The sequence below is a fragment of the Luteibacter sp. 329MFSha genome (genome assembly GCF_900111665.1).
Lineage (GTDB): Bacteria > Pseudomonadota > Gammaproteobacteria > Xanthomonadales > Rhodanobacteraceae > Luteibacter.
Genome location: NZ_FOJE01000005.1, coordinates 113,469 through 280,718 on the forward strand (window position 1 = coordinate 113,469; position 167,250 = coordinate 280,718).

Consider the following 167,250-nt stretch of genomic DNA (forward strand, 5'->3'; position numbering starts at 1 on the left):
GAGCCGACGCCGGAAGAACTGGCGAAGGAAATGGAGATGCCGGAAGACAAGATCCGCAAGGTCCTGAAGATCGCGAAGGAACCGATCTCCATGGAAACCCCGATCGGCGACGACGAAGATTCGCATCTTGGCGACTTCATCGAAGACACCAACGCCAGCTCGCCCATCGAGTCGGCGACCGAGACGGGCCTCATGGAAACCGTGCGCGACGTGCTCGCCGGCCTCACCCCGCGTGAAGCCAAGGTGCTGCGCATGCGCTTCGGCATCGACATGAACACGGATCACACGCTGGAAGAAGTCGGCAAGCAGTTCGACGTCACCCGCGAGCGCATCCGCCAGATCGAAGCCAAGGCCCTGCGCAAGCTGCGCCACCCGAGCCGCTCGGAAACCCTGCGCTCGTTCCTCGATATCGACTGATACCGACGAAAGGCGACGCGACGAAAACGCCCGCGCAAGCGGGCGTTTTTTTTGGCTCCGCGCGGACCGGCCCACGCCCCCTCATCGTTATACCGGCGCACGCCGGTATCCACGTCGATGCACCCGGTTATCGCGACATACCCACCGCTCCTGATGCGACTCCAGACAGTGGCGCCCCCCCACACCCAAGCTCTAATACCCCCAGGCGTCCCAACGCCCACCAAGGGGAAATCTCATGGACAAGAACGTCGTCCTGCTCATCGCCGGCACGATCCTCGTGCTCTTCGTGAAAGCGGTCCTGAGCCGCCAGCGCCGTCCGAAAAACGCGTTCTTCAGCTGCGGCCGCTGCCGCAAGACGACGCGCCACGACAACCGCACGATCCGCGCATGGCAGGCCGGCAAGGACAGGTACTTCTGCGCGACATGTCACCGCGCATGGCTAGCCACGCGACCGGCGCATGAGGCGCCCCGATCACCCTCCGGGCCGCGACCCTCGCAGGCGGCGCCGCACCCTGACGACGCACCCCTATCACGCGGCGCCGCGACGAGGCGCACCGATGAGGCACCCCGCCGCGACGCTGCCGAGGCAAACACGCGCCCGCCGCCCGTGTACCGAGGCTCACCCCGGGGCTCGAAAGGTTGCCTCGGCATGGTCATTCTCATCATCGGCCTGCCGATCGGCATCGCCCTCGCCTGCCTGCACTACGCAACCAGCAGCTGACAAAAGGCGCACCGCTGATCAACGGAGCGAGCCTGTCTGGGACCGGGGCTTGTGTGGGAGCGCGCTCGCGCGCGAAGGGTGCTCGCGAGGTCCTCCCACAGAACAAAAGCGAACGCCCACGCACTGATCCCCTAGAACCAGGCGTCGCCCCGACAGCCCCACACTTCTATACGCATTTGCGGCCACCGGCACCAAACGCCCCACCCCGCCATCAACCCGCCCCACCCCCACCGACAGACACCGCCGCCCCCATTCGCTACACTTCACCGCCGCACGCGGGCCTATAGCTCAACGGTTAGAGCAGGGGACTCATAATCCCTTGGTTCCAGGTTCGAATCCTGGTGGGCCCACCATGTGCAAGTCCGAGCCATTCCTTACCGTTGACTTCGACCGTGTGAGCGAAGGCCGCTGTCGCGGCTACCTGCGGAAACGTGCAATTGGTCGTGGCTCAAGTCTACGATCAACTCGCGCCCGAGCGCGCCCCGCCGATCGTGACCCGCGAGTACGTGAAATGGTTAGGCGACCTGGAAGTGCCGCGGAAAACGCAACATCTCGCTGCACTACAAGGTCGCCAGCAGTGCGGCCGAAGGTCCGGCGACGACGGCATGCAGGGCGTTGTCCCCTTGCGTCCGATTGATGTCACGCTAGCGCCACCCTGTGCCGCAAGCTCAAAAGCCTTCTTGAAGCCGAGCGCGAAACGGAGTGTTCGCAGGTAACCACGTGTCAATTCAGGAGCGGGAGAGCTTCACGCATGAAAATCGATCCTCAGACACTGACGACATTCTGGGACTGGAAAGTCGGCGATCTCGCAACTTGGTTCGGAGGCCTAGCGTCGGCCGCTGCAGCCGCTTTTGCTGGGTTCACTGCAAGGCAGGCCTATCGGATCGCCCGCATCCCGGTCGAGGAGCAGGAAAGGCAGCGAACGCAGCTCGCGGGCATCATCGCGCCGGCGCTGGCCTATGAGCTTCGCCGGGCCAAGGAAGAGTTGCCCGAAATTGCTGTGGCTGCCGACGCCGCCGCGGACACGATGCAACCCGAACTCTTCGGCAAGGCCCTGCATGGCCGACGGCTGCGTCGCACTACGATGATCACCAACTTCCTTGATCGTCTTGCCGTATTCGGGCACGTCGAAAGTGCCGAACTTTTGAAGGTCGCGGCAGGGATCCTCAACGTACGCGAATCGTTGGATGCTTGGCGTGCAGTGATCGCGCAGCGCGAGCTCGAAAACGTTCGGAGCGCTGATGATGTGGTGGAACTTCGGCAGTTCGCGGCAACGTGCCGCCACATATCGGGGAAGATCGATGGAGCACTCGCCATTCTAGCCATACACGGAGCGAAGAAAGATCATGCGGAGGTCTAGTCCGTTCTTTGCGCTCGCCTGTCCAGCCGCTCATTGGTCTCTAAAATTCTGCTGGTGAGCCTTTCTTTCTAATCCGCAAGCCACTCGCTGAGACATGGTTGCCAGCTAGAGCCCGCCGGCGCATTTCGGAGGTCACTTGCAAGGCCGCCGCTTGCGCATCCGCGATCGCAAACAGACGAACCTGAGTAGCCGTGGCGCGTCGTCCGCGACTGCCTCGCCAGACCTATCGCACAAGCACCATCTGCACGCAGATAGCCCCACCGCCGGCTACCAGGGGATAGACCGCTACATGCGCCCCGCTACGGTCGAAGGCATCGTAGGTCCATCTGCCATGTTCACCGTAGGAGCTCTGGCGCTTGAAGCCCATCCGTTCGAGTTCTTGCGTGAACTGCGAAAAGTCAGGCGTGCATATAGGCGTCGCAGCAGGATGGCCTTCGCCGATTGGGGAGAAGATGAGATCGACACGCGGCCCCGCGTCACCTGTCGATTGTCGCTCGATACTGACAGCCCAGCCACCGCCCAGCGACTGCGCGTAGCCGAAATGATCCGCACTGACGCGCCTGATCGGCAAACCCAGGCGATGACCCATGGCCTCCGGCGTGAGTTCGACAACCGATGATGTTTTGCGAATGAGTTCCAGCATGCCGCGCATGGCTCGCTCAGCGGTGATGTGGACGTTGCCCCCCTCCCTGCTCTGGGTCGCCTCAGCCTGGGCGAGCCGCGTCGACGTGAACGAGATGGCAAACAACGTGGCAACGATCCATCGCGCAGGGCGACGGTAGCGGTCGGGGTAACGCGAGCGCTGCCGGGGCATCTCGACTCCTTTTAGGCCTTTCGCGGCCATGACCGATCCTAGGCGACCGCCACCGAACATATTTGAACACCCATTGTTCAGCCCTGTCAGTCCCCGATCAATATTGTTCTTGGTAGCTTGAATCCATCGGCGCGATGCGCTGGAAGCCATTGGCTTTCGCTCCGCTCGCGCACTGGTTCAACAGGCTACGGAGATAGATATGCAGATCGGATTCATCGGTCTTGGGAGCATGGGCTCCGCCATGGCCCGCAACCTGGTGAAGGCAGGCCATGAGGTGCGTGCGTGGAATCGCAGTCGCGTCGATCCCGACGCGGTGCCCGGGGTGACGCTTCTCGACAGTCCGCGGGACGCGTTCCGTGCGGAGGTGGTCTTCACGATGTTGTCGGATGACGCGGTCATCCGCGAGGTCGTGCTGGATGCCGGCCTGCTTCGCGATGCGCGCCCTGGGTTGATCCACGTCGTCACCTCGACGATCTCGGTCGCGTTCGCGCGGGAACTGGCGGGGCTGCATGAGGCCGCGGGGCTGGGCTACGTGTCGGCACCGGTGCTCGGACGACCGAACGTCGCGGCGAGCGGGCAGCTCAACATCCTTGCCGCCGGTAAGCCCGGCACGATCGCCGCCATCGAGCCCGTGCTCGCGCCGCTCAGCAAGAAGGTGTGGAAGCTGGGCGACGATCCGGTGCGGGCCAATGCCGCCAAGCTCGCGGCGAACATGATGATCGCGATGGCGATCGAGGCGATGGTGGAAGGCGTCGCGCTCACCGAGAGCGTCGGTCTCGATCGCGCCGATTTCTTCGAGCTCATCCTCGGCACGCTGTTCGCCGGTCGCGCCTACGAGAGCTACAGCGCCCAGATGACCGAGCGCAACTTCGAGCCCGGCTTCAAGGCGAAGCTCGCGCTGAAGGACATGCGCCTCGCGAGCGCACTGGGCGAGGAATCCGGTCGCCCGCTGCCGATGCTCGACGTCGTTCGCGAGCGGCTGATGCGCGTCGTGTCGGTCGGCCTTGGCGAGAAGGACTGGTCGATCATGGCCGAGGTCGACCAAGCCGGCGACGGGTCGACGTCGTCGTCCCGCAGCAGCATGGAGGGGCACGCATGAAGACCTGGCTCATCACCGGCTGCTCGAGTGGTTTCGGCCGGCGACTCGCGCTCGCCGCCGCGGCGCGTGGCGATCGGGTGGTCGCGACCGCTCGCAACGTCGACGCGATCCGCGACATGGCCGTGCCCTTCGAGGGGCGCATGCTCGCCCTGCCCCTCGACGTAACCCGCCTGGAATCGATCGAGGCCGCGATCGCGACCGCTCTCGAGACATTCGGAACGATCGACGTGCTCGTCAACAACGCCGGCTATGGTCTGTTCGGCGCGATCGAAGAGGGCACGCCGGAAGAATATCGCCCACTGTTCGAGGTGAACGTCTTCGGCCTGATCGAAACGACGCGCGCCGTGCTGCCGACCCTGCGACGCAACGGCGGCACGATCGTCAACATGTCCTCGGGCGCCGGCATCGCCGGCAGTGGCGGCGGTGGCTATTACAACGCCAGCAAGTTCGCCGTCGAAGGTCTGTCCGAAGCGCTGTCGGGTGAGCTCGCACCGTTCGGCGTGCGGGTGATCCTCGCCGAGCCCGGCCCGTTCCGTACGGAGTTCCTGGGTCGCTCGATCACGATGGCGGCGAACGAGATGCCTGAATACGCGGCAAGTTCGCGGCGCCGGTATCGCGAGACGAACGACGGCAAGCAGGCGGGCGATCCCGATAAGGCCGTGGCTGTGATCCTGCAGGCCATCGATGCCGACGAGCCGCCGCTGCATCTTCCGCTCGGCCCCGTGGCTCATGCGATCGTCGAACGAAAGCTGGCCTCGTTGCGCCACGACGTCGACGCATGGCGCGACGTGTCGATCGACACCGATTTCGATAACCCATGAGCACGGGCGCTCGCCCCGCGATGGAGTCAAGCATGTTCCCCACGTTACCCGGTTTCACCCAGCAACTCGTTCCGGTCAACGGCATCAGAATCAATGCCGTCACGGGCGGCGAAGGCACGCCCATCCTCCTGCTCCACGGATGGCCCGAAACCTGGTGGGAGTGGCATCACGTAATGCCGTTACTCGCCAGGCATCACAGCGTGGTCGCCATCGACCTTCGCGGCGCGGGCTTCTCCGATTGCCCGCTGGACGGCTACGACAAGGCGACGATGGCGCGCGACGCGCATGAGGTGATGCGCGCGCTCGGTCATGAACGCTACGCGGTGTGCGGCCACGACATCGGAGGCATGGTCGCGCTGCCGCAGGCGGCGCTGTTCCGGGACGCGGTCACGCATCTGGCGGTGCTCGACGTTCCGCTTCCGGGATGGAGCGGATGGGAGGAGACCATCGCGAAACTCTGGCACTTCTCGTTCCATATGAATCGCGATCTGCCGGAGCGAATGATCCATGGACGCGAGTACGACTACGTCTCGGCGTTCATGGCCGAGCGGTTCCACGACCACAGCCGCTTCGATCCGGCGGACGTCGAGATCTTCTCCAAAGCCATGGCGCTACCCGGCCGCACACGCGGCGGCATGGAGTGGTACCGGACGCTCACCGCGGACCACGCCGCGTCGCTCGAATACAAGAAGCAACCGCTGGACATACCCGCCCTCGCGCTGGGCGGCGACCAGCGCTTCGGCCCACGGATGGTACCCATGCTGCGCGAGTTCGCGAGCGACGTCACGGGCGGTTCGATCGCGCAGTGCAGCCACTACGTCGCGGACGAACGGCCCGATGAGGTCGCCGCGGCACTGATCGATTTTCTCGGCGCCCGGTGATCCGGGACGACCTCGGCACGTTTCACGTCAACACCCGAACCCCAACGGAGACCATCATGTCTGCACCTGAAATCCGCGGCGTCAACCACGTCGGCATCACCGTTCCGGACATCGAAGCGGCGAAAGCGTTCCTCATCGAGGCCTTCGGCGGCCAGCTCATCTATCAGTCGTTCGGACCGCAGGATCCGCCGCGACAGGGCCCCGAGTTCGAGCGTGCGGTTGGCGCCTACCCTGGCACCGTCGTGCGTGCCCAGGCGATGGTGAAGATCGGCACCGGCCCCGACATCGAGCTGTTCGAGATGCACGGTCCGGAGCAGGCGCAGCCGATCCGCGCCAGCGACTTCGGCATCACGCATTTCGCGCTTTACACCGACGACATCGACGCCTCCGTCGCGCGCTTCGAGAAGGCGGGCGGTAAGGCGCTCACCGCGCCGCGCGCCATTCCGTACGCCACCGAGAAGGGACCGGGCAACAAGGTCTGCTACTGTCAGATGCCGTGGGGCACGACGATGGAATTCATCACCACGCCCGATCGCATGCCCTACCACGATCAGACGGACCTGCGTCGTTGGCAGGACGAGGGTTGATTGAAGCCGGAAGCGCCGACGGTACGGCTCACACGAGGATCGACGAATGCCATCCATGGTGCGGGCTGCCGCGGCGCTTCTCCTGCTTCTCTCCACGGCCCACGCACAGGTGGCGCCGGTCGATCCCGTCCAGCGCGGCAGTGACATACCGAAGGCATGGCACGAACCCGCGCGCGATGAGGATTTCGTCAGACGCGAGGTCATGATCCCGATGCGGGACGGCGTGAAGCTGCATACGGTGATCGTCATCCCGCGTGGCGCGACGGGCGCACCGATGCTGCTCGAACGCACACCGTACGATGCGAGCTCGTTCGTGTCCGGCAACGGCGCAAGACTCCGCGATCGCCTGCTCCCGGGCGATCGCGTCTGGGCCGACAACGGCTACATCCTCGTCGCGCAGGACGTGCGCGGCAAGTACGGCTCGGAAGGCACGTACGTCATGACGCGGCCTCCCATCGGTCCGCTCAATCCCGCGAAGACCGACGACACGACCGATGGTTACGACACGATCGACTGGCTGGTGAAGCATGTGCCCGAAGGCAACGGTCGCGTCGGCATGATCGGTTCGTCGTACGACGGCTGGGCGGTCGTCATGGCGTTGTTGCATCCGCATCCGGCACTGAAGGTGGCGGCGCCCGAGAGCCCGATGATCGACGGCTGGATGGGTGACGACTGGTTTCAGTACGGGGCCTTCCGGCAGAAGATGTTCGACTACGTCGTCGAGCAGACCAGCGCGAAGGGGAAGGGCCGCGCCGTTCCCCGGACGGGGCGCGACGATTACCAGGAAATGCTCGACGCGGGCTCGGCGGGTGCATACGCCGCGCGGCACGGCATCGATCGGCTTCCATGGTGGCGACGCCTGTCGAGCCATCCCGCCTACGACGCGCTCTGGCAGGGCCAGGCGCTCGACCGACTCGTCGCCGCACATCCCTCGTCGGTTCCGACCATGTGGGTGCAGGGACTATGGGATCAGGAAGACATCTACGGCGCCGTCCATAGCTGGGAAGCGCTGAAGGCGAAGGGGATGGCGGCGACCAATCACCTCGCCATGGGGCCCTGGTACCACAGCCAGGTGAACGGCCGCGCCGATGCGCTCGGCCCCTTGCGCTGGAGCGGCGACACCGCGGCCTGGTTTCGCAGCGAGGTACTGCTGCCCTTCTTCGATACCTATCTTCGCGATCGCAAGCCGGCGCGGCCCACGCCGCACGTGATCATCTACAACCCGGCGGAGGATCGCTGGGAACGCTTCGCCGACTGGCCCGGCGCCGGTCCGGACGAGCTCACGCCGATGTACCTGCAACCGGAGGGCGACCTCGCGCGCGCGCTCCCCGACGCGGGTCGCGACAGTTACGTCTCCGATCCCGCCAAGCCGGTACCGTTCGAGCCGCTGCCGATCCGCATGGGCGATCACGCGAGCTGGTCGACGTGGCTGGTGCAGGATCAGCGCTTCGTGTCCACGCGGCCCGACGTGATGAGCTACCAGACGCCGATCCTCGAGGCGCCGGTGCATGTTCAGGGCGCACCTGTCGCCGACATCTTCATGAGCACCACGGGCAGCGACGCCGATGTGGTTGTGAAGATCGTCGACGTCTACCCGGCCAGCAACGCCGACGCGCCGGAACTGTCCGGCTACCAGCTTCCCGTGAGCCTCGCGATGTTCCGTGGGCGTTACCGGAAGAGCTTCGAACATCCCTCCGCCATCGATCCGGGCGTCGTGCAGGAATACAGGTTCCGACTGCCGACGATCAATTACACGTTCAAGCCGGGCCATCGTCTCATGGTGCAGGTGCAGTCGTCGCTGTTCCCGCTCTACGATCGCAACCCACAAACGTATGTGCCCAACATTTTTTTCGCGCAGCCGCATGACTATCGGCCCGCGACAGTGACGATCGAGCATGGCAAGCAAGGACCGAGCGCGGTCCTTCTTCCGATCGTGCCGTCGTCGACGGCGATCGCGCCGTAGCGCATCGAAACGCGCGAAACCATGCGCATGCGTACGTCGTTTCACGCACGTCGAAAAGCCGCCCAGACACCCAGACGGCCACCGCTGAAATCACTTCCGTGAAGTATCGACGCGCATCAATGTGAGAATCCGGCCCCACTCTGTGATAAGAACACGTGCTTATCATGGGGATTCGGGGCCTCGTCCCGAACGCTAACTGGCAACCACTCGGGAGACAGCACAGAGCATGACGGACGAACCGAAGACCGAATCAGGGGCGAACGGCCGCGCGGCCGACGCGCGCACGGACACCCAGGGGAACATCCAGCTTTCACGCCGCAGCTTCATCACGGGCACCGCTATCGCGGCGACGGGACTCATGATCGTCCCACGCCACGTCCTCGGCGGCGTGGGCCACACGGCACCCAGCGACAAGCTCAACATCGCCGGCATCGGCGTCGGCGGCATGGGCGCGAGCAACATCCGCAACCTCGCCAGCCAGAACATCGTGGCGCTGTGCGATGTCGACTGGGGTTACACCGACAAGTCGTTCCACAAGATGTTCGACAGCCTGGGCAAGGCGCAGGCGCGGCTCGACAAGGCGAAGACGCCCGCCGAGCGCAAGAAGGTGCAGGAGGACATCGAGCACATTCGCCTGCTCTCGCGCCAGTATGGCTCGATCAAGCGCCATACCGACTTCCGCCGGATGCTCGACGAGCAGAAGGACATCGACGCGGTGGTCATCGCCACGCCGGACCACCTGCACGCGACGATCGCCAGCGCGGCGATGAGCCACGGCAAGCACGTCTATCTTCAGAAGCCGTTGACGTGGTCGATCCACGAAGCGCGCTTCCTGTCGAAGAAGGCCATCGACAACCCGCGCATCGTCACGCAGATGGGCAATCAGGGGCACTCGTCCGACGACGCGCGCCTGGTCAACGATTACATCGCCGCCAACGCGATCGGCGAGGTGCGTGAAGTCCACGCATGGACGAACCGCCCGCTCGCGTACTGGCCGCAGGGCATTCCCCGCCCGGTGGCCGTGCCGCCCCCGGGTCCCGCGGATTGGGACATGAACGCGGTGACGGCCCGCCTCGCCAACGCGATGGTCGGCAACTACCCGCTGCCGAAGGGCCTGGAGTGGGACCTCTTCCTCGGCCCTGGCCCGGAAGTCGGCTATCACCCGGTATATCACCCGTTCAACTGGCGCGGCTGGGTGGACTGGGGCGTGGGCGCCATCGGCGACATGGGCGCGCATCTGCTCGACTCGCCGTTCTGGTCGCTCGACCTCGGCCTGCCGACCGCCATCGAAACGGTTTCGACGCCGTTCGACAAGGCCTCGTACCCCATGGCCACGATGACGCACTTCGACTTCCCGGCGCGTGGCGACAAGCCGCCCGTGAAGCTCACCTGGTACGACGGCGGCCTGGTACCGCCGGGGCTCGAAGCACTCGGCGCCGGCCAGATGCCCGACGGCGGCACGCTCTATGTCGGCTCTAAGGGCAAGCTCGTGCACGAAACCTACGGCGACAACCCGCGCCTGCTGCCGAAGTCGCTGCACGACTCGGTCGGCACGCCGCCGCAAACCGTCGCGCGCATCAAGACGTCCCACGAGATGAACTGGGTGGATGCATGCAAGGGCAAGGGCGAGGCGACATCGCCGTTCCCGTACGCCGCCAAGCTCACGGAAATCATGCTGCTGGGCGTCGTGGCCCTGCGCGCGGGCGGCCGCATCGAATACGACGCGGCCAACATGCGCATCACCAACCTGGCGGACGCCAACCAGTACCTGACCCGCGAGTACCGCAAGGGCTGGACCCTCTAAGGCCGGCCACCGGCGCGCAGGGATGCGCGCCGTCCGGGCACCGCCCGGTTTTCACATGATCCTTTGTAGGCTGCGCCGCGAGCCGGACCCGTCCATGCCGGCCAAAGGATCCCATGTCGATCGAACCCGCCCTGCTGCTGACCCTGATGCTCGTGATCGGGTTCTTCTGCCAGTGGGTGGCGTGGCGCGTGCGCCTGCCCGCCATCCTATTCCTGCTGCTCGCCGGCATCGTCGCCGGGCCGGTGACCGGGCTGCTGCGGCCCGACAAGCTCATGGGCGACCTGCTGTTCCCGGTCGTGTCGCTGGCGGTCGCGGTGATCCTGTTCGAGGGGAGCCTGACGCTCCGCTTCCATGAGCTCAAAGGCATCGGCCATGCCGTCCGTGGGCTTGTGTCCTACGGCGCCCTGCTGGCCCTGGCGCTGCTCGCCGCGGCGGCGCATGTCATCGGCGGGCTGGGCTGGGAGCTCTCGTTCCTGTTCGGCGCGCTCACCTGCGTGACGGGTCCCACGGTCATCGCGCCCATGCTGCGAACCGTCCGCCCGAACGCGCGCATCGCGAACGCGCTGCGCTGGGAAGGCATCGTGATCGATCCCATCGGTGCGCTTTTCGCGGTGCTGGTGTACGAGGCGATCGCGTCGCATCGCGAAGGCCATTCGCTGCAGGTGTTCCTCGGCACGATCGCCTGCGGCGCGGTGACGGGCGGCATCGCCGCGTTCCTGCACGGCAACCTCCTGCGGCGCCACTGGATTCCCGAATACCTGCAGAACTTCGGCACGCTGGCCGCCGTGCTCATGACCTTCAGCCTGTCGAACGCGATCGCCCACGAGTCGGGCCTGCTCGCCGTGACGATCATGGGCATCGCGCTCGGCAACATGCGCGACGTGCACATCGACGACATCATGGATTTCAAGGAACACCTCACGACGCTGCTGGTGTCCACGCTCTTCATCCTGCTGGCGGCGCGGCTCGACTGGCCGCTTCCGGACGGCGCGCTCGTCGCCGGGCTCGCGATCTTCGCGGTGGCGCAGGTCGTGATCCGTCCGCTGTCGGTCTTCGTCTCCACCCTCGGCAGCGAACTGACGTGGCGCGAGCGCGCGCTCATCGGCTGGATCGCGCCGCGCGGCATCGTCGCCGCCTCGGTCTCCGCCCTGTTCGCCATACGCATGGAGGAGACCGGCATGACCGGCGCGGACAGGCTGGTCCCGCTCGTCTTCCTCATGATCATCGGCACCGTGGTGTTCCAGAGCGCGACGGCGCGTCCGCTGGCGCGCTGGTTCAAGGTGGCCGAGCCCGAGCCGCGCGGTGTGCTGCTGTACGGCGCCAACGCCGTCGCCATCGAGGTGGCGCGGGCGCTGCATGCCATCGAGGGCCTGCGTGTCGTCGTCGCGGACGACGACTGGCATGGCATCCGTACCGTGCGCATGGAAGGCGTGCCGACGTTCTTCGGCAATCCCGCGTCCCAGGCGGCGGATCGTCACCTCGATCTCGCGGGGATCGGGCACCTGCTCGCGATGTCGACGCATCGAGAGCTGAATTCGCTGGTGAGCGTGCACTACCGCGAAGAATTCGGTCGCGACAAGGTGTTCCGTCTGCGCAATCTGTCGCCGGAGGAGAGCCATGGCCGCGTGTCGCTGGCGAGCAGCCTGCTCGCGCCGGCGCTGTTCGCCGAGGACATGACGCACGACCGCTTCGACGACCTGCTGCGCGACGGCTGGCGCGTCAAGACCACGCGCCTCAGCGAGACCTTCGACTGGACGGCATTTCTGGCCCGGTACGGCAGCGACGCCCTGCCGCTCTTCGGCGTCGAGCCGCGCGGCGACCTGCGCATCGCCACGGGCCCGCACCCTCTCGCGCCCCGCCCCGGCTGGACGGTGATCGCGCTCGTGCCGCCCCAGGCGATCGAGGCTTCAGACGGGGCGTGAATCCCGGCGGCACGGCCCCGTGGAGCCACGCACCACGAGCTCGGCCGAGAGGACGCGCTTGCGCGGCGGCACCTCGGGATCGTTGAGGATCTCGATCAGCATCGTCATGGCCTCGCGGCCGAGGGCGTTCTTCGGCTGCGACAGCGTCGTCAGCGCGGGCGTGGTGTAGCGCGAGAAACGGATGTCGTCGAAGCCGACCACCGACACATCCTCCGGCACACGCAGCCCGCGCGAGATCAATGCGCGCATCGCGCCGATGGCCATCTCGTCGTTGGAGCAGAACACGGCGGTGAAGCCACCGCCCTGCGCAAGCAGGTGATCGACCGCGCGCTCCCCGGCCTCGATGGAGAAGTCGCCCACCGCGGCCAGCGCGGGATTCGCGCGGATGCCGGCACGCTTCAGTCCCAGCTGGTAGCCCTCTTCGCGATCGACGCAGATGGGACTCGACGACGGGCCCGCGACGAACGCGATGTCCCGATGGCCGAGGCTCACGAGGTAGTCGACGGCGGTGGCGGCGGCCGCCACGTTGTCCACGTACACGCTCGAGATCGAACGATCCTTCACGTATTCGCACGCGTTGACGATCGGCAGGCGACCGTCCACCGGGATCGTCGGGATGCGGTGGAACATCGTGATGATGCCGTCCGCCTGCCGCGCGGCCACCATGTCGGCGTACGCCTGTTCGCGGACGAGGTTGCTCTGCGTTTCACCGAGCAACACGGAATAGCCGTTCTCGTAAGCGACCTGCTCGATGCCGCGGATCACTTCCGAGAAGAACGGGTTCGCGATATCGGGAAGCAGCGCGACGATCAGGCGCGTGCGCGCCGTGCGCAGGTTGCGTGCGAGCGCGTTCGGGGTGTAGCCCAGCCGCTTGACGATCTCGTGGATGCGCTGGCGGGTTTCCTCACTGACGATTTCCGGACGCTGCAGCGCGCGCGATACGGTTGCGACCGAAACTTTCGCGATCGCGGCGATCTCCTTGACCGTACGCACGCGTACCGTCTGCGGCGCAACATGAGCGCCCCGGCCCTTGCCGCTTTTCTTCTTCGGTCCTGGTCGCTCGACGCTCACCCGATCTCATCCCGTTCCTGCGTGGACGTGAACGAGCGAAACGCCGCTCGCACCGTTCCCTATATGTTGCGATGCAACGTAACGGCTTGCATAAAACCGTTGCAGGGCTCTTCACCCATCTGATACATATCTTGGCATGTTCATGGCGCGCGACCCGCAAGCCGCCTGTTGAACCTCACACATCCCGTTCATGGTGAAGGACTTCGGGTCCACCGGCCATGCGGATGTAATCGAATACATTTTCAACGGCGGTGGGCCGTTGGGGGAAGCATGGCAAGCCAGTCGATTTCGACAAGCGCCAGGGTAATCGACCGGTGACGCCCGGCATCGATTCGTGCCCCTCGTCGGCACCCAAAGACTCGGAAAACTCTCTCATGATGACTCGCAGGCAGTTTCTTGCGCGGTCCGCGCTGTGCGGCACGGCGTTGGGGCTCGGTCTCGGCACGTCCGGGAAACTTCTCGCCGCCGCATCCGCGGGCAAGACGATGGGCATCCAGCTCTACATGGTGCTCGATGCGTACCAGAAGGATCCCGTCGGCACGCTCAAGACGCTGAAGTCGATCGGCTACGCCGAGATCGAGGCGATCGTCACCACCACCGCCGAAACGCTGCGCGACCAGCTGAAGGAAGCGGGCCTCGCCTGCCCCAGCATGCATTTCGACAGCATGGGTTTCGACAAGGGCATCGATGCCGCGCACGTGCTCGGGTCGAAGTACATCGTCAGCAGCATGCTGCCCGCGACGATGCAGAAGGAAAAAGGCGGCCAGGGCAAGCTCACCTATACGCTAGACGATGCGAAGCGCACGGCGGAGTACGCCAATCGCCTCGCCGAGAAGGCGAAGAAAGCCGGCCTGCAGTACGCGTATCACAACCACCACGACGAGTTCACCGACGTGGGCGGCGGCAAGACGTTCTACGACGTGCTGCTCGCGGAAACGGATCCGAAGCTCGTGCAGTTCGAACTGGACTGCGGCTGGGTCCACGCCGGCGGCAAGAATCCGGCCGGCTACTTCAAGGCCAACCCGGGCCGCATCCCGCTGATGCACGCGAAGGATTTCCTGCCCGGCAACGCGAAGGACTATCCCGGCGCCGAACTCGGTCGCGGCACGCTCGACTACAAGCCGATCATGGCCGCCGCCGACGCGGCCGGCCTGAAGCATTGCTTCGTCGAGCAGGAAGGCCCGTTCGCCCGCATGAGCTCGCTCGACGCCGCGCGCGTCGACTTCGATTACCTGCGCCCGCTGCGCTAAGGAACCCGTATGGAAAAGAACACATTCGACGCCATCGTCGTCGGTACCGGCGTGAGCGGCGGTTGGGCCGCCAAGGAACTCACGGAGAAGGGCGTCAAGACGCTCGTCCTCGATCGTGGCCCGATGGTGAAGCATCTCGACTACCCGACGGCCATGAAGGCGCCGTGGGAGCTGCCGTACGGCGACGAGCCGACGCAGGAAGACCTCGCTCGCTGGCCGAAGCACACGCGCCCCTCGTTCTACGGCATCACGCAGTCCACGAAGCACTGGTTCGTCGACGACATCGACAATCCGTACGAGGAGACCAAGCCGTTCGACTGGTTCCGCGGCTATCACGTCGGCGGCCGCTCGCTGATGTGGGGCCGGCAGAGCTATCGCCTCAGCCCGATGGACTTCGAGGCGAACGGCAAGGAAGGCGTGGGCGTGGACTGGCCCATCCGTTACGACGACCTCGCTCCGTGGTACGACCACGTCGAGCACTTCATCGGCGTCAGCGGCAACAACGACCACCTGGCCCAGCTGCCGGACGGCGACTTCCTGCCGCCCATGGACCTCAACTGCGTCGAGAAGGACTTCCAGAGCAAGCTCGACGCGAAGTTCAACCGCAAGCTCATCATCGGCCGCACGGCCAACCTCTCCGCGCCGCTCAAGCATGATCAGAGCCCCCAGCGCGGCACCTGCCAGTACCGCAACCTGTGCATGCGCGGTTGTCCGTTCGGCGGCTACTTCAGCAGCAACTCGTCCACCCTGCCCTCCGCGGAGCGCACCGGCAACATGACGATGGTGACCAACGCCATCGTGTACGAGCTGATCTACGACAACGACAAGGGCAAGGCGACGGGCGTTCGCGTGCTGGACGCGGAGACCGGCAAGCAGACCGAGTACTTCGCCAAGGTGATCTTCATGTGCGCGTCGACCTTCGGCACCGCGCACATCCTGATGAACTCGACCTCGACGCGCTTCCCGAACGGCTTCGGCAACGACAGCGGTGAGCTCGGCCACAACATCATGGACCACCTCTTCGGCACCGGCGCGCGCGCCATGGTCGAGGGCCACGAAGACCGCTACTACTCCGGCCGCCGCCCCACCGGCTTCTACATTCCCCGCTACCGCAACATCGGTGCCGACAAGCAGAAGTACCTGCGTGGCTTCGGCTTCCAGGGCGGCGCGGGTCGCCAGGACTGGACGCGCCTCGTCGAGCAGCAGGCGCTGGGCGAAGACCTCAAGCGCGCCGCGCAGGAGCCGGGCCCGTGGTACGTCTCGATGATGGGCTTCGGCGAGATGCTGCCGTCGCACAAGAACTTCGTCACGCTCGACCGCAACCACAAGGACAAGTACGGCCTGCCGGTGCTCAACTTCGACGCCGCGCACCAGGAAAACGAAATCCTGATGAGCAAGGCGATCATCGAGGACGCGATGGAGATGCTGACCGGCGCCGGTTATCGTGACGTCGGCTCGTTCTCCATGAAGGCCAACGTCGGCGCCGGCATCCACGAGATGGGTACCGCGCGCATGGGCCGCGATCCGAAGACGTCGGTGCTCAATGGCTGGAACCAGATGCACGCCTGCAAGAACGTCTTCGTGACGGACGGCTCGGCCATGGCGTCGTCCGCCTGCCAGAATCCGTCCCTCACCTACATGGCGATGACCGCGCGCGCGGCCAACTACGCCGTGGAAGAACTCAAGCGCGGCAACATCTGAGGACCGACCCATGAATCGTCGCGAATGGTTGAAAAGCATGTCCACGCTGGCCGTCGGTGCCATCGCGGGCCCCTCGTTGCTCGCGGTGTTCGACGCGCATGCCGCGGCGAAGGCGCCGGGCGCCAAGCCGCAGTTCTTCAATCCGGCGCAGTACACGCTGGTCGGCACCGTCGCCGACATCGTGATTCCGCGCACCGATACCCCGGGCGCGACCGACGCCGGCGTGCCGCTGTTCATCGACCAGCTGTTCTTCGCGGTCTACGCGAAGCCCGACCAGGCGCGCTACACCACCGCCATGGCGGCCTTCGACAAGGCGGGCGGCAAGCCGTTCCAGCAGCTCGACCCGGCGCAGCGCAAGGCGCTCGTGGAGCGGCTGCACAAGGAAGCGCTCGCCGTGCCCAAGGGCGGCAAGATCCCGCCGGCCGCCGACTTCGTGCTCATGACCAAGAAGCTCACGATGCTGGGCTTCTTCCTCTCGCAACCGGGCTGCACGCAGGTGCTGCAGTACGCCGCCGTGCCCGCCCAGTGGAAGGCCGACATCCCGCTGTCCGAGGCCGGCAACGGCCGGGCGTGGGCCGTCGAGGCGGAACTGAAGATCTGACGGGAAGACACGCCACATGAGCATGCCTGACGACACGACCGACATCGGCCGCCGCTCCGCCCTGGGCCGCCTCGCCACCGCCGCCGCGCTGGCCGGCGCCGTGCCGCTCCTCGCTTCCGCCCAGGCGGTCGCCGGGAAAGCACCTTCGCCGGCACCCGGCGGTGGACGCCTCAAGCAGTCGCTCAGCCGCTGGACGTCCAAGGCGCCGCTGCCCGATCTGTGCAAGCGCCTGAAGACGATCGGCTTCACCGGCGTCGACCTGCTCTACGCGGACGAGTGGTCGGTGGTAGCCGATCACGGCATGGCCGTATCGATGGGCTATCCCGCCAAGCGCGACAACTTCATCGAGATGGGCTTCAACGATCCGGCGAACCACGCGACGCTGATCAAGGAGATCGAGACCACGATCCCGCTCGCGAAGCGCGCCGGCGTCACCAACATCATCACCATGTTCGGCAACCGCAAGGCTGGCATCGACGACCAGCGCGCGATCGACAACTGCATCGCCGGCCTGTCGAAGATCGCGCCCTACGCCGCGGAGAACGGCATCACGCTGTGCCTCGAGCTGCTCAACAGCAAGGTGGACCACCACGGCTACCAGGGCGACCACACGGCGTTCGGCGTGGCGGTGACGAAGGGCCTGAATTCGCCCAACGTCAAGCTGCTCTACGACATCTATCACATGCAGATCATGGAAGGCGACGTGATCCGCACGATCCGCGACAACATCCAGTGGATCGGTCACTTCCATACCGGCGGCGTGCCCGGTCGCCACGAGATCGACGGCACGCAGGAGCTGAATTACCGCGCCGTCGCGACCGCGATCGCTGACCTGAAGTACCAGGGCTTCATCGCGCACGAATTCATGCCGACCCACGCGGATCCGTTCGACTCGTTCGCCGAGGCGTTCCGGATCTGCGCGGTCTGACCCCCTCCCCAAGGAACGCCCCATGAAACAGTTCAATCCGACGGCCCCCGCCCTCGCCGCCATCGCCACCCTCGGTGCGACATCCGCCCTGGCGCAGGACGATCCGAAGGCGACGGAGCAGTGGGAACCGGTACCCAAGGTCGTCACGCCGGGCGCGACGGACAGCGCGCCGCCCTCCGATGCCGTCGTGCTCTTCGACGGCCGCAGCCTGGCCGGCTGGGAAATGTCGAAGGACAAGTCGCCCGCCGCCTGGAAGGTGCACGACGGCATCGTCACCGTCGACAAGACCACGGGCAACATCCAGACCAAGCAGCGCTTCCGCGACTACCAGCTGCACCTGGAATGGCAGATTCCGAAGGACATCACGGGTGAAGGCCAGGGCCGCGGCAACAGCGGCATCTTCCTCGCCTCCACCGGTCCGGGCGACGAGGGTTACGAAGTCCAGATCATGGATTCGTACCAGAACAAGACCTACGTCAACGGCCAGGCCGCGAGCATCTACAAGCAGACCGCACCGCTCGTGAACGCCGCGCGCCGCCCGGGCGAGTGGCAGAGCTACGACATCGTCTGGACGGCGCCCGTCTTCGCCGCCGATGGCTCCGTGAAGTCGCCGGCGTACGTCACGCTGTTCCACAACGGCGTGCTCGTGCAGAACCACACCGAACTCACCGGCGAAACCTTCTACATCGGCAAGCCGAAGTACAAGGCGTACACCGATGCGCCGATCAAGCTGCAGGCCCACGGCGACCACTCGCAGCCGATCAGCTTCCGCAACATCTGGGTCCGGCCGCTGAACTGAGCGAAAGAGCGTTACGCGATGGGGTGATCCTGCAATCGAAGGCGGCGTCGATCGACGTACAAGATCGGCCGGTTCGGCCGCTCTTGTCTGATGGGTGACAAGTGACGTCGTCACATATGGCTCGATGCCACGGGGGGCAAGGGAATGTCGATAAGGTACGTTGCGAGGCTGGCTGCCTTCGGCGCATCGCAGCTCTGCGCGGTTTCGGCCTTCAGCCAGGACATCGCCTACCCTCGTGGCGCCGATGGCATGCCGACCTCGCAAGCGCCGGGCCTCACCGCCCGCGGGACGCCTGACCGGGGACCCATTTCGGTGAATGTAGCGCTACTACGGGAAGGTCCGGACGATGTACTGTCGATTCGGCTTTCCAACACGAGCGCTCATGTCGTCGAGATCGATCTGCGCGAGTCCCCGTGCAGTTCCACGGAACTTGCCACCATGGCTTTCGTAGGAAAGGGCGCGGTCGGCGTTCCACGGGAGCGCATAGGCATCGTGGAGTACGTGCTTCCCGTGAAGAAGAAGATCGAACCAGGTTCGACGCACACGTGCACGTTCTCGATCAGCCGATGGTACGACGGCAGGTGGAAACCCGCCGATCGGCCGGATGTGAAGATATTCTGGGCCTTCGAGCCGCCCGAAGACGGCGTCTTCGATAAGAAGCTCTATGGGGGAGTGGTCAAGCTCCCGCAGCCCGGCCGCTGAACTGATCCGGATCACTCCGCGATGGCCGGGGCCTGCGAAGGTCCCAGCCATCGCAGCACCCGGCGTATCCACGCCCCTGCCGGATTACGATTCCAGACGAGCGTCGCGACGCTCTCCGCGGGCATGTCGTAGTCGATGCGGTTCGGGCCCTGCGCGATCGACACGCGCCGCGCTTTCTTGTTGATGTTCACCAGGACGAGCACGTAGGCGTCGTCGCTCTCGTTCTGGAAGGCGACGTTGGCGATGTTCTTGTCGGCGTCGGTATCCGTGGACTTCAGGCGCACCGCGCCCCGCGTCACGAACTTGCTGAAGTGCGCGATCGCGTAGTACTCGTCGTTGCGCGTGACCGCACCCGTCTGCGAATCGATCGTGACGATGCCCTTGCACAGTGCGCAGCCGCCGAAATGCGGGCCATGGTTTTCGTCCAGCGCGAGGTTCCAGTAGATGGCTCCCTTCGCCCACTGGCGGATGCCGGTGACGAGGAGGTTGCGCGAGAACCAGAGCAGTTCGCCGTTGACGCTCAGCTCCCAGTCGCCACCGGAACATTCGGTGATGTAGGTGTTCTTGTCGGGATGGGCGCGGTGCACGCGCCCCTGCTCGTGCTGGCTGCCTTCGTAGCAATGCCATGCCACGCCGTCGACGTAACGTGCCGCGGCGGGATCGCCGAGCACCGCCAGCGGTTGCTCGGGATGGCTCCAGTTGTGATCCCAGTCGAGGATGCGTGTCGGCGGCCGGCGCCCGGCAAGCTTCGGGCCCAGATATTTCGCGATGATGCGGGCACGCTGTTCGGCGCCCATGAGCATCCCGGGATAGCTGATGGGCGAGAAAGCCGGCTCGTTCTGCAGCGTCAACGCGGCGATGGGAATGCCGTAGCCGCGATACGTGTCGACGTACTTCACGAGGTAGTCGGCGTAGACGCTCTCGTACTGCTGCTGGAGCTCGCCACCGATGAGGTTCTCGTTCGTCTTCATCCACGCCGGTGCCGTCCACGGCGAGGCGACCACGAACAGGTCGGGCTCGATCGCCATCACTTCCTGGACGACGGGGATCACGTCCTCCTCGTTGGCCGTGACATCGAAGCGGCGCAGCGTCGGGTCGGTCTGCCCGAACGGAATGTCGTCGAGCGTGTAGAGCCGCAACGAGAAGTCCGACGCGCCGATCGTGAGGCGCATCATGTCGAGGTTGAGGTTCGGTGGCGGTCCGTACAGTTCCCGCAACAGCTCGCGTCGCCGCGGCGCGTCCAGTTTCGTGTGAAGAAGCCACGCGGAGGCATCCGTCATCGCCGCGCCGAAACCGACCATGGTCTGGTAGCGCGCGCTGGCGTCGATCACGATGTCGGCGGGCGACGCGTCGTTCGGACGCACGACCAGATCGGACTGCCGGGCGAGCTTGAGCCGGTGATCGGCCGTGCTCAGCCACACCTCCACGCGGGAGACGACCGGCGGCGCGGGGGCGGCGTCGACGGCGACCGCCGTGGGTGGGCGGAACGACGGCGCGAGCACCGCGCCCAGGCTGAGCAGCGACACGAGCGCGACGACGATGACGATCGCACGACGGGACTCCGTCCGTCGCTCATCCATGGATCACGGCCGCACCGGAGGCGGCGTACGGGAAAAGAAGCCGTGCGCGCATGGGGTCATCATAGCGGCGAACGGCTCCTCTTGCCGATGTCCCCGGCCCCTCGATTCAGGAGAGGGTACTAACGGTGTCTAACAGCATATAACTGGCCGCCGCGGAGGAACGCGCGCAGGCTGTGGTCGATTCCTCCCGAGGAGGTGGATCGATGAACCGCCCGATGTCCTTTCCCCTACGCTGCGCCCTTCCGCATGGGCTCGCCGCCCGCATCATGCTGCTGCAATGCGCGGGTATCTTCTTCGCGCAGGTGGCCTGCGTGCTCCTCGTGCTGGCCGGGGCGCCCGTCGCCGTCGGCGCCACGGTCGCGTTCGTGTCGATGCTGCCGTGGACGTGGCATGCGATCGGCGCCGCCGTCCGCCCGCTCAACGAGACGGCCGAGCTGCTGGAACGTTTCGATCCGGCGTACGTGCTCCCGCCGCCACCGGCGAGCGCGTCGGCCGACATGGCGCGGACGACCCACGCGCTGCGCGCGATCCACCTGCGCGTACGCGATCACGTGGCGGAGCGGCTGGCGTTCCTCTCCGCGATCGCGCACGACCTGCAGACGCCCATCGCACGCATGCGTCTTCGCGTCGAGGCCATGGAAGAAGTGCCGGGGCGGCCGTATGTGATCGACGATCTGCACCGCATGGAGCGTCTCGTCCGCGACGGGGTCCGCTATGCGCGCTGCGCCGAGGCGCCGAGCGAGTCACCGGTGAAGCTCTGCCTCGTCGCCTTCGTCGACAGCCTCGCGTGCGATTACAGGGACGCGGGGAAGCCGGTCGCGTTCGCGGCGGCGCCTTCCCTCGTGATCCACACCTGCCCCAACGACCTCCGGCGCATCCTCGCCAACCTCGTCGACAACGCGGTGAAGCACGGCGGGCATGCGGAGCTCAGCATCCACAGAACGGAGTCGGGCGCCGTGGGCATCGACGTGTCGGACCGTGGCCCGGGCATCCCCGAACACGAGCTGGACGCCGTCCTGCGCCCGCTCTATCGCGTGCGCCGTGCCACCGAACCCGACGCCGAAGGATCCGGACTCGGTCTCGCGATCGCGCATCGGCTGGCGCTCAACCTCGGCGGCCGGTTGCGCCTCGCCAACCGCGACGCCGGTGGGTTATGCGTCACCCTGCTGCTGCCCTGCGCCGACGTCGACCATCAACGCGTCGAGCTCGCGCAGGTCCCGCGTATCGGCACCTTCGACGAAGGCATCGCGGCATGACACCAGGAGCGCGTCCGCCTCGGCGTGGCGCGACGTGGAACGCCAGTGACGCGCGAGGTCCATCGCGCAGCGAAGCGCCCACGCCGATGCCGACTGCGTCGTGGCGAGATCGAGCGCGCGCTGGAGCGTCTCCTCGAACGTGCTGTCGGAAGCGCCCAGCCGCCGCGACACCGCGGCCTTGAGTCGCAGCAGTTCGGGCAGCGCGAAGGCTTCGCCCGTGCGCTCGCAGTGGGCGATGCTCGCCTCGACGAGCTCGTGCGCTTCAAGGGGCCTGTCGCTGGAGAGCAACGCCTCGGTCAGGGCGATCTCGAACGTGGTCGTCAGCAGTTCGTAGCGCATCGCCTTCAGTCGCGCGAGGCTGTCGCGGATCGTGTCCACGGCCCGGCCGGAACAGCCACCGAGTACCTGCACGATGCCTTGGAAGCCGTCCGCCGCCGCGATGTACGGGCGGAAGATGTTCGCGTTCGCGGCGACCGAGAACGTGGAGAGCGCTTCCTTCACGCGATCGATCTCGCCCGTCCAGATGTGCACCGAAAGCGTCCAGATCAACGCGATGCAGTGGGTGACGGGGTGATCGAGCGCGACGGCTTCGCGCAGCGCGCGGTGTACCCAGTGCCGCGCCTGGTCGGCGTGCCCCTGTAGCCACAGCGTGCGCGCCAGCGCGATGCACGAGCGATTGCGATGATCGAATCCGTAGTGGATCGTGCGACTGAGCTCGGAGGGCAGGCTGTAGCGTAGCGAAAGCTCGAGCGAGCGCCGTGCGGCCGCCTGGTCGCCCAGCAGGTGCTGCGACACGCCGGCGAGCGACGCCGCGACCGCGATGGCCTCCGGTTCGTCGATCGCGCGGCCGACCTCGGTGGCGAGTTCGGCCCACGCGAGCGACGCCGCGAAGTCGCCGAGGCGTTCCTCGTAGATCTGCAGCCGGCCGAGGATGCGCAGCTGGTCCCAGGGACGGTCCAGTGCCTGGGCGATCTCGAGCGCGCGGCGCAGGGCGACTCCCGTCGCATCGGTATTGCCGAGCGTGAACATGCGCACGAGTCCGAGCGCGGCCTGCAACTCGAACTCCACCGCCGTGCCCACATACGGCATCCCGAGGAGGCTCAATGCGCGCTCGCACCACGTGCGGCATTCCGCCATGAACGAGAAGCGCAGGAAAAGCCGCGAGCTGACGGTGGCGAGGGGGATGGCGATGGCGCTCTCGCCCTGCGGGCCGAAGCTCCACTCCAGCGCGCTGCGCACGTTGCCGAACTGGCAACTGAGCCGCAGCGACTCGCGCACCGCTTCCTCGCCCGTTTCGCCGAGCGAGTCGAGCACACGCAGGAAGTACGCCGCGTGCCGGCGCTGCAGAGCGCGCACCTCCGCGTCGCCGTGCCGTGCCATGCGCTCGCGCGCGTAAGCTCGGGTCATTTCCAGCAAGCGGAACGAGCCGGCCGCGACGCCGCGGTCCACGGCCACGAGGCCCTTGGCCGCGAGGGCGTCGAGGGTCGCGATGGCGGTGTCCGCGTCCATGCGCGCGTCGGCGAGCACATGCGCGGTCGCGTCGAAGGAAAACGGGCCGACGAACACCGACAGCCGATCGAATGCGAGCCGCTCGGCGGCCGAGAGCAGCTCGTAGCTCCAGTCCAGGGTCGCGCGCAACGTCTGCTGCCGCGGTACCGCCGTGCGCCGGCCGGACCAGCCGAGACTGAAACGCTCGCCGAGCATGGCGTGCGTCGCCGCGACCCCGTGCGTGCCCACGCGCAGCGCCGCCAGTTCGATGGGCAGCGCCATGCCGTCGAGTCGCCGGCAGATGTCGGCGATCAGGCGTCGATCTTCAGGGCCCGGCTCGGGCATCGCGCTGCCCGCCCGCGCGCGCTCGATGAAGAGCTCCATGGCGGGAAAGGCGAGCAGGTCGTCCGGAACGCCGTCGCCTTCTGCGGGAAAGGCGAGCGGGTCGAGCCAGTGCACGTGCTCGTCGGTCGCGCGCAGCGGCTCGCGACTGGTGGCGAGGATGCCGACGCCGAGCGCCGACGATCGTATGCGTTCCAGCGTCACCGATGCGGCGTCGACGACGTGCTCGCAGTTGTCCACGACGATCAGGAGCGTCGAGGCGCGCAGGTGCGCGATGAGGACGCTCACCGGATCGTCGGTTTGCACCGGTATCTCCAGCGCGCTCGCGAGCGCGAAGGGAACGAGCGCGGGATCCTCGACCTGCGCGAGATCCACGAAGCGCACGGTGCGGCCTTCGTCGACGAGCCGGTGTCCCACTTCGACGGCGAGGCTCGTCTTGCCGACCCCGCCGGCGCCGGCGATCGTGTAGAGCACCGATGTTCCGAGGCGGTCGAGCACGCGCGCGACGTCGTTCGCGCGACCGATCAGCCGCGCGCGACGCGGCAGCCGTCCGGCGCCCGCGACGAGACCGCCATGCACCGGCGTGGCCAGAGGCATGGACGCTTCGGCGAAGACGCGCTGCACGGGCGCGACGAACGCGTAACCGACGCCCACCTGCGTGGCGATGTAGCGGGCCCCGGCCTCGCCGTCACCGAGGATCTTGCGCAACGATGTCATGTGGAAGCGCAGGCTGCCTTCCTCGACGACCACGTCGGGCCAGACGCGCCGGATGATGTCGCGCTTCGTCAGTACGCGGCCCGGACGCTCGACGAGCGCGACGAGAAGGTCCAGCGCCCGGCCGCCGATGTCGACCGGCTGGCCATCGCGCAGCAGCCGTCGCTCGACCGGCAACAGCCGGAACGGGCCGAAGACCACCTCGGCACCCTCCACCTGCACGTCGTCGGAGATGGTGCCCATGTGTCGCTTCCCGGCCTTTCGTCAACGAAGACGGGGAACTATCGGAAGAACGCGCGTGCCATGCAACCCTACGAAAGGGTAGTCGTGGGACGATTCCATCGCGGCTTGGACGAAAGCATCGCCGCGTGCACTCACTTGCGCGCGCGAGGCTTCACTCGGGTGCGTTTGCCGATCGTTGCGGGCTGCTGCGCGCCCTTCGGACCGTCGCTTCGGGAGGCGCCGAGACGCTCCATCCAGGCCAGTCCGTCGACGTACGACAGGAAGTGCTGAAGGTAGCCCGGCGACGTTTCGCGCATCAGCGCGATCGAACGATGCACGAGGGCACTGGAGTTCAACGGGCCGGCGTCGTCGGCCGTATACGCGAGGGATTCGCGCATCTGGCTTTCGGTGCGCACGCTCGACCAGAGCGCGCGAAACGCGTCGAGGACACCAAGCTCGGGATACGGCACCGGCGCCGCCGCGTCGCGCGCCGCCGCGCGCGCGGAGAGTTCGTCGACGAGCTGACGCAGGCCGCCCGCGGCGGACGTCGCCACCGGGACCTGCTTCGCATCGTCGTCGCGGCGCTTACGGGCCATGCGCCGCCGGACCGGTGCTGGAGGACTTCGGCACCGGCGCGAGTTCGACGCGGCGGTTCTTCGCACGGCCTTCTTCGTCCGCGTTGGAACCGACCGGCTGCTCGGCGCCGAAGGCGGCGGCGAACACGGACGACGCGGGCACACCGTCGTCGATCAACGTGCGCGTGACCGTCAACGCGCGCTCCGCCGAGAGCTCCCAGTTGTCGGCGAACCGGCGGTTGCCGTCGTGCACCTGCTGGTCGTCGGTGAAGCCGCTGACCATCAGCAGTTCGCCGCGCGACGCGAGATAACTCGACAATGGCCCCGCGAGCGTCTTCAGCAACTCGCGGCCCTCCGGCTGCAGCTGGTCGGAGTTGAGCGCGAACAGCACGCTGCCGCGGATACCGATGCGTCCGTTGACCAGCGTCACGCGCCCCGCCGCGAGCGGCACGGCAAGCGCCTGCTCGAGCGTCGTGCGCCGCTGCTCCTCGGCCTGCCGGTGCTTCACCTCTTCGTCGAGACGGCTCGACAGCGCGAGCTGCATGCCGATGACGCCGACGAGGATCAGCACGAACGCGCCAAGCAGCACGGACATCAGGTCGCCGAAGGCGGCCCAGATCGGCGTACCGGATTCGTTCTCGAATTCCAGCTCGTCGCTCATGCCGCGCCGGCTCCGGCGCGATCGCGCTGGCTGGCGAGGCGTTGCAGGTCTTCGACGATCTGCTTCTGCGAAAGCATGCTGAGGTCGACGACTTCGCGCGCCTGGGCCACGTAGTACGCCAGCTGCTCGTCGCTGCGGGCCATCGACTTGTCGAGGGCGGAGGCGACCTGCTGCAGGTGCTCGGTGAGCACGCCGTTGGCTTCCCCGAACGAGGCCACCGCCGCGCCGAGCGCTTCGCCGAGGCCGGCGATGCCCGACGCGCCTTCGCTCACCTGCGCCGCCACGGTTTCGAGCTTGCCGGTCTGCGCTTCGATGTGATCGGTGAAGCGCGTGCCGACACGATCCAGCAGCTCCGCCGATTGCGCGACGAGTGCATCCACCGCCGTGCGCTGCTCGGTGGAGGCATGGTTCACGGCATCGAGGAGGGTTTCGAGCGTCGCGAGCAGGCGCGTGCGCTCCTCGAGCATCGCCGTGTCGCGCAGCATGCTGTCGGAGAGTTTCTGGCGCAACTCGGCGACGACCTCGGCCGCCACCTTCGGCGCTTCCGACGCCGCATCCAGGAGGCGTGAGATCTCGGCGACGGTCTCACTCGCGCTGGCCTGCGCCTGCGCGGCGACCTGCTTCGCCGTGGACTCGAACGCGTCGCAGATCGCCTGCTGGCGCGCGACGGTCGCATCGCCCGTGGCGGCCCACTGCTCGCCCAGCGTGTCGCCCATGCGGGTGAACGCACCCGTCCACGCGTCGAGACGCGCGTCGTCGCGCGCCTGCAGCGTTTCCTGCAACGCGAGCTGCGTCGCATCGACCTTCTCGACGAGCGACGCGGCATGTCGTTCGAACGTCGCCGCCGCCTGCGCCAGCGCCTGTTCGCTGCGTGCCGCGGCATCGCGATTGGCTGCCTGCTGCTGCGACAGCGCGGCACCCCAGCCCTCGGCGATCGCCGCGCCCGTGGCGTCCAGGCGCGAGGTCACGTTGTCGACGAGCGTCGCGGAACGCTGACCGAACGTCGTGCCGAACGCCTCCAGCGTGCCGGCGAGCTCGCGGGTCAGGGCTTCGTGGCTGTCGCGCTGCTGACGGACGAGCTCGTCGTTGGCCGCACGCTGAGCGGCCAACGCGTCGGTCCAGATCGACGACACCTGCGTCGCGGCGGCTTCGAAACCGGTGGAAAGGCCCTCGAGCTGGCGCTTCACGGAAGCGTTGATCGCCTCGTGCAGCGCGGTGGTCTCGCGCGCCAGCGCGGCCATGGTGGTGTCGACCACCGGCTGGAAGGCTGCACCCGCCGCACGGGCGCTCTCGACGACGCTCTCGCGAAGCGACTGCTCCACGGCCGCGGCGAGTCGCTGGTGGATCGCTTCGGTCTTCGCCTGGAACGTCTCCTGGCTGGCGAGCTGACGCTCGCCAGTCACGGTGCCCTGGCGTTCGATCGCTTCGATCATCGCCTGCAGGCGATCGACGAGTGCCGGCATCGCTTCGCTCTGCCGCTGCAGCAGGCGGAACGATTCCTCGCGCTGATGCGCGCGGGAATGCACGCGCAGCGTGGTGGCGATCGCGGCGTCGAGCTGCTGAACCACGGCGACGCGTTCGCGACGGCACAGCGCGGAAAGGAGTCCGAGCATCGCGGAACTGGCGACGCCTGCGATGGAGGTGCCGAACGCGAAGCCGAGGCCCTTGACCGGCGCGGCGAGCGAGTTGCGGATCGCCTGCAGGTCGGTGGCGCTCTCGAGCGCCAGGCCCGTGCCGTGCAGCGTGGCCATCATGCCCAGCAGCGTGCCGAGCATGCCCAGCAACACCAGCAGGCCCACGAGGTAAGGGGTGAGCACCGGCGGCGGCAGCGCGACGCGCTCGCCCTCCACGCGCAGGCGCACCGTCTGGCGCAGCGAGGGATGCAGGCGGCCGACCCAGGCGGCGAGCGAGGGCGGCTCGCCGGACAGCTCGCCGACGGCCGCGCCCAGCGAACCCGTCGCCTGACGGTAGCGGAACAGTTCGAGCGCGCCCGCGACGTAGCAGACGCCGATCAACGCCGCGATCGCCGCGCCGAGCGGATTGCTGCCGACATAGCCGATGCCGATCCAGGCGACGACCGCGAGGCCCACGACGAACACGAAGAGATAGAGGAGATTCCTGAACATGATTTCTCGGTTAGCGGGCGCGGAGCGCCGCAAGCAGGCCTTCGACCGGTTGAAAACGAACGTCCAGTTCGGCGAGCAGGACGCTCTGCATGTCCTTGCGAAAGATGTCGAGCCACGCATCGTGCGTGGCCGTGGCCGGAGCATCCGGCGAGCCCTCGCCCGCGTGCGCGCGACGGAGGCGTTCGAAATGGGTTTCCAGCAGGCCGGGCACCGTGCCCAGGAGACGCTGCTCGCGCGGGCTCAGGGCCAGCTCCATCACGGCATCGAGCTCCGCCAGCCGCGCCATGTCCTCGGACGCCCGGCCGAGGAGGTCGCGCAGTTCGCCGCGCAGGCGGCCGGTGGTGCCCTGCATGGCGCGTTGCAGCGTGAGGTAGCGCTGCCGGTAGGGCGCATAGTCGGGCGGCGGCGGCACCCAGCCCTCCACGGGAGGCACCTGCGCCGGCTCGCGCTGGGCCGAAGGCACCAGCTCACGCGCGTTGGCGATCGTCTCGGCCAGGGCCTCGCGCAGGCGCGCGCATTCGGCCGCCGGGCCGTCCTCGAAGGCCGGGGCCTCGTCGTCGGGCTCGGGCAACCGCCCGTCGAGCGCCGTCGACAGGGCGATCGCCTGCGTCCAGTTCAGCCACCCGCTGAGGTGGTCCGGCAACGACTGGCTCGATTGTGGGGCGTCGACGTCCGCGAGGCGCGCCAGGAGGCGGATGAACGTCGGCCCGCGGACGGTCGTCCGACGAGTTGCTTGCACGATGAGACTGGCTGAAAAACCGCCATTTTACACGCTATCGGCAACGGGGACCCTGCCGCGGCACGCGCTGGTGTACAACGCCATGAACCGCTCGTCCCCGACACCCACCCCATCGAGGTAACTGCCGTGACGACGAAGAAGCCCGGTTCCCGCCGCCATCCGCTTGCCGGCCTGTGGGCGCTCTGCCTGCCGCTCTGCCTGCCGCTGTGCCCGCCCGCGTTCGCCGCGGCGCTCCACGTGCCCCAGGTTCAGGTCGGCCCGCCCGTCGAAGCGATGTACCGCTGTCCCGGCGGCAAATCCTTTCGCGTGACGTACTTCAACGGCAGCAACGGCCAGAGTTTCGCGTTGCTGCCGGTGGACCGCGTACCGCAGCTGCTCGTCGCCACGGCGTCCGCCGATGGCGTGCGATACCAATCGGGCTTCGTCACGTGGTGGAGCAAGGGCCGCCAGGGCGACTACTACGACACCCGCAAGGACCCGGACCGCCCCCTGCTGCGCGGCTGCGTCTCGAAGTGACCGGCAGCGCAGAAAACGGCAATCCGCGCACGTATGCCAGGCCTAGCATCGGAAGGCAGGCTGACGGGAACAACCACCGTGGAATCGCAACGCAAGGTCGCCGTGGTCACCGGAGCGTCGCAGGGCATCGGCGCGGGAATCGTCGAGGCGTATCGCCGACTCGGCTTCGCCGTGGTCGCCAACTCGCGCGGCATCCGTCCGTCCACTGACGACGACCTGGTGACGGTCGCCGGCAGCATCGCCGATCGCAACGTGGCGGCACAGGTCGCCACCACCGCGATCGAACGCTTCGGCCGCGTCGACACGCTGATCAACAACGCCGGCATCTTCCTTTCGAAGCCGTTCGTCGAGTTCACCGAAGAGGATTTCCGCAATGCCGTCGACGTCAACCTGGCGGGGTTCTTCCACATCACGCAATTCGTCGCGCAGCAGATGCTGCGACAGGGCTCGGGTCACATCGTGCAGATCACCACGACGATCGTCGACCAACCCATCGCAGGCGTGCCCAGTGGCCTCGCGTCGCTGACCAAGGGGGGCCTCGCCGCCATCACGAGGGGCCTTGCCATCGAGTACGCCAGATCGGGCATCCGCGTGAACGCCGTCGCGCCGGGCATCATCCGCACGCCGATGCATGCGAACGATTCGCTGGAATTCCTCGCCGGCCTGCATCCGGTGGGCAGGCTGGGCGAGATCGCCGATGTCGTCGACGCGATCCTCTACCTGGAACGCGCCCCGTTCGTCACCGGCGAGATCCTCAACGTGGATGGCGGGCAGCATGCCGGCCGCTGGTAAGGAGTGCGTGCGATGCCCATCGTGACGATTCAGGTGACACGCGAAGGGACGGCCCCCGGTGCCACGAGCACCACGGCCGAGCAGAAGGCGGCCCTCATCCAGGGTGTGAGCCAGCTCCTGCTCGACGTGATGGGCAAGCCGTTCGACAGCACGTTCGTGGTGATCGAGGAAGTGGACCTCGACAACTGGGGCTGGCACGGCGTGCCCGTCAGCGAACTGCGCAAGCGAGCCGGCCCGCCTTGAGGGCTCACCCGTAGGAGCGCACCTGGGCGCGATCTCGGCACTCCCTCAGCCTCCATCGCGCCCAGGTGCGCTCCTACGGTCTCAGAGCTTCGCCGATTCGCGCCAGAGGTCGGTGCCGCCGTCACTCGCGTAGCGATCGATCTCCGCCAGTTCCTCTGCCGTGAAGGCGAGGCCGCGCAGCGCGCCGAGCGAATCGTCGAGCTGCTCGACCGTGCGCGCGCCGATCAGGGCCGACGTCACGCGCGGATCGCGAAGCACCCACGCGATGGCCATCTGCGCCAGCGTCTGGCCGCGACGCTCGGCGATGGCGTTCAGGGCGCGAACGCGCTCCAGGTTCGTCTCGTTGAGCTGGCTCTTGCCGAGCGAGCCGTCGCGCGTGACGCGTGCGTCGCTGGGGACGCCCTTGAGGTACTTCGACGTGAGCAGGCCCTGCGCGAGCGGCGAGAACGCGATGCACCCCGTACCGAGGTCTTCGAGCGTGTCGAGCAGGCCGTCCTCGATCCAGCGGTTGAACATCGAATAGTTCGGCTGGTGAATGAACAGCGGCACGCGTTCCTCGGCGAGGATCGCGGCGGCCTTGCGCGTCAGCTCCGGCGAATAGCTCGAGATGCCGACGTAGAGCGCCTTGCCCTGGCGATGGATGTGCGCCAGCGCGCCCATCGTCTCTTCCAGCGGCGTGTCCGGATCGACGCGGTGCGAGTAGAAGATGTCGACGTAATCCAGCCCCATGCGCTTCAGCGACTGATCGAGGCTGGCGATGAGGTACTTGCGGCTGCCGCCGATGCCGCCGTATGGGCCCGGCCACATGTCCCAGCCCGCCTTCGTGGAGATGATCAACTCGTCGCGGTAGGCGGCGAGATCGGTCGCCATGACGCGACCGAAGTTCTCCTCGGCCGAACCGTAGGGCGGCCCGTAGTTGTTCGCGAGGTCGAAGTGCGTGATGCCGCGGTCGAACGCGCGGCGCAGGATGGCGCGGCCGGTCTCGAAGACGTCGGCACCGCCGAAGTTCTGCCACAGGCCCAGCGAGATCGCCGGGAGGTCGATGCCGCTGCGACCGCAGCGGCGGTAAGGCATGAGGTTGTCGTAGCGGTCCGGTGCGGCTTGGTAGGTCACGGGTAACTCCGGGGGACGGGGGAACGAAATCAGGCCCCGGATGGTACGCCATGGCCGTGTGGGCGATCTTGCCTGTGCCCCTGCCTCGCGCATGGCCATGGCGGAGGCGGTCCGAATGGCCCGTGAGCCGAATAGGGCGTATATTCGGCTCACTGAATGAGCCGAATAGATCCATTAATCGGCTCACCGCTGGGACCGGTGATGCGCGACGTAACCTGGATATGGCAGCAGGAGGGGTGGCCAGCGTTCCGCTGGCGCGACGACGTGCTCGCACCTTTGCTGCGCGCCTGCCAACTCGCCCAGGGGCGCCTGCTCGGTGTCGCCGGGGCCGCCGATGCCGACACGGACGCCCGCGTGGAGCTCGATGCCCTCCTGCAGAACATCGTGACCTCGTCGGCGATCGAGGGCGAGGCACTGAACGTCGGCTCCGTTCGCTCGTCGCTCGCACGCCGCCTCGGCGTCGACGAAGAAACCGCCAGTCGCACCAGCGCACGAAGCGAAGGGCTCGCAGAGCTGATGCTGGACGCGACCCGTCGTTACGACGACGAGCTCGACCTGGGCCGGCTGTTGCGCTGGCACGCGCTTCTTTTCCCTCCCGAGGCCGGCCTGCTGACGCGGAACCTGCGCGTCGCAGCGCTGCGCGGCGACGAACCCATGCAGGTCGTTTCCGGACGGCTGGATCGCCCTCGTGTGCATTTCGAAGCCCCACCCCGCGAGGGCCTCGAACAAGGCGTCGCCGCGTTCCTGGCGTGGTTCGCCGCGAGCCGGCGCGACACGTCGCTCGACCCGTTGCTACGCGCGGGCGTCGCGCACTTCTGGTTCGTGACGCTCCACCCTTTCGACGACGGCAATGGCCGCCTGACGCGGGCGCTCACCGATCTCGCGCTCGCGCAGGCGGAACGGCAGGCGATCCGGTTCTACACGATGTCGTCGAGCATCCTCGACGATCGCTCCGGTTATTACGCGGTCCTGGAAGCGAGCCAGAAGGCTGGGCTCGACATCACGCCGTGGCTCGAGTGGTTTCTCGGCACGTTGCTGCGCAGTCTGGAGAAGGCTCGCGGCGACATCGATCGCGTCCTCGACAAGTCGCGCTTCTGGCAGCGCCATCGCGCGCAGGAGCTGTCGGCCGAACAGGTCAAGGTGCTCAACCGCCTGCTCGACGGCGGCGAGCGCGGCTTCGCGAACGGCATCAGCGCATCGCAGTACCAGGCTGTCGCTCGCGTATCGAAGGCGACCGCCACGCGCCATCTTTCCGACCTCCTGGAGAAGGGACTCGTCGAACGACTCCAGGGCGGCGGCCGCAGCACGCGCTATCGGATCGCCACAACGGGAGCGGGCTCCGATGCGTGAACCAAACCTGCCGCGCATGAAGACGTTCGGTTCCGCGCTGCGCCTCTGGGCCGGCATGCTGGCGTGCGGCGTCGCCGTGTTGCTCGGCTCGGTGCTGATCGGCGGCGCGGATTCGTCGGTCGCCGCCTCGTGGAAGGCGCTGGTCGGGTCCACCGGCACACCGATGGACGCGATCGTGTGGCAGCTGCGCATTCCGCGTTCGGTCGCCGCCTGCGGCGTGGGCGGCCTGCTCGCCGTCTCCGGCTGCCTCATGCAGATCCTCGTGCGCAATCCGCTCGCCGATCCGTACACGCTTGGCCTTTCCGGCGGCGCCGCAGTGGGCGCCCTCGGCGCGATGCTCGCGGGTGCGGGTGCCGTCGCGACGGCGCTGGGTGCGGCCGCCGGCGCGCTGGTCGCCTGCGTGGCCGTGTTCGTGCTCGCGCACCGCGACCTCCTGGCCCGGGCCCGCGCCGCGCAACGCGAGGACTCCACCGATCTGATCCTGATCGGCGTGATGCTGGCCGCGGGTCTCGGCGCCATCGTCAGCATGATGCTCGTCCTCGCACCCGACAGGAACCTGCGCGGCATGCTGTTCTGGATGATGGGCGACCTCAGCGGCGTCGCGAACTGGCTGCTGCCCGTCGCCACGCTGGCGGCGTGCGTGTTGCTGGTCGTCCCGCTGGGGCGGCAACTGAACCTGCTGATGCGCGGCGAGGAATCCGCCAGCGCGCTCGGCGTGCGGCCCAACGTGGTCAAGTCAGCGATCTTCGTCATCGCCTCGATCGCCACCGCGGTCGCGGTGACGACGGCCGGGACCGTGGGCTTCGTCGGGCTCGTGGTACCGCATGCGCTGCGCCGCGTCGTCGGCAACGACCAGCGCGTGCTGCTGCCGGCGTGCGCGATCGGCGGCGGCATCGTGGTGACCATCGCCGATACGATTTCACGCGTGGTCGCCGATCCGATCCAGCTCCCCGTGGGCGCCGTGATGGCGATCATCGGCGTGCCGACCTTCATGTTCCTGCTGGTGCGCCGCCGATGAGCCTGGAACTGACGGCGAACGCGCTCCGCCTGACGATGCGCGATCGCGAACTCGTGCGCGGCCTCGACATGCGCGTGGCGCCGGGCGACGTCTGGTGCGTGCTGGGACCCAACGGCGCCGGTAAGTCCACGCTGTTGCGGACGCTGGCCGGACTGCGGCCGGCCGACGGCGGACGCGTCCTGCTCGGTGGCCGCGATGTCGAAAGCTTCCCGCCGATCGAACTCGCCCGCCGGCGCGGCTTCCTGCCGCAGACCATCGTCGACGCCTTCAGCCTCACGGTGATGGAAGCCGTGATGTCCGCACGCCATCCCAGTCTGCCGTTCTGGGCGTGGGGCGAGAGCGACACGGCACCGGCCGTGGACGCACTGCACACGTTCGAACTCGAGGACCTCGCGCGGCGCGACGTCACGACTCTCTCGGGCGGGGAGCGCCAGCGCGTGAACATCGCCACGCTGTTCGCGCAGGACGTCGAGCTGCTCCTGCTCGACGAACCGCTCTCGTCGCTCGACCTGCATCACCAGATGAAGACCCTGCACGAGCTGATGCGCGTGGCGACGGAGCAAGGAAGATCGGTGGTCTACACGGTCCACGACATCAACCTCGCCTTCCAGCACGCGACGCACGCCGTGCTGCTCGATGGCCGGGGCGGCGCGCTCGCCGGTCCCAAGGACGACGTCGTCACGAGCGAGCACCTGAGCGCCGCTTTCCACCATCCGATCCACGGCGTGATGCTCGACGACGAGCTGTTCTTCCGCGCCGGCCGCCTCAACGGAACGCCCCCATGATCCGCCATGTCATCATGCTCGCCTGCCTCGTCGCGGCGCCGGCTTTCGCCTCCGTCACCGTGGTGGACGACGCGGGCCGCACGGTGACGCTGGCCGCGCCGGCGCATCGCATCGTGAGCCTCGCGCCCAACATCACCGACGCCCTGTTCGCCGCCGGTGCCGGCGCCTACGTGGTGGGGACATCGCGGTTCAGCGACTACCCGGAAGCGGCGAGGAAGGTTCCCGTCGTCGGCGACGCGACGATGATCGACCTGGAGCGGATCGTCGCCCTGAAACCCGACATCGTGGTCGTGTGGAAGAGCGGCAACGCGGCGGCGCAAGTCGAGAAGATCGTGCGCCTCGGCATTCCCGTGTTCTACGCGGAAACCACGCGACTGGCCGACGTGGCCGCCGCGACACGCCGCTTCGGCGTGCTGGCCGGCACCAGCCGCGTGGCCGATCGGCAGGCGACCGCGTTCGAGGAGGCGCTCGCCGGGCTGCGCGCGACCTATGCGGGAAAGAAGCGGCTGAAGGTCTTCTATCAGATATGGGACCGCCCGCTCATGACCATCGGGCGCGCGCAGATCATCGACGACGCGTTGACGCTGTGCGGCGGCGACAACGTCTTCGCCGACCTCACGGTGGCCGCCCCGACGGTGAGCCGCGAAGCCGTGCTGGCACGCGACCCCGACGTCATCGTCAGCGGCGGCGCCGAGGGCGAGTCGCTCGACGACTGGAAGCGGTCCGGATTCCTGACCGCCGTGAAACACCAGAACGTCTTCGCGATCGACGCGCCGACGCTCGCCCTGCCCTCGCCATCGATCCTTCCGGGTGTCCGCACGCTATGCGTCGCGCTGGACGCGGCGAGGAGTCGCGCCGCGCCCTGAAGGCTTTCACGGCATCTTCTTGCGGTCGTCGTCACATATGGCCCGCTTACACTTGCGGCGAGAACGCCCGGACCGAGAACGCATGACCCCGACCGCGACGACGCCAGGCTCCCGCGATCTCAGCTGGCTCAACGGCGCCGGCGAGGTCGGTGAGCTCATTCGCTCCATGGACTGGACGCCGACCGGCCTCGGTCCGCCCGAATCGTGGCCGCAGAGCCTGCGCACGGTCACGGGCATGCTGCTCCTTTCGCCCGTGCCCATCGTGCTGCTGTGGGGCGAGAAGGGCATCATGATCTACAACGACGCCTATTCGGTTTTCGCGGGAAACCGGCACCCCGCCCTGCTCGGCTCCGAAGTGCGCAAGGGTTGGGACGAGATCGCCGACTTCAACGACAACGTGATGCGCGTCGGCCTCGCCGGCGGCACGCTGGCGTACAAGGATCAGCAGCTGAGCCTGGTCCGGCATGGCAAGCCCGAGCCGGTGTGGATGGATCTCGACTACTCGCCGGTGCTGGGCGAGGACGGCAAGCCGGCGGGCGTGATCGCCATCGTCGTGGAGACGACCGAGCGCGTGCTGGCGGATCAGCGCGAGCGGGAGAACCAGGCGCGCCTGCAGTTCCTCGACGAGCTGCGCGAAGCGACCGCGCGCCACACCGACGCGGACGCGATCCTCGCCACCACGATGCGACTGCTGGGCGAGCACCTCGGCGTCGCCGTCTGCGCCTATGCCGACATGGAACCCGACGAGGACGGCTTCACCATCCGTGGGGACTGGTCGCGGCCGGGATCGCCCAGCATCGTGGGTCACTACAGCCTCACCGCCTTCGGCACGCGGGCCGTACGGAACCTGCACGCGGGCGCGCCGCTGGTCATCGACGACATCCGGGCCGAACTGGCTCCCGAGGAAGCGAAGACGTTCCTCGACATCGGGCTCGCGGCGACGGTCTGCATGCCGCTGCTGAAGGAGGGCCGCCTCACCGCCCTGATGGCGATCCACGACAAGGCGCCGCGACGCTGGCAGCCTCGCGAGCTCGCGCTGATGCGTGAGGTCACGGAGCGTTCTTGGCCGCACATCCAGCGCGTGCGCGCCGAGGCCGATGCGCGCGAGAGCGAACGACGCTTCCGCGAGGAACTCGAAGCGCAGGTACGGGATCGCACGGCCGCGCTCGAACGCAGCGAGGCGAACAGCCGGACGATCCTCGAGACCTCGCACCTGTTCCAGGGCCTGATCGACCTCGACGGCACCGTCCGCTTCGCCAACGCGACGTCGCTGGCCGGCATCGGCCGCACGCTCGCGGAGGTCGTCGGCCTGCCGCTGTGGCTGACTCCATGGTTCAGCGAGACACCCGGCATGCCCCGGACGATCGAGGCCGCCGCGCGCCGTGTCGCGGCGGGTGCGACCGAAAACCTGGGCGTGGTGCTGGATCTCCCGACCGGCACGCGCGCCTTCGACCTGTCGCTGCGCCCCGTCACGAACGACGACGGCAAGGTCGTGGCCATGGTGTACGAGGCCGTGGAAAAGACGGCGCGCGTGAAGGCCGAGCAGGCGCTCCTGCAGATGCAGAAGATGGAGGCGCTCGGCAATCTCACCGGTGGCATCGCGCACGACTTCAACAATCTCCTCATGGCCGTGCGCGGCAGCCTCGAACTCCTGCGCGAGCGTCTTTCGGACGAGCCGCTGCTTCTGCGCCTCGTCGACAACGCGATGGCCGGTGCCGATCGCGGCAGCACGCTGACGCGCCGCATGCTCGCCTTCGCGAGACGGCAGGAGCTGAAGACCGAGCGCATCGACGTGCACGCGCTGGTCGACGGCATGCGGGAGCTGATGCAGCGATCGCTCGGCGGAACCATCGTGGTGGAAACGCATTTCGCCGCCGATCTGTCGCCGGTGGAAGCTGACGCCAACCAGCTCGAATCGGCGCTGCTCAACCTCGCGGTGAACGCACGCGACGCGATGGACGGCGTCGGCACCATCGTCATCGCGACGAGCGAGGCCTGGGTGCACGACACGGATGGCCCGGTGGCGCCGGGCCGGTACGTTCGCCTGTCGCTCTCCGATTCGGGTGCGGGCATGGACGATGCCACGCTGAAGCGCGCCACGGAGCCGTTCTTCACGACCAAGGGCGTCGGCAAGGGCACGGGCCTGGGACTGTCGATGGTGCACGGCCTCGCCGAACAGCTCGGCGGCGCCCTGCTGCTCAGCAGCCGGCGCGACATCGGCACCACCGCGGAGATCTGGCTGCCCGCCGCGGCGGCCGTCGATCCGGCCGTCCATCCCGCGGTGGCCGTCGGCGCGGAGGCGGTACCCGGCCGCTGCGCATCGGCCGGTTCGATCACGATCCTCACCGTCGACGACGACGATCTCGTCCGCGCGACGACCGTCGAGATGCTCGAGGACCTCGGGTACTCGGTCGTCGCGGCGCGCTCCGGCGCGGAGGCCCTGCGCCTGCTGGAAGGAGCATGCGTGGACCTGGTGATCACCGACCACGCGATGCCGCAGATGACCGGAGCGCAGCTCGCCGCGGCGATCAGGGAACGCCACCCGGACCTGCCTATCGTCATGGCCACCGGCTACGCGGACCTGCCGCCGGGGCAGACGCTCGATCTGCCCCGCCTCGCGAAGCCGTACTCGCAGGCCACGCTCGCGGACATCGTGGCGCGCACCGTGGTTGCCAGGGAGCAGGCGGCAGGGTGAATCGTCGGATGGGATGCCTGTGCCGCACCATGCAGGTATGATGACCGTCCGATTTCTCCCATAGAGGTATTCGTCCGATGCGCCAGTGATGCCCTTTGCCCGTCCCGGGCGAACTCGACCTTCCCGACTTCGGGGAAGCCGACGGCATGCATTGGAATCGCAGATGACGACGACGTACTTGGCGCTCGATGGCGCTTCTTTCATCCTGCCGGATGGCAGGACACTCTTTTCGGACCTCCACGACACCTTCGACGAACGGCGCACCGGGCTCGTCGGCCGCAACGGTGTCGGCAAGAGCGTGCTCGCCCGCGTGCTCGCCGGGCAGGCCGAAGCGACGAGCGGGCGCGTCGTGCGCCATGGAACGGTGTACTACCTCGCGCAGCGCGTCGCCGACGACGTGGACGAGACGGTCGCCTCGCTCGCAGGCGTCGGCGCGACGATCGACGCACTCGGCCGCATCGAGGCGGGCAGCAGCGATCCGGCCGACTTCGACGCGGTGGACGATCGCTGGGACGCGCGCGAGCGACTGCGCGACGCGCTGGACGCCGACGGCCTCGCGCATGTGGGCGTGGGCGATCCGGCACGGCGGCTGAGCGGCGGCGAAGCGATGCGCGTCGCCCTGCTCGGCGCGCGCCTGCGTGGCGCGGATTACCTGATCCTCGATGAGCCGAGCAACCATCTGGATGGCGCGGCGCGCGTGGCGTTGCTCGACTGGATCCGCGCGTGGCCGGGCGGACTGCTCGTCGTCAGCCATGACCGGACCCTGCTGCGCGCGATGGAGCGCATCGTGGAACTCACACCATCCGGGCTGCGCAGTTACGGCGGCGGTTACGACGTTTACGCCGAGGCGCGTCAGCGGGAGCGTGAGAACGCCCTGCGCGAGCTGGAGGCGCGCAAGGCGGAAAGGAAGCGCGGTGAGGCGGCGCTGCGCGATCAGCGGGAGCGTCAGGAGCGACGGCAGTCGCGTGGCAGGAAGGATGCCGCCGACGCGAACCAGGCACCGATCCTGCTCGGCGGGCAGAAAGGACGTAGCGAAGCGAGCGCCGGCCGGCTCCGGCGGCGGCAGGAGGACGCGCGCGATGCGCTGTCCGCGCGCGTGGCCGATGCGTCGAAGCGCGTCGACGACGACGCGTCGGTGGCACTGCTCGTACCCGCTGGAACGGCCGGCGGCCCGCGCCGCGTGGCCTTGCTCGATGGCGTCACCCTTCCCTTCGTGCGCGGTGCGGCGGCACGCGTCGACCTGATCGTGGGCGCGGGCCAGCGCATTGGCGTCGTCGGGCCGAACGGCAGTGGCAAGTCGACGTTGCTGCACGTGCTCGCAGGGAACCGCGACCCGATCGACGGCCGCCGCGACGTGCCGGCGCGCGTGGCCTTCCTGGATCAGCGCCTGGCGGCGCTGGACGCCTCGCGTCCGCTGATCGATCAGATGCGCGAGGCGAATCCCGCCGCCGGCGAGGATGCGCTGCGATTGCGGCTCGCCTTGCTCGGCATCGACGCGGGCGGCATCTCGGCGAAGGTCGGCAGCCTCAGTGGCGGCGAGCGGCTGAAGGCCGCGCTGGCGCACGCGCTGGTGGCGGAGCCGCCACCGGGCCTGCTGCTGCTCGACGAGCCGGGCAACCACCTCGACCTCGCGTCGCTCGAGGCGCTGGAGGCGATGCTGTCGCAGTACGACGGCGCGCTCGTCGTCGTATCGCACGACGAGGCGTTCCTCGACCGGCTAGGGCTGACGCACCGCCTGGAGGTAACGGCGAGCGGCTGGGTGATGCAGCCGCTCTGAGCATCCGTTACTTCGACTCGCCTTTCGGAGGCAGGCGGTATCGCTGGTTGCCGTACGCCCAACTGGGCCAGAGGGCGTGCGCGAGGGCCGTCTTCTCCAGCTGCGGATCGACGGCCTCGGGGTCGAGCTTCTCGCCCTGCACGAGATAGTGGTACTGGGTCGCCTCCTGGTTCGGGCGCAGCACGACCAGCGTGTCGCCCTTGAGGTAACCGTAGTTGTCGCCGTACTGCATGATCGCGCGATCGGGATAGCGCTGCGTCAGGTCAGCACCGAGCATGGGATGCTCGCTGCTGATGCCGATGAGCGAGAGCAACGTCGGTGCGAGGTCGACCTGGCTGACGATGTGATCGTCCTTCTTCACCGGCACGCCGGCGCCGATGATCAGCGCGGGAATGTGGAAGTGGCGGACGGGCACGAGGCTCGCGCCGAAGACGCGCGCATCGTGGTCGGCGACGACGAGGAACACGGTGTGGTTCCAGTACGGCGACTGCTTCGCCTTCTCGAAGAACCGGCCGATCGACCAGTCCGCGTAGCGCACGGCGTTCGCGTTGCTCGCGGGATCGCCCTCGGCCTGGATGCGGCCGGCCGGGTATTCCCACGGCGTGTGGTTCGAGACGGAGAACGCGACGGTCAGGGTGGGCTTCTCGCCGTCGTCCATCAGGCGGTGATGCAGCTCGTTGAACATGTCCTCGTCGGACGCACCCCAGGAACCGACGAACGACGGCTTCGTTTCGAACGTCGCGCGGTCGACGACTTCGTTGAAGCCGTTGCCGAAGAAGAACGAGCGCATGTTGTCGAAGTGCGCCTCGCCGCCATAAAGGAAGCGCGTGTGGTAGCCGAACGTGTCGAGCAGCGCGCCGAGCGTGAAGAAGTCGCGCTGGCTGCGCGGCAGCTTCAGCACCGCTTCGGCCGGTGTGGGCAGGAAGCCCGTCGTCACCGCTTCGAGGCCGCGCGCGCTGCGCGTGCCGGTGGCGTAGGCACGCGTCAGCCACCAGCCGTCGTTCGAAAGCTTGTCGAGTTCCGGCGTGTAGCCGGCGCCGCCGAGGCTGCCGACGAACTGCGCACCGAGGCTTTCCTCGAGGATGATCACGAGGTTCAGCGGCTTGTCGCCCTGCCGCGTCGCCTGCTGGCGATGCAGGCTCGGGTACGTCGGATCGAGCGGCGCGCCGTCGAAACCGGCGGCGGCGCGCACGATCGACTGCATCTCGTCTTCCGGCATCTTGCCGTACACGGCCGACGCGGAACGCTCGTTGCCGAGCGCGATGGCGGCGTTGAGCACGTTGTAGAGGGAGTCGAGCGGCAGCGTGTTGACCATCGCGTCGCTGGTGAACGCCACCTGCGACGCGTTGAGCGGACGGTGCTGCAGCGTACCGCGGCCGCCGAGGAAGAGGACGACGAAGATCAGCGCCGTCGCCACCGGGCGCAACCAGCCGCGCATCGGACGCGCATCCGGACGGCGCGTCGGCAGCAGGCGGAAGCCGAGCCAGCCGAGCAGGACGAAGACGACGAGCCCGGCGCCGACGGAGAGCTTGTAGCCCTGCCAGAGCATGGATGCCACTTCGTTGGGGCTGGTCAGGTACTCGAACCAGAGGCGGTTCGGCCGGGTGTCGTACTCGACGATGAACTGCGGCGTGGAGACTTCCAGCAGCACGAAGGCCAGCCACCAGAAGCGCAGCCACCAGGCGGCCAGCCGGGTGGGCCATGCGCGATGGCCCAGCCATGGCGACAGCAGCGCCGGCCAGGCGACGATCATCGCCACCAGGGAGATGTCGATGCGCCAGCCGCCGAGCAGGATGGGCCAGATGCCACCGGCATCGTGCACGCGGCCCCACTGCCAGACCGACAGGCCGATACGTGAGAGCGTCAGGAAGACGAGGGCGACGACGATGAAACGCCAGGAAAGCTTGCGCACGAGTAGGTCCCGGATCGAGCGCGGCGGACGGCCGCGCATGGAAAACGCATGTTACTGGCCCGTGACTTTACACTGTGCGCCTTGTCAGCAACTTACGGCCGCCTTTCGCCGACGGCCCCAGCGAGGATCCACGATGTTCAGACTGGCCGATGCCACGCCGATCGCCACGGGCCACGTCCGCGAGGTGTACCAGCATCCCGACGACGAGAACCTCCTGATCAAGGTGATCTCCGCCGCGTCCATCGAGCAGCGCTGGAACGACACGCCGTGGTACCGGCGCCTGGCGCGCAGCGGCCCGTACAAGGACTTCGTGCGCGAGTTCCGGGAGTACGTCACGAGCATCTACGTGGGCGGGTACGAGACCTCGCCGATCGCGCGCGTCGTGGGGCTGGAGATGACCGACATCGGCCTCGGCCAGATCGTGGAGAAGGTGCGGACCCCGGACGGCCGCCTCGCCCCGACGCTGCACGACTGGGTGAAGGCGGAAGGCTTCACGCGCAGGACGGAGCAGGAACTCGAAAGCTTCTACGCCCGGCTGCTTTCGCACAACACCATCGCCGCCGACCTCCACGCCTGGAACGTGGTCTACGGCGAGGATTCACGCGGCGGCCCGCGGCTCGTGATGATCGACGGCTTCGGCGAGAAGAACATCGTGCCGCACTGCTCGATGAACCGCGCGCACAACGCGTCGCGCACGAAGAAGAAGTACGAGCGGATGCTCCGGCGCACGCGCGCCGAGGCACCCGCGGTCTAAGGCCGCGTCGGGCCGGGTTCGCAACCGGCCCGCGTCGCTTCCGCGGGCAGCAGCGAGAAGCTGACCCGGTTCGCCTTCCCGAGTGGCACCGCCTTGCCCGCCACGACGCATGCGTCGAGCGCCTGGTCGTTGATGAGGATCCACCGATGCGCCGGATCGGCCGCCTGCCAGGCGCGCGCATCGCGCAACTGGCTGGCCGCGTCGCGCGCGAATCCGAACTCGGCGACCGGCCGCCGCGCCTGATACATCAGTTCCTCGCGCCAGAGGACGAGCCCGAGCTGGCCATCGGGGCCGATCGTCGTATCGGCCTCTTCCATGAGCTGGCGGGTCGACTGGTTCGCATCGAGCAGCGGGAAGGTGCCGAGGGGCCAGATGATCCATGCGAGCGCCATGCCGCCGGCGAGCGCGGCCACGCCACGGCGCGGCCGCGCGATCGCCGCGGCGAGGAAAAAGCCCGCGCCGACGAGGATGACGCAGATCCATAGCGCCTCGCCGTGGCCGCTCAACTCGTAGCCCTCGGCGATACGGCGCGCCGCCTTCGGCGCCTTGATCAGGGCCCACAGGCCGGCCGCGCCGAAGATCGCGCCGCAGGCGATTCCGATCGCGAACGCCGCGCGCTGCAGCCAGCGCGTCCTGAGCAGCTCCAGCACGTACGGCGCCATCGCGAGCGCCAGCATCGGCAGGGCCGGGAGGATGTAGATCTCGCGCTTGCCGCTCGGGATCGAGAAGAACACGAGCACCAGCACGACCCACAGCAGCGGCATCCACACGCGCCCGTCCCGCTGGCGCAGCGCCTCGCGCCATGGCTTCGCCACGAACGGGATCAGCAGCCAGGTCGGCACCCAGTGCGTCAGGATGACCAGCAGGAAGTACCAGGGGGCTTCCTCGTGCTGCCAGGAGTTCGCGTAACGCTCCGCCGTCTGGCGGAACAGGATGTCCCGCACGTACGCCATGTGCTCCGGCGTCGGCTGGCCGTACGCCGTGAGCAGCATCGGCGCCAGCCAGAGGGACACCGCGACGAGGAACGCCGCCGCGCCGCCGGCCCATCGCCAGCCATCGCCGCGCGTCGTCGTGATGCCCGGCCAAGCGCGCACGCGCAGCAGCACGTACGGCAGCAGCATCAGCAGGACGATGACGCCCACGCCCTTCGTGATCACGCCCAGGCCGGCCGCGAAGCAGCCCAGCCAGTACATGCGCCAGTTCGGGCCGCGCAGGCAGTGCAGCAGGATCCCGGTGTTGCCCAGGGTGATCCAGAAGAGATTGAGGGGATCGATCTGGGCGTGACGGATCACGTCCACGAACTGCATGGTCGCCAGCACCAGCCCGGCGGCGACCAGCCCGACGCGCGGGCTCCACAGCCGACGGCCGAGGTGCCAGACCAGCGCCAGGGTGCCGAGGCCGGAAAGCAGCGAGGTCAGCAGGAACGCGCCGCGCCAGCCGCCGGTGATCCACATCCAGAAGGCTTCCGTCCACATGAGCATGGGCGGCTTGTCGGAATACAGCTCCGCGCCCCGCTGGGGGAACAGCCATTGGCCGGTTTCGAGCATCTGGCGGGCCACGAGGGCGAAGCGGGGTTCGTCCGGTGGCCACGGGTCGCGCACGCCGATGCCGGCCGCGAGCACGACCAGCGCGATCAGCATGAACCAGGCGAATTCACGTAAGGGGAGGCGTTCGTCGTTCTGTGGCATCTCGACCGGCGGTCCTGGCGGGCTGGGGCGATCCTAGCCGAAGAAAAGTCTTTCTACCCTATCAAGGGCTTAGTCGACGTGACCGCATTTTCTCGCCGAAGCCGTTTCAATTTCGTGGAGCTGGCACGTCTTAAGGGTTCGCCGGTGCGGAAATCGGCGTTCGTCCCTGCCCGTACGGGCGCCGATTTCCCACCGTGCGACCATAAGCATCCTCCTCCAGCCCATGAACGCGGTCAGGCAAACCATGGATCCATCCGAGGCGGCCGCCTCGTCGGGCGGCAACCGGGCCCGGCAGGTCGTCGACCTGTTCCGTGAGCACAACGCGGCGCTCGTCGCCTTCCTCCGCGCGCGCCTGAATTCGCTGGCCGACGCCCAGGAAGTGGCGCAGGAGGTCTACCTCAAGCTGCTCTCGCTGAGCGACGACACGGTGATCGACTCGCCGCGCGCGTTCCTCTTCCGCGCGGCGTCCAACCTCGCTGTCGACCGGATCCGCATGCGCAACGTGCGGGCGACGGCGCCGGTGGACCCCGATGCCGACGACTGGCATGTCACGCCCGTTCCCGAGCAGCACGCGTCGGCCCACGAACAGTGGCGGGACCTGCGCGTTGCGCTGGACGAGCTGCCGCCGAAAACGAGTCGCGCCTTCGTGATGCACATGATCGACGGACGCGACTTCGCGGCCATCGCGCGTGAGATGAATCTGAGCGAGCGCATGGTGCGCTACCACGTCGGCAATGCCCTGGCGCATTGCCGAGAACGCCGCGACAGCGCGGAGAACCCCCGATGACGACGACCACCTCCCCGTTCGACCGGCCACTCGAGCACACCGCCGCCGACTGGTGGACGCGGCTGCGCGATCCTTCCCTGCCCGACGCCGAGCTCCTCGCCTGGAGCGAGTGGCTGGAGGCCGATCCGCGTCACGCCGATGCCTTCGACCAGGCGTCCGCCCTCGCCGAGTCCATCGCCGCCATGGGGGGCGCCGAGCGCCGTGCGTTCGTGGACCGCTACGCCCCCGCGACGGCGCCGCACCCCGCGCGCGCCCGTCGTCCGCGCTTCGCCCTGGCGCTCGCCGCCGGTGTCGCGCTGGCGGTCGTGGGCGCGGGCGCGTTCCTTGCCCTGAAGCCCCGCACGCCGGACGTGAGCGCCAGCTACGCCAGCGAACGCGCCGGTCATCGCGACATCGCGCTTCCCGACGGCTCGAGCATCGAGCTGGGCGGCGCCAGTTCGGTGACCGCGCGCTACGGCCGCGACGAGCGCATGGTCGATCTCGACGCGGGCGAGGCGTTCTTCCGCGTCGCGCACGCGGAGCGTCCCTTCATCGTCAACGCCGGGCCTCTGCGGATCCGCGACCTCGGCACCGCGTTCAACGTCCGCCGCACGGGCGAGCGGGTCACGGTCACGGTGACGGAAGGCCGCGTTCGCGTGTCCCCGATGGCGGCGCAGAGCGACGCCGGCACGGTCGAACTGGGCGCCGGTCGCGAAGTCTCGTTTGATCCTGAGACTCAGGCGATGCGCATCCTCGACGTCGATCCGGCCCACGCCGTCGCCTGGCGAGGCCACCGGCTGGAGTTCGTCAACGAGCCGCTGGCGTCGGTGGTGGAGAACGTGAACCGCTACAGCAAGCGCCCGATTCGCCTGGCGGACCCCGCGCTGGGCAAGCTGACGTTTACCGGTACGGTCGAGGTCGATACCATCGACAGCTGGGTGGCGGCCCTGCCGCGGGTCTTCCCGGTGCGCGTCGCCACCTACCCCGATCGACTGGAGCTCGCCCGTCAGACGACGATGGCGCGGAGTGCCCAGCCGCGCTGAAAACCCAAGGGGCCGCAGGTCTTGCCGTACATGCTTCGCGGGCGCCGGCGCGCACTCACCGGCGCGTTCGCGCTGGTCGTCGCGATGCGCTGCGCCAGCGCGGCCGACGCCGCGGCCGACGGCAACCTGCCTCCCAAGGCGTTTTCCATCGATCCGCAACCGCTGGCGACCGCCCTGCTCGCGTGGGGCCAGCAGGCCAACGTGCAGGTGCTCACCGCCTCCGGATCGATCGCGAACTGGCGCACCAGCGGTGCGAAAGGCGTGCTGACGCCGAACCAGGCGCTCGACGAACTGCTCGAAGGCACCGACCTGGAGCGCGAGTCCTACGACACGCGCACCGTCGTCGTCCGCCAGCGCCAGAAGGCGGGGAACGCGACGCCCGCGCCCATCGACAACGAGGTGACGTTCGATCCGACCAGCGTGGTGCCGCTGGCGACGGTCGACGTGCGCGGCCTCGTCTCCGACACCGGCTTCAAGGCTGATTCGACCCGCACGGTCACGCGCAACGAAACCCGCCTGAGCGACGTGCCGCAATCGGTCACGGTGGTCACCAAGCAGGCCATCGAATCGCAGCAGGCGGTCGACATCGGCGACGTGGCGCGTTACGTCGCCGGCGTCCAGTACGTGGATGGTTACGGCGGATCGCCACTTTTCCTCATCCGCGGCTTCGATGCCGGGCATGGGATGACGGACGGCATGCCGAACGGCATCGCCCGCACCGAAGACCTGCCTCCGCTCATCGGCATCGAGCGCGTCGAAGTGCTGCGCGGCCCGGAAGCGATCCTCGGCGACGCCTCGCAGAACAACAATTTCGGTGGCTCCATCAACGTCGTCATGAAGCGGCCGCAGGCGAGCACCGTGCGCACGCTGACCTATTCGCTCGGCGAGTACGACGGCGCACGCGTGGGTCTCGATCTCGCCGGCACCGCGTCGAAGGACGGTGCTTTCACCTATCGCCTCGTCGCCGCGGGACAACGCGGCGAGAAGACGCCGCAGGGTTACGGCGGCGGGCGCGGCGCCTACCTCGCCCCGTCGCTCGCGTGGCAGGGCGACCGCACGCGCGTGATGGCGGGGCTGGAATTCGTCGACAACCGCGTGCCGGGGCCCGACCACTCGGTATTGCTGGGTCCGACGCTTTCTACCGCGACGCTTTCGGACGTCTCGTCGAACGATCCGACGGACGTCTCCACGTTCCGCACCAGCCGCGCCGTGTTCGAGGTGGATCACGACGTCGCCGACGACTGGACGTTCCACAGCCAAGGCCAGTACGTGCGCCAGCACAGCGACGGCCGCAGCCAGTCGTACCTGATCGGTGGCTTCGCCGGTTCGCTCGACGCGGTGGATCGCCGCTTCCGTTATTCGGGCACCTACTGGACGTGGCAGAACGACCTCACCACGCGCTTCGAGCACGGCGACGTCACGCACACGCTGCTGCTGGGTGTCGATCTTGCGCGCACGCACGCCGGCGACGACGGTAACGGCAGTGTGGAGGTAAGCGACGACATGGCGGGCACGTCGGATCGCGGGTCCGTCATCGTGACGCGGCCCATCGCGTACGACCTGCGCACGACGAGCGACTTCTCGAAGAAGTACAACGCGATGGTCACGCCCGTGAGCACGACGGTGCAGAATCTCGGCGGCTCGTGGCAAACCAACGCGGGCATCTACCTGCAGGACCAGATCGCGATCGGCGAGGACTGGAACGTGCTCGCCGCGCTTCGCCGCACCAGCTATCGGCTCGAGACGCGATGGGAAGACGGCTCGCCGCGGCGCGTGCACCAGTCGCGCTGGATTCCGAAGCTCGGCGTCGTGTACAAGCTGTCGCCCGATGTCGCGCTGTACGCGGACACCTCCACCGGCTTCCAGCCCGATCCGCTGCTCGGCAAGGATGGCCAGCCGCTGCCGGTGGCGACGTCGCGGCAGGTGGAGGTCGGCGGAAAGTTCGATCTCTTCGACCAGCGGGCGCGCCTCACGGCGGCGGTCTACCGCATCCGCGTCGATCACAGCGTCGACCTCGTCTCGCCCGAGCCGCCGTTCTTCGCCACGCCCGGCCCCGGACAGACCAACCGCGGACTGGAAGTGGAGTTCGCGGGCGAAGTGGCACCCGGGCTCGACGTGCTGGCCAGCCTCACCGAGGCGCGCATCCACAACAACGACGACACCCGTCCGACCGGCGCGCCGAAGCACCAGGCCGCCGTATGGGGCAGCTACCGCTTCGGCAGCGGCGAGGTGAAGCCGTGGGGCGTGGCCGCCGGCGTGCTCGCGCGGAGCCGCAGCCTCGGTCGCACCACCGCCGACGGCCGCTATTTCGGCATCCCCGGCCAGGCCAGCGTCGAGGCGAACGTTTCCCGCTACGGCGAGCGCTGGCGCGTCACGCTCGGCGTGAAGAACCTTTTCGACCGCACGCTCTACGCGGTGAATTTCGACGAGACGTTCGTGCCGGTACGGCAGGGGCGCGTGGTGCTGCTGACGGGGTGTTACGACTTTTGATCGATGGCGCGTTCGTGCGTTTTGGGGACGGCGACTTTCGCGAACAGCTACAGGTCCTGTGGCTCACGGCCCCAAAAGGCGTCGCGGCCAGGGCCGCTCCCACGGCGCTCCTACAACACTGCGTGTTGTCTTGCGAATGCCCTGAGCGCCACGTCGCACGCTTCGCGGCGGAACGCGTCGCGCTCGGCGCGGCCGCTCGCCGTGTCGATACGGGGAATCTCGTAGCAGCCGTCCGGCCCCATGATGCCGCCGTGGCGTTTCCAGAAGCGGTCATAGGCCGCGGCGGTGACGCCGGTACGGCGGTCCAGCGGATGGGCGGCGCGTGAGACGCCGCGGACCCGCTCGATGCCGTAATGCGTCGCGAGCGCCCGGACCACCGAGAGCAGCAGGTCGCGGGGTCGCAGGCCGCCGGTCGCGCGCGTGAAACGGGCGATCGCGTTGCGGCCGAGGTACGCCCACGACCCGCGCATCGCGCCGATCAGCAACCCTTGCTCGCCCGCGAAGGTCACCGTGCACGACGACACCACTTCCTTGTCGCCGTTGAGCAGGAACAGCCCCAGCTCGCCGGTGCATTCATGCTCCGGCGCGCGCGCATGCAGGTAGGCGATTTCACCGTTGCCGAGCGGCAGCGTCGCGAGCCGCACGTCGTGGCCCCGGAGCATGCGGTTGCTCAGCCGCTCGGGGAACTGTCGGGCGACGAAGCGGTAATGCGATTCGATCATGCGCGCGCGGATGTCGAGATCGAACGAGCGCGAGATGTAGTGCGACTGCCAGCGTTCGTAGACCCGGGGGTTCGTCTCGGCCGCGGCCCGCATGACGCGGGAGGTGCCCACAAGCCGCAGCCACTCGGCCTGGCGCTTGAACGCCGCGAGCGTGCGCAGGAGGTAGGCGAGCCGTCGCTCGGGCATGGGACGCGACCGGCGCAATGCCGCGCGACGCCTCGCATGGCCGATCACGAGGGCCAGCGGGCCGCGCTCCTTCGGCTGGCGGGGCGACGCCCAGCCGTGGGGCAGGTCGTCGAACGGCGCACTGTGTGGGTAACGGGACTGCATGTCCTTAAGACGTGCAGGGCGCGGAAAATTGAAATGGGCAAGACAGGTGGGAGCCGATCGCATCGGCGATCCCGCGCAGCGGGCCCGGTGCCGGGGACGCCGTAACGCCGGAGGATCAGCCGCTCCGCTTGCGCCGCTCGTCGCGCCAGACGACCCAGGCGCCCAGCAGGGTGAGCAGGGCCAGGCCGTACCAGGTCAGGGCGTAGCTGAGGTGGTTGTCCGGGAAGGCGATCACGGTGAGGCCGCCGACGGGACCCTCGTTGCCGTCGCCGCGACCCGGCGAGGACGCCGCGTCCGCATCGACGAAGTAAGGCGCCACGTCCGACAGCCCCCGGGCCGCCGCGATCGCCGGGACGTCGCGGGAATACCAGCGGTCGGCCGCGGGATCGTTCGGCTGGAGGAAGGCGCCCTTCGGCTCGCTGATGCGCAGCAGGCCCGACACGGTCGTCTCACCCGAGGGCCCCGTCGCGCATGTGGCCTTGCCGCCACACCAGGCGGGCGACACGAAGCCGCGGTTGACGATGACCACGTCGCCGTCGCGCAAGCGCATCGGCGTCAGCAGCCACGAGCCCATGCCGAGTTCGGTACTGGCCCGAACGCGCACGCTGCGGTCCTGCAGGAACTCGCCGGTCAGCTTCACGCGGCGGTACTCGTCGTCGGCCGCGGTGATCCTCGGCCACTGTGCACGCCCCGGGGCATCGACCGGCGCGGCATGGACGCGCGCGTCGACGCGCGCCACGAGGTCGTGCTTCCAGGCGCGGCGATGCACCTGCCACGTACCGAGCGCGACGAAGCCCGCGAACAGCGCCACGCCAAGCAGCGACAGCGCTCCCAGAACGAAAACGCCGCGAGGACGCGGCGTTTTCTTCTCCGTGGCGACGTCCGCGCTCAAGGCAGGTTCTTCACCTGCTGCTCGGTCATCTGGTGCGACATGCCGGGCATCATGTTCGAGTTGAGATGGAACATGACCCAGATGGATCCCGCCAGGGTGATCACCACGATCACGAGGGTGAAGATCAGCGCCAGCATGTTCCAGCCGCCTTCCGACCGCGGGTTCATGTGCAGGAAGTAGATCATGTGGACCACGATCTGGATCGCGGCGAAGGTCAGGAGCACCACCGCCAGCGTCTGCGTGTTCGGGATGACCTTTTCCATCACGAGCCAGAACGGGATCGCCGTCAGGACCACGGCGAGGAAGAACCCCATCATGTAGCCCTTCAGGGTGCTGTGACCGACGCCGTCGTCGTGGTGGTCGTCGTGCGCGCCATGCGCGCCGTGCGAATCGATCTGCGCGCTCATGGCAGGGATCCCATCAGGTAAACGAAGGTGAAGACACCGATCCAGACCACGTCGAGGAAGTGCCAGAACATCGACAGGCACATGATGCGACGCTTGTTGGCCGGCGTGAGTCCGAGGCGACCCACCTGGAACAGCAGGGTGATCAGCCAGATGATGCCGAAGGTGACGTGCAGGCCGTGCGTGCCGACGAGCGTGAAGAACGACGACAGGAAGGCGCTGCGCTGCGGGCCCGCGCCCTCATGGATGAGGTGCGAGAACTCCCACAGCTCGATGCCGAGGAACGCGGCGCCGAAGAGGCCGGTGATGATGAGCCAGGCCATCATCGTGCCCTTGCGGTCCTTCTGCATCTCGAGCACGGCGAAGCCGTACGTGATCGAGGACAGGAGCAGCATGGTCGTGTTGACCGCCACCAGGGGCAGGTCGAAGAGGTCGGCGCCGGACGGACCGCCCGCATAGCTTCGGCCGAGCACGCCGTAGGTGGCGAACAGGCAGGCGAAGATGAGGCAGTCGCTCATCAGGTAGATCCAGAACCCGAGCAACGTTCCGTTGGCCGGGTGGTGGTCTTCCTTCATCCAGAACTCGACGTCCTGTTCCGCAATGGCCGCGGAGGGCGTGGCGTGCATATCAGACATGGGCGGCAAGCTCTTCCGTGCGGGCGGCCTCGGTCCGGGCCACGACGTCGGCGGGGATGTAGTAATCGCGCTTGTAGTTGAACGTATGGCCGATCGCGGTGGCGACGAGCGCCACGAAAGCGATACCGGCGACGAGGAACATGTGCCAGATCATCGCGAAACCGAACACGAACGAGATACCGGCGAGGATCACGCCCGCGCCCGTGTTCTTCGGCATGTGGATCGGCAGGTAGCCTTCCAGGCGACGGCGCGCGTTGCGTTCCTTCATGTCCCACCAGGCATCGTTGTCGTGGATGACCGGCGTGAACGCGAAGTTGTAGGCGGGCGGCGGCGACGAGGTCGACCACTCGAGCGTGCGGCCGTGCCACGGATCGCCGGTGACGTCGCGCAGCTGGTCGCGACGCTTGTAGCTGACCCACAGCTGGATCAGGAACGAGCCGATGCCGAGGGCGACGAGGAACGCGCCGAACGCGGCGATCTGGAACCAGATCTGCAGCGACGGATCCTCGAAGTGGTTCATGCGGCGGGTGACGCCCATGAAGCCGAGGACATACAGCGGCGTGAAGGCCACCCAGAAACCGACCAGCCAGAACCAGAAGGAGCACTTGCCCCAGAACTCGTCGAGGCGATAGCCGAAAGCCTTCGGGAACCAGTAGTTGATGCCCGCGAACAGGCCGAAGATCACGCCGCCGATGATGACGTTATGGAAGTGCGCGATCAGGAACAGGCTGTTGTGCAGCAGGAAGTCGGCCGGCGGCACCGCGAGCATGACGCCGGTCATGCCGCCGATGACGAACGTGACCATGAAGCCGACGGTCCACAGCATGGGCACGTCGAACTTGATGCGGCCGCGGTACATCGTGAACAGCCAGTTGAAGATCTTCGCGCCCGTGGGGATCGAGATGATCATCGTGGTGATGCCGAAGAACGAGTTGACGCTCGCGCCGGATCCCATGGTGAAGAAGTGGTGCAGCCACACGAGGTACGACAGCACCGCGATCACGACCGTGGCGTAGACCATCGACGCGTAACCGAACAGGCGCTTGCGGCTGAAGGTCGCCACGACCTCGGAGAACACGCCGAACACCGGCAGCACAAGGATGTAGACCTCGGGGTGGCCCCAGATCCAGATCAGGTTCACGTACATCATGGCGTTGCCGCCGAAGTCGTTCGTGAAGAAGTTGGTGCCCGCGTAGCGATCGAGCGCCAGCAGCGCCAGCACCGCCGTCAGCACCGGGAAGGCGGCGACGATCAGCACGTTGGTCAGCAGCGAGGTCCAGGTGAAGACGGGCATCTTCATCATGGTCATGCCCGGCGCGCGCATCTTCACGATGGTGGCGAGCAGGTTGATGCCGGAGAGGGTGGTTCCCACGCCGGCCACCTGTAGCGACCATATGTAGTAGTCGACACCGACATCCGGACTCTGCGCCAGGCCCGAGAGCGGCGGATAGGCCAGCCAGCCCGTGCGGGCGAACTCACCGACGAACAGCGACGCCATCACCAGCATGGCGCCGGCGACCGTCATCCAGAAGCTGAAGTTGTTGAGGAACGGGAACGCGACGTCGCGCGCGCCGATCTGCAGCGGCACCACGTAGTTCATGAGGCCGGTGACCAGCGGCATCGCCACGAAGAAGATCATGATCACGCCGTGGGCGGTGAAGATCTGGTCGTAGTGATGCGGCGGCAGGAAGCCGGGATTGCCGTTGAAGGCGATCGCCTGCTGGGCGCGCATCATGATGGCGTCGGAGAAGCCGCGCAGCAGCATCACGATGCCGAGCACCATGTACATGATGCCGATCTTCTTGTGGTCGATGCTGGTGAACCACTCGCTCCACAGATAGCCCCAGAGCTTCGCCCGGGTGATCAGGGTGAGGAGGGCGATACCGCCGAGCGCCACCGCGATGAAGGTGCCGATGAGGATCGGCTCGTGGTACGGAATCGCCTCGATGGTGAGGCGTCCGAAGATCAGTTTGGCTAGATCGGGCATGTTCATTACCGGACTCGGCAAAGGCTTGAATACTTGGAAGGCGCCGCGCTCTTAGAGCGGACGTCCGGCAGGGGTCATCGGCTGGCCGCCGTTGCTCGCGACGCACAGGGCGCCCACGTAGCGACGGTCGTCGTCCGCCAGGCCGACGCGCGCACGGGTCGCGGCATCGAGCGAGGTGACGTTGTACGCGCCCACCACGCCCTGCCCGCCGCGGGCATCCAGCGCCATCATGTCGTTGGCGCACATGCGGTTGGATTCGACGCAGCGGTTGAGGATGGCGTTGTACAGGCCCGGGGCGACGGTGCCGTAGTAATGGACCGGCTCCTTCTCGCTCGGCTGTTCGAGCTTCAGGTAGTCCTCGCGGCCGAGCTCATCGGCGCTGGCCTTGGCCTTGGCCACCCAGGCGTCGAAGTCGCCTTCGGACAGGCTGTGGAAGCGGAAGCGCATGTCCGAGAAGCCGGCACCGCTGTAATTGGCCGAAATGCCTTCGAAATCGCCGGTTTTGTTCATCACGGCGTTGAGCTGCGTCTCCATGCCCGGCATGGCGTAGATCATGCCGGCCAGGGACGGCACGAAGAACGCGTTCATCACCGTGGAGGCGGTGATGTGGAATTCGATCGGGCGGTCGACCGGGGCGGCCATCTCGTTGACGGTGGCGATGCCCTGCTCCGGGTAGAGGAACAGCCACTTCCAGTCCAGCGCCACGACGTCGACGCGCAGCGGCTTCACGCCGGCGACCAGCGGACGGCCCTGCGACACCTGGTCGAGCGGGCGGTACGGGTCGAGCTTGTGGGTGCTGGTCCAGGTGATGGCGCCCAGGGCGATGATGATGAGCAGCGGGGCGGCCCAGATCAGCAGTTCCAGCACCGTGGAGTGGTTCCAGTCCGGGGCGTACTCGGCGCTGGCGGCCTTGTTCGACTCACGGTACTTCCAGGCGAAGTGCAGGATCATCACGATCACGGGGACCACGATGAGCAGCATCAGGACCACGGAAATGATGATCAGGTCGCGCTGCTGCCGGGCGATGTCGCCGGACGGCGAGAAAAGCACGGCATCGCAGCCCGAAAGGAGCAGGGCGAGGGCGGGGATCAGCAATCCGCGCAACATCTTCATGGACATTCGCATGATGGAGGCAACCGTGGGGACACGAAAAAATACGCCGATCCGCCTGCGCTCACCATAGGACACTTTGTCCCATGGCTCTACAAGCCGAGTAGTGCGATCCTTCGCTATCCTGCCATCCACCTCCCCGAGCGGGCCGAATCCGATGTCGAGCATTTCACACGCCCATCACAATGCCGCGGAAGGCGCCGAACACGACGTCCGCCGCCAGCACCAGACCAGCCACGCGGCCGTCGCCCCCGGTGAGATCGCCGTCGGCGTCGTCATCGGCCGTGCCTCGGAGTACTTCGACTTCTTCACGTACGGCATCGCGTCCGTCCTCGTGTTCCCGTCGGTGTTCTTTCCGTTCCTGAGCCAGCTGGATGGCATCCTGCTGGCCTTCGCGATCTTCTCGTTCGCCTTCATCGCCCGCCCGATCGGCACGACGCTGTTCATGGCGATCCAGCGCAACTGGAGCCGCGGCACGAAGCTGACCGCCGCCCTGTTCCTGCTGGGCACCTCCACCGTCTGCATCGCCTTCCTGCCGGCGAACACGTCCAATGGCTACGCGGTCATTGTGGTTCTTGCCGTACTGCGGTTCTTGCAGGGCATTGCGCTGGGCGGATCCTGGGACGGCCTGCCGTCGCTGCTCTCCCTCAACGCCCCGAAGGAGCGCCGCGGCTGGTACGCGATGCTCGGCCAGCTGGGCGCCCCGACCGGCTTCCTGATCGCCGCCTCGCTGTTCCTGTTCCTCAACACGCAGCTCTCCCGCGAGGACTTCCTCGGCTGGGGCTGGCGCTATCCGTTCTTCGTGGCCTTCGCGATCAACGTGGTGGCGCTGTTCGCCCGCCTGCGCCTGGTGGTGACCGAGGAATACACCCAGCTGCTCGAAGAGGGCCAGCTGGAGCCGATCGGCATCATCGAGATGTTCCGCGCACAGGGCTACAACCTCTTCATCGGCGCGTTCGCCGCCCTGGCCAGCTACGCGCTGTTCCACATCGTGACGATCTTCCCGCTGTCGTGGATCACGGTGCATCAGACGCAGGAGGTCGACAGCGTCCTGACCGTCCAGATCGTCGGCGCCCTCGTCGCGATCCTCGCCACCGTGGCCTCGGGCGTTATCGCCGACAAGGTGGGCCGCCGCAACACGCTGGGCACCATGGCGGTGCTGATCGGTCTGTTCGCGATCGCCTCGCCGTGGCTGCTCGGCGGCGGCCGGATCGCCCAGGACGCCTTCCTGATCATCGGCTTCGCCCTGCTCGGCCTCTCCTACGGCCAGGCCGCGGGCACCGTCACGGCGAACTTCTCGCGCCGCTTCCGTTACACCGGCGCGGCCCTGACGTCCGACTTCGCCTGGCTCATCGGCGCGGCCTTCGCCCCGCTGGTGGCCCTCGGCCTGTCGATGCGCTTCGGCCTCGGCGCGGTCAGCGTCTACCTGCTCTCGGGCGTGGCCTGCACCCTGCTCGCCCTGCGCATCAACAAGGCGTTCGAGACGGACCGCAACAAGGCCTGACGCCAGCCTTGGTAAATCGCCGCCCGATTCGCGGCGGCGAGCGCCGGCCCGCCGGCGTACCCTTTGGCCATGCTTTTCGACCTACCCGACCGCGACACGCTCTACCGGGCCCTCCTCGACCGCGACCCGGCCTATGACGGCCACGTCTTCGTGGGCGTCACGAGTACCGGCGTCTTCTGCCGCCTGACCTGCGCGGCCCGCAAGCCGCTGCTGGAGAACACCCGGTTCTACGATTCGGTCGCGGCATGTTTCGAGGCGGGGTTCCGCCCCTGCCTCCGCTGCCGGCCGCTGGATCCGGTGGGCCAGCGCGAACCCCTGGTGTCGGCCCTGCTTCGCGCGCTGGAAGACGAGCCCGAACGGGTCTGGTCGGAAGACGACCTGGTGCGACTCGGCTACGACCCGTCGACCGTCCGCCGCGCCTTCAAGCGCCACCTCGGGCTGACGTTCCTGGACATGGCCCGTCTCCGGCGCGCCGGCCGGGGCATGGAACGCATCGTCGCGGGTTCGTCGGTGATCGACGCCCAGCAGGCGGCGGGTTACGACTCCGGCAGCGGATTCCGCGACGCGATCGTGCGCCTGCTCGGCGAGTGCCCGGCTGACCTGCGCGGACGCGAATGGCTCAAGGCCGACTGGATCGAGACCCCCATCGGCAACATGCTCGCCGTGGGCGACGAGCGCTCGATTCATCTGCTCGAGTTCTTCGATCGCACCGCGTTGCCGACCGAGCTCAAGCGCCTGCGCACGGCGACCCGGTCCACGGTCACCTTCGGCCGGACGCCGGCGATCGATGCCATCGAGGCCGAGCTGCGCGAGTACTTCGCCGGCACCCGATGCCGCTTCGAGACGCCGCTGACCCTGCACGGATCGGCTTTCACGAAGGCCGTCTGGGACGAGCTCGTCGCCATTCCGCCCGGGAGCACACGCAGCTATGCCGACATCGCGGCCGCCGCGGGGCGGCACACGGCGGTGCGTGCGGTGGCTCGCGCGAACGGTGCGAACCAGCTGGCGATCGTGATCCCCTGCCACCGGGTGATCGGTGCGGACGGGTCCCTGACCGGCTATGGCGGTGGGCTGTGGCGCAAGGACTGGTTGCTGCGGCACGAACGAAGGTTCGCCTGAGCGCTCTCGCGAAGAGCCGTCGCGGCCGGGGCCGCTCCCACAATACCCGCGGTGGTGGGAGCGGACCTGGCCGCGACAGCCTTTGAGGCCGTGAGCCACAGGGCCTGAGCCCTTCCGCGAAAAGCCGCGCTCGGGGCCGCTCCCACAATACCCGCGGTGGTGGGAGCGGACCTGGCCGCGACAGCCTTTGAGGCCGTGAGCCACAGGGCCTGAGCCCTTCCGCGAAAAGCCGCCGCGGTCGGGGCCGCTCCCACGGATCGGCTAGCTCACGGGGTATGGGCCTTCCTCGAACACCGCGTCGTGGTAGCCCTTCTTGCCGATCGCTCGCGCCATGTCGCTGCGAAAGTCCTCGCCGCGACGCAGGCACTCCAGCACGAACGCGAAGTCGCGCTTCGGCGTCCATCCGAGGTCGCGGGTCGCCAGCGAGCTGTCGTAGACGCGATCCAGCGACGGCAGCAGCCTCCAGCCCCGCGCCGCGTATAGGGCATCCACCTCGGGATACAGCCGGCGGACGACGGACGGCGCATCGCGGCGCAGGGCCGCGACGTCATCGCGTGTGAAAGGTGTCGTCGAGGAGACGATGTAACGACCGAAGCCGAGCGCGGGAGCACGCTCGAGCGCGAGCAGGTGCGCCGCGACGATGTCCTCGATGTCCGCGCGACGGTACAGCAGTTCGTTCGCCTGCATGTTCGCCGTGTCGTAGGCCGCGCGCACGCCCGCGTTGTCGTCGTCCTCGGGGAAGAATCGCGACGTGCGCAGCACGACGACCGGAAGACCGTCCTTGCGGGCCACCAGTTCGCACATGCCTTCCGCGGCGATCTTCGTCGCGCCGTAGATGTTCTTAGGCACGGGCGCGACGGTCTCGTCGATCCAGGCCGCCGGCTCGCCGGGCGCGGGAGACAACGCGGCGCCGAACGCGCTGGTCGTGCTGGTGAAGACGAACGAGCGAACACGATGCAGCGTCGCGGCTTCGAGCAACGCGACGGTGCCCGCGACGTTCGTTTCCACGAACTCGCGCTTCGTATGCGTGGCCACGTGTGGCTTGTGCAGCGTGGCGCTGTGGATGACGCCCGTCACACCCGACATCGCGTCGCGCACGAAGCCCTCGTCGGCGATGGAGCCGACGAGATCGGTGAACGGCGAGGCCTTGATGTCCAGGCCAATGACATGACGGCCATCCTCACGAAGACGGCGCACGAGCGCCTCGCCCAGATGCCCGGCGCTACCGGTGACGAGGATCGCCATGCGCGCCCCGTTACCAGATCAGGTCGTCGGGGACGACGAACTGCTTGTAGTAGTCGTCGATCTCTTCCTCGGTCTGCACGGCGTCGCCGTCCTTGCGCCCATGGTCGAGCACGATCGTCTCGGGCGAGCGCGCGTGGATCTTGTCGGCGGGACCGCGCGGAATCAGCTCATAGCTGTCGCCGAGCCGTGCGATGACCAGCGCGCCCGACGCGAGCTGCGCCCGCAGCGACTCGTTGACGAGCAGCGTGGCGATCTTCTCGCCATCGGTGAAACGGTAAGCCACGTCGCCGTCGCGCTTCACACGCGTGGTCTCGACGATCTGGCGTACCTGCGCGCGGATTTCCTTCGCGCGCGCCTCGGCGTTGCGTTCGGCGGCCAGCGCGCGGTCGCGCTCGGCACGCTCGGCCTGCAGGCGACGGGCGTCGACCTGTTCTTCCGCGGCCGGCGCGGGCGCCTTGCCCTGGCGCTGCTTCGCCTGATCGCGAACGATCTTCGCGGCCTTGTCCTTCTTGACCAGGCCGGCCTTGAGCAGCTGTTCCTGAAGTGGATTGCGCATGGGTAGACGTTTCTTGCCTTCGGATCGCCCGATTCTACCGCCGACCGCTTGGTTACATCGCGTTACGTGCCTAGGCTTGACGACCTCCCCGGAGGTACCGACCCATGCCAGCCCGAATCGCTCACCGCCCCGCCCGGCTGACGCTCCTGCTCGCCGCGCTGCTCGCGACGCCCGTCTTCGCCGCCGAAAGCCTGCCCCCACGCGCAAGCTGGAAGGCCAGTAGCTCGTCCCAGCAGGTGCCCGCGCTCGCGCCGGCCCATGCGATCGACGGGGACGAAACCACGCGCTGGGGCGGCGCGTTCAGCCCCGGCCAATGGTTCCAGGTGGATCTGGGCAAGGTCGCCTCGGTCGGCGGCGTACGCATCCATTGGGATAGCGGATTCGCCGCGTCCTATTCGATCCAGACCTCCGTCGACGGCAAGACGTTCCAGCCGGTCTACGCCGTGACCGACTCGCCGGGTGGCACCGAGTACCTCGTCTTTCCCGCCACGCAGGCACGTTACGTGCGGCTCGCCGCCCCGGCGCGCACGGCGGACTGGGGCGTCTCCGTGTTCGAGTTCGAGCCGTTCGCGGCAAGCGAGACCGCGCGGATCACGGGTCTCGACGGCAAGGGCGACGGCGCCGCGCTCTGGGCCGACGGCACCTCGCGCGGAATCGTCGGCAACGGACCGAAGGGCGCACGCCAGCTCGACATCGCCCTCCCCCGCCCGATCGACATCGCGGGCATCGAGGTGACGTGGGACGGTCCGCGCGACGGCGCCACGCTCGAAGCCCGCGATGCAGCAGGCCAGTGGCGCGCCGTCGACAGCGATCCGGGCAGCCTCGGCGACACGTCGTACCTCGCCGCCCGCGAGCCCTTCCAGGCGAGCGCGCTGCGGCTCGTCGTGGGCATGAAGAACGGCGCGACCCCGCGCATCGAGCGCCTGCGGTTCCTCGGCCCTCCGCGTGTCATGACCGCGATGAAGCGCTACCAGATCGCCGCGTCGCGCGAGAACGCCGCGCTGTTTCCCTCGTCGCTGCACATGCGGCAGGTGTACTGGACGGCGGTCGGCGTGCCCGCCGGCCTGCAGAAGGCCATCTTCGACGAGTACGGCGACATCGAGCCGTACAAGGGCGGTCCGCAGATCCAGGCGATCTGGCGCGACGCGTCCGGCCGCACGGCCGTATCGGATGGCGCGGAACGCGCGCACGCGTTGCGCGACGGCTGGAAGCCGATGCCGTCGGTACGCTGGACGGTGCAACCGGGCCTGTCGGTGACGAGCGAGGCGATCGCGGTCGAAGGCGACGGCCAGCCTGTCGTGCTGCTGCGCCATCGGCTGCGCAACCAGGGCACCGCGACCGTCGACGGCACGCTGTCGCTCGTCGTGCGCCCGATCCAGGTCAATCCGCCGTGGCAGAACGGCGGCCCCTCGCCGATCCACGACATCGCCATCGCCGGTGATGGCGCGCACACCGACGTGCGCGTCGAAGGTCGCACGCTGATGGCGTCGCTGACGCCCGTCGATGCCGGCGGGGCCGCGCCGTTCGGAGCGCATGGCGAGACCGAGATCACCGCGCGGGTGGCCGCCGGCACGGTGCCTTCCGCGCGCGACGCGCATGACGCGGACGGTCTCGCGGCCGGCATGCTCGACTATCGCGTGCATCTCGCCCCGGGCGAGCAGCGCGATGTCGTCGTCGCCTTCCCGCTCGGCGACTCGCCCGCCGATACGAAGGGCCATCTGCCCGAGCCGCCGCCGATCGACCGGAAGGCGCTCACCGCCGACGGCTTCGACAGGCTCGCCGACGACGTCTCCGCCGCCTGGCAGAAGCGCCTCGGCGGCGTCGGCATCTCGTTGCCCGATCAAACCCTCGTGGACATCCTGCGCTCGCAGGCGGCCTACATGCTCGTGAACCAGACCGGTCATGCGATGCAGGCGGGTCCACGCAACTACAACCGTTCGTTCATCCGCGACGGTGCCGCCACGGCGTCGATCCTGCTGCGCATGGGCGAGACGAAGACCGCCCGCGATTATCTCGACTGGTACGCGGCGCACGCGGTGCACGAGAACGGCCTGGTCTCGCCGATCCTCAACGCCGATGGCAGCGTCAACACCGGCTTCGGTTCCGACATCGAATACGACAGCCAGGGCGAATTCATCAACCTCGTCGCGGACGTGGCCCGCTTCGGCGGTGGCGCCGCCAGCGTGAAGGGTTACCAGCCCAAGGTGCGCGCCGCCCTGCATTTCATGCAGGAATTGCGCGAGCGCACGATGGTGCCCGGCTATCTGTCGAACCTTCCCGCTCCCGAGCGCTTCCACGGCATCATCGCGCCGTCGATCAGCCACGAGGGCTATTCGAGTCCGACGCACAGCTACTGGGACGATTACTGGGCGTTGAAGGGCTGGCACGATGGCGCCTGGCTCGCCGACCAGTGGGGCGACAGGGAACTCGCCCGTTATGCGCGCGAACAGTACGCCGCGCTGCGCGAGTCGGTCCGCAGATCGATCGAGGCCACGATGGCCTGGAAGGGCGTCGACACCATTCCCGCGGCCGCTGATCTCGGCGACGGCGATCCGACAAGCGTGTCGATCGCGCTCGACCCCGCGGGACAGATGGACGTGCTGCCGCGGGACGCCCTGACCCGCACGTTCGACCGCTATCTCGCCGACGTGCGCAAGCGCAAGGCACCAGGCGAACTCTACGCATACACACCGTACGAACTGCGCAACGTGCTGACGTACGTCTACCTGAACCGCCCGGCCGACGCGCAGGAGCTGCTCGCCGACGTCGTGGCCGATCGCCGGCCGCCCGAGTGGAACATGTGGGCGGAGGTCGTCCACTCGCGCCTCCGCCACCCGGGCTATCTGGGCGACATGCCACACACCTGGATCGGCTCCGAGTACGCCCGCACGATCTTCGGCATGCTTATGCGCGACGCCGACGACGGGCTGTACCTGCTTCCCGGCGCGCCGCCGGCGTGGGTTGCGGGGCCGGGATTGTCGATCTCCCGCCTGCCCGTGACCTACGGTTCGCTCAGCATGACGGCGAGGCGCATGGGAAGCACGCTGACGGTCACGCTCGACAAGGGCATCGCCGCCGGCACGCCGGTGCGCGTGTTCTGGCCGGACCGCGTGAAGCCACGGAAGGTAACCATCGATGGCAAGGCGGCCGCGACGTGGGATGCCGATGGCGTGCGCATCGCCACGCCGTTCCGCAAGCTCGTCGCCGAGTACTGATCGTTCGCGTACCGCCCCGTCGCACACACGGGGCGGTGTTCGCATTACCCTTCGAACTCCACCAGCACGGCTACGGGAAGCTTCACGACGCCCCCTCGAACGGTCGGCTTCGTCTCGCGCAATCGCACATAGAACTCATAGTCCTTGCCCGTGCCCAGGGCATTCATCCGAATTTCTTCACCCGGCCTCATCGTTTTCTTGTCCGCGTTGCCAAGCTCCAGCCCCACGTTCTGCGGCCCCGTCAGGCGGAAGAGATCGGGATTGTCTCCATCCGCGTCGTTCTGGGTGCCGAACGTGAACTTCGCGACCAGGCCGACAGGCTCGGCGCATTCCTGCACCGTGAGCCTGAACCGCACCCACGGCGTCGCGCGGTCGGGGGTTGCGAAGTTGCTCAGGTTGTAATCGCCGACTTCGACTGTCTGATCGAGCGTATCCGGCGTGATGCTGCACGTGGGGCGGCGGATGGTCATCTCGTAGATCTTCATTTCGCGGAAGACGATCTCAGCTCCGCTGCCCGGCAGGCTGACGCTTTGTTGGGCGATGAGGTCCGTGTCGACGGCCCCGAAGACGATAGGTCCAGTCATCCTTACGACCTCATAGGCGACGTCGTCCTCGTCGCTCGTTACTGCATCGTTGAGCTTGAATGTCTCGTCGAAAGCGTGGGGGAACTCGCGGACGGGTCCGGCATTATTGTCCCGAAGGGTCACGCGGATACCGAGGCCCGCGCGCTGATTATTCACGTAGAGGGGAATCAGCCCTCCCTCCAGTGGCTGGGCGTACGTCCCCCGGAAATGGGCGACTCCTTCGACGCATCTCAACAGCACTTTGCCTTCCCCGTGGTCATTGCCATGCGCCACGGGCGTGCCCGGATCCATGTCGTTCTCCGCATCGATGAATCGTGTCTGCCCCAATTGGTACGTAGCGAGATTTTCTCTCGCGCAACCGCCCTCCTTAGCCGCCGCATCGTTTCCAGCACCGACAGACGCTAGGGCGACCAGCAACAGCATCAGGCTCTTCGAACTCGTTTTCATCAATGACCTCTCTCCGTAAGGTGGGTATCCACGTTCGCTTCGTGGGTGGGCAAATGGCTGTCCAGCCAGGTGGTCCAGCGCGCCGCACGACGGATCAGATCCGAGCGGTAGCGCGCGTTGTATTTCGGTGTGCGCGAGTGGTAATTCGACGCGCGCGTCCACACGTCTCCCGCGTCCTGGCGCAGATGGCCGCGAATTCGCCATGCCGCGAGGAGGTACGGGTAGCAACCCGGCGCGGCGACATCCTTCGCCGTGATGCCGAAGCGCGACAGATCGCGCAGATATGCCGTATTGAACTGCAGTGACCCAACGTCGAAGGTGCCGTTCTCATTGCGCACCCATTGTCCAGGCTTTCCGGCTTCCTTTTCGGCGATCGCGAGAAGCACGTTGGCGGGTACGTCGTAGGCAAGCGCGGCACCAAGCGCGCAGGTCACCATTTCCTGCTGGTGGGGCGGAATATCCGGCAAGGTATCGATCACGATGGATCCTCCGTGGGCTCGTCGTCGTTCGGTTGCAGGTTCGTCGTCGTCTCGTCCGGCGACGGTCGCCCCTCCGGATAGGAGGATTTCGCCGTGCGGACTTTGCGAGGACGGCCGTCGCGAGTTTCCGTCTCCCCATCGTCGTCCGTTGCACGCGTGGGTTGCGGCGCCGTTGTCGCGCTTTCGTCGACCGTGACGGTGGCATCCCCGATCGGCTTTGCCGAGTGCATGTCGCCCTGAAGATGGGTTTGCTCTCCGCCCTCCGGCGTCGCTGCAGGCCCCGCCGCGTTGCCCTGCGCCGCGATGCGAGCCTCCACGAGTGCATCGGTGCGCGAGCTCGCTGCCGCTTCGCCGCGGGCGGCATCGTCGGCCGTCCGCGTCGCGGCGACGGAGGTCGCGGAAACAGCTCCCCTGTCGGTCGCGTCGGACGTCACTCTCGACGCTGATTCGCCGGACGTGGTGGCAGCCGCTTCCATCCCACCATCCCGGTGGACGGATCGATGAGACCCCTCTTCCGTGGGATCGAGCGGCGACATGCGCTTTTCGGCCACGTGTTTGTCAGTGGTCGGTATGTTGCCCGTGTGATCCGATGCCCCGGTTTGGGCGAAAAGCGTGCCTTCCGCCGCCGACGGAGTCACCGTGCGCGAGATCGATACCGGGGCGTGCTCTTCCATGGCGACGGCGGTCGACTCCGTCGTCGCACTCACCGACGACGTGGCGTCACCCGCCCGGACGTCGCTCTTCCGCTCATGCACGACCCGGTCGACGTGATCGCCGTCTGGCAAGGCATGCCGAGCCGACTCGTTCGATTCGATCGCGTTCGGGTCGGCACGGTCGATCGGGTTCGTGATCGACGCGGCCGGAATCGCAGCCATGCGGACATCGGTGTTTTTCGCTATCGTCGGCGAGCCATTCGCCGCGACGCCCGTGCGATGCTCGGCATCCCCTCCGACCGGACGCGTAGCCTCCATGGACTCGGTCACCCCGGCTGGCGAGAGATCCGGTCGAGGTACACCGTCGCTTTCGCGAAGCACGGTCGAGTTCGCGGTCGTCGAGGCGATCGTCGAGGCCGCCGTCGCAGTGACGGTATCGCTCGTTCCGACACGGTCTGCAGCCGCTCGCTCGTCGCGCATGACGAGTTCCGGCGGCGGGAGCTCGACATCGGCGCTGCCCGCTACGGCACTCGTGTCGACATGGTGGCGGTCGGGAGCGCCATGCCTGGATGCAGCCGGCGATGCGATCGTGTTTCCGGATTGAGAGTGCGCGTCGTCGCTGGAGGTCACGTCGGTATCGATGCGGCCGGCGGCCGGAGCGCGATGCTCGACGTCGCCACGCGAGACGCCCGCCCGCTCCACATCGAGCGGCGATACGCGCGCTTCGTCCACGAGCGTCCGGGCTGCCGCATCGGTGCCGACCCGGTCTTGCGAGCCAGGCTCCGGCTCGAAGCGATGATGGTCGACATGGGCGTGCCGCTCGGGACGCACGCCCTCGTGCCGGACTTCTCGAGAGCTTGCCTGGTCGGTGGCATCGTCGTGTAGCGATGCATTCGGGGCCGCGACGTCACGTGTCGCGTCGAGCGCGGACGCGGCGTCTTGCGATGCCACGCGAACGCGGGCATCCACTCCAGGCCTACCACTTTCGTCGTGGGGCAGAACCGAACTCTCCCGACTCGCGTGCCCGAACGACGTCGCGTCGACGATCGTATCGTCGCGCGAAGCCTCGACGGCGGCATCCGCCGATCGCGCCGTCGACGTGGCCGTGCCACGCGTAGCGCCCCGCGCTGCCTGCGTGGATGTTTCGCTCCCGGCACGGACGTCATGCTGTGCGATGTCGCCAACATCGGGCGTCGCCCACGCGACGTCCTTACGCCCGTGCCCCGACGATGCACGCATGATGCTGTCGGCGCCCGTCGACGTACCCCGCGGCGTATCGCCGAACACACTTTCCCCCCCGCTTCGGTGGGGATCGGCCCGACGCGGCACGCCGAACGGATCGCTGCCCGATTGCACATGGAACGGATCGGTCATGCCGCCCGACATGACGGCCGATCGCTGCACCGCATCCATGACCGAATCGGATCGGAACGTGGAGCCGCCACCATGCGGCGATCCGCCATGCCCGGGGCCCGGCCGTCCCGCCGCCGACCAATACGCGGCGCTACCGGCGCTGGCGATGGCCGTACCCGCGGCGGTCGCCGAACCGGCGACCATGCCAAGCGTCGACCCGGTGACCAGCGTGTAGATCATCTGCGGCACTCTGATCGATAGCACCATCATCAGCGTGCAGGCCGCAAGCATGAGCCCCAGATACGGGTAGGCCGAGTAGGCCCGGTGGTTCAACTCGTACTTGAGGTTCTCGAGCAGGTCGGCGGCCACAACGCCGACGATCGCGATGACGAGGAGGGCCGCGCCGACGGCGACGACGTGTTTGTAATAGTTGATGGCGATCTGCGATGTCCAACGGGAACCGCCGAAGCCGAGGAGGAATATCCCCGCATAGCCAAGAACCCATGCCATGACGAGGACGAGAACATATTGGGCCGCCATGAGCGCGCAGACCATGAGAATGAGGATGGCGATCAAGCCGCTCAGGATCTGGTCGGCCATGTTGCCATCACCCGTTTCGTCGATGACGTGATAGAAGACGGAAAGACCCCGGGCGAGTATCCCCGTCGCCTTGCTCCTGATGAGCGTGTCCGACGGGTCGCCGTTCGCCATCTGGAGGAAGGACTGCACGATGTCGACGATGAATCCGTCGCCGCCCGCATGGTCGCTGGCGTTGATGAGAAGCCAGTAGAAGATGCCCGTGACAATGATGAAGCGCAGAAACTCCATCATCATTTCGCCCATGTCTTGGCGCACGACGAGGGTCCCCATCGTCCAGACGAGGCTGATCACAGCCAGGGACCAGAACAATGTCTTCGCACCGACGAAGACCGAGTCATTCACCGAATAGGAGGTGATCGACCGCAGAACATCATCGACGAGCTCGTCCGGCCTGATCTGCTCCGGTGCGGCATTCGCGGTGCCGGCCATGAGGCAAAGGAAGCCGATGAACAGCGTCCATGAGACGTAGCGAAGGGACATGTGTATGAACCGGATAGAGCGGTCCGGCGAACGCCGGAAAAGGGGAGATGGCGACGCGGGACCGCGTCGCCATCGATCAGTAGACGGGCGCCGGCGCGACGGTATGTCGGATGGCGTCATCCAGGCCGTGACGCATGGAACTACCCACGGCGACCGCGCGAGCCTCCTTGTCCGCACGCGCCTGCGCCTCGGCGACGCGCTGGGCTTCGGCGACGACCATCATCGAGCGCATCTTCGCCAATTGGTTCACTTCGGATGCCGCGATGGCGTTACCGATCTGGAGCTGGGCGTTACGCCCCTCGGCTTTCGCCGCTTTCTCCTGGAGCGTCTTCAGTGCCCGGGCATCGGAGTCGAGTTCAGCCTCCTGACTGACCACCGCCTCAACGAGCGCGGTGTTCGCCGCCCGACGCGCGCGAGCGCTCTCGACGACCGCGTCGTCGCCATAACGACCGAAGGGATTGCTCGCGTACTCCGAGTACTCCTTGTAGTGCGACGTGTATTGATCGACGCTCTGGCTCTTCATCACCTCCGCCAGCTTGTCCTTGAGCTTCCTCGGTATCGGAATGATCTCGCCACCGCCTGCGTCGTTGTTGATGATCCAGGTAAAGCTGGCGTCGATGTTCGTGTTGGTGATGTCCAGGCGGTAGCTATTGTCCGTCGTGACATCGATATTGTGCGTACTGTTGTCGATGTTCCTCGTACTCTTGTCGATCCAGGTCGTGTTGTAGTTGATGGTGCCTTCGCCCTTGTCTTCGAGCTGATGACTGATGCGCATGAGCATGATCTTCTGCCCGACATTCACGATGAAGTTCGGCACATCCCAGACGGGGATCATGGCGTGGGAGGGCACCGACAAGGCCGTGCCGGTGGCCGCAACGAGGCAGCACGTCGTTCTTTTGAGCATTCTTTTCATGCGATTTCCTTTCATATGTTTCTCCGGGTGATCCGGCTCCTGGCAAGCATGCCGATCAGTAATCGAACGCCTGATACGGCTTTTCGAACGTGAGGTCCTTCACGGCCATCACGTTGAAGCGGTAGCCCGGACGTATCTTCAGCGTCGGGGCGATATCCATGTTCTTTTCGATCATTTTCGTCGCCACCTGACCGATCTCCTGCGCGAGGCTCTGGCTGAGCGTCGATGCGTTGGATGAGCCGAACGGATCGTTGTCCGGATCGACGCGAGACGACGTCAGTCCCGATGTCACGGCGGACATGAGGATCGCGGAGCCGAACAGGCGTAGGTAGTGTCGATCGACCTTGTCGCCGAAGCCGGCGTACCCCGCTCCGTCGACGCCTTCCATGGCACCGATGTCGATCACCTTGCCGTCGGGAAACGTGAGGCGTTGCCAGGCCACCAGTACACGCGACTGCCCCATGATGACCCGGTGGTTGTATCGGCCCACCAGTTTCGATCCCTGAGGAATAAGCCGGAAACGACCTGTCGCCGTGTCGAAGACATCCTGACTTACCTGCGCGACGATCTGACCTGGCAGGTCCGAATTGATGCCGGAAATCATCGTCGCCGGGATGACAGAGCCCGCCCGCACCTCATACGTCGTCCGGGGCGCTTCCACATCCGATCCAAGCAGCCAGCGATCTTTCTTTTCCTTGCCATCGGACGAGGTACGATCGTACTTGCCGTAGTCTCCGGCCGCCGCCACGGGCACGCGTGTATCCGTCTCGCCGGATTCCGCTGCCCCCACCCCCGGATTTTCCGCGCCTTTCTCCCTGTCGGCCGGCACGGTGGCATGTGGTTCCGCCATCTTCGTAAGCCCGGTCTTCGCGGCCATCGCTGTGCGGAACAGCTTCATCCTTTCGGACGCCATCTCGTCCTTGTCCTTGGCGTCCGCCGCCGGCGGTGGCGGCGGCGGTGGCATGTCGGGGTCCTCGACGCGCGCCACGGGAAACGAGGGCGCACGGCTCTCATCCGGGTCGGGCACGATGCCACCCAGGGCACCGTTAGCGAGCATCTGATCCAGCGCCTGGTTGTTCTCGGCAAGCGGCACCTCCGGCGCATCCACCGGCTTTCGTTCGCCACGCTGCGCCGCCACCATCGCGACCAGCACGACGAACACGACCAGGACACCGCCGATGATGACCAGGGGAACGTTGTTGACACGGCGCACGCCCAACGAGGACTCGCCCGGACGCGGCAGGCGCTCGTCATCGACATCCGGGCTTTCGATCTGGGAGGGTCGTTTTTCCACTGCCATCACTCCGTCCTCGCCCACGACCCACCGGAGTAGGCGTCGGCGCCGTTGAGCACCCAGAGACGCGAGAGCGTGGTCGTGCCCACGTGCGCCTCCACCCGGTAGATCGGCCCCTCGAACACGTCGACGCGGCAGTCGAACGGCTCGCCGATACCGTCGGCGCGAAACGTGAAGCCCCGGTCGCGCAACGCGTTGATCAGCGTGTTGTTGAACGTACCGGTCATCGCCCGCGTCGGAATGAGGATCGTCTCGCTCGCTTCGTAGACCTCGCCGATGCCGTCCGACACGTCGGCGACGATGGCGTGGAGAAGCGGGTCGTTATCGGCGATGTAGACCTTGCGCGGCCGATGCGCGCAGGCGGCCAGCGCGACCGCGCTCAAGGTGATGGCGATGCCACGGGCATTCATCGGCGCCTCTCGATCGTCACCTTGCGCTGTCCGACGCCGACGCCGGCGACGAGCACCGCCCTCTCGAAGAGCGTGTCGACGATGTAGCGGCCGTCCTGGACCCGGTAGTTGACCATCACCTGGTCGTCCTTCTTGAACACGCTGCCGCTTTCGCGGACGACGAGCAGCGTCGGCGCCTCGCCCTGCGCGAACGTCTTCGGCATCTCGATGATCGTCTTCACGCCGTCGTTGTAGACGCGCACCGGCTTGAACGGCGCGTTGCCGCTCACGCGGTAGGCGAAGTCGAGGTTGCCCAGGTACTCCTTGCCCTTCGTCGACTCCTTCGCCGCCTGGGCGTTCACCGTGCGCTTCTTCACCGCGGCCCACTTCGAGGCGGCCGCCTCCGGGTAGCTGAACGCCACCCGCGGCATGTACTCCGTGCGGTGTGAACGGAGGCGGAGGTGGTAGGTGCGCCGATCGGTCGTGACCATCAGCGACGTCTCCAGTCCGACGTCCAGCGGCTTGATCACGAGATGCTGCACCGCCTCGTCACCCGCGCCCGAGAGCGCGGGTTCGACCAGCCAGCGCACGGCGTCGCCGACGTTCACGGAGCTGACCTGTTCGCCCGGCTCCAGCTCGACGTCGCAGACCTGCAGCACCGCGCAGACGATGCTTGGCTGCGACTGGCCGTAGAGGAACCGGATCGTGCCGTCGGGCCCGGGTACCGGTTTGACCGACGCGGCGGTGCTCGCGATCCACTTGCGGGAGATGTCGAGACCCGCCTTTTCCTGATCGGTGAGTTTCGGATTGTCGTTCGAGAAGAACTGGTTCGCGAGCTCCGTCTCGGTGGTCGCGCCGGCCGTACCTGCCATGAGCATCGCCGCCGCGGCGATCGTGAGGGCTGTTTTCATTGTTCGTGCTTCCTCAGAACTGCTTGGTCCAGGAGTAATCGGAGACATAGACGCCCATCGGGTTCAGGCGGATCTGGTCGTCGGTCGCGTCGGGCGCCATGGGATGGCTGCTGACGTTGAGCATCGCGCGCATGCGATAGGGCTTGCCCATCACCTCGCCCTTGCGGGTGCGCTGCGTCTCGATCCAGTCGACCTGCCAGGTGGCCGACGTCTGCGGGATCGCCGAGACGATCTCGACGTTCACCGTCTGCTTCTCCGCGCGCTTGAACGGATTGGTCTCCGGATTGCCGTTGAGGTACGCCGTCATCTTCCGCGTGGCCGCGCTGCCGGGGTTCATCAGCGCGTACACCTTGAAGATCGCCCGGCGCTGCATGGCGATGTCGGGTGTGACGGTACGGGCGTTGACGATGTACTCGGCGACCGACGCGCGGACGATGCGCTGGTCGACCTTCGCCGCCTGGCTGGCCGGCGCGACGGCCATGGCCTCGCCCAGCTTGTTGACCTCGACGACGTACGGCACGAACTTCGACTGGCTGCCGATGTAGACCACGCCGCCGACGGCGGCGAAGGCGACCAGCAGGCTGATGAGAGCGACGGCCTGCCATAGCGTGCGGGACGCGATCAGGCTGCCGACATGCGAGTTCCAGGTGCGCTTTGCGTTCAGGTAGGGATGGGGAAGTCCCGGAGAGGACGTACGTTGCGCCCTCCTCTTCTTCTGTTTGATCATGCTCAGACTCCGTAGTCGGCCAGGTTCAGACCCTTCAGTTGCAGCCAGTCGTGTATCCATTCGTCGCCATAGCGCGCCTCGAGCGTGCGGATGGTGGCGATGGATTCCTTGTCGGTGTTGCCGATGAATGCGAGCGCGAGCGGACCCAGCGCCAGATCGTACAAACGCCGGCCCTTGTCGGACATGTAGTAGTAGTGGCGTTTCTGCACGGCCGTGGCGAGGATCTCGATCTGCCTCGCGTTCAGCCCCATGCGCCGGTAAAGCGCGGCCGCGTCGTCGTCGCGGGCGTAGGGGTTGGGCAGGAAGATCTTCGTCGCGGTGGATTCGACGATGACGTCGAGGATCCCGGAATTGGCGGCGTCGGAAAGGCTCTGCGTCGCCATGACCACGAGGCAGTTCGACTTGCGCAACACCTTGAGCCACTCGCGGATCTTCGCGCGGAACACGGGATGCCCCAGCATCAGCCACGCCTCGTCGAGGATGATCGCGGCCGGCTGCCCCATCAGCGACTTCTCGATGCGACGGAACAGGTAGAGCAGCACCGGCAGCACGAACTTGTCGCCGAGGTTCAGCAGGTCCTCGATCTCGAACACCGCGAAATCCGAGAGGCGGAGTCCATCGACCGACGCGTCGAGAAGGTGACCCATGCTGCCGTCGGCCGTATAGACCTTCAGCGCCTCGCGAATCGTCTCGTCCTGGATCATCAGCACGAACTCGGACAGCGTCGTCGCGCCCGACTGGTGCATGGACAACAGTGCGCTCGCGATCTCGTTGCGCTGGGCGGGCGTCGTCTGCACCCCGTTCAGCGCGAGCATCGAGTCGATCCACTCCATGGCCCAGCCGCGGTCACCCTTGCTCTCAAGGAACTGCAGGGGACAGAACGCCAGCGTGTCGTCGTCGCCTGCCACGTCGAAGTGCAGGCCGCCGCACGCCTTGACCAGGGGATACAGCGAACGACCCTTGTCGAAGCAATACAGCGACATGTCCTTGTAGCGGCGGAACTGCGCCGCCAGGAGACCCAGGTGTGTCGATTTGCCCGCACCGGTCGGACCGAACAGGAACGTGTGCCCCAGGTCGTTCACGTGGAGGTTCAGCCGGAACGGCGTGGCGCCCTGCGTCACGCACTGCATTAGCGGTGGCGAGCCCGGTGGGTACATCGGACACGGGGCGACCGCCTGGCCCGTCCAGATCGTCGAGCTCGGGAGAAGGTCGGCGAGGTTCAGCGTGTTGATCTGCGGCCGCCGCACATTCTCCACGCCGTGGCCAGGGAAGCTGCCGAGCAGCGCGTCCATCGTGTTGATGGTTTCGATGCGCGCGGCGAAGCCACGGGCGTTGATCGCCTTTTCGATCTGGCGCACCGAGCGGTCCAGGCGCGACCGGTCGTCGTCGGAGACGACCACGACGCTCGTGTAATACCCCTGCGCGACCAGCCCGCTGTTGATCTCGCCGATCGCCGCCTCGGCGTCGTGCATCATCGACAGCGCGTCGTAGTTCACCGAGCCAGTGTTCGTCTGGAAGATCTGGTCGAAGAAGCCGCGCACCTTCTGCCGCCACTTCTTGCGGAACTTCTCCATCTGCCGCAGCGCTTCGTGGGGATCCATGAAGATGAAGCGGTTCGACCAGCGGTACTCGCTCGGCAGCTCGGCGAGCGACGCGAGGATGCCCGGGTACGACTCCATGGGAAACCCCTCGATCGCCACGACCTGCACGAAGCGGCGACCGATGCGCGGTGCGACGCCCGTCCATATCTCCTGGCCGCCGACGAGCGCATCGATGTACACCGGGTTATCCGGCAGCGCGATGGGGTGATCGAGGCCCGTGACGCAGAACTGCAGCCAGCGCAGGAAGTCGTCGTGCGTCACCGGACGGCCTTCCTCGGTCACCGTGCGCTGACCGCGCAGGCGCTCCATGCGGAAGACGCCGGAAAGGCGGCTTTCGAAACTCCGGCACTCGCGCTGGAAGTCGGCGATCAGGCTGCGCGTGCGTTCCGTGCTGCCGGCGACCTCGGTGTCGTCGTCGAACATCATCTCCACGAACTTCCGCTGCGCGATCTGCGGCGGAAAGTAGGTGAGCGTCACCACGAGGTAGCCCTCGTAGGTCGTGCCGAGGCTGCGGAACAGGCGGCGCCGTTCCTCGTCGATCGCCGCCGAGACGGGATCGGGGAAGAACGACTCCGACGGCTCGCTGTAGCCGCGCGCGGGCTTGCGCACCGCGTCGACGTGCAGCATCCAGCCGTTGCCCAGCCGGGCCAGCGCCTGATTGACGCGCATCGACGCGGTTTCGCGTTGCTCGTCCGTGCTGCTCGCCGCGTCGTCGCCCTGGAACATCCAGGCCGCCATGAACGCACCGTTCTTGCACACGATCACACCGTCGTCCGCGACGGCCGCGTAGTTGAGAAGGTCCGCCACGGCTTGCCCATGCGGTCGACGGAAATCGAGCTTGGGCTCGGCGTCCAGCCGGCGGATGCGCGCGACGAGCAGGGCGACGAGGACGGCGGTAACGACCGCCATCCCCCCGATGATCCAGGCCATCATCGGTACTGCCTCTCCTCCGCCGGGCCGTTCACGCGAAACGGCGTCGAGCGGGGCGGGTAGTACTTCTTGTACAGGCGCTGCCGAAGATACACGTAACGCATCTTCGGGTCGGCCTTGGCCATGAGGCGGAAGGCTTGCAGGGCGGCGAACCAGACGGCCACGCCGAACGTCGCCGCCTTGACCTCTTGTGCCGAGAAGATCAGTGCACCCGCGAGAAGACCGGAAACCATCACCAGCTCGCGATCGCCTCCGAGGAGCAGGTTGTCGCGGTTGCCAGCTCGCCGGATGGGTACGGTTCGAATACCCATCAGACGAGTCCGCCCAGCGGCAGCCCAAGGGCGACAGCGTGCCTCACGTCGCCGGTCCAGCTACCGCCGAGAAGCTCAACCACCTGCGTGGCCTGCACGATGATCGAAATGACGAGAACGATGAAGACGAGCGTACGGAGAAAACCACTAATCTCACCACCGAAGATCAGCATCGCGCCGCATGCCACGATACCGACGAGCGAGATGATGAAAGGCACGGGCCCGGTGAGCGACGTACGCAAGGTCGCCAGGCCGTCCTCGTACGGGAGGTTCGTGGCCTGCGCGAGAGCGACGCCAGGGATAAGGAGTGCGCACAGCAACAAGGCTGCATACGCATATCCGGTGAGGGAGGTCGGGGAGGACGGACGACGATCCATGGGTGGCTCCAGGTACTTATAGGTGACGCAGCACATAACGCCCATCCTCGTAGCCGTCGACGGCGACGATTTCCTGGACGCGACGGCCGCTGGGGGTGCGCGAGATATGGACGAGCAGGTGAACGGCTTCGCCGATCAGGGGCTCGATGGGCCGCGGCGCATCGCGGTGCATGCTGATGAGCATCGCCAGCCGGGAAAGGCCGGCGCGTGCGTCGTTGGCGTGGAGGGTGGCGGCACCGCCCTCGTGGCCGGTGTTCCAGGCCATGAGCAGGTCGAGCGCTTCGGGGCCACGCACCTCGCCGACGAGAATGCGGTCGGGCCGCATGCGCAGAGATGTGCGCAGCAGCTGCGTCATGCCGATGTCGAACGACGTGCGGTACTGCACGAAGTTCTCGGCCATGCACCGGATCTCGCCGGTGTCCTCGATGATGAAGACCCGTTCCTTCGCGTCCATCTCGACCATCTCGCGAATGAGCGCGTTGATGAGTGTCGTCTTGCCGGAGCCGGTGCCGCCGATGACGAGGATGTTCCGATGGCGACGGATGGCGTCGACGAGCACGTCGCGCTGCCGCGCCGTCATCGTGTCGCTGGCGACGTAGTCGGCGAGGCTGAAGATCGCGACGGCCTTCTTGCGCAGGGCGAACGTCGGGCCGGACACGATGGGAGGCAGTTGCGCGGCGAAGCGGGATCCGTCGAGCGGAAACTCGGATTCGAGCACCGGGTGGGAGCGCGTGATCTCTTTCCCGTAGTAGCCCGCCGTCGTCTTGATGATGGCCTCCGACTGGCTCGGCCGCATGCTGCCGATGCAGCGCATGCCTTCGCCGAGCCGCTCCTGCCAGAGGCGGCTGTCGGCGTTCAGCATGATCTCGACCGTGCGCGGGTCGTTGAACGCGGTCATGAAGGCGTCGCCTAGATCGCGCAGGAGTTTCTCCCGCGCGCGCTCCCTCACGACGGCGGTCGGGCCGCCGGTTTGTCCCTGGTCCATTCGTACTGGTTTCTGGCAGGCGCCGCTCGACCCTCACTGGTCGACGTCGGTGCGCTTGTTCAACGGGCGTCTCCGCGTCCCGTGCTGTCGTTTCCTGGTCAGGCCGCCTTCTTCATGGCAAGGCCGGGGCCGGAGTCCACGCATGCCGCCTTGATGGACCGATGCATGCCCTTCGTCTCGAGCCCCTCGAGTTCCGTCGGCACGAGGATGCGGCAGCTTCCGCCCTCGCTTTCGCCGTCGCCCCAACTCACGGTGAGCTGCCTGCCCGCAAGCGCACCGCGCGCGAATATCCTGCTTGCCTGTCCCACCACCCCGACTGGCTGGCCGGCGTCGTCGTAGACGGACGCGCCGAACGGCAGCGGTCCGCCGTCGGGCCGTGTCGCGAGGATGAGCAACGAGTCGGCCACCGTGGCGTTGTATTCCAGCCGGACGAACGCGCCGGCGCGGGGAGCGACCGACTCGCTCGTGCTCTCCAGTTCGACGTCGTGCGATGCCCCGATCGGGTCGATCGACAGGGTATTGAGCTGGTAAGGCATCAGGCTGCGCACCACGGCGTTGCCGTAGCGGTCGATCCTGGCGCCGGCATGGCTCTCGATGCGCGCACCCGCGGCGCCCGGTGCGTGGATGATCGCGTTCGTTTCCCCGAGCTCCTGGGCGAGCGTGATGCCGTCGCGATGGGCGACCACCGCACCGGTGGCGGACAGCGAGTATTGCGTCGACCCGCCGCTGCTCCGGCTCGCGCCGGCCCGATAGGTACCGGCGAATCCGCGGTAGCCGACGCTCGCGCTACCGGAATGACTCGTCGGACGGCGGCGGGACTCGCTCCGGCTCGCGGCGAGCGTGTAGGACACGTCGTCGTGATCGCCCGCACGGCCGTTGAGCGTGGCCTGCGTCGACGCATCGCCGTCGTTTCCGCGATTGTGCGTGACGCCGAAGTTCGGCGCGGACACCGCGGTGCCCAGTGGCACCGAAAGAGAAAGGTATACCGTGGTGTCGGTGCCCGGCCGGCGTCCGCCCCGGCGGTCGTCGCGGCCGAAGAGGTCTCCGATGCGCGATCTCTGGACCGAAACGTTGTAGTTGATCGAGCGCCAGCTGTTGCCATAAGCCAGCGTGTAGTTCACGCCACGCGAGCGCCCTCCCCAGTAGTCGACCAGCGAGCCGGCAAGCGACAGCCGTCCGGTACCGATCGTCTGGCCGATGTTGGCGTCGAATCGGCTTCGCTCTCCGCCGACGCCTGTCGTGTCGTAGCCTTGACGGAGGAGGCTCCGCACGCGCGCGGCATCGGCGACGCCGAGGTAATCGCGTGTCGAGAAGCGCTGCGCCGCGACGCCGAAGTTGGTACCCGTGCTGGCGATGCTGCGCGTGTAGCGCAGCCGCGTGCTGGCACCCCGACGGACACCTTCGCGACGGAATGCCGCGCGCGAGCCCGTGACATCGAGCGCGAACGCGCCGATCGGCGTGTTGACGGCGGCGCCGAGAAGGCCCGACCAGTAGCTGTTCGACGCGGTCGTACCTGCATACACGGTCGTCGTGTTCGTCAGACCATACTGGAACGTTCCCTGTGCGATGAACGGCGTCTCGCTGACGCTCGTCTCGTCGACCTGCCCTGCCCACACACCGAACCGCGATCCGCCCTCGCGAAGCATTTGCGGCACCGAGGTATACGGCACGAGGATGGTCTTCGTACGACCATCCGCCTCGGTGATGGTCACCTCCAGGTCGCTGCCGAACCCGGTGGGATAGAGGTCATCGATCTCGAACGCGCCCGGCGCCACGCTGGTGCTGTGGATGATGTAGCCGTTCTGCCGGATCGTGACCTGCGCGTTGCTCTCGGCCACGCCACGAATGACGGGTGCATAGCCGCGCTGCGACGCCGGCAGCATGCGCGGATCGCTGACGAGGCTCACGCCCCGTATGCGCACACTGTCGAGGATGTCGCCACTGGTGTACGACTCGCCGACGGTGAGCTGCGCCCGTGCCGCCGTGAGATCGTGCTGGGCGTACATCTGCGTGTTCTGCCATTGACTCCTTCCCGACTGGATGCTCAGCGAACCCAGTTGACGGAGGCGCCAGCCGCCGAGATTCGCGCCCGCCTGGATACCGACGTAGGTCCTCGTCGAGCGCTGGCCATCCCTGCGTACCTGGAACGTATTGGCGTTGTAGTTGAGCAGGGCGACGTTTTCACCCTGCTCCCAGAATTCGGGATCGACGTAGCCTCGCGCCTGCGAGCGCATGAAGGCCTGCGGAATGGTGATGCGAAGCACCTGCTCCGACTCGTCGAAGTCGACCGTGGCACCCGGAATGTGGCTTCCGAGGTTGCCGCAGATGGCGGCGTCGCCCAGCGGGCGGGTGGCCGGAGCGTCTTCGGTGGCGGCGCGCAGCTTCTCGGTGTCGAGGCCGAAGCCGACGAGCATGTTCCGGTCGAAGCAGGGTTGCGCGCTCTCACTGTTCGCCACGTGGCGGAACGCGATCGACCGCGAGCCCGGCAGCGGCTGACCGTTGACATGCACCGTCGGCCGATACGTTCCCGCCAGCGTGACGTTACCGCGCTCGAAGCGGGACAGGTCCACCGCGCCGCCCGATGAATGCAGGAAGCTGCTGTTGAAGGTCGCCTGCGGGGCCGCGGGTTCCGGCGCTGGGTCGGGCGACACGGGATCGATGGCAGCCGCGTCGGCTGCCGCCGGCCCGAGCAGCGCGAGCGCGAGCGCCAGCGGCCGCCGCGTGAATCGGGTGGTTCGTCGGACGTGGATCATGGCGCACCGACGCGTTTGCTGCCGTCGACGAAGCCGCCGAAGTCGTTGATGTATTTGTAGTCGATGCGAAGCTCGTCACCCGACGGCATCGCATCGTGCGGCTTCACCGTCACTGTGGCGCCGGGCGCGACGGAGAACGGCTCGATCACAGCCTTCGCGCCACCGGCGACGACCGCGACATCGTTGAAGGTGACATGGAAGGCCGACGGGTTCGTCACGGAGAGGCCCTCGCCGTCGCGGGTCCATCGCAATGTCGCGGGGGCGGCTTCGGGCGATCCCTTGAGGTTCGCCGGCCGGAAGAAGAGCTTGAGGCGGTAGCGGATCGCCAGCTGCATCGTGTTCCGGTTGGCGCTGTCGGTCGGCTTCGGCGGCACCTCGAGGATGTTGATCCAGAACTGCGACTCACGGTCGCCCGGCAGGTCGGAACCGGTGTAGGCCAGGCGGAGCGTCTGTGATTTGCCGGCCTCGAGCCGCGCGATCGGCGGCGTGAGGTTGAACGGCACGTCGACGGATTCCGGCGTCGACTTCGCGTCGCCGTCGTCGATCCACGCCTGCGTGAGGGCCGGAAGTTTTCCGACGTTGGAGACCTTGACCGTGATCTCGCGGGCATCGGACGGATACACGTAGCGCGTACCGTTCATGACGACGCTGGCGTGCGTCGTTCCGAGGAGGCACATGGCGCCTGCCGCGATGACTTTGCGGATGATTCCCTGCATGTTCGTGGCGTTCCTTCAGATCTCGACTGTTCGATCGCCGGCCGGTGGCCGGCGATCGATTTCCTTCGCTTAGCTCTCGTAGCGGACCGTGTAGACCACCGAGCTGTTCGCGCCGCCCGCGACCACCGTGCCGGTCGACTCGTAGCCGGCGCCGTAGACCAGGATGGCCTGGTGGTTGACGACCGTCTCCTTCACACCGTTGTTCTGGTTGTTGCCGAGGATGTCGATCGGATCGTTGTTCTTGTCGAACAGGCGAATACGCACGCCACTGGCGCCGCCGGTGACGGTCAGGCCGCCGCCCGTATCAACGGTCGCGCCGTTTTCGAACGTCGCCCATACCTTCGTGTCGTTCGCGCAGGCCATCTCACCGTCCTTGCCGATGTAGATGCGGAAGCCGATCCTGCCCGAGACATCGCCCACGTTGGCGAAATCGCCGGCGCTGACCGCGCCGATGTCCACGGTGAAGTCCGGGCCACCATTCTCGGTACCGCCGTTGACCGAGCAGGTCACGTTGGAGATCGAGCCGGTGAAGCTGATCGTGCCGGTCGATGCGAAGGCAGACGGAGCTGCCAGGCCCGCGAGAAGCAGGGCGGAAGTCATAACTTTGAGGTTCATCCAATTAACCTTTCATACGTTCATGTGTGAACAACACCGCCTCCCGGCGATGTCGGCTTTGGGGAGACACGGGGTCTTCCCCGCGCATCACGCCAGCCAGGCTCGACGAACGCGAGCGCCAAAAAAGTTTGTCGGATTTGGCCTACGCGCCATATAGAAGTTTTCGGAAAATTTTGACTTTCTTCCGAAACGGCGACGGGGCCTGCACTTTTGAAGTGAGGCCCCGTTTCTCAGGACGCGGAAATGATTTTCTGGTAGCGACGTGATATCGCAGGTGGGCGACTACTGTCCGATGCGACGCAACGGCTTGCCGCTCATCAGGTTCCGCTCGATCTGCTCCAGCGTCACGTTCTTCGTTTCGGGCACGAGCCAGAACGTGATGGCGATGAAGACCGCGTTGAGCGCGGCGTACAGCCAGAACGTCGGTGCGTTACCGATGCCGCTGAGCAGCGTGAGGAACGTGGCACCGACGATCATGTTGGTGACCCAGTTGGTGAACGTCGAGACGGCGATGCCGAAGTCGCGCCCCTTCAACGGCTGCACCTCGGAGCACAACGTCCAGATCAGCGGACCGGCCGACATCGCGAAGCCGACGATGAAGAGCAGCAACATGCCCACGGTGAAGAACTGCTCGCCACGCGACGAAATGCCGAGACCCATCATGGTGCCGACCACGCCCAGGCCGACCGCCATGATGGCGAACCCCGCGTACAGGATCGGCTTGCGACCGAGGCGATCCACGAAGGCGAAGGCGATGAGGGTCGCCAGCACGTTGGTGAGGCCGACCGCGGCCGTGAACCACATCTGCGCGTGGGTGTCGTAGCCCATGTCCTTGAAGATGCGCGGCGCGTAATACATCACCACGTTCATGCCGGTGAATTGCTGCATCGCCTGGAGCAGGACGCCAAGGCCGACGGAGCGGCGGAAATTCCGGTTCTCGCGGAACATGCTCCAGCCGTGCTGCGGGGTCTTCAGTTGCTCGTCGATGTCCGCCATCTCCTTTTCCACCACGGCCGCGTCGCCGCGGAGCTTCGCGAGCACCACCTTCGCGTCGTCGCGCCGTCCGCGCATCATCAGCCAGCGCGGGCTGTCGGGAAGGAAGAACAGCCCGAGCAGGAACAGCACGCCCGGCGCCGCGATCACGCCCAGCATCCAGCGCCAGCTGCCGCTGGCGCTGAAGGCGGTGTCGGACAGAAAGGCGAGCAGGATGCCGGTGGTGATCATGAGCTGGTACGTCGAGATCATGGCCCCGCGGATCTTCTCGGGAGCCACCTCGGCGAGGTAGAGCGGCGCGGTGAAGGTCGCCACGCCAATGGCGAGGCCGAGGACGAAGCGCGCGACGATCAGGATCGAAGCGGACGGTGCGAAGGCGCAGAACAGCGAGCCCACGATGAATAGAAGGCCGGCGAGGATCAGCGATCGCTTGCGCCCGAGGACGGCCGACATCCAGCCGGCGCCGAGCGCACCGACGGCGGCGCCTGCCATCATCGAACTGACGATCCACTCGATCATCCGGTCGGATACCCGGAAGTCGGACTGGATGAACTGCGTGGCGCCCGAGATGACGCCGATGTCGAGTCCGAACATGAGGCCGGCGAGCGCGGCGAGGATACAGGTGGTAACGATGGCGGCCCTGGGATGGGCGGTTGCGGCTTTCTGCGTGACGACGGCGTCCACAGGCGGGTCCTTGTCTCGATGCGATCCCTTCATTGGATGCCCCGGCATGTATCCGGCCCGTGTGAGAGGTGTCGGCATGCGGTGATCCCGTGGCGGAGGAATCGGGGCCCGAGGTTTAAGCGTTTTCGGCAAGCTATCGAGGATTGGCGTCCGCTCGCGTGCATCCTCGGGAACGACGGTTAACGGGTGATCCGAGCCCGCAGGCCATTCAGGCGCGGTCTGTCGCCGCCCGGTACGCGCGCGGTCGTCGAGTGCCCCGAGGCGCAGGTCTCGCCAAGCCGGCGGGACGTCGCGCTGTGTTAGCGTCCGTCTGTTTACTTCCACGGAAACCGTTCGAACGTGCCCGCCATGCCTACCCCATCCGACGACCACGATCCTGCCCTGACGACCCGCGAGGCGGCCGAGCTGCTTGGCATCTCCGTGAGCACGGCGCAGAAATGGATCGAGGGCGGCGCGGTGGAATCGTGGAAGACGCCGGGTGGGCATCGGCGGATGCGGCGAACGGCCGTGTTGCGCCTGCTCGAGGAACGCACGGCGTTGGCGCGCCCGGCGGCGGCCGTCGCGGAAGAGCTGCTCCCGCTCCAGGACCCCACGTACCCGGTGCCGGCGGACGAAACGCCGAGGCTGCGTGCGGTAGGCCGGACAGGCCTGCTGGATACCGAGCCCGATCCGGCGTTCGATCGCCTCACCCGCCTCGCTGCGATCATGGCCGGCACGTCGGCATCCGTCGTGTCGGTGCTGACCGCGCGCCGGCAGTGGTACAAATCGCGCCACGGCGTCGAGGCGACCGAGACGCCGCGCGACCTCGCGTTCTGCAACCACGTGCTGCTTGCCGACGACATGGTCATGGTCGAGGATGCACGCGGCGACGCCCGGTTCCGCGACAACCCGCTGGTGCGGGGCGAGCCCCACATCCGTTTCTACGCGGGGTGTCCCCTCCACTCCCCCGATGGGTTCGTCATCGGCACGCTGTGCGTGTTCGACACGGCGCCCCGGCGGCTCGACGCGATCCAGCAGGAGTGCCTGCGCGCGCTCGCGGAGATCGGCGAGGACGCCATTCGTCTGCACATGGCCGAGAGCGGCCGGCGCTGAAGGCTACGTGGTGGCTGGCGCCCACGGGTCGTAGCTGCCGAAGTACCAGAGGTAGCCCTCCGGATCGCGGGCCGAGTAGCCAGCGCCGCCGTAATCCTTTTCCTCGTAGTCGTCGACGATCTCGGCACCGGCCGCCTTCGCGGCGTCGTAGTGCGCGCGGACGTCGGCCACGGTGACACAGGCGCACTGCGTCTGGCGGCCACCGACGTCACGGGGCTGGACCATGTGACGGCTGAAGGGGGTGTCGTCGCGAACGGAGCCGAGCATGATCATGCCGTCGCCGTAGGTCAGCTGCGCGTGGTCGATCAGGCCGGGGTGCGCACTGCTCTCGTAGACGACCTGGCGTTGGAAACCGAACGCCGTACACAGGAAATCGATGGCGGCGGGGGCGTCGGCATAGCGCAGACAGGGAATGACGGTGCTGCTCATGAGGGTCTCCTTGGCGGTGTGCCGACGGTAACCCGGCCCGTGCCGGGGAACCATTGCCCCGTCAGCCAATCCGAAAGCAGGCTCAGGCGAGCTCCGCCACGGCGCGGCGCACGGTGTCGATGCCGCCGGCCTGCTGGTTCGTGGCCTGCGCCACATCGGAGACGCGCTCCAACAGCGTGCCCACCGACGTGAGGATGTCGCGCATGGCGACACCGGCTTCGCCGCTGCGCTCGCTCCCTTCGCGCACGCGGTCGAGCGTGCCCTCGATCAGGGCGCGAATCTCGCGGGCGGACTCGGCGCTCCGCTGGGACAGGACGCGGACCTCCTGCGCGACGACCGCGAACCCCTTGCCGTGCGAGCCGGAACGCGCGGCTTCGATCGCCGCGTTGAGCGCCAGGATGTTCGTCTGGAACGCGATGGAGTCGATCATCGACACGATCTCGGCGATGTCACGCGCGCCGTCCTGGATGGCGGACATGGTGGAGATGACCGCCTCGACCATCGCGCCGCCGTCCGCCGCCGACCGACTCGCCTCGTTCGCCAGCGCGTTGGTGGCGCGCGCCTGCGCGGCGATCGCCGGCACCGTGTCGGCAAGCTCCGCGAGCGACGCGTGGAGCGTGCGTGTCGCGCGCGTCTGCGCCGTCACGTCTGTGGCGTACTTGACGACCTTGAAGGGGCGTCCCGCCATGTCGAGGATCGGGTTGTAGCTTCCCTGGATCCAGACTTCGCGGCCCCTGCGGTCGACGCGGCGGTAGAGGCCGGCGTCGTACTCGCCGCGGCCGAGCTTCTCCCAGAAGGCGAGATACGCCGCGCTCGTGCGATCGGCGCCGTCGACGAACATGCGGTGGTGCTGCCCGACGACCTCGTCGCGCGCGTAGCCCATGGTGGCCAGGAAGTTGTCGTTCGCATCCAGGATGATCCCGTCCAGCGAGAAGCTGATGACGGCCTGCGCCTTGTCGATCGCGGCCAGCCGCCCTTCCATGTCCGCGCTGCGCAGGCGCTGCTCCGTCACGTCGGTCGCGAACTTCACGACACGAAGCGGACGACCCGCTCGGTCGAGTACGGGGTTATAGCTCGCCTGGATCCAGACTTCCCTGCCATCGGCACCGAGGCGGCGATAGAGACCGACATCCGGCTCGCCCGCCGCCAGCCGTTGCCAGAAAGCCGCATATTCCGGCGCCGCGGCCTCCTCCGGCGCGACGAACATGCGATGGTGACGGCCGACGATCTCCGCGCGCTCGTAGCCCAGCGCGGCGAGGAAGTTGTCGTTCGCGTCGAGGATGGTCCCGTCGAGCGCGAACTCGATCACGGCCTGCGTCCGGTTCAGGGCGTCCATTTTCCCGCGCACGCCGGCAGACCGTCCAAGCAGCGCGCGGAGTCGTGCGATGGGGTCGAAGGCCATGGTGTCGTGCTCCTTGGATATGCCTGGAGATCGCTTATCGTCCCACGTGAAGACTAACTTGACGCTGCCGAAGCGTCTTTGCCGAATTCGCGCAGCGGCTTAGCGACGACTTACGCCTGTCGTCGATTCGGCCTAGTCGGCCTGTCCGATCACCAGCGGTCTTGCGTCGGTGCGGCCCTGATCGTCGACGACGCGAACCAGGAATCGCCCGGTGCGTTCGGGCGCCCACATCAGCCCCTGGCCGTTGGGGACACTGCCCAGATAGGTATCGTCGACGAACCAGTAGATGCGTTGGGCGGCGGCGTCCACCGTCGCGGTGAACGCGATGCGCTCGCTGCCGAGGCGGGATGCGCGGATCTGGTAGCTGCTGCCGCGGATGGGCGAGGTGATCTTCGGCGACTCGCCGGCGAGCTGGCCACCGCCCTGGCAGTCGGGAAGCGGGGGCGGCGTGCGCCGCGGCATGCCGGCCTGCGCGAACACCCGCGCCAGGTCGGACGGCCAGTACTCGTAGACCTCGGTGCGCGTGTGATGCGGATCGTACGGTGGGCACGCGGGCTTGCCGGTCGTCGTGTCGACCACCACGGGACGGTGCACGTTGCTGACCCGTATGGGCGACTTGCCGGGAATGAACCACGTGCTGCCGAGCTGCGGACACCAGGCGTTGGGCAAGTCGCCACTGGCGAGGCAGATGGGCACGCGACGCAGGTTGGGCGGATTGCGACGGATCGGCTCCGCCAGCCCGGGCCGTTCCGCCCGCAGGGCGTCGGCGATACGGAAGAACAAGGGTGCCGCGGCGTCGACGCCGACGAAGGCCGGGTTGCCCGCACCGTCGAAGTTGCCGATCCACACGACGAGGACGTATGGCCCGAAGCTGCCTGCCGTCCACGCGTCGCGGAAGCTCCAGGAGGTTCCCGTCTTCCAGTACACGGGGACCCGCGATGGCTGCGCCGCGACGACATCGTCGGGCCGCGGATTCTGGCGCAGCATGTCCATCACCATGAAGCTCGCCTCCTCGCTAAGGACGCGCGTGCCGCCCGCCTTCGGCGTCGAGGCGAGAAGACGCAGCGGGCGGAGCTCGCCCCGATTCGCCAGCATGGCGTAGAGGCCGGCCAGCTCCTGCATCGTGACTTCGCCGCCGCCGAGCACCAGGGCGAGCCCGTAATGCTGCTCACTCGCCATGCGCGAGATGCCGGCGTCGCGAAGGAAATCGTAGAGCGATGGGTGAGCCAGCCGCGCGGCGACCTGTACGGCGGGAATGTTGCGGCTGCGCACGAGCGCCTGCGTCGCCGTGACGGGGCCGAGGAAATGGCCGTCGAAGTTCTCCGGCGTATACGGACCGAACGCGCTCGGCACGTCGCGTAGCACCGTCTCGGGATGGAGGATGCCCTGATCGAACCCCAACGCGTAGATGAAGGGTTTCAGCGTCGAGCCGGGCGAGCGTTTCGCCAGCGTGCCGTTCACCTGGCCCTGGATCGCCGCATCGAAATAGTCCGCGGAACCCACCATGGCCTTCACGCCCATGTCGCGCGTGTCCACGAGGATCGCCGCCGCGTTGCGGATACCGCGATCGCCCGCGCGTTCGACGTACTGCCGAACCTGTCGTTCGAGGCTGCGCTGGAGCCCGAGGTCGAGCGTCGTGACGACCCGCATGTCGTCGTCGCCGTCGAGGCGGCGCGCGGCAAGCACCTGCTCGACGAAGTGCGGCGCTTCGAACGGCAGGCGCGAGAGCGGACGAAGCCTCAACGGCAGCGCGAACAGCGGTGCCGCGGATGCGTCCTCGGGATGCCGCGACGTCCAGCGCGCGAACAGCCGGTCGCGCGCGGCCTTCAGCGCCCTGTCGATGACGGCGTCGCCGTTCGCGTCGCCGGGCAGGCCGCGCGCCGGCTCCTGGGGAATCACCGCGAGGGTCAGCGCCTCCGGCAGGCTGAGCCGCGACGGCGCCTTGCCGAAGTAGGCGAGGCTCGCCGCGCCGACACCTTCGACGTTACGGCCATAGGGCGCGGCGTTGAGATAGGCCTCGAGGATGTCGTGCTTCGAATAGCGCAGTTCGAGACCGATCGCGCGCAGCGCCTGCGTGAACTTGCCGGCGGGGCTCCGCGTGTCGAGTCGCCACATCAGCCGTGCGAGCTGCATCGTGATGGTGGAACCGCCCTGCGGCGATGCGCGCCGAACGTACGTCATCCACGCGCCGCGCGCGATGCCCCACGCGCTGACGCCCGGATGCCAGCGGAACCATCGATCCTCGTGCAGCAGGACGGCGTCGACCATCGCCGGCGAGATGTCCTCCAGCGGCACCCACAGCCGGTAACGCTGGTCGCTCGCGAGGGTGAGGCGCAGCAGGTGCCCGTTCGCGTCGTAGACCGCCGTCGAGGACGGAAACGACGCGCGCAGCGGCTCGTGTGGCCACAGGCGAAAGGCAAGGGGCACGGCGGCGAAGAGCAACAACGCCACGAGGGCGTTGTGCCATTTGACGCGACGGAGGCGCGAGAGGAGCTTCATGAGTCTGGCGATGAACGGTGCCCGGGGGCGGGAGCGGCCCGCCCCTCGCTACGGCTTTCTCTCCACCGCGATCGTACCGCCGCCCGCTGCCCGCGCCTGCACGCCGCGGTCGTAGAGCGATTCGGCGAAAACCGGCGGAATGACGAAGCGACCCGCATTGGTGGCCTTGATGCGATAGATGAACTCCTGGACGTCGCGACTCGCATAGCCATAGACCACCACGCGATCCTCGCGCACGTCGGCATACTCCGGCGTCCACGTGGACTCCGGCGTGCCGATGGGCGAACGCCATGCCGGTGTCTCGTCGCCCTCGCCTTCGTCCTCGCCTTCCGCACCCTCGTCTCCGGACGCCTCGCTGTCTTCCTCCGCGGCGCTCGCCTGCGGCTGCGCCGGAGGACTCGTATCGAGCACGGGTTCGAAGCCGCCCGGCAGCAGATCGACGATGGCGACATCGGGGATACCTCCGTCGCGCGTCGAGCGGATGCGGAGATGGACGTCGATCTCGTCGCCCGTGTTCACCGTGTCGATCGCCTTGCCTTTCGCGTCCGTGTAGCTGCGCGTGATCTCGATGCCGTCCTTGCGCGTCTCGGTCGAGGGCTTGCGATCGAAGCCTGCCTGCGAGACGGCATACCAGGCCTGAGCGTCGGCATCGTCGACCATCCGCAGGCGCTGGGTGCCGGCGGTCCAGCGGCCATCGACGATGGCTCCCTTCGGCGTGCCGATCGGCGTGACCTTGCCGTCCGCCGCCACCGCGCCGATCGAGAGTTTCGCGACGTCGCCGCCGGCTTCCTTCGCCCAGGCATCGAGCGCGAGGATGATCATGCCGGAGGACAACGTGTTGTACCGACCCTTGCCGAGCGGACGCACGAGGTTCTCGATCGTCTCCGGCGGCAGCGCCTTCGCCTGCTCGCTGAAGTGCTTCGAGAGCAGGTAGAGGACCGTGGCGTCGCGAATCGGCGCGTCGTAGTAAGACTCGTAAGCGTAAGGCTCGTCGGCCGGCTTGCGGCCGAGTAGCTTGCGTGGGCCAGACATCAGGTCTGCGGCAAGCCTGTCCTGATGCAGCAACTGGTACGACGCCGCCAGCCAGGCCGCCGCGAGATCGTCCTTCCACGCTTTCGCGTGGACTTCCTGCAGGCGGCGTTGCACGGACGCCAGGTCGTTGGTGGTGACATTGCCCTGCCGCGTCAGCAGGTAGATCGCGTAGGCGCGCTGCCGCATCGCGGGCAGCGAGTCGTCGGTGTCGTCGACGGCGATCTGGCGAAGAGCATTATCCGCCGAGGCGAGCAGGTCGTGCGGCACGGCCACTCCCCGGTCGCCGGCTTCCACCAGGTAATGCACCGCGTAGTCGGTGGCGAAGGCATGGGTATCCGGCGTGGCCGTCCACAGGCCGAAGCCACCCTGCCCGTTCTGGCGAGCGCGCAGCGTGTCGAAGAGCGCGGCGACGGGGTCGGCGGGGGGCGTGTCGCCGTCGGACATGCGCGCCGGTTTCACGTCACCGAACTCCGGCCGCTGTCCCAGGACGAGTGCGGGCATCGCGGCGCTGACGACCTGCTCCGTGCAGTAATGCGGGAAGTCGACGAGGTAGGCGGCGAGCCCGCGTGCGAGCACGAGCGGCACGGTGGAGAACGCGGCGTCACGCCGTGCGTACTCGTCATGCATGTCGCGCAATCCCGTGACATCCGCGCGTCCGTGGGCGTCGACGCGACCGAAGGCCAGGTCGGTGCGCATCGGCGACGCCGGCCGGACCGAGAGGTCGACGCCCTGCTTCGCGGATTTGCCGCCGTATCCCGCGGTGAACGTCAGGTTGCCCGAGCCGAGGCGATCGGTGGCGCGCACGCGGAAGATCGCGACGCCTTCGCGCATCTCGCCCAAGCCGAGGGTCGCCGACGCGTTGCCGACGATCTGCAGCTGCGGGCCCACCTTCAGGTTCACGGCGACCGGAACCTCCTTTCCGCCAAGGCCGGTGAGATTGTTGGCGACGCCGACGCTGATCTCGGCCTCGTCGCCAGGCGCGAGGGTGGTGGGCACGTTCGGCGAGAGCACGAAATCGCCGCGCACGGTGGTCGCGCCCTCGAACGTACCGATGCGTTCGGAGGACACGCTGATCGCCATGACGCGCAGCTTGCCGTTGAAGTAGTCGGGCACCTTGTAGGTCAGGTCACGCGATCCGTCGACATCGACGATGCCCGACCAGTAAGCCACCGGCTTGTCGCGCTTACGGCGGAAGGGATTGAGCTGCCGGCCGATCGCGCCGTCCGCGTCGCCGCCCGGCGCCGCCATCGCCATCAGCTTCTGGAAGTCGGGAATGATGAGGTCGAGGATCTGCGAGGTCGAGACCTCGAGCATGCGCTTGCGGAAGAAGTACTGCAGCGGATCGCCGAGCTTGTAGCGCGCGACCTGCAGGATGCCCTCGTCCACCGCGAACACCACGGCGCGCGTCGGCACGGGCGACGTGACGTGGAACGTGACGGTGTCCCCGGGCTTCACCAGCGACGGCGACTCCACCGCGATCGCGTCGCGCCGGGCATCCATGTTGACCGAGAACGGCACGACGCCGAAGGACAGCGGGCTCATGAAGATCTCGTCGGACGACGGATCGCGCACGTACTGCACGTTGATGTACCCGTTGCCCTCGAAGTCGGCCGGCACGGCGATGTGCTGCACGGAGCTCGTCGAATCGGCGTGGAACCAAGCGTGCGCGTACACGCGATCCCGTTCGATCGTGATCAGGCCGCTGCCGGCGTAGGGTGCGCGAATCGCGATATCGACGGTTTCGCCCTGGGCGTAGTCCTTCTTCGAAAGCGTGAGCTGGAGCTCGGCGTTGCGTTCGAGCGAACGGGACACGTTGCCCTCGCCCGCCACCGACCACGCGACGCGATTCACTTCCTTGCCATCGGCGTTCTTCACCACCAGCGCGAAGTTGCCCGGCTTGTCGGTCGGCAGCGGCACGTCGACGCCGGCCGCGGGAATCGACAGCGGCGTCTCGGTGATCGTGGTCTCGCGCGCCTTCGACTCGTACTTGAACACGCCGGAATCCTGCTTCGTCAGCACGGACACGTAGCGCGTCTCGACGATCGCCTGCTTCAGGCCGGCGAGCGCCATCCGCTTCGCCGACGGATCGATGGCGACGAGGGTCACGCTGCGCTTCGCGTCGCGGCTGACGTAGTCGAGGTTGTCGGTCGACTTGTAGCCGACGAGCCAGTCGTTGGACGACACCATGCCCTGCGTCGCTGCCGCGACGCTGCGACCGCCTTCGGCCTCGTAGGCCTTGGCGAGGAAGTAGAGCTGGTACGTCGCATCCGCGTAGCGCGAAAGATCCAGCGCGAACTCGGCGTGGCCCTTGTCGTCGGTCTTCGCGTCCGCGAGCTTCTCCTCGAAGCCTTCCTTCGCGCGGCGGATGTCGTAGAAGTGGTAATCCTTGTAGCTGGGGAACGAGGGGAAGGCAGGGCGCAGTGTCAGGGAGCCTTCCACCCGGCGATCGGCCGCCGGCGTGCCGAAGAGGTTCTGCACGTCCACCATGGCCTTCAGCTGCGCTGGCTTCACCCAGCCTTCCGGCACGGCGGAGGAAAGCTTCGCCGACACCTTCATGCGATCCGGCTGGAACTCCTTCACCTGCACCGTCGTGCTGCCGATCTGCGAGTACGGCTTGCCGTCCTTGGCGATGTACAGGTTCACGGTCCAGTTGCCCGTCGGCGAAGTCTCCGACGTGGCGTGCTCCAGCTCGGCGAATCCGGCACCGTCCATCGAGACGGTCTGCTGGCGCACCGTGGTGCCGCGGGGGTCGACGATCTCCGCGATGAGCGGCATGCCGGCGACGCTTCGCGTCCAGCTGTTCGCGCGGACGATCATGCCGATGTGGAACAGATCGCCCGGCCGGTAGATGCCTCGATCGGAGAACAGGTAGCCGGACAACTGGCCCTGGCTGTGCGCGTTGGGCTCACCGCCGATGTCGAAGCGCGAGAAGTCGAGCGAGCGATCGTACGAGCTCACGGGCAGGAACGAGAGGTCCTCGCCCTGGCGCACCACGTACATCGCAGGGGCCTTCTCCTGCGTGAAGCCCTTGAGATTGGCGAAATGCGCGCGGCCGTCGCCGCCGGTCGTCTGCGTGAGGAGCGTGCTGCCGTTCTTCGCGATCACGGCGACGGAGGCGCCGGCGACCGGCGAACCGCTCCGGATCGACTGCACGAAGATGTCCTGGCTGCCGTCGAGCGACTTCTTCGCGATCACGCCGAGGTCGGTGATGACGACCAGACGCTCGTCGCGGGGCCAGTCGTAGGGCGTGAAGTCGATATCGTCGTCGCTGCGGGCGGCCTCGGCCGCCGCGGCATCCGGATCGGCGCCAGCCTCTCGCGCGGCCGCTTCGCGGGCCGCCTTTTCCTTTCGCTCGCGCGCTTCGCGCTCGGCCTTCGGGTCGTAGCCCGACAGCTTCAGGAGGAACACGCCACGCTTGCCGGTTGCGAGGTACTGGCCCAGGTCGAAGCCTTCGTAATGCGCCTTGCCCGGGCCTTCGTCGGGGAACGCGACCTTCTTCACGAAGCGGTCGACGATGTGGTCGGGCGTGAAGCCGTACATCTCGGGTTTCGCGTAGCTCCCCGAGTTGAGCGATACCAGGTGCTGCAACTGGTCCGGCAGCACGCGGCCGACCTCGATGCGCATGCCCGGCAGGTTGCGCGACACCACCGAGATGTGACGGTCGCCATTGAGCGAGAGCAACGATCCGTCGGCCATGAAGCGTAGGAGGCGCGGGTAGTCGGGCACGGTGAGCAGGTCGCTGCGCGACCGCGGCATGACGTAACCGCCGAAGGACGTCATCCCTTTGTCGACGCGCACGTAGATCCGCTGCCCCGGCTGCGCGTGGTAGCGGAAACTCTGGGTTTCCGACCAATCGTTCTCCGTCGGCACGACTTCCGGCTTGAGCGCGGTGAAGCCGCGCAGATCGGCCTCGCCGATCGACGACATGGCGTAGTGCTTGTCGTCGTCGAGAGGAAGGGCCCAGACGTGGAGCTTCTTCGCCAGTTCGGCGTCGCTCACCGGGCCGCCGAACTGCATCACGACCACCTGTTCGGGTTCGAAGCGCTCGTTGTCGACCAGCGTCGCCGAGACGTCGTCGATCTTCAGGCTGTACAGGCCGGGCACGCGCACGGCGGTCTCGAGCGTTTTTTCGGTGCCTTCGCCGCCGCGGCTGCTGACCACGCCGTCCTCGAGCTTCAGCGCCACGGAACCGTCGTCACGCGGAAGCTGCAGGGGCTGCGAGTGGACGAACGCGTTGAGGCGGTGTTCGTCGTATGTCACGGTGTACTTGAGCGCGTCGCCCCGCTTTTCGTTGCCGTTGCGCAGTTCGAGGGCGATCCGCTTCTCGAGTTGCGCCGCGTCCACCGGGTAATTGAAGCCGAGGTGGACGATCGTCTTCTTGCGCGTCGGGTCCTGCGGGTCCTGGTAGAACTCGCCGTTGACCACCCTCGCCGTGAACGGCGCCGTGTCGAACGTGAAGTGATCGTCCGCGACCAACGCCTGCGGCGCGAAGACCTTCGTCCTGTCGAAGCGCACGTCGATCTTGCGCCCCACCGGCCAGTCCGTCGCCGGCGTGAAGCGAAGCACGCGGTCGTTGTCCCAGGTCCACTGGCCCTGGAGCTTCGGCTCCATCGCGATGCCGTCGGTGACCGGCTTGCCGAGCGCCTCGAGACGCGCGGCGGACGCGGAGAACGTGACCACCAGCGGGTGGATGTCCGCCGGGACGCGGTCGTAGTCGGTCACCACCGGCGCCGGGGCCTCGAACGTGATGCGGTCGGGCTCCACCGGCCGGGGGCGGTTCTGCCACCAGTGCCAGCCGAACCAGCCGGCGGCGGCCAGCGCCAGCACCGCCGCGATACTGCCGGCGAACTTCAGCGGATGCGTCCGGGCGACGCGGCCCGTCGCCGGCACCCAGGCGGGCGCGGACCAGGCCATGTCGCCGAAGACCGGCCGGAGCACCCACCCGAGGAAACGGAACAGGGCCCGCACGAGGCGGAGGGGGAGAAGGGCGAGGAAACGAAGCAGATCCATGTGTTCCGGTCCGAAGCGTGAGTGACGGCGCCGCCGCCGTGCCGCGGATACGTCGCGGCCAACCCGCCGCGCATGCGCGGCGAGCCAGCCAGTCGATTCGTATCCCCAGAGTCATCCTGCGCGTGGCATCGGCCGCCACGACGACCGGATTCTGGCACATCGGAGGCAGCCCCATCGATCGTCCGTCCCCTGGGAATGCAATGGAAGAATTCTGAAAATCGTGTCGGATTATTCGCAGCGTGACCTGGCTCACGACGGGTGCGTAACGTCATGTAACGCGCTGATTTATTCGTTTATTGTGGCGTCACGATGAGAAACGACGCGACCAGTTCCCTCGACGACCTCGCCGCGTGGCGCGACATGGCGTGCGCCCAGCGGCTGGTCATCGACGATCTCAACCACCGCATGAAGAACATGCTGACGGTGGTACAGGCGATCGCCATGCAGAGCTTCCGTGACGACCGTCCGCTCGATTGCTCCATGGCGGCGTTCGGGACCCGACTGCGAGCCCTCGCTCGCGCGAACGACCTGCTCCTCGCGCCCGCATCGGCCCTCAGGGCACTGGACGAGGTCGTCGCCGATGCCGTCGCCCCGCACGATCCGGGCCACTCACGCGTCACCTTCTCGGGACCGCCGCTGGCCGTGGACCCCGGGACGGCCGTCTCCGTGACCATGGCCGTCCACGAGCTGCTCACCAACGCGACGAAGTACGGCGCCCTCTCGACGGCGAAGGGCACGGTCGAGCTCACCTGGTCGTTCGATCCCGCTCGCGAGCGCGGCGAGGCCCGCCTGGAATGGAAGGAGCGCGGAGGTCCGGCGGTCGTTCGCCCCGCACGGCGCGGCTTCGGCACGTGCTTCATCGAGAAGGTGTCGGGTCGGGCCTCCGGCGAGCCCGCGGTGCGCTTCGAGGCCGACGGCGTCAGGGCCGTTTTCGACGCGCCCGCCGTCCGCGCCTGACCCATCGCCACCGCCGGGCGACGAGCGTTGAAAAAATGTCGGTCGCCCTTGTCGATTCGGGCGCGTCACAATCGACGTCTCCATGTACGCCGGGAATCGTCCTGGCGCCAGACCGGGAGACTACCGATGAGATTCATGGTGATGGTCCGCGCGACGAAGGCATCCGAGGCCGGCGAGATGCCGAGCGAGGCCTTGCTGACGGCCATGGGCAATTTCAACGAGGAGCTCGTCCGCGCCGGAGTGCTCCTCGCCGGCGAAGGCCTGCACCCCAGCCGGGAAGGCGCCCGCATCCGCTACGCCGGCGACCGCCGCGACGTCCTCGACGGTCCGTTCGCCGAGACGCGCGAGCTCATCGCCGGCTTCTGGCTCATCCAGGTACGTTCGCTCGACGAAGCCATCGAATGGATGAAACGCGCACCCAACCCGTTCGAGCACGGCGAATCCGAGATCGAAATCCGCCGGGTCTTCGAAGCCGAGGACTTCGGTCCCGAATTCACCGCCGAGGCGCGCGCACAGGAAGATCGCCTGCGCGCCGAATTGGCATCCAAAGCCTGATCCACCGACACAAGGAAAACCGTCATGACCGTTCAGCCTTATCTGTTCTTCCCCGGTACGTGCGAAGAGGCATTCGATTTCTACGCCAGGGCGCTCGGCGGCAAGATCGTCGAGAAGCACCACTACAGCGAGATGCCCGAGCCCGATGGGGCGCAGGCCGAGAACCATGGAGGACCGTCGGCCGACGCCATGCGCGTGGCGCGGGACAGGAATTACGTCATGCACGCCAGTCTCTCGGTCGACGGGCACCTGATCATGGGCTCCGACGCCGTGCGCGAGGCCCATGAACCGCCGCTCAGGTTCGAAGGCTTCAAGATCACCCTCGGCTTCGACGACGTCGAGGACGCACGCAAGGCCTTCGACGCGCTCTCGCCCGGCGGCACGATCGAGATGCCGTTCGGACCGACGTTCTGGTCCACCGGCTTCGGCATGTTCACCGACCGCTTCGACATCCCCTGGATGATCAACGGCCCCGATCCGAAGCCGGAAGCCTGAGGCGATCATGCGATTCCTGATCCTGCGCAAGGCGGATGACGAGACCGAGGCGGGTGCGCGGCCCACGCGCGAGCTGATCGAGGCGATGGGCGACTACGTCGACACCCTCGCGGCGGAAGGCCGTTTCCTGGCCGGCGAAGGGCTGAAGCCCAGCGGCGAGGGCGTGCGCGTGACGTTCGGCCCGGGCCGCGAACCGATCGTCGTCGACGGGCCGTTCGCCGGGACGCGCGAGCTGATCGCGGGCTTCAGCATCATCGACGCCGCGTCCATCGACGAAGCCGTCGAGTGGGTGAAAGGCTGGCCGGTCGAGGATGCCGGAGGCGACGCGCGGATCGATATCCGTCCGATCGGCTGCCCCGGTGGCCTCTCGGGTTTCGGCGACCCGAGCGAAGGGGATTCGTCACGCCCGCGCTTCATGGTGATGCTCAAGGCCAACGAGCGTAGCGAGACGGACTTCGACCCGGGCCCGGAGATCCTCGGGCGCATGGCCGAGGCGAACCGCGCGGGCCAGGACGCCGGCCACCTGATCGCGGGACAGGGCCTGTCGTCGAGCCGGCACGCGAAGCGCGTCGCCTTCAGCGGCGGCAAGGCGACCGTGCTCGACGGCCCGTTCGCCGAGATCAAGGAGATGGTCGCCGGCTTCTGGGTACTCCGCGTCGACACCCTCGACGATGTGCTCGCGTGGATCGCGACCTATCCGTTCCCCGATGGCGACGACGCGCGGCTCGAGATCCGCGAGCTGTACCGGATGGAAGAACTGATGCCCGCCGCGCCCTGATTGCGGCAACGCGGCTTGCCACGCATGACGGCCGATGCTGTCATGCGTGGCCATGACGACGCACGACACCCATCGCGCCATCGACGCGATCTGGAAGATCGAGTCGCCGCGGATCATCGCGACCATCGCGCGGATGGTGCGCGACGTCGGCCTGGCGGAGGAACTCGCCCAGGATGCCCTCGTCGCCGCGCTGGAACAGTGGCCGGGTCAGGGCGTGCCGAGGAACCCCGGCGCCTGGCTGACGCAAACGGCGAAGCGGCGGGCCGTCGACCGCATCCGGCGCGAACGGATGGCGGGCCGCAAGCTGGAAGCGCTCGGCCAGGACATGGAAGGGCTCCTCGAGTCTGAGGACGAGCGACTGATCGACCGGCTCGACGACGACATCGGCGACGACATGCTGCGACTGATCTTCACCGCGTGCCACCCGGTGCTGTCCGTCGAAGCGCAGGTGGCGCTGACGCTGCGCCTGCTCGGCGGCCTCTCGACCGACGAGATCGCGCGCGCCTTCCTGCTGCCGGAGCCCACGATCGCGCAGCGCATCGTGCGGGCGAAGCGCAGCCTCGCCGCCCCCGGCATCGGCTACGAGGTGCCGCGCGGCGCGCAACTCGGCGAACGGCTCGCGGCCGTGCTGCGTGTCCTCTACCTCATCTTCAACGAAGGCTACGCGGCGACGGCGGGTGGCGACTGGATGCGCCCGGCCCTGTGCGAGGAGGCGCAGCGCCTCGGCCGCGTCCTGGCCGAACTCGTCCCCGACGAGCCCGAGGTGCATGGCCTCGTCGCGCTGATGGAGTTGCAGGCCTCGCGCATGGGCGCCCGCGTGGATGCGCATGGCGAGCCGATCCTGTTGCTGGAGCAGGACCGCCGTCGCTGGGACCGGCTGCTCATCGGCCGCGGCGAGAAGGCTCTCGCGCGCGCCACGCGGCTGGGCGGCGAGCGCGGCCCCTACGCCCTGCAAGCCGCGATCGCGGCGTGCCATGCCCGCGCCACGAGGGCCGAGGACACGGACTGGTCGCGTATCGCGAACCTCTACGCCGAACTCGTCGTCGTGCTGCCGTCGCCCGTCGTCGAACTCAACCGCGCCATGGCGGTGTCGATGGCCGAGGGTCCCGCGGCGGCGCTTCCGCTCGTGGAGGCGCTCGTCGACGAGCCGGCCCTGCGCGACTACCACCTCCTGCCGAGCGTCCTCGGCGACCTGTTCTTCCGCCTCGGCCGGCTCGACAAGGCGCGCGACGCGTTCCGCCGCGCCGCCGCCATGACCCGCAACGAGCGCGAACGTCGACTCCTCGAAGCGCGCGTGGAAGCGTGCGGGTAACCACCGGAAGCGGCGGGACGACTGGTTCGCCTGAGCGTCAGTGCGTGATGTCGATGTCGACGTTCGTGCCGTCGGGCACGTCCTGAAGCTGCTGCAGGATCGAGCCGGTCAGTTCGAAGTGTTCCTTCGCCGACACGGGATTCAGGTTCTCGACCGAGTACTCGCCTTCCGCGAACACCGGCAGGGTGACGTACGTGTAGCACTCGCCTTCCGCGCGCGTCTTGCCCGCCTCGATCAACGCCTCGATCAGCGTCGGCAACAGCCAGTCGTCCGCGATGTCCTCGCGCAGCAGCTGGTTGAATCCCGGCACGCTTTCCGCGACGCGTTCGAGCTCCGCCGTTCCCGTGTTGAGCCAGTAGATGCCGCCCTCGTCCGCCTCGTAGAACATGTCGCCGAGCGCCGTGAAGAGCAGTGGCGTGAAGGCGTCGCCGATGCGCCAGCGCCACGATTCGGCGAGCGCGTCGATCGCTTCCTTGTCGGGCGTGCAGGTGAGGTCGTTCCAGGAAAGGGCCATGGGGGCGGCGTCGTCGCGAGGGGAAGCGCCAGTCTAACGCGCCTCGACCGCGCGGTTCACCGCCTGCACGAAGGCGGCGCGATCGCGAGCCTGGGCATCGTCCGTGGCGACCGGCCACGCGGCGAGCTGCACGATCACCAGGTGGCGGCGCGGATCGACGTGAAGCAGCTGGCCGAAGATGCCGATGCCCTCGTAGCTGCCGTCGTCGTAGGTCCACCACTGGTAGCCGTAGCCTCGTCCCGGGCTGCCGATGGACGCCTGCGTGCGCGTGGCGGCATCGAGCCAGCCTGGCGCCAGCACCGGCTCGCCCGCGGCGACGCCGCCATCGAGCAGGAACTGGCCCAGCCGGGCGTAGTCGGCCAGCGTCGCCGACACGCCGGACCCGCCGGCCTCCGTGCCGTCCACGTCGTCCTTGAGCCAGATCGCATCCTCGGCCATGCCGTAGGGAATCCAGATCTTCTCGGCGAGGTACGCCGCGAGCGACTTTCCGGTCGCGCGCGTCACGAGGATGCCGATCAGGTCCGTCTCGCCGGTCTTGTAAACCCAGCGGGCGCCGGCGGGAAATTCGCGCGGCAGCTTCGACATGTACGACACGAGCAGCGGCACGCCGGTCTTGCGCTCACCCTCGTACATCATCGCCACGTCGGAGTGTGGATCGGCGTAATCCTCGTTCCAGCGCACACCCGAGGTCATGGAAAGAAGCTGGCGGACCGTGACGTCGCGATAGGCTCCGGCGACGAGTTCCGGGATGTAGCGCGTGACCGGATCGTCGAGGCTCCCGATCGCACCGTCGCGCAACGCCGCACCCACCAGCGTGGACGTGAACGACTTGGCCACCGAGAACGACGTCCAGCGGGTCGTCGCGTCCGCACCGAGGCCATAGCGCTCGAGGCGAACCTTGCCATCCTGTACCACCATGATGCCCGCGACGTGATGGTCGGCCATGTAGCCGTCCAGCGTCTGCCCATCGTCGAAACGCGGCGCCAGCGCGGCGCCTTTCGGCAGCGGATGGGCCTTGCCGTGGCGAACGACGTTGCTCGCGTACTGCGTCTCCATCGCGCGGAAGTTCGCCTCGCGCTGCGGCTGATTCCAGAACAGCACATCGGTGCGCCGCGCGTGCGGCGGCGCGCACGCGGCGAGCCACATCGCCACGAGCAACACGGCGAGCCGGCACAGGAGATGCTTCATGCGGTCACCCTCACGCGCTGGCGCAGCTCGAAGGCGCCGAACGCGACGGAGGCGAGCACCAGCGGCCCGAAACCGTAGATCGCGCGGTAGGCGAGCAGCGCCGCCAGCACCTCCGCGCGCTGCTCCTGCGGGAACGCCGCCAGCGTCAGCGCCTCGAACGCGCCGATGCCTCCCGGCGTGTTGCTGATGATGCCCGCGAGGATGGCGCCGACATAGATCGGCGCGAAGTCGAGGAAACTGCCGGCGATCCCGGCGGGAAGCAGCAGGTACATGACCGTGATGGCCGCGACCATCTCGACGATGCCGATCACGATCTGCGCGGCGGCCGAGCGCGCCGACGGCACCGGCGTGGAGAATTTCCAGACCTTCAGTTCGTCGTGCTTGCCGGCGAGCCAGCGCAGCAGCACGGCGAACAGGACGACCAGCACGACGCCGGGCCAGCGTCCCCAGCCGAGGGCGATCGACGGTTCCAGCATAAGCGCGATGCAGGTGACGCTCGCGAAGCCGAGCGCCACCGCGAAGCCGACGAGGCCGACGATGCGCGCGACGTTGGCCGCGCTGACGCCCTGCGTCGCGAGCATGCGATAGCGCAACGCCGTGCCCGTGATCGCGTGGAAGCCGAGCGCGTTGCAGATGGCGTGGGTGGTGAAACCGGAGAAGATCTTCATCCGCATCGAGACCCTGCCGGGAACCACGGTCTCGACCGCGAAGACGTCGTAGGCGGTCAGGCAGGTCCAGCTGACGAGGGTGGCACCGATCGCTCCGGCGACGTGCCAGCGCGGAATGCGGTCGATGGCCTCGCGCACGTCCGCCCAGGCCATGCGAGCGATGTAGCGGTGCAGCAGGAACACGGCGCCGCCGACGATCGCCGCCGTCAGCAGGTATTTCGCCACCCGAAGCACCGCCGCCTTCGCGTCCGCCTTGTCGTGCTTATCCGTCACCGCGCTATCCGAACTGGCGGAGCTATCCCCGCGAAAGACGCGATGATCCCACGGGAGGGGGGCGCCGGGGCTAGACTCGACCGGGGAAACTTCATTCGCGGTGACACGATGCTCCATTACGAGGGTTCGCTCTGGCTCACCGACGGCGCGCGTCGCTGGGGTGGCACCGACCGCATCGAGCTGCTGGCCCGGATCGGCGAGACCGGTTCGATCACCGCGGCCGCCAAGGCCGTGGGCATGAGCTACAAGGGCGCGTGGGACGCCGTGGAAGCCATGAACAACCTGGCCGGCGAGGCACTGGTGCTACGTGCCACCGGAGGCCGCGGCGGTGGCGGCGCCTCGCTCACGCCGAGGGCGCAGCGGCTCATCGCGTCGTTCCGCGGCATAGAAGCCGAACACCGTCGCTTCGTCGAACGCCTCGCGGCGCTCGGCGAAGACGCGACGGACGATCTCCACCTGCTGAGGCGATTCACGATGCGAACGAGTGCGAGGAACCAGCTGGCGGGCACGGTTAGCGATATCGCCGAAGGGGCGGTCAACGACACCGTGACCGTCGAACTCAACGGCGGCGCCACCGTGGTCGCCACGATCACGCGGGAGAGCACCGCCAGTCTCGGGCTCGCGCCCGGACGGCCGGTCGTCGCGCTCGTCAAGGCGAGCTGGGTGATTCTCGGCCTGCCCGACGAGCGCCTGCGCGTCTCGGCGTCGAACCGCCTGGAAGGCGTGGTGCGGCAGGTACTGCCCGGCGCGGTGAACAGCGAGGTCACCATCGACCTGGCCAGCGGCGGCAGCATGACGGCGATCGTGACCCGGGAGGCGGCCGCGTCGCTCGAACTGGCCGAAGGCTCGGCCGTGGCGGCGATCTTCGACGCGTCGGCGGTCATTCTCGGCGTCACCGACTGAAACCGCCTGTGGGAGCGGACCTGGCCGCGATGGCTTCTCGCGAGGAGCCACGGGACCTGTCGCGCCACGCGAAAAACTGTCGCGGCCAGGTCCGCTCCCACAAAGTCCGAGGGTCAGTCGTGGCCGACCCGGCCATCGCGGATCTCGATGGTGTGGCCGTCGAGGGCCTCGACGTCCGCCGGATCGTGGGTGATCACGAGCATGGGCAGGTCGAGGCGCGACTGCAGCGCCAGCAGCTCCGCACGCATGCGCCCGCGCAGCGCGGGATCGAGCGCCGCGAAGGGCTCGTCGAGCAGGAGCAGGCGCGGCGAGGAAACCAGGGCGCGCGCGAGGGCGACCCGCTGGCGCTGACCGCCCGAGATGCGCGCCGGATAGCTGGCGGCCACGCCGCCGAGTTCGAGGGCGTCGATCCAGTGCCGCACGCGCTCGTCCTTCGTGTGCCGCGACGCGTTGAGCCAGCCCCTGTGCAGGCCGAAAGCGACGTTCTGGGCGACAGTCAGGTGGGGAAACAGGGCGTAGTCCTGGAAAAGATAGGCCACGCCACGTTCGCGCGCGGGCAGGTCGATCCCGGCCGCGTGGTCGAACAACGCCCGCCCGTCGACGCGGACGTGCCCGGCGTCCGGCGTCAGCAGCCCCGCCATGGCGCGCAGCGTGAGGCTCTTGCCCGCGCCGGACGGGCCGAACAGGACGATGCGCCGCTGCGTCGAGGCGAAGGCGACGTCGAGCTCGAAGTGCCGGTCGTCGGCGCGCAGGAGCTTGCGGATGGCCACGTCCACGACGCTCATGGCCGCACCCGCCGCAGGTGTCCGGGCGCCAGCCAGCCCGCCAGCAGCAGCGCGGCGACGCAGGTGACCGATATCACGGCCACCATGACACCGGCCGTGCGGTCGTCGCCTGCCTGCACGGCCGCGTAGATGGCGACGGAGAGGGTCTGGGTGCGTCCCGGAAGGTTGCCGGCGATCATCAGCGTCGCGCCGAACTCGCCCAGCGCCCTGGCGAAGGCCAGCAGCGCGCCGGCGGTGATGCCTCGCGCGGCGAGCGGCAGGCAGACGCGGAAGAAGACCGAGGCCTCGCGCAGGCCGAGCACGCGCGCGGCGTCCTCCAGTTGCGGATCGACCGCCTCGAACGCCGCGCGCGCCGCCTTCTGCACGAGCGGGAACGCGACCAGCGTGGAGGCGGCCACGGCCCCCTGCCAGGTGAACACGAGTTCGATGCCGAGCCGGTCGAGCCACTCGCCGAACACGCCCCGGCGTCCGAACAGCACGAGCAGGTAATAGCCGAGCACCGTGGGCGGGAGCACCAGCGGCAGCGTCAGTACCGAATCGACCACCTCGCGCGCCGGCGAGCGCCAGCGCGCCAGTCCGAACGCCACCGCCACGCCGAGCACGAGGTTGATGGCCGTCGCCCAGAGCGCGACCTTGAGCGTCAGCGCGAGCGGCACCCAGATCGCGTCCACGGCGTTCAGGGCGCCTGGAAGCCGAACACCGCCAGGATCTTCCGGCCCTCCGCCGAGACCACGAAGTCCTCGAAGGCGGCGGCTTCCCGGGCATGCTTCGATCCCGCCACCACCGCGATGGGATAGGTGACCGGCGTCGGTGTCGCGACGTCGGCGACCACGTCGACGCGATCGCGCATGAGATGCGCATCCGTCGCGAAGACGAACCCGGCCTCGACTTCGCCGCGCGCGACATAGTCGAGCGCCTGCCTCACGTTCTGCGCGAGCACGCCCTTGGCCGAAACGGCCTCCCACAGGCCTTGCTGTTCGAGCGCGGCCTTCGTGTAGCGTCCCGCGGGCACCGACGCCGGGTCGCCATAGGCGACGCGCCTCACCACCGACGCGCGAAGGCCTTCCGGCGAAGCGACCTTCGCGGGATCGCCTTCGGGCACGATGAGCACGAGGCCGTTGCGGGCGAAATCGCGACGCGTGGACACGTCGATGGCTTTCGCGGCCGCGGCCTGGTCCATCGCGGCCTGGTCGGCGGACGCGAAGACGTCGGCCGGCGCGCCACTGGAAATCTGGCGCAACAGGACGTCCGACGCCGCGAAGTTGAGCACCACGTGGGTGCCCGGATGCTTCGCCTCGTACGCCTTGCCCACCGCCTGGAAGGCGTCGGTGAGGCTGGCGGCGGCGGACACGACGAGGTCAGCCGCCGCCGCGGAACCCGAGGCGGCGAGCAGGAGCAGCGCGACGAACGGGCGAAGCCGCATGGGTGCGATCCTTGGGACGTGACGACCGCAATATAGGAATCTACATAGCGGGCGGTCAATGCGCCCGACCGCGCGCTCCGCATTACCGGTCGATCCGGAAAGAATCGCCAAGCCTGTTAACGTGAGGGATGGCAGCGTGGCGCCTTACGAACAGGGAAGGGGCACATGAAACACGCGTTGGCGATCATCGGCGGACTGCTCGTGCTGGGCACGCTGGCCGTCCTGCTGTTCTTCTGGCTGGACCGGACGGAAACCACCACCGACGCGTACGTCACCGGACGCATCCATCCGGTGGCCCCGCGCGTGACGGGCACCGTCCAGGTACTGCGGGTGAACGACAACCAGCACGTGAAGGCGGGCGACGTCCTCCTGGAACTGGACACCCGCGACTTCGACGTGGCGGTCGAGCAGGCACGGGCGGAAATCGACCGGGCCAAGGGCCAGGTCGCCAGCGCGGAGGCCCAGATCGCCGAGGCGTCCGCCGCGATCGTGGCCGCCAACGCCTCGACGCGGAAGACGGCGCTCGACCTGCGCCGCGCCGACGAGCTCGTGCACGAGACGCCGCGCGGCATCTCCCAGCAGGAATTCGACGCGGCCCGCGCCGCCTCGGATTCCGCGGTCGCGAACCGGGCGAGCGCGGAGGCGCGGAAGGTCGCCGCCGTGGCGGCCCTCGAGTCGGCGCAGGCGCAGGTCGCCACCGCGGAGGCCGCCCTGCACGACGCCCTGCTCGCCTACGGGTACACGAAGGTCGTCGCGCCCGTCAGTGGCTACGTGGGACGCCGCAACGTCGAAGTCGGCGCGCGGGTGAACGCGGGACAGACGCTGCTCGCGATCGTCTCGGACGAGGTCTGGGTCGTCGCCAACTTCAAGGAGACGCAGCTGCATGGCATCCGCCGCGGGACCGAGGCGCACATGACGATCGACGCGATTCCCGACGTGCGCTTCCTCGGGCACGTCGACAGCTTCGCCCCGGCCTCCGGCTCGCAGTTCGCGCTGCTTCCGCCGGACAACGCGACCGGCAACTTCACGAAGGTGGTGCAGCGCGTCCCGGTGAAGATCCTCTTCTCGTCGGACGACCTGGGGCATTACCGGCCACGGCTCGTCCCCGGGCTGTCGACCATCGTCAAGATTCGCGAAGACGGCAAGGCGGAACCGTGAGCGCGAAGCACGTCATGCTCGCCGCGGGACTGGCCTGCCTGGCCGGCTGCGTGGTCGGTCCGGATTACCGGCGGCCCGACGCCCCCGCGCCGGCGGCATGGCACGACGCTCTCGCGGCGGGAGCACCGCTGCCGGACGCGTGGTGGACGCTTTTCGGCGACGAGGAGCTGTCCCGGCACGTGGAATCCACGCTCGCGGCGAACCAGGACCTGGCCGGAGCGCTCGCGCGTTATGATCAGAGCCGCGCGCTGCTGGGCGTGGCCCGCGCCGACGAATTCCCGAACGTGACGCTCGATCCCGCCTATGCCCGGGGACGCACGTCCGGCACGGTGGACAACCGCCTGCCCATGCTGGAGACGACGCTCTGGCGCGTGCCGGTCGACGCGGCCTATGAAGTCGACCTCTGGGGCCGCGTGCGCCGCAGCGTGGAAGCGGCGGGCGCCGAGGTCGAAGGCAATGCTGACACGATCGCCGCGCTGCGCCTGAGCCTCGCGGCGTCCACGGCGTCGACGTACCTGTCCCTGCGCAGCACCGATCGCGACATCGACGTGCTGGTGCGCACGGTGGGCTTGCGCGAGGACGCGCTGCAGCTCGCCGACCGGCGCGCGAAGGCGGGCGTCGTCGGCGATCTCGACGTGCTCCGCGCACGAGCGGACCTGACGCAGACGCGCGCGGATCTCGCGGACGCCCGCCGGAGCCGCGACAACCTCGAACACGCGCTCGCCGTGCTCGAGGCACGCAACGCCCCGGAGTTCTCAGTGCTCGCGCGGCCATGGACGCCCGTCGTGCCCGACGTTCCGGCCGACCTCCCCTCCGCGCTGCTCGAGCGCCGCCCGGACGTCGCGGCGGACGAACGCGCCCTGGCCGCCGCGAGCGCGCGCATCGGCGTGGCGAAGGCGGCCTTCTTTCCGCAGCTCAGCCTCACGGCGTCCGCCGGCGTCGCGAGCAACCGCCTCGGCGACATCACGCGCAGTGACAGCCAGGCGTGGTCGATCGGGCCCGCCGTGCGGCTGCCGATCTTCGAAGGCGGGCGCAACCGCGCGAACCTGCAGGGTGCCGAGGCCGCGTACCGCGGAGCCCTGGCGAAGTGGAAGCAGAGCGGCATCGTCGCGTTTCGCGAGGTGCAGGATTCCCTCGACGACACGCGCTGGCTGCGCGAGCGCGGCGAAGCCCTCGATGCGACCGTCGATGCGACCGTCGCGGCGGCGAAAGTGTCGCGATCGCGCTACGACCGCGGCCTGGCCGGCTACTTCGAGGTCGTCGACTCCGAGCGACAGGCCCTCGTGACGCAACGTGCCGCCATACAGAACGATCGGCAGCGCCTGCTAGCCGCGGTATCGCTGATCAAGGCGCTCGGCGGCGGCTGGCGCGAAGGCGACGCCGTGCCGAGGCAGCCGGTCGCCACCGCGAACGGCGGCCCATGAACGCGACGGCGGCCACCGTGGCCGCGCCCGCCCCCGCCCCGACCGCGCCCCTGCCCTGGCTGGGCATCGTTGCCGTGCTCGTCGGCGCCATCGCCACCACGCTCACCTCGCGCCTCACGTCCATCGGCCTCGCCGACCTGCGCGGCGCGGTGGGCGCGGGCTTCGACGAAGGCGCATGGATCCCGACGGCGTTCTCGGCCGCGCAGATGATGATCGGGCCGATCTCGATCTTCCTTGGCCGCGCGTTCTCGCCACGCCGCGTGCTGCTCGCGGGTTGCGTCACCTACGGGCTGGCGGAGTTCCTCATCCCCTTCTCGCCCGACCTGCGCACCATGCTCCTGCTCCAGGTGTTCGCGGGCCTCGGCTCCGGCACGTTCATCCCATTGACCGCGGCGTTCATCCTCACCTCGTTGCCCAAGCAGCTGTGGCCGTGGGGCCTGGGCGCCTACGTGATGAACATCATCCTGGGTCTCAACGTCGCGTCGACGCTGGAAGGCTGGTACGTCGAGCACGTCACCTGGGACTGGATCTTCTGGCAGAACGCCGTGCTCGCCATACCGCTGGTCGGCCTTTACTGGTTCGGCCTGCGCCGCATTCCGGTCGACCGCGACTTCCTGCGCGCCGGCGATTTTCGCGGCATGGTGATCGGCGCGACCGGCTTCACGCTGATCTTCATCGCGCTCGACCAGGGCGACCGGCTCGACTGGTTCTCGTCGTCGTTCATCGTCACGTTGTTCGCGCTCGGCGTCATCGCGGTTGGCCTGTTCCTGCTGCACGAGGCGACGCTGCCGGCGCCGAGCATCGACTTCTCGCTGCTCGTCCGCCGCAACGTGATGGTCTGCATCGTGCTGGTGGTGATCACGCGTTTCCTCGTGGTCTCGAGCAATACGCTCGTGGCCAACTTCCTCATCTCGGTGCGAGGACTTCGCCCCCTGGAGGTGGGCAGCGCGCTGCTCTGGGTCGCCCTGCCCCAGCTGATCATCGCGCCGACCGTCGCGTGGCTGCTCAATCGTGTGGACGCGCGCTTCGCGATCGGCACGGGTCTTACGATCGCGACCGCGGGTTTCCTGCTAGCCACCGGCCTGACGTCGGAATGGTCGGAGGAGAACTTCCGCATGGCGCTGCTGTTGCAGGCGGTCGGCGAGACGCTCGAACTCACGGCGGTGATCTATTTCTTCGCCCACCACGTCGGCCCGACGGACGGCATGACCTTCGGCGCCATCATCCAGACCTCGCGCCTCTTCGGCGGTGAACTCGGCACCTCGGTGCTGATCGTGTTCACGCGCAAGGCGGAACAATGGCACTCCAACCTCATCGGCCAGCACGTGGCCGCCGGCGATCCGGCCACGATGGAGCGTATCGCCGCCTATGCGCAGGTCGTGGGCGCGTCGACGCAGGGCACCGGCGATGCGCAGGCGCGCGGTACGGGGCTGCTCGCTGCCGCCGTGCGCGCCCAGGCGTACACGCTGTCGACCCTCGACGGCTTCCTGCTCGCCTCGTGCGTCGGACTGCTCGGCGTCTGCCTCGTGCTCGTGCTGCGCGAACCGCCGCCGATCGTCACCGCGCCCGCCGTGCCGCCACTGCCGTCGTCACGGACCTGACCGGCCCAGCGACACCGTGTCGCATGGGCTTCACGCGACGCCGTGCGATGATCCCCGGACCCTGATCCAGGGTTGAATCAAGGGGTATGCCCGTGCGCCGCAGCGCGGTCTCGAAGCGATGGCTGGGATGGATGGCGCTCGTCGCCGTCTGGCTCACCGCGCTCGTCCCGACCGTGTCGCGCACCGTCGAGTGGCTCGCGTTCCCGGATCTCGGCCCGTGGTGCGAATCGCGGACGACCGCCCACGGCGGCATGTCCCACGAAGGCATGGACCATGCCCCGATGGGTCACATGGCGACGCCGTCGTCCCACGGCGGTCACGAGGCCTGCGATCCGGATGCGGCCTGCGGCTACTGCACGCTGTTCGCGCAGCAGCCCGCGATGGCGGGCACGGTGTTCATCGGGCACCCGCTGCTCGCGATCCTGCACATGCCCGCCCCGCTCCCGGCCATTCGCGCCGGGCCGGCGATCCACACCATCCACGCACCACCCCGAGGTCCACCGTCCGCGGCGCACGCCTGATCTTCCGATCCCGTACGCCAACGATCATGGACCCCACCTCATGCCCCTGTGCCATTCCCATGGGCGCGCGCTGTCGCGCGCCATCGCCTGCGCGCTCGCGACGCTCTCGTTCGCCGCGCACGCGGACGACGAACCGCAACGCGCGACCACGTTGCGCGAAGTGCGTGTCTCCGCCGCGAGCCACGACAGCAGCGTCGATCCCGACATGCCCTCCGCCGTCGAGACGGTCAGCGCGGCGCAACTCGACCGCCTGAACGTCGTCAACGTCGAAGACGCCCTGAAGTACCTGCCCTCGTTCGGCATCCGCAAGCGCTTCATCGGCGACGAGAACGCCACGTTTTCCGTCCGCGGCACGAGCAACCAGCAGAGCGCGCGCGGCCTCGTCTACCTCGATGGCCTGCTGCTTTCCAACCTGTTGGGCAACAACTGGGCGAATCCGCCGCGCTGGTCGATGGCGTTCCCGGAGAACCTCGCGCGCGTCGACGTGATCTACGGCGCGTATTCCGCGTTGTATCCCGGCAACGCCATCGGCGCGACCGTGCTGCTGACGACGCGCATGCCCGATCGCCTCGAGGTGACCGGCGAGGTCCAGGCGTTCACGCAGCACGTGGACGACTACGGCGTCGACCGCGACTTCGGCGGCAGCCGCCAGAGCGCGACCATCGGCGACCGTTCGGGGCGCTTCGCGTTCCTCGTCGGCGTGTCGCACCTGCAATCCAACGGGCAGCCGCTGGTGTACGCCACCCAGAACCTGTCGACGCGGCCCGGCGGTGCGCGTCCGGTCGGCGGCGCGATCGCGGACACCGGCGCCAATGGCCTGCCGCGCCAGATCGTCGGCATCAACGCGGAAGGCCAGGAGGCGACGAGCCAGGACGAGGCGCACGTGCGCCTGACGTACGACTTCACGCCCGACGTGACCGGCGGCGTCACCGCGGGCTACTGGAACCAGGACATGTCGCACCGCACCGCGACGTTCCTGCGCGACGCCGACGGACGTCCCGTGTGGTCGGGACCGGTGAACATCGACGGACGCCAGTACACGCTGCCCGCGAACTACTTCGCGCCCAGCACGCGACAGAGCCGAAACTATCTCTACGGCGTCTCGCTCGGCACGCATCGCGACAGCGGCTGGAACGTCGAGGGCAACGCGTCCTACTTCGACATGGACCGTAACCGCGACCGCGTGGCTTCGGCCGTGACGTACGACGGCGCCGGCCTCCTCACCGCCGGCGACGGCAGCCGCTGGCGCACGTTCGACCTGCGTGCCAGCCATGCGCCCGACGGCATCGCGCCGAACACGCATACGCTGAGTTTCGGCTACCACTACGACGGCTACCGCCTCGACAACGCGAGCTACGCGCTGGACGCCTGGCGACGCGGCGACGCGGGCGCGCGCACGGCCTCCAACGGCGGCAGCACCCAGACGCAGGCCGTGTACGTGCAGGATGCCTGGCAGTTGCTGGACGCGTGGCGCCTGACCGTCGGCGCGCGCTATGAGCAATGGCGCGCCTTCGGCGGCATGCGCGCCACGGCGACGGCAAGCGTCGCCTATCCCGAGCGCAAGGAGTCGCACACCTCGCCCAAGGCCTCGCTGGCGTGGACCGTAAGCGACTCGCTGCTGCTGCGCCTTTCGGCGGCCCGCGCATATCGCTTCCCGACGGTGAACGAGCTGTTCCAGGGCACGTTCAACGGTATCGCGCTGATCAACAACGATCCGTCGCTGAAGCCCGAGAACGACCTGTCGCGCGAACTTTCCGCCGAGTGGTACCACGACAACGGCGTGGCACGCTTCACGGTGTACCGCAGCGACACACGCGATACGCTCTTCAGCCAGACCGACACGACCGTGTTCCCGAACGTCACCAACGTGCAGAACGTCGGCCTCGTGAGGACGCGCGGTGCGGAGGCGAGTTACGATGCGCGCGACGTCGTCTGGCCGGGCGTCGACCTCACCGCGAACGTCGCCTGGACGCAGGCCACCACCGTGACGAACCGGAAGAATCCGGCGTCGGAAGGCAAGCAGTTCTATCGCATCCCCCGGTGGCGGGCGAACCTCGTCGCCACCTGGCGCGCGACCGAACGGCTCGCGCTCACGCTCGCCGGCCGCTATTCGGGAAGGCAGTACAACACGCTCGACCACAGCGACATCCATCCCGACACGTTCGGCGGCGCCAGCGACTTCCTTACCTTCGACGCGAAGGTTACGTGGAAGGCCGGCGATCACGTCGACCTCGGCGTGGGCGTCGACAACCTGACGGATCGGCGTTACTACGTGTACTACCCCTACCCCTCGCGCACGTACCTCGTGGAGGCGAAGTTCCACCTCTGAGCGTCAGGCGGCTTCGTCGGCGAGGCTGAAGTAGGCCACTTCCCGCTTCAGCGTTTCGGCGCTCTCGCGCATCGCGCGGCTCGCGCCGGCGGCGCGACCGACGAGCTCCGCGTTCTCGCGCGCGACGCCGTCGATGCCCGCCACCGCTTCGTCGACACGCGCGATGCCGTCGCGCTGGCCGCGGGTGGCGTCCATCACGGAGGCCATCATCGTCGCCAGCGACGACACGCGCGTGCCGATGTGCGAAAGCACGTCGGCCGCGCGGTCGACGGAGGCGACGCCGGCCTGGACGGCTTCGTCGCTCTCCGAGATCAGCGTGCGGATGTCGCGTGCCGCGGCGGCGCAACGCCGCGCGAGCTCGCGCACTTCGTGCGCGACGACCGCGAAGCCACGGCCGTGCTCGCCGGCCCGCGCCGCCTCGACGGCGGCGTTGAGGGCGAGCAGGTTCGTCTGGAAGGCGACCTGGTCGACCAGGTCCAGAACCTCGGTCATGCGTTCGCTGTTGTGGCGGATGGCATGCATCGTGTCGATCGCGGCACCGGCGATGTCCCGACCCTGTTCCGTGAGTTCGCGCGCCTCGCCGACGGCGCCGTTGGCCTGCGTGGCCTGACCGAGGCCGGACGCGACGGCGGCGGCCATCTCGCGCATCGAGCGCGTGGTGTGGTCGACATGCGCGGCCTGGATGCGCGTGCGTTCGCTGAGCGCGTCGTTGCCGTGTTCGATCCCCGACGCGGCCTCCGCGACGAGCGCGGCACGATGACGGACGTGGGACACGACGCGCACGAGCTGCGCATCCATGTGCGAGAGCGAGGCAAGCAGGCGGCCCACCTCGTCGTCCCGGCCGACGTCGATGCGCTCGCCGAGGCGTCCCTGCGCGATGGCGGCGGCGACATCGGCGGCCTGACGCAGCCGGCGTCCCAGCGAGACGATGATCGCGACGTCGACCGTACCGGCGAGGACGAGGGCGACGCCGAGCAGCACCGACGACCAGACCGCGCCGCGACGGATCTCCGCGTGCTGCGCGTCCACCGCGGCCTTGCCGCCGTCGAGCGCGAGGGCGAACAGGTTGGAGAAGTCGCTCTTCAGGGGCACGACCGCCGCCTGCACGTCGTTCGACAGCTGCAACTGGGCGAGGTCGTATTGCTCCGCCCTGAGCAGCTCGAGCACCGCGTCCACCGCGTCGTCGGCGGCCTTGCGATGCGCGGCGGCGAGCTGGACGAGCTTCGCCTGGTCCCGGCCGAGGGCGCTGGCCTCGAGCGAGCGCCACTGGCGATCGATGCGCTTGCGGTCCGTGCCTATGGATGTCGCCGCATCGTCGAGCGCCGAGGGCAGCCGCGTCAGCGTCGCGTGGACCAGTGCGTCGAGCAGGTCGTTGTAATCGTTCTGGATGTGGCCGACGTCGGCGACCGGGGCGAGCGTGCCGCCAACGACGTCGTTGAGCCGGCGGTCGGCGGTGCGCAACTGCGCGCCACCCACGATCCACAGGGCGAGCAGAAGAAGGATCGTGCCAGCGAGCCGGAGCACCAGCCGGGTACGGAGCGTCAGGGTCGGAACGGAAAACCGGGGGAGGCGCATGGAAAGCTCGAGGGGAACGGGGAACCCTCGATGTCGGCGCCAAGCCCGCCGACTTTAGCGATTTTCGGCATATTTCGTTTTTATTTCAATAACTTGGCAGCGGGAAGACAGAGCAATGAGGCTCAGCGCAACTGGCTGTCCTTGCTGCCGCGGCGGTTGTACCCGGCGAAGGCGGCTTCGTCCCGATCGGCGGCTTCCTGGCAGGCGACGCACAGGCGCACGCCCGGGACGGCCTTGCGGCGCGCCTCGGGAATCGGGTTGTCGCACTCCTCGCAGCGCTCGAGGCTCGGCCCCCTCGCCATGCGGCTACGGGCACGCTTCACCGCGTCTTCGACGGTGGCGTCGATCTGGTCCTGAACGGCCGTGTCGCCGGCCCAACCGGTCGCCATGGGTCACCTCCGGGGGACTCGCACTTTCCCCCTAAGATGGTGGCAAACCCTTGGTTTTAAAGGCGTGACGAGGGCGTTGGTCCGCCCTCGCCGTCCTCCTCAGCCTTTCCTCGGTTCGTCGTAGATCCCGAACTCGGTGACGCCGGGCTGCTTGCCCGTCACCGACAGCCGCACGCGTTTCGCCGTCGTGCGCGGAATTTCATGGAACTGGTAATGCGCCGGCTTCGTTCCCGATACCAGCGTCACCCAGGCACCGTCGCGCTCGACCTCGACCCTGTAGGTGGCGATGCGGCTCGCATCCCCGTAACCCTCGGCATGCAGCGGCTCGACGATGGACAGCGTGTTGAACGACACCGGCGCGTCGAAGCGCACCTCGATCCACGCATCCTCCTTGCCGCGATCCGCGAGCCAGTAGCTGCGGAAATCGTCGTCGAAGGCCTGGTCGGGCCCGACCGCCTCGTCGCTCGCGCTGGCCCAGGCGGGCCGCCCCGCCGCGAGGTCGGGAGTGGTGACGGTCACCGAGCGCGCGATCTTCGGCGCGGGACCGGGGTTCTTCCACAGGCGCCCGATCTCCGCCAGCCGGGCCACGGCGTTGTCGTCGAAGCGGCCGCCGCGGTTGGGCGCGACGTTGAGGATCAGGTTGCAGTGGTTGTCGTTGAACGGCTTCAGCCACTCCTCGACGATGGTCTTCGCCGAGGCGAGCTCGGCCGTCGGGTAGGCCTTCTTCCAGAACCAGTCGCTCTGCAGCGTGGTGCCCGACTGCGACGGCACGGGGCTGTCCGGCGGAATCTTCTGACCCGCATGCTGCTCGTACTGCTTGATGTCCGTGTAGTACAGGGCGGTGCCGGGATAGCTGCCCGCGTTGTGATCGGTGAGCAGGCAATCGGGCTGCAGCGTTTTGACGAGGTCGTAGATCTCGCGGTACGCCAGCTCCGCGTACGAGATGCGCGACCAGGAGGCGTTCCAGCCATCGAGGATCAGCGCCGTCAGCGGTCCGTAGTTCGTGAGCAGCTCGGTGATCTGCGCCTTGATCAGCGCGATCTTCTCCGGCGTGACGGTGCGCGCGCGGATGTCCTGGCGCAGGTCGAGGATCGAGAAGTACAGGCAGACGCCAAGGCCGGCCTTGCGGAACGAATCGACGTAGCGCCGCACGACGTCATGCGGATACGACGACTGCATGACGTTGGCGCTCGACGTCTTCGTCGGCCACAGGCAGAAGCCGTCGTGATGCTTCGTCGTCAGGCACGCATAGCCCATGTTCGCGCTCTTCGCCGCGCGCGCCCATTGGTCGGTGTCCAGGTGCTTCGGATCGAACAGCTTCGGCGAGAGCGTCGGATCGCCCCATTCGCGCTCCTCGAACGTCGCCATGTTCAGATGGATGAACATGCCGAAGCGCATGTCGAGGAAGGCCTGCTGCCGTTCGAGGAGGCGCTGCGGGTCCACGACGGTGTGTGACCCCTCGGAGCGTGAGGCAACCGGGGACGCCATCGCCCGTCCGATCGTCGTCATGCCGCCGCCGAGCGCGCCGGCCACCGCCAGCGCCTTCGCGAAATCGCGTCGATTCAATGGACCGCTCCCTTGGTGTGCGATCCCCGACTGTCGCGGCGGGGGCGTGGCTTGTCAACGCGACGGCATCACATCCCGGAGCATCGCGCCCAGGTGCGCTCCAACCATCGGTTATTCGTCGTCCTGCGGCATGCGGTGCTGCGGGTCGCCCGAGCCCGTCGTGACCGGTTCCTCGGGCCCCGGTGGCTGTCCATGGGTCGGGTCGCCCGAGTTGGTGGTCGGGTCGTCGTACGGCTCGCGCTGGTTCATGGTCGGTCTCCTCCGGTGCGGATACGGATACACCGCGTTGCGTTCAGGGCACGTCATGTCGGGTGACAGGACCAAGGCACGCGGCGTCGCGAAGGCGTAGGCTCGTCGACCATGCGCCCCTCCGATGCCCCGCCCCTCGCAAACTCCTCCGACGTCGTCGCGTGCAGTCCGTCCGCCCAGCGCTGGACGCTGGTGGCGGCCATCGTCGGCTCGGGCATGGCGTTCGTCGACGGCACCATCGTCAACGTCGCCCTTCCCGCCATCCAGCAGGCGCTGGACGCCACGACCGCCGATGCGCAATGGGTGATGGAGGCGTACGCGCTGCTGCTCTCCGCGCTGCTGCTGGTCGGCGGCGTGCTTGGCGATCGTTTCGGCCGACGCCGCGTGTTCGTCCTCGGCACCGCGATCTTCACGTTCGCGTCGCTGTGCTGCGCGCTCTCGCCCGGCATCGATGCGCTGATCGCGGCCCGCGCGCTGCAGGGCCTTGGCGCGGCCCTGCTCGTTCCCGGTAGCCTCGCGCTGATCAGCAGCGCGTACCCGAAGGAGCGCCGCGGTGCCGCGATCGGCACGTGGTCGGCGTTCAGCGGCATCACCGCGGCGGCGGGGCCGGTCCTGGGCGGTTACCTCGTCGAGTACGTGTCCTGGCACTGGGCGTTCCTGATCAACCTGCCGCTCGGCGTGGCGCTGCTCGCCATCTGTTATTGGCGCGTGCCGGAAAGTCGCGGCGGCGAGGTCGCGGGCAGGCTCGACATCGGCGGGGCCCTGCTCGCGACGCTTGGGCTGACGGGCGTGGTCTATGCGCTGATCGAAGCCCCACTGCTCGGCTGGTCCGCGCCGGCCGTGCTGGCGGCCGCGGCGATCGGCATCGCCGGCCTCGTCGCCTTCGTCCTCGTCGAACGGCGTGCCGCGGCGCCGATGCTGCCGCTGTCGTTGTTCCGCCATCGCGACTTCGCCGCCGCGAACGCGCTGACGCTGCTGCTTTACGCGGCGCTCGGCGGCAGCCTGTTCTTCGTTCCGCTGAACCTCATCCAGGTGCAGGGCTACGGTGCCACGGGCGCGGGCGCATCGTTGCTGCCCTTCATCGTCATCATGTTCGCGCTCTCGCGGATCACGGGGCAGCTCGTCGACCGCGTGGGCGCGCGCCTGCCCCTCATCGTCGGTCCGCTCGTCGCCGCGGCGGGTTTCGCGCTGTATGCGCTACCGGGCGTCGGTGGCAGCTACTGGACGACGTTCTTTCCCGCGAGTTGCGTGCTCGGCCTGGGCATGAGCATCGTGGTCGCCCCGCTGACCACGACCGTGATGAACGCGCTTCCGCCCAGCCTCGCGGGCACGGCGTCGGGCGTGAACAACGCGGTGTCGCGCACCGCGGGCCTGCTCGCCATCGCGGTGTTCGGCGTCGTGATGACCCAGGTCTTCGACGTCGCCCTGCAGGCGCGACTCGCCCCTCTCGCGCTACCCGGCGACGTCATGCACGAGATCGCGATGCAGAAGGCGAAGCTCGCCGGCATCGTGGTGGACGATGCCGCGGCGCGCGATGCGATCCACGAGGCGTTCGTGGCGGGCTTCCGTGCGGTGATGCTGCTGTCCGCGGGACTGGCCGTCGTGTCGTCGGTGGTGACGGCACTGCTGCTGGGGCGGGGAACCGCCAGGCCGGGCTGACACGCGCCGGCGCTCGACGGAGCTCGCCTCAGTACTGCAGGCGCAGTCCCGCGACCCAACGCCGGTCGGTGATGCGGCGACCCTGTTCGCTCGCGAGATCCGCAGTGCCTCCAGCCAGATGTTCCCACGCGACGCCGACGTAGGGCGCGAAGCCGCGCCGTATCTCGTAGCGCAAGCGCAGGCCACCTTCGACGTTCGACAGTCCGGACCGGATGCCGCGTCGATCGTCGTCCTTGCCGTACGCGTTGAATTCCAGCTCGGGCTGCAGAATGAGCCGCTGGGTCAGCAGCAGCTCGTATTCCACGCGCAGGCGCGCGGCGGTACGGCCGCCCTCCGCCGCGTACGCGGTCGCCTCCACCTCGAACCAGTAGGGCGCGAGACCCTGGAGGCCGAAGGCGGCCCAGGTGCGCCCTCCTCCCTCGCCGACGTCGCGACGCAGACCGAGCTGTGTGTCCCAGAAGGTTGCGACCGCGTGACTCCAGAAGAGCTCGACGTCGGCGTCGTGGGCGCGGCGATCTTCCCGCTCCCCTTCGCTTCGCAGCCAGAGCTTGTCGGTGTCGTTGCCGTACCAGCCGTCGAGCTCCCACGACTGCCCGTGACCGCCCTGTCCCGAGTAGCTTTCCAGCCGATCGAGCAGCAGCGTTCCGACCGACGCCGTATCGTCCATGTCGTGCATGGCCATGCCGTGCATCGACGACGCGGGTACGCCGTCCGACCAGTCCGGGCTGCGCGCATCCGCCGGCGCGCTTCCGCCCTGCATCGGGCCCATCCGCATCGCGCCCATGTCGTGGCCGCCGTCGTGATTCATCGCCGGGACCATGCCGTGATCCGCACGGGGATCGGACGACGTGGGCGTGGCCGCGGCGTCGGTCGCCGCGGGATGATGCATGGCGCCGTGATCCATGCCTTCCATCGACTGCGCGAACGCCGCCGACGGCACCGCGAGCGCGACCAGCAACGCGAACCGGCGCATCACGAGACCACCACCTCGCGGAACATGCCCGCCTCCATGTGGAAGAGCATGTGGCAGTGGAACGCCCAGCTTCCGGGGTTGTCGGCGGTGACGGCGTACGTCACCTGCTGCGCGGGCTGCACGTTGACCGTGTGCTTGCGTACCTGGAACGCGCCGTCGGGCGATTCGATCTCGCTCCACATGCCGTGGAGATGGATCGGATGGTTCATCATCGTGTCGTTGACGAGGCGCATGCGGAGACGCTCGCCACGACGGAAATGCACGGGCGTGGACGCCGAGTACTTCACACCGTCGAACGACCAGGCGAAGCGCTCCATGTTGCCCGTAAGATGCAGCTCGATCGTGCGACCCGGGGGGCGCGTATCGAGCGGACCGCCGACGGTGCGCAGGTCGGCGTACGCGAGCACGCGATGGATACGCCCGCGCAGGCCCACGCCCGGGTCGTCGAGATTGGTGCGCGGCATGTCGACGCGCATGTCCGTCCCGGCCCCGTATTCGGTGCGCGCATGGTTCGCCATCACCATGGGGCCATCGTCGTGCCCGGCGTCGTCGGCCATCGAACCCATCATGTCGCGCATCGACAGCCGCGGACGCGGGTCGAGCGCGGGTACGGCGGCCGACATGCCGGCGCGCGGTGCCAGCGTCGCACGGGCGTAGCCCGAGCGGTCGATCGACTGGGCGAAGACGGTGTAGGCGCGATCCTCGCCCGGCTCCACCAGCACGTCGTAGGTTTCGCCTGCCGACATGCGCAGCTCGTCGACGTCCACCGGCTCGACATCCTGCCCGTCCGCCGCGACCACGCGGAGACGCAGGCCGGGAATGCGCAGGTCGAAGATCGAATTCGACGAGCCGTTGATCAGGCGGAGGCGCACACGTTCGCCCGGAGCGAACCGCCCGCTCCAGTTTCCCGAGGGCGTCACGCCATTGACCAGATAGGTGTACGTGGCGGCCGAAATATCGGCGAGATCGGTCGGGTTCATGCGCATGCGGTTCCACATGCGCCGCATCGCGAGCGCGTCCCCGAAGCCCTTCGCGCGTGCGTCGCGCAGGAAATCCGGCAACGTCGGCTGTCCATAGTTGTATGTGTCGCTGCGTGTGCGCAGCCGCGCGTAGATGCGCTCCGGGTCTTCGTCGCTCCAGTCGCTGAACAGCAGCACGTGTTCACGGTCGGCCGGATAGCGCTCCCCGTCGCGCGGCTCGACGACGATCGCGCCGTACAGTCCGCTCTGTTCCTGGAACCGGCTGTGCGCGTGGTACCAATACGTGCCCGACTGCCGCAGGGTGAATCGGTAGGTGTATTCGCCGCGCGCGGGAATGCCCGGGAAGCTCAGACCCGGTACGCCATCCTGATCGGCGGGCACGATGAGGCCGTGCCAGTGGATCGACGACGTCGTATCGAGCGTGTTGCGCACCCGGATCGTCGCGACGTCGCCTTCGCGGAATCGCAGCGTCGGCCCCGGCACGCTACCACCGACCGTGACGGCCTGACGGCTACGGCCCGTGAAATCGACCGTGGCCTGGCCGATACGCAGATCGACGTCCGGACCGCGAAGTTCCCCGGCCGATGGCATGGATGCCATGGCGAAATCCGCGCGGATTCCCGCGCCCGCGGCGATACCCGCGACGGCGAGACCCTGGACGAAACGTCGGCGGGAGCCACGGATGCGTGAGTCGTCGGAGGCGGACATGCGGCGGTCGCTGCAAGGAGACAAGCGGCGACGTTAGCCGGGATATCCCACCTCCGACAACTCTGGAGCAGGCTCCACGTGCTTCGCCGGACTCAACGATACGCGACGTTGACGGTGACACTCGCGTTGGCGATTCCGGGCGTGATCGCCTCACCGGTGCTCCGGTAGCGGGCCCGGAATCCGTAAGCGCGTCCTTCGTCGGTCGTCGGGAGCGCCATCGGCGCGGCATTGGGTAGTGCCTGTTCATCCGGCTGAACGCTACGCAATTCCACGGCGACGCCGCCCGCGGCGCCCGCGCCCTTGTTGTCGAGACGGAACAGCGATGGTGCGGATTCGTCGGCCGCGCCGGCGAACGTCAGCAACATCTCCGTGGCGCCGGTGCATCCCGTCGTCACCAACGACTGGTTCGCCCATGCGCTGTATCCCTGGGACAGGAGCATGCTGCCGTCGATCTGGCCGAGGTCGAAGCGAACCTGCTTCGCGGCGAAGGCGCACGTGGGCTTCTCTGGCACGATCTGCGTGTTGACGAGGTCCGCCCATATCTGCCGATGACCATCGAATCCCGCCTGCGCGACGGTACCGGTCGTCAGGTCGCCGGACCCGACCTTCTCCGCGGTCTTCACCAGCTGCGCGCGGAAGTGCCCCCTGATGACCTGCGCACTGAAGTTCCAGCCGTACTGGAAATCGTCCGGCACGGGATTGTTGTTGTCCCCGAACCCGTAATGGAAAAGGCGGATGCCGATACCAGGAATGTTCGTCTCGTAGGTCTTGTTTCCGATCGCGCTCGGCTTGCTGAAGATGCCGAGGGCCGCGGTGCGCCGTGGACTGGAGCACTTGCCGCTACCGCCTGTCCAGGCGACGGTGGTGGTCTCGGCGAGCACCTTTCCCACCGGGGCGTCGCGAGGCACCTTCACCGTGCCGAACGAGAGGTGTTGCGCACTGCCTTGCGACGCGTAGCTGGTGCAGCCTGCGTACGCCGCGGGGGAAAGCACGGCGAGGAAGAGCAGGGACGAGGATAGTCCGACGAGACGGATCGACATGTTGCGGTACCTTTGTGCGGGGGTGGGGATGGTTCCGGGGCGACCAGGCCGTCGCGGGCCGGAGGAGCCATGGTCCGCAGGCGCGACCACGCGTTCCATACGATCTTTCGCAAAAGCGGATGACGCGCCGTCGGTGTTTTCGACAGCGCGTTCACGCGCCACGGCGAACCATCAGGCATGACCCTTCAGGACTACCGACGCAAGCGCGACTTCCGCAAGACGCGCGAGCCGGCGCCCGAGGATTCCGCGGGCACCGGCGGGCGCTCGATCTTCGTCGTGCAGTTGCATCACGCGTCCCGGCGTCACTTCGATTTCCGCCTCCAGGTGGGCGACGTGCTGCGTAGCTGGGCGGTACCGAAGGGGCCGAGCTACGATCCCAAGGTGAAGCGACTCGCCGTCGAGGTCGAGGATCATCCGGTCTCTTACGCGACCTTCGAAGGCGATATCGATGAAGGTTACGGCAAGGGCCACGTCGACCTCTTCGACAAAGGCGTCTGGGCCACTCGCGGCGATGCGGAGGCGCAGATCGCCAAGGGTCATCTCGCGTTCGAGCTGTTCGGCGAGCGGTTGAAAGGCAGCTGGCATCTCGTGCGCAGCGGCAGGAAGGAGCGCCAGCCCGCCTGGTTCCTCATCAAGGTGGACGACGAATACGCGGGCGATGTCGAGGCCGATGACCTGATGGACGCGAAGATGCGAGAAAGCACGCGCCGCGCCGCGAGGACACCGGCGCTGCGCGCGGCGGCGAAGGCCTCCACCGCGCGCAGGAAGGCACCGCCGAAGGGCCGGAAGGTGAGCGTCGCGACGCTTGCGAAGCAGGCGGCCGCGCTGGAGGGCGCGCGCAAGGCGAAGCCCGATGCCGCGTTCTTCGCCCCACAGCTGGCGAAGCTGCGCGAGTCGCCGCCGCAGGGCGACGCGTGGCTGCACGAGGTGAAGTGGGACGGGTATCGCATCCTCACGGGCGTGGCCAAGGGCAAAGCGTCCCTGTGGTCCCGCAACGCGCTGCCGTGGAACGAACGCCTTCCGGAGATCGTGCAGGCGGTCGAGCGCCTCGGTTTCGACAGCCTGCGACTCGACGGCGAACTCATCGCGCTCGACGCGCAAGGCCGGAGCGATTTCAACGCGCTGCAGAAGACGCTGTCCGGCGAAGCCAACGCACCGCTCGTGTACATGCTTTTCGACGTGCCCTATCTCGAAGGCTACGATCTCACGCGCGCGCCGCTCGTCGAACGCAAGGCGCTGCTCGAACGGATCCTCGCGCACGCCCCCGCCCATCTCTCCTACAGCGCCCACACCGTCGGCCATGGCGACGACGTGTTCGCCATGGCGATGGAACAGAAGCTCGAAGGGATCATCTCGAAACGGGCGGACGGCCCGTACCACCCCGGACGCGGTGACGACTGGCAGAAGATCAAGCGCCTCGAGAGCGACGAGTTCGCCGTCGTCGGCTACACGCCGGCGAAAGGGTCGCGGCTCGCGTTCGGGTCGCTGCTGCTCGCGCGCCCCGATGCGGACGGTGGCTGGACCTATGTGGGGCGCGTGGGCACGGGATTCACCGACGAGATGCTGCGCGACCTGGGCAAGACCCTCGCGAAGGGCGGCTCGAAGAAGCCCACCGTGCGCATCGACGCGATCGATCCCACGCTGCGCGGTGCCCTGTGGGTGCCGCCGACCGCGGTCGCGGAGGTCTACTACCGCGGCATCGGCAACAAGAACCTGCTGCGCCAGCCGAGCCTGAAGACGCTGCGCGTCGACAAGACACCGAAGGACCTCCGCGATTCCGACCGAGCGACGCCAGCGGCGAAGTCCGCGCGCAAGAGCCGCCCCGAGCCCGCCGTCACGGCGCCGGCCGGACGCGCGGAGGACGTCGTGATCACGCATCCCGATCGCGTCGTGTTCCCCGACGACGGCATCACGAAGCAACAGGTCGTGGACTACTACCGCGCCGTGATGCCATGGATCCTGCCGCCGATCGCGGACCGGCCCACGTCGACGATCCGCTGCCCGGGCGGCATCGGTTCGCCGTGTTTCTTCCAGAAGCACGTGATGGCCGGACTCGACCACGTCGGCACCGCGAAGCTCAAGGAAGAGACCGGCGCGCAGGCGGTGTACCTGTACCCGCGGAACGAGGCCGGCCTCATCGAGCTCGTGCAGTTCGGCGCCGTGGAATTCCACCCCTGGGGCTCGCACGTCGCCTCGCCGGACATCGCCGACCGCGTCGTGTTCGATCTCGATCCCGGCGACGACGTGGCCTGGCCGCGCGTCGTCGCGGCCGCTCGGCTCGTGCGCGGCCTGCTCGACCAGCTGGGCCTCGTCTCCTTCGTGCGGACGACGGGTGGCAAGGGCCTGCACGTGGTCGTGCCATTGAACCCGGGCGCCGGATGGGACGCGGTCAAGACCTTCGCGCGCGGCTTCGCGGAAGCCATGGCGGCCATGCATCCGCTGGAATTCGTGTCCACGGCGACGAAGCGTTTCCGCAACGGCAGGATCTATGTGGACTATCTGCGCAACGGGCGCGGTGCCACGGCGGTCGCTTCCTATTCGTTGCGCGGAAGGCCAGGCGCACCGGTGGCCGTGCCCCTGCGCTGGGACGAACTGGGCAAGGTGAAATCCGGCAACGCCTTCGACATCCACAGTGTGCCGAAGCGGCTGGCGCGTCTCAGGAACGATCCGTGGGAAGGCATCGACACGGTGGTTCAGGACCTGGCATCCGTGGCGGACAAGCTCGGGGACTGACGCCCCGTCGGTGCGGGGCGTCGAGGGCGGCTCATGTAGACTCCGTGCATCTTCCCCATCCCGTTACCCATGTTCGCCTCGCTTCCGACCTTCCTGCGCGTCCCCCTCGCCTGCCTGCTGCTCATCGTCAGCACCGTGCTGCACGTGCTGCCGCTGTTCGCCCTGACCCTGCTGCGCCTGCTGGTGCCTGTGCAGGCGGTGCGCCGGTCGATCGGCGCCATGCTGGTGGGCATCGCGGAGAGCTGGCTCGGCTTCAACGGCTGGCTGTTCGGCGCGTTCACGAGAACCCGCTGGATCGTCGAAGGCGACGAGGGACTTTCGTATCGTGAGAATTATCTGGTGGTGTGCAACCACCAGAGCTGGGTCGACATCCCCGCGCTGCAGCGGGTGTTCAACCGCCGCATTCCGTTCATGCGCTTCTTCCTCAAGAGCGAGCTGATCTGGGTGCCGCTGCTCGGACCCGCGTGGTGGGCGCTCGATTTCCCCTTCATGAAGCGTCACTCGCGCCAGCAGCTCGAGGCACGGCCGGAACTCCGCGGCAAGGATCGCGACGCCACGCGGCGCGCATGCGAGAAGTTCCGCCACCTGCCCGTCTCGGTGATGAACTTCACCGAGGGCACGCGATTCACGCGCGCCAAGCACGACGCGCAGCAATCGCCCTACGCGCACCTGCTCAAGCCGAAAGCCGGCGGCGTCGCCTTCGTGATCGACGCGATGGGCGATGCGATCCGGCAGATCCTCGACGTGACCATCGTGTATCCGGATGGCCCCGCCACGATGATGGACATGATCGCGGGCCGTATCCGCGAGGTGCGCATGCACATCCGTCGCCTGCCGATTCCCGCCGCCATGCGCGGCGATTACGAGAACGACGCGGCGTTCCGCGAGCGCTTCCAGCTGTGGATCAACGCACTGTGGGCGGAGAAGGATGCGCGCATCGGGGCGATGCTCGGCGCCTAGCCACCCACCACCGGCAGGCGGGCGCCGATCGTATCGGCCATCCCGCCGCAGCGGGCACGGCGCCGGTGACCCGGGTTACTTCCCGGCTTCCTGGGCCAGCTTCTCGTCGAGTCGCTTGCGCCCGGCGTCCGCGTATTCCCCGCACGTCTTGCCTTCGCCCTGCTCCGGATGCGGCGTGACGAGGATGTCGCACGGCAACGCGGCGACGCGATCGAACGTCTTGCGGTACGCGGCGACGAACGCCGGGTGGTCGCTGTAGCGATACCCGTCGGCCGAGAACGCGAACAGGCTGTCGACGTAGGCGATGGTCTTGCACGCGCCGTTCTCGCACGACCGCCACGTCCAGGCGGTGCCACCGGCCGTGTGGCCCGGCGTGATGTGCGCGGTGAGCGCGAGCGGGCCCACGCGCACCACGGTACCGTCGGCGACATCGCCTTTCGCATCCACCTTCGCGAACAGCGGCGCCTCGCCATGCTGCGGATCGCTCGGATCGTCGCCACCGAGGCGAAGCTCCTTCGCACCGGCGGCGGTGGCGCGCACGACCGCGCCGCTGTCCTTCGCCAGCGTCGCGATGCCGCCGGCATGATCGAAATGGGCGTGGGAATTGAGGATCACCTTGATGTCCTCCACGCGGAAGCCGAGCTTGCGGATGTTCGCCTCGATCGTGGCCGCGTTGGCCTCCATCGGCGCGTCGATGAGCACATGCCCCTGCGGCGAGGTCACCAGGATCGCGGAGAGGCCCTTCATGCCCACGAAGTACGTGTTGCCGTAGATGGCATGCGGAGCGACCGGTTGCGTCCACAGCGGGTTGGTGTCCGCGGCGGCGGGCAGGGCGATAAGGGTGGCGAGGGCGAGCAGGGTGCGGCGCATGCGGATCTCCTTGGCATTGGCGTCGGGAGCATAGGACGCCGCGTGGGACGCGGTTGTGGCGACGCCATGGCGCGAACGGGTTCTTGCGGCGAGTTCCGATGCGCGCGTCGGCGCCGATTCAGCGCTTGTGCCTGCGCCGCGCGCGCCAGAACAGGAATCCGGTCACCAGAAGGAACATCGGCAACAGCCCGGTGATGCAGGCCACGACACGCCACGTCAGGCCGCCGATCGCCGCCGAGTGGATCGGGAAGAGCGCGTTGGCGAGACGTCCACCGGGACCGAGCTTCGTCGCGTCGTCGCCACCGATCACCGTCGCGGTGGCCGGATCGAGCCACAACGAGCTGCGTCCCGCGGGATTCCATTCGCCCGGTCGCCGGATGCGCAGCACCACCGTGCCGTTGTCCTTCGCGGGAAGCGTCACCCGCGTGAGCCGGGCGTCTGGCGCCGCCGCCTGCGCGGCGGCGAGCACCGCGGGCCAGTCGATCGGCGCGGCACTAGGCGCGATCTTCGGCGGTCGCGCGGGCGGGCGTTCGCCGAAGGCCGACGCCAGGCCGCTCCGCACCGCGCCCCGGTACGCCATCGTGGTGCCGGTGCCGATCATCACGATGAGCAGGGGCAGGGCGACGACGCCGACGAACCGGTGCAGGCTCGCCCAGCGCAGGATGGGCGGGTTCGTGTGCGGCTTGAGGTGCCGCAGCGCGCGTTGGCGCCCCGGCCAGTAGAGCCACACGCCCGAGAACAGCATGAAGAGCCCGGTGCAGGCGACGACGCCAAGCACCGTTTCGCCCACTTCGCCGGACAGCAGGTGGGTATGCCAGTCGAGCAGGGTCAGCAGCCCGTCGCCCGACTTCGTCCGCCGCAGCAGACGCTCGCCGGTCGTCGCATCGAAGTACACGCGGTTGCCGCCGCGTTCGTTGCCTTCCCACACCGGCAGTTCCGCGTCGGGCAGCGAGAGCCCCCGCAACGCCTTGCCGTCGTCCGAGGCGAGGATCGCCCGCAGCGAACGCCCCTGCGTCGCCAGGTCGGGTAGCGGTCGCGATGCCAGTTCCGGGTGGCCGGCCGCGAACAGAGGCTGTTCGAACAGCAGCACGCTGCCGGACAGCGTCACCAGCGCCAGCACGAGGCCGAGGCTCAGGCCCAGCCAGAGATGCAGGGTCTTGAGCGTGCTGCGAAACCTGCGCGGGTGCGGGCTCATGCTCAGAAGTCCACCGAGGCCTGGACGAAGAAGGTACGCGGCTGGCCGACGTAGATGCCGTCGTTGTTGTCCGTCGAGCGCGTGAAATAGCGTTTGTCGGCGAGGTTCTTCACGCCGAGGCCGAGGCGGAGGTTCGAGTATGCGGGCCCGAACGCGTATTCCGCCCGCGCGTTCCACGTCGTCCAGCCGGGGATGTCACCGAGTTCGCCCTCGGGCGAGGGCTCCGTGACGTACGCGGTCGGGTTCGCGGGATCGAAGCTGGGCGAGCCCGGCGAATGCTGGCGCGACTGCGAAAAGGCATCGAGGTTGAACGTCCACTGCGCGATGCCGTAGCGCAGACCGAGATTCGCGGTACGGCGGGAGTAGAACGGCAGGTCCTTACCGGCGAACGAGCCGTGCTTGTAGAAGGCGTGCGTGTACGTCGCGGTGCCCCACAGCGTGAGGCCCTCGAGCGCGTCGCTGAAAGCGCCGAAGTCGACGTGCCCGGCGGATTCGATGCCCTTGTGCGTCGTGGCACCGAGGCTCGTCCAGCCTTCGTACGAGTCGGGCACGTTCGGCAGGCGGCCCACGAGCTGGAGCTCGTGATCGAAGTTGATGCGGAACAGCGAGACTTCGCCGCCCCAGGCCTTCGTGTCGTAGCGCGTGCCGATCTCGTACGTGCGCGCCGTCTCCGGCTTCAGTCCCGCCGCGAAGCGATTGTTCGAATCCTTCTGGCCGATCTGGAAGTACTGCAGCGAGCCGAACGAGGTTTCGGCGTTCGCGTAGAGCTTCCACGCGTCGTCGAGGTGATAGATCACGTTGAGCGACGGCAACGGCTTCGAGTAATCCTTCTGGCGCGACGTCGGCCCACGCACGATCACCGTGCCGCCCGGATGCGCCTGCCACTCGCTGTCGATGCGTTCGTAGCGGATGCCGGGCGTGATCGTCCAGTTGCCGGCGTTGATCGTGTCGTCGAGATAGAAGGCGTGCGCCTCGTTGCTACCGGTGTTATCTCCGGATAGCACGTACGGCCCGCCGTAGGGGAAGCTGTCGTAGGGCGTGTACGGCAGGTTCGAGACGTAGCGGTTGTTGCGCAACGTGCGCTCGTGCATCGCCTCGCTCGTGTACCGGTAGCCGACGCCGATCTCGTGCGTCACCTGGCCCCAGTCGAACAGCTGCGAATAGCGCGGCTCGATCGCGAACACGTGGTAGTTGCGCGGATAGGCGATCAACTGGTGGGCATACGTACCGTTGGCGTTCGCCGTGATCGTTTCGATGTGGCTGCCGCGGAAGCTGTCGGAATAGTACGTCTGCACCTCGAAGCTGCGGCGATCGTCGACATGGCTGTACTTCAGCACGTAGTCGGTGCGGCGACCGTGGAAATCGTCGAACGGGCGGCGCGACTGGAACGGGTCGGCGTCGTAATCCGCCTGGTTCAGGCCGCCCGGCATCCCCGCCTGGCCGTCGTAGTGGTGGATGCTGCCGGTGAGTGTGTCGTCGTTCGTGATCGCGTACTTCGCCTTGAGCATGAGGTCGTCGATGCTCTCGTTGTCTTCGCGCTCACGGAAGCCGGGGCCGTGCAGTCCGTTGTACAGCAGCGCCACGCCGAGGCCGTTCGCCGTGGTGCCGCCGACGAGGACGTTCGAATTCGTCCGGATGCCGCCGTGCTCGCCGCCCTGGAACTGCACGCCCGCGCTGCCGCCGAAGTCCCGCGGGATGTCGCGCGTGACGAAGTTGATGATGCCACCGACGTTCTGCGGCCCGTAGCGCACGGAACCGCCGCCACGCACGACGTCCACCGCCTGGAGGTTGCCCAGGCCCACCGGCGCCATCGAGACCTGCGGCTGGCCGTACGGCGCGACGGCGAGCGGAACGCCGTCCAGCAGGATCGTCGAGCGAGGGGAGAGTCGCGCGGTCAGGCCGCGCACGCCGACGTTCAGCGAGACGTCGCTGCCGCCCGTGCCATTGCTCTCCTGCACCTGCACGCCCGGAATCCGGCGCAGCGCGTCGCGGAGGTTGATCGCCCCGGCCTCGCGCAGTTGCTCGCGACGGACCACGGTACGCGCGCCGGGATGGTTTTCGACGACGTTCCGCGAGGCCTCGCCCAGCCAGTCGCCGACGACCTTCATGCCCTCCAGCTCGGTGGCGGGCGGCGGGGCGGCGTCCTGGGCCTGCGCGTGTGCGGCGGCGAGGACGCCGGCCAGCGCGAAGGCGAGGGCGGTGGGGCGGAACGGCATGAACGCGGCCTTTGCTCGGGCGAAAAGCGGCCATCGTAAGTGCGAATGATTCTCAGAGCAATTACATGATCGGTTTCATTCGTAACCGTCGGGAGCGACACGCTTGATCGTCCCGTCACACCGGTTCGACCCACGCGGCGGAACCATCGGAGCGACCTCAGCCTCAGGAGCCGCGATGAAAACCCGACGTGTCTACAGCACGCCCGACCTCGCCAGCGCCCGTGCGGCCATGGCCGCCGCGCGGCAGGCCGGCGTTCCCGACGAGGACCTGTCGCTCATCGCCCGGTCGGACATCGAACTCGACCGCATCCCGGAGAAGGACAAGGACGAACATACGGACTTCAAGCCGGCCGCCGTGCGCGGGCTGGCCGAGGGCGGCGTCACGGGTCTGCTGGCCGGACTGGTGGCCATGGCGATCCCGCCGCTGGGCGTCACGATCGCGGGCGCGTTCGCGGTGGGCGCCGCTGGTGCCCTGGTGGGCGGATGGACGGCCGCGCTCATGGGCGCCTCGTCGCCCGATCCCGTGCGGCAGAAATTCGAGGAAACGATCGAGTCGGGCCGCATCCTGCTGGTGGTCGATGCCGACGGCGAGGCGGAAGATCAGGCCGATAGGGCGGTCGTCGCGACCGGCGCCGTGCCGATGCCGTTCGAGCAGCCGACGGCGCTTTCCTGAGCCCCGTCGAGAACCGGCCCGCTGCCGCGGGATCGCCGATGCGATCGGCTCCCACCCTTCGGTAGGGGGGCGGCGGTAAAGGTATCGGCTAGCGCCTCAGAGCTCAATGATCCCCCGCCGGAGCGCGATCGCCACCGCGTGCGTCCGGTCGTTGGCCTGGAGCTTGGCCAGGATGCTCTTCATGTGCGCCTTGACGGTCTCCTCGGCGATGCCGAGGGCCCCGGCGACATCCCGGTTGGCCTCGCCGCGAGCCACGTGGGTGAGCACCTGGGTCTCGCGCGGGGTCAGCTCGTCGTCCTCGGCGTGGCCCGCCATCTCCTGCGCGATTTCCTCCGGAATGCGGCGCTTGCCTTCCATCATCTGGTGGATGGTCGCCAGCATGTCCTTGCGCAGCTCGCTCTTGAGCAGGTAACCCTGCGCGCCGGCCCGGAACGCGCGCAGGGCCTGCACGTCGCCACGGTAAGTGGTCAGCACCAGGATCCGCGCCTCCGGAAACTCCGAGCGGATCGCTTCGATGGCCGCGATGCCACCCATGCCGGGCATCTGCAGGTCCATCAGGGTCAGGTCGGGGAGATGCTCGCGGTAGCGTTCGATCGCTTCCTCGCCCGTGCTGGCCTCGGCGACGAGCTCCAGCCCGTCATGGCCCTCGAGTACCGCCGCGATGCCCTCGCGGAGGAGGGGATGGTCATCGACGGTCAGGATTCGTATGGGCGCCATGGTTCACAGTCGGGAAACTCGAAAGGGACGAGTATCGCGCAATCTTTCGGCGACAAGCGTGTAAGGACGTACCCTCCAACCGTTGCGAGCATCGTGATCATGGCGACGAAACGCAGCAAGGCCGGCGCTCCAGCGTCGGGACGCATCCGCACCGGCATGGGCGGATGGGTATTTCCCGCCTGGCGCGGCCCGTTCTATCCCGAGGGCCTGGTGCAGAAGCGGGAGCTCGAATACGCGAGCACGCATGTCGGTGCCATCGAGATCAACGGCACCTACTACCGCGCGCCCGACGCCGCCACGTACGCCCGATGGGCCGCTCAGACGCCGGAGGGGTTCGTCTTCTCGGTGAAGGCGCCGCGGCACATCGTGCAGACGAAATCGCTGGCCGCCACCGGCACGCGCATCGCGGCCTTCCTCGACGGCGCCGTCGCCCTCGGCGACCGGCTGGGCCCGTTGCTCTGGCAGTTCCTGCCGACGCGGCGCTTCGATCCGGACGACGTCGCCGCCTTCCTCGATCTGCTGCCGGAGAAGCACGGCGGCCTGCGCCTGCGCCATGCGGTGGAGGTGCGGCACGAGAGTTTCCTCGATCCGCGCTGGGTGGCGCTCGCGCGCGAGCGCGGCGTCGCCACCGTCTTTACCGACTCGGAGGACTACCCGTCGATGGCGGACATCACGGGCCCCTTCATCTACGCCCGCCTCATGCGAAGCGTCGCCGATCGGGCGACCGGTTACACGCCGAAGGCGCTACGCACGTGGGCGGACCATGCCGCGACATGGGCGGCGGGCGGCGATCCGGAGGCGCTGCCGCACGTGGCCGCCATCGAGGCTCCGTCGGCACCGCGCGACGTCTTCGTGTTCTTCATCGCCGCGGCGAAGGTCCGCAATCCCTCGGCCGCGGTCGCACTGCGTAGACTTACCGACGGCGCATAATCGCAGCCTTTCCTTCCACGGATGCCCCATGGACCGTCTCATCCAGAACACCCTGATCGATCTTTTCGCCGAGCATGGCGTCGCCCTCGAGCCCGACGAGGACTGGCTGCTGACGGAAGGCGAGGACTATCCCGCCGTGCGCGGTATCTGGCACGAAGGCAAGGACGGCGGCATGGGTCGCCTCGACATCGACATCGTGCTGGACGAGGAGCGCACCATCGAGGAAAGCTTCGGCGGCATCGGCCAGGGCAAGGCGGGCTGCCGCGACGCGCTGGAAAGCTTCGCGCGCAACGATTTCCACGTCGTGCTCGCCGCCTGCTGGAACGTGGTGAACGGCAAGAAGCTCGCCGTGCGCGAACTGAGCGCCGGCACGCAGCGCTTCACGGTGTTCGTCGGCGACTTCACGCTGCGCGGCGAGAAGGATGCGCCCATGGAGATCCCGGAAGACGGACTCTCGGCCCTCGAGGCCGCGATCGCCACGGCGCCGCTCACGCTCGACGTGCACTGGATCCGGGTGTTCTACGGCAACGTGGGCAACGGCAAGACGCAGATCGAAGTGCTCCTCGACAACGAGCCCTGGGCCGCCGGCCACAAGGCCATCGCATCGGTCGACTGGCCACAGCACGAGCGCTATTACAGCCTGCGCAACTTCATCGCGCTGGTGCCGGCGGACTGACCCGATGCGAGAGCGCACCTGGGCGCGACATCGTTCGAGGCCGTGACCTGGAGCCTTGGGGACCGGGGCGAAAAGCTGTCGCGGCCGGGTCCGCTCCCACAACGGCCTTCGGGAACAGCTTTGAGGCCGTGACCGGGAGCTTGGGGACCGGGGCGAAAAGCTGTCGCGGCCGGGTCCGCTCCCACAACGGCCTTCGGGACCAGCTTTGAGGCCGTGACCTGGAGCTTTGGGGACCGGGGCGAAAAGCTGTCGCGGCCGGGTCCGCTCCCACAACGGCCTGCGGGACCAGCTTTGAGGCCGTGACCTGGAGCTTTGGGGACCGGGGCGAACAGCTGTCGCGGCCCTCCGGGACCAGCTTCGAGGCAGTTGTGGGAGCGCACCTGGGCGCGACATGTTTTGAGGCCGTGACCTGGAGCTGGCGCGCGAGCCCTCCATCGCGGCGAAAAGATGTCGCGCGCAGGGCGCGCTCCTACGGCGGAGGCCAGTCTTCGGGCTTGAGGATCGCGAAGAGGCCGTCGCGTCGCGTGCGCCGGCCGAGGCGCAGCACCTCGGCGTCGCGCGAGAACAACAGCGCGGCGCCGGCGTCGGCCGCGAGTTCGAGGAACTTCTGGTCGTCCGGATCGCGGCAACGCGGTAGCGACGTGCGCGTGGCGCCGGCTGGCAACGCCGTCACCAGCGCATCGAAACGCGCTATCGACGAAGCGATCCGCGCGTCGTCGAGCTTCAACGCCGGGTAACGCAGCACGGCAAGCCATTCCGCGCGGCAATCGTCGCGCGTGACGGCTTCCAGTTCACCCGAGGACAGCGCGGCGACCAATCGCGCCGAACGCGGGTCGTCGAAGACGAACGCGTCGAGGCAGACGTTCGTGTCGAGGACGACCCGCACTCGGGATCAGGCCGCCGCGCGCGCGGCCAGCTGCGCGTGCTGCTCCGCCACGATCGTGTACGAGCGCTTGCGCGCCTCGTGGTCGTAGATCTGCGCCGTGATGATCAGCTCGTCGGCGCCGGTGCGCTGGATGAACGCGGCGAGGCCTTCGCGCACGGTGTCCGGCGAACCCACGACGGCGCAGGAGAGCGCATGGTCGACCTGCGCCTTTTCCATCGGGGTCCACACACCGTCCATCGTGTTGACCGGCGGCGGGAGCTGGCCCGGCGCACCGCGACGCAGGTTCCAGAACGCCTGCTGTTGCGAGGTGAACAGGCGGCGCGCTTCCTCGTCCGTATCCGCCGCGACCACGTTGATGCCGAGCATGGCGTACGGCTTGTCCAGCGTTTCCGACGGACGGAACATCGTGCGATAGACCTCGAGGGCCTTCATCATCAGGTCCGGCGCGAAGTGCGACGCGAAGGCGAACGGCAGGCCCAGCTCCGCCGCGAGGCGCGCGCTGAACAGGCTCGAGCCGAGCAACCAGATCGGCACGTTCGTATCCATGCCCGGTACCGCCCGCACGGTCTGACCGGGTTGCTGCGGGCCGAGGAAGAATTGCAGCTCCTGCACGTCCTCCGGGAAACGGTCGTCGCTGGGACCGAGCGCACGGCGCAGCGCTCGGGCGGTGCCCTGGTCGGTACCGGGCGCGCGCCCGAGGCCGAGGTCGATGCGGCCCGGATAGAGCGACGCGAGCGTGCCGAACTGCTCCGCGATCACCAGCGGCGCGTGGTTGGGCAGCATGATGCCGCCGGAACCGACGCGGATCGTCTTCGTCGCCTCGGCCACGTAGCCGATCACGATCGACGTCGCGGCGCTGGCGATGCCGGTCATGTTGTGGTGTTCGGCCAGCCAGTAACGATGGAAGCCCAGCGCCTCGGCATGGATGGCGAGATCGCGCGAATTGCGCAGGGCGTCGCCGGGCGTGGCGCCGCGGATCACGGGGGACAGGTCGAGCACGGAGAAGGGGATCATCCGGAAGACACCTCGGGGAAAAGGGGCGGCGGACGGTCCGCCAATCCCTCCCACATGGGCGCGGGGGATGGCTTTGCAACCCATAAAGTCGGCTTTGGGAAACAATCCGTTCCCGGAAGCGATGCGCCACGGCGCGGACGGAAGAGGAAAATACACCCATCCACTCATCCAGTCCGGTAATCCCGGGGGAGCACGACATGATCGACGTCCGTCGTTTCGACAGCCTCGGTGGCGCCAACCACGGTTGGCTCGACGCCAAGCATCACTTCTCCTTCGCCTCGTACCACGACCCGAAGCGCATGGGCTGGGGCGCGCTCCGCGTCTGGAACGATGACACCATCGCCCCGGGCACCGGCTTTCCTCCGCATCCGCATTCGGACATGGAGATCATCACGTACGTTCGCGAAGGCGCGATCACCCACGAGGACAGCCTCGGCAACAAGGGGCGCACCGAAGCGGGCGACGTGCAGGTGATGAGCGCCGGCACCGGCATCCGCCATGCCGAGTACAACGCCGAGCCGGAGACGACCCGGATCTTCCAGATCTGGATCATCCCCGATCGCGAGCGCAAGGCGCCGTCGTGGGGCACCCGCCCCTTCCCGAAGGGCGAGCGCTCGGGCCAGTTCGTCACCCTGGCCAGCGGTAGCGAAGCCGACACCGACGCCCTGCCGATCCGCACCGATGCGCGCGTGCTCGGCGCCACGGTGAAGGCCGGCGAGACGGTCGAGTACACCGTCGGCAAGGGCCGCCACGTCTACATGGTGCCGGCCACGGGCACGGTCGAGGTCAACGGCGTGCAGCTGAACGCACGTGACGGCGCGGCGATCCGCGACGAGGACGTGCTGCGCATCACCGCGTCGAACGACGCGGAACTGGTGCTCGTCGACGCCGCCGCGTAAGGCGACCGAAGGGTATGCTGTGGGTCATGACGACCCACGGCATGCTTCATCTCGACAACCCGATCCTCGACACCGACAGTTACAAGGCCAGCCACTGGCTGCAGTATCCGCCCGGAACGGCCGCCACGTTCTTCTACGTGGAATCGCGTGGCGGCACGTACGAAAGCACGGTGTTCTTCGGCCTCCAGGCCATCCTGAAGTCCCGCCTCGGCCGCCGCGTCACGCACGCGGACGTCGACGAAGCGCGCGACTTCTTCGCCGCCCACGGCGAACCCTTCAACGAAGACGGCTGGCGCCACATCGTTGACACGCATGGCGGCCGCCTCCCCGTGCGCGTGCGCGCGGTGCCGGAAGGCAGCGTCGTGCCGACGCACCAGGCGCTGGTGACCGTCGAATCCACCGATCCCGCGGCGTACTGGCTGCCGTCCTACCTGGAAACGCTGCTGCTACGTCTGTGGTATCCCGTCACGGTGGCGACGACCAGCTGGCAGGCGCGGCGGACGATCCTGCACTACCTCGAACGGACGTCCGACGACGCCGCAGCGCAGATTCCTTTCAAACTGCACGACTTCGGCGCGCGCGGCGTGTCGAGCGCGGAATCCGCCGGGCTCGGCGGCATGGCGCACCTGGTCAACTTCCTCGGCACCGATACCGTGTCGGGCGTGCTGGCCGCCCGCGCCTACTACGGCGAGCCGATGGCGGGCTTCTCCATTCCCGCCGCCGAGCACAGCACCATCACCAGCTGGGGACGCGACCACGAGGTCGACGCGTACAGGAACATGCTGCGGCGTTTCGCGAAGCCGGGTTCGCTCGTCGCCGTGGTGTCGGACAGCTACGACATCTACCACGCGATTCGCGAGCTCTGGGGCAAGGCGTTGCGCGACGAGGTGATCGCGTCGGGTGCGACGGTCGTCGTGCGTCCGGATTCGGGCGACCCGGTCGAGGTGGTGCACCGCTGCGTGAGCCTGCTCGACGAGGCCTTCGGCAGCACGGTGAACGGCAGGGGCTTTCGCGTCCTCAACCACGTCCGCGTCATCCAGGGCGACGGCGTGAATCCGGAGAGCATCCGCGCGATCCTCGAGCGCATCGTCGGCGCGGGCTATTCGGCCGACAACCTCGCGTTCGGCATGGGCGGCGCGCTGCTGCAGAAGCTGACGCGCGACACGCAGAAGTTCGCATTGAAGTGTTCGGCGGCGCGCGTGGACGGCGCATGGCGCGACGTGTGGAAGGATCCCGTCACGGACCAGGGGAAGATGTCCAAGCGCGGCCGGATGACCCTCCTGCGCCACCGCGAATACGGCACGTACCGCACCGCCGCGTTACCCGGCGACGCCGTCTCGCTTCCGCCCGATGTGCTTGAGCACGGCTGGGAGGAGGTCATGCAGACGGTGTGGGAGAACGGCGAACTGCTGCGCGACTGGTCGTTCGCCGAAGTGCGCGAGAAGGCCGCCGCGGGGCGATGAAACCGGCGGCGCCGTCGGACCTCGTGGACCGGGGACGTGGATACCGGCGTACGCCGGTATGACGGGACCTGCGACACGTCGGAGCGGGCGCGGGGCGCCGACAAAGGGCGGGGCCGTCGGACCTCGTGGACCGGGGCCGGCGTGCGCCGTTATGACGGAGACCAGCGTCACCCCGGCGCACGCCGGGGTCCACGGCGAGGCGGTCGGTTTTCGCTAGCGCGCCTGTGGGTTGCGCTTCATCAACCCGTGCGTGAACAGGTACGCCGCCGTCTGGTAGTACGTCACGGCGTCGTGCGCGTCCTGCTGATCCTTGTGCTCGACCGGCACCGCGTCGCCCGACTGCAGCGTCGGCACCATCTGCTTCACGGGCTGGCGCGGAATCAGCGACGTCAGCCGGTCGCCGTGCAGGTAACCGAGCTCCTGGTACGTACTCAGGAACGCGCGCTCGCGGCCCGGCTCGAGCCGGAAGAGGTCGTAGCCATAGAACCGCGACGTATAGCTGAAGCCGAGCATGCCCAGCAGCGTCGGCGGAATGTCGATCTGACTCATCAGGCGATCGACGCGTCCCGGAGCGACGTGCTTCGGCGAGTAGATGTACAGCGGGATGTGATATCGATCGACGGGCAGGCTGGTCTTGCCCGCGCTCGTCGCGCAATGGTCCGCCGTGATGACGAAGATGGTGTCGTCGAACCACGGCTTCGTCGCCGCGCGGCGGAGGAAGTCGCCGAGCGCCCAGTCGGTGTACTTGACCGCCGCGCGACGCGAGCCCTGCGGCAGGTCGACGCGCCCCTGCGGGAACGTGAACGGCCGGTGGTTCGACGTCGTCATGACGTGTCCGAAGTAAGGCTTGCCGGCCGCGTACGCGTCGTCCATGCGCTTCATGACCAGTGTGAACAGGTCCTCGTCCGCCACGCCCCAGACGTTCTCGGCGTGGATGTCCTTGTCGGCGATGGCGTCGCGATCCACGGCGTTGTAGCCGTTGCTCGCGAAGAAGTGGTTCATGTTGTCGAAGTAACCGTAGCCACCGTAGACTAACTCCGACGTGTAGCCCTTCTCGTTGAAGACGTCCGCGAGCGACCAGAGGTTTTCGTTGTTCGGCCGCTTCACGATCGACTCGCCCGGCGTCGGCGGCACGGACAGCGCCAGCGCCTCGAGGCCGCGCACCGTGCGCGTTCCGTTGGCATAGAGCTGGCTGAAGAACAGGCTCTTCGACGCGAGGGCGTCGAGGTTCGGCATCAGGTGCTTGTGCTTGCTGACATCGAGACCTTCCACGTAGTCGCCCGACAGGCTCTCCACGCTGATGAGGACGACGTTGAGCTTCTTCTCCGGACGATTCGCCACGATGGTTCGCGTGATGTCCTGCGGATCGTCGGTGGTGAACGTCGCGTCCGGCGTCTTCAGCAGGCGGCGCAGGTTCGCGAACGCGTCCTTGTCCGGTAGCGTCGGGTAGTACTTGGCGTAGTCGAGCTCGTTTTCGCGGAAGGCCGCGAAGAACTCGTAGATGCCGTTGCCGGCGAGCTCGTTCACGTACTGGTTCGACGAGCGGTCCTTCATCTGCCCGTCGACCGCGAAGCTCACCGCGACGGTCAGCAGCAACCATACGCCGACCACGGCGCCGCGCTGGAGGAAACGCGACCCTTCGTCGCGCACCACGAGCACGCGACGGCTGCCCACCATGACGGCGACGGTCGCCAGCAGCAGCAGCGCCGACCAGGTGCCGATCGGGTACGACTCGCGGATGTTGCCGATGACCTCGTGCGTGTAGACGAGATAATCCACGGCGATGAAGTTGAAGCGCGCGCTGAACTCGTTCCAGAACACCAGCTCGGCCGCGCCCAGGTAGAGGGTGGCGAAGGCGAGCACGGCGCACAGCCCGACGACCGCCCGGCCACCCCAGCGCGAGGACCACGCCCGGCGCGGCACGAGCCACGTCACCAGGAGGAGGGGCCAGGCGACGTAGACGAACGTCACCAGGTCGTAGCCGAAGCCGGCGACGAACGCGTACAGCCACTCGAGCGGCGCGCCCGGGAGCTCGTGGCGGGATCGCAGTGTAAGAACGAGGCGGACGAGAAAGGCGACGGCAAGGAACAGGACGCCGAACCACACGAGCGGCCGGAACCTCTGGCGCAGGGTCTGAACGGAGGTCGGGGGCGCGCGCATGCTGCTTCTCGGATCGTGACGGCCCTTCGGAGGCCAGGCGTTTCCGGGCAGGGTAGGCGCAGGGGCTTACGGCGCCCTTTCCTTATCCTTAGCCGAAGCTTTGGTCGGCTATCCGGTTCATGGCCATCCGCGATCGGCCGCCGCAAGAAAACGTGACCTGCCGCGTTTACCGTCTCTGTGGCAACCTACACGACCTTACGAGACGACCCACCGGAGCCACGGCGCACGTGGAGCAAGAAACCATGGCGGAGCTCCCGTCGACCGATCAGCCTCTGGCCAGGCGTGCCCTCCATCTGACCCTGCTCCGTCGCGCGGGTGGACCGCTGCTCTCGGTGGCGCTGCTGTGCCTGGCTCTCTGGGCCCTGCACGCGATGGCCAGCGAGGTGACGTACCGGCAGATCGCCGGATACGTGCATGCGCTGCCCAACACCGACATCGCGCTGGCGATCCTGCTGACGGCGGCCGGGTACGGGGTCATGACGCTGTACGACTGGTTCGGGCTGGCCAGCATCGGCAAGCGGCTGCCGGCGAAGCGGGTTGGGCTGATCTCCTTCATCAGCTACGCGTTCTCCAACGCGCTGGGCATGTCGCTGCTGGTCTCCGGCTCGATCCGCTACCGCTTCTACGTGCAGGCGGGCCTGACGACCGGCGAGGTGGCGCGGGTCGTGCTGTACACCACGCTGAGCTTCTGGCTCGGGCTGGCGGCCCTCACCGGCGTGACGCTGCTCGCCGTGCCGATCCCTCCCGAGGTGCCGCTTTCCGCCTGGCGGATTCCGCTGGCGATCGTCCTCGTGCTGGTGCCCCTGGCCTGGTTCGCCATCGCGGTGGCGGTGCGCAGGCCCCTGCGCGTGTGGCGCTTCTCGGTGGAAGCGCCGACCCCGGTCGTCGCGGCGCGGCAGATCCTGATCGGCGCGCTCGACTGGGGCCTCGCGGCGGGCGTGCTCTACGTGCTGATGCCCGAAGCGATCGCGGGCGGCTTCGGCCATTTCCTGGCGATCTTCGTCCTGGCGCAGATGGCCGGACTGATCAGCCATGTACCCGGTGGCCTCGGTGTCTTCGAAGCCGTGATGCTGGCCGGCTTCGGCGCCACCGGAAACCATGGACTCGAGGCCCCGATCCTCGGCTCGCTGGCCGCCTACCGCCTCGTGTATTACCTCCTGCCGCTGTGCACCGCGACCGTCATGGTGATCTGGCGCGAGGTGCGCGCCCTGCGGCATACCTCGCTGATCACGCCGTGGTTCAGCAGCCTGCTTCCGCCGTTCTTCGCCGGGCTCACCCTCGTGTCGGGCGCCGTGCTCCTGTTCTCCGGCGCCACGTTGGCGATCCCGGGGCGCATGGAAATCCTCCGCGGCTTCGTGCCGTTGCCGCTGGTGGAGGTCTCGCATTTCCTGTCCAGCGTCGTGGGCATGCTCCTGCTCATCCTCGCGCGCGGCCTGCAGCGCCGGCTCGACGCTGCGTACGTGCTCACGCTCGTGCTGCTGATCCTCGGCGCCATCCTCTCGCTGCTCAAGGGCATCGATTACGAGGAAGCGACCCTACTGACCCTGCTCGCGCTGGCCCTCGCGCCAGCCCACCGGCATTTCTACCGGCGCGCGTCGCTGTTCCGCGCGTCGTTCTCGCCCGGCTGGGTGCTCGCGATCGGTGCAGTGCTGGCCTGTTCCACCTGGCTGGTGTTCTTCAGCTTCAAGCACGTCGAGTACAGCAACAACCTGTGGTGGGAGTTCAGCTTCCGCCATGGTGGCGCGCCGCGAGCACTGCGGGCACTGGTCGGCGCGACCGCGGTCGTGATGCTCGTCGCGCTGGCCAACCTGATCCGGCCGGCGCGTGCGCGCCGCTCGCGTCCCGGCGACGCCGAACTCGTGCGCGCGCTGCCGCTGGTCAAGGGTTTCGATTCGGCCCAGGCGCACCTCGCGCTCGTCGGCGACAAGATGCTGATGTTCGCGCCGGATGACCGCGCCTTCATCATGTACGACATCGAAGGCCGCAGCTGGGTGGCGATGGGCGACCCGGTCGGCACCGACGAGGACGTTCGCCGCGAGCTGGTCTGGACGTTCCGGGAGGAATGCGAGCGCGCCGGTGGGTGGCCGCTGTTCTACCAGGTGCGCCCACGCGATCTCGACCTCTACCTCGACGTCGGCATGAGCCTGCTCAAGATCGGCGAGGAGGCGCGCGTGCGACTCGAGTCGTTCAATCTCGACGGCAAGTCGAAGAAGACCCTGCGCGGCACGGTGAACAAGCTGGCGCGCGACGGCCTGCGCATGGAGATCGTGCCGGTCGACGGCGTGCCGGCGCTGCTGCCGCGCCTGAAGGTCATCTCCGATGCGTGGATGCGCGACAAGAAGGTCCGCGAGAAGCGTTTCTCCCTCGGCCTGTTCGACGAGCGTTACCTCGCCCGCACGCCGATGGCGGTGGTCTGGCAGGGCGAGGAGCCCGTCGCGTTCGCCAACGTGTTCGTGACGGACACGAAGGAGGAAGCCTCGGTCGACCTCATGCGCCACCTGCCGGACGGTCCCTCCGGCATCATGGATTTCCTGTTCATCGAACTGATGGTCTGGGCGAAGGCCGAGGGCTATCGCTGGTTCAACCTCGGCATGGCGCCGTTGTCGGGCCTGCAGAACCGGCGCACCGCGCCGCTGTGGAGCCGCTTCGGCGCCATGGTGTTCGGACGCGGCGAGCGCTTCTACAATTTCCGCGGATTGCAGCGCTACAAGGACAAGTTCGATCCCGAGTGGGAGCCGCGCTACATCGCGGTGCCCGGCGGCATCGCGCTTCCCCTCGCGCTGGCCAACGTCGCCAGCCTGATCTCCGGCGGGCTGGGTGGCGTCGTCCGCCGATGAAGAGACGCATGAAGAAAACGATCCGCTATTCCCTGCTCGGCCTGCTCGCCCTGGGCGTGCTCGCGCTGCTCGCCTGGCATCCGTGGACACATGCGTCGATGGAGAAATCCACCGTCGAGCTGCCCGCGCTCACGACGGCGCCGGCCGGACAGGAAGACCTGCTCGTCGTCATCTACTCGGGCGACGGCGGCTGGTGGGACCTCGACCAGCGCCTGGGTGCGGTGTTCACCTCGCGCGGCATTCCCGTGGCCGGTGTCAGCACGTTCAAGTACTTCTGGCGATACCGGTCGCCGGAGGAATCGGCGCACGATCTCGACGGCCTGCTCGATCGCTACACGGCGCTTTGGAAGAAGAAACGCGTGCTGCTGATCGGCTATTCGTTCGGCGCCGACGTACTGCCGACCATCGTGGGGAAACTCCGTCCCGACAACCGCGCGCGCCTGAGCCAGCTCGTGCTGCTCTCCGCGAGCCGCGACGTGAACTTCGAAATCGAACTCGAAGGCTACATGCAGCAGGGCTGGTGGACCACCCACACGCACAATTTCCTGCAGTGGCTCAATCCGGTCGTGCACACCGATGCGGTGCCGCCGATCGCCGCGCTGGGCGGACACCCGCCAATGGCCTGCTATTACGGCGCCGAGGATGCGGACGACAGCGGCTGCACCGATCCGAAGCTGCCATCGTTCGTCACGGTCTACCGGAAGCCCGGCTCCCACCATTTCGACGAGAACTACGAAGCGTTGGCGACCGAGCTCATCCAGCGCATGCCCGCGCAGCCGGCGGCCGCGTCGACGTCGCCTTAACGGACGATCGCCGTTCCGGCGCGTGAAGGCCTGTCACACAACGTTCACCGGTCTGCCACCGAAAATTTCGCCTTTTGCGACCAACCTGATCGCCCGGGGTGGAGCGCGCAATGGAGAAATGAACGATGCAACGCGAACCAGGCAAACGGGATTACGGGTCGTCCGACGGTGCGAGCCTGCGTAGTCTCGCCAGTCGGGGCATGAGCATTCCGCAGCGGACCGCGCCAAAGCCGCCGGCGACTCGCCCTGAAAGGCCGCGCCCGGAGCGGCGTAGGGACGAGCAGAAAAGCCGTGAATCCCACGCCCTGGCGTAAAACCCGCCCTTCGCCTACACGGGCGAAGGCAAATCGGCACTAATTTTAAGAATTCTCCTATATCCGCCGCCGGCCGACCTACGCAACATTACGGTCACGCCGCGCCGGCGACATCGGCGTGGCAACACATCGCCGATGACCGATCCGACGGCAGGACGCCGTCCGTCCCTAGCGCAAGGATCGATCCCCCCTTCATCGGCGGTAACGCCGCGTCGGCTTCGCCGGGCCGCGTTCGGGTGGCCGAGGCCGCCAGACCAAGGGACGGTCGCCATGGCCCTCCGCGTGAGCGCGAGGGCCATGCTTTTCTGGCGTATGCTCGCCCCATGGGCTGTCTTCCCGTTCCCCTGATCGCACTCATCGGTTTCGCCATCGGTTATTTCATCGATGGACGGACCGGCTCGGTCTGGGGCGGCGGTATCGGCCTGATCGTCGGACTCGCGCTGGCCGTCATCCTGCTGCGTGCCATGCGCCGCGCGAACCGGCGCTAGCTCTTCCTGCCGAAGAACATCGAGACGCCGAGCCCGGCGATGAACGAGGGCCCATGACCCGCCACCCGGTGCAGGGCGTACGCGTCCAGCTGCAGGTGGTCGCCGATGGTATAGGCCAGCCCGCCGCCCGCCTGCAGCTCGTTACCCTCGTCCGCGTCGTGGATGGCGTCGGCCTCGATGTATGCCATCCATTGATCGCCGAATTTGCGGCCGAAGGTCGGCGCGAGGGTCCAGGTGTTGCGCCCCTTCAGGTGGTCGACGTTCGCGTAGAGCGTGTTCTGATGGTCATCGTCAGGCTTCCACTGCATCGTGCTGCCGAGGCTGACCTCGCGCGCGCCGTTGCCGAAGTCCTCGTCGCCGTTGTCGAACGTCACGTTGCCGAGCGCCGCCCAGCTGAACGAGCCCGCGTCGCCCGATCCCGGGGATGCCCATTTGAGGCCCACGCTGGTGTCGCCGTGCCCCGTGGCATGTCGCCGCGAGCCCATCCCGCGTTCTTCGAGGCGGTTCCATGCCGATCCAGCGACCTGCAGCTCGACCGGCCCGCCCAGACCGAGGCGGATGACGCTGTCGGCCGTGTACGTGCGATCCAGGAAGCCGTCGCTTCGCTCCCGCTCGTACGTCGGCAGCCCCTGTTCGAGCGCCAGCGTGCCCGCGGGCAGCACGGTGGTGGCGAAGCCGGCCCCCGGCCGGTCGAAATCGGGCGGATCGGCGAAGGTAGGCGTCGAAAGGACGGCGAGGGCGAGGGCGGCGAGGAGAGGGCGTGGCGTCATGCGGCGATTGTGGCAAGCGCGACCGTCGCGACCGCGTCACGACGAACGGGGGACCGAGGCGAAAAGCCGTCGCGGCCAGGTCCGCTCCGACAACCGCCTCGGCGCCCCGCCTGTGGGAGCGCACCTGGGCGCGACATGTCTGAGGCCGTGCCCCGGAGCTAGCGCGCCACCTTCGGGACCGGGGCGAAAAGCCGTCGCGGCCAGGTCCGCTCCCACAACCGCCTCGGCACCCCCCTTGTGGGAGCGCACCTGGGCGCGACATGTCTTGAGGCCGTGCCCTGGAGCTGGCGCGCCACCTTGGGGATCGCGGCGAAGAGCCGTCGCGGCCAGGTCCGCTCCTACAACGGCCTCGGCGCCCCGCCTGTGGGAGCGCACCTGGGCGCGACATCTTCTGAGGCCGTGCCCCGGAGCTGGCGCGCCACCTTGGGGACCGAGGCGAAAAGCCGTCGCGGCCAGGTCCGCTCCCACAACGGCCGCCGGGCCCCCCCCCTTGTGGGAGCGCACCTGGGCGCGACATGTGTTGAGGCCGTGCCCCGGAGCTGGCGCGCCACCTTGGGGACCGGGGCAAAAAGCCGTCGCGGCCAGGTCCGCTCCCACAACGGCCGCCGGGGCCGTGACCTAGCGCGATCCGGCCTTGAGGACCGGGAAGCTTTCCGACAGGTCGACCTTCGCTTCGCCCGCGAAATCCGCGGCGGAGCGGCCGAGCTTCACGGTGTACGTGCCCGGCGCGACGCGCCAGCGCTTGCCCTTGTCGTCGTAGCGGGCGAGAGCCATGGGTTCCAGCGCGATGTCGACCCGACGGCTCGCGCCCGGCTTCAGGCTCACCTTGTGCCAGCCGGCGAGGCGGCGCATGCCGCCGTCCGGCGCGGCGACGTAGACCTGCGGCACGTCCGCACCGGCGGTCTTGCCCGTGTTCTTCACGGTGACGTGCGCGACGGCCCGGCCGGTCGCGTCCTTGTCCACGGCGAAATCGCTGTACGCGAACGACGTGTAGGTCAGGCCGTAGCCGAAGGCGAAGAGCGGCTCGCGCCCGGTCTTCTCGAACCAGCGGTAGCCGACATCGGCACCCTCGATGGTGTAGTCGATGTTGTCCGCCGGCTTTTCCTTCGAGTACAGGCCCGCGGCCTGGATCGTGGGGCGCGGCAATTGCGATTCGTCCTTCGGCCAGCTCACCGGCAGGCGCCCCGACGGTGCGGTTTCGCCATAGAGCAGCCGCGCGATGCCTTCGCCACCTCCCGATCCCGGATACCAGGCCTGCAGCACGGCGCTGACGCTCTGAAGCCAGGGCATCTTCACCGCGCCATTGGTTTCCAGCACGACGACGACCTTCGGGTTTGCCTTCGCGACGGCGGCCACCAGCGCGTCCTGCCCATCCGGCAGCGACATGTCCGGCGCATCGTACGACTCGGCGGCCCACTTCGTGACGAAGACGACGGCGACATCGGCGGCCGCGGCGGCTTTCGCGGCCGCCGCGGGATCGGTGCCCGGATCGAAGGTCACCTTGCCACCCAGCTTCTGCATGAACGCGAGCGGCGCGGACGCGTGATAGCGGACCGGGCCCGGCCAGCCGGTGGGTTCGAGCCCGGGCACCGGGTCGCCGCCCTCGTCGGTGACCGTGGACGAGCCTCCGCCAGCCAGCACACCTTTGTCCGCATGGCCACCGATCACGACGACCGACTGACCCTTGCGCGCCAGCGGCAGCAGCGAGCCTTCGTTGCGCAGGAGGACCGCGCCGGCTTCCAGCGCGTCCCGGGCGACGATGCGGTCGGCCGCGTACGGCACCGGCGTGACCGGCTTCGTGGGAATGGGATCGTCGATGACGCCATGGGCGATGAGGCTGCGCAGGATGCGGCGGGCCATGTCGTCGAGGCGCGCCTTCGGCACCTCGCCCGACGCCACGGCAGCGCGCAACGGCTTGTCGAAGTACACCTCCTTGTCGAACACCTCGCCGGCGGATTCCTGGTCGAGTCCGGCCAGCGCGGCCTTGGCGCCGCTGTGCACGCCGCCCCAGTCGGACATCACGAAGCCCTTGAAGCCCCACTCCTTCTTGAGCACGTCGGTGAGCAGCCAGGCATCCTCGCCGGCGTAGACGCCATTGACGCGGTTATAGGCCGACATGACCGAGCCCGGATCGCCGTGCGCGATGGCGATCTGGAAGGCCAGCAGGTCCGACTCGCGCAGCGCGACCGGATCGATGTCCGCGCTGTGCGTGTTGCGGCCGGTTTCCAGGTCGTTGATGGCGAAGTGCTTCACCGTCGCGACGATCCGTTGCTCCTGGATGCCCTTCACCGCCGCGCCGACAATGGTGCCCGCGAGGATCGGATCCTCGCCCGCGTATTCGAAGTTGCGGCCGTTGCGCGGATCGCGCACCAGGTTCACGCCGCCGGACAGGAGCACGCCGTAGCCCTTGCCACGGGCCTCGCCGCCGATCATGCGGCCGCCCGCGTGGGCGACGGCGGGATCGAAGCTCGCGGCGGTCGCGAGGCCGGCCGGCAGCGAGATCGCGCCCTTGCCGTCGATGCCCGGCTTGTTCACGCCGAGTCCCGCGTCCGTTTCATTGATCGCGGCCAGGCCGATACGGGGCAGGGCGGGTACGTAGCCGGCGCCACCGACGGCGCCTTCGGGGACGCCGTGCTTGTCGCTGGCCAGACCGAAATCGGAACGGATCAGGCGGAATTTCTCATCGTCGGTCATGGCGGAGACGAGCAGTTCCGCGCGGCGGTCGGGGCTCAGCGAGCGATCCATCCACGGTTTGTCCGCCGGCGCGGCGGCATGGGCGGAACCGGCGAGGCCTGCAGCGAGGGCGACGGCGAGGGTGGTGCGGCGGGTGAACTCGGACATGGGGCACGGTCGATCGGCGAGGAAGGGCCAACCATCGCCAAGTAACGGCTTTATCGCAACCCGCGAGACGCCGTCGCGGTACGCTCGACGCTTGCCATCGAGGCCCCCGGACCCCACTTAAGTGATTCAATGAATTCACAAAAGTCGATGACCCTCAGCGCCTTTCATCCCGCCGTCGCCGCGTGGTTCGGCGAGGCGTTCCTCGAGCCCACGCCCGCGCAGGTAGCCGCGTGGCCGGCGATCCGTTCGGGCAGGCATACGCTCGTCGCCGCGCCCACCGGCTCGGGCAAGACGCTCACCGCGTTCCTCTCCGCAATCGACACCCTCGTGCGCGAAGGCGTCGAGCAAGGCGGTCTGCGCGATCGCACCACGATCCTCTACGTCTCGCCGCTGAAGGCGCTGTCGAACGACATCCGCATCAACCTCGAGGCGCCGCTGGCCGGCATCCGCGAGGCGCTCCGCGCGCGCGGCCTGCCCGACCTCGAGATCCGCACCGCCGTGCGCACCGGCGATACGCCGTCGTCCGACCGCGAGAAGATGAAGCGCCGCCCGCCGCACATCCTCGTCACCACGCCGGAGTCGCTCTACGTGCTGCTCGGTTCGGATTCGGGGCGCGCCATGTTGCGCGACGTGCGCGAGGTGATCGTCGACGAAATCCACGCCGTGGCGGCGAGCAAGCGCGGCAGCCACCTCGCCGTCTCACTCGAACGCCTGGAGTCGCTCGCGCAGCGCCGCATCACGCGCATCGGTCTTTCCGCGACGCAGAAACCGATCGAGAAGGTCGCGGCGTTCCTCACCGGCGGCGAGCGCGAGGACTGCGCCATCGTCGACATCGGTCACACGCGCAAGCGCGATCTCGCGCTGGAAGTGCCGCCGGTGCCGCTCGAGGCCGTGATGTCGAACGACATGTGGGAACTGGTCTACAACCGGCTCGGCAACCTCATCGAGCAACACCGCACCACCCTGGTATTCGTGAATACGCGACGCATGGCCGAACGCGTGTCGCGGCACCTGTCCGAGCGCCTGGGCAAGGAAGCCGTCACGGCGCACCACGGCAGCCTGTCGCGCGAGCAACGCCTCGACGCCGAGCAGCGGCTCAAGCGCGGCGAACTGCGCGCGCTGGTGGCCACGGCGTCGCTGGAGCTGGGCATCGACATCGGCGACGTCGACCTCGTCTGCCAGATCGCCTCGCCGCGCTCGATCGCCGCGTTCCTGCAGCGCGCCGGCCGCGCGGGTCACGCCGTGGGCGGAACGCCGAAGGCGCGCCTGTTCCCGACCTCGCGCGACGACCTCGTGGAATGCGCCGCGCTGCTCGACTGCGTGCGCCGCGGCGAACTCGACGCGCTGATCATGCCGGACGAGCCGCTCGACGTGCTCGCGCAGCAGATCGTGGCGGAGGTCGCCTGCCAGGAGTGGGACGAAGACGCGCTGTACGACCTGATCCGCCGCGCCTACCCCTTCCGCGCGCTGACGCGCGAACGTTTCGACGAAACGGTGAGGATGCTGTCGGAAGGCTTCACCACGCGTATCGGGCCACGCGGTTCGTACATTCACCGCGACGCGGTGAACGGCCGCCTGCGCGAGCGTCGCGGCGCACGGCTCACCGCCGTCACGTCGGGCGGCACCATTCCCGACACCGGCGATTACAACGTGCTGCTCGAACCCCAGTCGACGATCGTCGGCACGGTGAACGAGGATTTCGCGGTGGAGAGCCTCGCCGGCGACGTCTTCCAGCTCGGCAATCGCTCGTACCGAATCATGCGGGTGGAGGCGGGCAGGCTGCGCGTGGAAGACGCGCAGGGCGCGCCGCCGAACATTCCCTTCTGGCTGGGCGAGGCACCCGGACGCACCGACGAGCTGTCGCTCGGCGTGTCGCGCCTGCGCGGCGAGATCGCCGCGGCGTTCGACGCGGACGGCCGCGAAGGCGCCTTCCGCTGGCTCACCGGCGAGCTGGCGCTCCCGAAAGCGGCCGCCGAACAGATCGTCGACTACCTGTTCCGCGCACGCGCGGCGCTCGGCGCGTTGCCGACCCGCGACACGCTCGTGATGGAGCGTTTCTTCGACGAGTCCGGCGGCACGCAGCTGATCATCCACACGCCGTTCGGCAGCCGCATCAACCGCGCATGGGGCCTGGCCTTGCGCAAGCGCTTCTGCCGCAAGTTCAATTTCGAACTGCAGGCGGCCGCGACCGAAGACGCCATCGTGCTGTCGCTTTCCACCAGCCACAGCTTTCCTCTGGAGGAGGTCGCGCGCTACCTGCATTCGAATTCGGCGGAGCATGTGCTGATCCAGGCATTGCTCGATGCGCCGCTGTTCGGTGTGCGCTGGCGCTGGAACGCGACGACCGCCCTCGCGCTGCCGCGCTTCACGGGTGGCCGCAAGGTCGCGCCGCAGCTGCAGCGCATGAAGAGCGAGGATCTCCTCGCCACCGTGTTCCCGGATCAGGTCGCGTGCGCGGAAAACCTCGTGGGCGAACGCGAGGTGCCGGACCATCCGCTGGTGAAGCAGACGCTGGACGACTGCCTGCACGAGGCGATGGATTGCGAAGGCCTGCTCGAGATCCTGCGTGGGCTCGAGTCCGGCCGCATCGCGATGGTCGCGCGCGACCTCGCCACGCCGTCGCCGCTCGCGGCCGAAGTGCTGAGCGCCGCGCCGTATGCGTTTCTCGACGACGCGCCACTGGAAGAGCGGCGCACGCAGGCGGTGCAGTCGCGCCGCTGGAACGAGGCCGAGACGGCCGACGACCTCGGCCGCCTCGATGCCGAGGCCATCGACGCGGTGCGTCTCGAGGCGTGGCCGGAGGCGCGTAGCGCCGACGAGATGCACGAGGCCCTCGTACAGCTGGGCGCGATCACCCAGGACGAGGTACGCGAGAACGCCGGATGGGCGAAGCTGCTCACGGCGCTGGCGAAGGACGCGCGGGCCACGTTGCTGACGCACGGCGACCATGCGCTCTGGGTCGCCGCGGAACGCTTGCCGGCGTGGCAGGCGATGGTTTCCGTCGCCGCGATGTCGCCGGCGATCGCGGCACCGGCCAGCTACGCGGCGCAGACCTGGACGCCGGCATCGGCGCTCATCGACATCGTGCGCGGGCGCCTCGGCGGTCTCGGTCCGGTGCCGGCGAACGCGCTCGCCGCGTCGCTGGGCATGCCATTGCCCGATGTCGAGCTCGCCCTCGGTGCGCTCGAATCCGAAGGCTATGTCATGCGCGGGCCGTTCTCGCCCGGCGTCACCGACGTCGAATGGTGCGAACGTCACCTGCTCGCGCGCATCCACCGTTACACGATCGGGCGCCTGCGTCGCGAGATCGAGCCGGTGGCGCCGCGCGACTTCTATCGCTTCCTGCTCGACTGGCAGCATGTCACCCGTGCCACGCAGGTCACCGGCCCGGACGCGCTCGCCGGCACGATCGGGCAGCTCGAAGGCTTCGAAGCCGCGGCGGGCGCATGGGAAACCGAGCTGCTGCCGTCGCGCGTTTCCGATTACGGCATCGGCTGGCTCGACGATCTGTGTCGGGCGGGCCGTGTCGTCTGGAGCCGCCTGCGCCTGGGCACGGGCAGCGGCGGACCGGTGCGCTCGACGCCGATCGTGTTGCTGCCACGTCGCCAGCTGCCGGTGTGGTCGGCCGCCGCGCCGGCCGCGACCGACGACGTGGCGCTGTCCTCGCGAGCGCAGGCCGTGGCCGATGCGCTGCGCGACGAAGGCGCGCTGTTCTTCGACGAGCTCGCATCGACCACCCGCTTGCTTCGCACGGAGCTCGAGGATGCGCTGGGCGAGCTCGTCGCGGCGGGCCGCGTCACCGCCGACAGCTTCGCGGGCCTGCGCGCCCTGCTGCTGCCGGCGTCGAAGCGCAACGGAAGCCGCCATCGGCGCACGCGCCGGCACATGCTCAGCGGCATCGAGGACGCGGGGCGCTGGTCGCTCGCACGTCGCGCGAGCGAGCAACGCAACGATGCCGATGGGCTGGAACACATCGCGCGGACGCTGCTGCGCCGCTACGGCGTGGTCAGCTGGCGGATCCTGGAGCGGGAGGCGGCATGGCTTCCCGCGTGGCGCGACCTGCGCCGCGTCTACCATCGGCTGGAAGCGCGCGGCGAGATCCGTGGCGGCCGGTTCGTCGATGGCCTCGTCGGCGAGCAGTTCGCGTTGCCCGAGGCGCTCGCGGCGCTACGGCAGATCCGGCACCGGCCGCACGACGGCGAGATCGTCTGCATCGCGGGCACCGACCCGCTGAACCTGATCGGATCGATCCTCGCCGGTTCGGCGAAGGTGCCCGCCGTGATCGGCAACCGGCTGGCGATCCGCGATGGCGTGCCCCTCGCCGCGATGGTGGCGGGCAAGTTCGTCGCGCTCACGCCGCTGGAAGGCGACGACGAGCGCGAGGCACGGGGCGCTCTGCAGCGCAGGGCGGATATGCGCAACCTCGTTCACTGACGCCCGGCGTCGCCGCTCCGTTGGCTTTCGCCGATACGATCGGCTCCCACCCTTCGGTAGGCGAGCTTCTCGTGCCAACGTAGCTACCGAAGGGTGGGAGCCGATCGCATCGGCGATCCCGCGGCAGCGGGCAACGGTCAGCGCAGCTGCACGTCGCCCAGCACCCACAGCTTCGGACCCGGTTTGCCCGTGATCACGAAGCACAGGTCGTGCGTGCCTTCGCGTTTGGGCAGGATGCCGTCCAGCGTGGCGCGGCCGTCCTTCGCCTTGGCCAGCGGGATCGTCGTCAGCTTCGGACCGTCGCACGTGTCCTGGCGCACTTCGAGCTCGCCCGCGGCCGAGCGCGCCTTGCGCGAGACGATGCCCGCAGCGTCCTTCCACAGCGCGTAGTTGTACGGAAGGCGGTCGACCGTGACGGAAACGCCGTAACGCCCATCCAGCTTCACGTTCTTCCACTTCCAGCACGTGTCCATGATGTCGACCTTGTAGACCGGCCGCTTGCCGTCGACGGCGTTCGGCGACTCGAGGCGAAGCACGAGCTTGTCGCCGCACATGTCGAGCTCGTCGCTCGTCCGGCGCAGCAGCGACTTCGCATCGATCTCGCGATCGCGCGGCCCCGCGAGGCCGAAACCGCCGGCGAACGCGTTCGCGCGCACGGTGGTCGGCAGATCGACATCGAACGGCGCCGTGTACTCGGCGGACTGCGCGGTGGGCGCGGAGCCGTCGGTCGTGTAGCGGAGCGTGCCGTAACCGGTCTGGTTCGACAGCGTGACCTTCGCCTTGCCGTCGGGGGCGCCATCGGCCGCGATCGCCACGGCGAACGCGCCGTCGGAAGGCACGATGCCGGCCGAGCGATAGCGGGACATCTGCGCCGGCAGGCGCGCGACGAAGCCGTTCCAGTCGGCCTTCGGCGACCACGTGCGCTCGGCGAGCGCGGCGATGCGCGGGAAGATCGCATGCTGGGTGCGATACCAGTTCGGCAGGTATTCGGTGAACACCGTGACCTGCGCGCCGAGCACGTGGTTCGCCTTGTTCGCGGCGATCTCCGTCGGCACCGGGTCGAAATCGTAGAGGGTCTTCAGCGTCTGCTCCGACGGACGGCCCGGCGGCTCGTCGGGCAGCGTCGACTGCAGGCGGTCGAGGTAGAGCGTCGGCGACGGCGCCATGACGACATCGTGGCCGGCGTTCGCGGCCTTGATCGCGCCGGCGGTGCCGCGCCACGACATCACGGTGGCGCTGGCGGGCACGTCACCGTCGAGGATCTCGTCCCAGCCGATCAGGCGCCGGCCGTGCTTGTCGAGGTACGTGCCGATGCGCGCGATGAACCAGCCCTGCATCTTCTCCTCGTCGTCGATGCCCAGCGATTTCATCTTCGCCTGCACCGTCTTCGAGCGCTCCCATTCGTCCTTCGCCGCTTCGTCGCCACCGACGTGGATGTACGTCGACGGGAAGATCGCCATCACCTCATCGAGCACGTCCTGCAGGAACGTGAACGTGCCATCGTCGACGTTGTACAGCGCGGTGTTGACACCCCAGTCCGTCGAGACGCCGAGCTTTTTCGCGCCAGCGCCCACCTTCGGATACGACGCCACCGCCGCCTGCGCGTGACCGGGCATCTCGATCTCCGGCACCACGGTGATGTGACGCTCGGCGGCGTACGCGACGATCTGCTTCGCCTCGTCCTGCGTGTAGAAGCCGCAATACGGCTTGTCGACGTCGCCGGTGAGCGCGACGTCCGGACCCACGGTCTTGCGGCACGCGCCGGTTTCCGTGAGCTTCGGGTATTTCTCAATCTGCAGGCGCCAGCCCTGGTCGTCGGTCAGGTGCCAGTGGAACGTGTTGAGCTTGTGCATCGCCATCTGGTCGAGCAGGTGCTCGATGTCGCTCACGGACTGGAAATGGCGGCTGGAATCGAGCATCAGCCCGCGCCATTCGAATCGCGGCGCGTCGACGATGTGCACGCCCGGCACGCCGTTCTGCGCGGCGGGATCGGTCAGCAGCTGCCAGTACGTGACGGCGCCATAGAAGAGACCTGTTTCGTCGTTCGCGGCGATGCGCACGCCGTTGCCGTCGACATCCAGCGTGTACGCCTCGCGACCCTTCACCGTCGACACGGTCGCGAGCGAGATACCGCCCTTGCCCTTGCCTTCGACGATCGCGGGTGTGATGCCTCGTGCCTGGCGAATCCATCCCTGCAGCTGCGTCGCGACGTGCTTCGCCTGCGTGTCGCCCGCCGCGACGCCGATCGTGGTCATCGCATCGAGGCGGAAATGACCGGGAACGCGCTGCACCTGCGCCGGCATGGGAATCAGCGAGAGTGGCGCGGTGTCGACCGGTGCGGCCTCCTGTTTCCGTTGGCTGGCGCATGCGGCAAGGCCGGCGGCCATCGCGAGGAGGAGGATTCGGCGCATCGGGGGATCCTGTCGGTCGGAAGTCGTTCGATTGTGGCGGGGAAACGGGAGCGCCGCTACCCGGCAAAAAAAACGGGCCCGATGAAGAGGCGTCGGGCCCGAGGGGAATGAAGCATCGAGGTATCGCGTTCGCGGCCGTCCGTGGCCGCGTTCCGTCGCGTGTGTCAGAGGTCGAAATGCACCGAGGCCATGTAGCGGCGGCCCGTGGTGTACTTCGCCGCCGGCATCGAGGTGACGCCGAGGTACTGCTTGTACTTCTCGTTGGTCAGGTTCATGCCCGCGAGCGTGAACGACACCTGCTGGTTGAGTTTCCAGCCGAGCGTGGCGCCGAGGTCGCCGTAGTCGGCCGTGGTGGCCGGCGGCGCGCCGGCGATGTAGCCGCCCGCGAGGTACTTGCTGCGCCAGTTGTACGTGATGCGGGCGCTGAACGGGCCCATTTCGTAGTACGGGCTCACCGAGTACGAGTTCTTCGAGTTGTACGGCAGCGCGCCACCCGAATCCAGCGTGCCCTTGGCGTAGGTGTAGTTCGCCGTGACGCCGAAGCCCGTATCCCAGAACGCCTGCTGGTAGCTGACGCTTCCGCCGCGCACCTTGCCGGACCCGGTGTTGCGCGGACGGCTGATCGAGTACGTGCAGAAGCCGTCCGGCGTGCAGAGGCCCTGCGCCACCTGGCGTGCGAACGTCGTCGGATCGTTCTGCAGGCCGGAGTTGAACTGGGTTTCGTTGGCGGAGTCGACGACGGTGTAGTTGTCGATCTGCTTGTAGAACCCGGTGATGGCGAGGTACGACTGCGGAGCGAAATACCACTCCGCGGCGAGCGAGTAGTTCTTCGACTTGTAGTTCTTCAGGTCAGGGTTGCCACCCGAGCCGGTGAGCACCGAGTCGTTGAGGAACAGGTTGTTCACCTGCATGTTGTACGGCGGACGGGCGATGACCTTGGCGGCCGCCGCGCGCAGCACGACGTCGTCGGTCAGGTCGTACGCCACGTTGAGGCTCGGCAGCCAGTTCTTCGTCGTGCGCGACGACGTCTGCCACGAACCCGCGGGGGCCGGCAGGACCGGGGCGCCGCTGTAGTTGAAGCCGGTGCCGTCGGTCTTGGTGTCGACATAGCGGACGCCCACGTTACCGTGGAAGCCGCCGCCGGCGAAGTTGGCCTGGATGTACGCCGCGTTGGTCTTCTCGATCAGCTTGTACGTGCCGTTGAGGTACGTGCCTGGATCTTCCCTGCCCTGGTTCGTGTTGCGCACCCACGCGTACTGCGCGTCACGATCCGGGATGATGTGGCTGGACGATCCGTTCAGCGCGCCACCGAACGCGTCGAGCGTGTCGGTGTAGCCGCTGGTGCCGAGTTCGGCGAGGTTGGTCGGGGCGTTGCCGCCGTAGACGTGCGCCTGCATGCCTTCTTCGTGACGGTTCCAGCGGTAGCCCACGGCGATTTCGTTGAAGAACGAGTCGAAGTACTTCGAGAAGTCGAGCTGGCCGTACGTATCGCGGGAGCTGGCCGAGTAGTCGCCATAGTTGCCGGGCCAGCCGCCGAGGCCGTCGACGTCGCCCATGTGCCAGTTCGCCGGATCGCGCGCGGCCGCCGGGTTGTCGAAGTTGAAGCCGCGGTTGATGTCCCAGGTGTAGCCGCCGGCGTACACCGGCTCCATCACCGCCTGGGAGATGTTGTCGTTGCGCGCCTTGCTGTAGCCCGCCGCGCCGCCCAGCTTCCAGCCTTCGCCGCGGTATTCCGACTTCAGGTCGAACGCCGACGTGCGGACGACCGACTTGCGGATGTTGCTGTCGAAGGTGCCCTGCGCGATGGCCGGGCAGTTCGGCGAATCGTTGCCGCAGACATGACCGCCGGTCACGACGCCGTTCGGGCCCTGGATGAAGCTGGTGACGTTACCCGGCGTCGCGCCGGTGAACGGATACAGCGACTGGTTCCAGTTGTCGAAGTTCTCCCGGACGAACAGGTTGTTGATGTCGATGTCCCAGTTGTTCGTCGGATGGATCTGGAAGCCCAGGGTCGCGGTGTCGCGCTTGCGCTTCTGCTGGAACCATGCCGAGTTCACTTCGTCCGGCACCATCGCGTTGGGATCGAGCGTGCCGTTGGCGATGCCGGCAGCCACGGCCGGGCTCGGCGCCCACTTCGACACCGGGCTGTAGCTGAAGATCTCGAAGCCCTGGCGATCGATCTTCTCCTCGAAATGCTGGATCGAGGCGATCATGCCGAAGATGTTGTTGGCGTCTTTCCAGCTGTACAGCGCCGAGGCGTTCGGGCGCGTGCCCGCGGTGCCCTGGTCGTTGTAGTTCAGGCCGAACGAGCCACGGATCGTGTTCGCCGGCAGGTCGAGCGGCTTGAGCGTGTGGAGCAGGATCGTGCCGCCGAGGCTGCCTTCGGGAAGGCGCGCTTCCGGCGACTTGTATACCTCGAGGCGACCCACGATTTCCGGCGCGAGCATGGTGAAGTCGAAGCCGCGGTTGGGCTGCGCGCCGTACTGCCACGGCGTCTGCGAGATCGGCTGGCCGTTGAGGAACGTGAGGTTTAGGCTGGGATCCGTGCCGTCGATCGACACGCGATCGCCCTGGCCGAACTGGCGATCGATGGTGACGCCGGGGATCTGCGTCATCGCTTCGGCGACGTTGGTGTTCGGGAACTTGCCGATGTCCTCGGCGGTGACGGCTTCGACGACGGCGTCGGCGTTGCGCTTGGTGTCGAGCGACTTCTCGAGGCTGGCACGGATGCCGGTGACGGTGATGCCCTCGAGTTCGGCCGCCTTGGCGGCCTCGGCTTTCTCCTGGGCGGTCTGCGGCTTCGCCGTCGCGCCGGACGCGTCCTGCGCGGCGACGGTTCCGGTGATACAGCACAGGCCGGCGATGATGCTCGCCGTCAGCAGGTTTCTACGATGCGACATGATGTCCTCCCCTCAGAGGATGAAGGCGACGACGGGTTTCGCGGCCGCGCCGTGCCTCGTTGCTATCGAAGGGTCTTTCGACCCGGTTTTTCGAACGACGCCCTACGTTCCTTTCGCCGCTCTTCAATGAGCGGTCGAACCGTGCAGGTAGAGACCGGCGGCACCGATCACACCCAACTGTCCGTGGTCCATCAGACGTACCGGCACTTGCTGGAGAAAGGCGCGCATGACGCCCTTGTTGAAGAACCTGTTGGCGAAGCTGCTGGCGATGAGGTGGTCCCGCACCTGCGGCAGGATGCCGCCGGCGAGGTACACGCCGCCGCGGGCGCCGTAGAGCATGGCCAGGTCGCCCACGAAGCTGCCGAGCAACCCGCAGAACACGTCGAGCGCTTCCGTCGCCGCGGCATCGCTGCCCTCGAGCGCGGCCGCGGTGACGGCGGCGGGTTCGGCCAGCGTGGCGGCCGTGCCGCCCAGCGTGGAAATGGCCCGATAGAGATTGACGAGGCCGGGGCCCGAAAGGGCGGTCTCGTACGAGACGTAATCGCGCGTCCGGGCGAGCTCGCCCAGGATCGCGACCTCGCGCGCGTTGCCGGGCGCGAGGGAAATCTGTCCGGCCTCGGTCGGCAGCACCGTGCAATGCGGCTTTCCGGGCAGCAGCACCGCGGAGCCGAGGCCCGTGCCGGGACCCATCACGAGGATCGGGCCCTCCGCCGGTGCGGCGTCGGTGGCGATGATCGGCGTGGTTTCGTGGCTCTGCAGGAACTGGCAGGCGTAGGCGACGGCTTCGAAGTCGTTGACCACGGCGAGGCCCGCCAGACCCAGCGACTCGCGGATGTCGCCGATCGACACCGGCCAGGGCAGGTTCTCGTTGACGATGGCATCGCCGAGGACATAGCCCGCGCTGGCGACCGCGCAGTGCTCGATCGCCTGCTCACCCTCGAGGTGGCCGACGAAGTCGCGAAGCACCGCGGTCAGGCTGGGCCATTCGGCGCAGGCGTAGCGTTCGTAGCGCAGGACGTCGATGGCGGTGGAGCCGGCGGCGCGGCGGACGAGGCCGATACGGGCATGCGTCCCGCCCACGTCCGCGGCGAGAAACGCCCCGGTCCGCGACGCACGCACGAGATCCCGCTGCTTGGCCGATTCGCCCACGCCCTGCCCCTTGTGCCCTGACCCGCTCTCGCGTCGTCACCCGAACGGTGGACGGCGCCCCTTGTCGGAGCCGAGTCTGTTTGGCCGATGACAACGTTGTCAACCGGACAAATGGCCGAGACAGGGCGGATTCCATAACGCACCGCAACAGGAAACGTTTGCGCGCCGCGGGGGCGCCGCGACCGGAAGCAGGCGCGGCCGCGCCTGGCGCGGGGTTCGGGATGGCGGATCAAGGGCTTGACGCGGCGCGGCATCGAAAGTCGCGCGCCGTGCCACAGGTCATGGGCGGGCGCGCCGGGGCGATTGACAACGTTGTGCATGCAGGTCGATAAAGGGACAAATCGGGGAGCATCCGGCGGTGCCGCCGTCATCGATGCGACATTCATCCAGAGGGAAACCATCCATGTCATCCACAGTGGTTGGCGTCGACGAGACGCGTCATTCCAGCCTGATCCCGATGATCATCATCGGCGTGCTGTTCTTCATCTTCGGCTTCGTGACGTGGCTGAACGGCCCGCTGATCACCTTCGTCAAGCTCGCCTTCGACCTCGACGACGTCGGCGCCTTCCTGGTGCCCAGCGCGTTCTACCTCTCGTACTTCTTCCTCGCCCTGCCCTCGTCGTTCATCCTGAAGAAGACGGGCATGAAGAAGGGCATGGGGCTCGGACTCTTCGTCATGGCCATCGGCGCCGTGATGTTCGGCCAGTTCGTGACGATGCGCGTCTACCCCGGCGCGCTCACGGGCCTGTTCGTCATCGGCGCGGGCCTGTCGCTGCTGCAGACGGCCTCCAATCCGTACATCTCCATCCTCGGCCCGATCGACAGCGCGGCGCAGCGCATCGCCTTCATGGGCATCTGCAACAAGGCCGCCGGCTTCCTCGCCCCGTTCGTGTTCGGCGCGGTGGTGATGAGCAACATCGGCACGTTCGACAAGCAGATCGCGGCGGCCACCGATCCGGTGGAGCGCGAGGCCCTGCTCAACGCGTTCGCGGCGAAGGTGCACATGCCGTACATGGTGATGGCCGGCCTGCTGGTCGTGCTGGCCGTCTGGGTCGTGCGTTCGTCGCTGCCGGAAATCCGCGCGTCGCACGACAACTCCGAGCGCGCCATCGGCCACGACAAGGGCAGCCTCTTCAGCTTCCCGCACCTGTGGCTCGGCGTGCTCTGCCTGTTCGTGTACGTGGGCGTGGAAGTGATGGCCGGCGATGCGATCGGCACCTACGGCCAGGGCTTCGGCATGACGCCGGAAGACACCAAGCACTTCACCTCCTACACGCTCTTCGCGATGCTGCTCGGCTACGTGGCCGGCCTCGTGCTGATCCCGAAGTTCGTCTCCCAGCACACCTACCTCGCGATCTCGGCGGTGCTCGGCGTGCTCTTCTCCATCGGCACCTACGTGACCACCGGCTACACCTCGGTGGCCTTCGTGGCCGCGCTCGGCTTCGCCAACGCCATGATGTGGCCGGCGATCTTCCCGCTCGCGATCAAGGGCCTCGGGCGCCTGACCGAGTTCGGCTCCGCGTTCCTCATCATGGGTATCGCGGGTGGCGCCATCGTGCCGCTGGTCTTCGCCCACCTGAAGCAGGTCTACAATTTCCAGGCCGTGTTCCTGGTGATCATGGCGGTCTGCTATCTGTACATCCTCTTCTACGGCGCCGTCGGGCACCGGATCGGGCAGCACCTGAAGAAGTGAACCGTATTCGCGCCGCAACGGCCATCCGCTAGGATGGCCGTTCCGCCATCGAGGGGTCGATCAGATTGCGTAGTCCTACCATCAAGGACGTGGCCGAGCGGGCCGGCGTGTCGCTCAAGACCGTCTCCCGCGTCATCAACCACGAGCCATCCGTGCACGCGCGGACGCGCGACCGGGTACAGCGCGCGATCGAAGCGCTCGACTACCAGCCCGACCAGGCGGCGCGGAGCCTGCGCAGCCAGCGCACGTACGCGCTGGGCCTGGTCTACGACAACCCGAACGCCCACTACGTCATCGCGATGCAGAACGGCGTGCTCTCGGTGTGCCGCGAGCGCGGTTTCGGCCTCCAGATCCATCCCTGCGACGCCTCGGCGGCGCGCCTGGCGGACCAGCTCGGCGACCTCGTGCGGCGCAACCGGCTAGCCGGGCTCGTGCTCTGTCCGCCGATGTCCGAGCAACCGGCGCTGCTTGCCGCGCTGACCGAACAGAAGGTGCCCTTCGTGCGGATCATTTCCGCGCGGCAGGATCCGAAGGACGGCTGGCCCTGCGTCTTCGTCGACGACCGCGACGCGGCCTACGCGATCACCGAACACCTGATCCAGCTGGGTCACCAGCGCATCGGCTTCCTCTGGGGCGGCAAGGAGCATCGTTCCAGCCCGGAGCGCTACAAAGGCTACGAAGACGCGCTGCGCGCCTACGGCATCGCCGTCGACAAACGGCTGGTGGTCGAGGGCGACTATTCCTTCGACGACGGATTCCGCGGCGCGCGCAAGCTGCTCGCGCTGAAGGAGCCGCCGACGGCCATCTTCGGTTCGAACGACGAGATCGCAGCGGGCGTGCTCGCCGCCGCGCGCTCGGGCGGTGTCGACGTGCCGTGGGAACTCTCGATCGCCGGATTCGAGGACAGCCCGTTCTCGAAGCAGTCGTGGCCCGCGCTCACGACCGCGCGGCAGAACACCGAGGAGATCGGCCGCCACGCCGCGCAGCGACTGATCGCGGAGATCGAACGCGAGGGCGACCACCACATCATCGAGAACGAGGGCTTCAGCCCCGATCTCGTCGTGCGCGGCTCGACGGCACCGCGGCGGCTGCAGGGCTAACGGGGCGTTGCGGCGCCTACGCCGTGGTCATCACGCCGATCGCCGCGATGGCGATGGCGAGGCCGAGCCAGTTCAGCCACGAGAGCTTCTCGCGAAAGCCGAGCGCGCCGACCAGCGCGCCGAGCACCACGACGCCGACGTTCATCGCCGCGAACACGAGTGACGGCGAATCGGGCAGGGCCTGGTGGCCGCGCACGTAGAACAGGATGTTGGCGAAGTTGGCGACGCCGAGCAGGGCGCCGAAGCCGATGCTGCGCATCGCGACGGGCGCCGTGCCCATGGCGGCACGCACGATCACGGCGATCCAGCAGAGCACCATCGCGATCAGGAAGGAGGCGAGCAGGGCGCTGGCGAACGGCGCGCCCGCCTGCGCGACGAGCTTGAAGCTGATGTCGATGGCGCCGAAGCCCGCGAACACGGCCAGCGGCGCGAGCAGGCCGCCTTGCGCTGCCGTGCCGCGATCCTTGCGCCACAGCACGCACGCGACGGCGACCAGCGCCAGCAGGATGCCGGCGATCTTCGGCCCGGTCAGCGTGTCGCCGAGGAACGCGAAGGCGGCGAACAGCGAAACGAACAACGACAGCCGTTGCGCCACGTCCGTCCGCACGATGCCCGCGCTGCGCACGGAGCGCGCGAGTACCAGGAAGATCGCGGGGAGCAGCACGCCGAGCAGGACGAGCGGTGCCCAGGTGGCGCGGGCGTCGATCGCGGCGCGCGGCGTCGCGCCCAGCAGCAGCGCGGCGAGCGCCGCGGCGACGACGTAGTTCGTCGCGACGGCCTGCACGATGTCGACGTTGGCGCGCCGGGCGAGCTTGAGCAGCACCGAGACGGTCACGCTGAAGGCGACCGCGAGGAGGATGTAGGTCATGGCGGCGTAGAGAGTGTCGAAGGTCGCGAGAATGACACAGGATCATGGGCCCTCATGCGCCACTCGCCGATGCGATCGGCTCCCACCCTCCGGAAGGATGGGAGCCGATCGTAGCGAATGTTCAGCCCTTGCGCGGCAGCTGCGCCGCTTCGCGCGCCAGCGCCTCGATACCCGCCCAGTCCGACGACGCGAGCTTGTCCGCGGGGGTGAGCCAGGAGCCGCCGACGCAGGCGACGTTCGGCAGGCTGAGGAAATCGCCGGCGTTGGCGAGGCTGATGCCGCCGGTCGGGCAGAAACGGATCTGCGGCAGGGGGCTGGCCCAGGCGCCAATCAGCTTCGCGCCGCCGGCGGGAACGGCCGGAAAGAACTTCTGGAAACGGTACCCACGCTCGAGCAGTTCCATCGCCTCGCTGGACGTGGCGGCGCCCGGCAGCAGCGGGAGTTCGGAGTCGTCGGCGGCATCGAGCAGGCGCGGCGCGCTACCCGGCGACACGGCGAACTTCGCGCCGGCCTTGAGCGCGTTGTCGAGGTCGCGCGCGGTGAGCACGGTGCCCACGCCGACGAACGCGCCTTCCACTTCCGCGGCGATCGCGCGCACGGCGTCCAGCGCGGCAGGCGTGCGCAGCGTCACCTCGATGGCCGGGATACCGCCGGCCACGAGCGCGCGCGCCATGCCCACGGCCTTCGACGCGTCCTCGATGATCACGACGGGGACGACCGGCGCGAGGCGCAGGGTGGATTCGACGCGCTGCTGCTTTGCTTCGTTGCTCATCTGCTACTCCGGTGGATCAGAAGACGCCCGCACCGAGGTCGGCCGTGACGGCGGACTGGCGGAACATGGCGAAGAGTTCGCGGCCCATGCCCGTGTGGTGCACGGCCAGGTCGACGTTGTCGGGGATGCGGCTGTTCCATTCGTCGGCGTCGACGAGCACCTCGATCGTGCCTTCGTTGGCATCGAGTCGGACGAGGTCGCCCGTGCGGATGCGCGCGATGGGACCGCCCGCTTCGGCTTCCGGCGTGACATGGATGGCCGCGGGCACGCGACCCGACGCGCCGGACATGCGTCCATCGGTCACCAGCGCGACGCGGTAGCCGCGGTCCTGCAGGAGGCTCAGCGTCGGCGTGAGCTTGTGCAGCTCGGGCATGCCGCGAGCGCGCGGACCCTGGAAGCGCACGACCGCGACGAAGTCGCGATCCAGCTCGCCGCGGTCGAAAGCGGCCTTCACGTCGTCCTGCTCGTCGAACACGATGGCCGGCGCCTCGACGACCATGCGGTCTTCCGGCACCGACGACACCTTGATGACGCCGCGGCCGACGTTACCCTTGAGCATGCGCAGGCCGCCGTCCTGGCGGAACGGCTCCGCGATCGAGCGCAGCACGCCGCGGTTGCCGCTCTCCTTCGATACCGGCTTCCACACCAGCGTGTCGCCCTCGAGCGACGGCGCGTTGCGATAGTGGTGCAGGCCCGGACCCATGATCGTGTTGACGTCGGCGTGCAGCAGGCCCGCGTCGAGCAGCTGGTCCATCAGGAAGCCCATGCCGCCGGCCTCGTGGAAATGGTTCACGTCGGCGTAGCCGTTCGGATAGACCCGTGCGAGCAGCGGCACCACCGCGGAAAGCGCGTCGAAGTCGTCCCAGCGCAGTTCCACGCCGGCGGCGCGCGCGATGGCGACGAGGTGCAGCAGATGATTCGTGGAGCCGCCGGTGGCGTGCAGGCCGACGACGCCGTTGACGACCGAGCGCTCGTCGACGATGTGGCCGAGCGGCAGGTACTGGTCGCCGAGCGAGTCGATGGCGAGCACGCGCTCGACCGTCGCGCGCGTCAGCGCGTCGCGCAGCGGCGTATCCGGCGCCTCGAAGCTCGCACCCGGAAGGTGCAGCCCCATGATCTCCATCAGCATCTGGTTGGAGTTCGCCGTGCCGTAGAACGTGCAGGTGCCCGAGCCGTGGTACGAACGCGCTTCCGCCTCGAGCAGTTCCGCGCGCGTGGCCTTGCCCGCGGCGAACGCCTGACGGACCTTCGACTTCTCCTCGTTCGGAATGCCCGACGGCATCGGGCCCGACGGCACGAACGCGGACGCGAGGTGACCGAAGCTGAGCGCGCCGATCAGCATGCCCGGCACGATCTTGTCGCAGATGCCGAGGTACAACGCGCCTTCGTACATGTCGTGCGAGAGCGATACCGCGGTGGCCATGGCGATGAGGTCGCGCGAGAACAGCGACAGCTCCATGCCCGGACGGCCCTGCGTGACGCCGTCGCACATCGCGGGCACGCCGCCGGCGACCTGCGCGGTGGCGCCGAACTCGCGCGCCGTGCGCCGGATCAGCTCCGGATAGCGCTCGTAAGGCTGGTGCGCCGAAAGCATGTCGTTGTACGACGTGACGATCGCGATGTTCGCGGCGTGGCCGTTGCGCAGCGCGTCCTTGTCCTTCTCGGCGCATGCGGCGAAGCCGTGCGCGAGGTTGCCGCACGAGAGGTGATGGCGCTTCGCGCCCTTGCCGCGCGCGGCGTCGATCTTGGCGAGGTACGCGGCACGCGATTCGCGGCTACGCTCCACGATGCGCCGGGTCACCTCGGCGAGGATGGGATGGGTGGTCATGGCATGTTCCTGAGGCTTTGACCGCGCCCCGCGCCGCGCCGGCACGGGACTGTCGGGTGGATCGCCGGCACGGCGCCGGGACGACCCGTTGCCGCGCGTGTCCCGCGCGGCGGTAAGGCAGGGGTGGTTACGGCGCCCAGTAGACCTCGACCGGGCCCTTCGCGTTCTTCAGCACGGCGCCGATGGGGTAATCCTCACCGGCCTCGGCTTTCGCGAGGATGTCCTTCTTGTCGGCGCCTTCGATATGCACGTAGAGCGCGCGCGTATCGAGCACCTTCGGCAGCGTCAGCGTGATGCGCGGCTCGCCGGCATCCGGCGCGCGCATCGACAGCACCGTCTTCGTGCCCTTCGGATCGAGCGCCTCCGCGAGGTTGTCGCCGCCGGGGAAGAACGACGCGGTATGCCCGTCGCCGCCCATGCCGAGGATCACGACGTCGAACGGCAGGCCAAGCGCGTCGACGCGCGCGCCGACCGCGCCCAGCGCCTTGTCCACGTCGTCCGCGTGCGCCTTGTCGAACAGCGGCAGGAACGTGGCCGCGTGGGCCTCGTGGTGGAGCAGGTGGGCCGCCACCAGGCGAGCGTTCGAACGCTCGCTGTCGACGTCGACCCAGCGCTCGTCGACGAGCGTGATGGCGACCTTCGACCAGTCGATCTCCTGCTCGGCGAGCACGGCGAACATCATCTTCGGCGTGCTGCCGCCGGAGACGGCGAGCGTGGCCTTGCCTCGCGCATCGATGGCCTGCTTCAGCTTCGCGGCGACGTCGCGCGCGAGCTGGTCGGCGAGCGACAGCTTGTCGGTGAATTCATGGCGTTCGATCTTGGCGTTCATGCGGCATCCTCGGCCCAGGTACGGCCATCGCGTTCGATGAGCGCCACGGCGGCGCTCGGACCCCAGGTGCCCGCGGTATACGGCTTCGGCGTGTCGCCGCTGGCTTCCCACGCGTCGAGGATGGGGCCGGCCCACTTCCATGCCGCCTCGACCTCGTCGCGACGCATGAACAGGGTCGGATTGCCACGCACGACGTCGAGGATGAGCCGCTCGTAGGCGTCGGGCTGCTGCACGCCGAACGCCGCCGCGAAGCTCATGTCGAGCGGCACGTGGCGCAGGCGCAGTCCGCCCGGTCCCGGATGCTTGATCGTCAGCCACAGCTTCACACCCTCGTCCGGCTGCAGGCGCAGCGTCAGGCGGTTGGGCAGCAGCGGGCCGCTGGTCGGATCGAAGATGGAATGCGGCAGCTGGCGGAACGTCACCACGATTTCCGACACGCGGCTCGGGAGCCGCTTGCCGGTACGCAGGTAGAACGGCACGCCCGCCCAGCGCCAGTTACCGATCTCCGCCTTGAGGGCGACGAAGGTTTCGGTACGGGACTGGTCGCTGCCGAGCTCGTCGGAATAACCCGGCACGCCCTGGCCCTCGGCGGCGCCGGCGCGGTACTGGCCGCGCACCGTGAGCTGGGCCGCGTTACGGGCGTCGATCGGGCGCAGCGAACGCAGCACCTTGAGCTTCTCGTCGCGCACGGCGTCCGGCGCCAGCGACGAAGGCGGCTCCATGGCGAGCATGCACAGCAGCTGCAGGATGTGGTTCTGCACCATGTCGCGCAGCGCGCCGGCGCGATCGTAATAACCGGCGCGATGGCCGACGCCGACCGTTTCGGCGACGGTGATCTGCACGTGGTCGATGTGCTGCGCGTTCCACAGCGGCTCGAACAGCGCGTTGCCGAAGCGCAGCGCCAGCAGGTTCTGCACCGTTTCCTTGCCGAGGTAATGATCGATGCGATAGGTCTGCGATTCACTGAAGACGCGGGCGACGGCGTCGTTGATCGCGTTCGCGCTCTCGAGATCGCGGCCGATCGGCTTCTCGAGCACCACGCGCGAGCGTTCGCCGTTCATGCCCAGCGAACCCAGGCGCTGGCAGATGTCGGTGAAGATGTCCGGCGACGTCGAGAGATAGAAGACCCGGATGTGGTCGGCCTTCTCGGCCATCAGCGCGGCGAACTCGTCCCAGCCGTCGGCCTTGCGGGCGTCGAGCGAGCGATAGCCGATCATCGCGATGAACGCGTCGAGCTGGGCCGGGACGACGTGCGAAACACCCTTTTCGACCGCGGCGCGGACCTGCTCGCGATACGCCGCGTCGTCCAGACCCTCGCGCGCCACGCCGATGATGCGGCTCGACGCCTGGATCTGGCCGTCGGCGAAGCGGTGGTACATGGCAGGGAGCAGCTTGCGCACGGCGAGGTCGCCGGTGCCGCCGAAGATGACCAGATCGAACGGTTCGATCGGAAGGAGGGGAGCGCTCACGACGATGGCCTCACACAGGAACGGATGCCTCCGGATCGTACCAGTGACATACCAGGACGTACCAGCCCCGTACCACTGGACGCGACCATTCGCCGCCGTTCGAAACCACATGCTGCACCGCAAACGTTTGCACAGTGCATTTAGATCGTGCAAACGACCGTTTGAATGGCCGGCTGGTATGGCCGGGGTTGCATCTGCTTGCCCCAGTGGTCGGGGATTGGTATCTTCGCAGAATGGAAAGCGCCCTTGTCGCCGAATACCAGCGTCTGCACAACGACCCGGCAGTCCGGCAGCCGCTGGCGTACATGCGCCTGCGCCGGGCGATCCGCAACGTGATCGAGAACGGCGAGGTCCAGGTCGGCCACGCCCTGCCGAGCGAACGCGATCTGGCCAGGGCCCTCACCCTGTCCCGGGTCACGGTGCGCAAGGCCATCGGCGGCCTGGTGGAAGACGGCCTGCTGACCCAGCGCCATGGCGCGGGCACCTTCGTCTCCGAGCGCATCGTCAAGCCTCTCTCGCGCATGACCAGCTTCACCGAGGATCTCCGGGCCCGCGGGCTGAACCCGCGATCGGAGTTCTTCGAAAGGGCGATCGGCGAGGTCACGCCCGAAGAGGCCATGGCGATGAATCTCTCGCCGGGCACGCAGGTGGTGCGCCTGCACCGTCTGCGCTACGCCGGGGACGAGCCGCTCGCCATTGAGCGCAGCGCCGTCCCGCTCGATCTCCTGCCCGATCCGGGCCTCGTGGAGGATTCGCTCTACGAAGCGCTCGACAAGCTCGGCAACCGGCCGCTGCGCGCGTTGCAGCGCCTGCGCGCCGTGGTCCTCGGGCCGGCGCAGACTCGCCTGCTTCGCCTCGGTGCCGGCAGCGCCGGCCTCAACATCGAGCGGCGCAGCTTCCTCGACGACGGACGCATCGTCGAATTCACCTGCTCCTGGTATCGCGGCGACATCTACGACTTCGTCGCGGAACTGCAGAGCGACTGACGGGCACGACCATTCCATGACGATCCATCCGCACGACACCCTGATGTTCCGCGAAGCGCACGAGACGGCGGAGGTCGTCGAGCGGCAGCTCGCGCTCAACGAGGCGGTCGTCACGGCCCTGGCCGAGCGCCTGCGCGCGCACCCGCCACGCATGATCATCACCTGCGCGCGCGGCAGTTCCGACCACGCCGCCATGTACGCGAAGTACGTGTTCGAGACGCAGCTGGGCGTCGTCACCGCGTCCGCCTCGCCGTCGGTCACCTCGATCTACCACGCGAAGCAGAACCTCCAGGGCGCGCTGTACGTCGCCGTGTCGCAGTCCGGCAAGAGTCCCGACCTGGTGCGCAACGCCGAGGCCGCGAAGAAGGCCGGCGCGCTGGTGGTCGCACTCGTCAACGTCGTCGATTCGCCGCTGGCCGCCATCGCGGATGTCGTCGTGCCGCTGCACGCCGGTCCCGAAAAGAGCGTGGCGGCGACGAAGAGCTACCTCGGCGCGCTTGCCGCGATCCTGCACATCGCCGCGCGCTGGAGCGGCAACGCCGCGATCGGCGACGCGCTCTCCGCGTTGCCCGCGCAGCTGCGCCAGGGCTGGGACGCCGACTGGAGCGCGCTCACCGAAGGCCTCGTCGACGCGCACAACCTGTTCGTCGTGGGCCGCGGATTCGGCTTCGCGGCGGCGCTCGAAGCCGCGCTGAAGTTCAAGGAAACCTCCGGCCTGCACGCCGAGGCCTTCAGCTCCGCCGAAGTGAAGCACGGCCCGATGGCCCTCGTCGGCCCGGAATTTCCGGTGCTCTTCTTCGCGCAGAACGACGACACGCTGCCGGGCGTGCTCGACGTGGCCGCCGAGTTCCGCAAGCGCGGCGCGAAGGTGTGGATCGCCGCGCCGGGCGCCACGGGCGAGGGCGTGCTCCCGCTGGTGGCCACCGCGCCGATCAGCGCGCCGCTCGTCACCGTGCAGAGTTTTTACCGCGCCACCGCCGCGCTCGCGCTGAAACGCGGCTTCAACCCCGACGTGCCGCCGCACCTGAACAAGGTCACCGAGACGGTGTAGCGGGAGATGGGAGATGGGAGATGGGAGATGGGGGATGAGGGGCGGTACCCCGGGCGCTGAAGGCGCCGCGACGCACAGCCACCGGCAACCCCGCGACACGCCACCCGCTCCCTTGATCGACCGCCGGAACCACGCCCCCATCTCCCATCTCCCATCTCCAGAACAGCCCCCCCCTGCAAAAGGCCCACCCCCCATGACCACCGCCCTCGTCAACGGCCGCGTTCTCACCGACAACGGATTCCAGGGCGGTTTCGCCGTGCTGATCGACGGTGACACCATCACCGGTCTCGCCCTGCCCTCCGATCCGCGCGTGCGCGCGGCGGAACGCCACGACCTCGGCGGCCGCACCCTGCTGCCCGGCTTCATCGACTGCCAGGTCAACGGCGGCGGCGGCGTGCTGTTCAACGACGCGCCGACCGTCGAGACCATCCGCACGATCGGCGAGGCGCATGCGAAGTTCGGCACCACGGGCTTCCTGCCCACGCTGATCAGCGACGACGCCGATGTGATGGCGAAGGCCATCGACGCCGTGAACGCCGCCGTCGAACAGGGCGTTCCGGGCGTGCTCGGCATCCATCTCGAAGGCCCGTTCATCGCGCCGGAGCGCAAGGGCGTGCACGATCCGGCGAAGTTCCGTATCGCCGGCGCCGCCGATGTCGCGATGGTCGCCGGCCGCCACGGTGGCGTGACGTTGCTGACGCTCGCGCCGGAACGCGCATCGGCCGAGGTACTCGCGCAGCTGGTCGACAACGGCGTGATCGTCGCGGCCGGCCACACGGCCGCCGATTACGAAGTCACCCGTCGCGCGCTCGCCGCCGGCGTGCGGGGCTTCACGCACCTGTTCAACGCCATGACGCCGTTCACCAGCCGCGAACCGGGCGTGGTGGGTGCCGCGCTCGAGGATGCCGCGAGCTGGTGCGGCCTGATCGTCGACGGTCACCACGTGCATCCCGCGTCGCTGCGCGTCGCGATCGCCGCGAAGGCGCGCGAGAAGATGATGCTGGTGACGGACGCGATGCCGCCGGTCGGTTCGGACAACCCGAGCTTCGTGCTCAAGGGCGAGACGATCACGGTACGCGACGGCGTCTGCCAGACGGCCGACGGCACGCTCGCGGGCTCCGCGCTCGACATGGCCACCGCCGTGCGCAACACGGTGAACATGGTCGGCGTGCCGTACGACGAAGCCGCCCGCATGGCCTCGACCTATCCCGCCGCCTTCCTGGGTCTCGGCGCCACGCACGGCCACATCGCCGCCGGCTTCCGCGCCGACTTCGTCGTGCTCGACGAAACGCAGCACGTGGCGGAAACCTGGATCGGCGGCGTACGCGTCCATACCGCCTGACGCCAGCACCCATCGCCGAT

General features: G+C 68.0%; 130 protein-coding genes, 1 tRNA gene and 1 pseudogene (1 of these 132 cut by a window edge). 63 read left to right on the plus strand and 69 right to left on the minus strand.

All coding sequences use genetic code 11. The features are described 5' to 3' along the window. From rpoD to BMW54_RS17605, 4 genes are all read left to right on the plus strand, one after another. Positions 1–417, plus strand: the 3' portion of a protein-coding gene (gene rpoD / locus BMW54_RS17590; protein WP_090058727.1) for an RNA polymerase sigma factor RpoD. 1,443 nt of this gene lie to the left of the window's left edge; the window shows 417 of its 1,860 coding nt (coding positions 1,444–1,860); its start codon lies beyond the left edge, outside the window; its stop codon occupies positions 415–417. A gap of 235 nt (positions 418–652) precedes the next feature. Next, entirely contained in the window at positions 653–1,138 is a 486-nt protein-coding gene (locus BMW54_RS17595; RefSeq protein ID WP_090058730.1) for a hypothetical protein, read from the plus strand. Positions 1,139–1,415: 277 nt separating this feature from the next. Continuing rightward, positions 1,416–1,491 (plus strand) — tRNA-Ile (locus BMW54_RS17600). Between the two features lie 398 nt (positions 1,492–1,889). Further along, positions 1,890–2,498: a hypothetical protein gene (locus BMW54_RS17605; RefSeq protein ID WP_090058734.1), complete on the plus strand. Its 609-nt coding sequence runs from the start codon at positions 1,890–1,892 to the stop codon at positions 2,496–2,498. A 223-nt stretch (positions 2,499–2,721) separates the two neighbouring features. Here the strand turns inward: BMW54_RS17605 and BMW54_RS17610 are convergent, their stop codons facing one another. After that, positions 2,722–3,342 carry a hypothetical protein gene (locus BMW54_RS17610; protein ID WP_139206139.1) on the minus strand — a complete coding sequence of 207 codons (621 nt, stop codon included), beginning with the start codon at positions 3,340–3,342 and terminating at the stop codon, positions 2,722–2,724. A 169-nt stretch (positions 3,343–3,511) separates the two neighbouring features. Here BMW54_RS17610 and BMW54_RS17615 point away from each other — a divergent pair, with 169 nt between their 5' ends. The 7 genes from BMW54_RS17615 to BMW54_RS17645 all read left to right on the plus strand — a co-directional run bounded on the left by BMW54_RS17615 (position 3,512) and on the right by BMW54_RS17645 (position 12,389). Then, positions 3,512–4,411, plus strand: a complete 900-nt coding sequence (locus BMW54_RS17615; RefSeq protein WP_090058739.1) for an NAD(P)-dependent oxidoreductase — start codon at positions 3,512–3,514, stop codon at positions 4,409–4,411. Further along, the gene (locus BMW54_RS17620) at positions 4,408–5,232 is read left to right on the plus strand and encodes an oxidoreductase (protein ID WP_090058742.1); all 825 of its coding nucleotides are present in this window, start codon (positions 4,408–4,410) and stop codon (positions 5,230–5,232) included. The genes BMW54_RS17615 and BMW54_RS17620 overlap by 4 nt, the downstream gene beginning before the upstream one ends. Before the next feature lie 32 nt (positions 5,233–5,264). Continuing rightward, complete coding sequence (locus BMW54_RS17625; protein WP_090058745.1) at positions 5,265–6,113, plus strand: alpha/beta fold hydrolase; 849 nt, start codon at positions 5,265–5,267, stop codon at positions 6,111–6,113. Positions 6,114–6,169: 56 nt separating this feature from the next. Further along, on the plus strand, positions 6,170–6,700 hold the full coding sequence (locus BMW54_RS17630; RefSeq protein ID WP_090058748.1) for a VOC family protein: 531 nt from the start codon (positions 6,170–6,172) through the stop codon (positions 6,698–6,700). Between the two features lie 46 nt (positions 6,701–6,746). Next, the gene (locus tag BMW54_RS17635) at positions 6,747–8,663 is read left to right on the plus strand and encodes a CocE/NonD family hydrolase (protein ID WP_090058750.1); all 1,917 of its coding nucleotides are present in this window, start codon (positions 6,747–6,749) and stop codon (positions 8,661–8,663) included. Positions 8,664–8,889: 226 nt separating this feature from the next. Beyond that, positions 8,890–10,467, plus strand: a complete 1,578-nt coding sequence (locus tag BMW54_RS18870; protein ID WP_090058752.1) for a Gfo/Idh/MocA family protein — start codon at positions 8,890–8,892, stop codon at positions 10,465–10,467. A gap of 113 nt (positions 10,468–10,580) precedes the next feature. Continuing rightward, entirely contained in the window at positions 10,581–12,389 is a 1,809-nt protein-coding gene (locus BMW54_RS17645) for a cation:proton antiporter (RefSeq protein WP_090058754.1), read from the plus strand. On the opposite strand, the gene BMW54_RS17650 is transcribed toward BMW54_RS17645, so the two are convergent. After that, entirely contained in the window at positions 12,375–13,382 is a 1,008-nt protein-coding gene (locus tag BMW54_RS17650) for a LacI family DNA-binding transcriptional regulator (protein ID WP_090058757.1), read from the minus strand. The genes BMW54_RS17645 and BMW54_RS17650 overlap by 15 nt on opposite strands. A 452-nt stretch (positions 13,383–13,834) precedes the next feature. On the opposite strand from BMW54_RS17650, the gene BMW54_RS17655 reads away from it, so the two are divergent. From BMW54_RS17655 to BMW54_RS18925, 6 genes are all read left to right on the plus strand, one after another. Next, positions 13,835–14,710, plus strand: a complete 876-nt coding sequence (locus tag BMW54_RS17655) for a sugar phosphate isomerase/epimerase family protein (RefSeq protein ID WP_090058759.1) — start codon at positions 13,835–13,837, stop codon at positions 14,708–14,710. Between the two features lie 9 nt (positions 14,711–14,719). Beyond that, entirely contained in the window at positions 14,720–16,411 is a 1,692-nt protein-coding gene (locus BMW54_RS17660; protein ID WP_090058763.1) for a GMC oxidoreductase, read from the plus strand. 10 nt (positions 16,412–16,421) lie between these two features. Beyond that, entirely contained in the window at positions 16,422–17,012 is a 591-nt protein-coding gene (locus BMW54_RS17665) for a gluconate 2-dehydrogenase subunit 3 family protein (protein ID WP_090058767.1), read from the plus strand. A 16-nt stretch (positions 17,013–17,028) separates the two neighbouring features. Next, complete coding sequence (locus tag BMW54_RS17670; RefSeq protein ID WP_254779451.1) at positions 17,029–17,940, plus strand: hydroxypyruvate isomerase family protein; 912 nt, start codon at positions 17,029–17,031, stop codon at positions 17,938–17,940. A 22-nt stretch (positions 17,941–17,962) separates the two neighbouring features. Continuing rightward, positions 17,963–18,739, plus strand: a complete 777-nt coding sequence (locus tag BMW54_RS17675) for a 3-keto-disaccharide hydrolase (RefSeq protein ID WP_090058770.1) — start codon at positions 17,963–17,965, stop codon at positions 18,737–18,739. Positions 18,740–19,177: 438 nt separating this feature from the next. After that, positions 19,178–19,441, plus strand: coding sequence for a hypothetical protein (locus BMW54_RS18925; RefSeq protein WP_090058772.1), 264 nt, complete (start codon positions 19,178–19,180; stop codon positions 19,439–19,441). Positions 19,442–19,452: 11 nt separating this feature from the next. Here the strand turns inward: BMW54_RS18925 and BMW54_RS17685 are convergent, their stop codons facing one another. After that, positions 19,453–21,021 (minus strand): glycoside hydrolase family 30 protein, encoded by a 1,569-nt coding sequence (locus BMW54_RS17685; RefSeq protein ID WP_090058774.1) that lies wholly within the window; start codon positions 21,019–21,021, stop codon positions 19,453–19,455. Positions 21,022–21,236: 215 nt separating this feature from the next. Here BMW54_RS17685 and BMW54_RS17690 point away from each other — a divergent pair, with 215 nt between their 5' ends. Beyond that, positions 21,237–22,277 carry a sensor histidine kinase gene (locus tag BMW54_RS17690; protein ID WP_175472918.1) on the plus strand — a complete coding sequence of 347 codons (1,041 nt, stop codon included), beginning with the start codon at positions 21,237–21,239 and terminating at the stop codon, positions 22,275–22,277. Here BMW54_RS17690 and BMW54_RS17695 read toward each other — a convergent pair. The 5 genes from BMW54_RS17695 to BMW54_RS17715 form a co-directional block, all read right to left on the minus strand. After that, positions 22,173–25,064: an ATP-binding protein gene (locus BMW54_RS17695; protein ID WP_090058780.1), complete on the minus strand. Its 2,892-nt coding sequence runs from the start codon at positions 25,062–25,064 to the stop codon at positions 22,173–22,175. The genes BMW54_RS17690 and BMW54_RS17695 overlap by 105 nt on opposite strands. 131 nt (positions 25,065–25,195) lie before the next feature. After that, positions 25,196–25,639, minus strand: coding sequence for a DUF2894 domain-containing protein (locus BMW54_RS17700; RefSeq protein WP_090058782.1), 444 nt, complete (start codon positions 25,637–25,639; stop codon positions 25,196–25,198). Then, the gene (locus BMW54_RS17705; RefSeq protein WP_090058785.1) at positions 25,629–26,279 is read right to left on the minus strand and encodes an OmpA family protein; all 651 of its coding nucleotides are present in this window, start codon (positions 26,277–26,279) and stop codon (positions 25,629–25,631) included. The genes BMW54_RS17700 and BMW54_RS17705 overlap by 11 nt, the downstream gene beginning before the upstream one ends. Beyond that, the gene (locus BMW54_RS17710; RefSeq protein ID WP_090058788.1) at positions 26,276–28,405 is read right to left on the minus strand and encodes a DUF802 domain-containing protein; all 2,130 of its coding nucleotides are present in this window, start codon (positions 28,403–28,405) and stop codon (positions 26,276–26,278) included. The genes BMW54_RS17705 and BMW54_RS17710 overlap by 4 nt, the downstream gene beginning before the upstream one ends. 10 nt (positions 28,406–28,415) lie before the next feature. Then, a complete protein-coding gene (locus BMW54_RS17715; protein WP_090058790.1) occupies positions 28,416–29,147 on the minus strand; it encodes a DUF3348 domain-containing protein in 732 nt (243 codons plus the stop codon). A gap of 123 nt (positions 29,148–29,270) precedes the next feature. Between BMW54_RS17715 and BMW54_RS17720 the strand changes: the two genes are divergently transcribed. The 3 genes from BMW54_RS17720 (at position 29,271) to BMW54_RS17730 (ending at position 30,695) form a co-directional block, all read left to right on the plus strand. Continuing rightward, complete coding sequence (locus BMW54_RS17720; RefSeq protein WP_090058793.1) at positions 29,271–29,660, plus strand: MliC family protein; 390 nt, start codon at positions 29,271–29,273, stop codon at positions 29,658–29,660. A gap of 78 nt (positions 29,661–29,738) precedes the next feature. Further along, a complete protein-coding gene (locus BMW54_RS17725) occupies positions 29,739–30,452 on the plus strand; it encodes an SDR family NAD(P)-dependent oxidoreductase (protein ID WP_090058794.1) in 714 nt (237 codons plus the stop codon). Between the two features lie 12 nt (positions 30,453–30,464). Next, positions 30,465–30,695, plus strand: a complete 231-nt coding sequence (locus tag BMW54_RS17730; protein WP_090058797.1) for a tautomerase family protein — start codon at positions 30,465–30,467, stop codon at positions 30,693–30,695. 81 nt (positions 30,696–30,776) lie between these two features. Here BMW54_RS17730 and mgrA read toward each other — a convergent pair whose 3' ends face one another. Next, positions 30,777–31,808: an L-glyceraldehyde 3-phosphate reductase gene (mgrA, locus tag BMW54_RS17735; protein WP_090175168.1), complete on the minus strand. Its 1,032-nt coding sequence runs from the start codon at positions 31,806–31,808 to the stop codon at positions 30,777–30,779. A gap of 201 nt (positions 31,809–32,009) precedes the next feature. On the opposite strand from mgrA, the gene BMW54_RS17740 reads away from it, so the two are divergent. The 6 genes from BMW54_RS17740 to BMW54_RS17765 all read left to right on the plus strand — a co-directional run bounded on the left by BMW54_RS17740 (position 32,010) and on the right by BMW54_RS17765 (position 40,299). Beyond that, positions 32,010–33,158, plus strand: coding sequence for a Fic family protein (locus BMW54_RS17740; protein ID WP_090058799.1), 1,149 nt, complete (start codon positions 32,010–32,012; stop codon positions 33,156–33,158). Further along, positions 33,151–34,176, plus strand: a complete 1,026-nt coding sequence (locus tag BMW54_RS17745; protein ID WP_217642675.1) for a FecCD family ABC transporter permease — start codon at positions 33,151–33,153, stop codon at positions 34,174–34,176. Before BMW54_RS17740 ends, BMW54_RS17745 begins: the two co-directional genes overlap by 8 nt. Continuing rightward, a complete protein-coding gene (locus BMW54_RS17750) occupies positions 34,173–34,961 on the plus strand; it encodes an ABC transporter ATP-binding protein (RefSeq protein WP_090058802.1) in 789 nt (262 codons plus the stop codon). The genes BMW54_RS17745 and BMW54_RS17750 overlap by 4 nt, the downstream gene beginning before the upstream one ends. After that, positions 34,958–35,827, plus strand: coding sequence for a cobalamin-binding protein (locus BMW54_RS17755; RefSeq protein ID WP_090058804.1), 870 nt, complete (start codon positions 34,958–34,960; stop codon positions 35,825–35,827). Before BMW54_RS17750 ends, BMW54_RS17755 begins: the two co-directional genes overlap by 4 nt. Before the next feature lie 82 nt (positions 35,828–35,909). Continuing rightward, positions 35,910–38,522, plus strand: coding sequence for a response regulator (locus BMW54_RS17760; protein ID WP_090058807.1), 2,613 nt, complete (start codon positions 35,910–35,912; stop codon positions 38,520–38,522). A gap of 163 nt (positions 38,523–38,685) precedes the next feature. After that, complete coding sequence (locus BMW54_RS17765) at positions 38,686–40,299, plus strand: ABC-F family ATP-binding cassette domain-containing protein (protein ID WP_090058809.1); 1,614 nt, start codon at positions 38,686–38,688, stop codon at positions 40,297–40,299. Positions 40,300–40,306: 7 nt separating this feature from the next. Here the strand turns inward: BMW54_RS17765 and BMW54_RS17770 are convergent, their stop codons facing one another. Further along, positions 40,307–42,211: an LTA synthase family protein gene (locus BMW54_RS17770; RefSeq protein ID WP_217642676.1), complete on the minus strand. Its 1,905-nt coding sequence runs from the start codon at positions 42,209–42,211 to the stop codon at positions 40,307–40,309. A gap of 133 nt (positions 42,212–42,344) precedes the next feature. Between BMW54_RS17770 and BMW54_RS17775 the strand changes: the two genes are divergently transcribed. After that, a complete protein-coding gene (locus tag BMW54_RS17775; RefSeq protein ID WP_175472919.1) occupies positions 42,345–42,965 on the plus strand; it encodes a YrbL family protein in 621 nt (206 codons plus the stop codon). On the opposite strand, the gene BMW54_RS17780 is transcribed toward BMW54_RS17775, so the two are convergent. Next, a complete protein-coding gene (locus tag BMW54_RS17780; RefSeq protein WP_090058816.1) occupies positions 42,962–44,653 on the minus strand; it encodes an ArnT family glycosyltransferase in 1,692 nt (563 codons plus the stop codon). The genes BMW54_RS17775 and BMW54_RS17780 overlap by 4 nt on opposite strands. A 244-nt stretch (positions 44,654–44,897) precedes the next feature. On the opposite strand from BMW54_RS17780, the gene BMW54_RS17785 reads away from it, so the two are divergent. From BMW54_RS17785 to BMW54_RS17795, 3 genes are read left to right on the plus strand one after another with little or no spacing between them, the layout of a single operon-like run. Then, a complete protein-coding gene (locus BMW54_RS17785; protein WP_090058818.1) occupies positions 44,898–45,440 on the plus strand; it encodes an RNA polymerase sigma factor in 543 nt (180 codons plus the stop codon). Continuing rightward, complete coding sequence (locus BMW54_RS17790) at positions 45,437–46,462, plus strand: FecR family protein (protein WP_090058821.1); 1,026 nt, start codon at positions 45,437–45,439, stop codon at positions 46,460–46,462. The genes BMW54_RS17785 and BMW54_RS17790 overlap by 4 nt, the downstream gene beginning before the upstream one ends. A gap of 30 nt (positions 46,463–46,492) precedes the next feature. After that, positions 46,493–48,952, plus strand: coding sequence for a TonB-dependent siderophore receptor (locus tag BMW54_RS17795; RefSeq protein ID WP_090058824.1), 2,460 nt, complete (start codon positions 46,493–46,495; stop codon positions 48,950–48,952). A 110-nt stretch (positions 48,953–49,062) separates the two neighbouring features. Here the strand turns inward: BMW54_RS17795 and BMW54_RS17800 are convergent, their stop codons facing one another. From BMW54_RS17800 to cyoA, 6 genes are all read right to left on the minus strand, one after another. Continuing rightward, positions 49,063–50,004, minus strand: a complete 942-nt coding sequence (locus BMW54_RS17800) for a DUF535 family protein (protein ID WP_175472920.1) — start codon at positions 50,002–50,004, stop codon at positions 49,063–49,065. A 115-nt stretch (positions 50,005–50,119) separates the two neighbouring features. Beyond that, positions 50,120–50,896: an SURF1 family protein gene (locus tag BMW54_RS17805; protein WP_090058828.1), complete on the minus strand. Its 777-nt coding sequence runs from the start codon at positions 50,894–50,896 to the stop codon at positions 50,120–50,122. Then, positions 50,893–51,303 (minus strand): cytochrome o ubiquinol oxidase subunit IV, encoded by a 411-nt coding sequence (cyoD, locus tag BMW54_RS17810; RefSeq protein WP_090058831.1) that lies wholly within the window; start codon positions 51,301–51,303, stop codon positions 50,893–50,895. Before cyoD ends, BMW54_RS17805 begins: the two co-directional genes overlap by 4 nt. Beyond that, on the minus strand, positions 51,300–51,875 hold the full coding sequence (gene cyoC / locus BMW54_RS17815; protein ID WP_254779459.1) for a cytochrome o ubiquinol oxidase subunit III: 576 nt from the start codon (positions 51,873–51,875) through the stop codon (positions 51,300–51,302). The genes cyoD and cyoC overlap by 4 nt, the downstream gene beginning before the upstream one ends. Before the next feature lie 52 nt (positions 51,876–51,927). After that, complete coding sequence (gene cyoB / locus BMW54_RS17820; RefSeq protein ID WP_217642680.1) at positions 51,928–53,901, minus strand: cytochrome o ubiquinol oxidase subunit I; 1,974 nt, start codon at positions 53,899–53,901, stop codon at positions 51,928–51,930. A gap of 72 nt (positions 53,902–53,973) precedes the next feature. Then, positions 53,974–55,035 carry a ubiquinol oxidase subunit II gene (gene cyoA / locus BMW54_RS17825; protein WP_217642677.1) on the minus strand — a complete coding sequence of 354 codons (1,062 nt, stop codon included), beginning with the start codon at positions 55,033–55,035 and terminating at the stop codon, positions 53,974–53,976. Positions 55,036–55,189: 154 nt separating this feature from the next. Between cyoA and BMW54_RS17830 the strand changes: the two genes are divergently transcribed. Together BMW54_RS17830 and BMW54_RS17835 are read left to right on the plus strand one after the other, a co-directional pair. Continuing rightward, the gene (locus tag BMW54_RS17830; protein WP_090058839.1) at positions 55,190–56,536 is read left to right on the plus strand and encodes an MFS transporter; all 1,347 of its coding nucleotides are present in this window, start codon (positions 55,190–55,192) and stop codon (positions 56,534–56,536) included. 69 nt (positions 56,537–56,605) lie between these two features. Further along, on the plus strand, positions 56,606–57,655 hold the full coding sequence (locus BMW54_RS17835) for a bifunctional transcriptional activator/DNA repair enzyme AdaA (RefSeq protein ID WP_090058842.1): 1,050 nt from the start codon (positions 56,606–56,608) through the stop codon (positions 57,653–57,655). Positions 57,656–57,916: 261 nt separating this feature from the next. Here the strand turns inward: BMW54_RS17835 and BMW54_RS17840 are convergent, their stop codons facing one another. Both BMW54_RS17840 and BMW54_RS17845 read right to left on the minus strand, forming a co-directional pair. Further along, entirely contained in the window at positions 57,917–58,900 is a 984-nt protein-coding gene (locus BMW54_RS17840; RefSeq protein ID WP_090058845.1) for an NAD-dependent epimerase/dehydratase family protein, read from the minus strand. A gap of 10 nt (positions 58,901–58,910) precedes the next feature. Beyond that, positions 58,911–59,456: a DUF2058 domain-containing protein gene (locus BMW54_RS17845; protein WP_090058847.1), complete on the minus strand. Its 546-nt coding sequence runs from the start codon at positions 59,454–59,456 to the stop codon at positions 58,911–58,913. Positions 59,457–59,560: 104 nt separating this feature from the next. Here BMW54_RS17845 and BMW54_RS17850 point away from each other — a divergent pair, with 104 nt between their 5' ends. Further along, positions 59,561–62,671 (plus strand): discoidin domain-containing protein, encoded by a 3,111-nt coding sequence (locus BMW54_RS17850; protein ID WP_090058850.1) that lies wholly within the window; start codon positions 59,561–59,563, stop codon positions 62,669–62,671. Between the two features lie 44 nt (positions 62,672–62,715). Here BMW54_RS17850 and BMW54_RS17855 read toward each other — a convergent pair whose 3' ends face one another. The 16 genes and pseudogenes from BMW54_RS17855 to BMW54_RS17930 all read right to left on the minus strand — a co-directional run bounded on the left by BMW54_RS17855 (position 62,716) and on the right by BMW54_RS17930 (position 81,466). Next, entirely contained in the window at positions 62,716–63,702 is a 987-nt protein-coding gene (locus BMW54_RS17855; RefSeq protein WP_090058852.1) for a fimbrial protein, read from the minus strand. Between the two features lie 38 nt (positions 63,703–63,740). Beyond that, positions 63,741–64,169, minus strand: a pseudogene (locus BMW54_RS17860) (muramidase); the annotation flags it as partial. An 8-nt stretch (positions 64,170–64,177) separates the two neighbouring features. After that, positions 64,178–67,267, minus strand: a complete 3,090-nt coding sequence (trbL, locus tag BMW54_RS17865; RefSeq protein ID WP_175472922.1) for a P-type conjugative transfer protein TrbL — start codon at positions 67,265–67,267, stop codon at positions 64,178–64,180. 76 nt (positions 67,268–67,343) lie between these two features. Beyond that, the gene (locus BMW54_RS17870; RefSeq protein WP_139206141.1) at positions 67,344–68,195 is read right to left on the minus strand and encodes a TrbJ/VirB5 family protein; all 852 of its coding nucleotides are present in this window, start codon (positions 68,193–68,195) and stop codon (positions 67,344–67,346) included. Between the two features lie 40 nt (positions 68,196–68,235). Next, positions 68,236–69,480, minus strand: coding sequence for a TrbI/VirB10 family protein (locus BMW54_RS17875; RefSeq protein ID WP_090058860.1), 1,245 nt, complete (start codon positions 69,478–69,480; stop codon positions 68,236–68,238). After that, positions 69,480–69,884, minus strand: a complete 405-nt coding sequence (locus BMW54_RS17880; RefSeq protein WP_090058862.1) for a hypothetical protein — start codon at positions 69,882–69,884, stop codon at positions 69,480–69,482. Before BMW54_RS17880 ends, BMW54_RS17875 begins: the two co-directional genes overlap by 1 nt. Then, a complete protein-coding gene (trbG, locus tag BMW54_RS17885) occupies positions 69,881–70,774 on the minus strand; it encodes a P-type conjugative transfer protein TrbG (protein ID WP_090058865.1) in 894 nt (297 codons plus the stop codon). The genes BMW54_RS17880 and trbG overlap by 4 nt, the downstream gene beginning before the upstream one ends. A 13-nt stretch (positions 70,775–70,787) precedes the next feature. Further along, the gene (locus tag BMW54_RS17890; protein ID WP_090058867.1) at positions 70,788–71,501 is read right to left on the minus strand and encodes a VirB8/TrbF family protein; all 714 of its coding nucleotides are present in this window, start codon (positions 71,499–71,501) and stop codon (positions 70,788–70,790) included. 2 nt (positions 71,502–71,503) lie between these two features. After that, positions 71,504–74,035: a VirB4 family type IV secretion/conjugal transfer ATPase gene (locus tag BMW54_RS17895; protein WP_090058870.1), complete on the minus strand. Its 2,532-nt coding sequence runs from the start codon at positions 74,033–74,035 to the stop codon at positions 71,504–71,506. Further along, positions 74,032–74,343, minus strand: coding sequence for a conjugal transfer protein TrbD (locus BMW54_RS17900; RefSeq protein ID WP_090058873.1), 312 nt, complete (start codon positions 74,341–74,343; stop codon positions 74,032–74,034). Before BMW54_RS17900 ends, BMW54_RS17895 begins: the two co-directional genes overlap by 4 nt. Next, positions 74,343–74,720 carry a TrbC/VirB2 family protein gene (locus BMW54_RS17905; protein WP_090059086.1) on the minus strand — a complete coding sequence of 126 codons (378 nt, stop codon included), beginning with the start codon at positions 74,718–74,720 and terminating at the stop codon, positions 74,343–74,345. Before BMW54_RS17905 ends, BMW54_RS17900 begins: the two co-directional genes overlap by 1 nt. A gap of 16 nt (positions 74,721–74,736) precedes the next feature. Further along, positions 74,737–75,705: a P-type conjugative transfer ATPase TrbB gene (trbB, locus tag BMW54_RS17910; protein ID WP_090058875.1), complete on the minus strand. Its 969-nt coding sequence runs from the start codon at positions 75,703–75,705 to the stop codon at positions 74,737–74,739. Between the two features lie 98 nt (positions 75,706–75,803). Continuing rightward, on the minus strand, positions 75,804–78,458 hold the full coding sequence (locus BMW54_RS17915) for a fimbria/pilus outer membrane usher protein (protein WP_090058878.1): 2,655 nt from the start codon (positions 78,456–78,458) through the stop codon (positions 75,804–75,806). Further along, complete coding sequence (locus BMW54_RS17920) at positions 78,455–79,174, minus strand: fimbrial biogenesis chaperone (protein ID WP_090058880.1); 720 nt, start codon at positions 79,172–79,174, stop codon at positions 78,455–78,457. Before BMW54_RS17920 ends, BMW54_RS17915 begins: the two co-directional genes overlap by 4 nt. Positions 79,175–79,243: 69 nt before the next feature. After that, positions 79,244–79,789: a fimbrial protein gene (locus BMW54_RS17925; protein ID WP_090058883.1), complete on the minus strand. Its 546-nt coding sequence runs from the start codon at positions 79,787–79,789 to the stop codon at positions 79,244–79,246. A gap of 282 nt (positions 79,790–80,071) precedes the next feature. Next, the gene (locus BMW54_RS17930; protein ID WP_304441817.1) at positions 80,072–81,466 is read right to left on the minus strand and encodes a sugar porter family MFS transporter; all 1,395 of its coding nucleotides are present in this window, start codon (positions 81,464–81,466) and stop codon (positions 80,072–80,074) included. Positions 81,467–81,814: 348 nt separating this feature from the next. Between BMW54_RS17930 and BMW54_RS17935 the strand changes: the two genes are divergently transcribed. Then, on the plus strand, positions 81,815–82,558 hold the full coding sequence (locus BMW54_RS17935; protein ID WP_090058888.1) for a GAF domain-containing protein: 744 nt from the start codon (positions 81,815–81,817) through the stop codon (positions 82,556–82,558). A 3-nt stretch (positions 82,559–82,561) separates the two neighbouring features. On the opposite strand, the gene BMW54_RS17940 is transcribed toward BMW54_RS17935, so the two are convergent. From BMW54_RS17940 to BMW54_RS17955, 4 genes are all read right to left on the minus strand, one after another. Continuing rightward, a complete protein-coding gene (locus BMW54_RS17940) occupies positions 82,562–82,987 on the minus strand; it encodes a VOC family protein (RefSeq protein ID WP_090058890.1) in 426 nt (141 codons plus the stop codon). Positions 82,988–83,069: 82 nt separating this feature from the next. Next, positions 83,070–84,389 (minus strand): methyl-accepting chemotaxis protein, encoded by a 1,320-nt coding sequence (locus BMW54_RS17945; protein ID WP_090058892.1) that lies wholly within the window; start codon positions 84,387–84,389, stop codon positions 83,070–83,072. Between the two features lie 132 nt (positions 84,390–84,521). Further along, a complete protein-coding gene (gene pbpC, locus BMW54_RS17950; protein ID WP_090058894.1) occupies positions 84,522–86,888 on the minus strand; it encodes a penicillin-binding protein 1C in 2,367 nt (788 codons plus the stop codon). A gap of 48 nt (positions 86,889–86,936) precedes the next feature. Continuing rightward, positions 86,937–92,930: an alpha-2-macroglobulin gene (locus BMW54_RS17955; protein WP_090058897.1), complete on the minus strand. Its 5,994-nt coding sequence runs from the start codon at positions 92,928–92,930 to the stop codon at positions 86,937–86,939. Between the two features lie 309 nt (positions 92,931–93,239). On the opposite strand from BMW54_RS17955, the gene BMW54_RS17960 reads away from it, so the two are divergent. From BMW54_RS17960 to BMW54_RS17980, 5 genes are all read left to right on the plus strand, one after another. Then, a complete protein-coding gene (locus BMW54_RS17960) occupies positions 93,240–93,887 on the plus strand; it encodes a sensor histidine kinase (RefSeq protein ID WP_090058899.1) in 648 nt (215 codons plus the stop codon). A gap of 126 nt (positions 93,888–94,013) precedes the next feature. After that, positions 94,014–94,442, plus strand: coding sequence for a YciI family protein (locus BMW54_RS17965; RefSeq protein ID WP_090058902.1), 429 nt, complete (start codon positions 94,014–94,016; stop codon positions 94,440–94,442). A 24-nt stretch (positions 94,443–94,466) separates the two neighbouring features. After that, the gene (locus BMW54_RS17970; RefSeq protein ID WP_090058905.1) at positions 94,467–94,937 is read left to right on the plus strand and encodes a VOC family protein; all 471 of its coding nucleotides are present in this window, start codon (positions 94,467–94,469) and stop codon (positions 94,935–94,937) included. A gap of 7 nt (positions 94,938–94,944) precedes the next feature. Further along, a complete protein-coding gene (locus BMW54_RS17975) occupies positions 94,945–95,715 on the plus strand; it encodes a YciI family protein (protein ID WP_090058907.1) in 771 nt (256 codons plus the stop codon). A gap of 52 nt (positions 95,716–95,767) precedes the next feature. Then, on the plus strand, positions 95,768–97,027 hold the full coding sequence (locus tag BMW54_RS17980; RefSeq protein ID WP_090059088.1) for an RNA polymerase sigma factor: 1,260 nt from the start codon (positions 95,768–95,770) through the stop codon (positions 97,025–97,027). A 37-nt stretch (positions 97,028–97,064) separates the two neighbouring features. Here the strand turns inward: BMW54_RS17980 and BMW54_RS17985 are convergent, their stop codons facing one another. The 3 genes from BMW54_RS17985 to BMW54_RS17995 are packed head-to-tail and all read right to left on the minus strand — an operon-like array spanning position 97,065 to position 99,670. After that, a complete protein-coding gene (locus BMW54_RS17985; protein WP_090058910.1) occupies positions 97,065–97,541 on the minus strand; it encodes a T6SS immunity protein Tdi1 domain-containing protein in 477 nt (158 codons plus the stop codon). A gap of 33 nt (positions 97,542–97,574) precedes the next feature. Beyond that, a complete protein-coding gene (locus tag BMW54_RS17990; RefSeq protein WP_090058913.1) occupies positions 97,575–98,729 on the minus strand; it encodes a serine hydrolase domain-containing protein in 1,155 nt (384 codons plus the stop codon). Further along, entirely contained in the window at positions 98,726–99,670 is a 945-nt protein-coding gene (locus BMW54_RS17995; protein WP_175472923.1) for a lysylphosphatidylglycerol synthase transmembrane domain-containing protein, read from the minus strand. The genes BMW54_RS17990 and BMW54_RS17995 overlap by 4 nt, the downstream gene beginning before the upstream one ends. Before the next feature lie 108 nt (positions 99,671–99,778). Between BMW54_RS17995 and BMW54_RS18000 the strand changes: the two genes are divergently transcribed. Beyond that, positions 99,779–100,573, plus strand: coding sequence for a TOBE domain-containing protein (locus BMW54_RS18000; protein ID WP_090058918.1), 795 nt, complete (start codon positions 99,779–99,781; stop codon positions 100,571–100,573). A 113-nt stretch (positions 100,574–100,686) separates the two neighbouring features. Here the strand turns inward: BMW54_RS18000 and BMW54_RS18005 are convergent, their stop codons facing one another. Genes BMW54_RS18005 through modA form a run of 3 tightly spaced genes read right to left on the minus strand, consistent with a single transcriptional unit; the run spans position 100,687 to position 102,781 of the window. Further along, a complete protein-coding gene (locus BMW54_RS18005; RefSeq protein WP_090058921.1) occupies positions 100,687–101,358 on the minus strand; it encodes an ABC transporter ATP-binding protein in 672 nt (223 codons plus the stop codon). Further along, positions 101,355–102,029, minus strand: coding sequence for a molybdate ABC transporter permease subunit (modB, locus tag BMW54_RS18010; protein ID WP_090058923.1), 675 nt, complete (start codon positions 102,027–102,029; stop codon positions 101,355–101,357). Before modB ends, BMW54_RS18005 begins: the two co-directional genes overlap by 4 nt. 5 nt (positions 102,030–102,034) lie before the next feature. Further along, the gene (gene modA / locus BMW54_RS18015) at positions 102,035–102,781 is read right to left on the minus strand and encodes a molybdate ABC transporter substrate-binding protein (RefSeq protein WP_090058926.1); all 747 of its coding nucleotides are present in this window, start codon (positions 102,779–102,781) and stop codon (positions 102,035–102,037) included. Positions 102,782–102,946: 165 nt separating this feature from the next. On the opposite strand from modA, the gene BMW54_RS18020 reads away from it, so the two are divergent. The 5 genes from BMW54_RS18020 (at position 102,947) to BMW54_RS18040 (ending at position 109,814) form a co-directional block, all read left to right on the plus strand. Further along, on the plus strand, positions 102,947–103,939 hold the full coding sequence (locus tag BMW54_RS18020) for an HlyD family secretion protein (protein WP_090058929.1): 993 nt from the start codon (positions 102,947–102,949) through the stop codon (positions 103,937–103,939). Beyond that, a complete protein-coding gene (locus BMW54_RS18025) occupies positions 103,936–105,363 on the plus strand; it encodes an efflux transporter outer membrane subunit (protein ID WP_090058932.1) in 1,428 nt (475 codons plus the stop codon). Before BMW54_RS18020 ends, BMW54_RS18025 begins: the two co-directional genes overlap by 4 nt. Continuing rightward, on the plus strand, positions 105,360–106,964 hold the full coding sequence (locus tag BMW54_RS18030; protein WP_090058935.1) for an MFS transporter: 1,605 nt from the start codon (positions 105,360–105,362) through the stop codon (positions 106,962–106,964). Before BMW54_RS18025 ends, BMW54_RS18030 begins: the two co-directional genes overlap by 4 nt. 92 nt (positions 106,965–107,056) lie before the next feature. Beyond that, positions 107,057–107,485 carry a DUF2946 family protein gene (locus BMW54_RS18035; protein WP_175472924.1) on the plus strand — a complete coding sequence of 143 codons (429 nt, stop codon included), beginning with the start codon at positions 107,057–107,059 and terminating at the stop codon, positions 107,483–107,485. Positions 107,486–107,525: 40 nt separating this feature from the next. Beyond that, positions 107,526–109,814 (plus strand): TonB-dependent receptor, encoded by a 2,289-nt coding sequence (locus BMW54_RS18040; RefSeq protein ID WP_090058940.1) that lies wholly within the window; start codon positions 107,526–107,528, stop codon positions 109,812–109,814. 3 nt (positions 109,815–109,817) lie between these two features. On the opposite strand, the gene BMW54_RS18045 is transcribed toward BMW54_RS18040, so the two are convergent. The 4 genes from BMW54_RS18045 to BMW54_RS18880 form a co-directional block, all read right to left on the minus strand. Continuing rightward, positions 109,818–111,389, minus strand: coding sequence for a methyl-accepting chemotaxis protein (locus tag BMW54_RS18045; RefSeq protein ID WP_090058941.1), 1,572 nt, complete (start codon positions 111,387–111,389; stop codon positions 109,818–109,820). Positions 111,390–111,511: 122 nt separating this feature from the next. Further along, on the minus strand, positions 111,512–111,778 hold the full coding sequence (locus BMW54_RS18050; protein WP_090058944.1) for a DksA/TraR family C4-type zinc finger protein: 267 nt from the start codon (positions 111,776–111,778) through the stop codon (positions 111,512–111,514). Positions 111,779–111,877: 99 nt separating this feature from the next. Continuing rightward, positions 111,878–113,344 (minus strand): alpha-L-fucosidase, encoded by a 1,467-nt coding sequence (locus tag BMW54_RS18055; RefSeq protein ID WP_217642679.1) that lies wholly within the window; start codon positions 113,342–113,344, stop codon positions 111,878–111,880. 111 nt (positions 113,345–113,455) lie between these two features. Beyond that, entirely contained in the window at positions 113,456–113,593 is a 138-nt protein-coding gene (locus BMW54_RS18880; RefSeq protein WP_175472925.1) for a hypothetical protein, read from the minus strand. Positions 113,594–113,704: 111 nt separating this feature from the next. Here BMW54_RS18880 and BMW54_RS18060 point away from each other — a divergent pair, with 111 nt between their 5' ends. Then, the gene (locus BMW54_RS18060; RefSeq protein ID WP_090058948.1) at positions 113,705–115,252 is read left to right on the plus strand and encodes an MFS transporter; all 1,548 of its coding nucleotides are present in this window, start codon (positions 113,705–113,707) and stop codon (positions 115,250–115,252) included. Between the two features lie 28 nt (positions 115,253–115,280). Here the strand turns inward: BMW54_RS18060 and BMW54_RS18065 are convergent, their stop codons facing one another. The 3 genes from BMW54_RS18065 to BMW54_RS18075 all read right to left on the minus strand — a co-directional run bounded on the left by BMW54_RS18065 (position 115,281) and on the right by BMW54_RS18075 (position 118,953). Next, complete coding sequence (locus BMW54_RS18065) at positions 115,281–116,225, minus strand: copper resistance protein B (RefSeq protein ID WP_090058950.1); 945 nt, start codon at positions 116,223–116,225, stop codon at positions 115,281–115,283. Continuing rightward, positions 116,225–117,913, minus strand: a complete 1,689-nt coding sequence (locus BMW54_RS18070; protein WP_090058952.1) for a copper resistance system multicopper oxidase — start codon at positions 117,911–117,913, stop codon at positions 116,225–116,227. Before BMW54_RS18070 ends, BMW54_RS18065 begins: the two co-directional genes overlap by 1 nt. Positions 117,914–118,005: 92 nt before the next feature. Further along, entirely contained in the window at positions 118,006–118,953 is a 948-nt protein-coding gene (locus BMW54_RS18075) for a fimbrial protein (RefSeq protein WP_175472926.1), read from the minus strand. A gap of 177 nt (positions 118,954–119,130) precedes the next feature. Between BMW54_RS18075 and ligD the strand changes: the two genes are divergently transcribed. After that, positions 119,131–121,686 carry a DNA ligase D gene (gene ligD / locus BMW54_RS18080; RefSeq protein ID WP_090058957.1) on the plus strand — a complete coding sequence of 852 codons (2,556 nt, stop codon included), beginning with the start codon at positions 119,131–119,133 and terminating at the stop codon, positions 121,684–121,686. 69 nt (positions 121,687–121,755) lie between these two features. Further along, positions 121,756–122,646: an acyltransferase gene (locus BMW54_RS18085; RefSeq protein ID WP_090058958.1), complete on the plus strand. Its 891-nt coding sequence runs from the start codon at positions 121,756–121,758 to the stop codon at positions 122,644–122,646. A gap of 75 nt (positions 122,647–122,721) precedes the next feature. Here the strand turns inward: BMW54_RS18085 and bla are convergent, their stop codons facing one another. The 3 genes from bla to BMW54_RS18100 all read right to left on the minus strand — a co-directional run bounded on the left by bla (position 122,722) and on the right by BMW54_RS18100 (position 126,927). Beyond that, a complete protein-coding gene (gene bla, locus BMW54_RS18090; RefSeq protein ID WP_090058960.1) occupies positions 122,722–123,516 on the minus strand; it encodes a subclass B3 metallo-beta-lactamase in 795 nt (264 codons plus the stop codon). Between the two features lie 118 nt (positions 123,517–123,634). After that, entirely contained in the window at positions 123,635–124,711 is a 1,077-nt protein-coding gene (locus BMW54_RS18095) for a PepSY-associated TM helix domain-containing protein (RefSeq protein ID WP_090058963.1), read from the minus strand. A gap of 2 nt (positions 124,712–124,713) precedes the next feature. Then, positions 124,714–126,927 (minus strand): TonB-dependent receptor family protein, encoded by a 2,214-nt coding sequence (locus BMW54_RS18100; protein WP_090058966.1) that lies wholly within the window; start codon positions 126,925–126,927, stop codon positions 124,714–124,716. Positions 126,928–127,102: 175 nt separating this feature from the next. On the opposite strand from BMW54_RS18100, the gene BMW54_RS18105 reads away from it, so the two are divergent. After that, positions 127,103–127,600, plus strand: a complete 498-nt coding sequence (locus BMW54_RS18105) for a hypothetical protein (protein WP_090058967.1) — start codon at positions 127,103–127,105, stop codon at positions 127,598–127,600. A gap of 96 nt (positions 127,601–127,696) precedes the next feature. Here the strand turns inward: BMW54_RS18105 and BMW54_RS18110 are convergent, their stop codons facing one another. Then, on the minus strand, positions 127,697–128,317 hold the full coding sequence (locus BMW54_RS18110) for a response regulator (protein ID WP_090058970.1): 621 nt from the start codon (positions 128,315–128,317) through the stop codon (positions 127,697–127,699). Positions 128,318–128,416: 99 nt separating this feature from the next. Here BMW54_RS18110 and BMW54_RS18115 point away from each other — a divergent pair, with 99 nt between their 5' ends. Both BMW54_RS18115 and BMW54_RS18120 read left to right on the plus strand, forming a co-directional pair. Beyond that, complete coding sequence (locus BMW54_RS18115) at positions 128,417–129,247, plus strand: DUF72 domain-containing protein (protein WP_090058972.1); 831 nt, start codon at positions 128,417–128,419, stop codon at positions 129,245–129,247. Positions 129,248–129,275: 28 nt separating this feature from the next. Beyond that, the gene (locus BMW54_RS18120; RefSeq protein ID WP_090058975.1) at positions 129,276–129,923 is read left to right on the plus strand and encodes a DUF6348 family protein; all 648 of its coding nucleotides are present in this window, start codon (positions 129,276–129,278) and stop codon (positions 129,921–129,923) included. Positions 129,924–130,392: 469 nt separating this feature from the next. Here the strand turns inward: BMW54_RS18120 and BMW54_RS18125 are convergent, their stop codons facing one another. After that, entirely contained in the window at positions 130,393–130,809 is a 417-nt protein-coding gene (locus tag BMW54_RS18125) for a putative toxin-antitoxin system toxin component, PIN family (RefSeq protein WP_090058977.1), read from the minus strand. Between the two features lie 6 nt (positions 130,810–130,815). Further along, positions 130,816–131,823 carry an LLM class flavin-dependent oxidoreductase gene (locus BMW54_RS18130; protein ID WP_090058980.1) on the minus strand — a complete coding sequence of 336 codons (1,008 nt, stop codon included), beginning with the start codon at positions 131,821–131,823 and terminating at the stop codon, positions 130,816–130,818. A 197-nt stretch (positions 131,824–132,020) separates the two neighbouring features. On the opposite strand from BMW54_RS18130, the gene BMW54_RS18135 reads away from it, so the two are divergent. After that, positions 132,021–132,722 carry a pirin family protein gene (locus tag BMW54_RS18135; RefSeq protein WP_090058983.1) on the plus strand — a complete coding sequence of 234 codons (702 nt, stop codon included), beginning with the start codon at positions 132,021–132,023 and terminating at the stop codon, positions 132,720–132,722. Between the two features lie 41 nt (positions 132,723–132,763). Next, a complete protein-coding gene (locus BMW54_RS18140; RefSeq protein ID WP_090059091.1) occupies positions 132,764–134,185 on the plus strand; it encodes a nicotinate phosphoribosyltransferase in 1,422 nt (473 codons plus the stop codon). Between the two features lie 213 nt (positions 134,186–134,398). On the opposite strand, the gene BMW54_RS18145 is transcribed toward BMW54_RS18140, so the two are convergent. Then, positions 134,399–136,345 (minus strand): LTA synthase family protein, encoded by a 1,947-nt coding sequence (locus BMW54_RS18145; RefSeq protein WP_090058986.1) that lies wholly within the window; start codon positions 136,343–136,345, stop codon positions 134,399–134,401. Between the two features lie 242 nt (positions 136,346–136,587). Here BMW54_RS18145 and mprF point away from each other — a divergent pair, with 242 nt between their 5' ends. The 3 genes from mprF (at position 136,588) to BMW54_RS18885 (ending at position 140,787) form a co-directional block, all read left to right on the plus strand. Next, positions 136,588–139,182, plus strand: a complete 2,595-nt coding sequence (gene mprF / locus BMW54_RS18150) for a bifunctional lysylphosphatidylglycerol flippase/synthetase MprF (RefSeq protein ID WP_090058988.1) — start codon at positions 136,588–136,590, stop codon at positions 139,180–139,182. Positions 139,183–139,190: 8 nt separating this feature from the next. Continuing rightward, positions 139,191–139,985, plus strand: a complete 795-nt coding sequence (locus BMW54_RS18155) for a virulence factor (protein WP_254779454.1) — start codon at positions 139,191–139,193, stop codon at positions 139,983–139,985. Between the two features lie 637 nt (positions 139,986–140,622). Beyond that, entirely contained in the window at positions 140,623–140,787 is a 165-nt protein-coding gene (locus BMW54_RS18885; RefSeq protein ID WP_175472927.1) for a hypothetical protein, read from the plus strand. On the opposite strand, the gene BMW54_RS18160 is transcribed toward BMW54_RS18885, so the two are convergent. Together BMW54_RS18160 and BMW54_RS18165 are read right to left on the minus strand one after the other, a co-directional pair. Then, complete coding sequence (locus BMW54_RS18160; RefSeq protein ID WP_090058994.1) at positions 140,784–141,557, minus strand: transporter; 774 nt, start codon at positions 141,555–141,557, stop codon at positions 140,784–140,786. The two genes, BMW54_RS18885 and BMW54_RS18160, sit on opposite strands and share 4 nt — an antisense overlap. 618 nt (positions 141,558–142,175) lie before the next feature. Beyond that, complete coding sequence (locus BMW54_RS18165) at positions 142,176–144,398, minus strand: glycoside hydrolase family 3 C-terminal domain-containing protein (RefSeq protein ID WP_090058996.1); 2,223 nt, start codon at positions 144,396–144,398, stop codon at positions 142,176–142,178. A 147-nt stretch (positions 144,399–144,545) separates the two neighbouring features. Here BMW54_RS18165 and BMW54_RS18170 point away from each other — a divergent pair, with 147 nt between their 5' ends. Next, positions 144,546–148,832, plus strand: coding sequence for a DEAD/DEAH box helicase (locus tag BMW54_RS18170; RefSeq protein WP_090058999.1), 4,287 nt, complete (start codon positions 144,546–144,548; stop codon positions 148,830–148,832). Positions 148,833–148,969: 137 nt separating this feature from the next. Here BMW54_RS18170 and BMW54_RS18175 read toward each other — a convergent pair whose 3' ends face one another. The 3 genes from BMW54_RS18175 to glk form a co-directional block, all read right to left on the minus strand. Continuing rightward, a complete protein-coding gene (locus tag BMW54_RS18175; protein ID WP_090059002.1) occupies positions 148,970–151,243 on the minus strand; it encodes a family 20 glycosylhydrolase in 2,274 nt (757 codons plus the stop codon). A gap of 164 nt (positions 151,244–151,407) precedes the next feature. Further along, positions 151,408–154,143 carry a TonB-dependent receptor gene (locus tag BMW54_RS18180; protein ID WP_090059004.1) on the minus strand — a complete coding sequence of 912 codons (2,736 nt, stop codon included), beginning with the start codon at positions 154,141–154,143 and terminating at the stop codon, positions 151,408–151,410. 123 nt (positions 154,144–154,266) lie between these two features. Then, on the minus strand, positions 154,267–155,292 hold the full coding sequence (gene glk, locus BMW54_RS18185) for a glucokinase (RefSeq protein ID WP_090059007.1): 1,026 nt from the start codon (positions 155,290–155,292) through the stop codon (positions 154,267–154,269). A gap of 403 nt (positions 155,293–155,695) precedes the next feature. On the opposite strand from glk, the gene BMW54_RS18190 reads away from it, so the two are divergent. Together BMW54_RS18190 and BMW54_RS18195 are read left to right on the plus strand one after the other, a co-directional pair. After that, a complete protein-coding gene (locus BMW54_RS18190) occupies positions 155,696–156,985 on the plus strand; it encodes a sugar MFS transporter (RefSeq protein ID WP_090059009.1) in 1,290 nt (429 codons plus the stop codon). A 65-nt stretch (positions 156,986–157,050) separates the two neighbouring features. Next, positions 157,051–158,085, plus strand: coding sequence for a LacI family DNA-binding transcriptional regulator (locus BMW54_RS18195; RefSeq protein ID WP_090059012.1), 1,035 nt, complete (start codon positions 157,051–157,053; stop codon positions 158,083–158,085). Between the two features lie 16 nt (positions 158,086–158,101). Here the strand turns inward: BMW54_RS18195 and BMW54_RS18200 are convergent, their stop codons facing one another. The 5 genes from BMW54_RS18200 to zwf all read right to left on the minus strand — a co-directional run bounded on the left by BMW54_RS18200 (position 158,102) and on the right by zwf (position 163,851). After that, positions 158,102–158,953: an EamA family transporter gene (locus BMW54_RS18200; RefSeq protein ID WP_090059014.1), complete on the minus strand. Its 852-nt coding sequence runs from the start codon at positions 158,951–158,953 to the stop codon at positions 158,102–158,104. A gap of 121 nt (positions 158,954–159,074) precedes the next feature. After that, positions 159,075–159,725: a bifunctional 4-hydroxy-2-oxoglutarate aldolase/2-dehydro-3-deoxy-phosphogluconate aldolase gene (gene eda / locus BMW54_RS18205; protein WP_090059017.1), complete on the minus strand. Its 651-nt coding sequence runs from the start codon at positions 159,723–159,725 to the stop codon at positions 159,075–159,077. A 16-nt stretch (positions 159,726–159,741) separates the two neighbouring features. Next, positions 159,742–161,553: a phosphogluconate dehydratase gene (edd, locus tag BMW54_RS18210; protein WP_090059019.1), complete on the minus strand. Its 1,812-nt coding sequence runs from the start codon at positions 161,551–161,553 to the stop codon at positions 159,742–159,744. Between the two features lie 127 nt (positions 161,554–161,680). Next, a complete protein-coding gene (pgl, locus tag BMW54_RS18215; RefSeq protein ID WP_090059022.1) occupies positions 161,681–162,382 on the minus strand; it encodes a 6-phosphogluconolactonase in 702 nt (233 codons plus the stop codon). Beyond that, the gene (zwf, locus tag BMW54_RS18220) at positions 162,379–163,851 is read right to left on the minus strand and encodes a glucose-6-phosphate dehydrogenase (protein WP_254779456.1); all 1,473 of its coding nucleotides are present in this window, start codon (positions 163,849–163,851) and stop codon (positions 162,379–162,381) included. Before zwf ends, pgl begins: the two co-directional genes overlap by 4 nt. Positions 163,852–164,084: 233 nt before the next feature. On the opposite strand from zwf, the gene BMW54_RS18225 reads away from it, so the two are divergent. The 3 genes from BMW54_RS18225 (at position 164,085) to nagA (ending at position 167,230) form a co-directional block, all read left to right on the plus strand. Beyond that, positions 164,085–164,837, plus strand: a complete 753-nt coding sequence (locus tag BMW54_RS18225) for a GntR family transcriptional regulator (protein ID WP_090059026.1) — start codon at positions 164,085–164,087, stop codon at positions 164,835–164,837. A gap of 16 nt (positions 164,838–164,853) precedes the next feature. Further along, entirely contained in the window at positions 164,854–165,888 is a 1,035-nt protein-coding gene (locus tag BMW54_RS18230; RefSeq protein ID WP_090059029.1) for an SIS domain-containing protein, read from the plus strand. 193 nt (positions 165,889–166,081) lie between these two features. Continuing rightward, entirely contained in the window at positions 166,082–167,230 is a 1,149-nt protein-coding gene (gene nagA / locus BMW54_RS18235) for an N-acetylglucosamine-6-phosphate deacetylase (RefSeq protein ID WP_090059031.1), read from the plus strand. Positions 167,231–167,250 lie beyond the last annotated feature (20 nt).

Coding starts and splice junctions, on each gene's coding strand:
- BMW54_RS17595 (WP_090058730.1), top strand. CDS start 653: ATGGACAAGAACGTCGTCCTGCTCATCGCCGGCACGATCCTCGTGCTC.
- BMW54_RS17605 (WP_090058734.1), top strand. CDS start 1,890: ATGAAAATCGATCCTCAGACACTGACGACATTCTGGGACTGGAAAGTC.
- BMW54_RS17610 (WP_139206139.1), bottom strand. CDS start 3,342: ATGGCCGCGAAAGGCCTAAAAGGAGTCGAGATGCCCCGGCAGCGCTCG.
- BMW54_RS17615 (WP_090058739.1), top strand. CDS start 3,512: ATGCAGATCGGATTCATCGGTCTTGGGAGCATGGGCTCCGCCATGGCC.
- BMW54_RS17620 (WP_090058742.1), top strand. CDS start 4,408: ATGAAGACCTGGCTCATCACCGGCTGCTCGAGTGGTTTCGGCCGGCGA.
- BMW54_RS17625 (WP_090058745.1), top strand. CDS start 5,265: ATGTTCCCCACGTTACCCGGTTTCACCCAGCAACTCGTTCCGGTCAAC.
- BMW54_RS17630 (WP_090058748.1), top strand. CDS start 6,170: ATGTCTGCACCTGAAATCCGCGGCGTCAACCACGTCGGCATCACCGTT.
- BMW54_RS17635 (WP_090058750.1), top strand. CDS start 6,747: ATGCCATCCATGGTGCGGGCTGCCGCGGCGCTTCTCCTGCTTCTCTCC.
- BMW54_RS18870 (WP_090058752.1), top strand. CDS start 8,890: ATGACGGACGAACCGAAGACCGAATCAGGGGCGAACGGCCGCGCGGCC.
- BMW54_RS17645 (WP_090058754.1), top strand. CDS start 10,581: ATGTCGATCGAACCCGCCCTGCTGCTGACCCTGATGCTCGTGATCGGG.
- BMW54_RS17655 (WP_090058759.1), top strand. CDS start 13,835: ATGATGACTCGCAGGCAGTTTCTTGCGCGGTCCGCGCTGTGCGGCACG.
- BMW54_RS17660 (WP_090058763.1), top strand. CDS start 14,720: ATGGAAAAGAACACATTCGACGCCATCGTCGTCGGTACCGGCGTGAGC.
- BMW54_RS17665 (WP_090058767.1), top strand. CDS start 16,422: ATGAATCGTCGCGAATGGTTGAAAAGCATGTCCACGCTGGCCGTCGGT.
- BMW54_RS17670 (WP_254779451.1), top strand. CDS start 17,029: ATGAGCATGCCTGACGACACGACCGACATCGGCCGCCGCTCCGCCCTG.
- BMW54_RS17675 (WP_090058770.1), top strand. CDS start 17,963: ATGAAACAGTTCAATCCGACGGCCCCCGCCCTCGCCGCCATCGCCACC.
- BMW54_RS18925 (WP_090058772.1), top strand. CDS start 19,178: ATGGCTTTCGTAGGAAAGGGCGCGGTCGGCGTTCCACGGGAGCGCATA.
- BMW54_RS17685 (WP_090058774.1), bottom strand. CDS start 21,021: ATGGATGAGCGACGGACGGAGTCCCGTCGTGCGATCGTCATCGTCGTC.
- BMW54_RS17690 (WP_175472918.1), top strand. CDS start 21,237: ATGTCCTTTCCCCTACGCTGCGCCCTTCCGCATGGGCTCGCCGCCCGC.
- BMW54_RS17695 (WP_090058780.1), bottom strand. CDS start 25,064: ATGGGCACCATCTCCGACGACGTGCAGGTGGAGGGTGCCGAGGTGGTC.
- BMW54_RS17700 (WP_090058782.1), bottom strand. CDS start 25,639: ATGGCCCGTAAGCGCCGCGACGACGATGCGAAGCAGGTCCCGGTGGCG.
- BMW54_RS17705 (WP_090058785.1), bottom strand. CDS start 26,279: ATGAGCGACGAGCTGGAATTCGAGAACGAATCCGGTACGCCGATCTGG.
- BMW54_RS17710 (WP_090058788.1), bottom strand. CDS start 28,405: ATGTTCAGGAATCTCCTCTATCTCTTCGTGTTCGTCGTGGGCCTCGCG.
- BMW54_RS17730 (WP_090058797.1), top strand. CDS start 30,465: ATGCCCATCGTGACGATTCAGGTGACACGCGAAGGGACGGCCCCCGGT.
- BMW54_RS17740 (WP_090058799.1), top strand. CDS start 32,010: ATGCGCGACGTAACCTGGATATGGCAGCAGGAGGGGTGGCCAGCGTTC.
- BMW54_RS17745 (WP_217642675.1), top strand. CDS start 33,151: ATGCGTGAACCAAACCTGCCGCGCATGAAGACGTTCGGTTCCGCGCTG.
- BMW54_RS17750 (WP_090058802.1), top strand. CDS start 34,173: ATGAGCCTGGAACTGACGGCGAACGCGCTCCGCCTGACGATGCGCGAT.
- BMW54_RS17755 (WP_090058804.1), top strand. CDS start 34,958: ATGATCCGCCATGTCATCATGCTCGCCTGCCTCGTCGCGGCGCCGGCT.
- BMW54_RS17760 (WP_090058807.1), top strand. CDS start 35,910: ATGACCCCGACCGCGACGACGCCAGGCTCCCGCGATCTCAGCTGGCTC.
- BMW54_RS17765 (WP_090058809.1), top strand. CDS start 38,686: ATGACGACGACGTACTTGGCGCTCGATGGCGCTTCTTTCATCCTGCCG.
- BMW54_RS17775 (WP_175472919.1), top strand. CDS start 42,345: ATGTTCAGACTGGCCGATGCCACGCCGATCGCCACGGGCCACGTCCGC.
- BMW54_RS17780 (WP_090058816.1), bottom strand. CDS start 44,653: ATGCCACAGAACGACGAACGCCTCCCCTTACGTGAATTCGCCTGGTTC.
- BMW54_RS17785 (WP_090058818.1), top strand. CDS start 44,898: ATGGATCCATCCGAGGCGGCCGCCTCGTCGGGCGGCAACCGGGCCCGG.
- BMW54_RS17790 (WP_090058821.1), top strand. CDS start 45,437: ATGACGACGACCACCTCCCCGTTCGACCGGCCACTCGAGCACACCGCC.
- BMW54_RS17795 (WP_090058824.1), top strand. CDS start 46,493: ATGCTTCGCGGGCGCCGGCGCGCACTCACCGGCGCGTTCGCGCTGGTC.
- BMW54_RS17800 (WP_175472920.1), bottom strand. CDS start 50,004: ATGCAGTCCCGTTACCCACACAGTGCGCCGTTCGACGACCTGCCCCAC.
- cyoD (WP_090058831.1), bottom strand. CDS start 51,303: ATGAGCGCGCAGATCGATTCGCACGGCGCGCATGGCGCGCACGACGAC.
- cyoC (WP_254779459.1), bottom strand. CDS start 51,875: ATGAAGGAAGACCACCACCCGGCCAACGGAACGTTGCTCGGGTTCTGG.
- cyoA (WP_217642677.1), bottom strand. CDS start 55,035: ATGAAGATGTTGCGCGGATTGCTGATCCCCGCCCTCGCCCTGCTCCTT.
- BMW54_RS17830 (WP_090058839.1), top strand. CDS start 55,190: ATGTCGAGCATTTCACACGCCCATCACAATGCCGCGGAAGGCGCCGAA.
- BMW54_RS17835 (WP_090058842.1), top strand. CDS start 56,606: ATGCTTTTCGACCTACCCGACCGCGACACGCTCTACCGGGCCCTCCTC.
- BMW54_RS17840 (WP_090058845.1), bottom strand. CDS start 58,900: ATGGCGATCCTCGTCACCGGTAGCGCCGGGCATCTGGGCGAGGCGCTC.
- BMW54_RS17845 (WP_090058847.1), bottom strand. CDS start 59,456: ATGCGCAATCCACTTCAGGAACAGCTGCTCAAGGCCGGCCTGGTCAAG.
- BMW54_RS17850 (WP_090058850.1), top strand. CDS start 59,561: ATGCCAGCCCGAATCGCTCACCGCCCCGCCCGGCTGACGCTCCTGCTC.
- BMW54_RS17855 (WP_090058852.1), bottom strand. CDS start 63,702: ATGAAAACGAGTTCGAAGAGCCTGATGCTGTTGCTGGTCGCCCTAGCG.
- trbL (WP_175472922.1), bottom strand. CDS start 67,267: ATGTCCCTTCGCTACGTCTCATGGACGCTGTTCATCGGCTTCCTTTGC.
- BMW54_RS17870 (WP_139206141.1), bottom strand. CDS start 68,195: ATGAAAGGAAATCGCATGAAAAGAATGCTCAAAAGAACGACGTGCTGC.
- BMW54_RS17875 (WP_090058860.1), bottom strand. CDS start 69,480: ATGGCAGTGGAAAAACGACCCTCCCAGATCGAAAGCCCGGATGTCGAT.
- BMW54_RS17880 (WP_090058862.1), bottom strand. CDS start 69,884: ATGAATGCCCGTGGCATCGCCATCACCTTGAGCGCGGTCGCGCTGGCC.
- trbG (WP_090058865.1), bottom strand. CDS start 70,774: ATGAAAACAGCCCTCACGATCGCCGCGGCGGCGATGCTCATGGCAGGT.
- BMW54_RS17890 (WP_090058867.1), bottom strand. CDS start 71,501: ATGATCAAACAGAAGAAGAGGAGGGCGCAACGTACGTCCTCTCCGGGA.
- BMW54_RS17895 (WP_090058870.1), bottom strand. CDS start 74,035: ATGATGGCCTGGATCATCGGGGGGATGGCGGTCGTTACCGCCGTCCTC.
- BMW54_RS17900 (WP_090058873.1), bottom strand. CDS start 74,343: ATGGGTATTCGAACCGTACCCATCCGGCGAGCTGGCAACCGCGACAAC.
- BMW54_RS17905 (WP_090059086.1), bottom strand. CDS start 74,720: ATGGATCGTCGTCCGTCCTCCCCGACCTCCCTCACCGGATATGCGTAT.
- trbB (WP_090058875.1), bottom strand. CDS start 75,705: ATGGACCAGGGACAAACCGGCGGCCCGACCGCCGTCGTGAGGGAGCGC.
- BMW54_RS17915 (WP_090058878.1), bottom strand. CDS start 78,458: ATGATCCACGTCCGACGAACCACCCGATTCACGCGGCGGCCGCTGGCG.
- BMW54_RS17920 (WP_090058880.1), bottom strand. CDS start 79,174: ATGCAGGGAATCATCCGCAAAGTCATCGCGGCAGGCGCCATGTGCCTC.
- BMW54_RS17925 (WP_090058883.1), bottom strand. CDS start 79,789: ATGAACCTCAAAGTTATGACTTCCGCCCTGCTTCTCGCGGGCCTGGCA.
- BMW54_RS17935 (WP_090058888.1), top strand. CDS start 81,815: ATGCCTACCCCATCCGACGACCACGATCCTGCCCTGACGACCCGCGAG.
- BMW54_RS17940 (WP_090058890.1), bottom strand. CDS start 82,987: ATGAGCAGCACCGTCATTCCCTGTCTGCGCTATGCCGACGCCCCCGCC.
- BMW54_RS17945 (WP_090058892.1), bottom strand. CDS start 84,389: ATGGCCTTCGACCCCATCGCACGACTCCGCGCGCTGCTTGGACGGTCT.
- pbpC (WP_090058894.1), bottom strand. CDS start 86,888: ATGAAGCTCCTCTCGCGCCTCCGTCGCGTCAAATGGCACAACGCCCTC.
- BMW54_RS17955 (WP_090058897.1), bottom strand. CDS start 92,930: ATGGATCTGCTTCGTTTCCTCGCCCTTCTCCCCCTCCGCCTCGTGCGG.
- BMW54_RS17960 (WP_090058899.1), top strand. CDS start 93,240: ATGAGAAACGACGCGACCAGTTCCCTCGACGACCTCGCCGCGTGGCGC.
- BMW54_RS17965 (WP_090058902.1), top strand. CDS start 94,014: ATGAGATTCATGGTGATGGTCCGCGCGACGAAGGCATCCGAGGCCGGC.
- BMW54_RS17970 (WP_090058905.1), top strand. CDS start 94,467: ATGACCGTTCAGCCTTATCTGTTCTTCCCCGGTACGTGCGAAGAGGCA.
- BMW54_RS17975 (WP_090058907.1), top strand. CDS start 94,945: ATGCGATTCCTGATCCTGCGCAAGGCGGATGACGAGACCGAGGCGGGT.
- BMW54_RS17980 (WP_090059088.1), top strand. CDS start 95,768: ATGACGACGCACGACACCCATCGCGCCATCGACGCGATCTGGAAGATC.
- BMW54_RS17985 (WP_090058910.1), bottom strand. CDS start 97,541: ATGGCCCTTTCCTGGAACGACCTCACCTGCACGCCCGACAAGGAAGCG.
- BMW54_RS17990 (WP_090058913.1), bottom strand. CDS start 98,729: ATGAAGCATCTCCTGTGCCGGCTCGCCGTGTTGCTCGTGGCGATGTGG.
- BMW54_RS18000 (WP_090058918.1), top strand. CDS start 99,779: ATGCTCCATTACGAGGGTTCGCTCTGGCTCACCGACGGCGCGCGTCGC.
- BMW54_RS18005 (WP_090058921.1), bottom strand. CDS start 101,358: ATGAGCGTCGTGGACGTGGCCATCCGCAAGCTCCTGCGCGCCGACGAC.
- modA (WP_090058926.1), bottom strand. CDS start 102,781: ATGCGGCTTCGCCCGTTCGTCGCGCTGCTCCTGCTCGCCGCCTCGGGT.
- BMW54_RS18020 (WP_090058929.1), top strand. CDS start 102,947: ATGAAACACGCGTTGGCGATCATCGGCGGACTGCTCGTGCTGGGCACG.
- BMW54_RS18030 (WP_090058935.1), top strand. CDS start 105,360: ATGAACGCGACGGCGGCCACCGTGGCCGCGCCCGCCCCCGCCCCGACC.
- BMW54_RS18040 (WP_090058940.1), top strand. CDS start 107,526: ATGCCCCTGTGCCATTCCCATGGGCGCGCGCTGTCGCGCGCCATCGCC.
- BMW54_RS18045 (WP_090058941.1), bottom strand. CDS start 111,389: ATGCGCCTCCCCCGGTTTTCCGTTCCGACCCTGACGCTCCGTACCCGG.
- BMW54_RS18050 (WP_090058944.1), bottom strand. CDS start 111,778: ATGGCGACCGGTTGGGCCGGCGACACGGCCGTTCAGGACCAGATCGAC.
- BMW54_RS18880 (WP_175472925.1), bottom strand. CDS start 113,593: ATGAACCAGCGCGAGCCGTACGACGACCCGACCACCAACTCGGGCGAC.
- BMW54_RS18060 (WP_090058948.1), top strand. CDS start 113,705: ATGCGCCCCTCCGATGCCCCGCCCCTCGCAAACTCCTCCGACGTCGTC.
- BMW54_RS18065 (WP_090058950.1), bottom strand. CDS start 116,225: ATGCGCCGGTTCGCGTTGCTGGTCGCGCTCGCGGTGCCGTCGGCGGCG.
- BMW54_RS18070 (WP_090058952.1), bottom strand. CDS start 117,913: ATGTCCGCCTCCGACGACTCACGCATCCGTGGCTCCCGCCGACGTTTC.
- BMW54_RS18075 (WP_175472926.1), bottom strand. CDS start 118,953: ATGTCGATCCGTCTCGTCGGACTATCCTCGTCCCTGCTCTTCCTCGCC.
- ligD (WP_090058957.1), top strand. CDS start 119,131: ATGACCCTTCAGGACTACCGACGCAAGCGCGACTTCCGCAAGACGCGC.
- BMW54_RS18085 (WP_090058958.1), top strand. CDS start 121,756: ATGTTCGCCTCGCTTCCGACCTTCCTGCGCGTCCCCCTCGCCTGCCTG.
- bla (WP_090058960.1), bottom strand. CDS start 123,516: ATGCGCCGCACCCTGCTCGCCCTCGCCACCCTTATCGCCCTGCCCGCC.
- BMW54_RS18095 (WP_090058963.1), bottom strand. CDS start 124,711: ATGAGCCCGCACCCGCGCAGGTTTCGCAGCACGCTCAAGACCCTGCAT.
- BMW54_RS18100 (WP_090058966.1), bottom strand. CDS start 126,927: ATGCCGTTCCGCCCCACCGCCCTCGCCTTCGCGCTGGCCGGCGTCCTC.
- BMW54_RS18105 (WP_090058967.1), top strand. CDS start 127,103: ATGAAAACCCGACGTGTCTACAGCACGCCCGACCTCGCCAGCGCCCGT.
- BMW54_RS18110 (WP_090058970.1), bottom strand. CDS start 128,317: ATGGCGCCCATACGAATCCTGACCGTCGATGACCATCCCCTCCTCCGC.
- BMW54_RS18115 (WP_090058972.1), top strand. CDS start 128,417: ATGGCGACGAAACGCAGCAAGGCCGGCGCTCCAGCGTCGGGACGCATC.
- BMW54_RS18120 (WP_090058975.1), top strand. CDS start 129,276: ATGGACCGTCTCATCCAGAACACCCTGATCGATCTTTTCGCCGAGCAT.
- BMW54_RS18130 (WP_090058980.1), bottom strand. CDS start 131,823: ATGATCCCCTTCTCCGTGCTCGACCTGTCCCCCGTGATCCGCGGCGCC.
- BMW54_RS18135 (WP_090058983.1), top strand. CDS start 132,021: ATGATCGACGTCCGTCGTTTCGACAGCCTCGGTGGCGCCAACCACGGT.
- BMW54_RS18140 (WP_090059091.1), top strand. CDS start 132,764: ATGCTTCATCTCGACAACCCGATCCTCGACACCGACAGTTACAAGGCC.
- BMW54_RS18145 (WP_090058986.1), bottom strand. CDS start 136,345: ATGCGCGCGCCCCCGACCTCCGTTCAGACCCTGCGCCAGAGGTTCCGG.
- mprF (WP_090058988.1), top strand. CDS start 136,588: ATGGCGGAGCTCCCGTCGACCGATCAGCCTCTGGCCAGGCGTGCCCTC.
- BMW54_RS18155 (WP_254779454.1), top strand. CDS start 139,191: ATGAAGAAAACGATCCGCTATTCCCTGCTCGGCCTGCTCGCCCTGGGC.
- BMW54_RS18885 (WP_175472927.1), top strand. CDS start 140,623: ATGGGCTGTCTTCCCGTTCCCCTGATCGCACTCATCGGTTTCGCCATC.
- BMW54_RS18160 (WP_090058994.1), bottom strand. CDS start 141,557: ATGACGCCACGCCCTCTCCTCGCCGCCCTCGCCCTCGCCGTCCTTTCG.
- BMW54_RS18165 (WP_090058996.1), bottom strand. CDS start 144,398: ATGTCCGAGTTCACCCGCCGCACCACCCTCGCCGTCGCCCTCGCTGCA.
- BMW54_RS18170 (WP_090058999.1), top strand. CDS start 144,546: ATGACCCTCAGCGCCTTTCATCCCGCCGTCGCCGCGTGGTTCGGCGAG.
- BMW54_RS18175 (WP_090059002.1), bottom strand. CDS start 151,243: ATGCGCCGAATCCTCCTCCTCGCGATGGCCGCCGGCCTTGCCGCATGC.
- BMW54_RS18180 (WP_090059004.1), bottom strand. CDS start 154,143: ATGTCGCATCGTAGAAACCTGCTGACGGCGAGCATCATCGCCGGCCTG.
- BMW54_RS18190 (WP_090059009.1), top strand. CDS start 155,696: ATGTCATCCACAGTGGTTGGCGTCGACGAGACGCGTCATTCCAGCCTG.
- BMW54_RS18200 (WP_090059014.1), bottom strand. CDS start 158,953: ATGACCTACATCCTCCTCGCGGTCGCCTTCAGCGTGACCGTCTCGGTG.
- eda (WP_090059017.1), bottom strand. CDS start 159,725: ATGAGCAACGAAGCAAAGCAGCAGCGCGTCGAATCCACCCTGCGCCTC.
- edd (WP_090059019.1), bottom strand. CDS start 161,553: ATGACCACCCATCCCATCCTCGCCGAGGTGACCCGGCGCATCGTGGAG.
- pgl (WP_090059022.1), bottom strand. CDS start 162,382: ATGAACGCCAAGATCGAACGCCATGAATTCACCGACAAGCTGTCGCTC.
- BMW54_RS18225 (WP_090059026.1), top strand. CDS start 164,085: ATGGAAAGCGCCCTTGTCGCCGAATACCAGCGTCTGCACAACGACCCG.
- BMW54_RS18230 (WP_090059029.1), top strand. CDS start 164,854: ATGACGATCCATCCGCACGACACCCTGATGTTCCGCGAAGCGCACGAG.
- nagA (WP_090059031.1), top strand. CDS start 166,082: ATGACCACCGCCCTCGTCAACGGCCGCGTTCTCACCGACAACGGATTC.